A 229,828-nucleotide genomic window follows, 5' to 3' on the forward strand; every position below is an offset into this window, starting at 1 on the left:
TTGGAACGAAATGAAGCTTCATTACCATCGCCAAAATCCCATTTCCACTCGTGGGCGTTTTCGGTGTAATCGGAAAAAGTGATAATTTCTCCGACTTTATAGGCGGAAGTCTGTACTTTGATCTGTTCTACCTTGCAGGGCTCACTTTCATTGACCCGAAAGGCCAGTATAATGCCGGAGAGTAAAAGGATGGTTACAAAAGATAAGATAACCCTGGAGTCAAAATGTGTTCTGATATGTGAGTTCCTGTTCATTCTAAAGCAATTTTTATTGTATTGAGAGCTGTTGGGAAACAAATATTCAGAGGATCATTTCCTGTGTTTGTTTTTGTTTTTCAACGCTTTCCAAAAATACACAATTTGCGATGGTTAAAAAATCCTGGAAAACAAGTATTTCAAAATAAAGCAAAAATATTGTATTTTCGTACGGAAAAATGTGAGTGCAAGCTAATAAAATAGATAAAGCCCTGTAACCTTGATACGCTTAAATTGAAATTTACAGTCATAAAATAACGCATTTTTGATGTAATATTAAAATGGACTTAACTTTTGAGAATATTTCTGCCTTAATTTGCCACATAAAAAAACAAAGGATTATATTTAAGGACAATATGTAGTTTTTTCCTGTATTTATAAGGTTATAATGTCTTTTTTCGTTTCTGATGAAATACAATATGAGATGTGAAAAAAAACGTAAGTCCTGATAGTTTTACGGGTATGATGAAAAACAGATGTCATTAACGTAAAATGAAAGATAACGATTGTCGGTAATTAAAATCTACATGAATGAAAAATAGATGTGTACTTGTCGGTTTTGTGTTGTTTTTTATCTGTAGTTGTGGAGGTAAAAAAAGCACGGCAAATATGATCACTGATCCGTATGTAAATGCAGAGCTGGGTAAAAATCCGAAGGTAGACCAGATTAAGGTGATCCGGGATATGGATATAGTTATTGCAGAAGAAGAAAAAGAAAAGGAGCTGAATTTGATCTCTCCCGGAGACCGGGCATATTTTGCCAAAGTACTTGGTGTGACACCATCCGAAATTACTAATCAGAAATTATACGCTTATATAAAGGAATGGCAGGGGGTGCCTTACCTGTATGGGGGGGAGACCAAAAGAGGTATCGATTGTTCCGCGTTAATGCGCAACCTTTACAAGGAGGTGTACGATGTAGCCTTACCTCGTACGGCTTCGGAAATTATGCTTAATGATGACCATGTAGAGCGTTTCCGCTCTTTAAAATACCTCAAAGAAGGGGACCTGGTATTTTTCAGGTCAAATAATGAAAAAATAATGACGCATGTAGGGATATATCTGAAAAATATGAGATTTCTGTCAGCTACGGAATCTCAGGGAGTTCAGATAACCAGTTTAAAAGATCCTTACTGGCGTAATACTTATAGGCTAAGTGGCAGAATAAAACCTGGAGAATTTTCCATGCGATAAGCAAGGAAGATGATTTTTTATCTGTCGGAATTTTTGTTGTGGTGTGGGTTTTTTTAGGATTCTGTCCGGGTAACAATAGCATGAATCGTGTTCTGATATTTTTCTTTCCCGGTATGCACGGATTTGTTCCCATTGAGAAGTTTATCTGAAAAACCCCTGTTTTTGGCGATGTTGTGCAAGGTATATTTATTGTACTTTGGACCCCTGAAATCTGTCTTTGTCCATACCCGCTTAAGACATCATAATTGAATAACGGTGTGGGGCAGACTCATACAACATGAAGGACCGACAGAAAGCCTTTGTTCTTGAGATTTGTTCCTTATGGAACAGTCTCAAGAAGTATTTTGATTAAAGATTTGTCCGGAACTCCGAAAGCTGGAGTTTATGTTGACAATTACAAATAAAGAGAACATGACAAGTGTTAGAATAGTGGTGTGTTTATGGCTGGTCGCACTGGTGGTTTCCTGTAAATCCCAACAGACAATTATTCCTATAACCGATGAACAGGTGAAGATAGAATTCGGTGAGCTGGGAGATCTTGATGCCGAGGAAGAGGAACCGGAGGAAGAGGAAGATTCCGTAATGGAAATACAGGCTATTACAGATGATGATGTTCAGGCCGAATTTGGCGGACCCCGGCGAAGCCCCCCACCTTCGAGGGAAAGTCCTTCTCCTGTGGTTAATACTTCCGAAACCGAAGACGAGCCGATCAATGCGGCACTCCTTCTGGAGACCGGCCAGGTGGTATTGTCGAATAGTGAATCTTCAATTATACTTGACGAAGTGGAAGTTGTAGGGATATTACGGACCGAACAGTTTGCACTACCACCTGTTTTAACAGCTCCCCTGAATTATCTGAGAAGTTACAATCCGAAGTCGGTGCCGCTGACACGGGAAGTCAAGGTCCGGAATTATTCCCCTATAACCATAGAAGATAAAGTTTTTTTCGCCGAAGAATTAAAAGTTAAAGCTATTGATGTAGCTGATCCGAAGCTGTATTCCTATGTAAAGGAACGACTTGGAGATCCGTACAGGAAAGACCGGGTGGACCATTTGACCCTGATGCAAAACCTCTACAGTAAGGTTTATGAAATAAACTTTCCGCGAACTGCCTCTAAGGCCATTCTTACTAATTATACTGACGGACAGATCCACTATACCAAAGATATGAAAGAGGGAGATTTGTTGTTCTTTCGTTTCAAGGATCATGGAAAACCCTATACCCATGTGGGAATATACCTGAAAAACAAGCGCTTTTTAACAGTAACGCCTTCCCAAGGTGTGGAGATCGCTAATCTCAGGGATCGCATGTGGCGAGCCGGGTATATTGGTAGGGGAAGAGTGAAAAACCTGAAACACTGATGAGCAGAGAAGACATTGTTTTTGAAGAATTACAGGATATACCTTCATTTGACCTGAAGGCAGAGCTCTTATTTGAGGTGCTCATGCGCCGTAAAATACAAGAGAAGGACATTACCGTAATACCACAGGGCAATTTCTTTCGTAAGTTCAGTAAAGATGTTATGCAGGTGGAACTGGATATGAACCATGCGGATATGTGGCACTTTAAGGTTAGCCGTGACGGATTTTATGACATACTGCCCGAAGGAATAACACATAATTACAGAACGCGTAGCCGTAGCGAAGATCCCGTAGAAGAGTATAAGAAACGAAAGCGGGAAGAAAAGGAGGCGCGGTACTTCTTTAATCCGCTGGAAAATGAATTTTTTCGTTTCCGGCATGAGATCGAAAAATACGAATCCGACTTTTTTCGTGATATCAATGCCTATGGTCTGTCCGATGTGATACGTATGATCCTCGGTGTATCCGGTAAAGTACCTGATGAACTTCTCGTCAAAATGTTTTTTTTGTTAATGCGGCAAAAGAATTACGTAAGCCGCAATACGGAAGATGTGCGTAAAGGTCTGGAAGCAATTATAGGGGAAAAGGTAAAAGTTATTTCGAAAAATGTTAAATTGGAGCAGGTTTTTGATCCTTATGAAAAAACAGACGACATGTTGTTGGGTATTAATACCACCCTGGTGAGCAAGGAAGAAATATATTTGAAAAAGTATCATTTTGTCATAGGACCGCTTAAAGATTCGAAAAAACTTCTGGAATATGTCAATAAAGGGCAGATGGAAAGTTTTTTAGAGGCCTTTTTTCATTTATTTTTACCCTGCCAGGTGCAGTTTTCATATCAGTTAATGTTAAATGATGATGATCGGCTATTCCGGCTGAATGAGACTTTGTACCAATCCCGCCTGGGAATATCAACTGTTATTTAAGCTATGAGAAAAATTTTAGATTATATAGTAACCGGAGAGACCCTGACCGTACTTTTGATCACCCTTGCCGTTGCTTTTATACTGAGCATGATCTTTAGCGCCAAGGCTCCCAAATTCCGGAAGAAAAAATGGAAGTACTTTTTATACGTGCTTTGTATAGGAGTTATTGTTATGGGGTTCGGAGCTATTTTGTACAATCTGAAGTCCACAACACTTACGTCCCGTTTTGTTTCTTTTCAGGTGTTGATGATATTGCTCGGAACAGGACACCTGATATTTTTTCACAAAGTATTTCAGCGATTCGAGACTAAAAAAATATACCAGGAAATATTTTTTGCGTTCATAACCGCATTGTATATGGCTATATTTATGATATTGGTGGTCTCCTATTATGCAGAGTTCCAGTTTATCTACTATATGTCCGGAAGCCTGTTGCTTTTTATGGTTCCTACGCTGATCCTTATTCTGTTTGAAACGGCCATTACTATTCCTGCACGACTTTATAAACGCTGGTTTTATCCGCTTAGCAACCGCTATCCCAATCCCCAGATTACCGAAATGCGCAACGTTATTTTGCTCAACCTGGTGTTTCACAAGAAACCTAATGACCGGCATATCATCAATTTTAAGGTAAAAGCGCCGAGAGCAATGGAGTTTGGCCGGTTGTTTTATTATTTTATCAACGATTATAACGATAAGCACCCCAATAGCCAGATCCACTTTACGGATAATAAGAACGAACCCTACGGATGGTATTTTCATTCCAAACCCAAATGGTTCAGTTCTACAAATCATATAGACCCGGACGAATCCGTGGACAGCAACGATATGAAAGACGGTGATACTATAATTTGCCAGCGTATATAGGAAAAGCAAAGGCATTATTTATGAATTTTAAGTGTCACCAGAACGGTGTCAAACCTTAGAAAAGCATATAGAATAACCAGATAATTGTAAACGACAACTAATCATGGCAGAAGATATACGATATTTCCCGGTAAACTGGATCGATGGAATGAAGATCAATAAAAATCATTTTATCGAATTACAGGACAATATGGAAGATTTGGTGCGCGACGCGCGGAACATGGGGGTCGACCAGCTAAAATACGGCTTGCTGTCTACCCGGTTCAAAGCGCCTTTCGAGTATTCGGTAATTATCGATGAGCACAACGAACTCAATGTGTCCATTAAATTTATGAAGGCGGTCACGCCCGGTGGCGGCCGTATAGAGATCACCGACTATACCGGGGAGTTTTCGGAGAAAATTTCTCTGGAAAATTACGATTTTAAGGAGAACAACCGTTTCCTGTTGCTGAATGTCGACCCTTATAACAGGGTGCCGACAGGTACGCAGAATATGGACGAAATACCACCCCGGTTCCCTCATGCCATGCCCAAGTACTACCTGACAACCGTTGCGGAGGCTGAGGTTACCCAAAATAACATTGGTCCGCTTCAGTTTCCCATAGGTAAATTTTCTTCCAGGGGAAGTGTTTTTGAAACAGTGGACACCTATATCCCACCATGTATTACTGTGAATAGCCATCCTTCCCTGGTGAAACTTTTCGAGGCTTATGATGCCTTTTTTAAGCAAATGGAATTCTATGCGGTGCAGATATCACAGAAAATACGGTTCCGGAGACTCAGTGGAGACGAAAACCTAATTGCCGATATTGTCTTTGCCACGCTCGAAAAAATACTGGGGCACGTAGGACAAAGCATAAACCAAAACCGATGGAACGGGTTTTATTCGGCCCCGATGGAAGTCCTGGACAAGGTGGTCAGCCTCGCCCGTATTATGAAAAACAGCTTCGATTCCTTCTCGGGAGACGGGAAAGAAATGGTTTTTAACTATTTCTCCGAATGGACTACCGAGTTGGGTAGCGGAGATTATGAAAAACTGTTTTCAGAAACGATCAACCTTAAATACAAAGGGTATGATATGGAACCCTGTGTAAAGGGGGTCATGGAGTTTATAGAAAAAACCGACCACCTGTTTTCCATACTCAATCAGTTGGATTACATAGGAAGAAAGAAAGATTCCGGTATATTTGTGAATGAGAATATTGTAAAAACCGAAAGGACATCCGGTATTTTCTTTAAACAGGAAGACGAAAAAAATGCGGATAACCAGGACGGTGCCACATCATTTCTGGCAGATTGATTTAATTTATTTTAAACTATGGAAATACTCAATAAGAAAGAGCGGGTATCCGCATTTTTATTATTTCTCCTCATGCTGATCGTTACGGTAGGAATACTGGTTTTTGCCGTATATTTCAACTATAAGCTGCCCTGGAGGGAAAATGAAGCGTTAAAGCAGGAAAACGATAAGATAATGAACGAATTTCGTTATCAGGATACATTTTCCGCCAGGATAGACAAACTGACCTCAAGTATTGACTCTCTGGATCGTTCCGGAGATGGTTTTCAGTTCCTGGAACAGACCATTGGTCTTGAATTGGCCAAACTAAAAGAAAGTGTCCCGGCCGATAAGGAAGCCTATAAACAGACCCTGCTGTATAATAATGTTATCCTTAACCTCAAAGATGTCGTAACCACTAAGAGAAGGTTGCAGTTACTTCGCAAATCGGAAGATCAGATCGATGATCTGCAAAAACAGGTTGGAGAGTACGAAGAGATCATCAATGACCTGAAAAAGGAGCTGGAGCTCTGTAAACAACTCAACAGAAATTAAATAGTCATAAACCATATACCCGATGTTTACAGCAAACGGCACCGAGGCAATCCATATAGCGAAACAACTGGCAAGGGAAAACCATCATCCCGCGTACGCACCTGCTCATTTCCTGAAAGCGATGTTCAACCGCCGGTTTTCGTTTATACGGGAACTGGATGTTGCGGGGATCGATGTTTTTTATATAGATGAATGGGCGGATATTCGCATGGAAGAATATGCCAAAATCACCCGGCCGGGAGAAGACCCGGCTCCCGACACCACTATGGAGGCCGTTTTTACCGAGGCGGAAGAGATCGCTAAAAATGCCGGGAGAGAAGAAGTTGGATTTATTCCTATCCTCATGGCCCTTATAACCCCAGGAGTCGGTTTCTCGCATGATGAGCTCAAGTCCATGCCGATAACTTCCTCTGAGATCGCTGTAAAGATGGGATACGGAAACCAGGTTAAGCGCAAAGCTACGGAAGAACAGGCATCTCCGTTGTCCGCTTCCTACGGGATAGAGAACGGCATGCCGTCCGTACAGGGAGCCCTGGAAAAATATTGTACGGATAAGGTACATGCCTATCGCGAAGGAGAAGACATCCCGGTAGTAGGCCGTGACGAAGAACTTAAGGCCATAACCGAAATCCTGAACCGGAAATTAAAACCGCATGTCATTGTTACCGGCGAAGCCGGAGTCGGGAAAACAGCTTTAATAGAAGGCTTTTGCGGTAAGATAGCCGACAATCATATTATAGCGCCGCTTAGGGGAGCTACTGTTATGGAAGTGAACACCGGTGTGCTTTTTGCCGGGGCCTCATATAAAGGTGAAGTGGAGGACCGGTTACAAAAAATATTCGGGGAAATAAAAAGACATGCGAGACCCATTCTGTTTATAGATGATATCCACGAATTGTTTGATGTCAACCAGGGAAACGGAATAGCGAGCATAATCAAATCCGAACTTGCCAAAGGGGAGATTACTTTCATAGGAGCTACAACCACCGAAAAACACCGTAAATCCCTCGGGAAGGACGATGCCCTTAACAGGCGGTTCGAAACCCTGGAAATACAGGAGCCTACAGAAGACCTGGCATTGCGTATGGTAAAGAATGTGGCTCCGCATTACGAAGAACATCACCAGTTTAAAATAGATGAAGACTGCCTGAAAGAAGCTATAAGATTGTCTAAAAGATACCTCAAAGAAAAATCTCTTCCGGATTCTGCATTGGATCTCATAGACCGCACCATGTCTTCCCTGAGAGTGGCCAAAGAAGTATTATTGGGGGAACTCCCGGAGTTGGGTGATAGACTGGAAGAACTTAAAAAATCGCGTAAAAAGAACAGGGAGGAAGAACTGAACTGGCTGTATACGGATATACTTGACAAGGCCGGAGAGTTGCTCAATGAAGAGGAAGAGCATTCTGTTTTTTACAAGCTGAAAAGTCCGGCTAAAAAAGTAGGGTACCTGGAAAAACTGCTCGGGCAACTGGATAAACTTACCGCTGAAGACAATGTTGTGACCCCCGATCACCTCTCGGCTGTAGTGTCGGGAATAACAGGGATACCCGCCGGAAAGGTAAAAAGTGAAGAGCGGGAGCGTTTGCTGGAAATTGAAGAAACATTGAAAAAACGGGTAGTAGGACAGGACCATGCCATTAAGGTGGTTTCGGATGCTATACTCGAATCCCGTTCGGGGCTTACCAAACCCGGGCAACCCATAGGGTCGTTCTTTTTTCTGGGCCCCACAGGGACCGGAAAAACGGAATTGGCAAAATCGCTGGCAGATTTTCTTTTCGGAGATGAGAATGCCATTATCCGACTCGACATGTCGGAGTTCAAAGAAGAACATTCTGCCGCACTTTTATACGGAGCTCCCCCGGGGTATGTAGGATACGAAGAAGGAGGACTGCTGGTCAATAAGATCCGGCAAAATCCGTATTCGATAGTGCTCTTTGATGAGATTGAAAAAGCGCATCGTTCGGTGTTTGATGTTTTTCTGCAGATACTGGACGAAGGAAAATTACACGACCGTCTGGGGAAAGAAGGAGATTTTTCCAATGCGGTAATCCTGTTTACTTCCAATATCGGTTCGGATTACGTCGTAAAATCCTTTTCGGAAGGCAAAGTACCTCCTTCCAACGACCTGTTGGACATTATGTCCGGATATTTCCGTCCGGAATTCCTGGGACGTTTGACGGAGATTGTGCCTTTTGCGCCGATAAGCAGGGAAAGTGTTGTGAAGATATTTGATATTCACCTGAAAAAAGAACTTACCAGCTTGCTGTCTAAACTCGATATTACATTAAAAATGACAGATAAAACCAAGGGAGAAGTGGCGCTTATGGGCTTTAGTCCGGAATATGGTGCCAGGCCCATTAAGGGAACCATACGAAACAAACTGAAACGTCCGCTGGCCCGAAAGCTTATTTCCGGAGATGTTAAAGATGGTGACGTGCTCACCCTTTCCCTTACCAAAAGCGGAGAGGTGAAATTTACCGTTAAAAAGGCAAAATAAAGTTTAACCCCGAAAATCTGTAGCTGTGAAAGACCTATACTACAAGATACCCATAGATTACAAGAGGATCACCGAAGGGCAGGACCTGCGAAAAGTTACCCTGGAAGAGTCCCTGGCACAGTACATCTCACTGGTTATCACCACGATCTTCGGGGAATACAAATACGATACGGAATTCGGTACGATTATATGGGATACTGATTTCAACTTGCTGTCCAATGTCAATCAGTTAAAAGACAAGATAAAAGAATCGGTTTACGAGAAGGTAAAAAAATACGAAAAACGTATGGTTGTAACCGATGTAAGCCTGGCCATAGGCGAGGACACCATAGAGTATAACCCGAATATACGCATTAAAAAAAGACTGGATATAGTGGTTTACGGCATTATTAAAAAGACCAACGAACCGTATTATTACAAAAGTTCTTATTACCTGGCGCCGTTTTCCTATAAATAAAGAGATATATAGATTGCCGTAAGATATGCCGGTAACCCCGGTATTCCGGTTTAAAAGCAAACGAATGAAGCAATTATCCAAAGATCAGATAAAAGACAGACTCCTGAAACGGGCTGCCAAACACTGGGGGTATTCTGATGTGGAGCTGGAAAATATATTCGATCCTATTGTCAATCTCCTTTTTGATGTGTGTGCTAAGGAACTGGAAAATATTTCCAACGAGATTTTTTCGAGCCGGAGAAGAATTACCGAAAGGCTTGTGGATATACTCACCCCGATTACTTCTTCCAAAGCCACGCCGTCAAGGGCCATTATGCAGGTCTTTCCTGCGGAAGAAGAGGTTACCCTGAACGACCATCACCAGTTCTTTTTCCAGAAAAGACAACATAACCCATATAATCCCGGGGAAAAAATAGTACGTGAATATTTTTTCGGACCTACAAAACCCGTAAAGGTTACCCGGAATTTTTTGCAATACGCCGTATTGCCCAATGGCATACAAGATGCTTCACAAGGGCAGTTTCAGGAACACCTGTCGGGAGAAGATTACCTGAAGCCGATGCCGCATCGTACCATATGGCTGGGATTGTCTCACCGGGGGAATGGTATTGTGAAAAACCTGATGTTCTATTTCTACATGAAGAACATACACGATAGAAATACGTTTTTTCATTTTCTTCCGAGGGCAAAATGGTATTTTAACGATCATAAACTAACGACTGCACAAGGCTATAACAGTAAAGGGACAGTGACCGCCGGGGACCGTTATATGGTACATGAGGATTTTCACCATTTAGAAAGGGTGGAAGAACATGTAAATGAATATTACGAAAAGAATTTTATCACCATCAAGGATGTCCTCAACATAGGGAATGCGGAAAGTACGCTTCCGAAGGAATTTAAGGAATTCGTGCCGGCCAAGACCCTTGAGGCCATGGAAGAAGAGAAATTATTGTGGCTTAAAGTTGAATTTCCCAATGTTATCGGGAAAAATATATTATCCGAAATATTTTGTGCAAACAACTGTTTTCCGGTCATTAATAAAAAGATGAACGAAACCCAGGGGAATATAAAAAAGCTCCTCAACATATACCCGTTGAGTATTGGTGAAGATTTTTTCCTGGAACTGTATTCCGTGCTGGACGACAGGAGCAGGCAATTTGATGTTATTGCCAAGAACCAGGAAGAATTTACCGAAGATTACGCGTATCTCCGTTTTGGTGGCGTGGCACGTTTTGACGAACGCAATGCCACGGAGATGATCGATTATATGGTAGACCTTGTCCGCGACGAGGCAGCGGCTTTCTCCAGACTGGAAACGGATTTTATGGAGACCAACCTGCACGAGATAAATCAGATCATCTCCAGGTTCCGGAACAAAATGGCCCAGACCGGAATGCATAAAAAGAACACACCATATCTTATTCTAAACACAAAAGGAGAAGAGAGTAAAGGAACATTATTCGTGAAATACTGGACTACCAACGGCGAAGATGCCAATAAGGTCAATGCTTTTTCCAGGTTGCAGGCTCACAAAGGGGCCGATTTTGAAAAGGATTCCATTATGCTGCTCTCTACGACACAGGGAGGACGAAATGAACTTACCAACTCGGATAAGATCTATGCGTATCGCGAAAATATAGTGTCTAACCAAAGGGTGGTGACCAGGCAGGATATCATTATATTGTGTAAAAACCACTTTGGAAATGCCATAAAGAATGTAGAAGTAAAAAACGGGATACAAACCAGCCTGGATGACCATATCGGATATACGCCTACCATCGATATATTTATTGAAAAAAATGAGGAAGTTAACTATTCCGAAGAAGAATGGGGGTTTCTCAGTGATGATCTTATGCTGTTATTGAAGAACAGAGCCATCAATGTAGTCCCTTTTCGCGTGATGTACAGGGAAAAAGAAATAAGGTAACTCCTTTTTAAAATAAAGAGAGTCTGAGAACGTATTATAGATATTACGTTTCAGACCCTCTTCGCATTCAAACACAGATATTTTTCGTTTTACCCTGTGGTTTTTAGTCATAAATGAATTACTCTTCTTTAAGTAGCCACATTTCTGCGTTAATGTCATCACCTTCCGGAAACTGACGTTTTATAGCAACATCTACATTAGCCTGGTTCTGAGTTAGCTCTTTAGCCGGGTACATCCATCGTTTTGGGATTCTGCCATTATTGAGGACACCTCCCCCGGAAACATCAAACTCCGGATATCCCGTACGGCGCTGTTCAAAAAACATTTGCCAGCCCGTATTCATGAACATGGCAATATGTTTTTGGGTCAGGATGCTTTCTATAGCATGATCTCCCAACTGTACGGACGGATTTTGCAGATAGGTGTCGATATTTTCTTTCGGGATGTTGTAAAATGTCATGGAAGCCTTTATGCCGTTTTTGTAAAAGGTTTCTGTATCCTGGTCTATCCATCCGCGGTGAGCGGCTTCGGCCAGTATAAATTGCAGTTCCGCATAGCTTATCAGAAAACTGGGTTCGGTCGTAGCTTTCTTATAGTATCTTTCATTGATCATGGAGGCTTCGCCGTTTCCGGCCATATCCACGTTCTCATCGAGTGGGGCACTTCCGTTCAGACCGTTGTAGGCTTCGAAATCTGTGGTGTCCAGTTCCTGCTTTACGGCTTGCGGAGTCCTTTGGGCAAAGTAGAAAAGACGTGGGTCTTCAAATGTTTTAAGTTTGTCCACGAAGGTTTTTTCCATATAGTATGCCGTTTGTAAACCGTTATTTTGGAACAACGGATAACGATTTCCTTCGATATTGAGGAAAGGAAGGATACCATCTTCTTCAGGAGAAGCTAAAACAGGGTAAGCTGTAGGGTTGTCAACAACCTCTCGGAAGCGTTGGACAATGTTGAGATCCGCATCCCCGGTTTTGCCGGAAAGACTGAGTAAAACCCTAAGGTAATAGGAGTTTATCAGCTTTCTCCATAATAACGGGTCACCATTATAAATGACATCACCACGGATGTTTTCTCCGTTTTCGGCCAGTTCTTCCGAGGCGGTTTTCAGTTCGTTAAGTACGCTGAGATAGATATCCTTTTGCTTGTCGTATACGGGTGTAAAGTTTCCTTCGGTAGCTAATATGGCCTCGGTATAAGGGACATCTCCGAAAGTTCTGGTAAGACCCGTAATAAAATAGGCATTGAAAAAGCGTGCCAGGCTTTTGTAGACCGGTATTTCGGTCCGCTCTGCCTCCAGGATCATCTGTTGCACCTGCTTCAGGTCATCATAAGCATCAAAACCGGATCTCTGCCAGTTGTAATACTGGTCTGAATTAACTCCGTCGGTGTAAACCATTTGACGCGTTGCCAGCGCAGCAGAAAGAGATATGGTATTAAAGGCCCGTGTTTCCAGTTGTGTAAGTAACAGTTCCGGCGGTACTTCGAGGGCACGGTTAGGATCGTCCTGTAGGTCGTCTATCCCCGTACAACTACCCAGGGATAGCGAAGAGAACAGGATAATAAATAAGGTTTTATAAATGCTTTTCATGATGTTTGTATTAAAATTTAAAGTTCAGGTTAAATCCTAAGCTACGGGTAGAAGGAGCCTGGAGGTTATCTTTTCCGGGGTCCGGATCTACATTCGGTATTTTGGACGATAGCCAGAGATTTCGCCCTACAAAAGATACACTCATGGCATTGAAAGGAGTTTTTGAAACCAACGCTTCGGGTACATTATAGGTCAGGGACAGCTCGCGGAGTTTGATAAAAGTCTGGCTGTAATAATGATAGTTTTCGTTGTGTGCGTTGCTGGTGGTCTTCATAAAAGAAATATAGTTCACCGGGACGTCGTTAGGAGCATACTGCCTGGTGTCTTGCGTAATGTTTCCGTTGGAATCATATGTAACATTACCGCTTACTACTTTGAGTCCCTCACCCAGATACGTGCTCTCGCCGTTGTTGGCATCATCGCGATACTGGTTTACTGTCCCCGGGGAAATCCCGCCCCACCACATTTTCTGATTGGTGTCCGAATACATAAGGCCTCCTATACGACCGTCAAAAAGTACGGATAATGTAAAGTTTTTGTAGTTGAACGTATTGGAGAAACCGTAGGTCCAATCGGGTTCCGTATAGCCCACATAGCGCCCGTAAGGATCACTTACCGGGAAGCCGTTTTCGTAAATAATGTTGCCTTGCCCGTCGGTCTGGTACACAGAAACATTGTTTAGTTTATCCGTCCGATCTCCTGCTTTCAAACGGTCTTCCGTGTATTCTTTGTCCCCGTATATTTCATCAATATAGCGACGGTATTGGCTGAAGTTTACCTGGGTGTCCCAACGGAAATTATCATGGCGAACAGGAGTAGCATTTACAGTAAATTCTATGCCTTTCCGCCTGTATACATTACCATTGAGCAGATATGCCTCATATCCGGAAGCATCAGACAACGGGATGTCTTCCAGGTTATTATAGTCTTTAGTCTCGTAGTAGGCCACATCAATACCGAGACGATTCTGAAAAAAGCGGACATCGGCACCTATCTCCCAGCTATCGGAAGTCTTTGGCTTGAGTGCGCCGCTGATCAGAAGGTTACTGTACAATGAGGAAGGGAAACGGACACTATTACTGTTACTCCAGGAAACTCCCTTGTCATAGGCCTGTATGTAATTGTAAGGATCGTTTTCGTTCAGGTCTTCTATGTCTTCTATTTTACCGTCGGATACTCTGGACCAGGAACCCCTTATTTTGGCAAAGGAGATCCAGTCCGGCATTTCGGTCAGGCTGGAAAGTACCACCGATCCGGATACGGAAGGGTAGAAAAAGGAGTTGTACCCTTTGGCAAGTGTGGATACCTTATCGTTCCTCGCGGTTATGGAGAGGTAGAAGGCATTGTAGAATTCCAGGTCTACAAAGCCGTAAACGCTGTGTATTGCTTCCTTTTCTTCCCGGTTTTCCCCGATAAGCGTAGTCCCCGCATTATTGTCCAGGTTGTAAAAACCGGGAACGTTAAGGCCGTCTGTGGAGGTCGAGTGAAAGTTTTGTATGCGGTAGTAACCGGAATAGGCCGCTTCCCCGGAAAGCGAAATGTTTTCCGTAAGGTCCTTTTCAAAGCGGACACCGAAATCGGTGGTGATATCAAAATAGTTCGTGTTTTGAATGGTGAAGTTACCCAGCGATTTTTCGTTGTAACCCACATAACTTTTGGGTTCTTTATAAGTTCTTTGTAACCCGTAAATATTAGCTCCGGCCCTTGCTTTCAGGGTTATTTCGGGTAACAAGCGATATTCGGCCGCCAGGTTCCCGAAAAGGTTATCCTTGTCATACCCTTGCAGGTATTCATAGGCCTGGAAGTAAGGGTTGTTATACCAGGAAGTGTTGTAATGTCTTTGTTGGTACCCTTCCTGGTCTTCCGCCCAGTAATTGCGAAGGTCCCTTACATCAACATCCGTTCCGGTCCACAATACCAGATTGTAGAGGTAATTGGTAGGGCCATATCCCACGGCAGGGAAGTTGTTTGTATATTGCTTGTTGTAGGTCAGGGCGGAGGTCACTTTGAATTTGTCCGAGGGAGTGATAGTTCCCCCCACACTGAATGAAGTGTTGTTCAGGTCGGTGTTGGGAACAATCCCTTTCTGGTAGACATTGGAAAGCGATATCCTGTAGTTTGCTTTATCGTTGCCCCAATCGATGCTCAGGTTGTTGGTTTGTACCAGTCCTGTACGGAAGAAATTCTCGATGTTATTTTTTCCACGGGAGATATAGGGGATGGGAATACGCTCACCCGTTTCCGGATCTATAGGGCTGTTGTATTGCGGTGTTTCCATATAACCGCTTGGAGTGGAGGGGTCCGGCTGGTTGAGTTTTGGCCCCCATATCCATCCTCCACCTTCGGAACCGCCACCGCCACCGTTTACGTACGCATAGTTCCCGTTATCTCCGTTACCGTAAGTGGTCTGTACTTTCGGAACACGGATGAAAGAAGGCTGGAACATGGTGGAGTTGTTAAAGTTTACGGTTAATTTACCTTCTTTACCTTTTTTGGTGGTGATCATAATAGCTCCGTTACGTCCTACCGATCCGTATAGGGCAGAAGCAGTGGCGCCTTTGAGTACACTTATGCTTTCTATGTCATCGGCATTGACTTTCCAAAGATCTGTGGTGCGGTCTGGAATACCGTCAATGACCAGCAGCGGGCTTTCGCCCCGCAGGCTGATCTCCGGATTTTGAAAAAGATCGGTAGAGTTTTTAATGTTAAGTCCGGCCACTTTTCCACTCAGAGCACTTACAAAATTCGGTTCCTTCGCTTTTTCAAGAGAACTCCCCTGTACTTCCTGTACGGCATACCCGAGAGCTTTGGTTTCTTTTCTGATACCCAGGGCGGTGACTACTACCTCTTTGAGTTGTTCTGTGTCTTCCGAGAGTGTCACGATTAGCTGGTTTTTTCCGGCGACGGGCACGGTGAGGGTTTTAAAACCGATATAGGAAAACGTGAGGCTGTCCTGCGCAGATCCGGTTGCTATAGTAAAGAGTCCGTCAAAATCGGTTACACTTCCCTGGGAGGTCCCGGAAACCGATATGTTAACTCCTCCCAAAGGGATGCCGTCGGTATCGGTAACTTTTCCGGAAACTTCATGCTGGGCAAAAAGTTTAGGTGTTATCGATAACAGTAGAATAATAAAGTAATATTTCATCACTGTGGTTAGTTTTTGGTTATTTATTTAGTTTGCGGTTTTTACCCAGGTATTCAGCGTATTTTCCGGGGTTTCGAGAACTATTTTATAAAAGCTACCGGGTTTATCAGGGGTGTATCTGAATATTTTGTCCTTTATTTTGACTTTGCCGAGCAGACGATAGGAGTCTTTTCCCCCGGTTTTGTGATTGTTGGTTACGCTGACCAGCACAGATGCGGTACCCTTGCTGTTTTTACCGGTATTTTTCCAACGAATAACGAGTTGTTCTTCCTGCATCTCACCTTCGAGGTGAGTGGCGCTTAGTTCACCCGTCAGGGAAACCCCGTCTATTTCATAGACGAGTTCTTTCGGGAGGTCTATATCGAGAAAGTCTGTCATGGTGGGGAGTATATCAACAATGGCCGGGGTTTCTTCCCGGAAGTAATCGTTGGTATCCGGGCTGTTGGTAACGATCCAGGTACTTCTTTCCCTTTCCGACTGTCCTCCGTGATGATGTCCTGTTTCTTCGGTTCGCCCGTGATCGGTAGTGATGATAAACAACCATTCCTCATCATTATTTTTCTCCCTATCTTTTATTGCCTCCCATATGTTGCCGATTAATCGGTCTTCAAATGCAATGGCTTCGGTAAGTTGCGGACTGTCCCCGTATTTATGTCCCATATCATCCGTATATTCGAGATAGACCCACGAGAGGTCCGGACCCTCCTTCTCGATATACCTGGCGGCTTCAAGGGCGACTTTTTTATCGATGTTACGAATGTATTGCCTTTCGGTGTCATGGGGGAAGCTTAAGGTGTCAAGTTCAAAGCCGTCATAGGCATAATCCACTTTAATATTGCCTGTTTCCGGAAGGCCTTCACCAATCAGTTTTGTACGGTTGTCCAGCCAGGTGGAGAATATGGCGGTCTTTTTGCTAGGATAGCGGTCCTTTAAAAGCCTGTAAATGGTGGGGTAGTGGTAGTTAGGCGCCTTTATGCTGTTGCCCCGGACGTTGTGCTTATTAACCCAGGTACCCGTTAGAAGACTGTTGTACCCTACCGCCGAAATGGTCGGCGTTTCGGAATACCCTCCTTTTTTTCCACCCACATACGCTCTGGTATACCCTCCCCTTTTAGCAATCGCGTCCAGATGAGGGGTAGGATTTTTTTCTATCATATCAGCCGAGAGCCCGTCTACGATGATAAAGACAACTTTTCTCGTTTTTTTACCGGTCGGGAAAGGATCGTTCGGGAAAGGGTTTTCGGCAACTACCGGAAAACATAATGCGCACGCGAGTATAACGGCAAGTAAATGCTTTTTTGGTTTCATGTTGTTTTGGTTGACGGTTTTAACAAAAATAATAAATTTATTGAATGTTCATTCAAATTAAAATAAAATTGTCTCATCGTTAGTTGTGTTTTGTCGTTTTATTTCAGTTCTTTAGGTCTTTGTGAAAGACGATGTGGCAAAGTTAAATCCATGATGTTTTAATTGAATGAATGTTCAGTTAAAAAAACATTATACAAACGTTTTGTTTTTGTTATGTATGCCGTAGACTGCTTTCATGTGGTGCAAAATGTTATTTTTGTTGAAAACTATTTACATGGGAAGAAAGAGTTTAACCGATGTACGTCAGAAAGAAATTATAAAATCCTTTTATAAGGTGGCTAAAAAAATAGGGCTTGAAAATGCATCCATTGCCAAGGTGGCGGACGAAATGGGCATAAGTAACGGCCTGGTCATGCATTATTTTAAAACAAGGGACGAACTGCTCATCGGGTTGAACGAATACATTCTGGAGCGCCATCTCAATATCATCACTTCACGGGAAAACGGAAGTATAGACAACTGGGACCGGTTACGGGAGTTGGTGGAAAATCTCTTTTCAAGAAAATGGAATCGTTATTTCGATGATGGGGTCTTTTACAGTTGTTATGCGCTCATTTACCGGAAAAAGGACTTTAACGAGAGTTTCCGGAGGTACCTGGAAGCCCTGCATGCGGTGTTGTATGAGAAATTACTTGAAGCCAGGGCGAACGGAGTAATCTGTAATGAAGACCTGGAAGAATTAACGGAGATTATTTTTGCACTTGTAGACGGAGCCTATTATTACCTGGGGATGTTTGCAGCACAAAGTGACGCTTATGAAAAGCAGGTGAGGGTCTATGTGAAACATACCATGTCACTTTTCCGGAAAGCATAATTTTTTATGTGGAAATACTCCGGTAAATACGATACACGGCCAGTAGGGCGATGGAAGTCCAGACAACATTAACCACTACATTGGGCAGATCGCTGAGATGAAGGGCATTAACAACCAGGCAGACGCCACCTATGGCATTGAGGTAATGGTAGAGTGGTTTTTCTGCGGATATCAGTTTCACGCTCAGTAAAAAGTAGGCAATAATGAAGACTATGGCGCCTATCCATCCTATTATGGTATATACAAACATATAAATGTTCTTTTTGCGGAAAGATAAAAAAGTTGTGCCAACCCCGCTCCGATTTCCGGATTAAAAATACGAAAACCCGGCTAAAATCCGTTTCTTTACGATGGGATGTTAAAACCGGGCCCGTAAGTTGATAAAATGTGCATAACTTAAGGTCTAACAGCACAGGAGTTGGCTTTTATTATCTCGGTATTTTACTATATTTGTCCGTTCGTCTCCGAATGCATTATAAATGCTGATTTAAAGCATGTGCAAAGCGGGTCCGGCGAATGTTTAAAACAGATTTGATTTATGAGTGAAGAAATTAATAAGAAGCAATATTCTGCAGATAGCATTCAGGCTTTGGAAGGAATGGAACACGTGCGTATGCGTCCTTCCATGTACATCGGGGATGTAGGAACAAGAGGTCTGCATCACCTGGTTTACGAAGTAGTGGATAATTCCATTGACGAAGCTTTGGCGGGACACTGTGATACTATTTACGTAGCTATCAATGAAGATGATTCCGTTACCGTTGAGGATAATGGCCGGGGTATTCCGGTGGATTTACATAAAAAAGAAGGTGTTTCCGCATTGGAGGTCGTAATGACTAAGATTGGTGCCGGAGGTAAATTCGATAAAGATTCCTATAAAGTTTCCGGAGGTCTGCACGGAGTAGGGGTTTCCGTAGTGAACGCTCTTTCCGATCACCTTAAGGCAACCGTATTCCGTGATGGGAAAATATGGGAGCAGGAGTATGAAAAAGGGAAGACCGTTTATCCGGTTAAGGCAGTCGGTGAAACGGATAAGAACGGTACTATAATTACCTTCAAGCCGGATGCTACCATTTTTCAGCAGACTACCGAGTATAGTTATGATACCCTGGCAAGCAGGATGCGTGAACTGGCATTCCTGAACAAAGGGATAACCATTACGCTAGTCGACAAAAGAATAACGGACGAGAATGGAGAGTTCGAAAGTGAAACTTTTCATTCCGAAGAAGGTTTAAAGGAATTCATAAAATTTCTGGACGGTAGCAGAGAGCCGATCATAGCTGAAGTTATTTCCATGGAAGGAGAGAAGAACGATATTCCTGTGGAAGTAGCTATGGTGTATAATACCTCTTTTAATGAGAACCTGCATTCTTACGTAAACAACATCAATACGCACGAAGGAGGAACGCATCTTGCAGGGTTCAGGAGGGGATTGACCACTACCTTGAAAAAATATGCCGATGCTTCTGGAATGCTGGATAAGCTGAAATTCGAGATTGCGGGAGATGATTTTCGTGAAGGACTTACGGCTATCGTATCGGTAAAGGTTGCGGAACCCCAGTTTGAAGGTCAGACCAAAACCAAACTCGGTAACAGGGAAGTGACTGCTGCGGTTTCGCAGGCGGTTTCGGAAATGCTTGAGAATTACCTGGAAGAACACCCGAATGACGCCAGGACCATAGTTCAGAAGGTTATTCTGGCTGCGCAGGCGCGTCATGCCGCCCGGAAGGCAAGGGAAATGGTACAGCGAAAAACCCCGATGGGTGGAAGCGGACTTCCCGGAAAACTTTCGGACTGCTCCGAGCAGGATCCGAAAAAATGCGAGGTATTCCTCGTGGAGGGTGATTCTGCGGGAGGTACGGCCAAGCAGGGAAGGGATCGGAATTTCCAGGCTATCCTGCCGTTGCGGGGTAAGATCCTCAACGTGGAAAAAGCAATGCACCACAAGGTATTCGAAAACGAAGAAATAAGGAACATATTTACGGCCCTGGGGGTTACCATCGGGACCGAAGAAGACAGCAAAGCACTGAATCTTGAGAAACTTCGCTATCACAAGGTAGTGATCATGTGTGATGCCGATGTTGACGGAAGTCACATTGCCACTCTTATCCTTACGTTCTTCTTTCGTTACATGAGAGAATTAATAGAGAACGGGCATGTGTATATAGCTACTCCTCCGCTATACCTGGTGAAGAAGGGGAGTAAGAAAAACTATGCCTGGAACGATAAAGAAAGAGATAACCTGATTCAGGAATACGGAACAGGTGCCGGTGTACAACGCTACAAAGGTCTCGGTGAAATGAACGCTGAGCAATTGTGGGATACCACGATGAACCCGGAATTCCGTACCTTGCGTCAGGTAACCATAGATAACGGAGGTGAAGCAGATCGCATCTTCTCCATGCTTATGGGAGATGAAGTACCGCCGCGAAGGGAATTTATAGAGAAAAATGCGGTCTACGCCAATATAGACGTGTAAATCTTGTATACGTATTAAAAGGCATCCACTTTCAGGATGCCTTTATTTTTTTTACAACAAGATGTTAATGTGTGAAAAAAGATGGTTTTGTCCTTAAGAAGCTCTTTCTTAATGCCCTCATTTCGTGCTAAAATGACTAAATTTGTCAGACTGTAAAAAATCATTCAATAAATAAATTATCATATGAAAGTTACAATAGTTGGCGCCGGAGCTGTTGGTGCCAGTTGCGCAGAGTACATTGCCATTAAGAATTTTACTTCGGAAGTGGTCCTGCTGGATATTAAAGAAGGAGTTGCCGAAGGAAAAGCGATGGATTTAATGCAGACAGCATCACTGAACGGATTCGATACCAAGATCACAGGTTCTACCAGCGACTACTCCAAAACGGCTGATAGTCATATTGCAGTGATTACGAGTGGTATTCCGAGAAAGCCCGGAATGACAAGGGAAGAGCTTATCGGGATCAATGCGGGTATTGTTAAGGATGTGGTGTCTAACCTTATCAAACACTCTCCGGATGTTATTGTTATTGTGGTAAGCAACCCTATGGATACAATGACATACCTCACTCATAAAGCTACCGGATTACCCAAGAACCGTATCATAGGTATGGGTGGAGCGCTGGACAGTGCCCGGTTTAAATACAGGCTTAGTGAAGCCCTTGGATGTCCTGCTTCCGATGTGGATGGTATGGTGATAGGCGGGCACAGTGATACCGGAATGGTGCCATTGACGCGATTGGCTGTTAGGAATAGTGTTCCCGTAACCAAATTTTTAAGTGAAGAAAGGTTGACACAGGTTGCTGAAGATACAAAGGTTGGCGGAGCAACACTTACCAAACTTTTGGGTACCAGTGCATGGTATGCCCCCGGAGCAGCCGTATCCGCACTGGTTCAGGCCATAGCTTGTGACCAGAAGAAAATGTTCCCTTGTTCCGCATTGCTGGACGGAGAATACGGTCTGAGTGATATCTGTATTGGAGTTCCTGTAATCCTGGGTAAGAACGGGATCGAAAAAATCGTGGAAATAGAACTCAGTGATGCTGAAAAGGCAAAATTAAAAGAGAGTGCCGAAGGTGTTAAGAAGGTAAATGCCCTGCTCTAAGCTTACAGGCAATTCTTTAAGATAAAAAGCTGCGCAAAGAACCGGCCGGAAGGACGGAGTGTTTGCGCAGCTTCTTTTTTCTCCGGATTTGTCAGAAAAACGGGAGTCAAAAACTTTGATTTACAGTTTAATATGTGTAAGTTCCTGCCTCGGGAATATTAAAGAAATAAAACGGGAAAATGCCTGTTACTAAAATTTTGGAGATAACCGGTTGTGATCGTTCGGGCATTCCGTTCCGGTAAATCGGGACAGGTACAGACCTGTGAAAAGCAAATAAATATAAACAGATGAAATAAATTGTTTAATCTTATTGTAAATTATATATTTGCTCGTTTCAAAAAAAGGATTAATTAATAAGAATAAGAATGCAAAACAAGGGACTTATCAAGCTTTTTGCTATTTTATTTGGAATTGTAAGTATTTACCAATTGTCCTTCACTTTTATTACAAACAAAGTGGAAGGCAATGCGGAAACATTTGCAATTAACAAAATTTCTGAGAATACAGAAGATTACGTAGCAAAAAGAGAGACGGAAGAAACCAGGTATTTAGATTCTATAGGTAATGAAACGGTTTTCGATGTCGGAATTACGAGTTTTACCTATAATGAAGCGAAGGATAAAGAGCTCAACAAGGGTCTGGATCTCAAAGGGGGGATAAATGTTATCCTGGAAATATCCGTGAAAGATATTTTAAAAGGACTGGCCAACAACTCTAAAAATGCGGTGTTTAATAAAGCCCTGGCTAATGCGGACAAAGCAACAAAGAACAGCGATAAGCCCTATATAGATCTTTTCTTTCAGGAATTTGATGCTATAAAAGGAGATGCTAAACTTGCTTCTCCGGACATCTTTGCCAATAAAATACTGAGCGAAGACATAAACTTCCAGATGTCAGATAACGAGGTGAAACCTGTTATCCGGCGAAAAGTAGATGAGTCGATCGTATCTGCTTTTGAAGTGCTTCGTAAGCGTATAGACCGCTTTGGGGTTACACAACCCAACATTCAACGTTTGGGTACTACAGGAAGAATCCTTGTGGAACTTCCGGGAGCCAAGGATATAAATCGCGTTATGAACTTACTTCAAAGTACGGCGCAACTGGAATTCTGGGAGACGTTTAAGAACGATGAAGTAATGCAATACCTGATGCAGGTTAACCAGAGGTTGAAAGACCTGGTGGATACCGGTGAGAAAAAAGAACAGCCGGATCAGGATGACGCCTCAGAGATAGACTCACTGCTGGCAGATGCTGAGAAGGATTCTTTGGATGCGGTTAGCCAGACTAACCCTTTGTTTGACCTTGCGGTAGCACCGGGAACTCAGGGAGGTCCCGTATTGATGAGCTTTGCTACCAGAGATACGGCCAAGGTGAATTCTTACCTGAACATGCGGGAAGTAAAACAACTACTGCCTGCCGAATTACAGAATGCGCGTTTTGTATGGGGAAAACCCGGAATTGATCAGGAAGTCATAGACCTGTATGCCTTGCGGTCTAACAGGGAAAACCAACCTCCTCTAAGTGGTGGGGTTGTAGCAGATGCACAACAGACTTATGACCAGAGAGGAAATCCTGCCGTTTCCATGCAAATGGATAGTAAAGGAGCAAAAGTATGGGAAGAACTAACCGGTAAGGCCTACCGCCAGGGAAGTTTTATTGCTATAGTTCTTGATGAGATCGTGTATTCGGCACCCGGGGTTACAAGCGGGCCTATTTCCGGAGGAAGTTCCGAAATTACAGGTCAGTTTTCGCTTAATGAAGCCATTGACCTGGCAAATGTACTCCGTGCGGGTAAATTGCCGGCCTCTGCAGATATTATTTCAAGTGAAGTAGTGGGACCCTCTTTAGGCCAGGAAGCCATAGAGAGCGGAATGATGTCCTTTGTCATAGCCATGGTGTTGGTATTGCTCTGGATGCTGTTCTACTATGGCCGTGCAGGTTGGTTTGCAGATGTGGCACTTACATTTAACATCGTATTGATATTCGGCGTGCTTGCCGGTCTGGGAGCGGTACTTACCCTTCCTGGTATTGCAGGTATCGTGCTTACCATAGGTATGTCTGTGGATGCTAACGTACTTATCTTTGAAAGGACCAAGGAAGAACTTGCAAAGGGTAAAGGACAAAAACAGGCTGTGGCCGATGGTTTCGGAAACGCGTTGTCTTCTATTCTCGATGCCAACGTTACCACAGGACTTACGGCGATTATATTATTTGTATTCGGTACGGGCCCGATCCGCGGATTTGCAACTACATTGATGATAGGTATTGCAACATCCTTGTTTACGGCTATCTTTATAACAAGACTTTTGGTTGACTGGTATATCGGAAGGAAAAAATCACTATTGTTCTCTACCCCGATCACCAAAAACCTGTTCCAGAATATCAATGTGGATTTCCTTGCAAAAAGGAAAATGTCCTATATCATTTCGGGTATTATACTGATTGTAGCTTTGGGCTCTCTCTTTACCCAGGGGCTTAACCAGGGCGTGGATTTTGTAGGAGGACGTTCTTACCAAATACGGTTTGAACATCCGGTGAACCCAACAGAACTGGCTTCGGAACTTACCGATGCCCTGGGAAGCGTGGAAGTGAAAACTTTCGGAGCACCTAATCAGGTCAAGGTAACTACAAAGTATAAAGTGGAAGAAGACGGTACCGGAGTGGATGAAGAGATCCAGGAAATCCTCTACACATCATTGCAGAAACATCTTCCGGAAGGTTTATCGGAAGCTGAATTTGCAGGAGGCGGAGATTCCACAGAGTACGGCATCGTTCAGGCTATTAAAGTAGGACCTACCATAGCGGATGATATTAAACGAAATGCTGTTTGGGCCATTATAGGGTCACTTATTGTAGTGTTCCTGTATATCCTGATACGTTTCCGAAAATGGCAGTTCTCTGCCGGTGCGGTAGCGGCACTTTTCCACGACGTATTTATTGTACTTGGAATATTTTCCCTTACCTATAAGTTCATGCCGTTTAACCTGGAGATAAACCAGGCATTCATAGCGGCAATACTTACGGTAATCGGGTACTCTATTAACGATACGGTGGTTGTATTCGACCGTATCCGGGAGATTACTTCCGAACGTGGCTGGAAAGCAGGTGAAAATATCAATCTAGCAGTAAACAGTACATTGAGCCGTACCTTAAATACCTCGCTGACCACGTTGGTGGTACTCCTGGCAATATTTATATTTGGCGGAGAGTCCATCCGAGGGTTTATGTTCGCCCTTATTGTCGGTGTGATCGTGGGTACATACTCCTCCATTTTCATTGCAACACCAATAATGTTTGACACCTTGAAAAACAAAGGGACGAACGTGTTGAAAAAGAAAGAGGAAGAAGTGAATACAGAAGCGTAAGGGAAATCCTGAAACGTTTTAATATAAAAACCCCGCCCGTGGTATTCCGCAGGCGGGGTTTTGATTTTATGAAAATTTCCGGATATCCGTCTCCCGGTGTATTAATAGGTCCGTTTAAACAGCGACATTGTATTCGCGAAGGGCATCGTTGAGCGATGTTTTCAGATCGGTAGAAGCTTTGCGCTTACCTATAATAAGAGCACAGGGAACCTGGTATTCGCCCGCGGCAAATTTTTTGGTGTAACTTCCCGGAATAACTACCGATCTTGCCGGTACAAGTCCTTTGCTTTCCACAGGCTCACTTCCCGTTACATCGATAATCTTGGTCGAGGCTGTAAGAACAACGTTAGCGCCCAATACGGCTTCCTTTTCAACCCGTACACCTTCTACGACTATACATCTCGATCCTATAAAGGCATTATCTTCGATAATAACCGGTGCCGCCTGTAAAGGTTCCAGTACGCCACCTATACCTACACCACCGCTGAGATGTACATTTTTGCCTATTTGAGCACAGCTACCTACAGTGGCCCAGGTATCTACCATAGTACCTTCGTCTACATAAGCCCCGATGTTAATATAGCTGGGCATCATGATCACCCCGCGGGAAATATAAGCTCCGTGACGGGCAATGGCATGTGGGACTACCCGGATGCCCTTAGCGGCGTAATCTTTTTTGAGTGGTATTTTATCGTGGAATTCGAGCGGGCCAGCCTCAATGGTCTCCATTTTCTGAATTGGAAAGTAAAGCACAACCGCTTTCTTTACCCATTCGTTTACCTGCCAGCCGTTATCCGTTGGTTGGGCTACCCGTAGTTCACCCTCATCCAGAAGGCGGACGACTTCGCGTATGGTATTTTGTGTGTTTTCTTCTTTTAGCAAGTCCCTGTTATTCCAGGCGTTTTCTATGATCTCTAGTATCTTTTCCATAGTCAATTATGTTATGTTGTGATTTTAATACAGGAGGACGGGTGGTTCCGAAAACCTGTGTCCGCAGGCAAATATAAAGGCTTAAAATTTAATATGCCGGGCTATTTTATAGTTATAACAATTTAAATCTTAAATTTGCCAAAAAGTCGAATGGGGAGGATATTGGCCATAGATTACGGAACAAAACGAACCGGGATAGCGGTTACGGACGAACTGAAGATCATAGCGTCGGGACTGACAACCGTAGCTACAACCGGACTTATGGATTTTTTGAAAACCTATATGGCAAAGGAGGATGTGGAGCGGATTGTAGTCGGTGAACCTAAAAGGCACAGTAATGAAGCCTCCGACAGTGAGAAGTACATACAGGTATTTCTGGAAACCCTGAAAAAAGAGTTTCCAACCTTGCCGGTAGAAAGGGTAGATGAAAGATTTACCTCCAAAATGGCTTTCCGGACGATGATTGACAGCGGTCTTAAGAAAAAACAACGACAAAATAAGGCCCTTATCGACGAAATAAGTGCGACGATTATTTTACAGTCGTACCTGTATAACGGGTAAAACCGGGATACAATTATTAATTTTGCAAAACAATTGACAATAATATGATATTACCTATCGTTGCCTATGGCGACCCTGTGTTGAGAAAAGAGGCCAGGGATATAGACGAGAACTATCCGGAGTTGGGAGAGTTGATAGACAATATGTTCGAAACCATGTACAATGCATACGGAGTGGGACTTGCCGCGCCTCAGGTAGGATTGCTCGTCCGGCTTTTTGTTATTGATGCGAGCCCTTTTGCCGAAGATGAAGAACTGGAAGATGAAGAACGTGAACGGCTCAGGGATTTTAAAAAAGTGTTTATCAATGCCAGGATACTGGAAGAAACAGGAGAAGAATGGGCGTTTAACGAAGGTTGCCTGAGTATTCCTAATGTCCGGGAAGATGTTGCCAGGGCAGAAAAGATCAAAATCGAATATTTTGATGAGAACTTCGTGAAACACGTTGATGAATATGACGGGCTTGTTGCAAGAGTAATACAACACGAGTATGACCATATTGAAGGTGTGTTGTTTACCGATAAACTTTCGGCCCTGAAAAAACGCCTTCTGAAAGGTAAACTGGCAAATATTTCCAAGGGAAAAGTGAAGGTGGATTATAAGATGCGTTTTCCGGAAGCAAAAAAAAGACGTTAATTTTAAGCAAAAACAGAGCGATTAAATTTTAACTTTTTCTATATGAGTTTAGACAAGATACTGGCTATTTCCGGCAAACCCGGATTGTATGAATTGAAAGCACAGACCAGGAGCGGTTTCGTTGCGGAATCTCTTATTGATGGTAAACGCATAACGGTGGGATTGCGGAGTAACGTAAGCCTGCTCTCTGAAATTGCCATCTATACCCTTAAAGAAGAAGTGCCCCTTCGGGAAGTGTTTGTGAAGATAAAAGAAAAGGAAGATGGCGGACAGACTTCCGTAAGCCATAAAGAAGATAAAGTAAAACTGGAAGAGTATTTCTTTGAAGTACTTCCCGACTATGACGAAGACAAAGTATACCCGGGAGATATCAAAAAAATAATCCAGTGGTATAATCTGCTGCACTCCAAAGGGATTACCGACTTTGAAGCAGAAGCTTCCGAAAATGATGGTGAGGCCGGTGAAGAAGTACAGAAGGATGAGAGTAAAGCCACCGACGAATAAGTCCTTTTTTTTAAAAGCTATATTGTGAAAACTCCTGTAAGGGAGTTTTCCGTTTTTTGATACTAATATTTTTAATATTCGCTATATATCCCTAATATAGCAGATACAAGTATACTTCTTAAAATATAAACACAAAACAAATGAATTCCAGGGAACAGAACCTCAAAGCATTGGACAGGCTCCTTACCATTATGGATGAACTTCGGGAGCAATGTCCTTGGGACAAAAAGCAGACCATGCAGAGTTTACGCCATCTTACGATCGAAGAGGTTTATGAGTTGGGTGATGCTATTCTGGACAATGATCTGGAAGAAGTAAAAAAAGAACTGGGAGATGTACTGCTGCACATTGTATTTTATTCCAGAATTGGAAGTGAAACAAACAATTTCGACATCGGTGATGTTGCCAACGCTATCTGCGAAAAGCTCATAGCCAGGCATCCGCATATCTATGGCGATGTAGAGGTGAATGATGAAGAAGATGTGAAAAGGAACTGGGAGAACCTCAAACTTAAAGAAGGTAAGAAAAGTGTTTTGGAAGGAGTGCCGCAAAGTCTTCCGGCCCTGGTCAAAGCCAACAGGATACAGGACAAGGTCGCGGGAGTAGGTTTTGACTGGGATGAGCCTTCCCAGGTGTGGGGAAAACTACAGGAGGAACTCGGCGAATTTCAGGAAGAAGTGAAAAAAGGGGACGCAGATAAAATGGAAGCGGAGTTCGGAGATGTGCTTTTCAGTATGATAAACTATGCACGTTTTCTAAAAATAAATCCTGAAAATGCCCTGGAAAGAACCAATAAAAAATTTATAAAACGCTTTCAATACCTGGAAGAAAAAGCGGCCACTTCACAAAAAAGCCTGAAGGACATGTCGCTGGACGAAATGGACGTTCACTGGAATAAATCCAAAGAGTTTTTTAAATAAATACAGTCTGATATATGATGATTCCCGGTGGACGGAAGTGGTCCATCCTTGTTTTTACACCCTTTCCGGGCAATCGAAGGCTTTCCTTCCGTGGCCATGAGTATAGACAGGTTTCCGCTGACTTTTCTTTTATTCAAGAGTATTAATTGTTTCCGTAACGAAGATTTACCGGAGGCAAATTTCTATCTTTGCCCATTCAATAAATAGCAGATGTTATCACAATACACTAAAGAATTTTCCTATAACATGAAGTTGTCATTCCCCGTTATGCTAGGAATGCTAGGACATACTTTTGTAGCTTTTGCCGATAATGTTATGGTAGGGCAGTTAGGTACCGCCGAACTTGCCGCAGTGTCTTTGGGTAACAGTTTTGTATTTGTGGCCATGTCCCTCGGAATAGGTTTTTCTACAGCCATTACGCCTCTTGTGGCAGAGGCAGACGGAGAAGGCAATATCGCCCGGGGAAAAGCGTCCCTTAAACACGGACTCATATTGTGTACGAGCCTGGGGCTGGCACTGTTTACTATTCTCCTTTTCGCGAAACCCCTGATGTATATTATGGATCAGCCGGCAGAAGTGGTGGAATACGCCATGCCATACCTGGACCTGGTGGCGTTTTCTCTGGTACCCCTTATTATGTTTCAGGCGTTGAAACAGTTTTCCGACGGGCTTTCCGAGACTAAATACCCCATGTATGCCACGGTATTGGCCAACGTTATTAACATCACCCTCAATTACCTGTTGATCTTCGGTAATTTCGGATTTCCGAAGATGGGGATCATCGGAGCTGCAATAGGTACACTGGTATCCAGGGTGGTTATGGTCATTTTTCTTTGGTATATGTTCCGGCAAAATAAAAAGTTCGATGCGTATATCACCGGTTTTAAATTCGGGGAATACAGTAAAGCGATGTTTTTAAAAATCATTAACCTTGGTTTTCCCTCGGCATTACAAATGCTTTTTGAAGTGGGTATATTTACTTCGGCGATCTGGCTTAGCGGTGTACTGGGTAAAAATCCCCAGGCTGCCAACCAGATAGCGCTGAATCTTTCCAGTATGACCTTTATGGTAGCTACCGGGCTGAGTGTTGCCGCGATGATACGGGTCGGAAATCAGAAAGGACTTCGGAATTTTCACGAATTGCGCAGAATTGCTTTTTCCGTATTTCTGCTGACCATTATTCTCGATGTTATATTTGCTCTCTGTTTCTGGATATTTCGCGACTGGCTGCCAACGATGTACCTGGATCAGCATGACATAGCCGATCGGGTAGATAATTTTGAGGTGATGAATACAGCTGCTAAATTGTTGATGGTTGCTGCCGTTTTTCAGATATCCGATGGTGTCCAGGTAGCCGTACTGGGAGCACTACGAGGATTACAGGATGTGAAAATCCCCACTTTTATTACCTTTGTGGCTTATTGGATAATAGGTTTTCCCATTTCTTACTACCTGGGCCTGCATACGGAATGGCGCAGTACCGGAATATGGGTAGGATTGCTGGTGGGACTTTCGGTTTCGGCAGTATTGCTGTTTGCCAGGTTTAATTATCTTACGAGACGACTCATACAAAATAACACTTAGCATAAAAGACCTGTTTTAAAAGGCGCGAAATACAGAAAAACAAAGATAAAAGATAACTCAGACTGTAATATATCATGGAGCTTCCGAAATTCTTACTGGGGGATAACACCGATTATCCCGATGCGATTTTTATCATCCATACCGATTATCCCCGTTTTATTATTAACCTGGAGAACGATGAGGTGGAGTGGTTAGAAGATTTTGACGCGGCCGACGAAAAAGAACTGGAGACTGAAGCGGGTAATCTTATCCAGCAGGCTAATGACTTCTATGACCGGGAGGTCGGCCGGTACGAATAGTCGTTTCCATATTATTTAAAAAACGAACCTCTTACAGATGCTGGACAAAATCATAGAATACGACAGGGAGTTTTTTCTCTTTCTGAACAATCTGGGGGTAACAGGTTGGGATGGATTCTGGTTATTTATAACGGACAAGTATGCATCAATTCCTTTGTACCTGGTCCTGTTGTTTATGTGTGTGCGTAAATTCGGCTGGAAGCCTACCGTACTGATTCTGCTAACGATAGCCCTGATGATAGCTTTTACCGATCAGCTTGCCAATATGTTCAAATACGGATTTGAGCGCTTGCGTCCATGCCACGATCCTTTATTAGAGGGGAAAATGCGTGTCGTAAAGTGCGGCGGCAAATTCGGGTATTTTTCAGCACATGCCGCCAGTACCTTTGCTGTGGCTACTTTGTTTTCCCTGCTGTTCCGGAAGCGTTATCGTTATATGCCGGCAATATTGTTTGTTTGGGCACTGGTGGTCTCTTATAGCAGGATCTACCTCGGTGTTCATTTTCCCCTGGACGTAGCTACGGGTATTATTTTCGGTTTGCTGGGAGGATATTTGTTTTTCCTTTTGCTTCGGTTCGCGTGGCTAAAGGTTTTTAAGAAAGATTACTTTGGTTAACTCCCGGCTGTTAACACTTCCGGAACCGGTTATTCGTTTTCTTTACGATCTGCCTGAAAAATATGACGGTTAAAAGGATTGAGAAAGATCAGGAAAAATATGATTCCGAAAGCCAGTTCATAAACTTCCCATTTTCGGTCTGCGGGAATAAGGCTTACCAATATGGTACAGACAATAAAGGCTATCGTATGCCGCCATTCCACTATCGGCACAGCAAAGGTATCCACCAGGTTTTTTATCCATTGAACTTTTCTGTATAGTATGGGAACAATGACGAGGTACAGAACCATGACGATCATTAATATTTGACTGAATATCAGTTTGTTTACTTTGGTGTCGCCTACAACCAGGTTATGAAGGTTAGTTTCGCCCTGGGCGTTGTTTTCCATGAAGAATTCTCCGGATTCCATTCCGAAGATCCTTTGTCCCCAGGATATTTCTTCACCGGCAGCAAAGAAGAAAAGGATCACGAAAATTATGGTGCCTGTTTTCCACAAGGGTTTTTTGAATTTCCACAGTTTGAAAAGGTGATAGATACACAGTATGCTTATGGCAAGAAGCATCAGGGCGGTTTCATTTTCTACAAGTCCGTCTTCCTGTGCGTAATGTTCGTTAAAAAGAGCTGCATCGGTAAAACCGAAATAAAGGCTGTTCACAAAGGTGATGATAAGGAACATGTATCCGAAAACTTCTATTCTGCTTAGATTTTTCATTGTAGTTGTCTATTTGCTTTCCGCGATGCCGGATGGGGTCCGGGTATGCTGAAAAATTTCAGTGAATGCCCGGAAAGGGCGGATCACGTCTGTTTTGTTACTTTTTGGTTACGATATAATATTGGCTTACCAGCCTTTGTTTATAGCCCTTTTCTTTTTCCCCCGCGGTGTAGTTGATGTCAAAGACATCTTCCAGGCGAAAATTGAAATCCGTTGCAAAGATACGTTTAAATTCCGTTTCACTTATCGGGGGAACTAAAACACCGAAGCTGGTTTCCGCAGGGATTTTTACCGGAGAACGGGCATCTATCCGGGGAGCTATGGTTCCGTATTCCCATATGGCTTCGGGAGCTATTTCACCAAAGGAATAAACGGAAAGACCTTCTTTTTCCGCTTTTTCTGCCAGGTGATTAATATTATGAAATGCAGTATTGTCATTACTGAAGGTGTTTTCCAGTGGTAATCCGAAAAGAATGATCCCCGCTATAAATGCAATAGTGAGCAAAAACACGTTCCGGATGTTTTTTTGGAACAGGTTCCGGAACATAAGGATGCCCGTGCCGCACAGGAACACCGAAACCAGCAGAAAGGATACCCGGAGGCCCTGTAATTCCTTTCCGAAAAAAATATACCCTGCTATAGGAAAAGCTACCCCTATCAGAGCTATTAAACCGAAGTTGAAGTACACCGGAATAGTTTCTTTTTTATTTTTTATAGTGGCAAATTCGCGGACCAGGTACTCTATGTAGAATGCGGTGCTCATTGCAAGTGGCAACAGTACCGGAAGCAGATAGCGGGATTTTTTCTCGGGAATCAGGGAAAGCAGTATTACGGAGCTCATGGTCCATAAGAAAGCGAATAAATATGCTTTCTTATCACTCGCCTTGTTTTTAAGATAAGGGTACAGTAATCCGGTAAATGCAGGAATGGTCCATACCCCGCTTTGGGTAAAGAAACTCCAGTAATAATAGAAAGGTCTTATGTTATAACTACCCCAGTTGGCCGCTTCTTCCGAAGCTATGGCGACAAAAGCTTCCGGATCGGCCAGTCGTACGTAGACAAACCACCAAAGTCCCGAAAGTACTGTAATTACGATAAAGAACAGGAGTGGCAATATCTTCTTCCGGAAACCGGAGAACTTGTAAACCACACCGTAAGCTATAATGAAAGGAAGGAATAACGTGTAGAGGGAAACGGGGCCTTTGCTCAGAAAGGAAGCGCCGGCAAAAATTCCTGCAAGTAATGCATTTCTCCACAAATGTTCTCCCCGGAACAAGGCGTAAAGGAAATAGATGGAAGCGATCATAAAAGCATGGGTAAATATATCCCACTGCCCGTTACGCCCCGAAAAAATGACGTAGAACGATGTTGCCAGGATAAGCCCGGTATAGAGACTAAGCTGATTGTTCCGATGCATTTTCCTGTTGAACCTGTACATCATATATACCATAAATGTGGCTGCAAGTGCCGCAGGGAGCCGGAGGGCAAACAGGCTTTTCATACCGAAAGCAGTAGCTGAAAATGCGGTAAGCCAGGTGGGTAAAGGTGGCTTTTCGTAGCGTGGTAGCCCGTTGAGAGTGGTCAGTAACCAGTTGTTTTCCGAAAGCATTTCCCTGGCTGTGATAAAATTACGGGCTTCCATAATATTTACGTAAAGCTCGTCCAGGTTACAGAAAAAGATAATGAGGCATACCAGCAAAAGTGTAATTGCCGGGTATCTTTCCAGTATTTTAACCATGTTGTTTTTTTAGTATCATCAGGTTTCTAACATAAATAACACTTCCGAACAGGTGGCCTATCATCAATACAGGGTCTTTTCTCAAAACGGCATAGACCAGAATGAGGATCGCCCCGGTAAGGCTGAGGATCCAGAATCCTGCCGGCAGAACAGATTCTTTTTTTCTTTCCGAATATATCCATTGATAAATGAATCGAAAAGTAAAGATAATCTGCGCTATACTTCCCATCATTAACAACCACAAAGGGATATTTTCATTCTGAAACAGGTTTTGAATATCCAGTTTGTTATTGTTGTAATAATAAAGCACTATTATAAACGGAAAGAGCCATAAAAAAGTACGGAAAGCCTTTGGAAATTTAGCCCAGTCCCCCTGTATCTGCATATTGCGGATGTATATAAAGTACGTAAGCGCTTGCCCAAGCATAATGGCAAAATCGTGGCGGAGATAACCGTAGATGAACAGAAGGAACGACGCCAGCAGGCTAAGTTGCCAGAACAGGCGCGGGGTAAGCACGGTCTTGTTTTTTTCGGAAAGGATCCATTGCAGTAATAACCTGCTGGAAAACAATATCTGCGCAAAAAATCCGATGGCGTAAACGATCCAGTTTTGCATTTATCCTTTCTTGGCTATAGTGTAGTTGATGTACTTCTTCTTCATCCAAAGGTATGCAAAACAGTCCATAAGGGGTCCGAGCAGCCTGTTCCATAATCCGAACTTGGCTTCTCCTGCTGTTCTCGGAAAATGTCTTACGGGAATCTGAATGATCTTTCCGTTTTGCAACAGTATCATGGCCGGAAGAAAACGGTGAAGCCCTTTGAACATGGGAATTCGTTTTGCATATTCCGTTTTAATGACCTTTAAAGGGCATCCGGTATCGTCCATGCCGTCGTGTGTAAAAGTTCTTCTTATTTTATTGGCGATCAACGAGGACATGTTTTTTACAAAAGAATCTTTGCGGTTGGCTCGTACACCTGTTACAAGATCATACTCTCCGATGTGCTCCAGGAGCAGGTCAAAATCTTCCGGAGATGTTTGCAAGTCAGAGTCCATATAGCCAAGAAGCGGGGTATCCACATGATCGAAGCCCGCTTTTATAGCAGCGCTCAACCCCCTGTTCTCTGCGAATTGTAAAAAATGAAAAGCCTCATTTCGTTGACAGATCACTTCAATAAGTTCCTGGCTACGGTCTCTTGAACCGTCGTTTATCAGAAGTACTTTCGTTATTGTTTTTGTATTGGAAATATACCCGGTAAGCTCTTTTTCTAAACGTTCGAGATTGTCTTCTTCGTTATAGATAGGAACAATAATGGTAAATTGGTAGTTCATTCTCCGTATAATAATCGCAGAAACCCGGTCCGGGTTGATTCTGGCCGCTTTTAACACGCAAAGATGTAAAAAAAATATGTGATTTCCTTCGGAAATATGAGGATTGGGTGTGAAAATGGAGTTAATTTACTTTGAAATAGATTTTTACCTGTTCCATAACTCCAGCAGTTTTCGGGCAGCGGCGAATGGCGTGGTCTCGTTTTTCTCCAGGGCCAAGAGCTCTTTGTCCAGTTGTTTTTTTATGTTTTCGTCCTGGTAAAAGAGCATTTTAAGTCTGTCTTCAATGGTTTGCACCAGCCAGTATTTATTCTGTTCTATCCGTTTGTGCCGGAAGTAACCACTTTCTTTAGTTTCTGATATATAGTTTTCTATGAGTTCCTGTATTTCCGTGATTCCCCGGTTTTCCAGGGCGGAGGCGGTGAGGACTTTCGGTGTCCATCCGTTTTCTTTGGGCGGGTAGAGGTGGAGCGCCCTGGCAAATTCGCTTTTGGCTTTATCTGCGGCTTTTTTATTGTCTCCGTCGGCTTTATTGATTACAATGGCATCTGCCATTTCCATGATTCCCCGTTTAATACCCTGTAATTCATCGCCTGCACCCGCGAGTTTCAATAACAGGAAAAAATCCACCATGCTGTGCACGGCAGTTTCTCCCTGGCCCACACCAACGGTTTCCACGATAATGGTATCAAAACCACAGGCTTCACACAGTAGTATGGTTTCCCTGGTTTTTCTCGCCACACCTCCGGGAGTATGACCGGAAGGAGAGGGGCGGATAAAGGCATTTATGTCTTTTACCAGTTCTTCCATACGTGTTTTATCGCCCAGAATACTGCCCCGGCTTATCGTGCTACTGGGATCTACAGCCAGTACGGCAACTTTTTTTCCGACGGATGTCAGGTATTTTCCGAAAGTTTCTATGAATGTGCTTTTCCCGGCACCGGGAACCCCTGTAATACCTATCCGTACAGAACGGTTGGCATGAGGAAGGCATTGTTCGATAACAAACTGTGCGTTTTCGGCATGTTCCGGATTTGTGCTTTCAACCAGGGTTATGGCCTGGCTGAGAGCCACCACATCTCCGGAAATGATCTTTTTGGCCATTCTTTCCGGAGATACCTGTACTTTTTTAAACCTTTGAAGATTGGGTGTAACCGACTTCCCGGGGAAATTTTCCCCGGAGGTGCCTTGTTTTTTTATTGCCGTCTTTCGTTTTTCGCTCAAAAGTAAAGGAGTTTCTTTCAGTAAAAATACAATTTCTTTCAGTGTATTACGGATATACATTTGTGTTTCCCTTACCAAATTTTGAGAATGAGGGAGAAAGACATTATCTTACACCAAACTGCAGCACAGTCTCGTTCCTGTAAGTCTCTCCCGGCTCCAGGACTGCCGAAGGAAAATCGGGCTGGTTCGGGGCATCCGGAAATGTCTGGGCCTCGAAGCAGATGGAAGAAAAGGTCCCGTATTCCGTTCCGTTCAGAAATTTCTTTTTTCCGAGGTCTTTCGGAGTGAAGATCACCGTTGCTCGTTGATTGGTGCTTACATTCATTTCAATTCCTGTTTCTGGGGAATACAGGGTTGCCGCGGGATCTTCTCCTTTAAGCACGAAAACATCGTCTATCCCCGAAAACTCCGGTTTGGTACCGATCACTTCGGGGGTCAGAAAATCGTATGTAGTGCCTTTTACGGATAAAAAATCTCCTGTAGGCAGAAGTTTATCATCCAGCTCGACAAAAACCTCGCTGTTTAATTTCAACTCGTGGTTGAGAATGGAATTTTTTCCTTCGAGATTAAAATAAGCATGGTTCGTAAGGTTGATAATAGTGGTCTTATCTGTAGTAGCCTCATAAGTTATCTTCAGGGAATTACCGGTTAATTGATAAGTGACACTTACCTTTAACGTTCCCGGGTAACCTTCTTCAAGATCCGGACTAGTAACCGCGTATGTTACGAACGGATTTTCCCCTTCGGATTCTGTCTTTTCCAGGTTCCAGTTTTTCTTGTTCAGTCCGTTTCTGCCACCGTGAAGGTGTACGCCGTTTTCCTGGTGCAGTTTGTAATCTGTATCGTTAAGGGAAAAACCTCCTTTGCTTATTCTCCCTGCATAACGGCCTATGGAAGCTCCTATGTAAAAGGGATTGTCTTTATAATCTTCTTCAGTTTCAAAGCCGAGAACCACGTTGACATCGTTTCCGTCTTTGTCCTTGACGATAAGTTGCTGTATCGTTGCACCGTAATTGAAGGTAATCAGCGTAATATGGGAATTTTGTATGGTATGCTTCACCTGAAATGTTTTTTAAGGGTCCGGATTTCCCGGGGGAAATCATTAATGGATTTTTTATGGAAGGCTAAAATACAAAAACCCTGCATTTGCAGGGTTTTTGCTTGGTAAATAAACACAGATTTATGAAATCGGATAAAAAAGAAAACTATATTCGCATTACTTTTTTTTTTGATTCTCCGATGCTTTCATGGCATCAAATTTATTATCTATTTCTTCCTGCGTCACTATTTCCCAGCCACCACCCAAGGCCTTGTATATGCCAATTAATGCGGTTGCCGAGGAGATCTCGCTTATCGCCAGGGCATTTTCGGAGACTAGCAGAGCGTTATCTGCACTCAGGTAATCAATAAAATTGTCCAGTCCCGCACTAAAGCGCTGTTGTGCAAACTTAGCAGCTTGTGCACTGGCACGGGAGGAGGTACGCAATATCTCCCTTCTTTTTAGCTCGTTGGTATAATTGCTCAGAGATGTTTTTATCTCTTCCAGTCCTTCCAGTACAACTTTTTCGTATTGGCTTAATACCGCCAGTGTTTTGGCATCCTCTCTTTTTATTTGTTGCCGCACCCTGCCCAGGTTAAAGGCCGCCCAGCTAATACTTGGAAAAATATTCCAGGTAAAGGATTGCTTACTTCCAAAATTGGAAAAGTCTACTGCAGAGAATCCGATCGATCCTCCAAACTGAATTTTGGGATACAGGTCCGCTACGGCAATATTATATTGGGCAATTCTCATTTGCAGCGCTGCTTCTGCCCGTCGTACATCGGGCCTTCTTCGCAGCATCTCCTGGATATCACCCAGGGCAACGGATTCCGGCAGACTTGGCAGGGGCTGCTTTTTTACGATGTCAGCTTGCAGGTTGCCCGGTACTTCTCCAACCAAAACGCTCAGGCTGTTTTTGAGCGCTTCGATTCTGGCCTGTAGGGGAGGAATGCTGGCCCTTGTGTTTTCCAGTTGAGCGAGAGCCCTGGATTCATCGAGACTGTTACTGGTACCTGCTTCCGACAATTTTACAGTGAGGTCATAGGTTTCCTGCTGACCCTTTAAATTTCTTTTGGCAATATCCAGCAAGTATTGTGAACCTCTTAGTTCCAGATAATTGTTGGCCACTTCGGCAAAAATACTAATATATACACCTTGCATATCAGCCAGGGCCTGTTTTTGATTGGCATAAGCGCCTTTTATCCTGTTGGAAACCCTACCAAAAAGGTCTGCTTCCCAAAAAGCGTCAAAACTGGCACTGTAGGTGCTGTAGGTAGGATTGGACCCCGGGACAAAAACATTTTCCCCCAGTCGGGTTCTGGTATACTCCCCTTTGGAAGTGATGGTAGGTAGCCTGTCCCATTTGGTTTCCTTGAGCATGGCTCTGGCTGCCTTAAAATTGGCAACAGCGGCGTTGATATCCAGATTGTGTTTACGAGCTCTTTCGATAAGGGTGTCCATTACGGGGTCGTTAAACCCAGACCACCATTGTGTGGCAATGGCCGCACTTTTAAAGGCGGAATCCGCCAGTTCGTTCTCCAGAAAATTTTCCTCTACAGAAACAGGGGCTTTTATATTGTAACTCCTTTTATGAACACTACAGGAAGCTACAAACAGCATCACGATTATTATTACTATCCAGTTTTTCATCTGTTTAATTTTTTTGGCATTCAGCATTTTATGCGTTTTCTTCTTTTACTTCGGACGCCGAGACTTCTTTTTTGGAACTCCATTTTCTTCCCAGGTAATAGAATATTGGAGTAAGGAATATCCCGAAAATGGTTACCCCCAGCATTCCGCTAAATACTGCTATCCCCAGAGATACCCTTAGTTCCGCTCCTGCCCCTGTGGCCAAAGCCAAAGGGACTACCCCTAAGATAAAAGCCATTGCAGTCATCAAGATAGGTCTCAGACGTAGTTTGGAGGCCTCTATTACAGCCTTTTTCAATTCCATGCCCTGCTCTTCCAGTTGTTTGGCAAACTCTACGATCAGGATCGCATTTTTACTTGCCAGCCCGACCAGTACTACGAGCCCTATTTGAACCATGATATTATTGTCCAGTCCGGCGAGGTCTATACCTATAATGGCAAACAAGAGCACCATGGGAACAATAAAAATTACGGCAAGGGGTAAGACCAGGCTTTCAAACTGTGCAGCCAGCAAAAGAAAAACAAAAATGACAGCCAAAGTAAATGCTATTCCGGCAGTATTACCGGTTTGTTTTTCCTGGTAGGCAATTTCTGTCCATTGAAAGGAGATGCCCTGTGGTAAAATTTCTTCTGCCAGTTGTTCCATTCTTTCCAATGCCTGTCCGGAACTATAACCCGGTGTGAAATCGCCGTTCAGTGCAGCTGATGGATACAAATTGAATCTTGGAATCCTCGAAGCGCCGGCTATATCTCTTTGTTTGGCAATAGACCCCATGGGTACCATATCGCCAGCATTATTGCGCATTCTTATTTGTGAAATATCTTCCGGGGTGAGACGGTTGGGCGAATCTGCCTGAGCCGTCACCTGGAAGGTTCTGCCCAAGTAATTAAATTCGTTGACAAAGGCAGATCCCATGTATATTTCCAGAGATTGAAAAACATTCTGCACATCAATTCCGAGTTTTTCTGCTTTTACACGATCTATATCCAGAAACAACTGTGGTGTTTGGTTGTTAAAAAAGGTAAATACATTACTCAAAACAGGATCCTGATTTGCAGCCATGGCAAGGGCGTTGGTAGCTTCCAGAAGCTTTTCCGTTCCCAGGTTAGCCCTGTCCTGCACCATCATTTTAAATCCTCCGGCATTACCAATACCACTAACCGAGGGGGGTGGAATAACAAATACCATAGCATTATCTATCTGAGACAGTGCCCCCCTGGTATTAGCAAGTAGTTCATTGTATCCAATACCTCTATCGTTTCTCTCATCAAAATCGTCCAGGACCTGAAAAACCACAGCAGAATGAGATGCATTTGTATTTGATGTCGGGTCAAACCCTGTAAATGAAATCGCATTTTCAATACCGTCAATCTCCAGGGAAATATCCAGCACCTCTTTTACTACATTATCTGTTCTGGATAAAGAGGATCCGGGGGGGAGCTGAATGACACTGATGAAATATTGCTGGTCCATAGCCGGGATAAACCCTTGAGGCACCCGGTTAAACTCAAAGCCGGTAAGCATTATAAGCCCAAAGTAGATCATCATTACCATCGTGGAAGTTCGGACCAATTTCTGAACGGCTTTTCCATACTTGTCGGAAAGATGGTCCATAAACGAGTTGAACTTATTTCCGATAAAGACAAAAGGTTTTAAAAGTATGAAAGGAGCCTTACTATTCTCTTTTTTCTCTTCATGCCGCATCAATAGAGCCGCCATCGCAGGGCTTAGGGTCAGAGAAACAAATACGGAGATAGCAGTGGCCACGGCAATGGTCATTCCGAATTGTTTGTAAAACTGTCCGGATATACCTTCGAGGAAAGCTGTAGGTATAAACACGGCGATGAGTACCAGTCCTATGGCTACCAGCGCCCCTCCGACTTCATCCATTGTTTTCATGGCAGCTTTTCTGGGAGAAAAACCCTGCTGTAAATATCGTTCCATATTTTCTACCACTACAATAGCGTCATCTACCACAATACCGATGGCCAATACCAATCCAAACAGGGTTAAGGTATTTAAAGAAAAGCCTATGGCCTGCATGACGGCAAAAGTGCCTATCAAGGAAACAGGTATAGCCAGAATTGGAATGATGGCTGCCCTCCAGGATTGTAGAAAAAGCAGAATCACAAAAACCACCAGTAACACAGCTTCAAAAATAGTGTGATATACTTCATCTATAGATTTTTGGATAAAGTTAGTCGGGTTATACGCGATGTCATATTCGAGGTCTTCCGGAAAATTTTTGGATAATTCCTTCATTTTATCCTGAATTTCTCTGGAGGTTTCCAGAGCATTACCTCCCGGTTGCTGGAATACGGGAAGAGCGATGGCCGGTTTTTTTCCTAAATATCCCCTGGTGGTGTAATTCTGAGCACCTAATTCGGCTCTTCCGATGTCTTTTAACCTTACGATACGTCCGTTGTCTTCAGCCTTTATAATGACATTTTCAAATTGTTCCGTAGAAATCAGTTTTCCCTGGGTTTGTATGTTAATCTCAAATGCAGTTTGGCTTCCCGAGGGCAGGGTGTTAAGGGTACCACTGGCAATCTGTACATTCTGTTCCCTTAGTGAAGCGACCACTTCGGCAGCGGTAATATCCAGCGTAGCAATTTTGTCCGGATCCAGCCATATACGCATAGCATATTCTGCAGCCCCAAAGAGTTGTATATCTCCAATACCTTTAATACGTGCCAATTCATCTTTTAACTGAAGAACCGCATAATTTCCCATATAAATCTGATCGTAGGTGTCATTGGGCGAATAAAGATTGATTACCATGAGAATATCCGGAGATATTTTTTTGGTAGTAATCCCGAGTCTTCGTACTGATTCCGGTAACCTTGGCTCTGCAATGGCCACCCGGTTTTGTACTTGTACTTGTGCTTTGTCAAGGTCGGTTCCGAGTTCAAAAGCAATTTGCAGTGTTACACGGCCGTCGGATGAGGATTGAGAGGTCATGTATATCATATCTTCCACACCGTTGATTTCCTTTTCTAAAGGAGCGGCAACGGTTTGGGAGAGGGTTGTTGCGTTGGCCCCCGGATAGGTAGCCACTACCTCGACGGTAGGAGGAGCGACATCCGGAAATTGTGAAGTGGGCAGTGACACATATGCCAGCCCTCCTACAATGAGTATGAGTATACTCAAAACGGCTGCAAAGATTGGCCTTTTTATAAATGTATGACTAAATTTCATTTGTTGATCTTTATTTGTTGGTCCATGCTCAGATAGAATACCTGTCATGCCTTTTTATCGTTGTTATTTTAAAAGAGATAATAAAATGCCTGTTTACCTTTTATAAAATAAGGACACATTCACCTCACTAGTTTAAAGTGTTTTCCCTGAATACAGCCTGGGAGCTGTATTTATGCATATTTCAGGGGAAAATGGCAGCTAAACTGGAGACGGCAATTTTTATTATATTCTATTGTTATTGCTATTTGGCAGCGGCTAAATCTGTTTTTTCAGGAAGTATATTTATTTCACTTGCACTAACCATCATTCCGGGCCTTATTTTCTGCAAATTATTGGTTATCAATTTATCTTTAGGAGAAAGACCTTTTTCAATAATTCTTAATCCGTTGGAATGCAGAGCTCCCAGAGAAATATTTTTGCTTACGACCTCGTTGTTTTCCCCCAAAACATATACGTATCTGAGCGATTGGTTTGTGCCTATGATTTCATCGGGGATCATGATGGCATCGTGTTCGTCACTGCCTATGAGTCTTGCTTTACCAAACATTCCGGGTTCGAGCAAATGATCTTCATTGCGCAGAATGGCACGGCTTTCTATAGTGCCGGAATTCTCGTCAATCTCGTTGTCTACGAAATCTAGTTTTCCCTCATGAATAAATTGGTTTTCATCGGATAGCTTTATGTATATAGGGAGACCTTCGGCACGGGCTTCACCTCGTTTTCCATCGTTTGCCAGGCGTACGTATTTTAAATAATCAGATTCGCTTCCGGTGAAATAAAAATGAATAGGATTTGTAGCTACGATGGTAGTAAGTAGTGTGGAATTGGCACTTCCTCCGTCAATCAAGTTTCCTTCATTTACCTTGTGTCTGCTTACCAAACCAGCAATAGGAGCTTTTACTCTGGTAAATTCGAGATTCAGATTAGCTTGGTCTACTTTGGCCTGTGCCAGTTGGGCACTGGCCTCCGCATGAGCCAGTGCCTGCTCTCTTCGGTCGTATTCTTCAGTAGAAACAGCACCTGTTTCTCGTAAGGATTTTACCCTGCTGTAATTTTCCTTTGCTGTTTTCATGGTGGCCAGTGCCTGTGCATAATTGGCCTTCGCCTGATCTAGTTCAATTTTAAAGGGTCTTTGGTCCAAAATAAACAGTACCTGTCCCTTTTTTACGAGTTCACCATCAGTGAAATTAACTTTTTCCAGGAATCCGTTTACCCTTGCACGGACTTCCACACGGTTATTGGCTTCAAACCTACCGGTGTATTCATCCCATTCGGTAATTTTTTTGAATACAGGTAGGGCTGTTTCTACCTGAAGTGCTGTCGCTGCACCCTGGTTATTGTTTTCTTCTCCGGAGCCACATGCTGCTACTAATGCAAGGGCTATTCCTGTTAAGGCAAAAGTGCCTAATTTTTTTATATTGAAATGTGAATTTTTCATCTTATTATCTGATAGTTTTGAATTAAGAAAAATATTCGGAATGAGAATTTCTTTCCCGGACCTATTGGATAGTCTATTCAGGGATTCTCTTTGCAGGTTTAATTTTAAGTTTTCTGTTTTCAGTTTCATCATTAAGGCAGGGATTGAGTATCATTCGTTGCTAAATTCCTTATTTTTGAACGGGTATGGGATATATAGTGGTTTGCATTTGAATTAATTCTATGATATGTCTTTTTTAAGAAGCGATTTGTGTGTTTACCCCATCTGTCCAAAATTGTTGTTCTGAGAGTGAGAAGTTTATTTGCTACTTGCCTGTCGGTATCTCTGTTATCCGGAGGAGACAGAGGGAAAACAGAATTGAATACTATATTCTCTGTTTGTCTAAGATTATCCTTTTTCATAGTGTAATGTTGTGTCTTTAAGTTTAGTGGTTTGTGAAATACCGGAAATGACGTGAATGCAATGTTTTTTTAATATATAAGTTGACCGGTCGTCTATTATAGGTTTAAAAAAAATTATTTTAGTATGAGCGTCTTTAAAAAGAACAGGAAGTTATCCAAAGGTGCGGCACTTTGAGTTTCTTTCATAGATATAAGCATACCTTTATAGGCATCTTCGATGAATGCTACAATATTATCCGGATCTACAGTATGATCTATTTCTTCGTTCATTTGTGCTGCAATCACCACGTTCACTATTTGCCGTCTTATTTTTTCTTCATGGTTAACAATGGTCACACGTATTTTTTCACTGTGTTCAGACATTTCATTACCTATATTGGCTCCCATGCAGCCCCAGGTGCAATGGAACTGGTCTTTCATTATACTGACCCGCTTTTCATAATAATTGTACAGCCGTTGTGAAGGAGGGACAGATTGATCTTCCAGTACTTCCGCAGTAGCTGCTCCTTTCATGGCAAAATACCTGTCCAGTGCCTTAACGGTAAAATCTTCTTTAGAATCAAAATAAAAATAAAAGGAACCTTTGGGTACATCCGCTACCTTTACAATGTCATTAACACTGGTGCCGTTATAGCCTTTACACCAAAGCAATTCCAGTCCCTTATCCAGGAGGAAATCGGTCTTCTCTTGATGTCTGACTGTCTTTGACACGGTTAATTTGATTTTCAGATGCAAAAATATGACCGGTCGTCTATAAAAACCAAATGTTAAATGTTAAAATTTTGATAAGAAAAAACGAGCATATTTTTTTAACGCTCTAAAATGAATTTAAGTTATTGTTTTAGTGTGTTTTAATGTAGCTTTTTACGTGTTTTATTTTCGGGATAAAAGTATAAATTTATTTTAACCCTGCAACATGTTGTATTCCGTATCGTCTATAAAAGTGAAAGCTACGGCAATCTAAAAACGTATTAAAAAATATAAAAAGAACAAACCGGCCGGAATGTTTCAGACAGACCTTATTGAAAAGTGTAGAAATAACGATCGCAAGGCGCAATTAAAACTGTACCGACGGTATTGTGACGCTATGTTCTGTGTGGCCAAACGTTACCTGGCAAACAGAGAAGACACGGAAGACGCCGTACAGGAATCCTTTATTAAGGTTTTTAAAAAACTACACCAATACAGGGAAGAGGTAGCTTTCGGAGCCTGGCTGAAGCGTATTGTCATTAATCACTGCCTGGACAAGATAAAGACAGAAAGAGAAAAATTGTTGTCTTTGGAAGAGGGATATATCGATATTGCGGAGGAGGAAAACGGAGGCTGGCTGGTGGAAGACAGCGTAACGTCTAAAATGGTGGTAAACGCCATTGAGCACCTGCCGGAGAGTTACAGATATGTGGTCATACTCTTTTTGCTGGAAGGATACGACCATGAGGAAATAGCTCAGATACTCGGAATTACGGAAGTGAATTCCAGGACGTTACTTTTTCGCGGGAAAAAGAAACTGCGGGAGATTTTAGGGGCTTATAAACCGGCTTAAAGATAATGGGTAGTTTACGGGATAATTAAAAAATAATCGAATGAAAGATATCAGGGAATTACTGGAAAAAGGATATCGTGAAACGGAAGGGATACCTGAAGGGCATGAAGAACGTTTTCTGAGCAGGCTGGATAGTGAATTGCCGGAAAAGAAAGTAAGGAGGGTATATTTTGGAAAGGGACAGGTGTGGAAAATAGCCGCTTCTTTCTTGATTTTTGGAGGAATCGCAACCGTGCTCTTTTACAGTATGCAACAAAAGAAGACCGGAGTGGAGAATACGCCCGTAATTACTGATACCCGGAATCCGGTAAATGATGTCGATCGCATTTCTTTAGGAGACCTTTCTCCTGACCTGAAAAAAGTGGAAGAATATTATGTGGCAGCCATTAACTGGGAATTATCCCAGGTAGAGATTGATGACGGGAATAAACGGCTTTTTGATGAGTATATGGCCAGGCTTGGCGAACTCAATGAAGAATATCAGGCATTAAACCGGGAACTGAACGATATAGGGCCCAACGAGCAGACGGTCGTTGCCTTGATAGATAACTTGAAAATGCGGTTGCAGTTGTTGTACCGCCTGAAGGAAAAATTACAGGAATTAAAGAACAGAAACAATGAAGAAATATCCTATTTACAGGTTTAGCCTGCTGCTTATGGGACTTTTTGCCCTACAGGCGCAGGCACAGAAAGAGTCCAAAACATTTCGCGAAAGTTTTCCGGTGAACAAGGACGTAACGGTAGAAGTGAATACCAGCCATTCCGATGTGCAGTTTGAAACGTGGAACGAAAACACCGTTGAGGTTGTGGCAACCGTAGAAGTAGAGGGATTGAGCAAAGAGGGGGCCAAAAAATATTTTGAAAGCTGGGATTTCCGGGCTACAGGAGATAAAAATAAAATACAGGTTTCCACACATCCCGGAAATGTGTTTGTGCTGTCCGGATTTCCGGCGATTCCCGAAATCCCTGAGCCAATAGAAGTGCCTATCCCTCCCGTACCTCCTATGCCGCCCAAAATGCCGGACATGTCCGGATTGACCTTCGATTATGAGGCATACAAGGAAGATGGAGATGCTTATATGGAAGAGTGGAAAAAGAAAATGAAAACTATTTTTGACGAGGATTTCAAGGAGAACATGAAAGAATGGAAGAAAGAAATGGAAGAGCGATCCCAGGAAATGAAAGTCAGTGCCGAAAAAATAAAAGCAAAAGTAAAGGAATCCCAAAAGGATATGAAAGTATTTTATTTTTCGAAAGACGGAAGCGAGGAAGAAATTAAGATACAAAACGGGCAATCCGGTAAACAGCATATAAATATCCGGAAAAGTATTCTTATCCGCATACCGAAAGGAGCAAAATTAAAAATGAACGTACGTCACGGAGAGGTTAAACTGGCCGAAAACTCAGTGAATGTTCGGGCAACCCTGTCTCATGCCAGTTTACTTGCCAACCAGGTTAAGGGCAAGGATACTTCTATAGAAACTTCATATGCTCCCGTTCTGGTTCATAACTGGAACGGGGGGAAACTCAAGGTGAATTATGTTAAGAAAGTAGACCTGGAAAATGTTACCAGCCTTGAGCTGATATCCAATACATCCGACGTAACGGTAAATAACCTTTTATATACAGGGCATATACAGGGGACTTTTGGAAATTTGCAGATAAATAATATAGGAAATGATTTCCGGGAACTGGATATTACCCTGGATAATACAAATGCTGTAATTGCATTACCCCGATCGGGTTTCAGTATTTTGTTGAACAGTGAAAATTCAGAGATAAAAATACCTTCGGACCTGAAGGTTTCTACTTCCGGAAATACAGGTAATACTGTTGTAAAAGGCAATACTAAAGAAAATAACTCAGGCGGGCAGATCACTGTGCAGGCCAAATACAGCGATGTTAAGTTCAATTAACAACCTGATTTTTAATCTGTCCGGATATTATTCTGGGGAGAACACTTCCAACATTTTGGTATACTCATATCCTATACGAAACATTTTCTCCGCTTTCGAAGCATCCAGTATAGGGTAGTTATACAGTTCCGGCGGTTCTATATAGATATCACATTCTTCTTTTTTCCGGAAAGACGTAGATTCTACACTCAGGTGAAATGTCCTTGTAGCAATATCGATCAGGTTGTTCAGCTTGTCCGCTTTATGAGGCGGGGTGATGTTTATAGCAATGATCGTATCGCATTTGTCTTTGAGGGGAGCTATAGGAATATTATCAAAAATACCGCCGTCCACATATTTCTTACCGTTTATTTTAACCGGGGAAAACAATACGGGAATAGATGAGGAAGCCTGTACTATTTTTCCCAGGTCACCTTTGTCGAAATATTCTACAACACCATCGTTGAGATTGGATGCCGCTGCATAGAAAGGTATGGGCAGGTCTTCTATATTTTTGGCAGGAATGTAGCGTGCAATGGTTTGCTGGAGTTTATCGAAATTCAACAGGCCGTCCCTGGGAAGTTGTATACTGGTGAAATTGCCGAGCCTGTTTTCTTTCATGATCTCAAAAACTTCTTCGGGCGTAAAACCGCCTGCTATAAAAGCCCCGACTATAGCCCCGGCACTTACACCTGATATAATATCGGGCTTAATACCCAATTCTTCCAAAGCTTTGAGAACACCGAGATGAGCAAATCCCCGGGCACCCCCACCCCCCAGAGCTACGCCGTAGCGGTAAGGAGCGGATTTTTTCCTGGAGAACAATGACTTCAGCATAAACTTTATGTTTTTGCATTAGTATTTAGCCGGTACGTCCTTTCCGGGTAAGGAATTCTGTATGAATTCCCGGATATGATCGTTGGCGGTTTTAAGGTCTTCTTTACGCAGATACATCATATGTCCGCTGTGGTAGGCCTCAAAACGCATGCGGTTGGCAAACTTTCCGGCAGGATCCATTTGCTACATGGTGTATTTAGCATTGAAATAAGTACATGCTCCATCAAAATATCCAGATTGAACCATGATTTTCAGGTACGGGTTTTGAGCCATTGCCTGCCGGAGGTTATCACCGGTATTATCATCCGATCTGTCCCAGGGATGTACCGGGCCGAACATATTATACTTAACATCGGTTTTGAAGTTAAGGTGCTCCCGAACGTAATAATTCATTGCAGGAGTGAAGGAATGCAGCCAGGAGGTGAGTTCGGCATTATAATCAGGGGAGTCTCCCGCATCTTCACGGTCGATACCGAGATAGCGGGAATCCAGCCGGCCAATGGTATGGCCTTTGTCCCGAAGAAGCTCTTTCCAGAAAAACCGATAAGACACATCGAGATTGTGCTGCAACAGTACTTTTTCAGATAACCCGGAATACCTGGCCATTTTTGAGGCGGCGGATTTTTTTTGCGTATCGTCCAGATGTCCTCCCAGAGTCAGTGCGGGAAGGAGTTCTTGGATCGTATAGTTCTCTACTTCCGGCAGTATTTCTTCGAGTTTTTTCTGTTGCAGGTCGGGTGGCAGCATTTTATGATACCATGCAGCGGCAGCAAAATACGGCAGACGATTGGCTATTTCCACGGGGCCGTCCCTTTTGATCCCCAGTTCGGTAGGAGATACCAGTATAACGCCGTTGAGGTACATCCACTGTTGATTTTGCAGGGCAAGGGCAAGCCCGGAAACACGGGTTGTACCATAACTTTCCCCGATCAGGTATTTCGGCGACTGCCAGCGGTTTGACCGGGAAACAAATGTGTTCAGCCATTCCGCAAGATATTTTATATCGGCATTAACTCCGAAGAAGTCCGATTTTTTTGCTTCTTTCTCTTCTGTTTCAATAAGCCGGGAATACCCTGTGTTTACAGGGTTTACATATACAATATCCGCGACATCAAGAATAGAATATGGATTTTCTTTGATACCGTATGGTTGTACCGGGTATCCTTCGTCATCGATGTTCAGCAGGCGAGGTCCGGTATATGCAATGTGCATCCATACGGAGGCCGATCCCGGCCCTCCGTTGAATGAAATGACCAGGGGCCTGGAAGCTCTGTCCTTAATACCCTTTCTTTCATAATAGGTATAATACAAGGTGGCTGTCGGATTGCCGTGTTCATCCCAGACCGGTTGGGTGCCCGTAGTGGCTGTATAAGAAAAACGATTACCGTTTACCGTTACCTCATGAGTGGAAGTAACTGTAGTGTCAGCTGGAATAGTACGTTTCTGAGCAAATAAAAAAGAACAAAAGAAGAAGAGTAAAAGCAAAGGGGTATTTTTCTTTTTCATGAAGAGATTTTTTAACGGGTTACTGAGCCATTTGGGCTGCAACTAAATTACTATAAATTATTAAAACTTTTCAAAGGCACCGAGGCCAAATAGTGCAAAATCATATTTTACCGGGTCGGAGGCATCCAGTTTTCTGAGATTACCATCCAGTTCGGTCAATGCCTTGGCATCATTTTGTTTTCTTTTCAATAATCCGAGTTTTCTGGCCATGTTGCCTGAGTGTACGTCCAGGGGACAGGAAAGCCGGGAAGGGGAGAGTTTTTTCCAGATACCGAAATCCACCCCGGTATTATCATCACGCACCATCCACCTCAGGAACATATTAATACGCTTGGCGGAGGAGCCCTTTAGGGGATCGGAAACATGTTTTTCTGTTCTCTGTAAATGCGGGATTTCAAAAAAGTTTTTTTTAAAATGATGAATAGCATTCTGGAGGGTATCTTCTTCGGCATGTTTGGCAAAAACAGCTTCCGGGCCACCGTGTTTGGTGTATATATGCCGTAACGATTGTACAAAACACTGCAAATCCGTTCCGTTAAAAGTGCGGTGAACAAAAGTGTTCAGCTTTTCCAGGTCTTCTGCTTTGTGCGACATTATAAAATCGTAAGGAGCATCGCCCATGAGAGTCATCATCTTACGGGCATTGTTGATTATACTTTTACGGTTACCCCAGGCAATGGTGGCCGCCAGAAACCCGGCTATTTCTATGTCTTCTTTATGAGTGAAAGCGTGTGGAATCTGTATAGGGTCCGTTTCTATAAAATCGGGTTTGTTGTATTCTGCTGCTTTGGCATCGAGAAATTCTTTTAATTCTGAAGGGGATAGCAGGATTGTGTTTTTTTTCGTCTCCAATGTTTTCTGTTCCTGATTTATGCTCCTGGAAAACAGCTGTTGTTTCCATTAGGTTATCTCATGCAAAATAAATAAATTTAAAGGATAAACATAATACGACAAATATGAGATTTCACACCCGTAAATGGGTAAAACCCGAAGACCTGAACCCGAACGGAACCTTGTTCGGAGGACGTCTTTTGCAATGGATAGACGAAGAAGCCGCGTTATATGCAATTATTCAGCTGGAAAACAAAAAGGTAGTCACCAAATTTATGTCCGATATCAACTTTGTGGATTCGGCGAGGGAAGGTGATATCATTGAAATAGGCATCGATGTGGTTAACTTCGGTAAAAGTTCGTTGAGCCTTCGATGTGAGGTGAGGAATAAAATGACCAGAAACACCATTATTTCGGTAGAAAGGATAGTGATGGTAAACCTGGGGGAAGATGGGAAATCCAGACCACATGGGAAAACACAGATAGAGTTTGTCAAAGATCGCCTGGAAAAGTAACGGTTTGCATATAAATATTATATGTTTAGGGAATTGCAGGATAAAATAGGCACGTGCACACTTTTGCAAATCAGTTAATTAGTAAATATTTAACGATTGCCTGAAATAATCCGTATGAAAAAATCGTTATATTTGATGTAATTATAACCCGGCCCCCGAGTCGGGTACTAACCCTAAAAAACGTTCATAATTATGGCTAGAGCTATGTATGAGTATACCCAAGTCGTACTCCAGAAAGTGAGCTTTGATTCCGTTCTCTTTTGTAAAGAGGTAGAAAAAGCGGTTCACCGATTATTACCATATGAACTGGAAGAACTAAAAATCTGGCTTGACCAGTTTATATCAGGGAAACCTGAATTGTCACAATGTCTAATTTATCTGAAGTCATAAAAATCTAAATCCCGCTCTTGCGGGATTTTTTGTTTTCAGGGTAATTATATACAGTTCTGGCACAAAAAAGTTCCAGGCGGAGCAAGAACCCCGTGAGAGTCCTTAAGTTTGTTAGTTTTGGAGTTGGTTAGCGGGCGGTTATTTATATCTCAAGCCTGGAATATTCTCCACTTTCCCGAGAAAGGATAATACCTATAGAAATACATAAAAACAGATCTTTTCGGGCACAAAATAGGGTCATTGCGTTGAAACAATTCGGAACTACCAACTAAAAAACTCCACAACTACCTCCGATTTTTTTATTATTTTTTCCCGATAGGGCTTATGATCTGTACATTCTGGAAAGCTATGGCGCCTCGTATCACACCGGAAATCACTTCTTTCAGGGCTTCTATAATATGCAATTTGAGTTCGCTCTTGTGATAAATAAGGCTTACTTCCCTTGCCGGGCTGGGATCATTGAAGAAATGGAGATGTTTTCTCTCTTTTTCGTTAAGCCCCAGGGTATGCAGGTAAGGCAGTAAGGTCATTCCCATACCTTCATCCGCCAGTCTTATCATGGTTTCAAAACTTCCGCTCTCCAGTTGAAAACGATCATCTTTAAAGTCTTTTTCGGCATGGCAGAGGTTGATGACCCCGTCACGGAAACAGTGCCCGTCCTCAAGAAGCAGAACGTCTTCTATCTTGAGGTCCGCCGTATCTATTTTCATATTGGAGTGCAGGCGATGGTTTTCGGGAACATAAGCTACGAAAGGCTCGTAGTATAATACCCGTTCCTTGATATTGTCGTTTTCCAACGGTGTAGCGGCAATAGCGGCATCAAGGTGTCCGTCCGTAAGCTTCTGCATGAGGGTTGCCGTGTTTTGCTCTTCTATTTTTATATAGACTTTAGGGTATTTGTTTATAAAGTTCTTCAGGAACATGGGGAGCAGGGTAGGCATTACCGTCGGAATAATACCGAGTTTGAATTCGCCGCCGATATATCCTTTTTCCTGGTGGACGATGTCTTTGATCCGTCCGGATTCACTGACGATATTCCTGGCCTGGGCAACGATCTTCTTACCGACCTCCGTAAGCTGGATGGGCTTCTTGCTTCGGTCAAAGATCAGGATATCCAGTTCGTCTTCTAGCTTTTGTATCTGCATACTCAGGGTGGGCTGGGTGACAAAGCTCTTTTCGGCGGCAAGCGTAAAATTCTGGTACTCGGCCACAGCCAGTACATATTGCAATTGGGTTATGGTCATTGTTGTATGTTATGCTTTATAAATAGAAGGGAGAACTGCTATTTTATGTGTTTTTCTCCCCGGTGTTTTACATAGTTTTATTCGATAAAAATATAAAAACTATTGATAAATGTTATACGCCTTTGCCCTTAAATAATCCTTAAATTTGTTGTAAATTGATAAGGAACTTAAAAATCATACTATTATGGGATTAAACAGTTTAGGATTGGATGTTGAAAAGACCGAAAATTTGGTGAAAGACCTCAATAATTTACTGGCTAATTTTCAATTGTATTATCAGAATCTGAGAGGTATTCACTGGAATATACGGGGAAAACGCTTTTTTGACCTTCACCCGAAATTTGAGGAATTATACAATGACAGCCAGGAAAAAATAGACCTTATAGCAGAAAGGGTGCTTACTTTAGGCGGAACACCTTTACATACTTTTGAAGATTATATCAAGGCAGGAAAAGTGCCGGTTGGTAAAAACGTGCACCAGGATGAAGCTGCAGTAACCCTTGTGATAGATTCTTTGACGGAACTGCTGAAAATAGAGCGTGTTATCCTAGTTGAATCTGACGATGCCGGGGATGAAGGTACGAATGCAATGATGAGTGATTTCATTACCGAACAGGAAAAAACCGTCTGGATGATGAAAGCATGGCTGGACGAAAAAATATAATTTGTTCGAAACAAGAAAAAACACGTATAAGGCGCGGAATTCCGCGCCTTTATTTTTGGAAGATCTCTTCAATTACCGAATGCCCTTCGGATTCGTCTCCGGAAGTCCATCGCCAGGTCTCGTGGAGCCTTATCCTGCCATCGGACAGGATTTCAGGCAAGGATCTGCATGTGCCGGTCATTAACTCTCCAGACGTGTTTATCTGGTGATAATGCATTTCTATAACTCCTTCGGAATCTACTATTCCTACCAGGTGACCGTAGCGTATCTTTCCTCCTTTATATTCGGAAGTCAGGATATTTCCCTCTTGTTTATATAAAAAAACGGTTTCGGAAGAGGTCTCTCCGTTTTCCGTATTGCTTACAGGGCGGAAAACCCGGTTGTCGTAATTAATTTTCATCACAGAATATTGTTTGTACCTTAAAATCGAATACCAAAATTAAGGTCTTTATCTTTAAAGGAAAATCTGGCCCGTTAAATGGTGGGGCATAAATAACTCTTACGGTTTTAACTATAATTGTTATAACAGTCCCCTGGCTTTTATCTCCAGGTATTTATTGATGGTGTCCACGGTAAGATTTTCCGGAGTGGTTAATATGGAGTAGATACCATATTTTCTCAGTTCATTGACAATAAGCCGTTTTTCGAAAGCAAATTTTTCGGCAATGACCTTATCGTAAACCTGCTGGATGGTTTCTGCCCGGTTTTGTATCAGGTTGTTGAGTTCGGTATTTTTAAAGAAAATAACTACGAGCAGGTGGTTTTTGGCAATGCCTTTTAAATACGGTAATTGCCGGTGGAGCCCATCCAGCGTTTCGAAGTTGGTATAGAGGAGGATGAGGCTTCGGTTAGTGATGCTGCGTTTTATATCGGCATACAAACGGCTGAAATCCGACTCGAAGAAATCCGTTTCTATATTGTAGAGTGTTTCAAGGATAAGCCCCATCTGGGAGGACCTTCGTTCTGCCACCACAATGTTTTCCACCTTTTTTGAAAAGGTAAACATGCCCGCTTTGTCCTGTTTCTTCAGTATGACATTACTAATCACCAGGGTGGCATTAACGGCATAATCGAGCAGGCTCAGTCCTTCGAAAGGCATTTTCATTACGCGGCCTTTGTCTATCACGGAATATACAGGTTGTGACTTCTCGTCCTGGAACTGGTTTACCATCAGCTGGTTTTTCTTGGCGGTGGCCTTCCAGTTCAGCGTACGCAGGTCATCCCCCTGTACATACTCTTTTATCTGCTCGAATTCCATAGTATGGCCTATCCGGCGGATCTTTTTAATACCGTACTGGTGCAGGCGGTGCGAAAAAGCCATAAGATCGTATTTCCGGAGTTGCAGAAAAGAGGGATAGGTAGGCACCATAGCATTGTCAGAGAAGATATACCGTTTGGTGATCAGCCCTAATGCGGAGGAAATAAAAACATTCAGTTTCCCGAAATGGTATTCACCTCTTTCGGTAGGCCGGAGATCGTATTCCAGGGTGTGCGTGGCCGAAGCGGCCAGCTTACGGTCGATCCGGAAGTTACGTACCTGGAACTGTTCGGGGATTTCATCAATTATACGGGCGTATACGGGGAATGTATGATAATTGTCTATACTGATTTTTACAGGATTCTCATCCCCATTGGACAACTTTTCGGGAAGTACCCGCTCCGCGTTGATACCTGTTTTAGCGAAAAAGAGAATTAAAACATCCAGAACGGTAAATGCCAGCAAAATGATGAATCCTAATTGAGCGAGAAAAACACCCTTGTTAAACATAAAACTGATAATAAACAGTATGATTACGGCAATGCAGCCATAAAAAAACCGGTTTTGCAGGTATAAGGGTTTAAAAAGTTTCAATTTCCTCTCTTTCTAAGTTGTATGTATTCGGCTATCTGGGTATTTCTACCGCCTGTATGATCTGCTGTATGACCTGTTTACCGGTCACGCCTTCCATCTCACGTTCCGGGGTAATAATAATACGGTGTTGCATTACGGGCACAGCTACTTCTTTAATATCTTCGGGTGTTACAAAATCACGTCCGTTAATTGCTGCGTAGGCCTTGGAAGCTTTCAATATGGCGATAGATGCCCGTGGAGAAGCTCCGAGATACAAAAACGGATTGTTCCTGGTATTGACAATCAGTTCCGCTATATATTTCAGTAAATGGGGCTCTACCAGGACATCATTGACCAGTTTCTGGTAGGTGAATACCTGTTCTCTGGTAAGGAAAGCTGTTACCTTCTCTGTTTTTTTGAGATCCTTGAGCTGATGTTCACGCGATATGATCTCTATTTCTTCTTCCAGGGAAGGGTATTCCACATCGATCTTAAAGAGGAAACGGTCGAGCTGCGCTTCCGGTAATCGATATGTACCTTCCTGTTCTACCGGGTTTTGAGTGGCCAGCACCATAAAAGGTGGCTCCAGGACATAACGATGCCCGTCCATAGTGATTTGTCTTTCTTCCATGACCTCAAAGAGGGCGGCCTGGGTTTTGGCAGGCGCACGGTTTATCTCATCGATCAGGAGCATGTTGGCAAATGCAGGACCTTTCTTAAATTCGAATTCCGATTTTTTCAGATCGAATACCGAGGTACCGAGTATGTCGGAGGGCATGAGGTCCGGTGTGAATTGTATCCGACTGAAATCTACCGTCAGAGCTTTAGAAAGTAGTTTTGCCGTAATGGTTTTGGCAACACCGGGAACCCCCTCGATAAGGACATGCCCGTCCGCGAGCAATGCAGTGATGAGCATGTCTATCATATGTTTCTGCCCTACGATAACTTTGGAAAGTTCGCCTCTTATCTGTTCCACGGCCGACTGAAGCCCGGAAAGATCTATGCGCGACCGGAATTCTAATTCATCGGAATTCGCGGTCCCTTCTGTATTATTTCCTTCTTTTGGCATTTCGGCATTTCCGTCGTCCGAATTTATGTTCTGCCCCGTAATTTCTTCGGGATTGTGTTCCTGTTCGCTCATATTTATATTTCTTTTCTGATATTGTTCTGAGAATAAAATTGTTCGATGGCCCTGTTTAGTTCCAGCAGGTCCTGTTCCGTACAGTCGGGTTTGGATTGAAGCCGTATGATCCGGTCTGTCAGTTTTTTAATGACATCTTTATTTTTCCCGGTTTTTGCGGCCAGGTTACGAACGAATTTATCGTTTAAATCGTTTGTTTCCAAATAATAATCACTGCGTATTCTTTCCAGGAAATACGTGATCTTTTTATCTACCAGGTTGGTATGGTCCTTCGTTTCGTAATACAGGTTGCCTATAGTTTTGGTAAAGGCCACGGTAGTGTTTTCCACGGGAGGAATAATTTTTACAATGCGCTGTTTTCTCTTGGCGTTGAATATCATGAACACCAATAGTGTGGTAATACCTATATACCATGCCCAGCGCAGGGCCGGTTGCGATAAAATATAACGGAGCGGGGAATTTCCGAGTTCCGCACTCAACCGGTCCCTGCAGTCGAAATAAACGCCGCCCTGTGGCAGATAGGACAGGACATCGGCTACATATTGGTGATTGTTGTCTTTCAGGAGGTAATAATTGGTAAATATGTAGGGGTAGGTATGCAGCAGGAAATATCCTTCCCCATATGCGATCTTTACAAAATTGATCTTTTCTTTCCCGAAATCCTGATAGCCCAGAACGGTGGTATTTACAGAATCCAGTTGGGAAAAATAGGTGCTCATCATACCGTCATCCACATGGATGGAGTCTTTTTTCAACAGGGGATTGGCAAGGGTTATGTTACCCTTGCTTTTCATGCTGAAATCATATTCCGAAGCAAAACCGAGGGTATCCTGTAGTTCCGCAGGCATACTTTCGGATGCGATAAACACGGTATGCCCGGCAGCGGCGTATTGCAGGAGCTCCTGGGTAGAAGCCCCGCCGGGTATATAATCCTTGTTAATGTATAAGTAACTGTTGTCCGATATGTAGGCGGAATCCACCGGATCGTACAGATCAGCCATAAATTCATAGGGAGATACTTTAACGTCGTCTACTCCTTCTATGAAGAAAGCGTGCAATTGCGAATACAGTACCTTGAGTCCGTATGGTTTGGAGTGTTTTTCATTGAAAGTGGGGCTCCAGTCCACGGGTTCCGATCGTGATAACTCGAATATGGTTACTACAATGACAAGCAGAACCAGAAGCCCGGTATATAACTTTATCCTGCTGTTCATTGGTTTACGGTGTTTATCAGCGCTGAGAAGGTACGGGCGGCATTGTCATATTGTGTACGGTCTATGTCAAACTCTCCGTACCAGATGTAATTGTAGAGGTAGGAGGCATAACGAAAATCTTTTTGTAACCGGTGGTTTTCCAGTTCCCGGAGATAATCGGAATTTGTTTTTTCCGCATCGTAATCAATCAGTTCCCTTCCGGAAAGCTCTTTGAGCAGCCACAAATAGTAATACCGTACGGCTTCGCGGTATTGTTTTCCGGAAACGGCATCGCTCACAAGTTGATGAAAGTCCGTTACGTGAATATTGTTTTCAATATCTCGGGCAGTAATGATCTTCCGGTCGGACGGTTTGCGGAAAATCCACTGGCCTTCCTTGTTCATAATGGCCCTGACGATAAAATAGACCACGGCGATGAAAATAAGAATGTAGAATACCTTCAGGAAAATATCGGCAATATTTTCTGCCTGGTGCCTGGAACCGAGCCGAAAGAGATCGGTCAGGAATTGAATGATCGCTTCTTTGAATCGGGTAAACCAACCGGTGGCATTGGCCGTTTCGTACTGGTATTCGGGACCGGTATATTGCTCTTTGAATCCTTCAGAAAATGTTCTTTTTTCAGGTGAAGAACTATCGATCTGCAGACTGTCAGCCACTTCCCGGGCAAAAGACAGAACGCCGAAGAAAAAACAGAAAATAAAAGATAAGAGATACTTCTTCAATACAGATTTTTTTAATCCTCCGACTGACCTATCTGGTCTATTACCGAAGTGGTGTTTATATTTTCACTTTCTTCTTTAAGGCTAAAATAAATAATGCCCTGGTTTATTTGTACTATAGTATTCCCCAAAAGGCTCAGAATAAAAGCAAACAGATAGACAAAGAGTATGATCGTAAAAAATAACATGGCATTTTCTTCGCCATTGCCTTCCAGCCCGACAGGGTTTATGATAATTGAAAAAATACCTGCCATGTAGGGAATTAGGGTGATGGCTCCCTGAATGATCTGTATCATAAGATAAAAGAGCGCCACGCACCCGACTGATGTCCAGAAACGCTTGGCCGTAAGCTGAAAACCGTATCCGAAACAGTCAAATACGCCTTTGTCCGAATTGAGGTATTCCATCAGAGCATTGTTGTAGGTAAGCGTTATGGCCCCGAAAAGAACGGGAAGCAAGAATATTCCGATAATTGTAATAAACAGGATGAGCATGGCAATCCCAGCCCCGAGAAAAACGGCTATAGACAACAACATGGAGGCCAGTATGTAAATAAAAAGTTTACCGATATTGTCTTTTATTACCTTAACGATATCCTTACCGGTAAAGTCATTAGAACCTTTTTTGGAATAGAGCAGCATATACACCGGGGTATAGGTATAGGTAAGAAAACCCACGAAAATGGCGACTGCTATAAACAAGAGGAAAAAAACCAAAACAAGTATACCGTTGTTGTTAAAGTAATTTTCTATTGCTGTATCCGGACTGCTACCACCCGGTGTGAAGGACGATGTCATTAAAGAGGTATAGACCTTCATGAAAATGTACATCAGTACCATAAGGATCAGTATAAATCCCCCGTTAATGACAAAATAATGTTGAAAAAAGTGTTTTCCGTTTTGCTTTATAAAAGCGAACGTATCGGAAAATAATTCCCCGAACTCCCTTTTCCTGTAAAGCTGTATCATAAATGCGGATTGATTTTTCGGGTTACCATAAAAGGATAAAAAATATAATAAAAGGTAATGCACGCAAGAGTAGCAAGGATAATGGTTACCGAAAGCGCGTTTGGCATAACTGCGGAATAACGGGTGACAAAACCTTCCAGAAAACCTGCCATAACAAAGAAGGGAAAGGTACTTAGAAGGATCTTGATACCGTCTTTAAAAGCCATTTTAAAGGAAGTTTTCCTGGAATATGTGCCGGGGAAAAGTATCCCTGCACCCAGAATAAAGCCGGCAGCGCCCGTTACTACGATGGCAAATATCTCCATGGCACCGTGTATCCATATACCACGAACACTTTCCCACAAAACGCCTTCGGCCTGGAACATGTACTGAAATGCTCCCAGCATAATGCCGTTTTGCAATAATATCCATCCAGTGCCGAGTCCACCGAAAATTCCATAGACGAACGCCCGCATGCCTACATAAATATTGTTGATGGTAATGCCTATAAAACTGCCCCAGTTACTTCCGCTTTTATATACAGCTACCGGGTCCCCGTTCTTTATATTATCGAGAGTCATGTTTACATAGCCGTCTCCGAGTATCAGGCGCACGAAGGTGTCATCGTATGCTGCCGATACGGCCCCGATAGCCGCAAAGGCAAAAAAGAGAATAAAGGCGTAGGCAAAATATCTCCGGTACTGATACACCGTCATCGGGACCTCTGTCTGGAAAAAATACAAAAATCGATTGGTTTCCTGCCTTTTGGTCCGGTATATCCGTTGAAAGGCCCGGGCAGCCAGTTGGTTCAGATATGCTATGATCTTACTTTTCGGGTAATAGGTCTGGGCATAAGACAGGTCATTTATAAGATGAATATATAAAGTGGCCAGCTCATCCGGGTTTTTAAACCGATGATTGAAAATAGCCTTTTCAAAGTTGAGCCATTTTTCTTTATTTTGTTTTATGAAGGCAACTTCTCTCATAGTCCTGGTTAAATGCTCGCGGTTCTGGTGTTCCGCCGGAGACATATGACGGTACGTCAAATAAGCCGTGTCGAAAGTGTAAAGTTAAAATAAAACTGATACTTTTACGTCGGGCAGGTAGTAAATTTGTTCAAATATACCGGATTTAAGGGATGGACATAATGGTTGGCGGCGCAGTAATTTAGAGGTGAAAATAATGTGATACGGAATTTACCGTTCCGCATTCGATTATATATCAGAAAACAGTAATATGGCAGAATTGCAAATAAATACTACCCAGAACGTTAATATCAGTTTTACCGCTGCTTCCATAGGTGAGCGTATCCTTGCTTATGTTATAGACATGCTCATAAAAGTAGCATATGTTGTAGTGGTTTACCAGATATTGTTCGGGCTTCTGGCGTTTGACCGTTTTCTGAGCGACATGGACCAATGGTCACAAATAGCCATAGTACTGATCTTCTTTCTACCCTTTATATTCTATACCCTGTTGTTCGAATCCATGCTCGAAGGACAAACTCCCGGAAAGAGGCTTCTTAAGATCAAGGTGGTGAAAATAGACGGCTATCAGGCTTCATTCCCGGATTATCTCATCCGATGGTTTCTCAGGATAGTGGATATCAATATGCTTAGTGGTATCATTGCTATCATCAGTATTGTCGTTAGCGAAAAAAGTCAACGGCTGGGTGATATGACGGCCGGAACTTCGGTAATAAGCCTGAAAAACAATGTAACCATAGACCATACGATCCTGGAAAACCTACAGGAAGGCTATCAACCGGTATATCCTTCGGTGATCCGTTTGTCCGACAATGACGCACGGATTATTAAAGAAACCTTTTTGTCCGCGAAGAAATCCAGGGACAGGCTGGTGATGCTGAAACTGAAGACAAAAATAGAGGAGGTCATACAGGTCAGGGCAGTGGAGCCGGATGTCAATTCGTTTATAGACAGGGTGCTGAAGGACTACAATTATTTTACCCAGAAAATGTAACAAAACCGAAGCGGAGCCGTGAAGGTTCCGTAAGGTAGAATTGATAAAACAGATACCTGAAACCCAAAAAACCGAATCGTAATGTTTTACCTTGTAATAGATCTTCTCGGAGTGGTATCCTTTGCCATATCGGGCGTTCTGGCTGCCCTGCAGAAAAAACTGGATATTTTCGGTGTTTTTATTATTGCCTTTGTCACTGCCGTAGGAGGTGGGACCATACGCGATATCCTCATAGGGGTAGAACCCGTTACCTGGCTACTCGATAATGTATACATGTATACGATTATCGTAACGGTGATCTTTGCGTTGCTTTTCAGGAAAAAACTAAAATATCTGCGTACTTCCCTTTTTCTTTTCGATACTATTGGTATTGGCCTTTATACACTTGTCGGGGTCGAAAAAGGTTTGGCGGCAGATCTGAGTGCCGTTATGTGTGTTGCCCTCGGAATGATTACTGCCTGCTTCGGAGGGGTAGTCCGCGATATTTTGTGTAACGAAATTCCGGTGATCTTCCACAGGGAAATTTATGCTACGGCTTGTGTGGTTGGAGCAGGGGCCTATTTTTTAATGAGATTACTTCCGATCTCCGATGATGTGGTTTTTATGATATCTGTACTCATAGTTATTACCATAAGGTTGCTGGCAGTGAAATTTAAGCTTGCCCTTCCGGGTATTTACGGAAAAAATGAGGAATAAGCTGCCTTTTTCGGGCCTTATCCCCATTTGAGTTTTCCCGTTTTTTAGTGTTTTTGTGAATCTCCTTTTTTACCTTTACGCGCAGAAAAAAAATCATATGCGTTTACATTGTATCGGAATCGGTGGGGATAGGTTATATATGCTTGCCCGGGCTTTGCGGCAAAGCGGATATGCGGTAAGTGGCAGTGATGAACATGTCTCTGCCACACAAAGGTCTGAAATGGAAAAAGACGGGTGGCCGGTGGCCGGTGAAAGCTGGTCTGTTGAAAACATCACCACCGGTCTGGATGGAATAATAACCGGGGCGCATGTAAATCCGGATAATCCGGAATTGCTGAAAGCAGCCGACCTGGGAATAAAGGTATATTCCATTCCTGAGTTTTTATACGAGTTTGCCCGCTATAAAACCAGGGTGGTGATAGGGGGAAATTCAGCGAGGGGTGCTATAGCATCTGTGATACTGCATGTACTGGAATATCACAACAAAGAAGTCGATCATGTAATATCCGGTACCCCGGAGCATATGATACACCTTACCAAAGACAATGATTTTATACTTTTTACGGGTAATGATCTCCCTTCGTCTGAAGCCGATATAACACCGGAGTTTTACTGGTACCAACCTAATATTGCCCTGTTGAGCGGTATTGGTCCGGAAGCGGAAACCGAAGAGCGCTTTCGTATATTCGTAGATCGTATAGTAAAAGGAGGAATTGCGGTTTATAATGAGGAAGATGAAAAACTGAAAACCATAGTGGAAACTTCCGAAAATCCCATCCGCAAACATCCGTATGGCCGGCCGGAATACGAAGCGGTGGACGGGGAAATTATACTGGATACACCGGAAGGGCCAATGCCTCTTGAACTGCCGGATGAGCAAGCGTTACATCACCTGGCCGGGGCAAAATGGATCTGTCAGCATATGGGGGTAGATGAAGATGATTTTTACGAAGCTATCGCTACATATGGCACGTAAAGGTTAAGACAGGTTTATCATGCGCAGGTAAATTTGCAAAAATCCTTTCAAAAACTTTATCTTTATGCAAAATACGACGCATGGAAAAAACGGCATCCTTTTCCATAAAGAACTGGAAAGAAGATGACAGACCACGAGAAAAGCTATCTCAAAAAGGCAGGGAAGTACTCACCGATGCCGAACTTATAGCCATACTGTTAGGGAGCGGTAATAAAGATGAAAGTGCCGTGGGGCTTTCCAAACGAATATTGTCTGCAGCAAATAATAACCTCAATGAACTGGGTAAATTTTCCATAAGGCAGCTTACACAGTTCAAAGGGATAGGGGATGCCAAGGCCATTACCATTGCCGCCGCCCTGGAGCTGGGTAGAAGACGAAGGGTGGAAGATGCCCTGGAGCGTATTAAAATAACCAGCAGCAAATCGATATTTGAGCTAATGCAGCCGCTGGTGGGAGAGCTACCCCATGAAGAATTCTGGATCATATATCTCAACAATTCCCATAAGGTCATACAATATGCACAATTGAGCAAAGGAGGGATCACCGGGACACTGGTAGATGTAAGGCTTGTTATGAAACGTACCCTCGAACTGGGAGCTACGGCCATAGTATTGGTTCATAACCATCCTTCCGGTGCCTTGTTGCCGAGTGAAGCAGATAAGCAACTGACACAGAAACTGAAAACCGCATCCGAAAGCCTGGATATCCGTGTATTGGATCATTTGATCATTACGGAAGAAAACTATTTCAGTTTTGCAGATCAGAGAATACTGTAAATCCATGATAATAGATATACTTTTTGATGCCTTCGCAGAGAAAAAGTATGTATACGGGTTTACCGGGTCTTTGATTGTTGTCATTGCAGTGGATTGCCAACGGAAAGAATAGTAATGCTATTAGTCTATACACATAAAATCACCCCGAGGGTAACTTACATCATGAAGCATGTTTTTAAAAATATGCTTCAGACGGAAGTAGGCATAACCGCCAAGGTAGAGGATTTCATCGCGCATACAGGGCCGAAGATCACCTATACCCGGCACCCGCTGCAAAATGAATTTTTCGTGCGCAGCCATGACATCCTTTTTGAGCAGGGGATTACCAACCTGGAAATCAATGTGCAATCGTGGGATGATGTCCCATGCTTTTTTGGTATAGGAGATAAAGGGAGTATCCCTTTTGATATTTTTGCTGCAAGCTTCTATCTTTTGAGCAGGTATGAAGAATACCTGCCCCACGTAAAAGACGAGCACGGAAGATACCCTGCAAAAGAAAGCCTTGCCTGGGAGCACGGTTTCCTGGAAGTACCGGTCATCGATTACTGGGTACGAAAATTAGCTGTTGCACTAGGGAAAAGGTTCCCGGAAGAAAATTTTGGTAAGAGAAAAACCGGTTATATTTCAGTGATGGATATTGCCGTGGCCTACGCCTACCGGAAAAAGGGAATTATCCGTACCCTGGCCGGGACATTGATGGATATAACAGCCTTTAAGGCGAACAAAGTACTGGAAAGATATTTGGTGTTACTGGGGCTGAAAAAAGATCCTTACGACTATTTTGAGGAGTTGATCGAAGCGCATAAAAAATACGGAACGGAAGCGCTCTTTTTCTTCCTGCTTGGCGATTACTCGGCATTTGACAAAAATATACCTTATAATAAAGGCTCATTTCGCACACTGATCAAATCGGTGGCCGATTATCATATTGTTTCACTTATGATATCATACTATGCCGTAAACGATGTGGTACGACTTAAGAAAGAGCGAGGACGCCTGATAAACATTATTAACAGGCCTGTGAAAAGGGCGAGGGCCCGCTATAACCGTCTGCTTGTGCCCGATACGTTTAAAGATGAGGTAGAGGCCGGGTTTAATGAAGATTATACCATGGGATACTCCAATTTCCCCGGATTCCGGGCGGGAACCTGTACTTCCTTTTATTTTTATGATATTAGTTACGAGATACAGCTTCCGTTGAAAGTAAACCCGTTTTGTATACAGGATTCCGCCCTGACAGCTTTTGAAGAAGGAGGAAAAGCAATGGCAAAAATGCAGGAGCTCTACAGCAGAGTACAACAGGTAGGAGGAAATTTTATTACAGTGTTCTCCAATGAAAGATGGACAGAAGAATTACAAGTGAGCTTAAGGGACATATATATGAGGTGGATAGCATATGTCGCAGAGAACGGAACGGATGAACAATAAAATTACAATAGCAGGCCAATTAGATAAAATGTCAATGTATACAAAAAAGTGGAAAGGAAATAACAAGGTTACGGATGTCTTTTTTGACCTGGACCATACCTTGTGGGATTTTGAAAAGAATTCCGCATTGACTTTCGGGCATATCCTGGAAAAACACCGTATGGGGATACCTCTCGGAGAGTTTCTGAAGGTATATGTGCCGGTTAACCGTAAGTGTTGGGAAGAATACCGGGAAGGGAGAATAGACCAAATGGAACTACGCCGACGCAGATTGAAACAAACTTTTTTTACCCTGGGAACACAGGTAGAACATAATTTTATAGATCAGCTAGCTGAAGATTATATCCTTTACCTGACAGAGTATAATCATCTATTCGATCATACTACGGAAATACTGTCTTATCTGCAGCGGGGTTACCGACTGCATATTATTACCAATGGTTTTGATAAGGTACAGGATAAAAAGTTACAGAACTCCGGGATCCACACTTATTTTACACATGTGGTGAATTCCGAAACAGCAGGGGTTAAAAAACCGCATCGCGCTATTTTTGAACATGCCCTGCAAAAGGCGAGGGTAGAGGCAGAAAATGCCATAATGATCGGTGATGACCTGGAGGCCGATATACAGGGGGCTATGAAGGTGGGAATGCATGCGATCCATTATAATACCCGGAAAGAAAGGGAGGAAGAGGGAGTTATTACCATCTATGATCTTCTGGAGATAAAAGAATATTTGTGATGAGATTCCGGACGATATATATTATTTTTCTGTTGCTGTCCGTATGCGGCATTATGGTGTCCTGCCTGAAAGACGTGGACTTTGACCAGGTAAACGAATTTGAGATGAGCCCTGTGGTAGAGAGTAGCCTGGTATATTCTGAAATTCCCGTGCCTGTGGTGGACAGTATTCCTTTTTCCCTGGTATTGTCCGATACCACCCGGATAGAATTATTCTCTGATTCCTTTTCTGTGGATAACCTGGAAAAAGCGGAACTTTATTTCGAGACTTTAAGTACCATTAGCCAGCCCTTGTCGGTAGAAATACAATTGCTGGACGATTATTACGTAGTCCTTGATGAATTGTCGATGTCTCTGCCGTCATCAAGCGGAGAAGAAGAAAGCTCCGGAGCGGAATTGATTTATACGGAGGAGAATATTGATAGGCTTACCAGTGTTACCCAGATCATTTTTTATATAACCATCCCGTATTTCGAAAACAGAAATGAAGAAGCTTATGTGAAATTAAAGTCGAAAGGGACTTTTTATTTACATATAGAGGGATGAGAAAAATATACCGGATAATTTTTTGGAGTATGATTTCCTTTTCTGCTTTTGGCCAGAACCAACCGGTATTGTACGATTTTACGGGTATACCCCAGTCCCTGCTCCTGAATCCGGGGGCTGAGGTGGATAATCGCTGGTATGCGGGAATACCGTTATTGTCGGGAGTGCGCGCAAGTTTTGGTTCGGACGGGTTTTCGGTATATGATCTTTTTGCCGATAATGAAGTGAATTTTAATGATAAGGTAAGATATCTTTTATTTCGCCTGTCTTCCAGGGATGCCGTCATGGTCAACCAGCAACTGGAGATCTTTAACGTAGGTTTTAAGAATAATTGGAAGGGCCGGTATTACTATTCTTTCGGGATGTACCAGGAAACGGATGCTTTTATGTACTGGCCGAAGGATTTGGCCATCCTGGCCTATGAAGGAAACCGGGATTATCTGGGCAAACGTTTTAATTTTGACCAGCTCAATGCTTCGGCGGAAATGCTTACGGTGCTGCATTTCGGAGTGCGCAAGAAGGTAAACGAACGTTTGTATATAGGTGCCCGGGCCAAGCTTTATTCCGGAATGATAAATTTCAATTCCACAAATAACTCGGGCTATTTTGTTACGGAGACCGGAGAAGAGAACTTCTACAGGCACCGGGTGGTTTCCGACGCCGTATTACATACCTCGGGCTATGCTTCTCTGAGAGAAATAGAAGAAGACGGGAACCAGGTGAAGAACGGATGGAAAGAATTGCGCAGCCGTGCACTGTTCAGCGGAAATATGGGATTGGGACTGGATATGGGATTTACGTATCACCCCGATAAACAATGGACGGTTACGGGAAGTGTACAGGATCTGGGGTTTATCCGGTATACGGAGGATGTGGAATCTTATAGCCTTAAGGGGAGTTATGAACTGGAAGGCATAGATCTGGTATTTCCTTCGGTTATAGACGGTTCAGGAGAAGTCCGGGATTACTGGCAGGATCTTCGTGATGATATAGAGGAACAATTGCCTTATGATACGCTTCACAATAAATATACACTTATGCGACCGTGGAAATTGAACGGTTCTGTCCGTTATTCTTTCGGTATAAGGAGAAATAGAGAGCGGTATTACCTGACGGACTATGAAAATTATATCAATATGGTAGGAGCACAGCTTTTTGTAGTAAACCGCCCCAGGGGACCTTTACCTTCCGTTACCGGGTTTTTCAGCAGAAAATTAACGAAATTCCTGGAAGTAAAAGTTACTTATACCGCCGATAAATTTTCACAGACCAATCTGGGGGCAGGGCTTTCCGCTTATATGAAAAATGTTCACTTTTACCTGCTTGCGGATAACATCCCCGGATTATTCAACCTGGCTAAAACACATTACGCGTCTTTGCAGTTCGGATTTAATTATGTTTTTCCACACTCCGGGGGGCCTTATTAAGACAAGCAAAAGTAAAAAATCAGGAACAGCCCTTTGTTATCATTCGATATGTATGCTTAATTTTATGAAATGGACTCGTACTAAACCGGTTAAATTAACTTCTCATTTATACACAGGAAAAAAATAATTAAACGGCTGTGTTTATAAGAGATCTAAAAACAAACGAACAACACAGAAATTCTTTTGACCATGATATTAAAAAATAAAAAAGATTTTTTTCACATTCCCGAAGGAGTTACCTATCTGAACTGTTCATATATGTCTCCGTTGTTGCACAATGTTGAGCAGGCCGGGATGGACGGATTACAGTTGCGAAAAAACCCATGGGAATTAAAAGCGGAAGACTGGTTTGCCACTGCGGAAGAACTCAGGGCCCTGTTTGCCCGTATTGTTAATACGGATAAAGAGCAGGTGGCACTGATACCTTCGGTAAGCTATGGTATTGCAACCGCTGCAAAAAACATATCGCCGAAACCCGGTCAGAACATAGTGGTGCTGGAACAGCAATACCCTTCCAATATCTATGCCTGGCGAGAGCTTGCGGAACAATCAGGTGCAGAGATCGTTACGGTGAAGAAATTACCGGAACAAACCTGGACCCGGGCGGTACTCGAAAAAATAGATGATAATACGTGTCTTGTTGCGGTTCCTAACTGCCATTGGACGGACGGAGCGGTACTGGACCTGGAACAAGTTGGTGTAAGGACCAGGTCTGTAGGTGCTAAACTGGTGGTAGACGGGAGTCAGTCGTTAGGAGCCTATCCGTTTGATATCGATAGGATAAAACCGGATTTTCTGGTCAGTGTAGGCTATAAATGGCTTCTCGGGCCTTATGGACTAGGCTACCTTTATGCCGATAAAAAATATACGGAAAGCGGAAAACCTATCGAATTCTCCTGGCTCAATAAAAAGGAAAGTGAAAATTTTGCGGGGTTGGTGGATTATAAGGATGCTTACAGGCCGGGAGCAAGAAGATTTGATTTCGGGGAGTTTTCTAGTACTATCCAGGTCTCTATGGCTATTTCGGCGCTTACTCAGATACTGGACTGGGGTGTTGAAAACATCCGGGACACCATTTCATTACTGACTGATGAAATAGAGAGGAGAGCGCTGGAATCAGGATATGAAACCGTGAAAAAATCAGATCGTGTCGGACATATGATAGGAATCAGGATTCCCCGGGATAAATCCCGGTCCCTGAAGGATGAGTTGCCCAGACATAAAATTCACGTTAGTTTCAGGGGTGATAATATGCGGGTTGCCCCACATATTTATAACAGTATGGAAGATATAGACAAGTTGTTTGCACTTTTGTAGGCTATCGGGTGAAATTCATATAATCCCCGGTTTGTAACCCCCATTTTTCGGCGAGTCCGGCATTGATTTCCAGGACATATTGTGCAGGTTCCCCGGAAGGAACGGATTCTTCGTTTAAGGGCTCTGCGTTGGCCCGGATACTCACTATTTTCTGGTCAGCATCAAGATAAATAATATCCAGGGAGATATTGGTGTTTTTCATGTAGAAATAACGAGGTTCTTCGTCTTCAAAAATAAACAACATCCCCCGGCTCTCCTTCATCGAAGTGCGATACATGAGGCCCGTTTGGATTTTATATTCATCGTCTGCGATCTCTATTTCAAGCTTTTTTACCAGGGTGCTGTCCGCCTTGTATAATTGCAGGTCACCATCTTTGGTAAAGCTTATTTCCTGTTTTTTTACCGTATTGTGTTGCTTTTCATCTTTACAGGAAGACAGAATAAGGCCTGCGAGAAGCAAAAGGGATACAGGTACTTTGTACATGACTTTGTTGTATTGGGTTTATGAATTAGCCGTTTTTGCCGAGTTTTTGCTCCGGTATATGAGATAGAAACCTATCAGGATAAATGGAATGCTGAGCCATTGCCCCATATTGAGGGAAAGCTGATCTTCAAAAGCAACCTGGTTTTCTTTAAAGAACTCTACAATAAATCGCACGGTCCAGAGAAGAACAAGGAACAGCCCGAAGATATAACCGAGGTTGTTTCTCTTTTCTGTTTTCCAGTAAGTATACCAGAGTATCAGGAATACAATAATATAGCCGCAAGCTTCATATAACTGCGAAGGATGACGGGGAAATGTTTCCCCGAGTTTCTGGAAAACCACACCGTAATCACTGTTTGTGGGTTTACCGATAATTTCGGAGTTCATAAAATTCCCGATACGTACAAAAACCCCACCGAAAGCAACCGGGATAACCACGCGGTCCAGTATCCATAGAATAGGTTTGTGGATGATTTTTTTACTGTAATAATACATGGCAATGATAATACCGATAGCGGCACCGTGACTTGCCAGTCCCCGGAACCCTACGATACGGAATTTTGGGCTGAATTCCACCGGGAGAAATATATGAAGCGGGTCTTTGATAAACATTTCGGGTTCATAAAACAGGAAATGCCCCAACCTGGCTCCGATCAGGGTAGCGAGGACGGTATAGATGAATAAAGAGTCCAGTTCTTTTACGGTAAGACCTTCCCGCAGGTATATTTTTTTCATCAGGAACCAACCGAGAACAAAGGCGACTACAAACATGAGGCTGTAAAATCGCAGCATAAAAAAACCGAGATCTATGCCTTCGCTCGGATTCCAGTTGATACTTAAAAAATGCATGGTTTTTTATTTTGTAGGTGTAAATATAGGGAAACCCCGGCGAAATGAATACAAACGAAAAATTAAATTATAGGTTGTAAGTTACAAGTTTTTAATTTCGACCTGTAATCTGTAACCGTAAGTTAATCGTCATCTTTTTCCGGAACAGGGTCATAGCCGGAACCTCCCCAGGGATGGCAACTGAATATCCTTTTTATTGCGAGTTTCCCACCTTTTATCAGGCCGTGCTTTTGCAGGGCTTCTACCGTGTAATGCGAACAGGTGGGAGTGTACCTGCAAGTGGCAGGAGTTAAAGGAGAGATCAGATACTGGTATATTTTTACTAAAAAGATAAACGGATAAGCGAGTATTTTCAGTAAAAATTTCATGTGTATAAGGATTTCTGAAAATCAAGAGTATCAGGAGACGGAGAAGGTGGTCCCTTCTTTCCCGTCTTTTAACTGTATTCCCATAGCGGCCAGCTCATCTCTTATTTTATCGGATGTGGCAAAGTCTTTATTCGCCCTGGCTTCGGCCCGGAGGTTAATAAGCAGTTCTACTACACCCGAAAGTTTATCCGCTCCGTTTTCCTCGGAAACCGTTACGTCAACCAGTCCGAGGACATCAAAAATAAAAGCGTGGACAGTACTTTTAAGTGACGTCAGGTCGTCTTCCGATATTCCGGCTTTTCCTTCTTTTACCTGGTTGATGAATTTAACGATCTCGAACAGATTGGCAATGAGTACCGGACTGTTAAAGTCATCGTTCATGGCATCGTAGCATTTCTGTTGCCATGTTCCCATATCAATGCCGGAAGTTTCGGGAGAAACGGGAAGTTCTTCCAAAAGGTGAACGGCTTCCATAAGCCTGTTAAATCCTTTTTCCGAGGCGACCAGGGCATCGTTACTGAAATCCAATACACTACGATAGTGGGCCTGTAATATAAAGAAACGTACAACTGCCGGAGAAAAAGGTTTATTCAATATGTTGTTATTCCCGGTGAAAATTTCATTGGGAAGTATGTTGTTACCGGTAGATTTGGCCATTTTTTTACCGTTCAGGGTAAGCATATTGGCATGCATCCAGTAATTGACGGGGGAGTGTCCGTTGCAGGCTTCTGCCTGGGCTATTTCACATTCGTGATGCGGGAACTTCAGGTCCATACCACCACCGTGAATATCGAATTTTTCCCCGAGATATTTGGTGCTCATTGCAGTACACTCCAGGTGCCATCCGGGGAAGCCTTCGCTCCATGGAGAGGGCCAGCGCATAATGTGCTGGGGTTCCGCTTTTTTCCATAAGGCGAAATCCTGTGGATTTTTCTTGTCGCTCTGGCCGTCGAGTTCGCGGGTATTGTGGATGAGGTCTTCGATATTCCGTCCGCTTAGCTTCCCGTATTTGGTACTGTTGTTGAATTTTATAACATCAAAATATACCGATCCGTTGACTTCGTAGGCAAAGCCTTTACCCAGGATTTCCCGGATAATATCTATTTGCTCAATGATATGCCCGGTGGCCGTAGGCTCTATACTGGGCGGGAGGTTGTTAAAACGGTTGAGTGTGTTGTGGAAATCTACGGTATAGCGCTGTACAACTTCCATCGGCTCGATCTGTTCCAGGCGAGCTTTTTTGGCAATACGGTCTTCTCCTTCGTCTGCGTCGTTTTCGAGGTGACCGGCATCGGTAATATTTCTGACATACCGTACTTTGTAACCGAGATGTTTCAGGTAGCGGAAGATCAGGTCAAAGGAGATAAAAGTCCTGCAATTTCCCAGGTGTACATAGTTATACACTGTGGGACCACAGACATACATGCCTACATGGCTTTCGTTGATGGGTTCGAATATCTCTTTGTTTCCTGTAAGTGAGTTGTATATCTTCAGCTTTTGATCTTGGTACAGTTGCATTCTCGGTTACTTGAATTTTGGGATATAATTAAAATTCGGTCTCTAATTTGATATAATCCAGAAATTCTCTCCTGACGGCCGGGTCTTTGAATTTACCCCCGAACTCTGCCGTTACCGTACTACTTTCTATATCGCGTATTCCTCTGGAATTCACACACAAGTGTTTGGCATCTATCACACAGGCCACATCTTTGGTGCCAAGTGCCCTTTGTAGTTCCTGTACGATCTGCATGGTCATTCTTTCCTGTACCTGTGGCCTTTTGGCGTAATAATCCACGATACGGTTCATCTTGGAAAGGCCGATGACGTTTCCTTTGGATATGTAGGCCACATGGGCCCTTCCTACGATGGGTAATAAATGGTGCTCACAGGTAGAATATACGGTGATATTCTTTTCCACGAGCATTTCACCGTATTTGTATTTGTTCTGAAATGTGGAGGCTTTGGGTTTTCTCTCCGGGTGAAGCCCGGCAAAGATCTCCTTTACAAACATTTTGGCTACCCGCCTCGGGGTGCCTCTAAGACTGTCGTCCGTAAGGTCCAGTCCCAGGGTTTCCATAATGTTATATACGTCCTGTTGTATTTTTTCTATTTTTTCGTCATCAGACAGTTCAAAAGCATCTTCCCTCAAAGGCGTGTCTGCGGATGATGAAACATGGTTGTCACCGATCTCTTCAAAGTGTTCTTCCAAGGCTTTGTCTATTTTCATCGTTTTGGAATTTATGTTTTCCTGAAAACAAACGAATAATTCTGTGTTTATATTCTCGTTTGTGTTTTGCTACTATGTCGCAAATATAAGGATTTTTGTAACGAGCATTCTTCACACTACGGCAAGAAAATTGTCTTTCAAAAACCTCTGCGCTTATCTGAAGCAAAAGGAAAGGCAAAGATAGTTATTTATACAGGACAAATTATTTTTTGAAGTATAGATAATGACAATGGTCCTATAACTTTAATTTACTTTTAACTAAAAAACTTTATCCTTCCCGATATGGTTATTCATACAGGGAAGGATAAAATAATATTTTAAAGATTGAATGTAAGAGACAGCGTTACGTTGGTGTTTCTGCTGTCAATATCTGCAGTAGAGGTAAGTCTGGTTTCATATAACTGCGACTTATAGTCTCTCATAAACTGGTTAAAGGCGGCATCAAGCCTGGCTGAACCGAAGTCATAACCTAGTCCCAGGGAATACCCGTTAAGGTCTCCTATCATATCGTTGTCGTAGGGGCTTTGTTCGTAACGGTAACCGGCACGAAGGCTGAATTGCTGAATCCTGTATTCGCCTCCTACCCGAACGGTAGATGTAGCTTGCAGAACATCACTTATATAATCGTTTTCTGCGGCAAAATCCGGATTGGATGTAGGTTTTAACTTAGCATTACTCATATCCTGGTAACTGTAATCCAGGCTTATGAGTCCCTGTTTCCCGAAAACGACAGCCATACTACCGGTGTATTTGGCCGGGATCTGTATTTTGTGATCGGGGAAGACATTAACTTGGTTAAAGTTGATGTAACCTATTCTCTCATCTTCCAGACCGGATCCTATTCTTTGTGAAAGTTCATCCGTAAGTCTGTACCAGGTAGGGGATTGGTATGTTAATCCCACTCTTACCATTTCTCCTACGCGCGCAATACCACCCAAAGAAAAGGAGAAACCGTTTCCGTCAGTACGAAGAAGGTTGTCAAAATTTATGTATTCCAGGTTACTTCCTGGGCCGTAACCATCCTCATCCAGTTGGGTGTATTTTTCGTATTGTACATCGTGGAAGTTGAGGGATGCCCCCAGGTAGAAATCTTCCAGGTATTGTCCTGCAAAGTTAACAGTGAACTTATTATTGTACCCGGATGTACTCTGAAGAAACCGATGATTTACAGTTCCGTTGTTGTAATTTACATTGGACACGTAGTCCGTGTTATTATCCGTTTGAGACAAGGGATCTATAACACCTCCGTAATATCCGAGGAATGCCTGCTGCGGGCCAAATCCATATGAAGCTCCCACATCGAGGTAGGCATCTTCTATATTTTCATCACTGAAAATGGCGAGATCTCCCAGAGGAATACCCTGGGCAAAATTAAGAAAGTATTCATCTATAGAAGTATTGCCATTGCCTGCGGCTAGAAATTCGTTTTCGAAGTTATTTGCTTTCTCGAAATTAAAAGCCAGGGAAAATTTCCGCCATCCCGCATTGTTTTTTGTATTGTGGAATACCAATACGCCTCCAAGCTGGTTGAGGTCAAAGTCGGAAACATCGGTAGAGGTCTGTCCCCCGAAATAATTGGTTTTGTTTTTTGTGTTGTAGCTCGTACCGGAAATAGTAAGGCTTCCGTTGGTAAAGACAGCCGATCCGGCGGGGTTGGTGTTCAAAGCGGAAAGGTCTCCTCCCAGGGCACCGAATGCACCGCTCATGGATTGGTACCTTGCTGTACCCTGCAAATTCTCCGATCCGTATCGTAGTACGTCGTTAATGGTCTGTGCTTTTGTCTGTGCTGCAGCACCAAAGATTACAAGTATTGCCAGTATTTTTTTCATGAGAGTCCTTTTTTAAGAAAAAACAATATGTCTGTTTTGGGTAAAAAATAATCATGATATTGGAGTGTATCACGATTATTTTTTACCTTTTTGCAATGATGAATAAATTTTATGTTCCTAGCCTCTTCCCCGGCCACCACCTCTGGATGAAGAAGAGCGTGTACTTCCTCCGGAAGACCTGGACGGTGAAGAAGAGCGCATAGATGACCCGCTGGATCTTGTAGATCGTGTAGGCGTACTATAAGATCTCCTTGTGGTGGTGGAAGAACGCGTAGCCCTTGTAGGCGTAGAATTCCTACGATTATACGTAGAATTACTGTTTTGATATGTTCTCCTGTTGGTGCTGCTTCTGTTGGCATTTACATTAGAACTGTTCCTGTATGTCCTTCTGCTGGTACCATTTCTGTCCGTACCTACATTGGCACTGTTACGATAAGTCCTTCTGCTGGTACTGCTTCGGTTTGTGCCTACATCGGCACTGTTCCGGTATGATCTTCTGTTTGTCGAAGAGTTTCGGTAAGCAGAGGAATTTCTTCTGTTCGTACTGGCTATATTGTTCCGGTTGTAATATCTCCTGGAATTAGTATAAGCATAGGTTCTTCTCGGATAGTGGTTGTAATACGGGCGATTGTAATAGTATCCGGGATATCCGCCCCAATAACTCCAGCCGAGTCCCCATCCGGCACCATACCAGCCACCGCCCCATCCGGGACCGTACCAACCACCCCATCCCATATTCCAGTAGGGGTCATACAAGCCCATTCCCCATCCGGGGCCGTACCATCCGCCCCATCCGGCACCATACCAACCACCACCCCATCCCATGGAGTTGTTGTAGATATTAACGGAGGTAGATTGTGGATTATCACCCCATCCGGGATATCCGCCCTGGTAATCGTAATTGTAATTGTCGGCAACAATATCTGTGGAATCGTTTACTTCATTACTTGAGTACGAATCGATATCTGTAAAAATATAATCGTTGCTGGTCATCTGTTCGAATTGTTCGGATTGCCTTGCGAAATAAGACTGATAATTCGAAGAAGAAGATGATTGTGTCGCTCTGGTGTTCCGCGGAGTTTCGGCATGACTATAGTCGGTGGCATCACTATAGATGCCATCGGAATCGTAATAGGAAGCCTGCTGATATGATCCGCAGGAGACGAGAAAAATCCCGGATACTGCACCAGTCAGTAAAAAACGGAATTTTTTAATATGGTTTAAAGTATTCATCATTGCAAAATTTTATTGTTGAACATAACAAAAATAGTTAGTTTTGCCAAACTATTTTCTACTTTAACAGAAGCGCAATATTTGTGCCAAACTACTGATAATGGGTAAGAACTTAACAAAACGAAGCGAAGACTATTCGAAATGGTATAACGAACTGGTGGTAAAGGCAGATCTTGCTGAAAACTCGGGCGTAAGGGGATGTATGGTGATTAAACCCTATGGCTTTGCCATATGGGAAAAGATGCAGGCGGAACTGGACCGTATGTTCAAGGAAACGGGGCATCAGAACGCTTATTTTCCTCTTTTCATACCGAAGTCATATCTGAGCAAGGAGGCCGCCCACGTAGAAGGTTTTGCCAAGGAATGTGCGGTGGTAACTCATTATCGCCTCAAGAATGCAGAGGACGGAAGCGGAGTGATCGTAGATCCGGATGCCAAACTGGAAGAAGAACTTATTGTTCGCCCGACTTCCGAAACGATTATCTGGGATACCTATCGGAAATGGATACAGTCTTATCGCGATTTACCCCTGTTGATAAACCAATGGGCCAACGTAGTGCGGTGGGAAATGCGTACACGACTGTTTTTGCGTACGGCAGAATTTTTATGGCAGGAAGGGCATACGGCCCATGCTACCCGGAAAGAAGCTGTGGCGGAAGCAGAACAAATGATGCATATCTATGCGGATTTTGCCGAAAACTTTATGGCAATGCCCGTAATTAAAGGGGTGAAGTCGGAGAGCGAGCGTTTCGCCGGGGCAATAGAGACCTATTGTATCGAAGCATTGATGCAGGATGGCAAGGCGTTACAGGCCGGAACGTCACATTTCCTGGGACAGAATTTTGCCAAAGCGTTTGATGTGAAATTTGCCAATAAAGAAGGAAAACAGGACTACGTTTGGGCTACTTCCTGGGGGGTATCTACACGTCTTATGGGGGCCCTGGTCATGACACATAGCGATGATAACGGTCTTGTGTTACCTCCTAAACTTGCGCCTATACAGGTCGTAATCGTACCTATATATAAGGGAGAAGAACAGTTGGATGCCATTTCGGAAAAGGTAGAACCTCTTGTTCGCGAATTACGTGGTAAAGGAATTTCGGTAAAGTACGATAACCGGGATACCTATAAGCCCGGATGGAAATTTAACGAATACGAACTGAAGGGAGTGCCTGTTCGCCTGGCTATTGGTCAGCGCGATATGGAGAACGGTACTTTTGAAGTGGCGCGTCGGGATACCCTGGAAAAAGAGATAGTTAAGGAAGGGGATGTGGTAGCCAGAATAGAAGAGCTGCTCGAAGATATTCAGCAATGCATATACCGAAAGGCTCTCAATCACCGGGCAACACATATTACCGAAGTCAACTCTTTCGAAGAATTCAAGGAAGTACTGGAAAGCAAGGGAGGGTTTCTCTCTGCGCATTGGGACGGTACTGCGGAAACGGAAGATACGATCAAAGAACTGACCAAGGCAACAATCCGTTGTATTCCGCTGGATGCAAAAGAAGAGGACGGAACGTGTATTTATAGTGGTAAACCTTCCAAAAGAAGAGTGTTGTTTGCTAAAGCATATTAACAGATGGAAGAGGCATACCTGTCCGGGTATGCCTCTTTTCAATTACTTTGCTGCAATGTCTATTTATCCACAGCATTGACGGTCTCGCCTTTGACATGCTTAGAACGGATCTTGAATTTTCGACGTTTGGGGCGTAATTTTCCGTAAGATCCCATGATTATTTTACCTCTTTTCGTCTTTTTGTCTCCTTTTCCCATTTTTTAATCATTTGGTTAAACTTTGCCACAAGTTACTAAATTATGATTAAACGACTAAATATAAGGAGGTTTCCCTTGTTCCGATCTGCTACCGGATAGAATTTATAAATTCCGGAATATGGTCTTTTCCCTTGTCATTCAGGAACTTTATGAATGCGGAACCGATAATTGCCCCTTTTGCCAGTTTGGTGGCAGCCCGGAATGTCTCTTCATTGCTGATACCAAAGCCTACGATCTGCGGATTTTTTAACCGGAGGTCGTGAATGCGTTCGAAATACTGCTTCTGGATATCCCCGAAAGTATTCTTTGCCCCGGTTACACTCGCGGAACTCACCATATAAATAAAGCCATCCGAAACCGAATCGATAAAACGAATGCGTTCATCCGGAGTTTGTGGGGTAATGAGGAATATATTGGCCAGGCCATACTTTTCAAACAAGCCTTTGTATTCTTCTTCATAGATGTCTACCGGAAGATCGGGAATGATCAGTCCGTCTATCCCTATTTCCGCGCATCTTGAACAGAAATTTTCTACCCCGTATTGCATTATAGGATTGAAGTATCCCATGATAATAAGAGGAATGTGAACGGTTTCACGAATGCCTTCCAGTTGTTCGAAAAGCCTGGCTGTGGTCATACCGTTTTTCAAGGCTTTGGCAGAGCTTTCCTGTATTGTGGGGCCGTCGGCAAGCGGATCGCTGAAAGGAAGGCCTATTTCTATCATGTCTACTCCGCTTTCCTGAAGATTTTTTATAATGGGGACGGTATCTTCAACACCGGGATAACCCGCCGTAAAATATATGGACAGGACTTTGTTATCTTCCCGTAGTTTTTGATGTATCCTGTTTGTCATCATGTTTTTTTCTGATTAGTTATCTATACTTTTTTTAACGGGACTTATAACCCGAAATGGTCTATATAAGTATTGAGATCTTTGTCTCCTCTTCCGGACAGGGCTACCACCACCACATCGTCCTTCCCGAATTTGGTGTTTTCGAAAATGGCAAGGGCGTGACTGGATTCTATGGCAGGGATAATACCTTCCAGTTTGCATAATTCCATTCCGGCTTTCATGGCCTCATCGTCGGTAATGGATTTAAAGGTTGCTCTTCCCGAAGTGTAGAGGTGCGAATGCATGGGCCCTACGCCCGGATAGTCCAGTCCGGCGGAAATAGAGTAGGGCTCGGTAATTTGCCCGTCATCGGTCTGCATAAGCAGGGTTTTGCACCCGTGAATAATTCCTTTGTGCCCTAAAACGGAGGTTGCGGCACTTTCGCCGGAATCGATACCTTTACCAGCAGCTTCCACAGCAATAATACCTACTTCTTTTTCATCCAGAAAATGATAAAAAGTACCGGCAGCATTACTGCCACCTCCTATGCAGGCTACGACATAATCCGGATTTTCCCGTCCTTCTTTTTCCTTTAGCTGTGTTCTGATCTCTTCGGAAATAATACTTTGAAAACGGGTTACCATATCCGGGTATGGATGCGGGCCTATGGCCGATCCTATGATATAATGTGTGTCTACCGGGTTGTTTATCCAGTCGCGGATAGCTTCGTTGGTCGCATCTTTCAGGGTACGGCTTCCGGAAAGTGCGGGGCGTACTTCGGCCCCGAGCATTTTCATACGGGCTACATTCGGTGCCTGGCGCGCGATGTCTATTTCGCCCATATACACTATACATTCCATGCCAGTAAGGGCGCATACCGTAGCTGTTGCCACCCCGTGTTGCCCGGCCCCGGTCTCTGCAATGATCCTGGTTTTGCCGAGACGTCTGGCCATTAATATCTGGCCTATGGTATTGTTGATCTTATGAGCTCCCGTGTGATTGAGGTCTTCCCGTTTCAGGTATATCCTGGTGCCATATTTTTCGGACATCCGTTTGGCGAAGTAAAGGGGGGAAGGACGCCCTACGTAATCTTTCAGAAGCTGGTTAAACTCTTCCTTAAATGAAGGATCACTCATTATTTCCAGGTACTTTTGGCGGAGTTGTTCCACATTCGGGTAAAGCATTTCCGGGATAAATGCCCCGCCGAATTCACCATAATAGCCCCTCTCGCTTACATGATAAGAGCCCGAACCTGCAGTTCCCCCGATGGGAGAAGAAGTTTTTACTGGTGTTGACATAGTATTTTCGATTTAAATTCTTTTAATTTTTCCGTGTTTTTGAATCCGGGTTCCGTTTCAAATCTGCTGTTTACGTCAATAGCATAACATAGGGAAGATACCCTACGATATTCCTGATTATTGAGGAAATCCAGGACTTTATCCGCTTCTTCCGGACCTATTCCGCCACTGAGAAAATATGGTTTTCCGGACGGATAATCTTTAAGAAGCCTCCAGTCAAAGGTATATCCGTTACCTCCCGGCTGTTTTCCCTTGGTGTCGAAAAGGAAATAATCTGCCGTGTTCTCAAAAGGAAGGAGTTGTCCGAAATCAAATTCGTCCTTTACGGAAAACACTTTGATGATTTCCATACCGGGTAAAGCATGCCGGAGTTCCTCGCAAAATTCTGCAGGTTCTCCGCCGTGTAATTGCACTGCCTGTAAATGGTGTTGATTAACTTTTTCGATAATTTCCGCAACGGAAGAGTTTACAAACACCCCGGTTTTTCGTATGTCTGCCGGAAGATCCGGTATTTCCCCTTTAAAATACCTGGGAGATTTATCATAAAAGATAAACCCCAGGTAATCGGGATGCAGGGTTGCAACCGCCCGGATATTTTCCGGGTGTTTCATGCCGCAGACCTTTAGTTTCGGAATGCCATAACCGGTATGTTGAAGGTTTTCTGTCATTTAGTTTTTCAGTTTTCCGATAAATGCTTCCGCACTTTGTCCCGGGTTTTCGGTTTTCATAAAGTTTTCCCCTACCAGAAAACCTTTGTACCCATATTTTTGCAGGTCTTTAATCGTTTCCGGGTCGCTGATACCGCTCTCGGATACTTTTACAAAATCGTCCGGGATTATGGTGGAGAGTTGTTTGCTGATATCGATACTTACTTCAAAGGTTTTCAGGTTCCGGTTATTCACACCGAGCATATCCAGGCTGGGCATGAGCGACTTGTGCAACTCTTCTTCATTATGTACTTCGAGGAGAACATCCAGGTTCAGGTTTTTGGCAAATTCGGCCAGGTTTTTTATTTCATTCCGTGATAATACTGCTGCAATGAGGAGTATTACATCCGCCCCGTGTGCTTTGGCTTCGAGAAGCTGATATTCGTCAATGATGAATTCCTTACGGAGCAGGGGGAACTGTGTTACGGCCCTGGCTTGTAATAAATCCTCCAGAGAACCCCCGAAATACTTGCCATCAGTGAGTACCGACATACCACAGGCACCTGCCTTTTCATATCCGCGGGCCACATCGGCAACACTCAGGCTTTGATTAATGACAGACCGGGAAGGGGAACGTCTTTTATGTTCGGCTATAATACCCGTGTTACTGTTTTTCAGACTGTATGCCAGGGAAACTGTATTGCGATCAAAGAGTGCGGAAGATTCCAGTTGGGAAACCGGAACAACACTTTTTTTAAGCGCTACCTCTTTGCGTTTGTCGGCTATTATTTTGTCTAAAATGTTAGACATGTGATTGTGTTTTAGATGTTAATTAATATTTTTTGGACGATGACCGATGACGGAGGACCGATGTTCGGTACTTCGTTATCTTAAGCTGTTTTTATAGGCGATTAATTTGTTCATCAAGGAAAATGACTGTGTATAAAATCTTTCGAATTCATTCACCCGGATGTAATTTCTCCTCCTGGCTTTGTGTAAGCAAGTCACTACTTCAGCCAGGGAACGTATAGCATATCCGATGAATCTTTTCTGTTCCGGATTCGATTGTGCAATACTTCCTTCTGAGATATTCAATGCAATAGAATCTGCTGCCCGGCATGATTGTGATGTGAGGTTGAAGGTTTCCCTGGAAGGAAAACTTTCAGAAAGTAATTGTATATTTTCTCCCAGATCCATAGCTTCTTGCCAGACAATTAATTTTTCGAATTTAAACTTAGCTTCCATTTTTTATGTAGTGTATTGGTTCGTTTAAATTAATTTTGCACCCGTCACCCGTCACCCGTCACCCGTCACCCGTCACCCGTCACCGACTGATCTCCTGTAATTTCTTAAGAGCGTTTAGTGCTTTACCGGAGGACAGGCTTTCTTTGGCTATTTCAAATCCTTCTTTCGGTTGCAGGTTATTTACGGTGGCGATGGCCATTCCCGCATTGGCACATACGACATTGTTCTGGGCTTCCGTGCCTTTTCCGCTTATGACATTCATGAAAATGGCAGCGGAGTCTTCTATGGTTTCCCCCCCCTTGATAGCTTCCGGGGCCAATAGTTCCGTGCCGAAATCGGCCGGGATCAGCATTTGTTCCGATTGGTTGCGAATGGCTTTTGCCGGACCGGTAAGGGACAGTTCGTCATAGCCGTCGAGGGCATAGAGTATGGTATAATTTTTATCTGTATTCTGGTAAAGATATCCGTACATACGGGCCAGTTCCAGGTTAAAAACACCAACCATCTGGTTTTTGGGGAAGGCGGGATTTACCATTGGCCCCAGCATATTGAAAAAAGTCTTTACCGCAAGTTCTTTCCGGATAGGGCCAACATTTTTCATGGCAGGGTGGAACAGGGGAGCATGTAATACACATATGTTTGCTTCCCCGATAGACCGTTTCAGGAAGTCCGGGTCATTGGAAAATTTAATGCCCAGAAACTCCATCACATTGCTGGAGCCACATTTGGAGGAGACCCCGTAGTTACCGTGTTTTGTAACGGGGATCCCGGCACCTGCGGTTATAAATGATGCCAGCGTGGAAATATTGAAAGTGTCTTTACCATCACCTCCGGTACCACAGAGGTCAATAGCTTCGTAACCGTTAAGATCAACCGCAATACAAAGGTTGAGAAGAGCATCGCGGAAACCTTCCAGTTCTTCAACGGTAATACTCCGCATCATATATACGGTTAGGAAAGCAGCGATCTGGCTGGTGTTATACGATCCTTTGGAGATATTGACCAGTACGTTCCTGGCCTCCTCCTTGGAAATGGTTTCGTGGTTTATAAGCCTGTTGAGTATTTCTTTCATCTTGAAAGTTTTTTGGTTGAGGTGTACAGCTGTACACTTTTACCTGTTAGTTAGGGAAGCAAAGCTTCTTTTTATGGGGTTGGTTTCAACCAGTTTTTGAGTATTCTTTTTCCGTCCGGGGTAAGTACCGATTCAGGGTGGTACTGTACGCCTTTTACGTCATATTCCCGGTGGCGAAGAGACATTACCTGTCCGTTTTCATCAAAGGATGTGGCTTCGAGTGATTCGGGAAGTTCGGGGTCTACGACCCAGGAGTGGTAACGACCCACTTCAATTTCCTGTTCCAGGCCTTCGAAGAGCGGCTCGTCCTTAACGGTTATTTTTACCTTAGTAGCCACACCGTGATATACTTTGTTCAGGTTGATGATTTTTCCGCCGAACACTTCGCCTATGGCTTGTTGTCCGAGACATACACCCAGGATGCTTTTGGTAGGGGCGTATTTTTTAATGATAGCCTTTAAAAGTCCGGCTTCATCAGGAATACCGGGGCCTGGAGAGAGCAGTATTTTGTCAAATGGTTCCGCTTCTTCCAGTTCGAGCTGGTCGTTTCGCTTTACGGTTACTTGGCCGCCGAGGTCTTCCAGATAATGCACGAGGTTATACGTAAAGCTGTCGTAATTATCTATAACCAGTATTTTTTGTGTTTTCATCGGTTTTGTATTCTTGTTAATAGGTCCGGGTTAAATACTTTCGGCCAGGTCCATGGCTTTGTTCAGTGCTCCGAGTTTGTTATACACTTCCTGTAACTCATTTTCGGCAATGGATTCGGATACCACCCCGGCACCGGCCTGGTAATGCAACCGATGGTTCTTACTCAAAAAAGTTCGTATCATTATGGCATGGTTGAAATTCCCTTCAAAATCCATAAAACCTATAGCGCCCCCGTAAAAGTTTCGGTTGCAGTTCTCATACTTGTCTATGAGTTGCATGGCCATGTGTTTGGGTGCCCCGCTGAGGGTTCCTGCCGGAAAGGTGTCGGCAACTACCTGCATGGTCGATGCGTGTTCGTGTAATTTCCCGGTGACTTTGGATACCAGGTGAATTACATGAGAAAAGAACTGTACTTCACGGTATGTTTCTACCCGGACTTCATGGCCATGCCTGCTGAGGTCGTTCCTCGCCAGGTCGACGAGCATAACGTGTTCTGCATTTTCTTTGGCATCTTCGGCAAGTTGTTTGGCCAAAACGGTATCCTGTTCGTCATTTCCGGTACGGCGGAAAGTACCGGCTATGGGGTGAATTTCCGCTTTTCTGTTCTTTACCACCAGTTGGGCCTCGGGAGAGGAGCCGAATATTTTAAAGTTTCCGTAGTCAAAGAAAAAGAGGTAGGGAGATGGGTTTATACTTCGGAGTGCACGATATACGTTGAATTCATCGCCTTTAAATTCCTGGGAGAATCTTTTGGACAATACCAGTTGAAATACATCTCCCCTGTAGCAATGCTTTTTGGCATATTCCACACTTTTTTTATATTCCTCATCCGTGAGGTTGGAAACTGCGTCGTTTACTTTGGTAAAATGGTAAGTGGCAAAATTTTTGGATTGCAGTAATTGTTCTATTTCCGGGATATTATTGGTGCCATCGGTACTGTGACAGAAGATATAGGCTTCGTTTTTGAAGTGGTTGATGGCAATAATATTTTGGTATACGGCATAATAAATATCCGGAATGTCCAGCGTTTCCTTCTTTTCTGATATCTCAATATCCTCAAAGTACCGGACACCATCATAGGCAATATAGCCGAATAAGCCTTTGTTGATGAATTTAAAACCGTTGTCTTTGGATTTAAAAGCCCTGGCGAAATTATGTATGGCCAGGGGCACATCGGTGCTCTGCTCTATGGGGGTTTGCGTTGAAGTTCCGTCCGGATATGATTCCGTGATAGTCCCTTTTTTTATCTCGATGCTAGCAATAGGATTGCAGCATATATAGGAAAAGCTGTTGTTGTTCGCATGATAATCGCTGCTTTCCAGCAACAGGCTGCCGGGATACCTGTCGCGTATTTTAAGGTAGACGCTTACCGGGGTTATGGTGTCTGCGAGTATCTGTTTGTAATTTGTGGTCAGATGTATCATTATATTTTGAAATTAAAAGGTCCGGAAAACAAAAAAGGCCTGTCGTGATTGACAAGCCTTTTGTATTTTGATTTTAAAAATACTTTATAGGGGTCTAGCTCACGACGTTTTGACGTAAGTTGCTCCACCACCAAGTATTGTTTAAAATAATATGCATTTCTCTTTTATCTGGATACAAATATAGAAAGGAAAATGAAAATTACAAGTTGTAAAATGCTTTTATAACATTTTTTTTGCGTATCCTTAAAAAAGGCCCCTTTCTGTAAAAGGAGCCCGGATTCTGAATTATAGCTATTTTTTCCCGATCCGATTAGAAATTGAGGTCCACGACGAGATCAAATTCGTCGTAGATGGTTTTATCTCCCAGATTCTCAAAGAAGCTTCCGGAGCCATAACGAACATCATATTTGGTCCGGTCTACTTTCAAAGCCCCGGTGGCCTTGTTACCATATACGGAAAGATCAAAGGTAACAGGATGTGTTTTTTCCTTGATAGTAAGATCACCGGTTACTTTATATGCATTTTTTCCCGTGGCCTTTACTTTAGTGATCACCAGGTTGGAAGTAGGGTATTTTTCTACCCCGAAAAAATCATCTGATTTCAGGTGACCATTTAACTTTCCTTGCGAATCCCCTTCGAGGTCTGTACTGGTAAGAGAGGTCATATCCACTACGAATTGTCCCCCGGTCAGTTTATCCCCTTCGAAAACTAAAGAACCTTCTTTCAGATTTATTATCCCTTCGTGAGACCCGGTTACCTTATAACCTTTCCATGTAACTTTACTGGTTGTTACATCTACCTTTTTCTCTTCTTTATCGATGGTAGTAAATGCGGTAGCACCTAGGGCTACAACCAGGGTCAATGCTGCTTTTGCGAATTTGTTTTTCATGTTTTCAGAAATTTGTTTTTTGAATTTGAACTTTGTATTTATGATTATATAGAGGTAAATAATACTTCCGACGGTTTTCTTACTTTGGCGAGATGCTGCATTTCATCCTCCGAAGAACGATAACCTATAGCGGCAATAACTGCGGCATTCAGTCCTTTTTCGGTAAGTCCGAGTATCTTATTGTATCCTTCAGCATCAAATCCTTCCATAGGGCAGGCATCTATTTTAAGCTGTGCGGCGGCAGCCAGAAGATTTCCAAGCGCTATATATGCCTGTTTGGCAGCCCAGGTACTCTTCAAGTCCTGTGGTAATTGCACAACAGTATTGTTGATTACATCACTGAAACCGGAGAGGTTCTCTACAGGAATACTTCTCGTTTTACTGATGTGGTTCATATAAGCCTCGGTATCCTTGGCGGTAACATCAATTTTGTTGGCAAATACAACGAGGTGAGAAGCGTCTGTAATTTGAGGCTGTCCCCAGGAAACCTCTTTTAGTTGTTTCCGGATTTCCGGGTCTTCTATGACAAAAACTTCATAGGGTTGCATGCCATAGGAAGAAGCAGATAAACGGATTACTTCTTTGAGAGTACTGAGGTCTTCGGCAGACACTTTTCTGGAAGGATCAAATTTTTTGGTGGCGTATCTCCAGTTCAATGATTCGATAATAGTATTCATATTAAATTCAATTATATTTGGTTCTATATATATTTAACTGCGTATGGTGTTGAGTACCCGGTTAAGGGTTTCCAATTGTTCTTCATCCAGTTTGCTTATAATCTCTTTTTCCACATTGGCAACAGCAATATTTACCCTTTCCAATAGTGCCATACCGTCTTTGGTTATGTAAATTTCAACCTTTCTCCGGTTTTGAGGGCATTGTATTCTTTCTACAAAACGCTTGTCTATCAGTTTATCTACAATACGGGTGGTATTGCTCATTTTGGCAATCATACGTTCCTGTATGGTGGACAGGTTTGCGGGCCGGCCTTTTTGGCCTTTCAGTATACGTAAAACATTAAATTGAGGTACGGAAATATCAAAAGGTTTGATCGCGTCGGAGATCTTTTTACTTATTTCGTTTGCCGTATAAACCAGGTTTATCACTGTCCTGGTATGGTTTTGCATGTTTTGCGTTTTTATGACCTCTTCAATTTTCATTGTTCATACAACATTTGTAGGTACAAATATAAGTGAGTTTTTTATTCCCGACGAATTTTTATTTGATAAAATTTTGTTAAAACGCTTGTCTCCGGATTGGTTGTTGCTACCTTTATAAAGCACTGTACTGGGGCTAACATATTAATAATTAGTGATCAGGATTATTTGTAATGTGTTTTTATTGATGAATCCCGGAATAGGAGAAATAACTTTCCCTGGTATGGGTTTTACGATCCTCCCGCCGGTTCCGGATAAAAAATTATAGAGATGAAACTATGTATTACCTGTGCGTTTTTTGTAATTTTGGTTTCCTGTAAGACGGACGGAAGTAAGAAAGCTGAAATAGCTGAAGCAGAAACAAATATCCGGGAACTTCCGCCGAAAGATGTGGTTACGGACGGAGACCGGGAAATCGATGTATACGATTTTGCCGGTTTTGAACGGTTTTTGCATCGGCAGGATGACAAAACTTATGTTATTAATTTTTGGGCGACCTGGTGTAAACCCTGCGTTGCAGAATTACCTTATTTCGAACGCCTCCGAAAGGAATATGCGGACAAAAAAGTTGAAGTGGTGCTGGTAAGTTTGGATATGCACGGGACTTTCGAAAAGAAACTACTTCCTTTTGTCAGGGAGAAAAAACTGGAATCAGAGGTGATTGTGCTGGACGATCCTAAACAAAATGACTGGATTTCCAAAGTAAATGAAGAATGGTCGGGTGCTATACCGGCAACGCTTATATATAATAAAACTAACCGGGCATTTTACGAATCGTCTTTGACGTACGAAGATCTGGAAAACAACCTGAAAGCTTTAATTGATACGAAATGAAAACAATCAGAACCTTCTTATTGCTCGCCGTTGTACTGGCAATGAGTTCTTTTTCGGCAGATATTCCTGCCAATGACGATGGTTACCAGATAGGTGACCTCGCTGAGGATTTCAGCCTGAAGAACATAGATGGTAAAATGGTTTCCCTGTCTGATTACCGGGAGGCAAAGGGTTACCTGGTAATATTTACCTGTAATACCTGTCCGTATGCCCAGGCTTACGAGGACAGGATTATTGCCCTGGATAAAAAGTACAAGAAAATGGGTGTTCCTGTTATAGCTATCAATCCGAATAATCCGAAGAAATCCCCAAAGGACAGTTTTGAGGACATGCAGTCGCGCGCTGCGGAAAAGGGGTTTGGTTTTCCGTATTTGCTGGATGAAGGTCAGGAGATTTATCCAAGGTACGGGGCCACCCGGACGCCTCACGTTTTTCTGCTGGAAAAAAAGGAAGAAGGAAATGAAGTGCGTTATATAGGGGCCATAGATGATAATTACCAGGATGTGACTTCCGTAGAGACGCGTTATGTGGAAGATGCGGTGAATGCCATGCTGGGCGGAAAGGAAATAAGGATAACCACCACTAAGGCAATAGGGTGTAGCATTAAATAATCATCACCCCTGTTTGCCGGTTGACAGACCGGTGAAGAAAGGGAGAAAATATCAGGTAAATAATCCGGGACTAGTTGTCCCGGTTTTTTTGTTTTGTGTAATTTTGAAAAAAAGAAGAATACTATGGCAGATTTAATTCAAGAGGAATGGGTGGAGCAACTGGAAAATGATGACAATGCGGTTATCCTGGACGTCCGTACTGAGGAGGAATTCGAGGAAGGATATATTCCCGATGCGGTAAATATTGACATCCGTCAGGGACAAGGTTTTATTGATGAGTTGGAAAAGCTCGATAAATCCAAAACCTACTATGTGTATTGCCGTTCCGGAGCCAGAAGCGCACAGGCCTGTGCTATCATGGGCCAGTTGGGATTTGAAGAAGCCCATAACCTGCTGGGAGGTATCCTGGAATGGGAAGGTGATATTGCAGAATAATGATGTATCCCGCCTTTGCTCTTCGGGAACGGATGGAAAAGGCGGGATATGTTTGATCTTTAACTGTTACCCCAGTCTATTTTCCTGGACACGAACATTACAATGGCGAGTATAAGGAACAACCCCGTACTTCCGACCACGAGTGCGTAATTTTCCAGTTGTATGATAATATATATAAAGGAATAGAGTGCGGTAAGGGAGAGGAATATAAATAAGGGAAAGCTTTTGGACCTCAATATGGAAACGGAGTAAGCCGTGATGAGTGCAATAACGGAAATTCCCGCAACGAGGTAGGCCTTAAAGAAATTACTGTGCTCGGAAATAGAGATCAGCAGGGTATAGAACATGGTGAGGGCAAGTCCTATCATCAGGTACTGGAAAGGGTGTATATTGATCCTGCTCATGGTCTGGATGAGGAAAAAAGCCAGGAAAGTAAGGCAGATAACCATAAAGCCGTACTTGGCAGACCTCTCGCTTTTTTGGTACTCATCAACCGGGATCATAAAGTTTACCCCGAAAGCATACGAATTTAACAGGGGGAGTTGATTAAAGTACTGTTGTGAAAACGGACGATTGATATCCAGTACTTTCCACCGCGCGTCAAAACCGTTCTCATGTACCTTATCGTCGTTGTACGGAAGAAATTCTCCGAAAAAATTTGCTGTTTTCCAATCGGAAGAGACATTTACCGTAGTTTGCTTGCCGGCGGGAATAAAACTTATTTGTTGACTACCTTTAATGTCGAGTTCCATACTGAAACCGACGGCCTTTTCCGTAGGAATATCCTCGATTTTTAACGACGTACTTTCCAGGGTGTTAAGTGTTGACGAGGAAGTTTCGTAGATGTCGTTAGCCGTATACCTGGATTTGAATCCGTAAGCATTGGCCCCGAGCCGGATTTCCACTTTATTGCTGACCCCTTTTTGATTGGACATCCTGAAAATTATCTTTGCTTTGTCCCACAACACGTTTTTTTCATCGACTTCTTTTTCGCTGAAATCCGGTTTGGTGAAAGCGCCGGATATGTTCATGGCACTTTCGTAAACACTGGTCTTGTAGATTCCGTAATATTTTTCTTCCGGATCTACTTTGGCATCGATATTCAGGGTTTCCGGAAAGAAGTAAGCATACTCAACACTTTCTATGGTTTCGGTAAATACTTTTTTTGTGCTTTCGTCGACTACTGTTTTTTCCTGAAAGGTTTTAAAAGGTATTTCCATAACAGGTCCGTAAAACAAAACTTCACCGCCCCATTTTTTACTGATCTCGTTCATGACGTCCTGTTTCCGTTGCGACCTTTCGCGGATCAGGTCTTTGATGAAGGAAAGGGGGATCAGCAAAACAAGTATTAAAAAACCTATCATAAACATTCGTGCGGTAATGGATGTCCTGATCCAGTTTCCGAATCTGCTGGTGTTTTTTTGAGATTGTTCCATAGTTTTATTTGTTTTAAAGTACTTTGAATTTCAAAGTTTGTAGATAAAAAAATTATTCGTTTCTATTAATGAGTTTTTCCAGGGCGTCCAGATGTTTTTGAAAAGCTGCTTTTCCCGAAGAGGTAGCCATATACCTGGTGTTTGGTTTCCGTCCTATGAATTGTTTTCGAATGGTTACATATCCCGCCTGTTCCAGGGCTTTGGTATGGCTGGCCAGGTTTCCGTCCGTGACGTCCAGGAGTTCTTTTAATCCTTTGAAATCTGCGTATTCATTCACCATAAGTACGGACATTATCCCCAGGCGTACACGGTGATCAAAGGCTTTATTTATATCGTCTATAATGCTCAAAACTTATGCCTTATCGTATTTGTAATACATGAGGAGCCCGTATATAATGTGCATCACGCCAAAACCGGCTACCCAGAGCCAGAACCCGTAACCGGGAAACAGAGCGCAAATGAGTCCCAGCAGGATTTCTATATATCCGAGGTACCGGATATCGCCGATACTGTATTTAGATGCATTTACCAGAGCAAGTCCGTAAAAAATAAGCATCAATGCAGCGGTTTGTCCGTATTTCTGTTGATCGAGTATAATGAGTATGTACAGCCCGCCTGCGACCATAGGTATCAGGAAATTAACAATAAGCCTTCGTGATGAGCTGTCCCAGACTTTTTCCCCGTTTTTCTTAGCTTTTCGTGTAGTCAGGAAAATGGCTGTAATAATACTGAAGAAGGCAACAAAAAACAGGTCGAGGAGTATCATCCGGAAAATGTAACCGTCCAGGATGAGATATTGCCTGGCTGAATTGACGACCAGCAAGTAAGCTACGGCAGCACCGATAAGGGCGTATATCCCCGCCAGAATCCCGGACAGTCCGCTGAGTGAAATAAAGCGGGAGGACTTTTGCATCAGGTCCCTGATATCGCTTATGTCTTTTAAGTATTTGTTTGAGTCCACTTTAAAGTACTTTGAAATGCAAAGTTATTATTAAAAACGAAACACGCAACTTTTTTGGATAAAATATGAGATCAGGAGGGTAGTGCTTCAGGGCAAACGCATCGTATGCAGAAAGCTTGGGTTTGAAGATACGTTTGTCCTGTACAGTGCTTCTTGGTGTTTGGTGCAATTATCTCAATTTTATATATTTATTCGTTTTTTCGACAAAGAACTTTATTAATCAATCATCCTTTTTCACCTATATGAAAGAAGACTTTTTGCATTACCTGTGGAAATTTCAGAAGTTTCGAGGAGAAGAGCTTTACACATCTGCTCGCGAGAAGGTGGAGGTGCTGGCGTCTGGACAGCACAACAATTTATCCGGGCCAGATTTTTTCAATGCGAAGCTTCGTATAGACGGCCAAGTATGGGCCGGGAACGTGGAGGTTCACATTAAATCTTCCGATTGGTACGTGCATCACCATGAAAAGGATATGGCTTACGATAATGTAATACTTCATGTAGTATGGGAAGATGATATGCCTGTTTTCCGCAATGATAATTCTGTGATTCCTGCTGTGGAATTGAAGCATCTCGTACCCGAAAGGGTTTATAAAAATTATGAGACTCTCTTAAAAAAAGGGCATAACTTTATTAATTGTGAAAGGGAAATCGGTGAAGTGGACCGTTTTTTACGGGATAACTACCTGGAGAGGCTGTTCTTTGAACGATTGGAACAAAAGTCCCTTGCCGTTTTCAGGGACCTGGAAGATTCTAAAAATGACTGGGAAGCTGTCTTTTTCCGAAACCTGATGAAAAATTTCGGACTCAAGGTTAACGGGGATTCCTTCCGGAGTATAGCCGATTCGGTGAGTTATAGTGTTGTCCGCAAAGTCCAGGGAAACCTGTTACAGCTGGAAGCTCTCCTTTTTGGTCAGGCAGGTCTGCTGGAAGAGAACGAAGCGCCCGATTCTTACATGAAAGCGTTAAAAAAGGAATACGTTTACCTGAAAAGGAAATTTGATCTTTCACGTACAGGAGTGATCAGTCCCCGTTTTCACAGGCTGCGACCGGCGAACTTCCCGACCCTGCGATTATCCCAACTGGCCAATTTGTATTTTACGAGGAAAACACTGTTCGCTTCCGCGATGGAGGCGGGTACTATATCTGATTTCTTCGATCTGTTTAACGGCAAGGCCTCCGGGTACTGGGAAAATCATTATACCTTCGGGAAAATCTCCGGAAAACGGGCAAAATCCCTCACCGGAAGTTTTACAGACCTGTTGTTGATAAACACCGTAATTCCCGTTAAGTTCTGTTATGCACGCCATGTGGGGAAAGATGTCAATGCGGCGATACTCGATATAGCGGCCAACCTGAAACCGGAAAAGAACAGAATCACGGATAAATATGTCTCACTGGGAGTGAAGCCGGAAAATGCGAGGGATAGCCAGGCTTTGCTACAGTTATACAATACCTATTGTTCGGAAAATCGTTGCGTGGAGTGTACAATAGGTCATCAACTACTGAAACGTTAGGGGATGGAGTTGGAGTATTTCAAGGTGTATTTTTAATAATTGTTTATCTTAGCGTCCGTGAAAACACTGAACAACATCCGGTATTTTTTTGAAAAGCACGGTTTCGCCGTATCCTCCCGTCTTGCCGACAGGCTTGGCATGAAGGCAAAAAACGTGCGATTGTTTTTTATATATGTCTCCTTTGCCACCTTCGGTATATGGTTTGCAGTTTATCTTACCCTGGCTTTTGTGCTTAAACTTAAGGATATGGTATATACCAAACGGACTTCTGTCTTTGATCTTTAGTACAATGCCTTATCATTTTCTTTTAGAAGAAATGTTTTAACTGTTTTTCCGCTTTTTTAATAATTGAAATATGAAATCGAATACAAAACTTGATTTAGACCCTTTTTTTTTGGATATTGCTCCCTTTTAACGAATTACCCTTTATTTCATAAATTTGAAATAATTTTTTATAATACGTACTTAAGGATTTACACTAACTCTAATCTAAAATTTAAATATGCATTTTATGAGAAATAAATTTCTCTCTCTTCTCTTAACATTAACTTCTTTTACAGTATTTTCACAAGAACTAACCTTAAAAGAAACCCTGGAAAATCCTTCGAAGGTCATCAATGATGCCCGGATAAAGATCCAGGTGGAAGGAGGTCAGGAGCCGTACACATATAAGTGGAGCAACCCGTCTACCCCATTAAAGTCCGACACGGCATCAGGACTGACGGAGGGAATTCCGTATACGGTAACGGTCACAGATGCAAACGGACTGTCTGTCTCCAAAAAGTATGAAGTACCCGCACAGTCCATAACAGAAATTTTTAACGGAACCACGCAGCCTATAGTAGATGCAATTGGTTCCGTTTTGTTTTGGGATCCTTTTGCAGCTATAGGGATGTACGACCCGGTAATGTACGATGACAACGGTATGCCGCTTTTATACCCAAATGGTGATCCGCGTACGATCTCCGTACCTTTTATTGTGATATGGCTTATTATAGGAGGACTATTCTTTACACTTCGTATGAAGTTCATCAATATCCGTGGTTTTAAACACGCTATACAACTGGCCCGGGGTCATTATGATGAATCCGAGGCTCCCGGACAGGTGACGCATTTCCAGGCATTGGCAACTGCGGTTTCAGGTACGGTTGGTCTGGGAAATATTGCTGGGGTAGCTATAGCTATCGCAGTGGGAGGTCCTGGGGCTACCTTTTGGATGATACTTGCCGGGTTCTTGGGAATGTCTTCTAAATTCGTGGAATGCTCCCTGGGTGTAAAGTACAGGGAGATCCATACCGACGGTAGGGTTTTCGGTGGTCCGATGAGTTACCTGGTCAAAGGGCTGAAAGCTCGTGGAAAAGAAAAATTCGGAAAAGTACTGGCCGTGGTTTTTGCGGTATTATGTATAGGTGCTTCTTTCGGTTCCGGAAACATGTTCCAATCCAACCAGGCCTTCGATCAGTTACAGGGACAGTTCCCGGTCCTTGAAGGCAATGGCTTCTGGTTTGGCGTTATTATGGCCATACTGGTAGGTGCGGTAATCCTGGGAGGAATAAAAAGTATAGCCAAGGTAACGGAAAAGATTGTGCCTTTCATGGCATCTGTTTATGTCTTTTTTGCCTTGGTTGTTATATTTATGCACATCAGTCATATTGGCAGCGCCTTTATGGAGATATTTGAGGGAGCTTTTGATCCCGGAGCGTTAAAAGGCGGTATTATAGGAGTGCTCATACAAGGGTTCCGCCGCGGAACATTCTCTAATGAGGCCGGTGTAGGCTCTGCCGCCATAGCACACTCCGTTGCCAAAACAAAACACCCGGTCTCCGAAGGTTTTGTCGCCCTGCTCGAACCTTTTATCGATACGATAGTGGTTTGTACGCTTACCGCTCTTGTACTGATATTTACAGGAGTTTATCAAGGTGCGGAAGGTCTTGGTGGAGCACAGTTAACGTCCGCAGCCTTTGGTAGTGTAATAAGCTGGTTCCCCTACGTACTGGCCCTGGCCGTATTTCTTTTTGCCTTTTCTACAGCTATCTCATGGTCTTACTACGGTATGCGTGCCGCAACATTTCTTTTCGGAAAAAGTAAAAGAGTAGAGTTTGTATACAAGATATTATTTCTAATGTTTGTAGTTTTGGGCGCTTCCATTAGTTTGGGTGCTGTTCTTGAATTTTCGGACATGATGCTCCTGGCCATGGCATTGCCAAATATTATTGGATTGTACATTATGTCCGGTGAAGTCCGTGCGGACCTGAAAGAATATGTGCGTAAGCTGAATGCCAATGAACTTTTCAAAAAACCGCAGCCGGTGAAGGCAGCTAAGAAGGAGAGCTAATTATTATTGTTGAAGTATGACAAAAACTACAGAATCCTGGGGATCCAGGGTTGGGCTTATTCTTGCAATGGCAGGGAACGCCGTGGGACTGGGGAATTTTTTACGTTTTCCGGTGCAGGCAGTGCAAAACGGAGGGGGAGCTTTTATCATACCCTACCTGGTATGTTTTCTTTTGATGGGGATTCCTTTGTTGTTTATAGAATGGTCTTCCGGGAGATACGGAGGACGGTTTGGCAATCACAGTACCCCTTACATCCTCGATACGATGACCAAAGGAAGGGTGCTGAAGTATATAGGTGTATTCGGTATATTTACCAATATTGCCGTAGCTGCTTATTACGCCTATATAGAATCGTGGACGATGTCTTATGTATTGCATTCCGTAAAAGGAACTTTTATAGGGATGGACCAGTCCGATGTTGCCAACTTCTTCCTGTCTTATACCGATGTTCTTCACAGTACCACGGGAATTCCTTATGAAGCCGTTATTTTCTATATACTCTGTCTGGCCATTAATGTATATGTGCTTTCCAAAGGGCTTGGAGGAGTGGAGAAAGTGGCCAAAATAGGAATGCCTTTGCTTATTCTTTTCGGAGTAGTACTTGCTGTAAGAGGGCTAACTCTTGGAACGAGCGGTGCTTCGGAAACATTCCCGGATGCCAATGCCTGGGACGGATTGAACTTTCTATGGACACCGCAATACGAATCCATACTGGATCTTAAAGTGTGGATGGCCGCGGCCGGGCAGATATTCTTTACGCTTTCCGTGGGAATGGGTACCGTGCACTGCTATGCCGCTTATGTAAAAAGTAAGGATGACATTGCTCTGAACTCCGTTTCAGCAGGTTTTATGAATGAATTTATAGAAGTGGCTATAGGAAGTTCTATTGTTATTCCCATAGCTGCGGGATATCTGGGGATGGACTGGGTAATGGAAAATGCCGGTTTCGGTATGGCCTTCCAGACCATGCCGTATCTCTTCCAGCAATGGGGAACATTATTCGCGGCCATTGCCGGGGTCATGTGGTTTGGCTTATTGTTCTTCTCCGGCATAACCAGTTCTCTTGCCATGGGAACACCTTGTGTGAGTTTTATGCAGGACGAATTTGGCTGGAACCGGAAAAAAGGAGCCTGGGCTTTTGGTCTGGTAACCCTTATAATGGGCTTGCCAACCGTGTTTTTCTTCCAGGAAGGGGTCTTTGATGAATATGATTATTGGGCCGGAACGGTAAGCCTTGTCGTCTTTGCCATGATGGAAACCATACTCTTTTCGTGGGTATTTGGTCTGAAGAAGGGATGGAGAGAGATCAATATGGGAGCCGATATAAAAATTCCGGGTATCTATAAATACATAATCAAGTTTGTGACCCCGGTGATATTAATTGTGGTTTTCCTGGGAACACTATTTGCCCCGAAAGGGAACGATTGGTCAGGTAATATCCGTAGCCTGTTCTCCGGAAACGGATGGACGCTGGATAATCTTTCCATAATTAACAAGATCACTAATACAGGGCTCAGGCAACAGATTGCGGAAGCGACAGACCCTATGGAGATCCAGAGATTGCAGGATAATCTTTCTGCGGTAAATATGGCCAGAGGATTCCTTTTGGCACTGCTGATATTTATTTTAGTATTAATTTATGTATCTTATAAGAAAAGAGTCAGAGAAGGGAGGGTAACAAGAGTATGAATATAACAGCATTAATAACCATGATACTTGCACAGGGTGTAGTAACAGCCATCGCTGGATATTTCTTTTACAAGGTTATGGTAACGCCGCCTAAACAGGAACCGGATTCTTATTCGGAAAACGATGATGTAACGCCACGGCAGGAATAAATGCCCGGCTAAATAATACAATGTCATGAAGATATGGTCCCACTTCCGTTTCGATAAGAAAGAGAGAAGTGGGATTTTCTTTTTGTTAATACTTATCCTGGTAGTTCAGGGCGTATATATCGCATCCGGTTTTCTGTTTACAACAAAAAAGGAAGAAGTTAAAGAAGACGGATTGAATGTTTTCCGGGCAAGAATAGATTCACTTCGCACCCGGGGAAGGAAGAAGGATACCGTATATCCCTTTAATCCCAATTACCTTTCTGACCACAAGGCGTACATGTTGGGGATGAGTGTGGTCGAAATAGACAGGCTTTATGCCTACAGGGAGACAGGTGGATTTGTGCATTCCGTTTCGGAATTTGCTGAAATTACCGGGGTCTCCGACTCTTTGTTGCACAAAATATCCCCTTATTTCCGGTTTCCCGATTTTGCGAAAAGGAAACGATCAAAACAGCCTGTCTCTTCCGGAAAACCGGTTGTGCAAAGCAAAATCAAGCAGGACCTTAATCAGGCTACTGCCCGGGATTTAAGGGTTGTTTCCGGGATCGGCGAAAAGCTTTCTGCCCGCATTGTTAAGTACAGGGATCTGCTCGGTGGTTTCTTTCTTGATGCACAGCTTTATGAAGTTTACGGATTGGATTCCGTAACGGTAGAGAGCATCATGGAGCAGTTTGAAGTTGTTGAGTTGCCAGCAATTGAGAAACTGGACATCAATTCCGCATCCCGTAAAGACCTGGCCTCCCTGATATACCTGAGTTGGGAAGAAGCGGGGAAAATAATCGCTTACAGGACGATGGTCGATAAGATAAAATCGGTAGATGAACTCCGTAAAATTGAAGATTTCCGCGGGAAGAAAATTGACAGAATTAAACTATATTTGACGGCACAATAATAAATGGTGTGAAAACAGGAATACGGCAAAAAGCGGGGAAACGAAGGAGAGAACTACATTCTGGAGGTTTTTCTTCATAATTCAGATAACCGTAAGGGCACTATCGGTCGATTATTCTCGTTATAGCGTTTAAATAATGTAGGAGGTTGTGGAATTCACCTCCTGTTTTTTTATCTTTAATTTAGTATTTATAGCTTGCTTTATACTTTTGAACATCGTATTTTTGTAGTGTTTTGTAACTTGATTATCATATATTTAATTAAATAATTGGTTAAATGAATGTCGATATAAATACCGCGATGAATTTCGATTACTCGGAAACCCAGCAAATGGTGAAGGCCTCTGCAAGAGAGTTTGCGGAACAGTTTATAAGGCCCCACATCATGGAGTGGGATGAAAAGCAGGTGTTTCCTGTGGAAGTGTTTAAAAAAGCCGGGGAACTTGGTTTTATGGGTGTTCTTGTTCCTGAAGAGTATGGTGGTTCCGGACTGGGATACCATGAATATATAGCGGTTATTGAAGAAATATCTAGAGTAGACCCTTCCATAGGATTGTCCGTGGCCGCGCATAATTCCCTTTGTACAAACCACATCCTGGAATTTGGCAGTGAAGAACAAAAACGGAAGTGGTTGCCAAAGCTGGCAACGGGTGAATGGATTGGGGCCTGGGGGCTTACGGAACACAATACGGGTTCCGATGCCGGAGGAATGAGTACCACTGCAGTTAAAGAAGGGGACGAATGGGTGCTGAACGGGGCAAAGAACTTTATTACCCACGGAAAGAGTGGCGACGTAGCTGTGGTGATCGTCCGTACGGGGGAAAAAGGAGATTCCAGGGGAATGACCGCCTTTGTTGTGGAAAAAGGGACGCCAGGATTCGGTAGCGGAAAGAAAGAAGACAAACTGGGCATGCGGGCCAGTGAAACGGCGGAATTGGTTTTTGACAACTGCAGGGTTTCCGATGCTAACAGGTTGGGGAATGTGGGAGAAGGTTTTATACAGTCTATGAAAGTGTTGGACGGCGGACGGATATCCATAGGTGCATTGTCTCTGGGGGTATCGAGAGGTGCTTATGAAGCTGCACTGAAATATTCGAAAGAAAGAGTGCAATTCGGAAAGCCGATCTGTGAATTCCAGGGGATTTCCTTTAAACTGGTAGACATGGCCACGGAAATAGAAGTTTCGGAACTGTTACTGCACAAAGCGGCCTTTGGTAAGAATGCGGGAAGGGATATAACCAAGATCAGTGCTATGGCAAAAATGTACGCGTCAGAAGCTTGTGTGAAAATTGCTAATGAGGCTGTTCAGATACATGGCGGGTATGGGTATACCAAAGATTTTCCGGTAGAGAAATTTTACAGGGATTCCAAGTTGTGTACAATCGGGGAAGGGACTACGGAGATACAAAAAGTAGTTATTTCAAGGCAAATCCTGAGATAAGGAATAGTTGTTTATTGTAAAAGTATATATGAAAGTCGGCTGAATTGCGGGCTTTTTTATTGGAAGTATGTTTTTGCAAAAGTTTTCAACACGAAAACGTTTTCATTTTTTATTGATGTTTTTAACATGGTTGTTTTTTGTAGATTTATCAATAATCAATATGTAAAACACTTAAAAAATGAAAATTTTACCTTTAAAATCGATAATTACGAAACGGCTGATTGTTTTTCCTGTTTTGGCCGTTGTTCTTTCCGGCTGTACACCGGAACCGGATCCGGAGGATAAAGGAATAGGTCAGCAGCCGGAAGAACATTATGTGATGTCTGCCCGTGAAGGGCTGAAAGTAATAGGGTCCGGTGTAATGATGCAGGCTTTTTACTGGGATGTTCCCGAGGGTGGTACCTGGTGGAATAATGTGAAAGATAAGGTGGCGGACTGGAGTAATGCCGGAATGGATGCCATATGGCTACCGCCTGTTTCCAAGGCGCATAACGGTGCGTATTCCATGGGATATGATCCTTTTGATTACTTCGACTTCGGGCAATACGACCAGATGGGGAGTGTAGAGACCAGGTTCGGGTCAGCTTCCGAATTGATAAGTCTTGTCGGTGAAGCGCATCAGAATGGTTTGAATGTAATAGCCGATATTGTTATCAATCACAACAGTGGGGGAGATGCAGAGGATAATATTTTTACGGGAGGTCAGACATATACGGATTATAACCCTGCTTCGGGAATGTTTTACCGGGATATGTACGACTTTCATCCCAATGATTACCACTCCAGTGACAGCGGGACCTTCGGAGGTTTTGCCGATTTGTGTCATCATAAGGAAAATGTTCAGAACTGGCTGTGGAAAGACGTGAATTCCGTTGCAAAATACTACAGGGATCAAATAGGTTTTGATGGCTGGAGGTTTGATTATGTCAAGGGCTTTGAGCCCTGGGTTGTGAAGGCATGGACAGATGAGATGGGTGGTTTTGCTGTCGGGGAATACTGGGACGGTAATGCAGCTACACTGGACTGGTGGGCTGGAGAGGCCGGGGCCAGCGCTTTTGATTTTGCTTGTTACTACAGGATGCGCGATGCTTTTGAAGGGAATGATCTTACCAGGCTGAACGATGATATGCTGTGGAAGCGAAATGCGATGCGGTCCGTTACTTTTGTGACGAATCACGATACGGATGAGATCTATTACGGTAAAATGCTGGCTTATGCCTACATACTCACGCACGAAGGGTATCCGACTGTTTTTTACAGGGATTATGAGGAATGGCTGGATAAAGATAAGTTAAACAATCTGATTTGGATACATAATAACCTGGCAGGTGGAAGTACGGATATCCTGTATAGTGATAATGACGAATATATTGCCCGGAGAAACGGACACAATAATCAGGGAATTATAGTCTATATAAATAACTCCGGCTCCCGGCAGGAAAAATGGGTAGACACCAACTGGGGTAATTCTGTTATAAAAGATTATACGGGACATTCCGGTTGGGAACCAGTAACGGAAGCTGACAAAAGGGTTAAAATAGAAGCGCCCTCAAAAGGGTATTCCGTCTGGTCTTTGAAATAGACTTTTTGTACAGTAAAAAAGATGAAATAATTTGGAAGTATAAACTTTAATGTCGTAAGTTTGCAATCCTAAATGAGAGGGGGTGGTAAAGATATGTTAATAATACCGATAAAAGAAGGCGAAAATATAGACAGAGCACTGAAACGTTTCAAGAGAAAATTTGATCGTACAGGGACTATGCGTCAGTTGCGTACCAGGCAACAGTTCACTAAACCTTCAGTGAAGAAAAGAACTCAAATTCAGAAAGCGCAATACATTCAGCATTTGAGAGATCAGGAAGATATTTAATCCTGGTTGTTTTTCATGCTATAATATAGATCTCCCGTATTTTAAATGCGGGAGTTTTTTTATGTCTTTTTTTGGGGCATGATCCGGGTTTGTCTCTTATCTGTTAAAACCTTTCTTCTTCGTTCTTTTAAACGGGTTCAGTTTGTTAACTTTGTCTTTCAAAAGGTTTTCAATATGTCTGTTTTGTCTTTTCTTGAATACCTGCGCTTTGAAAAAAAATATTCGGAGCACACGATTGGTGCTTATGAGAGGGATCTGCATTTCTTCTCGGACTTCTGTATTTCGGGATATGACGTTTCCGGTATTGAGACTGCTTCCTATTCCATGGTGCGAAGTTGGATTGTAGAAATGGTGGATGAAGGGATCTCTAACCGGACCATAAACCGTAAAACAGCTTCGCTGAATGCGTATTACAGGTTTCTCATTAAAATAAAAGCTATAGAGGTGAATCCGCTTGCTGGGCACAAGTCGCTCAAAACCCCGAAAAAGGTGGAAGTGCCTTTTTCGGAAGAAGAGATGTGGGCGGTGCTTCGGGAAATATCGTATGAAGACGATTTTGAAGGGTTTCGCGATAAATGTATAATCGAGCTGTTCTATGCCACGGGGATGCGAAGAAGCGAACTGATAAACCTGAAAGTAGGGGATATCGATTTTTCTGCCCGGACGATAAAAATATTAGGGAAGCGGAATAAAGAGAGGGTGGTGCCGTTACTGGTGCATATGGAAGATGTTCTCCGGGTATATCTCGAGAAGAGGGCTGAGGTGGCTACATCGGCTTCCGGGGATATCTTAATTTTAGTTAAAAACGGAAATAAAATCTATGAAACTCTTGTTTATCGGGTAATAAATAGTTATTTTAGTAAGGTGTCTTTGAAGGTGAAAAGGAGTCCGCATATTTTGAGGCATACTTTTGCGACTCATATACTAAACAAAGGCGCGGATTTAAATTCGGTAAAAGAATTGTTAGGGCATTCCAGTCTCGCTTCCACACAGGTGTATACGCACAATAGCATTGCGCAATTGAAAAAAGTATACGGGGAGGCGCATCCCAGGAATAAAAAATAAATCTTTACCGGAATCAATTAATGTTTAACCCAGAAAGCACCTGTATTTTATCCGGTCAACAAACCCGAGCTCTTACTATAATCTTCTTTTTCCGAAGTGAGTTTGTCCGGTGCAGGATCACTTGCCGGGAATAGTGAATTTGGTAAAGGGTTACGACCACAGCAGAAATATAAGTGGTTTCGCAATACCCAATGCAATGAGAGTAAACATGCAATCAGTGAATTTTACGGCAGATGGAAAACTGGTAAATTTCATTCAGAAGAGGATGGATAAATTGGACAACTACTACGACAGGATCGTATCTTCGGATGTCTATCTGAAAGTAGAAAACACCAGTGTAAAGGAGAACAAGGTCGTAGAGGTTAAAGTCCATGTTCCGGGTGATGAGTTTATAGTTAAAAAACAATGTAAAACGTTCGAAGAAGGACTTGATGTCGCTGTAGGGTCACTGGAACGTGTGTTATTGAAACGCAAGGAAAAACTGAGGGCACACATATAAGCAAAAAATTCAGCAAAAATGTTTTGAATAAAAAAATAAATATATACATTTGCAGTCCGTTAGAAATAGCGGACTTTTTTTATGGTTTGAATTCGGCTAAATACAACCTTTGAAGTTGATAGGAAAAAGGCCGGAAGAAGTGAAGTTGATTTATCCTTGAGCCCCTTTTGTTGAAGGTGTCGGCGTAAATTCGGATCAACTTCGGAAACCGAAAGAATAAGGAGCAAGAGGGGAGATACTCAAGCGGCCAACGAGGACAGACTGTAAATCTGTTGGTTTTTACCTTCGCAGGTTCGAATCCTGCTCTCCCCACATGAAATTTTCGAATAAGCCTGTATTTTTTTAAGTTGGTGTTTTTGGAAATTTCGCGTAAGAGGTGCCTTTTACGGGTTACAGAGCGGTAGTGATGTAATCATTTTGTTCTGTGAGAGAGTGGGATTTTGGAATTTATTAAAATTGCGGGAGTAGCTCAGTTGGTAGAGCGTCAGCCTTCCAAGCTGAATGTCGCGAGTTCGAACCTCGTCTCCCGCTCTGTAAAACCGGTGTTTTGTGAAAAGAAAGCTGGTTAGATTGCCGACGTAGCTCAGGGGTAGAGCGTTTCCTTGGTAAGGAAGAGGTCACGGGTTCAATTCCCGTCGTTGGCTCACGGAGAACTTAAATTTGAACACTAATATATATAACTAAGATTAAATTATTAAATCATGGCAAAGGAAACATTTGATCGTTCCAAACCCCACTTGAATATTGGTACTATTGGACACGTGGATCATGGTAAAACAACTTTAACTGCAGCTATAACTAAAGTTTTGGCGGATGCCGGTTTTTCTGAAGCAAGAAGCTTTGATCAGATTGATAATGCTCCGGAAGAAAAAGAAAGAGGTATTACAATTAATACTTCTCACGTAGAATATCAGACGGCTAACCGTCACTATGCACACGTTGACTGTCCTGGTCACGCCGATTACGTAAAGAACATGGTTACCGGTGCTGCTCAGATGGACGGTGCTATCCTGGTGGTTGCTGCTACCGATGGTCCTATGCCGCAAACTCGTGAGCATATCCTTCTTGGACGTCAGGTAGGTGTGCCGAGAATCGTAGTTTTCCTTAATAAAGTTGACCTTGTTGATGATGCTGAATTGCTCGAGCTTGTAGATATGGAAGTGAGAGATCTGTTGAGTTTCTATGAGTACGATGGAGATAATGGTCCTGTAATTCAAGGTTCAGCTCTTGGAGCTCTTAACGGAGAGCAACAATGGGTAGATACAGTTATGGAGTTGATGGAAGCTGTAGATAACTGGATCGAATTGCCTGAGAGAGATATAGATAAGGACTTTCTTATGCCTGTTGAGGATGTGTTTACAATTACAGGTCGTGGTACTGTTGCAACAGGACGTATCGAAACCGGGGTTGCTAAAACAGGAGATGGTGTAGAGATCATCGGTATGGGGGTTGAAAAACTTACTTCTACTATTACCGGGGTTGAGATGTTTCGTAAAATATTGGATAGAGGTGAAGCCGGAGATAACGTAGGTCTTCTTTTGAGAGGTATTGAAAAGACTCAGATCCGAAGAGGTATGGTAATCTGTAAGCCCGGATCAGTAAAACCTCATGCTAAATTCAAAGCAGAGGTGTATATCCTTAAGAAAGAAGAAGGTGGTCGTCACACTCCTTTCCATAATAACTATCGTCCTCAGTTCTATGTACGTACAACTGACGTAACAGGTACTATTTCTCTTCCTGATGGAGTAGAAATGGTGATGCCGGGAGATAACCTTACGATTACAGTAGAGCTTCTTCAGCCTATTGCTCTTAACGTAGGTCTTCGATTCGCTATCCGTGAAGGTGGTAGAACAGTTGGAGCCGGGCAGGTAACAGAAATATTAGACTAATCACGGTCTTAAATTTATAAGTAAAAGCCGGGAGATACCTTTCTTGTTTAGGTTCTTCCGGCTTTACCAACGGGTGTAGTTCAAGGGTAGAATAGCGGTCTCCAAAACCGTTGATGGGAGTTCGAATCTCTCCACCCGTGCAAAGTAAAAAAAGATGACAGTAGTAGGTTATATAAAAGAATCCTTCATAGAGTTAAAAAACAACGTTACCTGGCCAACCTGGGCTGAAGGGCAGAAGTTGATGGTTGTGGTGGCAGTTTTTTCTATATTGTTTTCTTTGGCTATATGGGGAATTGATGTGGCTTTTGGAGAGCTTATCAGTTTGTATTATAGTAAATTAAGTTAACATACGAATAGATTGCAATGGCAGAAGCATTAGTGAAACGGTGGTATGTGGTAAGGGCGGTCAGCGGTCAGGAGAACAAGGTGAAGTCTTACATCGAAAACGAAGTGGCTCGTCTTGGCTATTCCGATTATGTGGATGAAGTACTTGTGCCTACCGAAAAAGTAGTCCAGATACGCAATGGTAAGAAAGTAAATAAGGAAAGGGTTTATTTTCCCGGTTATGTGATGGTGAAAGCTAATCTTGGCGGGGAAGTGACACATATTATAAAGTCTATTACCGGTGTTATCGGCTTTCTCGGAGAGGTTAAAGGAGGAGATCCCGTACCTTTACGCAAATCTGAAGTGAACAGGATGCTTGGTAAGGTGGATGAGTTGTCTGTGAAGACAGATAATATGGTTATTCCGTATGCTGTCGGGGAAACTGTAAAAGTTATAGATGGACCTTTCAACGGTTTTAATGGAACTGTTGAGAAGGTAAATGAAGAAAAGCGAAAGCTGGAGGTAATGGTGAAGATATTCGGAAGAAAGACACCGCTGGAGCTGAGTTATATGCAAGTAGAGAAAATTTAAAATGTTACAAACAGAAGTGTCTTTTGCTTCCTTAAATAAAGACGCTTCCTTATATTAAATTCTGAACAATGGCAAAAGAAGTTAGTAAAGTAGTTAAACTACAAGTTAGGGGAGGTGCTGCGAATCCGTCGCCACCGGTTGGACCCGCTTTAGGTGCTGCCGGCGTTAACATCATGGAGTTCTGTAAGCAGTTTAATGCGCGTACACAGGACAAACAGGGTAAAGTAGTACCCGTTGTTATCACGGTTTATAAAGATAAGTCATTTGACTTTATCATAAAGACACCGCCGGCGGCAGTTCAATTGAAGGAAGCGGCTAAGATTAAAAGTGGTTCCGGAGAGCCTAACCGTAAGAAGGTGGCCAGCATTACCTGGGATCAGGTAAGAGCTATTGCCGAAGACAAAATGCAGGATCTTAATGCGTTTACCGTAGAGTCTGCCATGAGTATGGTAGCGGGTACCGCGAGATCTATGGGGTTAACGGTTAGTGGTGAGAAGCCTTTTTAAATCTTAAAAGACAAGGGAAATGGCAAAATTGACGAAAAAGCAAAAAGAAGCTTTAGCTAAAATAGACAGAAATAAGCTGTATTCGGTAAATGAGGCTTCTGCTTTGGTTAAAGAGATAACCAATGTGAAATTTGATGCTTCTGTAGACATTGCTGTAAGGCTTGGTGTAGATCCGCGTAAAGCGAACCAGATGGTTCGTGGGGTGGTTACATTACCGCACGGAACCGGTAAGGATGTAAAAGTTCTTGCTTTGGTAACGCCGGATAAAGAAGCTGAGGCAAAAGAAGCTGGAGCAGATTATGTAGGTCTTGACGAATATCTGCAAAAGATAAAAGACGGCTGGACAGATGTTGATGTTATTATTACCATGCCTAGTGTTATGGGGAAATTAGGGCCGCTGGGACGTATTCTCGGACCTCGCGGATTGATGCCTAATCCTAAAACCGGTACGGTAACTATGGACGTGGCTAAAGCTGTCGGTGAAGTAAAAGCCGGTAAAATCGATTTTAAGGTGGATAAAACCGGAATCGTTCACGCCGCTATAGGAAAAGCTTCATTTACTCCGGATAAACTTGCCGGAAATGCGAATGAATTGATTCAAACTTTAATTAAACTAAAACCAACTGCAGCTAAAGGTACATACATTAGGAGTATTCACTTGTCCAGTACAATGAGTCCCGGTGTACCTGTAGACCCTAAGGCAGTTTAATTGGTAGTTAATAATTCTTTTAATCATGACGAGAGAAGAAAAAGCAACAGTAATCAGTGATTTAACTGCACAATTGGCAGATAATGCAAATATCTACCTTGCAGATATATCTGGCTTGGATGCGACAGCTACCTCTAATTTGCGTAGGGCGTGTTTCAAAGCTAATGTGAAACTGGCGGTGGTAAAGAATACATTGCTTTCTAAAGCAATGGAAGCGTCTGATAAAGATTTTGGTGAGTTGCCTTCTATTTTGAAAGGTAATACATCTCTGATGTTCTCCGAAACAGGTAATGTTCCTGCAAAATTGATAAAGGATTTCCGTAAGAAATCGGATAAACCCCTGTTGAAAGGTGCCTTTATCGCAGAAGCGATCTATATCGGGGACGAGCAACTGGATGCCCTGGTTAACATTAAATCTAAAGAAGAAGTTATCGGGGATATCATCGGATTGCTGCAATCTCCTGCTAAGAACGTTATTTCCGGTCTTAAGTCCGGAGGTGGAAAACTTGCAGGTATCCTTAAAACTTTATCAGAGAAAGAATAAGTACGCACTTAATAACAATTATATTTTAAAATTCTAAAAACGATAGAAATGGCAGATTTGAAAGATTTTGCAGAACAATTAGTTAACTTAACAGTAAAAGAAGTAAACGAGTTAGCTGACATATTGAAAGAAGAATACGGTATAGAGCCTGCTGCTGCGGCAGTTGCTGTTGCCGGAGGTGCTGCTGCTGCCGGAGGAGGAGAAGCTGCTGAAGAAAAAACTGAATTTGATGTAATCCTTAAAGCTGCCGGTGGATCTAAATTGGCAGTTGTTAAACTGGTAAAAGAACTTACCGGACTTGGACTTAAAGAAGCTAAAGAGATCGTAGACAGCGCTCCTAAAGCTATCAAAGAAGGAATTTCTAAAGACGAAGCAGAAGGAATCAAATCTTCTTTAGAAGAAGCCGGAGCAGAGGTTGAACTTAAATAAGTTCCCTGAGCTTTAAAGCCTTGGTTTAGGTCTTTTCGCTGTGTGCGAACTAGGCCTAAACCCTTTTGCATATATAATTATATGCGTTGTAATACTTATATTTTAATCAAAATTTTGTCCATTGATGTTCACAAATCAGACTGAAAGAATAAGTTTCGCCTCGGCCAAGAACACACCGGATTATCCCGATTTCTTGGACATTCAGATTCAATCGTTCCAGGATTTCTTCCAGCTGGAAACCAAATCTGAAGAGAGAGGACGTGAAGGGTTGTATAACACCTTCATGGAAAACTTCCCGATTACTGATACACGCAATCAGTTTGTATTAGAATTTTTAGATTATTTTGTGGACCCTCCAAGGTATACCATCCAGGAATGTATTGAAAGAGGGTTAACTTATAGTGTGCCTTTGAAAGCGAGGTTGAAACTGTATTGTACCGATCCGGAACACGAGGACTTCGAAACAATAGTACAGGATGTTTATCTGGGTACCATACCATATATGACACCCAGCGGTACTTTTGTTATCAATGGAGCCGAAAGGGTTGTAGTATCCCAGCTGCACCGTTCTCCCGGAGTGTTCTTTGGGCAATCGTTCCATGCAAACGGAACAAAACTGTATTCTGCCAGGGTGATACCTTTTAAAGGTTCCTGGATAGAATTTGCTACCGATATTAACAGTGTCATGTACGCGTATATCGATAGGAAGAAAAAATTACCGGTAACAACCCTGTTCAGGGCCATAGGTTTTGAAAGGGATAAGGATATCCTTGAGATCTTTGACCTTGCCGAGGAAGTTAAAGTTTCCAAAACAGGTCTTAAGAAAGTATTGGGGCGAAAGCTTGCGGCAAGGGTGCTGAACACATGGCATGAGGATTTTGTGGATGAAGATACCGGGGAAGTGGTTTCCATCGAGCGTAACGAGATCGTACTCGACAGGGATACCATACTTGAAAAAGACCATATAGATGAAATTATCGATGCAGATGTAAAGACCATCCTCCTTCACAAGGAAGACAGTCTAACGGCCGACTATGCGATAATTCACAATACATTGCAAAAAGACCCTACCAACTCCGAAAAAGAGGCGGTAGAACACATATACAGACAATTGCGTAATGCGGAACCGCCCGATGAGGAGACCGCACGAGGAATTATCGATAAACTTTTCTTTTCCGATCAACGATACAATCTCGGAGATGTAGGGCGTTACAGGATGAACAAGAAGTTAGGACTCAATATCGATATGGATAAACAAGTCCTGACCAAAGAAGATATCATCACCATTATTAAGTACCTGATAGAACTTATCAGTGCCAAAGCAGAAGTGGATGATATTGACCACTTGTCCAACAGACGTGTAAGAACGGTTGGAGAGCAACTGTCTGCACAATTCGGTGTAGGTCTGGCACGTATGGCCAGGACTATCCGGGAACGTATGAACGTTAGGGATAACGAGGTATTTACCCCGATAGACCTGATCAATGCCAAAACCCTGTCATCCGTTATTAACTCTTTCTTCGGTACCAACCAGTTGTCCCAATTTATGGACCAGACAAACCCGTTGGCCGAGATCACACACAAGAGACGTCTGTCTGCCCTGGGGCCGGGAGGTCTTTCCAGAGAGAGAGCCGGATTTGAAGTACGTGACGTACACTATACGCATTACGGACGTCTTTGCCCGATTGAAACACCGGAAGGACCGAACATCGGTTTGATTTCTTCCCTGAGTGTTTTTGCAAAGGTAAATAGCATGGGATTCATTGAAACTCCGTATCGGAAAGTGGAGAACGGGAAAGTGGATGTGTCCGAATTTGTATATCTGAGTGCAGAAGAGGAAGAAGAGAAACTCATCGCCCAGGCGAATATTCCGCTTGACGATGACGGAACTATTCTGAAAGATAAAGTTATTGCACGTGAGGAAGGTGACTTCCCGGTAGTTGACCCTGCGCAGGTACATTATACCGATGTGGCGCCAAACCAGATCGCTTCCATATCCGCATCACTCATTCCGTTCCTGGAGCACGATGATGCGAACCGCGCCCTGATGGGATCTAACATGATGCGTCAGGCCGTGCCGATACTGAAGCCCGATTCACCTATTGTAGGTACCGGACTGGAAAGAAGGGTAGCCTCCGATTCCAGGGTGCTTATCAATGCCGAGGGTAATGGCGTTGTGGAATATGTGGACGCCCAGAGAATAACTATTAAATACGACAGAACGGAAGAAGAAAAGCTGGTGAGTTTTGACGATGATTCCAAAACATACGAGCTGATCAAATTCCGTAAGACAAACCAGGGAACTTCCATTAACCTGAAGCCTATCGTTCAGAAAGGAGACCGGGTAGCAAAAGGACAGGTACTTTGCGAAGGTTATGCGACCCAGCAGGGAGAGCTTGCGCTGGGAAGGAACATGCAGGTAGCTTTCATGCCCTGGAAAGGGTATAACTTTGAGGATGCGATCGTGATCTCGGAGAAAGTGGTACGTGAAGATATCTTTACATCCATCCATATTGATGAATATTCCCTTGAAGTGAGGGACACCAAACTCGGAGCGGAAGAACTGACGAATGATATCCCGAACGTTTCAGAAGAGGCTACAAAGGACCTTGACGAACAGGGAATGATCAGGATCGGTGCCGAGGTAAAACCCGGAGATATCCTTATCGGTAAAATTACACCGAAAGGAGAGTCCGATCCGACACCGGAAGAAAAACTGCTTCGTGCGATCTTCGGGGACAAAGCGGGAGACGTAAAAGACGCGTCTCTGAAAGCTTCTCCTTCGTTGAATGGGGTGGTGATCGACAAAAAACTGTTCTCCAGAGCTATTAAAGATAAACGAAAGAGAGCAAAAGACAAGGAAGATATCGCCAAACTGGACCTGGAATACAACACCAAGTTCGAAAACCTGAAGAGTGTACTTATAGAAAAGCTGTTTACCCTCGTAAACGGAAAAACTTCACAAGGCGTATTGAATGATCTGGGAGAGGAAGTATTGCCGAAAGGTAAGAAATACACCCTGAAAATGCTCAACGGTGTGGATGACTTCGCTCACCTGGTTGGAGGAACGTGGACTACGGACGATCATACCAATGTATTGATAGCCGATCTGCTTCACAATTACAAGATTAAACTGAACGACCTTCAGGGAGCGTTGCGAAGAGATAAGTTTACTATTTCCGTAGGAGATGAACTTCCTGCGGGGATCATGAAACTTGCCAAGATCTATATCGCTAAGAAACGTAAGCTGAAAGTTGGGGATAAAATGGCCGGACGCCACGGTAACAAAGGTATTGTGGCCCGTATTGTTCGCCAGGAAGATATGCCTTTCCTGGAAGACGGAACACCGGTAGACATAGTGCTCAACCCTCTTGGGGTACCTTCCCGTATGAACATCGGGCAGATATACGAAACCGTGCTCGGATGGGCCGGTAAAAAACTGGGCAGGAAATTCGCCACACCTATCTTTGATGGTGCTTCACTGGACGAGATCAACAAGTATACCGATCAGGCAGGAGTGCCGAGATTCGGACATACCTATCTCTATGACGGTGGTACCGGTGAGCGTTTTGACCAGGCTGCGACCGTAGGGGTGATCTATATGATCAAACTGGGGCACATGATCGATGACAAAATGCACGCCCGTTCTATCGGACCTTACTCACTTATCACGCAGCAACCGCTCGGAGGTAAGGCACAGTTCGGTGGACAGCGTTTCGGAGAGATGGAAGTATGGGCATTGGAAGCCTATGGGGCATCCAGCACGCTAAGGGAAATACTTACCGTGAAGTCCGATGATGTTATCGGTAGGGCGAAAACCTACGAAGCAATCGTGAAAGGAGAGGCCATGCCGGAACCCGGACTGCCCGAATCTTTCAACGTATTGATGCACGAACTCAAAGGTCTGGGACTCGATATCAGACTGGAGGAATAATTTATACAACGAGGTTTACGGCAATCCGTCTACGGACAGGTTGCCGTCGCCCCGTACCAAATTACACTTAATTCATTATCACCATACATCATGGCAAGAGGAAAAGATAAGAATACAGTATCAAGATTTAATAAAATCTCTATAGGCCTGGCATCGCCGGAGTCTATCCTCGCGGAGTCCCGCGGAGAGGTTTTGAAGCCGGAAACCATAAACTACCGGACACACAAACCGGAACGTGACGGATTGTTTTGTGAACGGATTTTTGGCCCGGTGAAGGATTATGAATGTGCTTGTGGGAAATACAAGAGGATAAGATATAAAGGGATTGTATGTGACCGTTGTGGTGTAGAAGTTACGGAAAAGAAAGTACGAAGAGACCGCGTAGGACATATCAACCTGGTGGTTCCTATCGCACATATATGGTATTTCAGGTCCCTACCGAACAAAATAGGGTATCTGCTTGGACTTCCTTCCAAGAAGCTCGATATGATCATCTACTACGAGCGTTATGTGGTTATCCAGCCCGGAAATGCTAAGAACGCCGAAGGAGAAGAACTGAAGAAGATGGATTTCCTCACCGAGGAAGAATACCTGAATATACTGGACAGCCTTCCCCAGGATAACCAATACCTGGAAGATACCGATCCCAATAAGTTTATCGCTAAAATGGGAGCCGAATGTATCATTGAGCTGTTGAACAGAATAGACCTGGACGCTTTGTCTTATGACCTTCGTCATAAAGCCAATAACGAAACTTCCAAGCAGAGAAAAACCGAAGCCCTCAAGAGACTTCAGGTTGTGGAAGCATTCCGTGAGGCGCAGCAAAACAGAGAGAACAAACCGGAGTGGATGATCCTGAAAGTGATCCCCGTAATTCCGCCGGAACTGCGCCCGTTGGTGCCGCTGGACGGAGGACGTTTTGCTACATCCGACCTGAACGACCTGTACCGAAGGGTGATTATAAGAAATAACCGTCTGAAAAGATTGATGGAGATCAAAGCTCCGGAAGTGATCCTTCGAAACGAAAAAAGGATGCTTCAGGAGTCTGTAGATTCCCTGTTCGACAATACCCGTAAGTCTTCCGCAGTGAAGACCGAATCGAACAGGCCGTTGAAATCCCTGTCCGACTCCCTCAAAGGGAAACAGGGACGTTTCCGTCAGAACCTCCTCGGTAAGAGGGTGGATTATTCTGCACGTTCGGTTATCGTCGTAGGTCCTGAACTGAAAATGTACGAATGTGGTCTGCCTAAAGATATGGCAGCGGAAATTTACAAACCTTTTGTTATCCGTAAACTGATAGAAAGAGGTATTGTAAAAACCGTAAAATCTGCGAAAAAGATTATAGACAGGAAAGAACCTGTAGTATGGGATATCCTGGATAACGTGATTAAGGGACACCCGGTTCTGCTGAACCGTGCCCCTACATTGCACAGGCTTGGTATTCAGGCATTTCAGCCAAAGCTTATAGAAGGTAAGGCTATCCAGCTGCACCCACTCGCATGTACGGCCTTCAACGCCGACTTTGATGGTGACCAGATGGCGGTGCACCTGCCACTCGGACCGGAAGCTATACTCGAAGCACAGTTGTTGATGCTCGCTTCTCATAACATCCTGAACCCGGCAAACGGTTCACCGATTACCGTACCTTCCCAGGATATGGTACTCGGATTGTATTATATGACCAAGGAGCGGAAAAGTACTCCCGAAGTGGCTGTAAAAGGAGAAGGACTTACTTTCTACTCTCCGGAAGAAGTAATTATTGCTTACAATGAGAAGAAAGTAGACCTGAACGCTATAATTAAAGTAAGAACCAGAGATTTTAATGACAAAGGCGAGCTGGTTACCAAAATCCTCGAGACTACCGTAGGTAGAGTATTATTTAACGAGGTGGTACCTGAGCAGGCCGGATTCATCAATGCCGTACTGACCAAGAAATCACTGAGGGATATTATCGGTTATGTACTTAAGGTAACCGATGTACCTACAACAGCGGACTTCCTGGACAAAATAAAGAGTACGGGATATGGAATGGCATTCAAAGGCGGACTTTCTTTCAGCCTGGGTGATATTATTATCCCTGAGGAAAAACACCAGATGATTGCCGAAGCCAATGAGCAGGTAGATGGTATTATGATGAACTATAACATGGGTCTTATTACCAATAACGAACGTTATAACCAGGTAATTGACGTATGGACATCTACCAATGCCATGCTTACCGAGTTGGCCATGAAGCGTATCCGTGAGGATAAGCAAGGGTTTAACTCTGTGTATATGATGCTCGACTCCGGTGCGAGGGGATCTAAAGAACAGATCCGTCAGCTTACCGGAATGCGTGGCCTGATGGCGAAACCGAAGAAGTCTACCGCCGGAGGTGGAGAGATCATCGAAAACCCGATCCTCTCAAACTTTAAAGAAGGACTATCGATTCTGGAATACTTTATCTCTACGCACGGTGCGCGTAAAGGTCTTGCGGATACCGCCCTTAAAACTGCGGATGCCGGATATCTTACACGCCGTCTCGTAGACGTTTCCCAGGACGTTATTATCAATACCGAAGATTGTGGTACACTGAGAGGTGTGGAAGTGGAAGCACTGAAAAAGAACGAGGAGATCGTAGAATCTCTCGGAGAGCGAATACTCGGACGTGTATCCCTTCATGATGTTTACGATCCGTTAACCGAAGAACGACTTGCAGTTTCCGGTGAAGAGATCACCGAAGAGATAGTGAAGAAGATAGATGCGTCTCCGCTGGAGCGTGTCGAAGTCCGATCTGCACTTACCTGTGAAGCCAAGCAGGGAATCTGTGCCAAGTGCTACGGGCGGAACCTCGCTACTGGTAAAATGGTGCAAAAAGGTGAAGCTGTAGGGGTTATTGCAGCACAGTCCATCGGTGAACCGGGTACACAGTTAACACTGCGTACGTTCCATGTGGGTGGTATTGCAGGTAACATCTCCGAAGAGAGTAAACTGCATGTCAAGTTCAACGGTATAGCTACTATAGAAGACCTGAAAACCGTAAAAAGCGAAAATGCGGAAGGAAAAGTAGTTGATGTGGTAATATCCCGTACCTCTGAAGTGAAAATCACAGACGAGAAAACCGGAATAGTACTGAGTACAAACAATATTCCTTACGGTTCGCAGATATTTATCAAAGACGGTCAGAAAATAAGCAAGGGCGATGTGATCTGCCAGTGGGACCCTTATAACGGTGTTATTATTTCGGAATTTTCCGGAAGCATCGTTTACGAAAACGTAGAACAGGGAATTACTTACCAGGTAGAGATTGACGAACAAACAGGTTTCCAGGAAAAGGTTATTTCCGAGTCCAGAAACAAGAAGCTTATCCCTACGTTGCTTATCAAAGGCAGTAAAGGAGATACCCTGCGTTCGTACAACCTTCCGGTAGGTGCGCACATTATGGTAGATGACGGAGAGAAGATCAAAGAAGGAAAAGTATTGGTTAAGATACCTCGTAAGTCGGCCAAAGCCGGGGATATTACGGGAGGTCTGCCAAGGGTTACTGAGCTTTTCGAAGCCCGGAATCCTTCCAACCCTGCTGTTGTTTCCGAAATAGACGGAGTAGTTTCTTTCGGTAAAATAAAACGGGGTAACAGGGAGATTATCGTAGAATCAAAGCTAGGTGAGATTAAGAAATATCTCGTAAAACTCTCTAACCAGATCCTCGTTCAGGAAAATGACTTTGTAAGAGCCGGAATGGCATTGTCTGACGGTTCTGTTACTCCGGAAGATATCCTGAACATCAAAGGGCCATCTGCCGTACAGCAGTACCTGGTTAATGAAGTACAGGAAGTATACCGTCTGCAAGGGGTTAAGATCAATGACAAACACTTTGAAGTAGTGGTTCGTCAAATGATGCGTAAAGTACAGATCAACGATCCCGGAGATACGATCTTCCTGGAAGGACAATTGGTTCATAAAGATGACTTCATCGAAGAGAACGATGGGTTGTTCGGTAAGAAAGTTGTTGAGGATGGAGGAGAATCTACGGCTCTCAAGGCCGGACAGATCGTGACGTTACGCCAATTGAGAGATGAAAACTCTCTCCTCAAAAGAGCGGATAAGAAACTGGTTGTAGCAAGAGACGTGATCCCCGCTACTGCTTCGCCGGTGCTCCAGGGTATTACCAGGGCATCGCTGCAAACCAAGTCGTTTATCTCTGCGGCTTCGTTCCAGGAAACTACCAAAGTACTCAATGAGGCAGCCGTTAACGGTAAGATAGATACTCTGGAAGGACTGAAAGAGAATGTTATTGTTGGTCATAAAATCCCTGCCGGTACCGGTATGCGCGATTATGATAATATCATCGTAGGGTCCAAAGAAGAATACGATGAGATCATGAGCAGCAAACAGGAAGCAAGTCTTTATTAGATATAAACAGAAGTGAAAACAGGGCCGGGATATGTATCCCGGCCCTGTTTCTTTAACCCGGAATCTTAAACCGTACGAGATGAGTGATCAGAATACACCGAAAAAAGCCAAAATAGACATAGAGCTGGATGAAAGTGTTGCCGAAGGAACATATTCCAACCTGGCTATAATCAATCATTCCATATCCGAATTTGTAGTGGATTTTATAAGTGTTATGCCCGGAACACCCAAGGCTAAAGTGAAAAGCCGTATAATTCTTACACCGCAGCATGCCAAACGTTTCATGAAAGTACTGGGTGAAAATATCCATCGTTTTGAATCGGCTCACGGAGAGATCAAGGACGATGACCAGCCGCCGATACCCTTAAATTTTGGTCCTACGGGAGAAGCTTAAAATATGGGCCCTGAACTATAAAGTTCGGGGCTTTTTTGTGTTTATGGCATTATATTCCCTTTCTTTTAGGAAAAGTAAGGGATTAAATTTTGCGGTTATAGTGGATATATGGACAGAATTTCAGAAATTAGCAGAAATAAAGGGCTTGTATCCGGAAGACGATAGAAGCATGACTTTTAAAAAGTTATATCCGGAAAGAACTTCCCTCCAAACAAAATATAAAATACAATGAAGAAGATAATAGTATTAGCTTTCGTTATACTCGGGGTATTTTCCGGATTTGCGCAAAGTACTGTTAACGGGTATAAATATGTTATTGTGCCCCAAAAGTTCGATTTTCTTAAGAAAGAGAACCAGTACCAGGTGAATGCCTTGGCCAAGTTTTTATTTGAAAAATATAATTTTACTGCTGTTTATGCCAATAATCTCAACGAAGAAATGGAGCAAAACAGCTGCCTTGCCCTCAAAGCGAATGTAAGAGATGATTCCAATATGTTTACTACGAAGTTGGTGGTGGAGCTCACAAACTGTAGGGGGGAAGTGGTTTATGTTTCTGAAGAAGGTAAGAGTAAGGAGAAAGATTATAAGGCAGCCTATCACGATGCGTTGCGAAAAGCTTTCCTTTCTGTGGAAGAACTGAACTACTCATACGATCCATCTCTATCTATCGTATCCCGGCGCCAGGTCGTTACATCTGCACCCGCAGCGCAGCAGGTACCAGCCGCATCTTCAACACCACCTGTAAATGCAAGTGAAATTACAGAGAATAAACAGGCAGCAGTAGCCGCGCAGAACGTTAGACAAAGAGTGGAGACAAAGGTGACTTCGGTGAACAATACTAATGTATTATATGCCCAACCGATAGAAAACGGCTATCAATTGGTGGATAGTACTCCTAAAGTGATTTTTGTATTGCAAAGTACCAGTGCAGACAATGTTTTTATCATTAAGGATAAGAACGGAATGCTTAGTCAGAAAGACGGAAAATGGATCGCAGAATATTATGAAGGAGGAGAGCGGGTTCAGGAAGTGCTGAATGTTAAATTCTAAACGATATTAAGAATATCCGGGATAGCTATTACACTAACCATGAGGGATAGTGTAATAGCTATTCTTTTTTTCCGGCCTCCGGATTTTCATCATCTGGATCTTCGATAAAATTCCCTTCCTCGTCGAAGTGCCTAAGAAAAGGATCGTTCCTCTCGTCATAATCTTCTCTCTCCCATGCGTATTTCACCGGTTTGGGAAGTTTGCTCCGGATGAATACCGCCAGGATAAATCCCGTAATAAATCCGGATAAATGCCCTTCCCACGAAATCTTTTCATCGATGGGAAAAAGATACCACAATAAGCTTCCGTATAGAAATACGACCAGAAGGGATAAGGCTATCAGCCGATAATAACGGGTGAAAATTCCTTTGAAAAAAATAAAGCTGCTGAGCATATAAATAAGTCCGCTGGCACCGATATGATAGGCTTCCCTCCCGATAATCCATGTTAGAAAACCGGTAAGCAATGTGCCATACAGTATAACATTCAAGCTATGCCTCGCATAAAAATAGAGGAGGATTATCCCCAGAATGAGCAGAGGAAAGGTATTGTTGTACAAATGTTTTATAGAGCCGTGTATGAAAGGGCTGAACAAAATACCCTTAAGCCCGGATATTTTTCTGGGGAGTATACCGTAATCTGAAAAATCATAACCAAACCGCACTTCTATCCAGTATACCGTCCACAGAATTAACATAAAGAAAAACGGATAGAGTATAGTGGAGGGAGTAAAATGAAAAGTTTTCTGGTCTTGCATTGGTTTTTTATTTTCGATACAGCAAATTGGTTACCAAAACGGGCAACATGGTAAATTGTCATCTAAATAAATATAGTAATTTTATAGCATGAATGAACCACTTGCAGAACGAATACGTCCCAGGACCCTGGAAGACTATATCAGCCAGTCGCATTTGGTTGGAAAAACCGGGTCCTTGACCAAACAGATAAAGAGAGGGATTATTCCGTCATTGATTTTCTGGGGACCTCCCGGTACGGGGAAGACCACCCTGGCCAACATTATAGCCAATGAAAGTGAACGGCCTTTTTATACCCTTAGTGCCATCAGCAGTGGGGTAAAGGATGTCCGTGAAGTCATAGATAAGGCAAAGCAGGGCGGGGGACTCTTTACAACAAAGAACCCCATACTTTTTATTGACGAGATACACCGTTTCAGCAAATCGCAACAGGATTCGCTACTCGGAGCAGTAGAAAAGGGCTGGGTAACCCTTATCGGGGCTACGACGGAAAACCCCAGTTTTGAGGTGATTCCTGCTTTGCTCTCCAGGTGCCAGGTGTATGTACTCAATGCCTTTGATAAATCGGATATGGAAGCCCTTTTACACCGTGCCCTGGAAAAAGATACCGTTCTTTCGGGCATGAAAATTGATTTGAAGGAGATGGAGGCCCTGTTACGGCTTTCCGGTGGAGACGGGCGAAAGTTACTGAATATCTTTGAGCTGGTCATTAATTCCGAAGGGACCGAAGAAGTTACCATAACCAATAATCTCGTGTTGGAAAAGGTGCAAAAGAACACGGTGCTTTATGACAAGACCGGTGAACAACACTATGATATTGTTTCCGCTTTTATCAAGTCCATCAGGGGAAGTGATCCCAATGGTGCTGTATACTGGCTCGCCCGTATGATAGAGGGAGGAGAAGACGTAAAGTTTATAGCCAGGCGAATGCTTATACTTGCTTCGGAAGATATAGGTGTAGCTAACCCTACGGCATTAGTTATAGCTAATAACACATTTCAGGCCGTCACTACCATTGGATACCCGGAGTCGCGGATCACACTTAGTCAATGTGCTATATACCTGGCAACATCCCCCAAGAGCAATACGGCCTATATGGCGATAAACAGGGCACAGGAGGCCGTAAGGAGAACTGGAGACCTTTCCGTACCGCTACACCTCCGGAATGCCCCTACCAAATTGATGAAAGAGCTGGGATACGGGGAGGATTATAAATACGCCCATGATTACAATCAGAATTTTGTGAACCAGGAATTTCTGCCGGATGAAATTACAGGAACGCCATTTTATGTTCCGGCAAAGAATGCCAGGGAGAACAGTATAAAAGAATTTATAGAGAAGCGATGGGGAGATAAGTATAAGAAGTGAAATAGCATAAAAACAAAACCCATCCTTAATCGGGGTCAAGGATGGGAAAAAATTGCTATGAAAAAGAAAAAAATTAACACTAAGATTTCTTAGTGGGTTTTCAAATATACATTTTTTTTATGATATTTTTATGAATTGAGTAAAAATTGATTAAAAAAAATCACATAGCGGTATATTTGAGATTCTCAGATATATAAAAAAGCCGGAGCTGTTAACTCCGGCGGAATATTGTCATCAATCCTTTCCTTATGAAAACATATCTTTAACTTTTTCAAAGAAGGATTTATCACTTTTTTCGGGCTTGGGCGTAAAATGTTCGTCCTGTAACATTAGCTCGAAGAATTCTTTTTGTTCCTTATTAAGGGTTTTAGGTGTCCATACATTGACATGAACCAGCAGGTCTCCGCTCCCGTAGCCATTGATACTTGGAATTCCCTTGCCACGTAAACGCAGTATTTTGCCCGATTGCATACCGGCCTCCAGCTTGATCCTTACTTTACCGGTTACGGCATCTATTTCTTTGGAAGTACCCAAAACTGCTTCCGGAATGCTGACGTACAGGTCGTAATGCAGGTTGTCGCCTTCCCGTTTGAGGGTTTCATGTTCTGTTTCCCCTATAACAACGAGAAGATCTCCGGGGATACCGTTACCGGGGGCTTCGTTTCCTTTTCCCGTTACTTTGAGTTGCATACCATCGGCAACACCTGCAGGTATTTTAATGGAAACCGTTTCCTCGCTTATTTTCAGTCCTTGTGCATCCGCATCCGGGGGCCTTTTTTCAATAACCTGGCCGGACCCGCCACAGGCGTTACAGGGTGCGGAAGTTTGCATTCTTCCAAGGATAGTATTGGTTACACGTGTTACTTGCCCGGTACCGTGGCAGGTAGGGCAGGTTTTATAAGAAACTCCGGGAGCCTGTACTTTGCGGCGAACTTTTACCTTTTTCTCCACACCATGGGCAATTTCCTCCAGGGTCAGTTTTACGTGTATCCTGAGGTTACTTCCCTTAACACGTCGTTGACCGCCGAATCCGCCACTGAATCCGCCGAATCCACCGCCAAAGGCACCTCCGAATATATCTCCGAACTGGCTGAATATATCGTCCATATTCATGCCGCCACCGCCAAATCCACCATTGCCGTCAAAAGCAGCATGACCGTATTGATCATACCTGGCCCGTTTATCCGGATCGCTCAATACCTCATAAGCTTCGGCAGATTTCTTAAACATTTCTTCCGCCTGGGTATCCCCCGGATTTTTGTCCGGATGATATTGTATGGCTTTTTTCCGGTATGCTTTTTTTACATCTGCTGCCGAAGCACCTTTATCTATTCCCAGTATTTCGTAATAATCTTCTTTCATCTGTTCCGTTTTTTACCTGAATTTCTACCTGAGAAACTCAGGAGGTGACCGTCAGTTCTGTTACTTTCCTACAACTACTTTAGGGTACCTTATGATCTTGTCTCCAAGACGGTATCCTTTTTCAACCACATCGATGATCGTACCTTTAAGCTCTTCGGTGGGTGCCGGGATCTGGGTTATAGCTTCATGCAGTTCGGCATCAAACATCTCTCCCCGGGTAGTTTCTATTTCCATAAGACCTTTGCTTTTCAGGGCCTCCCGGAATTTGTTGCTGATAAGTTCAACACCTGTAAGCAATTCATTTCTGGTATCTGTTTCCGTTAGATCACCATTGCTTCCCTGCTTCTGGATTTCGATGAGTGCCCTGTCAAAATCATCGAGAACAGGCAACATGGCAGACACGACATCTTGTCCGGCTGTTTTAAACAGTTCTATACGCTCTTTAGCGGTTCTTTTTTTATAATTTTCGAATTCGGCAAAGAGACGGAGAAACTTGTCTTTTTCTTTGGCAAGTTCTTCTTTCAGCCGGTCTTCGGTAGAAAGTTCCTGATTTTCTGTGCTTTCTTCGGTAACCGGAGCGTTTTGCTCATCGGCTATCATATCTTTGTTAACGGTCTCTTCGTTTTTATCCTTTTTTGCCATATTACGTAACAATTTATACAGGCTTGCATACTGCAAAAGTATTGCCAAACACTTCGGCGCGTTATTACAACGGTTTACGGTGTAAAGATTCGCTGCAAAAATGTCATAATGTCATTGATTGTTTCGGGCGGTAACGATTACTAAGGTAGTATGATATAATGTGGTTTTCCGGTTTAAGCCAGCTGCTTTTCGTTGTTTATCATGTTGTGTAACCACAGTGAGCAGATGACTGATGTAAGTCCCAGGCCACCCATAAAAAGCCAGTTGGCATTATATCCCCAGCGGGCTATAATCTCCATGCCTGTTTTGGCGCTCCATATGTGGGCCAGGGAAAAACTCATGGTGTACAGGGCCATATACCTGCCCTCCCTGCCTTTGCTTGCTCTACTCATGGCAAAAGCATTGGTGTATGGAAAACCGATCATTTCCCCCAGGGTAATAATGCCCATGCTTAGCACAAGTATCCCGGTCCAGCCCGGATATAAAAGGATTAGGAAACTGACAGTCATCAGTATTGTACTGATGTAAATAAGTCTCGGTTTCCCCGTTTTTGTTTTTTCTATATAGCTCACCAGGGGCATTTCAAAGGCGAAGATCAAAAGTCCGTTTAGTGACATCAACAGACCTGTCTGAAATTCCGAAAGCCCGTAAACTTCTTTATGATAAACAGGCATGGTGGTGAAGAGTTGAAAAAACAACATGCCGAGTACAAAAGTAATAAAGAGGAACAACCAATAAGGTTTGTCTTTCAGAACGGGGATCCCTTCTTTCGTGATAGCCGATTCTGTAATTTCTTCCAGGCTTTTTTTCTTTTCTTTTACCAGGATGCGGAATAATGTAATGGCTATAATACAAGAGGCTCCGTCTATCCAGAACAGTGCGGAATATCCCATTCTTACGATAATAAGCCCGCCCAGGGCTGGCCCCGCTGCAAATCCGAGGTTTATGGCCAGGCGTACCAGTGTCAGAGCCCTGGTCCTGTTTTCAGGTTTACTATATGCGCCAAGAGAGACAAACATGGCGGGTCGAAACATATCCGCAATGGTCATGATAATGAACATGGCTATGCACAACCCCTGAAACCCGGTTATGAATTGCAGTACAAAAAATGATAATCCACTTGCAAATAAACTGAATACCATTACTTTATAAAAACCTATCTTATCGGAAAATTTTCCACCCAGCCATGAACCTGCCATAGAACCCAGCCCGAAGCTAACCATGATCCATCCGATTTGACTATAGGAAAAATGGAGGTCTTCTTTAAGGTACCGGGATAAAAAGGGGAGTACCATAGTCCCTGCCCGATTTATAAAAGTAATCAGGGTAAGGAACCAAATTTCCCTGGAAAATCCCCGGAAGGAGGATATGTATTTTTGCAGGAGTAAACGAAACATAGAGGGAAAAAATTAAACGTCAAACTTACATAATATTCGAGTAAACGAAAATGTGGAAAGTGGTTATTTTTACGGGATAGAATAAATAAAATTATAGCTTTGTAACTGATGTTATTCACAATACACAAAAACAGATTAAGAGTTATGAAAACGATGTTGGTTACATTGATATTTCTTGTTGTTTTTACCAGTTGTAAGGGGGACAAGCGATACCATGATACACGGGATTCTGTCACAACAGATACTACGAGCATCATATGGGACATAGAGCAGTTTCAGCGTGAACTTAACGAAGAGTTCCGTGATCCTAAAATATCACCTTTGAAAGACAAGGACAGGAAACGTTTCCGGGGTCTTGATTTTTTTCCGGCCGATACGACATGGCAGGTGAAAGCCAGACTGGAAAGAACCCCGGGTGAATCCCCTTTTTTAATGCCTACAACGACAGAGAGGGTCACTAAGGAAGTGAGGTATGGAATATTGTATTTTGATATGGCCGGAAAGGAATATACACTCAATGTATACCAAAATCAGGAACTGATTACCCAGGAAGGATATGAAGACTACCTGTTCCTGCCTTTTTCCGATGCTACAAACGGGGAGGAAACTTATGGAGGGGGACGATATATAGATTTGCGTATACCCCGGGGAAAAGAAATTATAGTAGATTTTAATAAGGCATATAACCCATATTGTGCCTATAATAAAAAATATTCCTGTCCCATTGTGCCGAAAGAGAATATGCTCCCTATAGCCGTGCGGGCCGGAGTGAAGGCATTTGAAGATAAATAAGTATAGCCGGATACATGACAGACAGGGAAGAAAAAAGCAGGCCCGGTTTCTATTTGGAAACCGGGCCTGCTTACAGGCAACAAGTAAACTTAAAAACTTTCAGAAATTTTAAAACTTATAGATTGCGGCCAGGACAAAAGACCCTAGGCTGCCTTCCGAGGGAATAGCGGTATCGTAGCTGTCCTTGTCAAAGAACATATCTTCGGAAACAGTATCTAAACGAAGTTCCGGTTTAATGGTAAGATCTCCTACGGTATAGCTTCCGGTAAGCGTAAAGTCCCATGTATTTATATCCGGACCGTAAACCGGACCTCCGTCTTCCAGTTCTTTAAAATATTCCGCTCTTAAGCCCAAGGCGAAACTCTCGGATGTTTTTACCTGAGGATACAGGGCCACTCCGTAAAACCCTCCCGCATCTTTGGTTTCGTTATAAGTGGCGTTCAACCCCAGGTAGAACATGTCTGTAAGATCATAACCTGTAGTAAGGTCTATCTGGAAGGTCGGATTTTCACTGATTTCGGTTCCGTCGTACTGCTTGCCGTAAATTGCGTTCAGCCATGTACCTCCTTTTTCGGTTTCATATCCGAGTTGTGCCCCGAAAGTATATACTCCAGCCGGATTGTAGTCAGTGTAATCCGTAGGGTTCATTACGGCGAGCATGGCAGACCAGTTCTCTGACAGACTGAAATCGGCTTTCAGACCGGTATGTGAAAATGGTCCGTAAGAAAACATGTATGAGGTGGAATAGTTGAAATTTCCCGTAGGCGATATAACCTCATATCCGAGAAAGGTATTGAAGTTACCGAAAGTCAGGGTCACCGCATCGCTTACGGTCCAGTACATATATAACTGGTTTACGATATTGGAGGAACCAGTGGATAGAAAGACGGCATCTTCTCCCCTGGGGCCGAAGACGAGGTCAGCAACAAAACCTACTTTTTCGCCTTCATAAGAAGCAATTACATTGGCCATTCCGAGAGCGAATCCCGGGTTATTTGCAAACGAGGAGAGAGGAGCCTGTCTTTGTTCATCTGAAAAATTATACCGGTAATAAGCGTCTACACTACCACTGATTTGAAATTTTGTTTCTTCTTGTGCAAAGACGGTTAAATTTACGAGTGCCATGATGGCAAAAAAGACTTTTTTTACGAACTTTGTCATAGTAATCGATTTCATAATAAAAAGATTAATTGTTTTGATGGTTACTGATTTTGTGTGTCGAAACAAACGCCGGAAAAATCTTTTTGAATGAGGATTATTTGCGGAGCGTTCTGCCAAACGCTCCGCATTCCTTTTAAAAAACTTTCAGGACTTTTTATTGAGTAAGTTTTAGTGTTGGTTCATTCGGAAGTCGGGATAAGCTTCCATTCCTCCGTGTTCGTGAAGATCGAGTCCTTCGAGCTCTTCTTCTTTGGAAACACGTAATCCCATGGTCTTTTTAATGGTAAATAGTATAATGAATGCCGATATGATACAAAATGTGCCGATAATGGCCACTCCCGCGAGCTGTACCAGGAACTGATCCATCCCCGCTTTGGAGCCAAAAATACCTACGGCAAGCGTACCCCATATTCCACATATAAGGTGAACTGCTATGGCACCTACCGGATCGTCCAGTTTCAATTTGTCTACAAAGGCTACGCCTAAAACAATAATTACCCCGGCTATAATTCCTATAATAATGGCATCTGTCGGAGTCATCAGATCTGCTCCTGCAGTGATACCGACGAGTCCTCCCAGAATTCCATTCAGAAACATGGTCAGGTCATAATTCTTATACATTATAGTGGAGAATATAAAAGAGGATACCCCTCCTGCGGCTGCTGCCAGACATGTGGTAACCAGGGTAAGGGAAGTAGCTCCCGGATCTGCCGAGAGGACAGAACCACCGTTAAATCCGAACCATCCGAGCCAGAGGATCAGTACTCCTGCTGTGGCCATAGGAATGTTGTGGCCGGGAATGGCATTTACTTTTCCGTCTTTGCCGAATTTTCCAATACGGGACCCAAGCAGATAAACAGCTACAACGGCAGCCCATCCGCCTACGGAGTGTACTAAGGTAGAACCAGCGAAGTCATAAAAACCCCATTCGTCCAGGAATCCGCCTCCCCATTTCCAGGAACCGGCTATGGGATATACAACGCCTACGTAAATTACGGAAAAGAGCATAAAACTTGTCAGTTTAACTCGCTCCGCTACCGCCCCGGAGACTATCGTAGCGGCTGTGGCGGCGAACATTCCCTGGAAAAGAAAATCTGTCCAGTAGGTATATCCTCCGTCTGCATATGCCGTGGTAAGGCCGTTTTCCGGCAAGGAAAGCCCGAACAGATCTATGAAATAATCGGGAAGAACGCCTCCTATAAAACTTCCGGGATACATCAGGTTAAAGCCTACAAAACAGTAGATTAAAAGGCCTATGCATATTATAAATACGTTTTTGAAAAGAATGTTTATTGTGTTTTTCTGCCGTGTCAGCCCTATTTCCAAAAAGGAAAAACCTAAATGCATGAAGAATACCAATCCGGTACATACCATCATCCATATATTATTGGCTGTCAATAAAGTTTCTTCCATAACTTTTTTCTTTTAATTGTTTACTTTGTCGGTTAGTTTATTTATCCGTTTATTAGTTAAGAGAGGTTTTTCCTTTTTCGCGTGTACGTATTCGGTATGTTTCCTCTACAGGAGACACAAATATTTTACCGTCACCTACACTACCGGTTACCGCGGAATCGAGAATGGCCTCTATGGCCTTTTCCGCGAATTCATCGGATACTACTATGGAGAGATACCTTCTTTGTATATCTGCGGTGCTATAAGTAACACCCCTGTATACATGTCCCTGTTTTTCGTTACCAAGCCCGGTAACATCCCAATAGCTGAAAAAATTAACTCCAATTTGATGAAGAGCTTCCTTCACATCATCAAATTTCGATTTTCGGATAATTGCTTCTATTTTTTTCATAAGAGAATAAATTTTATGAATGTTAAATTTATATTAAATTGAATATACCCCTTACTAAAATGTACTAAACATTCCAATTTTTACGAATAATTTACAAACACCCCATTAATTTTTAGGGTGTATTTGTAAAAAGCATGATAAAAATGACTTGTTTGTATTTAAGGACGATTAAAAACGATAGTTTTGGAATGGGAATGCGGAAAACGAAAACGTTTTCGTAGCCTTAAATCATGGTTATTATGCGAGTTTCTGATGCAGTGGATAAAAAAGAGGTTGTTGGTGCGTTAATATGTGTTCTTAGTGGAAGAATAAGGGTTGATGGTAGAATGTTATATTAGTGATGTTCTGTGGTGTCACCTGTTATTTTTTTGATATAAAATGCTTTCAGCAGACGAAGGGAAGAATGATGTATGTGGTTTGAAAATTATGGATATTACGAGGGAAGTATTGAGAGTTCCGGTTTTCAAGTAGATTGGATTACCACGTCTGTAAATATAGATTATTGGGCTCAAAAAATCTTAAAGCTCCCGATTGTCACGGATGCTTTAGTTTTTGAAAAACAATTTTATCACTATTGAAACCTTATGGACTTAAAGTCGGGTCAGGATTTAGTCAACTATAGGAGGAATGTTTAGTTCGGATACAGGAACATATATCTCTGTTATCCATTTTGCCGGGTTAAGGGTGTGAGAAGCATCTACGGGGTAAAACTCCAGGTAAGGTCCGGTAGAATCCTGGGATATCTGTCGTTCCGCAAGATAAGCGAAAGCGCTTTCCCATGCCTCTTCCAGATTTTCCGTATCTCCGTTTAACGTTACCTTTAGGGCCCGGAAAGGAGGCATTTCACCGGTAAGGATATCACTCTCCGGTTCGGTAATGACCTTCGAAGAAGTAAAGACTCCGTTGGAAAATATTGTAGCATTATTTTCTTCATCCCGGGAATAGTAATAGGTAAAGGGAATTCCTATGTTGGAGATGCTGTGTTTTGTGACGTATTCCCGAATAGTATTTACGCGTTCGGGAATCTTTTTCCGGCTGTCGGAAATTTTGCTGGAAGTGGTAGTGTAGAGGTAAAAACCTCCGCTTTGTTCTGTGATACCATCTATAGATATGCTGTATTTTTTTACATCTTCCTGTATAACGCTGTCCAGTTTTTTAAGACCCTGTTCAAGTTCCGGTCCCAGGTTTTCTTCCATACTGCCTTTATACAGTATGTAAGCTTTGGACTTGAAGTCCAGGTTTCCTGTCGTCTCCCAGGTTAACCTAGTAGCATCTCCTTCCGGTTCGAATATCCATGAAACTTCGGCAGGTTCATGGTCATCGTAAGTTAGTTTTTGCTCAAGATGGGTATAGGGAGTCACGGAAATGGTTTCCAGTTTTCCATACATCTTATTATCTGTCCAGCTAAAACCCGCTCCGATACCCCGGGTGGTTTGTCCGTACTTAATGGCCATATCCGGATTTTTTTCCAGCCATGGCATCCAATCCTTCCAGTTTTTAAGGTCCTCTACATAGTTATATACCACAGGTGAATGTCCCTGTATGACCCGGGTTCGGCTTACGTGATAAGAGGAGGGCTGGATAGCAATGTATATGGATATACCTATAACCAATATCAGAAAGAGGAAAAAAAGGTATTTAATGATTTTCATGATTTCTCTTGATTTGCACCGATGCTAATTTACACAATAACGTAAATATTAGCACAAAAGAAACCATAATCATTTTCTGTCGGAACAAAAAAAGACATCTCTGATCAGATTAAGATTAAAGCGATCCGGTAAATTCCGTTATCAACTGGTTATACCGCTTCCCTGTAATTCTTGATGTTAAAATGAGGAGTAAGACTCTTTTCTGTCTTTTCCGGATAAAACCGAAAAGGCTTTTTTATCTTCTTCTCCGTCTTATTAATGCTGAAAGTTAAAAGGAGCACATTAATAATAAGAAGCGAAGATAGTACACTAAAAAATGTAATCATTGCTTTTACTTTTTAAACCACGGCGCTAATTTATAATTTTTTTTAGAATAATGTCCGTTTAAAAAAACAAAAAAATCTATTCAGCGTTAAGAATATGCTATAAAAAGAACCATCTCTTTGAATTTTGAGCAATATTTAGGATTTTACCCATGTTTTTAACAGGAATAGAATTACGAGGAAGATGATAAAACCTATTAAAATCTTAATGCTTCCACTATAGTGCCTGGTATGCAGTCTTTTATCTTTTCTATAGCTAAAGAAAATTATCGTTACAAAGGCAATGAAGAAAAAAATGGCAAATATGAGTTGTCCTGTTGTGAACATATATTTATTTTTAGACAAAAATAACCATTTTATTGACAGTAAAGGTTTTGTTTAAGGGTGTCGTTTCCCGGTAATAAAAGATGTGAAGGAAACCTTTTGGGACAACTTCCTTTGAGTTATATGGAATATTGTTTTTTAGGAGAAGAGATGGGTATTTTAACAAGTGAAAATAAAACTTAATTTATTAATAATGAAAAGAAAACTGGAAGCAGTAGCGGAATTTCACAGGGCCTTCGGGTTAGGGATAGCCAATAAGCCACTTGCCGATATAGGAACAGATAAGATAGGCCTGCGATTTAATCTTATGGCGGAAGAGAATGAAGAATACCTGGAAGCTGCGAAAAACCAAGACCTTGTTGAGGTAGCAGACGCCCTGGGGGACATGTTGTATATTTTGTGCGGTACCATCCTGGAGCACGGTATGCAACATAAGATCGAAGAGGTCTTTGAAGAGATACAGCGAAGCAATATGAGTAAACTGGGAGAAGATGGTAAACCGATATACCGGGAAGACGGTAAAGTGATGAAAGGGCCTAACTATTTCAAGCCCGATATTGTGAAGGTTTTGGAAAAATAAAAAAGCAGGTTGCAATTAGCTCCGTTTCCGGAACAACTGCAACCTGCTTTTTGATGTATATGGGCGTTATTTTACTTCATAACGCCATCCGAAAGGATCTTCGGATTTGTTATACTGGATATCCATGATGGATTTTTTGATCATAGAAGCATAAGAGTCATCTTTTTTCGGGAGTTCGAACTTTTCGTCTTTATATCCGAATCCTGCTACCGGGTTTATCACAGCAGCAGTACCACTGCCGAAAATTTCTTTCAGAGTTCCGGCTTTGGCGGCGGCAACAATTTCTCCTACCTTAACAGGTCTTACCTCTACTTTAATGCCGTTGGCTTCAGCAACAGCTATGACACTTTTTCGGGTAACTCCATCCAATATTCTGTCACTGGTAGGCGCGGTAATAAGAGTATCACCTATGCGAAAAAATACATTCATGGTACCAGCCTCTTCCAGGTATTCGTGTGTATTGGAATCCGTCCAGATAACCTGTTGATATCCTTCTTTATTTGCCAGGGTAGTAGGATAAAACTGGGCGCCGTAGTTCGCAGCAGCTTTGGCATACCCGATACCGCCCGACGCAGAACGGCTGTAGTGATCGGCTATTTTTACACGTACTTCTCCGCCATAATAAGATTGCGCCGGAGAGCATATAATTACAAATTTATACTGCCCGGAAGGAGAAGCCATAACGCTTGGCTCCGTAGCAATTACAAACGGACGTATATAAAGCGAATTGCCTTCTCCCTTGCGGATCCATTTCTCGTCCAGTTTGAGCAGGGTTTTCAGTCCGTCGAAAAAGTAATCCTCCGGAAATTCCGGCATGGCCATACGTACAGAAGATTTATTGATCCTTTTTAAATTTTCGTCAGGACGAAAAAGCCAAACACTGTCATTATCATCCCTGTAAGCTTTCATTCCTTCAAAGACCGCCTGGGCGTAGTGAAATACCCGGGCAGAAGGGTCCAGAACCAAAGGCTGATAAGGAATTATTTCCGGGGTACCCCAGTTGCCATTTGCATAGTCGCATACAAACATATGGTCGGTAAATACACTTCCGAAGGTAAGATGGTTAAAATCTACTTTTTCTATCTTTGAACCGGCCGCTTTTTTAATGTTAATAGGAGTTATTTCTTCTGTCTTCATGGTCAAATAAATTTTATAGCTAAAGTAATTAAATAAATACGTATATGGAATTAAAAAATCACATAAAATTCGTTTATTTTGTTAGTGAATAGTGACGTGTGATGGATCAATTTCTTAAAAAATAAAGATATGAAAGCGTTAATAGTGAATTTTTTAGCAGTATTGTTTTTAGCTGTCTTGAGTAATTGTAAACAAAGTGTCAAAAAGGATGTAGAACAACAATCTGCCTATAGTTCTTACGGAGATTCTGTAACCCTTGCCGACCGATGGGAGGCCGGGGAAATGAATAACCGATTTGACAGACTGGGAAAAACCGACACCATTCCTGTTAAATTTACCACTACGATCCTGGAAGTATGTCCCAAAAAAGGTTGCTGGATGAAAGTGAAACTAGCCGGTGACCGGGAAGCTATGGTACGTTTTAAAGACTACGGATTTTTTGTTCCGAAAGACGCTTCCGGGGAAGTGGTTATCGAAGGGAAAGCCTATGTTGAAGAAATGCCGGTCAAAGACCTGAGACACTATGCCGAAGATGCCGGAAAGACCGAAGAAGAAATAGCGCAGATCACCGAACCGAGGATTACCTATGCCGTTGAAGCTAACGGGGTACTTATTAAAAAGTAAAAGGATATCCGTATTTTTAATGATCCGTAATGCAATAACCAAGTATTCTCATACCATTTGAAAAGAAAAATAATAAAAACGGCAGACGGTTCCACAACCATACACCTGGAAGATTGGGACGAACACTACCATTCCGTTCACGGGGCCATACAGGAAGCCAGGCATGTTTTTATAAAAAACGGACTGGATAGAGTGGCAAAGGAAAAGGTGTCCGTTCTGGAAATAGGTTTCGGAACAGGGCTCAATGCTTTCATAACTCTTCTGGAAGCCGAAGAGAGAAAGTTACACTTGGAATATACCGGGGTAGAGGCCTATCCGGTTTCTTCCGAAGAACTGCAACAACTGAACTATGTCGCAGAACTGGGAGCACAACAGTGGACTTCCCTCTTTGAAAAGATGCATGACGTTTCCTGGGAAGTTCCCCACAACATATCCGAAGGATTTGTGCTGACCAAGAGAAAACAATCTTTTTCGGATATTGCTGACCAGGAGAAATTCGACCTGGTATATTTTGATGCTTTCGGGCCCCGGGTACAGCCGGAATTGTGGACGGAGGCTATTTTTGCCACAATGTATGCTGCCATGAAAGAAAAAGGTGTTTTGGTTACTTATTCTGCCAAAGGTAGTGTCAGGAGAGCTATGCAAACGGTGGGATTTACGGTAGAACGTCTTCCCGGCCCTCCGGGTAAAAGGGAAATGCTCAGGGGGTTAAAAGATACAGGAGAAGGATAGCGATATATCTCTGCCATTTTTCGTAAATTTGAGTAAATCCGTAAAAATACTTCAGTATATCATGGTACCCGCATACAAAAGTAATCCTGTCTTAGAAAAGCTTCCCGCGCATTTGAAGCAGTTTATAAAGCCTCAGAACTATGAGGATTACTCTGCTATTAACCAGGCGGTATGGCGTTATGTAATGCGTAAAAATGTGGACTACCTGAGTAAGGTGGCCCATTCTTCGTACCTGGACGGGTTACGGCAAACGGGGATATCCATAGATAGTATACCCAATATGTACGGTATGAACCGCATCCTGGAAGAGATAGGCTGGGCTGCTGTTGCAGTAGACGGTTTTATACCGCCGGCCGCTTTTATGGAGTTTCAGGCCTATAATGTGCTGGTGATCGCATCCGATATACGTCAGTTGGAGCATATTGAATATACTCCCGCACCGGACATTATTCACGAGGGAGCAGGGCACGCCCCGATCATTGCCAACCCGGAATATGCGGAATATCTCAGAAGGTTCGGGGAAATAGGCTGTAAGGCCATATCAAGCGCAAAGGATTATGAAATGTATGAAGCTATTCGTCATTTATCCATTATAAAGGAAGCGCCGGGAACACCGGGCCATGAAATTGAGGAAGCGGAGAAAGGGGTGGAGGAACTTCAAAAGAATATGGGGAAACCCAGTGAAATGGCGTTGATCCGTAATTTGCATTGGTGGACCGTGGAATACGGGTTGATAGGAACAGTTGAAAACCCGAAAATATACGGAGCGGGTCTCCTGTCTTCCATAGGAGAGAGTGCCTGGTGTATGACGGATAATGTGGATAAACTCCCGTATAACATAGAGACGGCTTATCGTGAGTTTGACATTACCAAGCCACAGCCACAACTATATGTGACACCTGATTTTGCCCATCTTAGCCTGGTACTGGAGGAGTTTGCCAATACCATGGCCCTGCGCACCGGCGGGCTTAGCGGTATGCGTAAGCTTATCGTCTCCGGGGCTTTGGGCACCGCTGAACTCAGTACGGGACTGCAAATTTCCGGGATTTTTACGGATGTCATAGAACACGATGGCAAGCCTGTTTACCTGCAAACTACAGGAAAAACTGCTCTGTCGTACCGGGAAAAAGAACTTGTAGGGCACGGGACGGCTTATCATGCCGAAGGTTTCGGCAGCCCTGTTGGAAAACTAAAGGGGATCAATCTGGCCATAGAAGATATGAGTCCGCGCGATTTGAAAGCATACAATATATACGAAGGCGAAAGGATAACCCTGGAATTTGAGGGAGGTATAGAAGTTACCGGGGAAATTATTACCGGAACGAGAAACCTTCAGGGGAAAATTATTCTGATCAGCTTTAAGAATTGTGTAGTAACCTGCGGAGAGAAAATACTCTTTAAACCGGAGTGGGGAGTTTATGATATGGCCGTAGGTAAAAAGGTGGTTTCCGCATTTTCCGGACCGGCAGATACAAAGAGTTTTGATCTTATCACACATGCACCTTCGGAAAAGACCATTAAGATAAAGAAATCGGCGGAACAGCTTATTCTTGAAGTGTTATACCAGGATGTGAGAGATATACGCGAAGGCAGGGAAATATCCACGGCCATGCACGGTATCTTTGAAAGCCTGAAAGCGAATCATACCGAAGACTGGTTACTTTCCGTAGAGTTGTACGAGCTTGCCGTAGACCAGGGAGATGACGCTTTTGCACGGGAAATACTGGTTTACCTGGACAAGATGAAAGCAGATTTCCCTAAGATAGCACATTTGATCGAAGGCGGGATCAGCCTGGTGGACAATAACCTGGTGGGATAGGTAACTAAGGCAATAGTTTACATCTGCTTTATGGGTTTTCCTGTTTCAGAGGATTACAGGGGGATATTACCATGTTTTCGCTTCGGATTGTCGGTCTGTTTGTTTTTCAGCATGGCAAACGCTTTCAATAGTTTTCTCCTGGTATCCTGTGGTAGTATAACCTCGTCGATAAACCCACGGTTGGCAGCGATATACGGATTGGCAAATAACCTGGAGTACTCGGCTTCCTTTTCCTTCAGTTTTGTGTCCGGATCTTCCGCGGCAAAAATCTCCTTTTTAAAAATGATCTCCGCCGCTCCTTTGGCTCCCATTACGGCAATCTCCGCACTTGGCCAGGCAAAATTAAAGTCCGCCCCGATGTGTTTGGAATTCATAACGTCATAAGCTCCCCCGTATGCTTTCCGGGTAATGATTGTAATTCTGGGTACTGTTGCTTCGCTGAAGGCATAAAGTAATTTGGCGCCGTTAGATATGATGCCATTCCATTCCTGGTCTGTTCCCGGTAAAAAACCGGGAACATCAACAAGTACCAGTAAAGGAATATTAAAACTATCGCAGAAACGCACGAAACGGGAAGCTTTTTTAGAACTGTCCACATCCAGCACTCCTGCCAGGACCATAGGCTGATTGGCCACAATACCAATACTGCGCCCTCCGAGCCTGGCAAAGCCGGTAATAATATTGGTGGCGTAATCCTTGTGTATTTCAAAAAAAGATTCGGCATCAATAATGCCCGATATCACTTCGTGCATATCATAAGGTTTATTGGTATGATCGGGGATGATGGAAAGAAGGTTTTCCCGTATTTCATCTCCGGGTTCAAAGGGCAGAGACAGTGGTTTTTCCCTGTTATTCTGAGGAAGGTAACCCAGCAGTTTTTTTATATCCTCAAGACATTCGGCATCATTTGATGAGGTAATATGAGCTACACCCGATTTGGATGCATGGGTTCCGGCACCACCCAGTTCTTCGGAAGTTACATTTTCGTTAGTTACGGTTTTTACCACATTAGGCCCTGTGACAAACATATAGCTGGTATCCTTTACCATTATGGTGAAGTCTGTGATGGCAGGAGAATAAACGGCACCACCCGCACATGGCCCCATAATGGCTGAAATTTGCGGAACTACCCCGGAAGCTTTTACGTTGCGGTAAAAAATATCCGCATATCCTCCTAAAGAGCGAACACCTTCCTGTATACGTGCTCCACCGGAATCATTCAACCCTATAATGGGAATTCCCGAGGTTACGGCCAGGTCCATCACCTTACATATTTTTTCGGCATGAGTTTCGGAAAGGGCACCCCCGAATACTGTGAAGTCCTGGGCAAAAACATACACCGGGCGGTCATTTATGGTACCGTAACCGGTAACCACACCATCCCCGTAATATTGCTGTTTTTCCATCCCGAAATCTTTGGTGCGATGTATGACCAGGGCGCCGATCTCCTCGAAGGAACCGTTGTCCAGAAGATATTCAACCCGTTCCCTTGCGGTCAGTTTCTTTTTCTGATGTTGCTTTTCTATCCGTTCCTGGCCACCACCAAGATAAGCTTTGGCCAGTTTCTCGTTCAGGTCTTTTATTTCGGAATCCATAGTGTAATTTGATTTTTGGAATGATTATGTCCTGGGAATGCGTAATTTTTTCAGGTCTTCCGTATATCGTTTTACGGCGATCAAAGCGGCCATTCTGGCGTTTTCTTCCTGTTTCGATCGCAAAGCCTCCGGGGTATAGTGTTTCTGGATAAAGTGAGTGTCAAAGTTTCCCGAGCGGAATGCTTCGTGCATGCAGACGAATTTCCCGAAAGGCAGGGTAGTTTCCACCCCTTCCACAATATAGTTTTCAATGGCGAGGATCATGGTTTGTATGGCTTCTTCCCTTGTCCGGCCATAGGTTATCAATTTGGCCAGCATAGGATCGTAAAAAATGGGAACATCCATACCGGCTTCAAATCCGTTGTCTACGCGAATGTTTGCTCCCAAAGGAATTTCATAGCGTTCCAGGTGTCCCACGCTCGGGAGAAAATCGTTGAGAGGGTCTTCGGCATATACGCGGAGTTCCAGGGCGTGGCCCCGGATAGAAAGGTCTTCCTGCCGGAGCGAAAGTTCTTCTCCCCGGGCTACTTGTATTTGAAGTTCTACGAGATCCGTTCCGGTTATCCATTCCGTAACCGGGTGTTCTACCTGCAGGCGGGTATTCATTTCCAGAAAGTAAAAGTCGTGGTTTTCGTCGAGCAGGAATTCCACGGTTCCGGCACCCCTGTAATTACATGCCTTAGCAACGTTGACAGCGGCTTCTCCCATTTTCATGCGGAGCTCCGGACTAAGCACTACGGAAGGAGCTTCTTCAATGACCTTCTGATGCCTTCTTTGTATGCTGCATTCCCTTTCAAACAGGTAAATAACATTGCCGTGATTGTCGGCCATGACCTGTATTTCTATATGCCGGGGAGAAGCTATATATTTTTCAATAAAAACAGAACCATCACCGAATGCGGAGCTGGCCTCGCTAATGGCCCTTTTGATCTGAGATTCCAGTTCTTTTTCTGCCTTAACAACCCGCATACCCTTTCCGCCACCGCCTGCAGAAGCTTTTATAAGTATCGGATAGCCTATATTACCTGCTATCTGTCTTGCTTTTTCCGTGTCCGTAAGGGCGTGATCTGTTCCGGGAACCATGGGAATATCGTAAGCACTTACGGCTTCTTTGGCAGCTAGTTTACTTCCCATGATGCGAATGGCAGATGATGGCGGACCTATAAAAATAATATTGTTTTCTTCGGCTTTTTCGGCGAACCGGGCATTTTCACTCAGGAAACCGTATCCCGGATGTATGGCGTCCGCCCCGGTCTGCAGTGCTGCACGGATAATGTTATCTATGGAGAGGTATGACTTTTCCGGAGAGGCTTCTCCGATATAAACCGCTTCATCTGCATATTTCACATGTGGAGCGTTCCGGTCGGCTTCCGAATATACGGCAACGGTGGATATACCCATTTTTTGGATGGTTCGCATAACACGGAGAGCAATTTCTCCGCGATTGGCTATCAATATTTTTTTCACTCTCTAAGGTTTTGATGGTATATATTGTTGATACTTTAAGTGTCTTCCAAGGTGAATTTTACTGTAAAACAATTATTCGTATTCAAGTAATAGCTGTCCTTTGTCTACCGAGGTTCCTTTTTGTATGACAATGGATTTGATAATGCCATCGCGGGGGGAGAGAATAACGTTTTCCATTTTCATGGCTTCCAGGACGACCAGTATATCGTTTTCCAGGACATTCTGACCTTCCTTAACCTGAATATCCAGCACCAGGCCAGGCATGGGAGCCTTTATCTCGGATATGTGTTCAGCTTCGTTTCGGGTGAAACCCATTTCTTCGATAAGGCGATCAATGTCATCAGATATTTTAACCCGGTGGGTAATTCCGTCTATCCGTACAGTATAGGTTTTCTGTAAAAAATATGCTTCCACGATCTGTACTTTACCGGATTTGTAGTTTTTCAGGATATGAAATGAGTCTTGCCCCGTTCCTGCCATGTCCAGGGATATGGCTTCGTGTGTATCGATTGTAAAGGCGAAAGTATCATTAACGTTTACATTATAGGTTTTGTCCATAGACGACCGGATGTTAGATGTTTTTTATTGCTTATCAGCGAAAGAGAACAAGATATACATATTTCGCAATTTTTGTCATTCCGCACTTGGATTTTTAAAACGTATAGGCATAAAGATAGGAATTCTTTCGCGTTACACCTTGAACTGAGAATTGTCCTGATGTTTTTTTATGACTTTTCTGGATAGAAATAGCCCGATGGCCAGAGAAACAAAAGCACCGGTCCAGGTTCCCGGTATGAAGTTTATAAACAGGAAAAAATCATAAGCCCCATGAAAGAGTACTGCGAGAAATAGTCCACAGAGATTGAGCATTTGACGGTTACGTGAAAATTTGGCCTTCCCCATAAAATATCCCATAAGTATACCAAAGGTAGCGTGTGCCGGAACAGCTGTAAATGCCCTGACCAAAGCCACCTGGTACCCGCCGTCGAATACGTAGATAAGATTTTCGGTCGCTGCAAAACCCATAGATACCATTACCGAATATACAATGCCGTCGAAAGGCTCGTTAAAGGCCTTTTTCGGTTGGGCAAAATATCGTACTATGATATATTTACTGAATTCTTCCGTGAGCCCCACCACCAGAAAAGCCCTTATAAATTCCTGGAAAATATTATTGCTGTAATGGAGCGGAACAACCCGTTGATATACTGTTGAGATAAGCATGGTGATTATTACACTAACTATCGCACCCAAAACAAAGCTGAAAAATAACAGCCGCAAAGGCTCTTTTTCATATCTGTCTTTGATGTAAATATAAAGGAGTATCGCTACAACGGGGGCCAGGGCCGAGACAATTAGATAATTCATAAGGGAAAAATACATAAAATATGCAAATACCTGGAAATTTCAGGAATGTATTTTAACATTTTTTAAGCGCTAAGTAAGCATCGGAAACACTCCGATGCTTTTAAGGCCATCTGATACCTTGTGTCCCGATAACTCGGGGTGTTATGAGGTAATTAACTGAGGTAATTCTCGTTAGGGAGAGATCTTTTTATGTGGTACAAGTGTCCGTAAAGGGCGTTTTTATGCTATTTAACTATTTTAAAAGGACGCGTGACAAAAAAATCCGTTAATTCTATAGTTTATAAAGAATTATCTCTTACATTTGCATTATAAACCTATAAATCTATCGACTAAATAGACTAATAGCAATGCAGAGTTTTAGAACAGAAATAGAGAACCCCGTAGTAGAGAAAGATATTATTGACCTGGAGCGAAAGATCCGTTTGTTCCGTGAAGGCAAGGTAGATGAGGAGCGTTTCCGGAGTCTGCGTCTGGCCAGGGGAATATATGGTCAGCGACAGGCGGGAGTGCAGATGATTCGTATAAAGTTGCCTTACGGAAAGGTAACGGGCGAGCAGTTGCATCGTATAGCCGATGTTTCGGATGAATATTCTACCGGTCGTCTTCATATTACGACCAGACAGGATATCCAGATACATTACGTAAGTCTGGACAGAACACCCGAACTGTGGGCGCAACTGGAAAAGGACGATGTGACGATCCGCGAAGCCTGTGGCAATACGGTACGAAATATTACCGCCAGCGAAACTGCCGGGATTGATGTAAATGAACCTTTTGACGTTACTCCCCACGCACATGCAGCTTTTAAATATATGTTGCGAAACCCTATCGGGCAAGAGATGGGACGTAAGTTTAAAATATCTTTTTCCTCTTCCGATGCGGATACCGCATTGAGTTATATGCACGATCTTGGTTTTATACCGAAAATAAAAGATGGCAAAAGAGGATTTAAGGTATTGCTTGGAGGTGGACTTGGTTCTCAGCCGAGACATGCGGATGTTATTTATGAATTTCTCGATGAAGATCGTATCATACCGCTTATAGAAGGTGTGGTGCGTATTTTTGACCGTTACGGGGAAAGGGCCAAACGAATGAAAGCACGGATGAAGTTTTTACTGAAGGATATGGGAGTGGAGGAATTCACCCGTCTGGTACAGGAAGAACAAAAAGCCCTGCCTTTTCAAACCTACGCCATCGATACCGAAGGTTTTGATGCACATGCTATTGTGTTGAAAAATCTGGAAGATAGAGAAGTGCCAAAAGTAGAAATCGAAGATGAAAAGGCCTATAAGCAATGGAAAAGTACAAATATCATTCCTCAGAAACAGGACGGCTTTGTTTCCATTGGTATCAAAGTGCTCCTGGGAGACTTTTATACGGACAAGGCAAGGCAGCTGGCCGATCTCATAAAGAATTATGCAGGTAACGAGTTGCGTTTGTCACTCCGGCAGAATATCCTGCTTCCTTATGTTCGTGAAGATCTGTTGCCTTTCTTTTATACGGAACTTAAGAAGCTAGGGTTTACCGATGCGGGATATAACAGTACGGCAGATATTACCGCCTGTCCCGGTACCGATACCTGTAACCTGGGTATTGCTAACAGTACCGGAATAGCCGAGGTACTGGAAGGTGTATTACGGGATGAATACCCGGAATACCTGAACAATACCGACATGGCTATCAAGATAAGCGGATGTATGAATGCCTGTGGCCAGCACATGATGGCACACATTGGTTTCCAGGGAATGTCCATACGTTCCGGAAAGCTGGTAGCCCCGGCATTGCAGGTATTACTTGGAGGGGGCGTACTCGGGGATGGTAACGGAAGGTTCTCCGATAAGGTGATAAAAATACCCAGCAAACGTGGTCCCGAAGCTCTCCGGACTATTCTGGATGACTATAAAGTCAATGCAACGACCGGAGAAAGTTTTCTGGGTTATTACGACAGGCAGGGTAAAACCTATTTTTACGATATACTGAAACCGCTTTCGGATACGGATAACCTTACGGAAGATGACTTTAAAGACTGGGGCCATGCCGATACCTACAAACAGGAAGTAGGGGTAGGAGAATGTGCCGGTGTGGTGATAGACCTTGTGGCGACCTTGTTATTCGAAAGTGATGAGAAGATAGACAGTGCAAAGGAATCCCTGAAAGAGGAGCAATGGGCAGATGGTATTTATCATTCCTATGCTGCCCTGATAAATACGGCAAAAGCACTGTTGTTGTCTGAGAATAAAAAGACCAATACCCACGCAGGTATAATCAGCCAGTTCCAGGAAGTATTTGTGGATGAAGGAAAGATAAAAGTTGAGACTTCGGCAGGAAATACATTTGCCGACCTGGTATACCAGATCAACAAAAATGAACCGTCCGAAGATTTCGCTAAGAAATACCTGGAAGATTCCCGTACATTCCTTGACCAGATAAGGATATACAGGGACCAGGAACTGGTGGCAAGTTAAAAGAATTAAGAATGATTTTCCGAAGTTCTGACATTCGGAACTCAACTGTGATTAGTACGTGAAGAAACCGAAATTAATATTAGTAGGGGCCGGCCCCGGCGATGCGGATCTCATTACCCTCAAAGGTATCAAGGCTCTGCAATCGGCAGATGTGGTGTTGTATGATGCCCTTATCAACAGGGATATTCTGGAACATGCCGTCAATGCAAAGAAAATTTTTGTAGGGAAACGCAAAGGGTACCATGTACATTCGCAGGATGAAATAAACAAACTGATCGTACAACATGCTTTCGCATCGGGTACCGTAGTCCGATTAAAAGGGGGAGACCCTTTTATTTTTGGCCGTGGCACCGAAGAGATCGATTATGCCGAAAGTTTCGGTGTGGAAGCTGAGGTAGTCCCTGGAATTACCTCTTCTGTGGCCGTACCGGCATACCAGGGGATTTCCCTCACCAAAAGACATGTTGCCGAAAGTTTCTGGGTAGTCACCGGAACAACATCGGAAGGAAAGCTGTCCGAAGATATTCGCCTTGCAGCCCAATCGTCGGCAACAGTAGTCATTCTGATGGGAATGAGTAAAATCGATGTTATTATGGGACTGTTTCGTGAGAGTGGTAAAGGAGACATCCCCGTAGCGGTTATTCAGAACGGTACGACCCTTAACGAGCATTTCGGATGCGGTACGGTAAATACCATAGGCGATGTTGTACGTGATAAAAAACTCAGTTCCCCGGCTATTATCGTAATAGGCGAAGTAGTAAGGGAAAGCGTGAAATTAAAAGGATTGTACGAAGAAGTAAATACCGTGATCCCGGAGAAGTATGACGCTCTTCAGAAAGCGCAACTGTTTAAAAGATAACACACCCTTCGGGGATCATGATTATGGAAAAGAACGAACTGTACCCTGTATTTCTCAAAGTTAACGAACTCAATGTGCTGCTTGTAGGAGCAGGTAACGTAGGGTATGAAAAACTGTCTTTTTTACTGAAATCCAGTCCCAATGCCAAAGTTATTGTGGTTGCACCGGATTTTAGTGATGAAGTGAGAACACTGGCAGAAAAACACCATATTCCCTTGTTGCACAGACCGTATTCTACCAATGTGTTGCATAAAAAACATATGGTGATTGCGGCGACAAACGATCCGGAAGTAAACAAACAGATATGCGATGATGCCCGTGCGAGGAATATACTCGTAAACGTAGCCGACACCCCCGAACTATGCGATTTTTACCTGGGAGGAATAGTTACCAAGGGCAATGTGAAAATAGCCATATCCACCAATGGCAAATCACCTACCATGGCCAAAAGGCTCCGGCAGCTTTTTGAGGAGATCATACCGGAAGATATTAACGAACTGGTAGAAAACCTCAACCGGTATCGGGGTACGTTAAAGGAGAATTTTGAAGAGAAAGTGGAAAAACTGAACCATATCACAAGATCGTTTATCAGTAAAGCCTGATGAACGGGTACCCGAAAAAGAAAAATTAACACTACGTATATATAAATAACAGAAACAGAAGAAGATGATAAAGACGGATATTTTAATAATCGGTGCCGGGCCTACCGGTCTGTTTACGGTCTTTGAAGCCGGGTTGTTAAAGTTAAAAACGCATTTGATAGATGCCTTGCCACAGCCAGGAGGACAATGTTCCGAACTTTACCCTAAAAAACCAATATACGATATTCCCGGTTTTCCAGAAATAAAAGCGGGTGACCTGGTTGATAATCTTATGGAACAGATAAAACCTTTCAGTCCTGGTTTTACCCTGGGAGAAAGAGCGGAAACCATAGAAAAACTTGAAGACGGGAGTTTTATCGTAACTACCAATAAAGGTACGCAACACCATGCACCGATAATTGCCATCGCAGGAGGATTGGGGTCTTTTGAACCCAAAAAACCGCTGATAGATAATATTGCCGACTATGAAGACAATGGTGTCGCTTATATGATAAAAGATCCGGAAGTATACCGGGACAAAAAAGTGGTTATTGCCGGAGGAGGAGATTCTGCATTGGACTGGTCCATTTTCCTGGCCGATGTAGCATCCGAAGTTACTCTGGTACACCGTAGAAATGAGTTCCGCGGAGCCCTGGATTCCGTAGAAAAAGTCGGAGAACTGGCAAAACTGGGGAAAATCAACCTGGTAACCCGTGCCGAAGTTGTAGGGTTACTCGGAGAAGGCCACCTGAATTCCGTTGTTATCAATCATGCGGACGAAGGAGAGTTTATCCGCGATGCGGATTATTTTATCCCTCTTTTCGGATTGTCACCGAAATTAGGCCCTATAGCCGACTGGGGACTGGAAATAGAGAAGAATGCCATCAAAGTGGATAATTCCTATGACTATTCCACTAATATCCCGGGCATTTACGCCATTGGAGATGTGAATACCTATAAAGGAAAATTAAAACTCATCCTTTCCGGTTTTCACGAAGCCGCAATTATGTGCCAGAGTGCCTATCAAAGGATATTCCCGGATAAACGTTACGTGATGAAATATACCACCGTAGGTGGAATACAAGGTTTTGACGGCACGAAAAAAGAAGCCAAAAAAGAAGTCATCAAGGCCATCGAAGTATAATACCGATTGCCAATTGCAATTGCAGAGATATAAGGCAGTGTATCGCCCATAGGATTTCTATTCTGTGAATACAAGGATATAGTGAAAAACAGCCCTGTCCCGGAACCAATTCGCACAGGGCTGTTATAGCAATAAAAAAACAGCAATTAGTTTGCAAAAGAAAAAGGGATTACATTTCTTTGCATTCTGAATTTATCGAAGTTATCAAGAAAGGCAGAGGGAATAGACCCGGTGAAGCCTTAGCAACCCTCCGTGCCTGAAGCGGAGAAGGTGCTAAATTCTACCCCTGTGGTGACATAGGGACAGATGACGCAAATACTTCCCGTATTTCTCCCTGTTTTCTGATAACATTTTACAAACAAATCAACGGTTTTTGTCCCGGATATGATATAAATAATCCTGTTATCCGGTACATAAGGCAAAACGATCGATCTTATGAGTGCTATAAAAGCAGAACTTCAAAAAAGGATACTGGTACTGGATGGGGCCATGGGTACCATGCTCCAAAGATACCAATTTACGGAAGAAGACTTTCGCGGGGAGCGTTTTAAAGATTACGCCCACCCGTTGAAAGGGAACAACGATCTGCTTTCGCTCACTCAGCCCAAAGCCATTGCAGAGATACATGCCAAGTATTTTGAAGCCGGGGCGGATATTGTGGAGACCAATACCTTTTCGGGCACTACCATTGCCATGGCAGATTACTATATGGAAGATCTCGTTTACGAGTTGAACTACGAATCGGCCAGGATAGCCAGGGAAATAGCAGACAAATTCACTGCTAAAAACCCGGAAAAACCGAGATTTGTAGCCGGGGCTGTTGGCCCGACAAACAGGACCGCAAGCATGTCGCCCGATGTAAATGATCCCGGATACAGGGCCATTACCTTCGATGAACTTCGAATAGCTTATAAACAGCAGGTGGAAGCACTGGTAGATGGTGGGGTAGATATACTGTTGGTTGAAACAATTTTCGATACGTTAAATGCCAAAGCTGCACTGTTCGCTATTGAGGAAATGAAGGAAGAACGAGGGCTGGACACCCCCGTAATGGTCAGCGGAACGATCACGGATGCTTCCGGAAGAACACTGTCCGGTCAAACCGTGGAGGCCTTCCTGATATCCATATCACATATCCCGCTATTAAGTGTGGGGTTTAATTGTGCCTTAGGGGCCGATCAGCTTAAACCTTATCTGAAACGGCTCGGACTAAATACAGATCTTAATATTTCGGCTCATCCCAATGCGGGCTTACCCAATGCCTTCGGGGAATATGACCAGACACCGGAAGAGATGCAGGAACTGATCAGGGAATACCTGGATGATAACCTCGTAAACATTATCGGGGGATGCTGCGGGACTACGCCGGATCATATAAAGCTTATAGCAGAGATCGCAGCCCGGTATAAACCCAGAAAACTGGAAGCTTTGGCTTAAGCCCTGACGGGAATATAATTAGGATGTAGTGATAACTCCGTGGCTAATAACGGTCCCGGTATGGAAAACCAGAGATAGGCTGCCATCAGACAGTCTGACAAAATAACGACGATTAAAACACCAGAGGATTCGTGGGAAAAGGAAATACAGACGAGAAACAATATGACGATCCGCCATCGGAGGGAAGGGAAAAACAGAAAATCCGGCCGCTAAAGCTGTCGGGGCTCGAGCCTTTGATCGTGACCCCCGAGAGCAACTTTATCAATATCGGGGAACGTACCAACGTAACCGGTTCCCGGAAGTTCCTGCGCCTGATAAAAGAAGAAAAATATCAGGAAGCACTGGACGTGGCCAGGGCACAGGTAGAAGGAGGTGCACAGATCATTGACGTGAACATGGATGAGGGTATGATAGATGGTGTTCAGACCATGACCACGTTCCTGAACCTTATTGCATCCGAACCCGATATAGCCCGTGTTCCTGTTGTCATTGACAGTTCCAAGTGGGAGATCATAGAAGCGGGGCTTAAGGTAGTTCAGGGAAAGTGTATCGTTAATTCCATCAGCTTAAAAGAAGGAAAAGAAACCTTTGTAAAACATGCCAGGACCATCAGAAGATACGGTGCGGCAGTTATTGTCATGGCTTTTGACGAAGCAGGGCAGGCAGATACCTACGAAAGAAGGATAGAGATTTGCAAACGATCCTATGACATCCTGGTGAACGAAGTGAAGTTTGCCCCGGAAGACATTATTTTCGATCCGAATATTTTCCCGGTAGGTACGGGGATGGAAGAACACCGTAAAAACGCGGTAGATTTTTTCAGGGCAACCAAATGGATAAGGGAAAATCTGCCTTACGCCAATGTCAGCGGAGGAGTGAGTAACGTATCCTTTTCGTTTCGCGGGAACAATGTCGTACGTGAAGCGATGAATGCCGCATTCCTTTACCACGCGGTACAACACGGCATGAATATGGGGATCGTAAACCCGGAAATGCTCGAGGTTTATGACGAAATTCCCAAAGAACTGCTCATCCGAATAGAAGATGTGCTGCTCGACCGAAGAGACGACGCCACCGAACGTCTGCTCGATTACGCGGAGCAGGTAAAGGACAATGGGAAAACTTCGGAGAAAAAGCTACAGGAATGGCGCTCCGAAGGTTTGCAGGAAAGAATAACCCATGCCCTGGTAAAGGGTATTGACGAGTTTATCGAAACAGATGTGGAAGAAGCCCGTTTGTTGGTAGCCCGGCCCATAGAGGTTATAGAGATCTACCTGATGAACGGAATGAATGTAGTGGGCGACCTCTTCGGAAGCGGAAAAATGTTTCTGCCCCAGGTCGTGAAATCCGCCCGGGTAATGAAAAGGGCCGTGGCGCACCTGCTGCCTTTTATAGAAGAAGAAAAGAAAAACCTTCCCGCAGGGGAAGGAGGCTCACGGGCCGTAGGCAAGATACTCATGGCTACCGTAAAAGGCGATGTCCACGATATCGGGAAAAATATAGTGAGCGTAGTTCTCGGGTGTAACAATTACGAAGTAGTGGACCTGGGTGTTATGGTTCCCCCGGAAAAGATCATTCAGACCGCTATAGATGAAAATGTGGATATCATAGGGCTTAGCGGCCTTATCACTCCGTCTTTGGATGAAATGGTCTATCTGGCCCAGGAATTGGATAAACTGAGTATCAATATTCCCGTACTCATAGGAGGGGCCACCACCTCGAGAGCACATACCGCAGTGAAGATAGCTCCGGCTTACCGGGAAACCGTAGTGCATGTAAACGATGCTTCGAGGGCAGTGACCGTAGCCAGTAACCTGCTCAACGAAAAAACCAAAGGCGAATATTGCAGGTCCATAAGGGCAGAGTATGATAAACTTCGTGAAGGTTTTCTCAATCGTTCCAAGGTAAAAGAATACCTGACTATAGCAGAAGCAAGAAAAAACAAATTACAACTCGACTGGGAAAACTATCAACCGGTAAAACCAAAAAAAACAGGTGTACACAGCATAGAAGTGGCCCTGGAAGAATTATTGAAATATATAGACTGGACCCCGTTTTTCCGTACCTGGGAGCTGCATGGCAAATACCCGGAGATCTTAACCGATCCGGTAGTAGGAGAACAGGCAACCCTGCTTTTTGAGGATGCCAGGAATATGCTGACTGACCTGATGCGTGAAAAATGGTTACAGGCTAAAGGAGTATACGGACTGTTCCCCGCCAACCAGGTAAATGACGATGATATTGCCATTTATGACCAAAATGACAATCAGGTAGAGACCCTTCTTACACTTCGCCAGCAGTCTAAAAAGAATAAAAGAGCGGCCAATATAGCCCTTGCCGATTTCGTAGCCCCCGAGACTTCGGGCATTCGCGATTATGTCGGGGCTTTTTGTGTGTCTACAGGTTTTGGTGTGGACGAAAAAGCTGCCGAGTTTGAAAAAGAACACGACGATTATAATTCCATAATGGTGAAAGCCCTGGCCGACAGGTTTGCTGAAGCCTTTGCAGAATACCTGCACGAAAAAGTACGAAAGGAATTCTGGGGATACGCCTCTGATGAAACCCTGACAAATGAAGAACTCATAAAGGAATCCTATAAAGGTATCCGTCCCGCTCCCGGTTATCCCGCTTGTCCGGATCACCTGGAAAAGAGAACATTGTGGCGGTTGCTTAAGGCAGAGGAAAATACCGGCGTACGGCTTACCGAAAGCCTGGCCATGTGGCCGGCATCTTCAGTATCCGGGTATTATTTCGGACATCCGGAGAGTAAATATTTCGGACTGGGAAAAATAAAAGAAGACCAGGTAGAAGATTATGCAGTAAGACGTGAAATCCCTCTGGAAGAAGCCCGGAAATGGCTGAATCCGAATATAGTTGATTAACAAATATGAACCCGGTAAAAAACCCGTATTTAGAACAACCCGTAACCGGAATAAATAAAATTAACCACATCCCGAAGTAACCGGAAAAGCATAACATGAAAGTAACAGAACACATAGAACAGGCTAAAGGAAAGACCCTGTTTTCGTTTGAAGTCGTTCCCCCTCCGAAAGGAGGGAACATACAGGAATTATACAATAACATCGACCCCCTGATGGAATTCGATCCGCCTTTTATCGATGTGACCACCTCCAGGGAAGAATATATCTATATAGAACGGGAAGGCCTGCTGGACAGGAAGATCGTGAGAATGCGTCCTGGGACTGTCGGTATATGTGCTTCCATAAAACACAAGTACCAGGTAGATACCGTCCCTCACGTGCTTTGTGGCGGATTTACCCGAGAAGAGACCGAATACATGCTGGTGGACTGTCATTATCTGGGTATTGAGAACATTATGGCGCTCCGGGGAGATGCCATGAAACACCAACGTTATTTTGAACCTACAAAAGGAGGACATACCTATGCCAATGAACTGGTAGGGCAGATCAAGAATATTACCAGGGGAAAATATCTGCACGATGTGGTAGAAGCCAGCAACAGACCGGATTTCTGTATCGGGGTGGCAGGATACCCGGAGAAACACCTGGAAGCCCCCTCATTGGATTACGACCTGAAAAGACTACAGGATAAAATAAATGCCGGGGCTGATTATATCGTTACCCAGATGTTTTTTGATAACAGTAAATATTTCGAATTTGTGGAAAAAGCCAGGAATATGGGGATCAATGTACCCATTATCCCTGGTATAAAACCTATTGCCGTAAAAAGACATCTGCAGTTACTTCCGCAGGTATTTAAGATAGACTTGCCGGAGGAACTTATTCATGCCGTTGAAAAATGCAAAGATAACAAGGAAGTAAGGCAAGTAGGTGTAGAATGGTGTATACAGCAGTCCAAAGAATTAAAAGATGCCGGTGTTCCGGTTTTACATTATTATTCTATGGGAAAATCTGACAACATCAAGGCAGTAGCTTCGTCAGTATTTTAAAAATAAAACATACTTTTGTGCCGAATCCGGCAGCATGAAGAAAATCTTTTTTGCCTTAGTTGTATTAGTTCAGGTGTTTGTTTCCGGCCAGGAGAAGAAGGATGGAAACAAACACTTTTCCTATATAGATGCCAGTTACTTTTATGGCAACACAGCACTCCACAACACCGATATTCAACATCTTATAACCGGGCATCCGGAAGGGCTTATCCTGAGTTGGAACAGGAAGACTTACGGGAAGGAAGCCTGGGAGCAGCGTTTTAACTACCCGGATTACGGAGTTTCATTCGGCTATCAGGACTTGAAAAACGAATATCTGGGAGAGAATTACGCACTGTATGCCCACTATAATTTTTATTTTTTGCAGAGAAACCTCATGCTTCGTATAGGGCAGGGGCTTGCCTATACGACCAATCCGTACGATAAAGAAGATAATTATCGCAATATAGCCTTCGGATCGAGGATTATGAGCAGTACCTATGTGATGCTGAATTACAAAAAAGAACGGTTATTGGACAGGTTTGGTATACAGGCAGGTTTTTCTCTTATCCATTATTCCAATGCCAATGTAAAAGCCCCGAATACGAGTATAAATAGTATAACGTTCAATGTTGGCGTTAATTATCAGTTGGAGAAAGAAGAGCCGGAATTTATACATACGTTTACATCCGGCGGGTTTACGGAATCCGTTCGGTATAATGCCGTATTCCGTTCCGGGGTAAACGAAAGTGATGTTGTGGATAGCGGGCAATATGCCTTTTACGTTTTTTCTTTTTATGCAGATAAGAGACTGAGCAGAAAAAGTGCAGTACAACTGGGGACGGATGTATTCTATTCCAATTTTCTGAAAGAATATATCCGCTATAAAAGTATAGCCTATCCGGAAGACGGTATATCCGGTAATGAGGATTTTAAGAGAGCAGGTGTTTTTATAGGGCACGAATTGTTTGTAAACCGGCTTTCGCTGGTAGCACAACTAGGGTATTATGCGTATTACCCGGTGGATTTCGAAGGGCGTTTTTACCAGAGGATAGGATTGAAACGTTACTTCGGGGACAAGATGTTCGCAGCGCTGACCTTGAAAACACATGCTGCAAAGGCTGAAGCAGTCGAATTTGGAGTAGGTATACGCCTTTGATATCATATCTGGTTTTTACGTAATGAAGAAAATAGCATACATAATAGTTTTTCTGTTGCTTTCCTGCGATAGCGAGAATACCGGTGACTGTTTGAAAACTGCAGGAGATACGGTAAACAGGGAAATCGATGTGCCTGCTTTTTCCAGGATACTGGTAAAAGAAGGCGTGCAGATGATACTTAGAGAGTCTGCCGGGTATAGTGTGACCATAGAAACCGGAGAGAACCTTGTAGATGATATCCATGCCGAAGTAACAGAAGGGCAGTTGGTACTTTCCAATAGTGCTACCTGTAATTTTTTCCGGGATTACGATCAGACCATTGTGTATGTAACGGCACCCGATATCACGGAGATCAGAAGTTCCACCCAATGGGATATCCGTTCGGATGGTGTACTCACATACCCGAACCTCAGGATCGTTTCCGAAGATTATCAAAGCGACTATCAGAACACCGGCAATTTTTACCTGCACCTGGAAAATAAGAGTTTCAGCCTGGTGTTCAATAACCTGTCCAATTGTTACCTGGAGGGAAGTACCGGGAAAATGAACATCACGCTGGCCGCCGGAAATTCCCGTGTGGAAGCGACGGGTTTTGTAGCGGATGAGGTCACCCTGTATCATCGCAGCTCCAATGATATTATCGTACATCCTTTACAACGCATTCAAGGCGATATATACAGTACCGGTGATGTTATATCCGTGAACCGTCCACCCCAGGTGGAAATAACGGAACATTACAGGGGCAAGCTACGGTTTGAAGAGGAATGATCGGGAGTTATTGCAGCTATTTAGGTTTCTATAAACTTTTACTTTGCTCAGTTATTAAGTTAATAGGTTATTGGGTTATTGAGTATTGACTTAATAATTATGGCAATTTCCCCGCCGGACGGGCAGGATTGCCACTTCCTAAACCTCCGGACTGCAAATCCGGAGTGGTTTACTTTCCGAAAGCAGTATGGCAAACAGGAATATCCCTAAAATAAATAATAAGGTGAGTACATGTACCATGCGATGGTTTTCTCAGAAAAATAAATTGTTCTATGGTTCTCCCGGTCCAGAAAAGGGCATTGCCAGCCAGAAAGAACTTTCCCAATTGGGTTTCGCCCAGTTCCTTCGGAAAAACAAAACATATTGTCCCGACAAAAATGAAATAGTAAATAATACGCAGGTTCAGTATCTGTATGATCCCCCGGTTTGGGCGACTTAGTTTTTGCAGATCATCTTTCCATCGGAAAAGCTTCCAGAAGAATATATGAAAAACCGCAAATCCGAAGGAATAGATGCCACATGAATAAATCCAGATTTCTTTTGTCATTGAGGGGGATAATTATTCCGGTTTGTTTTCCACAAGATAGCTTATGAGCAAGTAACTTGGGGAAGAACTGAGAAGTTCTTCCGAGTCTTTATCCCCATCCTTTAATTTTGCAACACCGCAGAAGCGTTCTACTTTATATTCTTCATCGTACCAGGAAGAAGCAAAGATCATCAGTGGAATTTTCCTGTTTAACTCCCAGGAGGGGTTTATATATTCCTTCCACATGAAAAACTGTATATTTGAAGTTTTTTTCAGTTCCACATTGGTTTTCAGTCCCATACTGTAGGTACGGATATCCAGGGAACCTTTGTTACCTTCTGTTTTGGTAAATATTTTAAATTGATCCATGTAGTCATGCATTAGAATGTCTCCGGAATAATAATGGTATTTAGTGTTCATCAGGGCTATAGTGTCCTGTTCCGTTAACTTCCCGTTTTCATACTTGTCCTTTAAGATATACAGGCGATAATCCTTGTCAAATTTGCCGGTACGGAATTTATAAATCTGAATTCCGGCAATGTCCAGTGCTTCTACCAGGTCCAGTGTGGTTATATTCTGGCTGTTATACGTGTTTTGGGGATCTTCTTTCAGGTATTGCGGACGATCGTTATCGGTAAGGGGAGATATGTTGACCGGTGTTGAACTTTTATTGTCGTTCAGGCCGTTTTGAGAATGGACGATGAAACTTACCATCAGTAAAGGAAATAACAGTTTTTTCATGGTATGATATTTTTGATTAACGGGCACTTATGTCAAGTAGAAGGCATTAAGTTAAGATTAAAATGTGAATTCCAGGGAAGGAGAGTGTTAAAAAGAATGAAAATTAAACCGTGATCTTTTTATTATTCACCAGGGAAAAATACCGGTTAGAGCCGCAGGGAGAGAATTTTTGGGATAAACACGGCTGCGGTATTCATTTTTAAGATGTGGAATCTATATATTCTTAATTTGGTTTTACGCCTGGGTCAGTTCCCGGAACAAACTTTCCAGGTTCCGGTTTTTTCTGTGCAGTTGCAGGGTTTTTAGCCCGTTGTCGTGAGCAAAATCAAATACGGCAGGTCGCATGTCTACCGAAGTGTGGAAACGCAGTTCATAAACAAAGTCGTAAATGTTATTTACCGAACTGATATTGGGAAGGTTTTCCAGCAAGACCGGTTCTACCCGGTAATCAAATTCCACCTCGATCACCTGCTCCGAAGCTTCCCGGAGACTTTCCATTTTTTTATCGGCTACGATCTCTCCGTGATTAATGATAATAACCCTGTCGCAAATAGCCTCTACTTCCTGCATAATGTGCGTAGAGAGCAACACGGTCTTTTCCTTCCCCATATTGCGGATTAGTCCCCTTATTTCAATCAATTGGTTAGGGTCCAGTCCCGTTGTGGGTTCGTCCAGTATAAGTACTTCCGGGTCGTGCAGCATGGCGGCGGCCAGCCCTGTACGCTGTCGGTATCCTTTGGATAGTTGCCCTATTTTTTTATGCGCTTCCGGGGCTAATCCCGTTAGTCGTATAACTTCTTCAATTCGTTCCTTATCCATCTTTTTTCCGGCCGAGCGGTATATCGAAGCACTGAAATCCAGGTATTCTTTTACGTACATGTCCAGGTACAACGGGTTGTGTTCCGGAAGGTAACCGATGCTTTTTTGTACCTCCTTTTTTCCGGAAACCACATCAAAGCCGTTTACCTTCGCCTCACCGGAATCGGTGGGGATATAAGTGGTAAGTATCTTCATCATGGTAGATTTTCCGGCACCGTTTGGGCCGAGAAACCCTACGATCTCCCCCTTTTGTATGGAAAAAGATACCTTATTTAAGGCCTTTTGACTTCCGTAGTTTTTGGATATATCGGTAACTTTTATGGACATCGAACGGATATTTAGCAGATAGTATCGGTCTTCAAAAATACATAAACGCTTATTAAGGATAAATGTTTTGCAGGACTTCTTTAGCCGAATGTCTTATTCCCGGGTTTGGAAGATAAAGTATCGTATCCGGAGAGGGCGGGGAATATCTATGGTCAGGAGAATTTGCGGAGTGTATGGTTATTGTCGAAGGACATCGGATTTCCGTATCCTTTGGAAAAGCTTAAATAAGGTTGATAATAATAAAGGGATCAGATTTCCGATTTGTGATTTTTTTCCTTTTTTTTGGGAAAAATGAAAAAAATACATCTCCGGTCTTGCCCGTTTCAAATTTATAATTACTTTAGCAGCGTCAAATAGAATAAACAAATGGCTCACACTATTTATAACTGGAACTTTTATTTCTTCTTCTTTTACTTTTTTAAAGGGAGAACGGGACAGTTATAGGTTATTTTGAGCAAAAATATATGACGAGTCCCGGATTTTCCGGGACTTTTTTTTGGTCTTAAAACTCGTAATAACAAAAAATATGCAGGTAATTACAGCAGCATGAATAAGATAGTAGCCATACAGGGAATTAAAGGATCTTTTCACCATCAGGTGGCAAGAGAATATTTCAGCAACGATACGGATATTCTGGAATGCCTTTCTTTCGACAGTTTAGTAGACAGCCTTCTGGACAAGACCGCAAACAGTGCTGTCATGGCCATTGAAAATTCCATCGCAGGCTCTATCATTCCCAACTATGCATTGATAGATAGTAATCAACTGCACATTATCGGGGAGCATTATGTGAACATACACCACAACCTGATGGCATTGCCCGGCCAGGGCCTGGAAGATATCCTGGAGGTTTATTCTCATCCTATGGCCCTGTTACAGTGCAAAAAATTCTTCAAGCAATATCCGCATATCAAGTTGGTGGAAGACGCCGATACGGCAGAAACGGCGCGAAGGATCCGGCAAAACGGATTAAAGGGAATAGGCGCAATAGCCAGCAAAACTGCTGCCGAACTTTTCGGTATGCAGATCCTGGCAGAGAATATCCAGACCATTCAGGACAATTCTACCCGTTTTGTCATCGTACAGACAAAGAATTCCGTATTACCCGAAGAAGAAATAAACAAGGCATCGATAAAATTCAAGACCGATCACAAACGCGGAAGCCTGGCTACCGTACTTAATGTAATGAGCGATTGCCGGTTGAACCTCACTAAAATACAATCCCTTCCGGTTATCGAAACCCCCTGGAAATATTCTTTTTTTGTCGATGTTACTTTTGAGAAGTATGACGATTTTAAAAAGGCAAAATCCCTTTTACAGATCATGACGGAAGATTTTAAAATACTCGGCGAATACAAAAATGTAAAACTATGATTGAGGTAGCCAAAAGGTTAAATACGGTAGAGGAATACTACTTTTCCAGGAAACTACGGGAAGTGAGACAGCTTATGTCCGAAGGCAAACCGGTTATCAATATGGGTATAGGAAGTCCTGATCTGCATCCTGCTCCCGAAGTGATAAAGGCGCTCCGCGATTCCGTAGACGATGCCCTGGCACACCAGTACCAGAGCTACCAGGGATTGCCCGAATTGCGCGAAGGCGTAAAGGATTTTTACAAAGAAAAATTCGGGGTTACGCTGGACAGGGATACGGAGATACTGCCGCTTATGGGGTCCAAGGAAGGTATTATGCACATCTCTATGGCTTTTTTAAACGAAGGTGATGAGGTGCTGATCCCCGATCCCGGTTATCCGACCTATACTTCGGTGACCAAACTGATAGGTGCCGTACCAAGATATTACGACCTGACCGAAAGCAACGGTTGGCTACCTGACCTGGATGCCCTGCAAAAACAAGGGCTTTCCAAGGTGAAAATGATGTGGCTCAACTATCCGCATATGCCTACCGGGACCAACGGTACCCGGGAGTTATATGAAGAATTGGTGGCTTTCGCCAGGAGGAACAATATTCTTCTGGTTAACGATAATCCCTACAGCTTTGTTCTCAATGACAGCCCGGCGAGTATTTTACGGGTAAAAGGCGCCAAAGAAGTGGCCCTGGAACTCAATTCCCTGAGCAAAACCTTTAACATGGCCGGTTGGCGTGTGGGAATGGTGATGGGAAATGACAAGAACATTAATGCCGTACTCAAGGTAAAAAGCAATATGGACAGCGGTATGTTTTACGGGATTCAGAAAGGGGCTGTAGCCGCACTCCGTTGCTCGGATGAATGGTATTCCGGTATCAATAAGGTATACAGCGAAAGAAGGGAACTCATGTACCGTCTTATAGAAAAACTGGGATGTACATATGACACCAATGCGGTAGGTATGTTCGTATGGGCCAAACTGCCTGCGGATGTTGTTTCGGCGGAAGCTTTTATCGATGAGATACTGTACGACAAAAGCATATTTATTACCCCCGGGACTATTTTCGGGAAGAATGGCGAAGGCTATATCCGCTTTTCCCTGTGTACTCCGAAAGAAAAGATACAGGAAGCGATAGACCGTATATAAAAGAGAAGGTGAACGCCTTCGGTAAAGATAAATAAATGTAAAATGACAAATGTATTTGTAATAGGGCTCGGACTGATAGGAGGATCTTTCGCACTCGATATCAAATCGGTATATGAAAAAGCGGAGATCTACGGTGTCGATACCAACGATGCCCACCTGGTACAGGCCCTGGAACTCGGGCTGATCGATAAGAAAGCCCGGCTGGAAGATGTTGAAAAGGCAGATGTCGTTATCGTTGCTGTTCCTGTAAATACCAGTCTGAAGCTGTTACCCGAGGTGCTGGACCTGGTCCGGGATGATGCCGTGGTGTTCGACGCAGGCTCTACCAAATCGCTGATATGTGAAGCCGTAGCCGGTCATCCGAAACGCCGGAATTTCCTTGCGGCACACCCCATAGCAGGGACCGAATTTTCAGGACCTTCCGCCGCTCTTACAGGATTGTACAGGAACAAGGTGAATATTATATGTGAAGTGGAGAAGACGGCATTCAAACTACAGGAAAAAGTATTGAAGCTGTTTACCGATATAGGAATGCGTATCCGTTATATGGACCCGGCATCACATGACAGGCATATAGCCTACGTGTCCCATTTGTCACACATAAGTTCTTTTATGTTGGGAAAGACAGTTATTGAAAAAGAAAAGAATGAACGCGATATTTTTGACATGGCCGGAAGTGGATTTGAAAGTACCGTACGCCTTGCCAAGAGTTCACCGGCCATGTGGGCGCCTATTTTTGAACAGAACAAAGTGAATGTTGTCGAAACCCTTGAAGAGTACATCGCCAATTTGCAACAGTTTCTGGACCTGATGAAAAAGGGAGAATTCAATGCCATTTACAGCGAAATGGAGAATACCAACAGGATAAAAGAAATCCTGAAAGGGATCAACGTCCCCACTTAATAAGAAAATAAGGAATGTTTACAATAAAAAAATAAAGAACCAAAACTGGAATTTACAAATTAAAAAAGATCATGGAAAATTCGAAAGAGATGAGGGGATGGCTGGACAACCTGGGATTGGATCACCCTCTGGTAATTGCCGGGCCCTGTAGTGCCGAAACAGAAGAACAGGTATTGAAAATAGCGCATGAGCTGAAAGATACCGATGTTACCTATTTTCGTGCCGGAATATGGAAACCGCGTACACGTCCCGGTAATTTTGAGGGTGTAGGGGCGCTAGGTCTGAAATGGTTACAAAAAGCCAAGGAAGAAACCGGGATGCTCACGGCAACGGAAGTAGCCAATGCGGCCCACGTAAAACTGGCGCTGGAGCACGACATTGACCTGTTGTGGATAGGAGCCCGGTCTACCGTAAGCCCTTTTATCGTGCAGGAAATAGCCGATGCGCTTAAAGGAACGGATAAGATAGTACTGGTAAAAAACCCGGTAAATCCCGATCTGTCTTTGTGGCTCGGAGGTATAGAACGTCTGTACTCTTCCGATATTAAAAAGCTGGGAGTAATTCACAGAGGGTTCTCCACTTATGAAAAGACCAAGTACAGGAACATTCCCGAATGGCAGCTCGCTATTGAATTACAAAACAGATTTCCGGATCTTCCCCTTATCTGCGATCCGTCGCACATAACCGGTAAACGTGACATGATCTTTGATGTGGCACAGACCGCACTGGACCTGAATTATGACGGGTTGATGATAGAAACACATAACGATCCGGACAACGCATGGAGTGATGCATCACAGCAGGTTACCCCGCAAAGACTTGTTCAGATCATGCAGGATCTTAAAATAAGAAAAGAGAGTAATGCGGAGGCCGATTACAACAACAAACTGGGAATGCTTCGTGCACAGATCGATGTTATAGACAACGGCCTTATCGATACCCTCGGGAAGCGAATGAAAATATCCGATGAGATAGGATCATTGAAAAAACAGAAGAACGTTGCCGTTTTGCAAAGCAAACGATGGAATGAAATTCTGGGAAGAATGATACTCGAAGGCCAGGAAAAAGGATTGAGCGAGGAATTTATCCTGAAAATGTTCAAGGCTATTCACCAGGAATCTATTAATCACCAGGAAAAGATATTAAAAGCGTAAATTTGTAGACTATACAAATTTTCGTAATTAATATTTCGGGAGTGTCCGGAAATGTGAAAATTCAGTTATCTGTAACCAGGACCGGTGGTAAGGGAGACAGAAACCGTTGCATTGTTTTTCCGGACATTTCTTTTTAGCCTATGACAGGAACAGTTTACAAATCTACCGGCAGCTGGTATACGGTAAAGACCGACGACGGACGGGTGTTCGATTGCAGGATCAAAGGGAAATTCCGTATTACAGGAATAAAAAGTACCAATCCCGTTGCCGTTGGTGATGTGGTGGACTTTGATCCGGAAACGGACAGCAATGCCGATACCGGGATCATCACCCATATTCACGACCGGAAGAACTATATTGTCCGTAAGTCCGTAAACCTATCCAAGCAAAAACACATCATAGCTGCAAATATCGACCAGGTATTTTTGCTGGTTACCCTGAAAAACCCGCTGACATTAACCACTTTTATCGACCGTTTTCTCGTTACGGCCGAGGCTTATGATATAGAAGCCATATTGCTTTTCCACAAAGCCGATCAGTATGATGAGGAGGAACTCCTGGAAGTAAAATATCTTGCCGCTATGTATCGCCAGGTAGGTTATGAATGTATAGGCGTATCTGCCGTGACCGGTAAAAATGTAGATAAAGTGAAGGAGCGAATGCAGGGAAAAGTAAGCATGTTTTCCGGGCATTCCGGTGTAGGCAAATCCACCCTGGTCAATGCTATTGAACCGGAGCTGAATTTAAGAACCGCAGAAATTTCCGGACAGCATAAGCAAGGGCAGCATACCACTACATTTGCCGAAATGTTCGATCTCGATTTCGGGGGCTGGATCATTGATACTCCGGGGATCAAAGGATTTGGTATCATAGATATGGAAAAAGAAGAGATAGGTGATTATTTTCCCGAGTTTTTTGCCAGGAAAGGAAAGTGCAGGTTTAACAATTGCCTGCATATCGATGAGCCGCATTGTGCCGTAAAACAAGCCCTGGAAGACGGTGAAATTCCATGGAGCAGGTATAAAAGCTACCTTCAGATACTCGAAGGAGAAGATGAGAATTATCGTACCGATATTTACGGAGAAGAGAATAAAACTTAAACAGTTTCCAATCCGGTAAGGTGAGAAGGAGAGAAGGGGAGAATGCGACCATGAGGTATAGGAGCTTTGGGAATGAGAGGATAGGGATTATAAGGATGATGGGGAGACCGGGTGCCCGGTGGCTTCGATACATTCCGGCGGAGCCGGAACACTCAGCCACCTACGCCCAATGCCCAAACCTGCAACTTGTAACTTGTAACCTGTAATTTAAAACTTGGAACCTTGAACTATTTATAATTTTATGATCCGTTTGCCCCTGATCCGGTACGTAATAAATAACATTTTTTAAGAATACGAATATGCGTGCAGTAATACAGCGTGTCAAAGAGGCAAGTGTCTCCATAGACGGCAAAGTAAAATCTTCCATTCCGAGTGGACTTCTTATTTTATTAGGTATTGAAAATGCAGATACTACTGAAGATATCATCTGGCTATCCGGAAAAATAGCAAATCTTCGCATTTTTAACGATGAAAACGACGTGATGAACAGGTCTGTCCTGGAAACGAACGGAGATATCATTGTAGTGAGCCAGTTTACCCTGCATGCTTCGACAAAGAAAGGAAATCGTCCTTCATATCTAAAGGCCGCACGACCTGAGATTTCCATTCCTTTGTATGAGAATTTTGTAAAGCAAATCAAAAAAGATATCGGTAAAGAGGTAGGGACCGGGGAATTCGGGGCGGATATGAAAATAGGCCTTATCAACGACGGGCCGGTTACCATTATCATAGACACTCAAAACAGGGAATAAACATGTTTGAATTTTTTCTTTTCAATCAAAAGTGATTGAACAGGTCCCATAAAAGCAGGTGATTTTTCCCGATAACGAAAGAGGTTTCTGCTTTTTATCCGGTAGAGCGGGCTTTTACGGAAAAACGTATTAATCTCTCCCCTGATTTTTCTATTTTTAGAAAAAATTAACAAATACGGGATGTCAAAAAATATGAATATCTATACTTTTTTTCTTCTTTGTCTTTTCTCTTGTTCCTTCACCGTAAACGCACAGGTAAGCAAATATCAGGCCCTGTTACTGGACAAAGAACTTACCGAATACGCGGATGCCGTAGTTCGGCTGGAGGAATGCCAGGTGGAGATAAAGTCGCAAAAGGATATGGTAATTACACAGAAACGAATCGTTACCGTACTCAATAAACAAGGGGACAAATACGTCCGTGCTTCCGTAGGTTATGATAACAGTAGAAAAGTAAAAACCCTCGGGGCACTGGTTTTCGATGCTTTTGGTAAGGAGATAAGCGAATTCCGTAAAAAAGACTTTAAAGATGTCAGTGCCGTGATGCAGGGGACCCTGTACTCGGATAACAGAATCTTTTATCTCGATTATGTGCCTGTCACGTATCCCTATACGGTAGAGTTTACCTATGAAATACACACACCTAATACCGGAGTCATTCCTTCCTGGTATTTCCTGGACGGTTATAATGTGAGTACGCGGGAAAGCCGCTATAGTTTATTATACGATAAAAACCAGTTCCGTCCCAGGTTCAAAGGAAAGCATCTGGAGGAATACGATATTCAAAAAGAGGAAACACCACACGGGATCGAATTTCTGGGAAAATCCATAAAAGCGGTAAAAGAGGAAAGCCTGAGCCCTGCTTTTACAGAATTTGCCCCGAAATTGATGGTTGCCGTCGATAAATTTCACATGGACGGTTACGACGGGGAAGCGGAGAACTGGGAACAGTTAGGCCGTTGGATGTACAAAGATCTCCTGGAGGGCAGGGACAAAATACCCGAAACTACCGCCGCTAAAATAAAAGCTTTGGTCGCCGGGGTGGAAGATACCCTGGAACGGGCCGCAATGGTGTATAAATATGTACAGGACAATACCCGTTATATTAGTGTTCAGGTGGGTATAGGCGGTTTGCAGCCCATTACGGCTGTCGAAGTGGACCAGGTAAAGTACGGCGACTGTAAGGGATTGTCCAATTATACTAAGGGCCTTCTGGATGTCATCGGGGTGAAGTCGTACTATACGCATGTAGAAGCCGGAGATGATAAAATTGGTTTCGAGCCGGATTTTGCCTCCCTGGCACAGGGAAATCATGCTATTCTGGCCATTCCGGACAACGATAAATATGTCTGGATCGATTGTACAAGCCAGATACACCCTTTTGGTTTTATAGGAGATTTTACCGACGACAGGGATGTACTGGTAATGAAACCAGAAGGGGGAGAAGTAGTAAAGACCGTAGCGTATATCGATGAACAGAACTACCTGGATACCTTCGCAGAATATACCCTGGATACCGAAGGGACGTTACGTGGAGACATCCGGATGGTTACCGGGGGAATTCAGTACGACCAGAGAGTATACCTGGAGAGACAAACGAGTGAGGATATTATCAAGAGATATAAAAATTACTGGAATACGGTAAACAACCTCAAGGTTAATAAGTACGGGTTTAACAACGATAAGGGAAAAGTGGAATTTACCGAAGAGGTACAGGTAGAAGCTTCCGGTTATGCTTCCGGAAGCGGTGACAGGCTTCTCTTTGGTATTAACGCATTCAACCGTAACGAGTTTGTTCCGGACCGTTACCGGAACAGAAAACTGCCTTTCGAGATCAATAGGGGATTTCTGGATGAAGATGAATTTACGGTGCATTTGCCAGAGGGATATAAAGTAGAAGCCATCCCGGGAAAAGTGTCTCTGCAAAACCGCTTCGGGGAATATAGTATGGAGGTAGAACAAACGGACGACGACATGCTTATATACAAAAGAATGTTAATGATCCGCAGAGGGAAATATCCCAAAGAAGAATACGATGCGTACAGGGATTTCCGGAAAGAAGTGGCCCGTGCAGACCGTTCGAAAGTAGTATTGTTAAAACAGTAACCAACCAGATAAGAACACCAAAACTCACCGTTATGAAAAGAATTTTACTTATTATAATTTTACTGGGGCTGTTCCCCTTCTACCCGGCTTTGGCCCAGAATTACAAATTCGGGAAAGTATCCGAAGCAGAACTGGAAGAAAAAGTTTATCCGCAGGATTCATCCGCTAATGCCGCCATATTGTATAAAAAAACAAGAGTGTATTATCGCTATAACAGCAATAGCGGTTTTGTATTGATTACGGATGTACAGGAACGTATAAAACTCTATAACCAGGAAGGGTTTGACTATGCCACGAAAAAGATCATGCATTACACTCCGAGAAGCGGAAATGAAGAAAAGGTAACATCGCTGAAGGCCGTTACCTATAACCTGAACAACGGAAAGATAGAAGAAACAAAACTGAAAAAGAGCGACATTTTCGAGGAAAAAGAATCCCGCTACTGGAGTAGCACCAAATTTACCATGCCGGATATCCGGCCGGGTTCCGTTATAGAATATGAGTATACCGTAATCTCTCCTTTCCTTTCCAACATCGATGAAATAGCCCTGCAACATGAACTCCCGGTACGGAAAATAGAAGTACAGGTGGAAAATCCGGAGTATTTTGTTTTCAAACCGTTGATGAAAGGGTACTATCCTTTTCAGATAGGCTCGGAAACCAAAAGGGAATCTATCAACTTTACTAATAAAGTACGGTCCGGCGGCGGTGGATTTACCACAAGTCAGACAAGCTATGAGACCAGCAAAGTGGATTATACCACCAATATCTCCAAAATAGACCTGGAAAATGTGCCTGCACTGAAAGAAGAGCCTTATGTAAACAATATCAATAATTACAGGTCGGCTATAAAATACGAATTACAATATGTAAAATTTCCCAACTCTCCCATAGATTATTACTCCACAACCTGGACAGACGTTGCCAAAAGTATTTATGATAATCCGTCCTTCGGAAGTGAAGTGAAAAAGACGGGATATTTTGAAAACGACATCAACTCACTTCTTGAAGGAGTGTCCGATCCGTTGCAGAAAACTACCCTTATTTTTCAGTATGTTAAAAACAGGATGAACTGGAACGGTTATTTCGGTTATTATTGCGATGATGGCGTGCGAAAAGCGTATAAGGATAAAACGGGCAATGTGGCGGAGATCAATCTGATGCTGACCGCTATGCTTCGCTATGCCGGACTGGATGCCAATCCCGTTCTGGTGAGTACCCGATCGCACGGTATACCCCTCTTTCCCACTCGCGAAGGATTTAATTATGTAGTCAGCGCCGTTTCCCTGAAGGATGGCCACGTGTTGCTGGACGGTACCACCAAGTTCAGCACTCCCGGCATGCTGCCCCCAAGGGCACATAACTGGATGGGAAGGCTGATACAAAAAGACGGTTCTTCCGAAGAGATCAGCCTTACCCCGAAAGAGATGTCCAAAGAACTCATATCCGTGAATTATGATATTACGGAAGAAGGGATAGCAGAAGGAATGATCAGGAAGCAATTTACCGATCATCACGCATTGTTGTTTCGCCAAAAATACTATACTACGGACGAAGAACAATATCTGGAAGATATGGAAAACGTATACAACGGCATGGAAATATCCGGGTACAAACTGGAAAATAAAGACGATATTACCAAACCCATAGTAGAAACTTTTAGCTTTTCCAAAGAAAATGCCTGCGACCATATAGCAGATAAAGTGTATCTTTCGCCTATGTTATTTTTTGCTACGGAAGAAAATCCGTTTAAGCTGGATAAACGGGAATACCCCATAGATTTTTCATATCCCTGGGCGGATAAATATATCATCAATATCCGCATTCCGTCAGGGTACAAAACAGAAGTACTTCCGGAGCCATCCAGGTTGATATTACCCGATAATCTCGGTTCCTTTTTGTTTAATATAAACGAGGCGGGAGATATCATACAGGTTATGGTACAGACAGAGATGAACTCTGCCATATTGCCGTCGGTATATTACGGAGCCGTCAAAGAGTTTTTCAAACAACTCGTGGAAAAAGAAACAGAAAAAATAGTTTTAACCAAAATATGATCATGGATATAAAGAACGCCCAATTGGAAGTAGATACATGGATAAAAGAGCATGGAGTACGTTATTTTAATGAATTGACCAATATGGCCCAGCTTACCGAAGAAGTGGGAGAAGTAGCCCGCATTATTGCCAGGAGGTACGGAGAGCAGAGCGAGAAAGAAAGCGATAAGGAGAAAGATCTGGGAGAAGAACTGGCCGATGTGGTCTTTGTGGTCCTTTGCCTGGCCAACCAGACCGGTATAGACCTGCAGGCGGCTTTTGACAAAAAGATGGACAAAAAGACCAAACGCGACCACGACCGCCATCACAATAACGAAAAATTAAAATAAATTACAATACAGGTAAAACGTACGGTCGTGCGTATCCACAAAGGCCGTGTGTATCCAAAGAGATAGTCTAAAATCCGATGAACATAAAAATTTTCAATTCCGAGAGCAGGATAACCGGAGATATACGGATCACCGGGTCCAAGAGCGAATCCAACCGTTTATTGCTGTTGCAGGCCCTGTATCCGCAGATTAAAATTGAGAACCTTTCCAATTCGGACGATTCCGGTGTCATGCAAAAAGCGCTGGCTTCCGGTTCGGAAGTAGCGGATATTCACCATGCAGGTACTGCCATGAGGTTTCTCACCGCATTTTTTGCCACCAGGGAAGGCCGGGAAGTGATCCTTACCGGGTCTAAGAGAATGACCGAGAGGCCCATAAAAATACTCGTAGATGCCCTGAAGCAACTCGGGGCGGAAATAGAGTATGTCGCAGAAGAAGGTTACCCGCCCCTGAAAATAAAAGGAAAACACCTGGAGAAAAACAAGGTGTCTTTACAGGCCAATGTGAGCAGTCAGTATATTTCCGCGCTTTTATTGGTAGCGCCAAAACTGAAAAACGGACTCGAACTTACCCTGGAAGGAAAGATCACTTCCGTACCTTACATAAAAATGACACTGGCATTGCTCGGCGAGATCGGGGTAACACATTCTTTTGAAGGAAATGTGATCCGGATTCTTCCCAAAGAAGAGATTACTCCCGTTACGCTTACGGTGGAATCGGACTGGAGTTCGGCATCCTATTTTTACAGTATTGCCGCCATGTGTGAAGAAGGAACGGAAATATCCCTTTCCGCCTATAAAAAGTCCAGTCTTCAGGGCGATAGCGTACTGGCGGAACTCTATAAGAGCTTTGGTGTGGAAACCACCTTTAATGCAAACACCGTAACGTTGCGGAAAAAAGAAAAAAATGTACCGGAGAACATCCGGTTTGACCTGGCCAATGCTCCGGATATAGCCCAGACCATAGCGGTAACCTGTTTCGGTATGGGGCTTGGATGCCATTTGACGGGGCTCCATACCCTGAAGATTAAAGAGACGGACAGGCTCGAAGCTTTAAAGACCGAATTGTCCAAACTGGGCGCATCTATAAAAGTGACGGATGCCGAGTTGTTCCTGGAACCTTCCGCATCCATTAACAAGAATATAGCCATCCCTACTTATAATGACCATCGTATGGCCATGGCTTTTGCCCCGCTTGGACTGAAAGTGCCGGTTATCATCGAGGAAGCTGAGGTGGTGAGCAAATCCTATCCGGATTTCTGGAAGGATATGGAAAAACTCAATTTTCAGACAGAAATGATATAAAAATCCCGTAAAGACGGGCAGGCAGTCCGTCTTTACACACATCCTAAAAACACCCCGAAAAATGATCACCGATACTGTCAGAAATTCGCTTGACAAAGTTCTTCGGACCGAAATACGAAATGCAACCCCGCTTTCCGGGGGAGATATTAATGAGGTATACCTGTTGAATACCGTCTCCGGAAAATTTGTTTTAAAACTCAACAGCGCTTCCCGTTACCCGGGGATGTTCCCGGCAGAGGTTAAAGGATTAGGTGCTCTGAGCAGGTCCGGCACAATGCATATTCCGGCGGTTATCGCAAATGGTCAGGAAGGAGACGATGCCTACCTGGTGCTGGAACATATGGAATCGGGATCCCCCGGCACGGATTTCTGGCCTGTCTTCGGGCGGCAGCTGGCCGCATTACACGGGAATACCTCAGACAGTTTCGGTTTTGAAAATTCTAATTATATAGGCAGTCTGCCCCAGTATAACGAATGGTGTGAAAATGCGGTAGAATTTTATATTACCCAGAGATTACAGCCCCAGTTTCGTATGGCATACGACCAGGGATACCGTTTCCAGACCGATGCCCTGTACAAAAACCTGGAAACCGTAATCCCGGGTGAGCGCCCGGCACTGGTACACGGAGACCTGTGGAATGGTAATTACCTGGTATGCAGGGATGGTAATCCCTGCCTTATAGACCCTGCCGTGGCATATGCCCATCGGGAAACCGATATTGCCATGATGCATCTCTTCGGAGGGTTTCCGCAAGCTGTTACAGATGCCTATAACGAGGTTTTTCCACTTGGCAAAGGCTGGGAGGAACGCCTGGACATATGGCAATTGTATTATTTACTGGTACATCTCAACCTTTTCGGTTCCGGGTATCAACTGGGAGTACGGCAGATTATAGATAAATATTCCTGAAGCTTTTGGGCGTTTCCGGGGAGGAAGTGCCTGTCTTCCAAATAAATTTGGTCATTTCCTTGACAATGCCTATCCCGGGGGCGTATATTTGCAGCTTCGTAAAAAATACAGAACTAACGAATCCCGGGGCAAGGCGGGAGGAGCGTGCACCGGTTATAGGTGCAAAAAAATCAAACACATGAAGTTATCTCATTTTAATTTTGATCTTCCGAAAGAATTACTGGCAGAATACCCCTCTGAAAACAGGGATGAAGCCAGGCTGATGGTGGTAAACCGAAAAAAAGGAACCATAGAACACAAGATGTTCAAAGATCTCATCGACTACTTTGATGAAGGCGATGTAATGGTACTGAACAATACCAAGGTGTTCCCGGCCCGTTTGTACGGTAACAAAGAAAAGACCGGTGCCAGAATAGAAGTATTCCTGCTCCGTGAACTTAATGAAGAACAGCGTTTGTGGGATGTTCTTGTAGACCCTGCAAGGAAGATCCGTATAGGGAATAAACTCTATTTCGGAGATGACGAAAGCCTGGTGGCAGAGGTTATAGATAATACGACATCCAGGGGACGTACCCTGCGTTTTCTCTACGACGGCTCATACGAAGATTTCAGGGAAAAACTGAAGGAACTCGGGGAAACCCCGCTTCCGAAATATATCAAAAGAGAAGTAGAACCCGAAGACGAAGAGCGTTACCAGACTATTTACGCCAAATACGAAGGGGCGGTAGCGGCGCCTACCGCAGGGCTGCATTTCTCCAAGCACCTGTTAAAGCGTCTGGAGATAAAAGGAACCAAATTTGCCGAAGTTACCCTTCACGTAGGGCTTGGTACTTTTAACCCGGTAGAAGTGGAAGACCTCTCCAAACACAAAATGGACAGTGAAGAGCTGCTTATCCCGGAAGAAGCGACCAGGGTGGTCAACGAGGCCAAGCGCAAGAAGAAAAAAGTTTGTGCCGTAGGGACTACGGTAATGCGGGCACTGGAAAGTTCCGTGTCTTCCGAAAAACTGTTGAATGCTTACGAAGGATGGACGAATAAGTTTATCTTCCCTCCGTATGATTTCAGTATTGCAGATAGTATGGTGACCAATTTCCACACGCCGAAATCCACGTTACTGATGATGGTTTCTGCTTTTGCAGGTCACGATCTGATTAAAAAGGCCTATGAAGAAGCCGTAAAAGAAAAATATAAATTCTATTCCTACGGGGACGCTATGCTTATACTGTAAGCGTCTGTTGTAGATGTTATATCAGAATCCCGGATCCCGGAACATATTTAAAATGTACGGAATCCGGGATTTATGGTTTACAGGTGTGTTCGGAAAACGGGGCTTCGGTACATTCCGGCGGAGCCGGAACACTCAGCCGCCTCGCCTGGTCAAACCAGCAACCTGTAACCAGTAATTAGTAAGTTCACTACCTTTGTACCATATGCAGGTAACAAAAAGAGATATACGGGCCCTTAGCAAAGAACAACTTCGCGATTTTTTTGTCGACCGGGGTGATAAGGCCTTTCGGGGTAACCAGGTCTACGAATGGCTTTGGGGCAAGGGCGTACATTCTTTTGAAGGAATGACAAACCTTGCCAAAGATACCAGGCAGATGCTGGAAGATCATTTTGTGATCAATCATATAGAAGTAGACCGCATGCAGCGCAGCAATGACGGTACTATTAAAAATGCCGTACGTCTGCACGATGGGCTTATCGTAGAATCCGTACTCATACCTACAGATACGCGCACTACCGCCTGTGTGTCCAGCCAGGTGGGATGCAGCCTGGACTGTAAGTTCTGTGCTACAGCACGCCTGAAACGCATGCGCAATCTGAACCCGGATGAGATCTATGACCAGGTAGTGGCCATAGACAACGAAAGCCGCTTGTATTATGGCAAGCCATTGAGCAATATCGTTTTCATGGGCATGGGCGAACCGCTTATGAATTACAACAACGTATTAAAAGCCATTGAGAAGATCACTTCTCCCGAAGGCCTTGGTATGTCTCCCAAGCGGATCATTGTTTCTACTTCCGGTGTTCCGAAAATGATCAGGAAGCTGGCGGACGATGAGGTGAAATTCAAACTTGCCGTTTCCCTGCATTCGGCCATCGAAGAAGTGCGCACATCTATTATGCCTTTTAACGAACATTTCCCCTTAGAGGAACTCCGGGAAGCCCTGGAATACTGGTATCAGAAAACCAAAAGCAGGATTACGTACGAATATGTCGTATGGCGTGGCATTAATGACAAAAGAAAAGATGCCGAAGCACTGGCCCGCTTTTGCCGTTTCGCACCCTCCAAGGTTAATATTATAGAATATAACCCCATTGGTGACGAACATTTTGCCCAGGCCGATCCGGCCGCGCTGGAGCTTTATCGCGAAGTACTGGAAGAGAAGGGAATTACCGTTACCATCCGTCGCTCACGCGGAAAAGATATAGATGCCGCCTGCGGGCAACTGGCCAATAAATCCTGATAGAAGTAAAATTATATCAAACGTCAGGATATTTTCGGGCATCCAGGATGCATTTCCCCAGGTTAGCGATAAATTCCCTGGTATATTCTGCTGTCGGGTCAAGGTCCGGATCAAGGATAGTAATTTCCATGCCTACAGCTTTTTCGTGGACCAGTAGTTTTTCCAGGATGTGATCCAGTTCCGCGTACGTGAGTCCGTCCTTTGCCCGGCTGTCTACCGCCGGCATAATTATATCATCGAGGACATCCGCATCTACATGGATAAAATAACCGTCCAGGTTGTTCTCTTCAACCATTTGAAGGAATTCATTGGTGCACTGTTCTGTTCCCTTTTCCTGCAGGTCCTCAAGGTCGTAGTAATGGATGTCAGATTCCAGTATGGGCGCCACATAATCCACCTCGTATTCCCGGTTTCCCACGGACCATACATTTTCTTCTTTAAAATAAGGTTTTAACCCGTTTATATCTGTAAGTTTCGGATGTCCGTACCCGGTTATCACGGCGAGGTCCATTCCGGCCAGCCCGCCGGTTTGCGACAGTTCCGGAAACATGAAGTCCGTATGCCCGTCCAGGTAAAACAAACCGTAATTCCCCTTTTTTTTCAGGGCCATGGCGCTTCCTATTATAATACTGCAGTCTCCGCCCAGGATAACGGGGAATGGACCTTCGCCAAAAACTTTATCCAGTAATTCTGCCTGTTGTTTAGCGTAGCTGATGATGGTCTCCGTATTCCGTACCCCGGCATCTTTATCCATTTTCATAGCATAGGGAGGAGGGGCCAGGGAGTAGATATTTTGAGGTCTTAATAAGTCGTAAAAACCATTTTCCCGAAGCCAGTCCGGTAAGTTCCGGACCCCGGGTTCGACCCCCGGTTCAGGCTCTTTTAGTCCCAGATTCGATGGAAATTCTATAATATTAATATTGTGATTCATGGTGAGAAAAATATGTTGAATATCGATAAATATACAGAATATATAGGGAACATCCATAAGAAAGACAGACTTATCCCCGCATACTCCTTCCGGGATCTTTCTATCCTGATGTATGTCAGTTTTTTATCATTTTTCGGAAAAACCTGTAATAAAAATAATACACTTTTTGTGGATTTGGACAAAATATAAGTATCTTTACTTTATAAAACACAAAAAACCATTAGTGATGAAAAAGATCATTTTAGTAATTATGGCCGTTATAGGGGTGTCGATTTATGGTAATGCCCAGTCCCTTCATTTCGGGGCTAAAGGTGGGGTTAACTTTGCCAGTTTAAGTGGAGATGATGCCGATGGCTTTGACGGGCGAACCGGCTTCCATATCGGTTTATTGGCAGAATTGGGTTTAACTGATAAATTTTCAATTCAACCGGAAGTATTGTATTCTGCGCAGGGAGCAAAATTATCGGATACCGACCTTAATTTGGATTATGTCAATGTGCCGATCCTGGCCAAATATTATCTTACGGATGGCTTTAGTATACAGGCAGGACCCCAGTTCGGAATCAACGTAAAAGATGATTGGGAAGGCTTTGATACTGATGTAAAGAGCCTTGATATAACAGGTGCCGTAGGTGTTGAATATAAAATAGGCAGTTTTTTTGCCCAGGGAAGGTATAACTTCGGGCTTAGTGATGTAGCAGATGATGGGAACATTAAAAACTCCGTATTTCAATTGTCTGTAGGATACCTTTTCTTTTAAGTAAGAAAGGAGATAAAAATGATATCTGAAAAAGCGAAAGTTGAACAACTTTCGCTTTTTTTATACCTTTTGCTTTCCCTATGGAAAAACAGGTTTTTTGAATTTAAAATGGATTTGGTTCGGCTATAAAAGCATCAGGGATAAAGATAATTGGCTCCCGCTATATCGCCCGAAGACAAACCGTTGCGCTGGTAGCTGTACGTAGAACCATCCCGTCTGGTAATGGTAGGTTGTCCGTTGGCGGAAAAGAAATACGGCCCGTACATCATAATGGACCCGAAATCGAAGTTCCCCACGTCTGCTCCGGTAGAGGTCCGGGTAGTGTATTTGTGGAAATTATGGACCTTACCGCTTTCAATGTTATTTTCGTGAATAATGACATGATTGTCCCTGTCTTTTCTGGTCTGTTCGTGAAAAAAACCGATGGCATGTCCTATTTCATGGATGGTATTACCCGTAGTACATCCGGACCCGACACTAATAGTCTGTCTTCCTCCTCTTTTTCCGATGTAAGAAGAGCATCCCCCGTTATCCGTGAATTCTATATAGTCATTCTGGTTTGTCCGCTGTGTAAATCTCAGTTTTGTCCGGGCTTCCCAATGGGCAATAGCATCTGTTACCCTGTTTTTGCGTGGTAAGTTCGGGTCAATGGTATAAGGTATTCTGGCATTATTCCATCGCTTGCTTTGCGCTGCTTCCAGGGCAACGGCCTGTATGTCCCCCGGTATATTACGGTTTGCATATTGGGCTTTTAAGTTATCGAAAGCTTTGTTGTAATCGTCAATAGTCTTTGGGTCAATTATAATGTCTCCGTCTAAAATAAACTCGTTTCCGTGCTTTACCACCTGAAGTTCCTGGTGGAGGTAGTTAATGGTTACTATTTCCCCTTCATATCCGGGATATGCTTCTTCGGCCTTAACAGAAGTTTGCATATTTTCTTCACCGGGAGTAAGGGGCATTTCGTCTTCTTTTGTACAACCCGATATAAAGAGGATAGAGGTTAAAAACAGCACGGGAAATACACCCGTCTTTTTTTGGAAAGATAGCGAAGGTTTTTTCATTTTGGGTAATGGTTTGAGTTAAAAAAACTTTTATGTCGCAATAAATGTATGGTATTTTTACAAAATAATTCATATTTTAATATGAATATTCTTCTTAATTTCGAAGTCTTAAACCCTCATTTACATGATGTATAATACACACTATTCTTTGTTTTGAATTTGAACGAAGGGGTTAAGGAAGGATGATATAAGAAGGATGTATTTATCGGGTGGAAAATTTCAAAGAGTATCATGTGCACTCACGGCATATCCGTACTCTTATGGAGTTCAGGTTTGTTCAGGAAAACGTTTTTTACAGTTTTGAATAAAAATATCCTTTATATTAGCCCCGCTAATTTTAAAATTCATCAATATGAAAAAATTATTACTTATTGCCGTAATGGCCTTTGGTTTTGTATTTAGTGCTGCTGCACAGGATGTTACCTTTGGGGTGAAAGCGGGTTTGAACTTTTCCAGTTTGAAAGCGGATACTGATTTTGGAAGTGGAACTAGTGATGGAAGGACGGGCTTCTATATAGGAGGTCTGGCGGATTTCGGAATTTCAGAACAATTTCATATCCAGCCGGAAGCTATCTTTTCTTTTGAAGGGGCGGATGATTATGATATGACCTATTTAAATATTCCTGTGCTTGCCAAGTACTACGTGGTAGAAGGTTTCAATATCCAGGCTGGTCCTCAGTTTGGGTTCTTACTGGATTCTGAGGAGGATAGTGATTACCTGAAAACCTTCAATTTCGCTCTGAGCTTCGGAGCAGGATATGAATTGCCAAGTGGACTCTTTTTTGATGCGCGGTACAATTTGGGCTTGTCTGATATATCGGATTCGGCTGAGGCAGCAGATGTTCTTGGGCTGAAAATGAAAACCAGAAACTTCCAGGTAGGCTTGGGATACAGATTCTAGAATAGAAATACGACCATAAATAATAACGGGGACCCGACAGGGTCCCCGTTTTTTTATGTCCGGATATCGGTGATTGGTAGCTAAAAAGCGCATAATGCCATAACCTGACACCTCTTTGTTTTATTAACAAAGTGTTAGATAAAAAAATAAAACCTGCCTTTTTTTCAGGTTTATGCAGATATGTCGGTCTTTTCCTATTTATTTTTGGAGCACAGAAATTTATGGAAAAATGTTAAAAAAATATTCAAACACAAATAAATCATTGTTTTTTAATATATTACGTGTTTTGGTTTTGCGGTTTATGATGTATTTTTGTTTGTTCGGACAAAATTCAGCACGTTCCTTGCGGGTATAAAAACGAATATAAATAATAACTATAAAACTTTATCAAATGAAAGTTCTAGTAATTGGCGCCGGAAACATGGGGCTAACTTATGCCCAGGGAATGGCCCAATCAGACTTATTAAAGAAAAAGGACCTATTAATTTTAGACAGTGCACGGGAGAAAACCGATGAACTGCGGAAAAACGACGAGTTTGACGTTTACGAGAAAATTGAGGATTGTTTGCCCCAGGCGGACATTGTGTTCATCGCGGTAAAACCATATAACAGCGATGCGCTTTTTGAAGCGATCAAAGAACACAAAAAGCCGGGACAGATCTTTATTTCTATTATGGCCGGTGTAACCATCAAAACCATGCAGGAAGCTATGGGAATTAAAAAGGTGGTACGTGCCATGCCTAACCTGGCGGCAAAAGTAGGACACGGATTTACCTCCTTTACCGCATCCAAGCAGGTTTCCAGGCTGGAATTGCTTACTGTAGAAAGTCTTATCGACACTACGGGAAGGTCCATACTCCTGGCTACCGAAATGGAAGTAGATAAATCAACCGGGATCTCCGGATCGGGTCCCGCTTACATATTCTATTTTATGCAGTCCATGATGGAGGCTGCCATAAAAATGGGATTTTCCCAGAAAGACGCCCGCCTTATGGTGGCACAGACTTTCCAGGGAGCAGTGGAGCTGTTCAACAGTTCTGATCTCGACCCCACCGCATGGATGGATAGAGTGGCTTCCAAGGGAGGAACTACCCGCGCAGCCCTGGATTCTATGGAAGAAAACAATGTAAAAGAGCTTATTAAGGACGCGGCACATGCTGCTTTCGAGAGAGCAGTGCAGCTGGGTAAAGAAAACAATAAGGAATATGTATAAAAAAAGAATTGTTGTTAAGGTAGGTACCAATGTGATGATCAACAAAGACAATCGTATTGTACAGCCTATTTTAAAGAAACTGGTAGACCAGATCGCCGAACTGTACGAACAGGATATTATCACCGTGCTGGTAAGTTCCGGTTCGGCTAATGCAGGAAGGGAGATACTGGGAGATAGTGAAATTAAGAACAAATCTATTCGAAGACAGGTGTATTCCGCTATAGGACAACCGAGGATGATGCGCTATTACTATAGCCTCTTCCACGATTACGGAATGCGGTGTGCACAGGTGCTGGCCACGAAAAGGGATTTTAATCCCGGAGAGCACCGTAAGAACATGATCAACTGCTACGAAGGGCTGATGTCCGAAGGAGTAATACCTATTGCTAACGAGGACGATGCCGTTTCGGTAACACATTCCATGTTCTCCGACAACGATGAACTGGCAAGCCTCATCGCCGAACTTATCCATGCGGATATGTTTATCATCCTTACCGATATAGACGGTTTTTATACCGGTCACCCTGATAAGGATGATTCCGAGCTGATCTCCGAAGTTAAAGTAGATCAGAAGGTAGAGCAGTATATCGAGGAAACGGATAAGGGGGAAACCTCCGGTCGTGGTGGTATGGCATCCAAACTGAAGATAGCCAAGGATACCGCCGCCAAAAATATCCCTACCTATATCGCCAACGGTAAAAGAGACCGTATTATACTCGATATAGTGGAAGGAAAAGACGTGGGTACCCGGATCGTGGAATAAAGAACAGTCGGAAGTCAGGAGTACGAAGTCCGAAGTATTGTGTATGAATTAACTCCACTTCTGACTTAGCACTCCGAGCTTCGGACCTCAAAAAACAAAGACAATGAAACTATTAGCAAAAGATATAAAAAATAACGTCCTGAAATCCATGGAACGCATATTGGATGAAGAACGTGAAGCCATTATAGCGGCGAATAAAAAGGACCTCGACTCCTTTGACAGTTCGGACCGTGCCATGTACGACAGGCTGGTGGTCAACCAGGCTAAAGTAGACGGTATGATCCAGGCGGTAAAAGAAGTCAGGGAACAGGACGATCCCGTAGGAAAACTGAAATCGTCCCGGGAACTGGATAACGGGTTGAAAATACTGAACAAGACAGCCCCGTTCGGTACCATAATGATTATTTACGAGTCCCGCCCTGATGTGACTATAGAAGCAGCCGTTCTGGCCTTTAAAGCCAATAATAAAATACTGCTCAAAGGAGGTAAAGAAGCCTGGAACAGTAATAAAAAACTGGAAGAGTTCTGGCACAAGGCCCTGAAAGAAAACGGCCTGGAACCCGAAGCCTGGATCCGGTTGCTGAACATGAACCGCCAGGAAACCCAGGAATTCCTGAAAAATCCGCCCGAAAAACTGGACCTTATCGTACCCCGTGGAGGGGAAAGGCTCATTAAGTTCGTAAAAGACCACGCGCAATGTGCCGTACTGATAAGCGGACGGGGAAATAATTTCCTGTATATAAATAAAGATGCGGACTGGAACAAGGCCCTTCGTGTAATTGTCAATGCCAAAACCCATAAAATATCCGCGTGTAACGCATTGGATAAGATCCTGGTGGATAAGAATATTCCCGGGTATGAGGACAAGGTAAAAGAACTGGCAAAGGAATTACACGAAAACGCCGTGGAACTTCTTGCGGATACCGATATAAAAAAAATACTTCCGGAGGCTTCCCCGGTAAAAGAAGAATCTGTCTGGTATGAAGAGTTCCTGGCGTTGAAAGCAGTAATCGGAGCCGTAGATAATGTAGAAGAAGCCATAGACCGGATCAACAAGTATTCCGGCGGACATTCCGCCTGTGTGCTTACGGAAGATGACGACGTTGCCCTTGCCTTTATGGAACAGGTAGACAGCGCGGCGGTATACCAGAACGCTTCCACCCGTTTTACAGACGGGGGCCAGATGGGTGTAGGAGCTGAACTGGCAATAAGTACGGATAAACTACATCACAGGGGACCATTGGGACTGGAACAACTGGTTACAAATAAATATTACGTATACGGCGATGGCCAGATTCGTCTATAGGTGATGTTTTATAGTTGGTGACAGCCCCGGGAGTTTTACAAAAACCTCCGGGGTTTTTGTTTTAATAGTTCGTATTTTTTTATACCCCCGAAAATAGATACTTTTACGGGGTTCCTATCTAAAGAAACAAAAAATATGAAATGCCTATGACCAAATTTACAGACACCAACCAACATGATTATAAGGCATTCCATCTGACCACTAAAAAACAATAAATATTAACAGATGAAACTCATTATCATCAACGGGCCTAACCTGAACCTTCTCGGGAAGCGTGAGCCCGAAATATACGGTTCAGAAACCTTTGAAGATTTTCTGGAAAAACTTCGTGGTGAATTCCCTGATACTGAACTCAATTATTATCAATCCAATATAGAAGGAGAGATTATAGATAAACTCCATGAAACCGGATTCAGTTACGATGGCATTATTCTCAATGCAGGAGCTTATACCCATACTTCTATCGGTATAGGAGATGCCATAAAGGGAATATCCACCCCTGTCGTTGAAGTACATATATCCAATACTTTCGGGCGGGAATCCTTCCGGCATCAGTCCTATATTTCCCCGCATGCGAAAGGCGTGATACTCGGTTTCGGACTGGAGAGTTATATTCTTGCCATTCGTAGTTTTGTTTTGTAACGAAAGGGATGATCATGAATGATATAAGATAAAAAGCGCCTTTCCTCACCTGAAGAAGGGCGCTTTTTGATCGTTTGTTTTCTATTCGAAAGGTATTATCCAATAACTATAGTCATAAGAAGCATATGGCAAACGATATTTTTCTAACGGCAGGCTGTACCAGCTGTCAATACCGGCCACACCCGATTGCATGCCATCTACATTGATGAAAGTCTTTTTCTGCGGAACGAGTTCACCGGAGTGCATCTGCGCTTTCTCCATACCACCGTCCAGGTCTTCTGTGCTGTAGTGTAAGGCCGAGAAATGCACCGGGGTATCTCCCGTGATGCGTAAAGAAACACCTTTGCCATTACGGAGCGTAGCATAACGGACATCCGTTTTGTTCCCGCTGTCCTGCGGACGGACGTATGGGTGGTATTGTCCGGAAACCGTACTTTCGTAAAGCCCGATCCTCGCAGCCGTTTTCCGGTCGGCATAAGACTCGAAAGGTCCTCTCCCGTACCATGCCATTTCCTCGAAACCTTCCGGAAGTATCATGATATTCCCGAATTTGAACATCGGTAGATGTTCGCCTTTTTCGGCTTTAAAGCTATTGCTTACGTGTACCTTGCCGTCTCCGTATACCGTATAAGTCTGTACAAATTCCGCATCGCCGTTCAGCAACGGTTTGCTAAAGATTATTTCAAAGGCATTTTCCTTTTTCGATCTGGCTGTTTTATACGTGACCTTTTCTCCCGATTTTCCGGCCTCTTTCCATTCCGCATATTTCCGTTGTGTTCCCGCACCGTAATCGTTGTCTACCGGGGCACGCCAGAAGTTTACCTGTCCGGCTTCTTCCAGTACTATGTCACAGTTGTAGGTGTATCCGGAGATAATTCCTCGTGTCGTATCAAAATCTATAGAAAAAGTGTTTCCTTTTACACGCAGTACACCTTTTCTGTCTTCCGGTACAATGTTTCCTTCGGAGGTTTTCTCTACGGTAAGGCTCCCCGGTTGCAGTATAAACTGGTCATAAGCAATTTCGAACCCGGCAGGTATAAAAGGTTCCTTTTCTTTCAGGTTCACCGAAAAATTCAAAAGATATTCTTTTCCGGCGGCAAAATCGTATGTAACCGGAATGGAGACTTCTTTTTCTTCCTGTGGCTGAAGATTAAAATTATCAAGGCTTCCTTTTTCTACAACAAGCCCGTTTTCCAATAATTCCCAGTCTACCCGGTAATTGGAAATATCCCGGAAGAAATACCAGTTTTTAACCGTAAAAGCCTTTTTTAAAGTGTCCTTAACTGCAAATTTTACATTTTGGTGCACCCTTTTTACTTCGTACATATGTGGGTTGGGTGTCCGGTCGGGCATGACCAGCCCGTTGATGAGAAAGTTTCCGTCACTTGGAGTGCCTTCCGGACCGAAATCGCCACCGTAAGCATAGATCTTTTTGCCGTTTTTTTCGGTTAAAATACCCTGGTCTACAAAATCCCAGATAAACCCGCCTTGTAAAATATCATACTTTTCAATGGCATCCCAATATTCCTTGAAATTCCCCAGGCTGTTTCCCATAGCATGGGCGTATTCGCTCATGATCATGGGACGGTTATATCCTTTTTCGGCAAAATCTGCCATAGAGGCCGGAGAAGGGTATTGCGGTACAATAAGATCTGTATTCCACTCTTTCTGGGCGCGTTCGTATTGTACCGGCCGGGAAGGGTCCCGTTCTTTGATCCAGTTATAAGCATTGTAAAAATTCCACCCGTTACCCGCTTCATTGCCTAAAGACCAGGTGATGATACAAGGGTGGTTTTTATCCCGTTCCACCATGCGCTGTATGCGATCCATATGGGCTTTGAGCCACTTCGGATTGTTGCCCAGGGTGCGTTCCAGGTTGTAATACATACCGTGCGATTCTATATTGGCCTCGTCCACTACGTAAATACCGTATATATCACATAATTCATAGAAATACGGATCGTTCGGATAGTGCGCCATACGCACGGCATTGATATTGTACTGTTTTAGTATTTCGATATCCTTTTCCATGGTTTCCCCGGAAATCACATGTCCGGTGACAGGATCGTGCTCATGGCGGTTTACCCCTTTGATAAGGATGGGTTTCCCGTTAAGGAAATACTGGTTTCTCTTAATTTCGGTAGTCCGGAAACCTATGCGTTGCGATATGATTTCCTGTTCCTGTCCTTTTTCGGAAAGGATAATTTCCAGGCGGTACAGGTTGGGGAATTCGGCAGACCACTGTTTTACTCCGGGAATCGTTTTCGAAAAGGAAATAACACTGTCCGTAAGTTGCCGGGAATCTTCGTATATCGTTTTATTGTTATCCAGGAGACGTACAGATATGGTGTGTTTGTTTTTTTTACGAGGCAGGTTGGCCAGAGCAACGCTCAGGTTAAAAATACCGTCGGTGTACTTGTCGTTGAGTGAGGCCAGTATATCCACATCTTTAATGTGGGTAACGGGTGTGGTGTATAGGTAGACGTCTCTTTCAATACCGGAAATTCTCCAGAAATCCTGGCATTCCAGGTAGCTGCCGTCACTCCAGCGATAAACTTCCAAAGCAACCTGGTTTTTACCTGGCTTTATATAAGGGGTGATATCAAATTCGGCAGGAAGTTTGGAGCCCTGGCTATAACCCACTTTCTGTCCGTTTATCCAGATATAGAAGGCGGATTTGACGGCACCCAGGTGAATATATACTTTTTGATCCTTCCAGTCCGCCGGAAGTGTAAATGTCCGTTTGTAAGAGCCAACCGGATTATACCCGTCCGGAATATCGGGAGGGGATGGGTTCTTTACTTTAAACTCATAAGGGTGGTTTACATATATGGGGATACCATATCCTTGTAATTCCCAGTTACCCGGCACCCGGATGTCATCCCAACCCGAAATATCGTAATCTTCCTTGTAGAAATTTTCGGGACGGTCCGCAACATCACGTACCCAGTTAAATTTCCACGTGCCGTTGAGCGATGCGAACCTTTTGGAATTTTCTTTTTTGCCTTGTCCCGCAAGAGTGCTATTTTCGTAGGCAAAGAAGGAAGCCCGCGGAGGAAGTTTGTCTATTTCCGTGACACCGGGATTTTCCCATACCGGATCTAAAGTTTGTGCTATGGCGGTGCCTGCGATTAAAAGAAGAATAAACGTAAAAACAGGTGTTTTCATGGAGATTATAGTTGTGTTCGAGCACAAATATATAAAAATGACCGGATTGTAAAGATATTTTTTGATGACAAATCCTGTGAAAAAAACATATTTTAACTGGAGTAGCGGCAAAGATTCCGCATTGGCCCTGTATAAGATGCGGGAAGAGGGGATATACGACGTGCAAAGCCTGGTGACTACGGTGAACAGGGACTTCGGCAGGGTGTCCATGCACGGGCTTCCGGAGGAGTTACTCGACCTTCAGGCAGCCAGCACAGGGATACCGTTACACAAGATCTATTTTCCTGCAACCGTGGATATGGAAACCTATAACCGGACGATGAAAGAAGAAACCGGGGAGCTCGGCAAACAAGGATATCGCTACGCGGCTTTCGGGGATATTTTTCTGGAAGACCTGAAACAGTACCGGGAAGCAAAACTTGCAGAAACCGGGCTAAAAGCAATTTTCCCCCTGTGGAAAAAAGATACACATACACTTCTTGAAGAATTTATTGATCTGGGTTTTAAGGCGATAACGGTATGTGTGAATGCCAGGCTGTTGGGAAAAGACTTCTGCGGGCGGGAGATCGACCGGGATTTTATCCGTAATTTACCCGACGGGGTAGATGTTTGCGGGGAGAACGGGGAGTTTCATACTTTTGTGTACGATGGCCCGGTATTCCGTAATCCCATAAAATTCCGGATCGGGGAAAAAGTACTGAAAACATACGGAACGGAAAGTAATAGTACACCTGCCTGGGACAACGCGTTCTGGTATTGTGACTTACAAGCAAAATAGGTCATGTTCCTCTATGAGAAACATAGAAATGGTAACCGATAAACTGACAATCGTAAACTTGGAACTTGCAACCTGTAACTTGGAACCTGTAACCTGTAACTTGTAACCTGGAACCTGGAATTTTAAACGTTACAATTATAGCTTTTTTAATGCGTTTGCCCTGCCCGTAAATAGAAGATCACAATACGTTAAACCTTTTCTAAATAGTTATGTCGCTTCTGCAATATGCCGTATCTTTAAGAAGATCAAGAAATGAGAAAATGCGAGTTTTAATTACCGGGGCGACAGGCTTGATAGGCAGTGAGATAGTTCGTTTATGCGAACAGAGAGGGATTGAAGTGCATTATCTTACCACAAGCCGTTCCAAGATAAAGCAGACGGATACGTGCAAGGGGTTCTATTGGGACCCCGATAAGGGAGATATAGACAGGGCATGCCTGGATGGTGTGGATATCATTATCAACCTGGCGGGCGAAACCATAGCACAGCGGTGGACCCCCGGGCGAAGAAAGCGCATCCTGGAAAGCCGGATATTGTCCCTGCAATTATTGCACCGAACATTGGCGTGTGAGAACGGACACCGGGTAAAAATGCTGCTTTCGGCTTCGGCTATCGGTTATTATCCGGATTCTGAAGTTCATTATTATGATGAAGATGAACCGGAAGCAGATGATTCCTTTCCCGGAAAGGTAATAACAGAATGGGAAGCTGCTGCCGATTCCGTGGAACGTTTGGGGATAAAGGTGGCTAAAATACGCATTGGATTGGTCCTTTCCGCAAAAGGCGGGGCATTGCCGCAGATGGCCGGGCCGGTGAAATGTTTTGCCGGCGCCCCTCTTGGCAACGGTAAGCAATGGCAGTCTTGGATACATATCAAAGACCTGGCGGAAATATTCCTGTTTGTGGCGGAAAAAGGTCTGCCGGGTATTTTTAACGGGGTGGCACCTAACCCGGTAACCAATGAAAAACTGACCAAAGAAATAGCACATGTACTTCATAAACCGCTTTTCTTGCCCAATGTCCCCCGTTTTGTTATGCGTTGCCTGCTGGGAGAAATGTCTTACCTGCTCTTTAGTAGTCAGAGAGTCAGTTCACGGAAAATAACGGATATGGGATTTTTGTTTAAGTATTCCAGTATAAAACCCGCATTGGAAGATTTGTTAGGGAAATCCGGGCAGGAATAATCCCGGGAAGGATAATTACACATACGGTCCGAAAGTTTTAGAACAGATAAATCAGATTTCCGGAAAATGAATAACTGATTTTATGAGAAACCTGGTTAAAACAATTTTACCACAAACTAAAAAAACTTTTTCAGCTACTAAATATGATGATAGCGTAGGACCGACTCAGAACTACCAACTAAAAAAAACACAACTTTGCGACCTGCAATAAAAAACGGGAAGCGACATGGTCACTTCCCGGATTTATATATTGAATAGTATTATTATATCGTTACGCTATTTTAAAGCGTTTTCTGTCGTTCTCGGTCAGGTATATTTTTCGTAACCGGAGACTTTTCGGAGTCACCTCCACATATTCGTCTTTCTGAATGTATTCCAGGGCTTCTTCCAGGGAGAATTTTATGGCAGGGACAATCTTTGCCTTGTCATCAGCTCCTGAAGAACGGACATTAGAAAGCTTTTTTGTCTTGGTTACATTAACCGTCATATCATCTCCCCGGGAATTTTCTCCGATAACCTGTCCTTCGTAAATTTCCTCGTTAGGATCTACAAAAAACTTACCTCTTTCCTGTAATTTATCAATAGAATACGGAATGGCTTTACCTTTTTCCATAGAAATAAGGGAACCGTTATTTCTGCCGGGAATCTCACCCTTGTACGGTTGGTATTCTATAAACCGATGCGACATGATGGCCTCACCTGCCGTAGCCGTCAGTAATTGATTCCTGAGACCGATGATACCTCTGGACGGGATTTGGAATACACAAACCATGCGTTCTCCTTTAGGCTCCATGCTCAGCATTTCTCCTTTTCGAAGGCTGACAAATTCCACAGCCTTTCCGGAAAGATTTTCCGGCAGGTCAATGGTAAGTTCTTCCACGGGCTCACATTTTACACCGTCTATTTCCTTGATGATAACCTGTGGTTGCCCGATCTGGAGTTCATAACCTTCACGTCTCATGGTTTCGATCAGTACGGAAAGGTGCAGTACCCCACGGCCAAATACCATGAATTTATCCGCACTTTCGGTTTCGTTTACCCTGAGGGCAAGGTTTTTTTCCAGTTCCTTGTTAAGACGGTCCTTGATGTGACGGGAAGTCACGTATTTGCCCTCTTTACCGAAAAACGGAGAATCGTTAATAGTAAAGAGCATGCTCATGGTAGGTTCGTCTATAGCTATGGAAGCCAGTGCTTCCGGGTTTTCCGCATCGGCAACGGTATCGCCGATATCAAAGCTTTCCAGGCCAACGATGGCGCAGATATCACCCGCATGTACTTCCGATACCTTTTTACGGCCAAGACCTTCGAAGATATGCAGTTCTTTTATTCTGGCTTTCAGGATGCTTCCGTCCCTTTTTACCAGGGCTATCGGCATGTTCTCCGTAAGTATCCCTCTTTGCAGTCTTCCTATAGCGATACGCCCGGTAAAGCTTGAGAAATCGAGAGACGTGATGAGCATTTGCGGTGTTCCTTCCGAAACCTTAGGCTCAGGGACGTGCGCTATGACCATGTCCAGTAGAGGTTCGATATTCTCCGTAACATTCTGCCAGTCTTCGGACATCCAGTTGTTTTTGGCCGAACCGTATACGGTAGGAAAATCGAGTTGCCATTCTTCCGCACCCAGTTCAAACATCAGGTCGAATACTTTTTCGTGTACTTCTTCCGGTGTACAGTTTTCTTTATCTACCTTGTTGATAACCACACAGGGTTTCAGTTTCAGATCGATAGCTTTCTGCAATACGAATCGTGTTTGCGGCATAGGCCCTTCAAAAGCATCTACCAGTAACAAAACCCCGTCTGCCATATTCAGGACACGTTCTACCTCCCCACCGAAGTCGGCGTGACCGGGAGTGTCGATAATGTTGATCTTCGTGCCTTTGTAAGTTACCGAAACATTTTTGGAGGTAATGGTAATTCCCCTTTCCCTTTCCAGGTCGTTATTGTCCAGGATCAGATCGCCCGTATTCTCGTTCTCACGAAATAGCTGACAATGGTACATTATCTTGTCTACCAGCGTGGTTTTACCGTGGTCTACGTGGGCTATGATCGCTATATTTCTGATGTCCGCCATAATTTTGACTTGATTTTTAACACTATGTGATTTTTTCGGAGTTTTTGTGATGTTCATTGCCTCAAATCAACCCCGAAAATGAGGGCGCAAATATATATCATATTCTTGGCATATAAACATTAAATTATTGTTTTTTAAGGAGTCCGGAATATGGCTCAGGGGTTTTGCAGGGACGAAATCACAGTTTTTCTCTGCCGAAACAGGCTCTCCGGTAAATAAATTTTCCGATTTTTCCCTCTTTAAGAGTGATTTCAATATCTTTGGATGCTACTACGTGAAAACTAACATACCAAATATGAGTAATCTGCTGGAGGTGAATAATGTCTCCAAGAAATACGGACAGTACACCGCGCTGAACAATGTTTCGTTAAAAGTGCCCGAAGGTAGCATTTTTGGCTTGCTCGGCCCCAACGGAGCAGGGAAGACTACCTTGATACGAATTATCAACCAGATTACTTACCCGGATACGGGGACCGTATTTTTCGGCGGAAAGCCCTTGCAACCCGAACACATAGCGCTTATCGGATATTTGCCCGAAGAGAGGGGCTTGTACAAAAGTATGAAAGTAGGGGAACAGGCGCTTTACCTGGCCCAGTTAAAAGGATTGTCCAGGAAAGAAGCAAAGGAAAGGTTACAGTACTGGTTTGACCGGCTTGGGATAGGGGATTGGTGGAACAAAAAGATACAGGAACTGTCCAAAGGAATGGCCCAGAAGATACAGTTTGTGGTGACGGTATTGCATAACCCCAGATTGCTTATTTTTGATGAACCCTTCAGTGGTTTTGATCCGATCAATGCCAATATTATTAAAGATGAGATACTGCACCTCAGGGATAAAGGAGCCACCGTTATTTTTTCTACGCATCGTATGGAATCGGTAGAAGAGCTTTGCGATGATATAGCGCTTATCAACAAATCGCAAAAAATACTGGATGGAAAACTGGTAGGCATAAAACGGCAATACCGGAGTAATACTTTTGAAGTAGGGCTGGATGTGGAGAACAAGGAAGCTTTGCGATCGGAACTGGAAGGGCGTTTTACAGTTTCGGATGCTACTTTTAAATCATTATCCGATGAGCTTAAACTCCGGATACAATTCCAAAACGGATATTCTCCAAACGATCTTCTTCAATACCTGGTATCCAGGTCAACGGTAAGCCATTTTGTAGAGGTCATTCCGAGTGTTAACGATATTTTTATACAAACCGTAAAAGACAGTGACAGTAATGGATAAACTGCCTTTGATCATAAAGAGAGAGTACCTGGCCAAAGTTCGTAACAGGTCTTTTATAGTAATGACCATTCTCAGCCCGTTACTGGTCGTGGGAATGGCGGCATTGGTTTTTTTTCTGACTAAAGCCAATAACGAAGACAGGAAAGTTGTAGCTGTGCTTAATGAAGGAGATTTTTTCCGGGAACAATTTAAAGATGACGCTTCCATAGCTTTTGTGGGATTCCGGGACATACCGCTGGAAGCAGCCAAAGACTCCGCACAGCATGCAGCCTATTACGGGCTACTTTACATTCCGTCAGGCGGGGATATCGAAAATGTAGCAGAAAATATAGAATTCTTCTGTAAAGAGTCCCCCGGCCTTGGCACCCTTTCTTCTATGGAAGGAGTGATCCGCAGCCAGGTCCGGGATGTAAAACTCCGGAACTTCGGGGTGCCCGATGAGGTTTTGAGAGATATGGGCAAGAGCTACGAAATCAATGTGGAGAATTTTACGGGGGAGAAAAAACTGAGAGGGATCAACGAGATGAAGGCGGTCATAGGAGGGGCATTCGGATACCTTATTATGATGTTCATTATTATTTACGGTGCCTTTGTAATGCGGAGCGTTATCGAAGAAAAAACCAGCAGGATCATAGAAGTGATCATTTCTTCGGTAAAACCTTTTCAGCTTATGCTGGGTAAGATCATAGGAACTTCCCTCGCAGGGATTACTCAATTTATTATCTGGAGTATTTCCGCGGGGTTGTTGTTGTTCCTGCTTACCGCTTTTCTGGGGATAAGTATGGGAGAACTGGGAGGTTCCCGAATACCCCCGGATGCCGTAGACGCCATGAACAATATGTCAGGAGGTGTGCAGGAAAAGATACAGCTTTATATGATGGAGCTGCTCAATATATCATGGGGCGTTTTGTTGTTTTCTTTTGTAGTGTATTTTATCCTGGGATACCTTATTTACAGTTCTATTTATGCCGCTATAGGAGCAGCGGTAGACAACGAAACCGATACACAGCAGTTTATGTTCCCCGTAATATTACCGCTTATGCTGGCCATATATGTCGGTTTCTTTTCCGTGTTCAATAACCCGCACGGGCCTATAGCCGTGGCATTTTCATTATTTCCGCTAACATCTCCCATTGTCATGCTCATGCGCTTACCAGGGGGAATAGGTGCCGGGGGCGTCCCCGTGTGGCAGTTTGTGACATCTATAGTCCTGCTTATTATTACCTTTCTGGCCATCGTTTGGCTGGCCGCTAAGATATACCGGGTAGGAATACTCATGTACGGTAAAAAACCTAGTTATAAGGAATTATATAAGTGGTTGAAATATAGTTGATATCCCTAAATGAATGAACCATGAATGAAATAATAGATGTTATAAAAGATATTCTTGCCGTTAAAATATATTCTCCGAAGGATAGTCCGGTAGATATTACTATCGGTGTAATTGTGGCGGTTATCATTGCTTTATTGGTTACCAATCTTGTTCTTAAACTGACGCGTAAATTAATAACCAGAAAATTCAATAGTAGCGATAAGAATAAGTTTTTCAGCATATTTCAGTTTGCAAAATATATTGCCTATATATTAGTTATCATATTCACCCTCGATACTTCGGGAGTGAATATCACCGTTCTGCTGACACCCTTTGCCGCTTTAGCCGTAGGTCTGGGATTTGCCCTACAGCAACTGTTCCAGGATATCATGTCCGGAATACTTATTATTACCGATAAATCTCTCCATGTCGGGGACATTATAGAGGTAGATGATAAAATAGGCAGGGTGGTAAGTATTAACCTGCGAACAACAAGAGTGGAAACCCGTGGAGGCCGGATGCTGATTGTGCCCAATCATAAATTTATGTCCGATCCGTTGTTCAACTGGACACAGAACGGAAATACCATAAGAGACGATGTGAAAGTAGGAGTGGCATACGGATCGGATGTAAAGTTGGTGGAAGAGTTGTTGCTGAAATGTGTTTACGAACATCCCGGTATACTGGAATTCCCGGAACCTTTTGTGCTTTTCGAGAACTTCGGAGATTCTTCACTGGATTTTGGGGTATACTTTTATATCCCGGATGGCTTTCCCGCGCCCAGAGTGCGAAGTGAAATACGTTTTGAAATAGATAAGAAGTTTCGTGAAAACAAAGTTGCTATACCGTTCCCGCAGAGAGATGTGCATATTATACCGCAGGGAGAATAAGCCGTTTTCCGGGGTGCTGTGCAGATGAATCTAACACAGAAAATTTAAGTCAGATGAAGGGTTAAAGAGTTTTAAAGTTGATAAGCTCGGCGTTTTGAAAATGCTCTTTCAATATTTTCCATCAACCACAAACTCATCAACTCCGAACTGCAAAACTAAAAAATAATAAAACAGACCCATGCCAAAAATATTAGTAATAGAAGATGAGGTTGCCATACGAAGAGTGCTGGTGAAAATACTTACGGAAGAAAACAAGGAATATGAAGTAGAAGAGGCAGAAGACGGCCTTGCCGGAATAGAAAAGATAAAAAAGGAAGATTACGATCTGGTCCTCTGCGATATAAAAATGCCGAAGATGGACGGGGTGGAAGTCCTGCAGGCCGCGGGGATAGTAAAACCGGATATTCCTTTCGTAATGATATCCGGGCACGGAGATCTGGATACGGCGGTACATACCATGAGGCTTGGGGCTTATGATTATATTTCCAAACCACCGGATCTGAACAGGCTTTTGAATACCGTAAGAAATGCATTGGACAAGAAAGAACTGGTACGGGAAAATAAACAACTCAAGAAAAAAGTAAGTAAGAATTTTGAAATGATCGGGGAAAGCGAAGCCATTTCCCGGATAAAAGAGATTATAGAAAAAGTAGCCCCTACCGACGCCCGGGTGTTGATAACAGGATCTAACGGTACGGGTAAAGAATTGGTGGCGCACTGGCTTCACGAAAAAAGTGAGCGTGTCAAAGCGGCGATGGTAGAAGTGAATTGTGCTGCTATTCCTTCGGAATTGATAGAAAGCGAACTGTTCGGACACGTTAAAGGCGCTTTTACTTCGGCTGTTAAAGACAGGGCCGGAAAGTTTGAGGCGGCTAACAAAGGAACGATATTCCTCGATGAGATCGGAGATATGAGCCTTTCGGCACAGGCCAAAGTGCTTCGTGCCTTACAGGAAAATAAAATAACCCGGGTAGGGAGTGATAAGGATATCAAAGTAGATGTGCGTGTTATAGCGGCTACGAACAAAGACCTGAAAAAGGAAATAGAAAGAGGAAAATTCCGGGAAGACCTGTATCACAGGCTGGCAGTAATTATCGTTCACGTACCTGCCCTTAACGACAGGCGGGAAGATATACCGTTGCTCATTGAACATTTTGCGGAAAAAGTGGCCACCGAGCAGGGAATGCCGTCGAAAAAGTTCTCCGCAGGAGCTATAAAACGCTTGCAGGAATACGACTGGACCGGAAACATCCGTGAACTTCGCAATGTTGTGGAGCGGCTTATCATTCTCGGTGGTGATGAAGTAGGGGAAAGCGATGTGGAGCTTTTTGCCAGCAAATAAAACGTGGAATCCGGTGGCTTCGGTACATCCCGAACAGAGTTCGGGACACTCAGCCACCTTCGCTTGGGGCACTGCCTAACCTGTAACCTGCAACCTGTAACCTGCAACCCGAAATATAAAGAACAACAATACTACTATCAGAAAGAACGTTGGAAATGTCAAAGGTCCCATTTGTTTTTCCTTTAAATTTGAAGAGAAATAAGAGAAAAAGATTATGAAATGCCCATAGCCAAAAATTCGGAGACCTCCCGGAAACTTTTGGGACGACATGATAATCAGGGTATTTCTTCCCATCCCGATAGTTATCGGGACCATCAGGGAGACCTTTGAAAAACAAATAAATATGAACAGATGAAAATCGTTATATCCCCGGCAAAGTCGCTAGACTACGAATCCGGTTTGCCTACCAAAAAGTATTCCGAACCCTTGTTTTTAAAGCAAGCAGAACGACTGAATAAAATACTGAAAAAGAAATCACCGAAAAGTCTTTCCAAACTGATGGATATATCGGCTAACCTGGCAGAACTGAACTGGCAACGAAACCAGGACTGGAGCCTGCCGTTTTCTCCCGATAACGCCCGTCCGGCCATGTATGCCTTTAACGGAGATGTATATGAAGGACTGGATTCTTATACCATTCCGGAGGATAAACTGGATGAGCTACAGGATTCCTTACGTATTTTATCCGGACTCTACGGGGTGTTAAAACCGCTGGATCTCATACAGCCTTATCGCCTGGAAATGGGAACATCTCTTAAGGTAGGGGTCAAGAACAACCTCTATGAATTCTGGAAAGATACGGTAACGAAAACGCTGAATAAAGAACTCGAAAAGGATGAACTTTTTGTAAATCTTGCCAGCAACGAATATTTTAAGGCGGTAGATGTGAAAGCCCTGAAAGTCCCGGTAGTGACACCACAATTTAAAGACTGGAAAAATGACCAGTTGAAGATAATCAGTTTTTTTGCCAAAAAAGCCAGAGGGCTCATGGTGCGATATATTCTGGATACGGGAGCTAAAACCGTTGAAGATCTGAAAGGATTTGATTATGAAGGATATTCTTTTAGTGAAGAACATTCCGTAAAGAAGAATGAACTGGTTTTTGTACGATAGATAAAATGAAATTAAGGATAAAAATCTGACCGGAAGCCGCATAACCGATAATGAATTCCGATACCGTAAACCCGAAAAATAGCAAATCATCCCTGTTTAAACACCGGCATCCTTTTCCGCCATTCATTCCGGAAGGGGCTACCCGTCTTATTGTGGGCACATTACCCCCGCCGAGGTTTTCAACCGGGGTTTTAAAAGAAGGTGATGTGAATTTTTGCTACGGCAGCATAGACGGCCAGCTATGGATTATACTCGACAGAATATTTGACCTGGGCCTGAAATTCGAAACCACTGTCGAAGCCATTGCACAACGCAAAGCATTTCTGAAAGAACAAAAAATAGGTATCTGTGATATTGTAGAATGTTGTGAGCGCGAAAAAATAGATGCTTCCGACCTGGGTATGCAAAACGTAGAATATCGGAACCTCGTCGGGTATCTGCGAAAACATCCTGAGGTACATACCTTGTTGTTTACCGGGGGAAATAGTAAAAACGGTCCCGAATACTTCTTCAGAAGGCATCTTAAAGAATACGGTATGAAACTGGAAGTGGTTTCAGATGAAGTCCCAAGGATACACAGGTTTGCACTTGCGGAAGCCGACGGTAAAAACAGGGAAATAAAGACCGTATCCCTCATCGCGCCTTCCGGATCGGCGAACAGGGCCGTTGGGAGTATACCTTTATATAAGGAGCAAAAGCAACGAGATCCGAAATTTACTACTATCGATTTCAGGATACTGCAGTACGCGAAATTCTTTCTGGAATAATCTGGAGCCGGTATATTTCGTATTTTCGCATAAATTTTATAAAATACCGGAAACAAGTCATTGAAAAAGATCCTCCTCATAGAAGACGATCCCGCTCTTAATAATAATATCAAAGAAGCTTTAGTCTCAGAAGGACTTGAAGTAGATAGTGTTTTTGACGGTTTACTGGCGGAAAGGATATTGAGAAAGAATGCTTTTGACTGCATTGTACTGGATATCAATCTCCCCGGCAAAAACGGCTATGAAGTATGCCGAAGTTTTCGCGAATATAATAGCTTTACACCCGTATTAATGCTCACGGCCTTCGGGGAACTCGAAGATAAGGTCCAAGGGTACGATTGCGGGGCAGATGATTATCTTACGAAACCCTTTTACATGCGTGAATTACTTCTCAGGGTAAACGCATTGATAAAAAGAAGAGAGAACAGCCGGGAGGATAAAAGCCAAAAAGAGATTCTTTTCGCTTCGGACCTGGTTATTCATCCGGCACATAAAAAAGTGACGCGGCAGGGAAAGGAAATTGCCCTTACTCCCCGGGAATACCAGATATTGGTGAAATTGATCGGGGCAGAAGGAGAAGTGATCTCCAAAAAGGAACTGATAAAAGAGATATGGGGAAGTTCTTTTGACGGTAATACCAATACCATAGAAGTGTATATCAATTTTCTCCGGAACAAGGTAGACAAACCTTTTGGTAAGGATTCTATTAAAACCAAAGTGGGGTACGGCTACTATTTTGAGGATTAACCGGTAAAAGATCGACCGATTTTGACCATTCGAAAAAAAATACTGGTATATTTTACAGCTTCGGTAATCCCGCTTTTGGGGCTATCACTTTTTCTAATCTATACACTGTTCTACGAATACCGGGAAGAAGAATTCCAGCAGAGCCAGAAACAAAAAATTACGGCGACGCTGCAATACCTTGCCGAGGTACAAAAGGTAGATAACGAAATTCTCTTGTCCTATGACCGGAAGACCATAGATTCCATGTACGACGAAAAGTTGTTCATCTACAACAATAATAAAAAGAGAATATACGCCAGCCTGGACGATACCACCATCCCCGATGCGGAAACTATAGTGAACGGTCTTTCACCCAATACGAGGTGGATTGAAAAAAAGGACGGGACTTATGATGTGGTGGGTATTTATTTTGAGTCCGGTATGAAATCCTATTATGGTATCAGTAAGGCATACGATGCCGTGGGATATTCAAAACTCGGGTTTCTGAGGAATACGCTGATACTGATCTTTTTTGTTATTTCCCTGGTGCTTGTACTCCTGTCCTATTACCTGTCCCGTAAAATTTCCGGACCTCTTATGGAAATTACCCGGAAGATCACCCTTTATGATCTGGAGAAAGAAGACGACCCTATAGTGGTAAAGGGAAAGGAAAAAGAGATCGTATTGCTTACCAACAGGTTTAATCAGCTTATACGCCGTATCCGTGAGGCTTTTGCATTTCAGAAGTATGCAATACACCACATTTCGCATGAACTGAAAACACCGATTGCCGTATTGGTGTCGAATTTCGAAAAGCTGGAAAAGGAAACAAACCCGGAGGTTATGCAGAAACTTATCCGTCGCCAGAAAGAAGACACCAAAAATCTGGGAGAGATAATTAATGTACTGTTGGGAATAGCAAAGGCCGAATCTGCCGATAGAATCAGCGGGATGGAAATTCGTATTGACGAACTGGTTTTTGATCTGACAGACGAACTTAAGGTTCTCTTTCCGGAACACGGATTTCAGGTAAAGTATACGGAAATTCCGGAAGACGAGAGGCGTCTTATGATCCGGGGAAACGAGAGATTGCTCCGTGCCGCATTTACCAATCTTATACTCAATAGCATTCACTATGGTGTAGATAACCTTACCGGGATACGTATAACAGTACTCCCCGGTATGTTAAAGCTGGATGTTATCAATAAAGGAAAAACCATTAACGATAAGGAAAGGCAATACCTCTTTCAGCATTTTTTCCGGGGAGATAATAGCAGGGGAAAACCGGGCTTCGGACTGGGCCTGGTCTTTATACACAAAATAATGGAACTCCACCAGGGAAGCATATCTTATATTTCCGAAAACAGGGACACAAATATCTTTACCGTCACCCTTCCTTTAAGCTGATTTTTATCCGCTTTAAGCTTTTTTTAAGCCCGTTATCAGGTTCTTTACACCTCAAAAAAAGAACAAATCCACATGAGGTGTTTTATACAGGCATTTATTGTACTCTGCCTGGGCTTTCCTAAAGCCGGGGCCCAGGATGTATTGATGCTGAACCGGGGCCAATGCGAAGCCGTATTTCTGGAAAACAATCTGCAATTGCTTGCCGGAAGATTAAAGATTGACGAGGCCGAAGCCAGGCTTATTCAGGCGAAATTATGGCCTAATCTTACACTTTCCATAGATGAGGTAAACCTTTGGACTACTGGTAAAGGAACTAACAATCTCAATTATTTCGGGGATGGACTGCCACCGCTTTCCGGTAATGACTGGAAAAATCAGCAGATAAGTGTAGAACTGGAACAGTTGGTTCGTACCGCCGGTAAAAGGAAAAAAATGATGGCATTGGAGCAGGTGTCCGTGGACATGGCGGAGCAATACCTGGAAGATCTGTTACGGAACCTCAAACGGGAATTCAGGAATAACCTCACGGAACTGCAATACCTGCAAATGTATAAGGAGATATACGAGAAGGAAGCATCTTCGGTAAAACAATTGGTGACTGCCTATCAGCGCCAGGTGGAACAGGGGAATATCGGTAAAGGAGAATATGTAAGGCTTAAAGCATTGGGCCTGGAGATCTCCGGCGAAATCAACCGCCTGGAACGCGAAACCAATAAAGTTCAAAAAGAGTTAAAAGTACTGATGCGGCTTCCGGTACAAACCACGCTTGTCCTGGAGAAAGAAGGGTTTGTCCCTTCCCTAGAAAAGATAAAAGAAGTGCTGCCGGAATATCTTATCACTAAAGCACTGGACCATCAGCCGGAATTAAAACTCGCGCAACTGGAGAAAACGTATTCCGATAAGTCTTACGCTTATGAAAGAGCGATGAGGGTACCCGATGTTACGTTTAAGGCGGGATATGACCGTGGCGGTAATTTTATGCTGGATTTCGTAGGGTTCGGTTTTTCTCTCGATCTGCCCGTATTCGATCGTAATCAGGGAAATATCAAGGCCGCGAAAATCGGACAGGAGCAGGCCCGGTTACTGCTTGAACAAAAAGAACTCCAAGTAAGATCGGGGGTAATGCTGGCTTATAACGACCTGATGACTTCCGTATCCTTTCTCGAAAGTATAGATGCGTCTTACGGGGATGAACTGGAATCCCTCCTGGACAGCTACACCCGTAATTTCAGGGAAAGAAATATCAGTATGCTCGAATACCTGGATTTCCTGGAAACCTATCTGCAAAACCGGGACATCATCCTGGAATCGGCAAAAAATGCCAATGAAGAACTCGAAGACCTTCAATTCGAAATAGGAAAAGACATAGACCAAATTAAAGTGCCGTAACCATATGAAACAACTAAGTCACAACGAAAATAATACTTCCGGTAAGAGAAAAATATCTACTGTATTTACCACAGCCATGGTACTCATCGCCCTGTCGTTTTTTCTCTCCTGTAATGAAAAAAAACCGGAAACTTCCAAAGCGGAAAGGTATTGCCCGGATGAATCGTTCCGCGAGGATATTGTAATGGAACCGGCCCGTTTGCAACCTGTACAGGAGTGGATAGCCCTTACCGGTATTGTGCAAAGCAACCCGGACAAGGTAGTGCCTTTTACCAGTCTCGTAGGCGGGGTGGTTTCACGGACTTATTTTTCCCTGGGAGACGTAGTTTCCAAAGGGCAGGTACTGGCGGAAATACAAAGCTCGGAACTGAACAACCTGCAGTCCGAAAGGAAAAGCCTGGAAGGGGAAATAGCTGTTGCGGAAAGGGAATTGTATTCTGTTAGATCCATGTATGAAGATGGTATAGCCTCCCAGAAAGATTTTCTTACCGCACAAAGCGAACTGAAAACAAAACAGGCCGCTCTTGAAAATGTGACGGCTACATTGGGGTTGTATGGGAGTAGTAAGGGAAAAGACGGTTTTCAGGTAAAAGCCCCTATGTCTGGTATTATTACAGAGAAGAACATTACATCGGGAATGCAGATATCCGCAGAAGGCAATACACTGTTTACCGTAGCCGATCTGAGTGAAGTATGGGTGATACTGAATATTTACGCCGGGAATGTGGCTAAACTGCACGTAGGACAGAAAGTGGATATCCGTACACTCTCATACCCGGATAAGGTTTTTAAAGGGACGATCACGTCCATATCACAGGTGTTTGACAGCGAAGAAAGAGTGCTGAAAGCCTGGGTTGTCATTCCGAATGAAAGCCAGGAATTAAAACCCGGAATGTCTGCCGATATTGTAGCTCAAACACAACAGGGAGTGGAAGCAGTTACTATTCCTACCTGTTCCCTGATCTTTAATAACAACCGGAACTTCATCGTGGTGTATAAAGGCGATTGTGATCTGCAAGTCCGCCAGGTTGAGGTTATCAGCAAAAACGGGGATATTACTTATATCTCCGGGGGAGTGGAAGCAAACGAGGAAGTAGTGACCAGGAACCAGTTGCTTATTTACGAAAAGATCAAGGATTCCGGAAATAATTAAAAATATCATTTCTTGTTCATAACGTCAAGGCAAACTTGTTTAACTGCGGACACCTCTATTTTTCCAATTAACAACACATATCAGAAATGACCAAATTCGTCCAAAGCATCGTAGCATTTTCCCTGAAGAATTCTGTTGTCGTATTTTTCTTTACCGTACTATTACTGGTTACAGGGATTGTAAGTTATATGCATACCCCTATAGAAGCCTTCCCGGATGTAACCAATACGAGAGCCCGTATAATTACCCAATGGCCCGGCCGAAGTGCCGAAGAAGTAGAGAAGTTTGTCACCCTTCCCGTCATGAAGGAAATGAATACGATCCCGGGAAAGACGGAAGTGCGCTCCATATCGCTTTTCGGCCTGTCTGTGGTTACCGTTTTATTTGATGATAAAGCAGATGATTTCTTTGCACAACAATACGCTTCCAACCGGCTTCAGGGCGTGGAGCTTCCGGACGGGGCCGAAGCGGAGATAGAACCGCCATCCGGGGCTACCGGAGAAATATTCCGCTATGTGATAAAAAGTGACAGGCCTATAAAGGAAATTACGGCCATTCAGGATTGGGTCATTGAACGCGAACTGGTTGCTGTTCCCGGCGTGGCGGACATTGTCAGTTTCGGAGGAGAAGAGAAAATATACGAAATACAGATACATCCTACAGAACTGATAAACTACGGCCTGTCGCCTTTGGATGTGTTTGAGGCGGTATCCAAAAGTAACGTCAATGTTGGAGGTGATATTATCGAGCAGGGAAGCCAGGCGTATGTGGTACGGGGTGTGGGACTGCTGGAAAGTGTGGAAGATATAGAGAATATCCTGATAGAAGTAAAAGGATCTACACCTGTAACGGTAAAACATGTAGCAGAAGTAAAAATAGCTGCAAAACCACGTTTGGGGCAGGTGGGGCTACAGGATGAGGATGACCTTGTGGAGGGTATCGTGATCATGCTCCGCGGAGAAAACCCGGGTGAGGTAATTACCAGTCTGAAAGACAAGATAAAAGATCTCAACGAGAGGATACTGCCCAAAGATGTAAAAATAGAACCTTTTATAGACAGGACGGAGCTGGTTGACGTAACCGTGAATACAGTAACCAAAAATCTTATAGAAGGGATTATACTGGTGTCCCTGATCGTATTTATATTCCTGTACAACTGGCGTATGACCCTTATTGTCGCGTCGGTAATTCCCCTGGCTTTTCTCTTTGCCGTTACCATGCTTAGGATCATGGGGATGCCGGCCAACCTTATTTCTATGGGGGCACTGGATTTTGGATTATTGCTGGAAGGAGCACTGGTTATTGCAGAACGTGTCTTTGTAGGCCTGGAACACAAGGCCAGGGAACTGGGAATGGAACGGTTTAACAGGATTTCCAAATCGGGCATCATTAAAAAGAGTGCCAAAGAGGTGGCATCCTATATATTCTTTGCCTTGTTTATCCTTATCGTAGCGTTACTGCCTATTTTTTCTTTCCAGAAAGTGGAAGGAAAAATGTTCTCGCCCCTGGCTTATACACTTGGTTTTGCCCTGCTTGGGTCGTTGGTCCTAAGCCTGACTTATGTGCCTGCGATGTGTAAGTTGCTCCTGACCAAAAATATAGTGGAGAAAGATAATTTCATTACAAGGTTTTTCAGGGACGGACTGTATAATTGGTATTTATGGGCCACAAGACACAAGAAAATTACCATAGGTGCTTTTTGTGTGCTGCTGTCAGTAACCGTATTCGGTTTTTTGAACCACGGTTCCGAATTTTTGCCGAAGCTGAATGAAGGGGCCGTGTATGTCCGCGCTACCTTACCCAACAGCGTAAACCTGGAAGAAGCCGTAATACTTACCGGGGAAATGAAGGGCAGGATACGGGAATATGAAGAGGTGAAGTTCGTACTGACACAAACGGGGAGGCCAAACGATGGTACCGATCCTACCGGCTTTTTCAATATTGAGTTCCACATACAGTTATATCCCGAAAATGAATGGAAACGAAATGTAGATAAGGCTGAACTTGTGGAAGAACTGAGGCAGACGTTACAGTCCTATCCGGGAATTGTATTTGGTTTTAGCCAGCCTATACAGGACAATGTGGAAGAGTATGTGGCCGGGGTAAAGAGTTCCCTGGTTGTGAAAATATTCGGGGATAACCTTTTTGAACTGGAAGACTATGCCGACCAGGTCGCCGGAGCCCTGAAAGGAATAAGGGGCATAGAGGATCTCAATGTATACCGGAACATCGGTTTACCCGAACTGCGTATACAACTGCACGATCATAAGATGGCCAGGTATGCCGTAGATATGTCCGATGCACAGGCGGTGGTGGAAATGGCTATTGGCGGGCAGGCGGCCACGACGTTTTACGAAAATGAAAGAATGTTTGATGTTCGTCTGCGTTTTGCCAAAGATTACAGGAACACCGATGAGAAAATCGGGGAAATTCTTATCCCTACCAAAGATGGTAAGCGTGTTCCTTTAAAAGAGATCGCCACCATAGATTCTCATACCGGTCCCGCTTTTATTTACCGGGAAGGGAGCAGCAGGTATATAGGCGTGGGATTCAGCATTGAAAACAGGGATCTCGGAAGTACGATTGCCGAGGCCCGGGAGGTAGTAGGTGAAAAAGTGAAATTTCCGGAACATATGAAAACTGAGTGGGCCGGGGAGTTCGAATCCAAAGAAAGAGCGACCAAAAGACTGTACACCATAGTTCCTGTTTGCCTTGTGCTCATAATCTTTTTGTTGTGGATGAATTTTGAAGGTAATCTTAAAGATACACTTATCTCATGTATCGTTATTCCGTTTGCCTTTATCGGGGGGTATCTGTCCCTTTGGATAACCGGTACCACTTTTGGAATTTCCGCAGGGATAGGCTTTATAATTCTTTTTGGGGTGGCAACGATTGACGGTATTGTGCTGATAGGGAATATCCGGCAGCAGATGAAAATGAGAAAGCCTTTGAAAAAAGCAATATCCGATGCCGTATATGGCCGCATCCGGCCGGTATTGATGATTGCTATGATGGGATCTATGGGACTTTTGCCGGCAGCTCTTTCCACCGGTATGGGGTCTGAGATACAGAAACCGCTTGCCATAATGATTGTGGGAGGGCTCATCGTGTGTATGATTCTTTCCATTACTGTATTACCACAGGTATTTTATTTCGCTTATAAAGAACAAAGGGAGGATAAAAATGAAGTGGGGGATCAGATGGATAATTCAGGTGGGGCAAATATCAAAAGATAGTATGTTTTTAACAATGCTTTGCGGTATGATAATTTAAATGGAGCACAGTGAGTGTAACGCAGACAGTTTTATTTGGATGATCCGGTTTTGGGAAATTCGTACTTACCGTCTTTACGCTGCGATCTCCCGGAACAAAGGTTTATTAAAAATGCTCGGATAATGACAGTTTTGGTTTTGTTGGACAGGATCAGGGGAAATATTCATGTTCAGTTGTTTACTTCCTTTCTGAAAATAGGTTTCCTTATGTTCGGGGGAGGTTATGCCATGATTCCTTTGCTGGAACAGGAGCTGATCCGTAAAAAGAAATGGATTACGGATGATGAACTGTTGGAGATCATATCCTTTTCTCAAATGACACCGGGGACGATAGCTATTAATGCGGCAACGCATATAGGGAATGTCAAAGGGAAAACCATGGGAGGGTTAACGGCTTCTTTGGGGATTATTGTTCCTTCTCTTCTCATCATTACTGTTTTGTATCATGTGGCCGGCGGGTATTTTAAAAGCGAGATTGTCCAAAAAGCTTTTACGGGTATAAGAGCCTGCTTGGTGGTAATGATATGCAGGTCTGTTTATACACTGATGAGGTCCGGGATGAAAGGGAGCGTGTCTTTCGTAACCTTTTTACTGGCTTTACTGGGTTTGTTTTGCGGTGTTCATCCTATCCTGATTATCATCGCCGGAGGATTTTCAGGTTTCCTGGTATGGAAATGGTTTCGTTTAAAACATAAAATTTAACTAGTGGTGATCAAGGATATGCTGTTGTTAATATGGGTGTTTTTTAAAATCGGGCTGTTCAGCTTCGGGGGAGGTTTGACAATGGTACCTTTATTTATTGTGGAGTTTGAAAAACATGGCTGGATGACCAGCGATGAGTTTATGGATGTATTGTCTCTTGCCCAGATGACTCCCGGGGCCATAGCAATGAACTCCGCTACCTATGTAGGTAACAGTGTAGCGGGGGTAGCGGGAGGCATTGTAGCCACAACTGCTCTTGCAACCCCTTCTGTAATTATTATGCTCCTGCTTTCCAGGTTTCTGATGAAAGTGAAGCAACATCCTGTTAAAGCCGCCGTTTTTAAAACCCTCAAACCAGTGACCATTGCCCTTATTTTGTTTGCCGGCCTACAGATTTCGGAAAAAACGTTCTTCGGGGAAAATTTTACTTCCATTCAATGGAAAGCTATAGTTATAGGGCTTTTAATAGCCGTTATTCAATATAGGTTTAAAAAAATGAACCCTGTTTTTCTTATTGTATTATCCTGCATAACGGGGATAATTATCTTGTGATGAAGGTTTGAGATATGAGTATCTTTTACCAGGCGTTATTTAAGGTCCTTCCGGATAAACAGAGGGGACTTTTAAACAGTCGTCTGAATATTGTTCCGTTTGTTTTCGGAAGATCAAAGTAAAGGAAATATGTTTGTCGTATATCTTTAGTATGGCAACAATGGATTCTGTAAATTTTTGTTGGTTTTTTATGGTAAATTTACCGTGGTGCAAATCTATATCTGAAGACTGAAAAGGGGAGTGGAGGATTTTTTTTAAAATAAAAACAAAAAAAATGTGTCAGGTATTGCATCGTATAAAAATAGTTGTATTTTTGCATCCGCAATTTGAAATAAAAAAATGGTCCGTTCGTCTAGGGGTTAGGACGCCAGGTTTTCATCCTGGTAACAGGGGTTCGATTCCCCTACGGACTACAAGTTCTTTGAAGGATGAATAATTACAATGGAAAGCATAGGTGCAGATAATAACATTTTATTATCTTTGCAAATGTTTTACTGTTGTGAGAATTCATATTTTAACTCGGTCCGTTCGTCTAGGGGTTAGGACGCCAGGTTTTCATCCTGGTAACAGGGGTTCGATTCCCCTACGGACTACGAAATTGAAGATGTGCGTTTCAGTTCGCAATCGTTAAACGGGGGAGGTAATGTAAAGTTCATCCCGTAACAGAAGATTTTAATTATTTTTAGATTTAACAGCTAAGGAAAGACAAAATGGCAAATCATAAGTCGGCATTAAAGAGAATAAGAAGGAATGAAGCAGTTCGCCTGAGAAACAGGTATCAGCATAAGACTACGCGTAATGCTATCAAGAAATTGCGTGGTACCGAAGATAAAAAAGAAGCTGAAACACTGTTTTCTTCTGTAGCGTCTATGATTGATAAATTGGCCAAAAAGAATATTATTCATGCTAATAAAGCGGCTAATTTGAAATCTAAACTGGCAAAGCACATAGCTACTTTGGCATAAGCTAAACTGGCTCGAAATATATGAAGAAAGAGACTGTCTGAAAAGGCGGTCTTTTTTGTTTATTTGGGGGGTATAAATGGGATCAACCCCAAAAGGTGGACATTTAAAAAAACAGGTGTATAATTTGGTGAGTCTGAACAAAAGGAATTCGGTATCCCTATACCTCCGAACCGAGCTCTCAAGGCCTTTATTGGGTTTAGTATGGTAATTCTGAGTTGTTTTATCGCTAATCAACTCACAAGCTAAAAAAGACCGCCTAAAACTTTTTAGACGGCCTTCCGTGTTTGTAGATTTAGCGGAATCTACGGCCTGGACATAGCAGGTGTTTTGTATCTCTGACTTTTCTTCTTCTTATCCCAAACCATCTTCTTGATTTTTATCCTGTAATACTCATAACAGATAATAATACCGATAACCAGGGAAGCAATATAAAAAACCATAAAGCCTATTTGCTGGTATACAATACCGGCAAAAATCCCCCCGGAAAGATATGAGGCTGCAATAGCGAATAGAACGTTTGCCCTCGCCCGAAGGCTTCTGTTTTGTCTATATTCCTTTTTGGTGAACATAGAGGTCAGTAATCCCAGGTCAGTGGTAAGACCGGTAAGGTGTGTTGTTTTAACGGAAAAGTTTGATATACTTGCGGTAAGCCCGTTCTGTATCCCCATTGCGAAAAGCATTAATGCCACCATAACTTCGGTTTCATTCAGGGTTTCTTTGTAGAAGAACTGTCCGTATGTACCCACGGCCAGCAAACACAGTATTTCTATGAGCAATGGCGCGGAGTGCGCGGCATAAGTGTGCTTCTGATTAAAGTTAACAATGATGAGATTAGAACAGAAATTACCCGCGAAGAACATGAATATCCACGCAAACACCACTGCAGCCTGATACCAGTTGCCTTTGGATATTTCTTCGGCCAGGATGGCGTAATGCCCGGTTACGTTTGAAGTAAACGCAAAAAATATGATAACCGATGTTACGTTTACCATACCGGCCGAGAAGGCAGTCAATGAGCCTAACTGAATATTTTCTTTAATGGTCCTGCTGTTATTGAATTTTCTGAGCATAGTCTTTTTGATCGATTTTTTTGAATTTCATCTTTGCAATTCCCTTGGCTTGCAAATCGGTGTTGAAATACAATATCATTTCGTCCTCGCTTAGTACCTGGAGATTATAGTGTTCAGACGGGGTTTTGTCATGATCCAGTTTAAGGATATTTCCCCTGGACTTCAGTCTCCAGTGCAATGGTGTTAACTTCTCTCCGTTATGAAGAAGGAGTTTGCCGTCCGGGAGAAATTCCCAGGTTTCTGCCTGGTGAATAACGAGATCCCGGGTAATTTCATTTTTAACAGTATTGCTGATAGCTTTACTTAATGAGGCTTCTTTTGCATCGGGAAGTTTTTCATATTCCCAGGATACTTCCTGCCATTTCCCTAAGATAACGGTATCCGGCGCCGGTGATAGTGCGGACATAAGGGTAAACAGGATGAGACACCCTCCAAAGCCGAGGAAGTATACAAGCCTTACTTTCGGATTATATTTTTTCTTTTTCATAGCAATTTTATGGGATTAATAATTTGGCCAGAGTTTCTTCTACCGTTACAGGTGTTTGGTTACTGTAAGAGACTTCTGTTAATTCCATGCCAGACCTTTTTAAAAAAGGCATGATATCAAACCCTTTTTTCAGGGAAGGGTGGAGGGATTTCGGGTCTTCCGGAACATATGCCTTGTTGATGTTATTCCCTTGCAGGAAGTTCTCAAAAGCATTTTGGTTCCTTCCGTAGAAAATGTCCGTACGTAAAGTGTTTATTCTGGAGGAATACCGGTTTTTTATTATTCCCTTAGCTTCTATAAAGCTTTTGCTCTCCAGGGAGGCGAGAAGCTTGCCTTTGGAGAAAAATACCAGTTCGGATATTGAGTTCGGAAGGGTTTTTCCGTAAACAAGTATGAAGTTCAGTTTTTCTTCCTCATTCTCAATAGCCTTTTTTAAAAGGATGAGGGAATCTACGGTGAAGTCGGTAGGTACCAGAATGTTTTTCATAGCAATACTTTTTTTGTTACTGAGCAAAGCTATGTTTACCGTTTTAGAACGGTCTTAGAACTAAATTAAAATCAGATTAGAATTTGTGTACCGGAAGTTTAATCTCCACAGTAGTTCCCTGGTTTTCGGTGGAAAAGACAGAAAGAACGCCTTTGTGCATTTTAACAACATTTCGGGTAAGTGGAAGGCCTATACCATAACCGTGGTAATTTCCGGTATTTGAGGCTCTGAAAAAAGGATCGTAGATGTATTGCATTTCCGGTTCGGGAATACCTATGCCGTGGTCTTTGATAATAATGATAACATAATCATTGGAAACTCCCAGGGCCACTTTAACATCTTTATTGTCCGAGTATTTGCACGCGTTCATCAGTACATTGGAAACAGCCAGGTGCAGTAATTGTTTGTTTCCTTTTATGTTGAGTTTTTCCGAAGTTTCGGGTAGCAGATCAAAATCGATATGGATCTGGCAGTTGGGATATATCTTTTGGATGGTTTGTTCGGCATCCATAATGAGCTGATCAATACGTACAAGCTCGAACTTTTGCACTTTGCCGTTAAAACCGGTTTGAGCGAGGAGTAATAGCGCCCCGGTTTTTTTACTTAATTTTTCGGCATCCTCCAGAATGTTGCCAAGGGCATGACGGTATTCTTCCGCACTCCGCTCTTTTGCCAGGGTAACATCAGCCTCTCCTATAATGGAGGTAAGCGGGGTATTTAATTCGTGTGAAGCATTGCTGATAAAGTTTTTTTGGGTCTCAAAGGAAGTTTCCAGCCGGTTGAGCATATCGTTAAAGGTGAGAGTGAGACTTTTGAGTTCTTCATTGTTTCTGGGGACTTCCAGCCGCAGGTGCATATTTTCCGTGCTTATTTCCCGCATTTTTTCAATAATGCTCTGTACGGGACGGAATATTAATTTGGAAAACAGATAGGCGAAAGATGCAATGATGATAATGGAAATAAGCAGTGCAATGATCAACAGGTTTTTCAGATAGGCGTTGTGGTGTGTGCTGTAGTAGTTTTGTGCAGATACTACCACCAGATAATTCTTGCCACGAGTTTGGTATCGTATGCCGGAAAAATAAGTGTTATTGCGATTGTAAAAGCCTTTGCCATTGCGCAATACCTCTTTTATAAAATGCAGGGGAACACCGAGTTTTTTAGCTTTGGCCCGGGGTTCTACCCCCGAAATATCTGCAATGTTTATTTTTTCATTGGGGAGTTTTTCCAGGAATTCCTGGCGTATCTCGCGTAGCACATCGCTATCCTGTTGGTGCTCCAGCTCAATTTTTGCAGCCGTAATAGCACGTATTTCCAGTCTTTTATAAAAATCGATATACGAGTAGTTCTCTATGGAAAAATAGATGAAGCCACTGAAAATTAAGATATACCCCAGTGTCAGGACCGTAAGAGACAATATGATTTTATTTCGTGTGTTCATCGCTTTCCTTTAGTACGTATCCCATGCCTATGACAGTATGGATAACCCGTGATCTGCTGTCCTTTTCCAGTTTTTTTCTCAGGTAATTTACATATACGTCTACCACATTGGTGCCAATGTCGAAATTCACGCCCCAGACATGTTCCAGGATATCGGTGCGCGAAAGCACGCGAAAAGGGTTTTTCAGAAACATAAGTAATAGCCGGTATTCGGTAGAGGTGAGGCTGATATCTTCATTGTTCCGGGTTGCATTTTTGGCGGTGTCGTTTACCATAATATCGGCAAACCTGTATATGGCCTCTTCTTTTGCAAACCTGTTTTCGTAATTTTCCGAGCGTCTGAGCAGGCTTTTTATCCGGGCTATCAACTCAATGAATTTAAAGGGCTTTACGAGGTAGTCGTCCGCACCGCTGTCGAGTCCGAGAGCTATGTTTTCGGCGCTTCCCAGGGCGGTTAAAAACAGTATGGGAATGTGTTGGTTGTTCTCTCTTACGGCTTTACAGATATCAAGACCGTTGAGATCCGGAAGCATGATATCCAGGATCAACAGGTCGAATGTGGCAGATTGTGCCCATTCGAGTCCCTGTTTACCCGTCATGGATACGGTCATTTCACATCCTTCTTCGGTCAACCCGCGATTGATAAAGGAGCAGACTTTACTGTCGTCTTCTACAAGTAATATTTTTTTTCCACGAGGCATTGTCTTCTTTTTTATATGAGGTGCAGGATTTGATAACCTGTCCGGGAGCATAGACGAAAACGTTTTCCGGCTATAAAAATAAGGGATTCCCGGTTAAATTAAAATTTGTAACGGCAGTCCTTAATTCCGAAACGTTATTTTGTAGCCGTCCAGTCCCAGATAACAATGTCCCATACCGTGTTGTCGGGGGTGGAATAACTGTGGAGAGAATGAAAACCTATTCTTTGATGTGCCTTTATTGATCTTTGGTTAACAGTAAGTATCTCTGTAAGGATATACGGGAAAGCATCTTTGTAGACGTCACGGTATTGCCGGTAGAGATTGTCAAATATTCCCTGCCCTCGGTACGCTTTGTCAACACATACCTGACCGGAAACGATGTAATCTATGTCTTTGAGATATTCTTTGTTGTACGATAGCCTGTCAATAGCATTGAACATAGGGATGAGTACGGGTATATCCTCTTTGAATTTTTTTGTCATAGCCAGGCAGTAACCGATTATCTTGTCTTCGTCCCTGGCGATTATACTGGGAGCTTCCGCATTCATGCGCTCCAATAGGTTCCGGTCATGACGTACCGTAACAAAACCCTGATTTGAAGCTTCTTCGGGAGAAAGGGCTTCTATAAAGTTCTTCTTTTGCAGTTCAAGGATCCCTTCCAGGTCCGCTTCGGATTTGGCAAGGCCATATTGTATCATGTGAAGTGGTTTAAAACGGATATAAAGATATTTGAAAAATAAAATCCCAAAGGATAATATAAGTAAATTTTAACCTTTGGGATTTTATGTATTTCCGGTATAACGGAATTCCTGTTATTGATTCATCGTAAGCAGGAACTCTTCGTTGTTTGCAGTTCGTTTTATACGGCTGTCCATGAATTCCATGGCTTCTACCGGGTTCATGTCTGCCAGGTATTTTCGCATGATCCACATACGCTGTATTGTATTTTCGTCCAGTAGCAGGTCATCTCTCCTTGTGCTGGAAGAAATAAGGTCAATAGCCGGGAATATCCTTCTGTTGGCAATACGCCTGTCGAGCTGGAGTTCCATGTTACCGGTACCTTTAAATTCTTCGAATATAACCTCGTCCATTTTAGAACCTGTTTCCGTAAGCGCAGTGGCGATTATGGAAAGAGAGCCTCCGCCTTCGATGTTTCGTGCAGCTCCGAAAAAACGTTTGGGTTTGTGCAGGGCATTGGCATCCACCCCACCACTCAGTACTTTTCCGCTGGCAGGTTGTACCGTGTTATATGCCCTGGCCAGACGGGTGATGGAATCGAGAAGGATTACGACATCATGGCCGCATTCTACCAGTCTTTTGGCTTTTTCGAGCACAATATTCGCTACTTTTACGTGCCTGTCCGCGGGTTCGTCAAAAGTAGAGGCTACAACTTCACCGTGTACACTTCGCTGCATATCGGTAACTTCTTCCGGGCGTTCGTCGATAAGCAATACCAATAGGTATACTTCCGGATGATTGGCAGCTATGGCATTGGCAATGTCTTTAAGCAGCATGGTCTTACCCGTTTTGGGCTGGGAAACGATCATACCCCGTTGTCCTTTTCCTATAGGAGAAAAGAGGTCCACGATCCGGGTGGAAACCGTGCTTTGCTTTTCCGCGAGTTTGAATTTCTCATCCGGGAAAAGCGGGGTCAGGTGCTCAAAGGACACGCGGTCCCTGACCACTTGAGGCGCCAGACCATTGATCTTGGTTACCCGTATAAGCGGAAAATATTTCTCTCCTTCTTTCGGGGGACGAATGGTACCGAGCACGGTGTCACCGGTCTTTAATCCGAACAATCGTATTTGAGATTGTGAAACATAAATGTCATCGGGAGAAGAAAGGTAGTTGTAATCGGATGAGCGAAGAAACCCGTATCCGTCCTGCATGATGTCCAGGACACCTTCGCTTTCCACGATACCGTCAAATTCGAAATCCGGATCTTTATACCGGTTCTTTTTCTCCTTGTCAAAATTCTCTTTGTTGTAAGGAGAATGACTATTGCTATTTCCCTTTTTCTGGTGCTGTTGCACCTTAGGATTGTATTCCTTTTTCTTGTCTTTTATCTGAATGTTGTCCGGCTCTTCCTGTTTTTCGTCCCGTTGATTTTTTGTCTCGGCCTGAACTATCTTGCCTTTTTGGGGTGTAGGTGCGGGTGTGGGCGCAGGCGCAGGTTCGGGGGAAGTTTTTTCTTTAATATCGGTTTTTTCGTGTATCGCTTTAGCCTTGGGAGCTTCCTGAGAAGTCTTTTTTATTCTTGCTCTGCGTGTTTTTCTCTCTTTAGAGGCGGTTTCTCCGTTATTAGAAGAAGGGGAAGAAGTTTTTTGTTCTGTAACAGTCTTTGGGTTTGCAGCCTGTACATCCAAAATCTGATAGATCAGGTCCATCTTTTTAAGTGTTCTGAATTTAGGAACACTTAAGTTTTTAGCAATTTCCTGTAATTCAGTTAATTTCTTTCCTTTTAAATCTGAAATGTCAAACATTGAAATGTTAAATAAGTTAATTAATTCTTTTGAAGTGCTCTGTTAAGTCCGATTTGTATGTTTTGGGAATGAGCATCAAAGTGAAAAAAAAATCGAAGTCAAACGAACCTTGTTTTGAGTGGGTTACGAATGGATACCGCAATATTACAAATTTATTTTTATAAACCGAATGTATTTTTTAAAAAGAACTCTTATTTTTGCCCATATTTTAGGCAGAAAGATGTTACAGAGAATACAGAGTATATATTTATTAATTGTGTTTTTGGTGAGTGCAGTTCTGCCTTTTGTAGTATATTTGTGGAAAGACGGAGCGGATAATACCGTATATGCTACAGGAGTATTATGGGTGTTGGTGTCTTTTATGGCGATAGCGTTGTTGGCTCTTATATCCGTTTTGACGTTCAGGAACAGAAAAAATCAATTTGTGCTTAACAGATTGAACATGATATTAAACTTAATTTTACTAGGAGTATTTGCGTATCGGTCGCTAAATCTATCCGGAGAAAGTAATATTTCAGAGAAGGGTATTGGGATATTTATTCCTGTGGTTTCTATCGTTTTTTTAGTGTTGGCCAATAAGGCTATTAAAAAGGATGAAGATCTCGTAAAATCAGTAGACCGGTTGCGATAAACCTGAAATCTTAGTAGTATTAGTGCGTTAAAAACCCGTCTGTATTTACAGGCGGGTTTTTTTGTACACGCTTTTACGGGTTAAGATCGGGTCACCTCTATGAACTACCAGTTAAAAAACGCCGAAACTTTTGTACTTGATCTGTCATTTCTTCCCCAACTCTACAATTTCCAGTTCTTTGATCTGGTCTTTGTCTATTTGAAAGCGGAGCATGGTACGTACCTGGTGAAAGCCGTACTTGCCTGCGGCTCCCGGGTTCATGTGCAGAAGCTGCAGTTTTTTGTCATAAATGACTTTGAGGATATGCGAATGTCCGCATATAAAAAGTTTGGGTGGGTTTTTACGGATACCTTCACGGATTCTCTGGTCATACCTTCCGGGGTACCCTCCGATATGGGTAATCCATACATCCACATCTTCGCACATAAAGCGATTGTTTTCGGGAAATTCTTTTCTGGCTTCGGCATCGTCAATATTGCCATGGACAGCACGGAGCGGAGCTATTTTTTGCAACGTATCGGTAACCGTGAGATTACCGATATCCCCGGCATGCCATACCTCGTCTGCTTCTCTGGCGTATTTTAGGATAGTATTGTCTATATGGCTGTGAGTGTCCGATAAAAGTAATATCCTGGTCATCTGGTGCACATTAAGAGTTTAAAAACTTATAACTTTCTGCTTCATACCCATACTTCTGACTTCGTACTTCCAGCTTCGTACCTCATATTGTTTCTTCTTCAGCCATGAACTGTACTTCGTAAAGGTTTTTGTAATAGCCGCCTTCCTTTTTGATGAGTTCCGGGTGGGTGCCGGACTCTACGACCTTGCCGGCATCCATGACAAGTATTTTATCGGCTTTTTTAATTGTGGCCAAACGATGTGCTATTACAATGGATGTCCTTTTTTCGGTGATCTTCTCCGTAGCGTTCTGTATAAGTTTTTCTGAATAGGAATCTACGGACGAAGTAGCTTCATCCAGTACGAGGATATCCGGATTGCTCACATAGGCACGTAAAAAAGCGATAAGCTGACGTTGTCCGCTCGATAACATGGCTCCCCTTTCCTTTACATTGTAGTGGTACCCGCCGGGAAGGCTCATGATAAAGTCGTGAATCCCTATTTCTTTTGCGGCATTATGTACGTGTTCCTCCGTTATTTCCGGGTTTTTCAGGGTGATATTGTGAAGAATAGTATCGGCAAAGAGAAATACGTCTTGCAGCACCACTGCTATACGTCCCCTGAGAGAACCTAAGGTGTAGTCCTTTATATTGACATCATCAATACGGATTTCACCGGAATTTATTTCATAGAACCGGTTCAATAAGTTTATGATGGTAGATTTCCCTGCCCCGGTAGCGCCTACTATGGCAATGGTTTGCCCGGAAGTTACATCGAACGATATGCCGTGAAGGACTTCTTCATCCTGCAGGTAACCAAAATGTACATCCCGGAAACGGATATTTCCTTTGAGGTTTTCGGCCGTAACACTGCCTTTGTCTTCGATAGAGCTATCAGTGTCCAGTATGCCATATACACGGTTGGCGGCAACCATTCCCATTTGCAGGATGTTGAATTTGTCTGCTATTTGCCGTAACGGGCGGAAGAGCATTTGCGACATTTCGATAAACATAAAAATACTCCCTAGCTCCAGATCGTCACCGGCAATAGTGCGCAGACCCCCATACCACACAACAAGTCCTATGGTAACTGATGAAGCAAGTTCTGCGATCGGAAAGAAGATGGAGTTGTACCACACTGTTTTAAGCCAAGCCTTTTTGTGTTTCTGATTGATCTCCGTAAACTTTCCGTATTCCGTATCTTCACGGGTGTACAACTGTACGATCTTCATTCCCGAAATGCGTTCCTGAACGAAAGAGTTGAGGTTTGCTACCTGGGCCCTTACATCTGTGAATGCGACTTTCATGGCTTTCTGGAACAGGCGGGTGGCATAGAGTATAATTGGTAAAACGGAAAATACGATTAGAGAAAGCTTCCAGCTGGTGAGCAGCATTACAGTGGCCACAACGAGCATTTGGAGCAGGTCGCTGACGATCATAAAAAGACCCTGGCTGAAAATTTCCCCGATACGTTGCATGTCACTTACGGCCCGCGTTACGAGTATACCTATAGAGGAGTTATCGTAATACTTCATTTTAAATTGAAGCATGTGCCGGAAAAGCTGTATCCTAATGTCTTTGATGATAGATTGCCCCAGCCAGTTAGCATAATAGATAAAGGCCAGCTGACTTATAACCCCGCATATGAGGACGACCAGCATAAGAATGGTAAATTGCAGGAGGCCGTCATAGTCCTTGTGTGTTATGTAGTCGTCTACCGTTATCTTAAGCAGGTAAGGCCTGGCAACCGCAAATAAAGATACCAGGATAGCGGCAAAAGCCACACCGTAAAAAGTAATCTTGTATTTACGGGCATGTTCCATAAGTCTTTTGAAAAGACTTAAATCGAAAGCTGATCCTTTATTGTTGCTCATTGTTTTTTTTCGTTAAGGCAGGAAAGAAAGTGATGTTTTTCCGTTGCCTGTTTTCTCAAATCCCCGAATATACTACCGCATGCTTCATTTGTCCGTCCGATTTAAGGGTCAGAGAGTTTGAGAGTTTGATGTATTGTATAATTTTTGGTTTTCCCTGTCCGTTATGTAAGGGTATTGAATTTTTGTTAAATATAAACCATGTGCCGGAACTGACACACCGGCTTGACTTCTATTTTTGCTTTCTAAGATTTTTTTAACGTTTTCCTGCTGTAATTTTCCCTGTCCTACTTCGAGCAGGGTGCCTACAATGGCCCTTACCATGTTACGGAGAAACCGGTCTGCCGTTATTGTAAATACAAGTCTATCTCCTGTTCGTTTCCATTCGGCATTTTCAATAATACAGAAATAGGTCTTGACATCGGTTTTTGACTTGGAAAAACACTGAAAATCTTTACGGCCGATTAAAATTTTTGCGGCATCGTTCATTTTTTCCATATCCAGGGGATACCTGCAATAGAAAGACAGTCCTGCACAGAACGGATCCTTAAAAGAATTTATCCGGTATTCATAAGATCGTGAAGTGGCATCAAAACGCGCGTGGGCATTATCTTCTACCGGAAAAATACGATAAACGACAATGTCTCCCGGTAAAAGAGAATTGAGTTTGTGTACCAGTGTATCGGCAGAGATTCCGGACTGTGTATCGAAATGAGCAAACATCTGCCTGGCATGCACGCCAGTATCTGTTCTCCCTGCCCCGGTAATGCTTATCGGTTCCTGCAATAATAAAGAAAGTGCCTTTTCTATTGTTTCCTGTACCGTACCGGCGTTGGGTTGTTTCTGCCAGCCGTGATAGGCCTTTCCGTGATATGATAATTCTATAAAGTATCGCAAAGGAAGTTGTTTTTTGAAGATACAAAGATAAGAAGTTATTCTGTTACCGGATTAAACGCTTGTTTCCGGACTGTGTTAATGTAGTAAGTGACAGGATGTTGTTTAACTAAGATCTTCTTTGATGATACCGATAAGTTCTTCCGTATTACTATAAAGGATAAACTGACCATCTTTGATATATGATATTTGCCCGGTCTCTTCGCTGATAACAAGAACAACCGCATCCGTCTTGTCGGTGATCCCTATAGCAGCCCTGTGGCGTAGCCCGAAACGGAGTGGGATGTTCCTTTCGTTGGAAACCGGGAGTACTACCCGGGTGGCAACAATGTAATTACCTTCTATGATCGCTGCGCCATCGTGAAGAGGACTGTTTTTGTAAAAAATACTTTCTATAATGGGGCCGGTTATTTTTATATACATACTGTCCCCCGTATTTTTGACAAAATCCAGGGGAGTGTTGCGCTCAATAACGAGAAGTCCGCCGGTTTTTGTACTCCCCAGTTTTTCGCAGGCTGCGACAAGTGCCTCTACATTGGTCTTGACCTCGAAATTGTCGTCCCGGAAAAATTTAAAATACTTTTTGATGTTTTTGCGGTTAGCGAGGTTCGTGGAGCCTATGGTAAGAAGGAATTTTCGTATTTCCTGCTGGAAGAGGACAATAAGAGCAAAAAAACCGACACTCATAAAACTGCCGAAAATATTACTCATCATATGCATCTGCAGCTCTTTGGTAATTCGCCATATCAGGTAGATAATACCAAAACCGATGAATATATTCACAGCGACAGTGCCTTTTACCAATTTGTAGATGTAATATAACAAAAAGGCAAAGAGTACAATATCTATGATATCTATGATCTTAAAGTCGAGAAAATCGAATATTTTCAAGGTGTTGCTTTTAGTGTAAATTTAGCAAAAAAATATGCGAAGGAACAAAGGAAAGATAAAAAGTAGTGTCCCGCGATATTGAGCCAGGTCGAAAAGCGGTGGGTTGCAAAGATTTTACGGCATGCAGATAATTATCGGAACGAAAAGTTTAAACGGATTCACTAAAAGATTCACAACTTTCGGGACTGATCCGCAAAGCTTTGATGAATCATAAAATATGAAGATTTTGAACGGGGGTTGCCGGAAAACGAATATAAACGATTTTTGACGTGTCTTTTTGGGGTGACTGGTATTCTGTGTAAGGAGAGAGGGAGAAGTGCCGGCATTTTTAGTATATAGAAGGGGTTAATTCAAAGTGTATAATTAATATTTATTGAATTTCATTTCTCTATAAGAGTTAATTATTTTTTTGTATCCCTGTTTTTGCACTTGTTGCATGTTTAAAATTTTATTATTACTATTCCTGTAGTCAAACGTATTAGAGCTCTTTTGAGTCCGTATTTTTGTTTTTATGTCAATTAGGTTCTTATAATCACAAAGTGCGCTTATTTCTCGTTTGGCGACTTCATTTTTCTTTGCCAGATAGATTTATATTATTGCTAATTGTATATCAATATTTTTTAATTATAATTTGAATTAAGGGTTGAGATTCGATTTTTAGGGTTGTTAGGTTATTTAGGTAAGGACCTGTAAATTTGATAATCCAATTTTTTGTTTAGTTACTTGGTTATTGAGTTACTAAGTTGTTTAGGTAAGGCCTGTAAGTTTAATGACCCAATAACCAGTAACTCAATAACTCCTATTACTGGATAACCGGTTCTTCTATAAAAGAATAGCTCAGTTTGGCTTTTACCTCCCAGATCTCCGCTACTTCATCCATATGGATTTTTATTTCCTGGGGTATCATTTTGTTGTCGTTGATCAGCAATAATTCGTCAGAAGAGTCATAAAGTGTCCGGGCCCTGTTTATAAATATACCCCGTATCTTGCTTACGATCACGTAATTTTTGTTGTCTACGATGGGGTCGGAAGAATTCAACTGCCTGGCAATTACGATGGAGTTGTCCTCGAGTGTGGGGTACATCATATTACCTGTCACCTGGAATGCCCTCATATTTTCCCCGCTTATAAACGGAAAGTTGTACTTAGGAATGCTATCGACGAAAGAATCTTCTCCTAAGTGGTGTACGTACTGATATTGGTACTCCCTGGTTACAACACTTATATTTTTATTGTAATTATTTTTTTCCACTTCTGTGATCGTGCTGTCGTCGTAAAAAACTTCATTGAGATCAATGCCATAAGTTTCACAAACTGAAACTATAAGCTCATAATCCATGCTGTTTCTTTTCTTCCATGTGGATATAGTGTTGGGTTTTACATCCAGAATATTCGCAAGATCAATATTTGTCTTGATCTGTAAGTGTTTTTTTAATTTGTTTAAAATAAAAGTCGCATTAGGAGATTTTTTTTCTTGCGTATTCGCGTAATGATACCTATATTTGAAAGTGTTTAACATTTGTTTATGATTTTTTGTACTCATATTGAGAGACAGTAGCTATGCACTTCTCAATGAGTGGGTTCTACAAAAAAATTAAATACAGGTTGGTTGATATAGTTGTTTGTGACGGTAAGGCTTTATAAGTTGTTTAGGCGTTTGGGGTGTTTTTAATAGTAAAAATTCTCTTTTTGTAATATAAATAACTGCATCTGTAAAAAATTATTGTTCAAAGTGACTACAAATAACACATTAAATGAGGAGCGGGAGAAAAAAAATCGTTGAAAACGGTTAAATAATCGTTCTTCGGTTTCTAAGTGTTTAATAAAAAGGTGTTTAAAAATACTGATGGATTAAGGTGCTTACGGCCCCATCTTTTTATGGTGTCGGAGTGCAGACAGAACTAAATAGTAGCTATGGTGGAAAATTACTTTCGTTATAATTGTCAATCAATAAATAATGAAGAGACGCATGCTCCGGATGTGAGTGGCTCAGGTCTCTTTTATACCTGTTTGGTTCTTTCCCTAAATTATAATCTACCCTCGTTTTTAATTGAAAAATATACGAACCGACACATTCTGTCCGGTATTGGGCCGGAAGGTGTTATTGCGGATGGCGTATGGTGGGATACTGCAGATAAAGAAAGTGGTAGTCCTGTTGCACTATGCGATTTTCGCAAACGTGTCAGAAAATAATATTGTTTAATAGTTATTGTGTTCTCGATAGAGGTATTTATTCTAGTTTAACTTGAAACCCTGTTCTATGTACAAGAAAACTACTCAGAAGAGTAAGGTCAATGTATTGTTTTTTCTTATTACCTTCTCTTTGATTGTGTTAAAATCTACCCTTGGTTTTGCGCAGCAAAGTCCTTTCCATGCTGATAATCAGGAATGGGAGAACGATGGTACTTTGTGCCTTCTGTGTAACGTGACTAATCCCGGAAATGCTATAGACGCTGATCCTGACAGTTATTCGCAATTACAGGCGACTACTATTGGTGGTGCCTTGTGGCAGGACCTTGTATTTCCTTTTGAAGGTGTAGCCGGAGACAGTGTCCGGGTTGTACTCGGTTCAGGTAGCGGCTTATTTGATGTCGATCTTCTTGGCGGAGTTACCCTGGAGAGTTTTAATGGGGGAACGGCCAACGGGGATGGAATTAATCTTTCGAACCTGGTCAACGTCGAGTTGCTTCCCGGGACTTCGGACCGTTATGTGGTAAGTTTTGCCGCCGAAGCTGCTTTTGACAGGGTTAGAGTGAGATATCAGGCACTGGCTTCTATTGGTTCCGATATACGAATCTTCGGAGCTAGAATAAAATATGGAATGCCCGGAGTGACCGGGAATACCGGAGAATACGGTAGTTCCTCGACTATAGGGCTGTCTCCCGTAAGTGCAGGAGATAATATAGAATGGTTCACCGATGCCGAAGGAGGAACTTCTCTGGCTACGGGTAGCAGTTATACTACTCCGGCTTTAACGGCCAATGCTTCCTATTATATAGAAATAACCCGCAACGGGCTTACTCAGCCGGAGCGCTATCCGATAATGGTCGGGGTGCCCAGGCCGCCCATTGCAGACGGGGATCCCCGGGAACGGGTATATGCCTGTACCCAGGAAAATTTTGTTGTAGGAGGGGTTCAAAACCCTGAGCTTGCTGTGGACGGTGATCCCGGGACGTATTCTACATTTTCTATACTGAAAATAGGGGCGTTTTATCAACGGCTTAGTTTTGAGGATTGTGCGGTTAAACCACAGTTAGGGGATAAACTTCACGTGAAGATAGGTACCCCTCCTGGGCTGTTAGAGGCCTTGGGTTTTGTAGGTATTCAGGCTGTTAGTAACGGGAAACTCGTAGGTGAGACTGTGCCTTTGATAAATCTTATATCCGCATTGAACGGAGCCAATGAGTATGAGATCGTTTTTGATCCGGGAGTGCCTTATGACGGGGTGCAGATCACTAAACTTTCCCTGGACAGTTTTGCGACTGACCTTAATATATATGAAGCTTATTTCTATCAGGCTGCTACAGGTGCCGTAGATGTAAACCATCCGGTGGATGTGTTGACCGGTACTGGTACTATTGGCAGTACGGCTAATTTTGTGAATGATGTGGATCTTGCTTTTGATGGTAATGATGCCACTTTTGCCCATTTGCGCGCCAATCTTGGTATTGTAGATGGATATGCCAGTATTACGGCTTTGTATCCTACAGTTTCCAAAGAAGGTGACGGTGTAAGGGTGTTGTTGCAGAAAGAGGAAGGTGGGATAATAGATGCTTCACTCCTGGCGAGTAATTTTACTATAAGAACATATAATGATAATGAAAGTAACGGGACATTGGCTTTGGATCCCGATCTGATCCAACTGTCATTGTTCGGAGGTAGTGAAGATATTTATGAATTGATCTACCCGGTCAATGTACCGTTCAATAGAATAGAAGTATCACTAGGTGAAGGCCTGGCCAGCGCCTTTGAAGGCCTTTATGTATATGAATTGGATCGTGCGGAAAATGTTCCCGGAGGGGAATTTCCGGATCCTGTGAGTTCTTTCCATGCAACCAGTCAGGAATGGGATAAAGATGTCCTGTGTGCTGTTTGTGAAGTGGTGAACCCCGATTTCTCCATAGATGGAGATCCGGATAATTATGCTGAGCTCAATGCAACTTTCGGTGTGGCCGGTGGTATATGGCAGGACCTGATCTTCCCGTTTGCCGGATTAAACGGCGATCAGATCGAGGTAGAGATCGGTGTAGGCGGTGGCCTGGCAGATTTTTCGTTGCTCGGAGGCCTCACGTTAGAGAGTTTTAACGGGGCAACAGCCAATGGTGATGGTGTTTCATTGTCAGAACCGATCAACATTGCATTGGTTCCCGGAACGACAGACCGTTACAGGATTACCTTCGATGCCGGAGCTGATTTTGACCGCGTAAGAGTGAAATTCCAGGCGCTGGCTTCAGCGCTGACCAATATACGTATTTATGGTGCACGGCTTCGTTACGGCATGCCGGCAGTATCCGGCAACCTTGTTGAGCCCGGTGCTTCTGCCAATTTGGAGTTAACGCCCATAGGGAGCGGCGACAGTATCGAATGGTTTGCCGACGCCGAAGGAGGCGCGGCTCTGGGTAGCGGTTTGAATTTTACCACTCCGGCCCTAAATACCAATACAACATATTATATAGAAATAACCCGGGACGGACTTACCGAACCGGTGCGTTACCCGGTAACCGTAGGGATTAATTTTCCCCCGACGGAAGGAGCCAGGGAACGGGTCTATGCCTGCTCCCAGGATAACCTGGCCATAGGCGGGGTGCAAAACCCGGAGCTTGCCGTAGACGGTGACCCAAGTACGCATTCTACCTTTACGATATTAAAAGTCGGGGCATTCTATCAAAGATTAGGCTTTGAGGACTGTGCCGTAAAACCCGCAGCCGGGGATGCTATGCATATTAAATTGGGTACGGAGTCCGGTCTTTTGGAAGTACTTGGATTTGTAGGAATCCAGGCCGTGCGTAATGGCGTGCTGGTTGGTGATGTTGTGCCTTTGGTAAACCTGGTATCCGTATTGAACGGTCCGGAGCAGATCGAAGTAGTGTTTACGCCTTCTGTTAACGGAACACCTATCGATTACGATGGTGTACAGATCACTAAATTGTCCCTGGATAGCTTCCAGACCCCTTTACATATTCATGAGGCGTATTTCTATCAGCCGGCTACCGGTCCTGTAGATGTCAACCAACCGGTTGACGTACTTTGGGGAACAGGTGGTGATGTGGCGAGTACAGCCAATTTTGTGCGTGATGTAGCCAATGCCTTTGATGGTGATGATACTACGTTTGCTCACTTGAGGGCAAATCTTTCCGTACTTAGTGAAGGTGTACATATTACCGCTTTATACCCGACCTTGTCTGTAGAAGGTGATGGCGTTAGGGTATTGTTACAAAGAGAAGAAGGCGGATTGATCGATGCTTCGTTATTATCAGAAAATATTCGCATACGAACCTATAATAATAACGATGCCAACAGCGAGTTGACTTTAGACCCGGAACTGATCCAGTTGTCCTTGTTCCCGGGTACGACAGATGTTTACGAGTTGATCTACCCGGTGAACGTGCCGTTCAACCGTATAGAAGTATCGTTTGATGCCGGACTGGCCAGTGCCTTTGAAGGCTTACATGTCTATGAACTGGACCGGGCCGAGGATGTTCCCGGAGGGGAATTCCCCGATCCTTTAACTCCTTTCCATGCAACGAGCCAGGAACCGGGAGCGAATGGTGTATGTGTGCTATGTGATGTGGTTAACCCGGAATTTTCCGTAGATGCCGATCCGGATAACTACACTGAACTCAATGCTCCGCTAGGTGTTGCCAGTGGTATCTGGCAGGATCTTATCTTCCCGTTCGGAGGTTTGAATGGCGATGGTATAGAGGTTGAGCTCGGAATAGGAGGCGGATTAGTAGACTTCTCCGTACTTGGAGGGCTGACTTTGGAAAGTTTTAACGGTGAAACAGCTAATGGCGATGGGATATCCTTGTCGGAACCTATCAATATAAAACTGGTTCCCGGAACTACAGATCGTTATATTGCAACTTTTGTTGCCGGTGCGGATTTTGATCGTGTCCGGGTAAAATTTGCTGCAGTGTTGGAAGCGCTTACCAATGTTCGCATATATGGTGCCAGGCTTCGCTATGGTATGCCGGAAGTTTCCGGTAACCTGGTAGAACCGGGGACCGCTGCAAACCTGCAGCTGACACCGGTAAGTCCCGGTGATGGCATTGAGTGGTTTGCCGATGCCGAGGGAGGGACACCTATAGCAACAGGGTTGACGTATACAACTCCTGCATTAGAAGTTAATACAACATATTATATAGAAATAACCCGCGACGGACTTACCGAACCGGTACGTTATCCGGTAACGGTAGGGATCAATTTCCCCCCGACGGAAGGAGCGAGGGAACGTGTATATGCCTGTAGTGAGGATAACCTGGCCATAGGTGGGGTAGAAAATCCCGGAGCAGCGGTAGATGGTGATCCGAGTACATACTCCACTTTCTCCATAATAAAAATAGGAGCATTCTATCAAAGATTAAGCTTTGCAGACTGCGCCGTGAAACCTGCGGCCGGAGATGCCTTGCATATCAAGCTGGGTACTGATGCCGGTCTTCTGGAAGTGCTGGGGATCGTAGGTATTCAGGCCGTGCGCAATGGTGTACTTGTGGGTGATGTAGTACCTCTGATAAACCTGGTGTCCGTACTGAACGGTCCGGAGCAGATCGAAGTGGTGTTTACCCCTTCTGTAAACGGAACGCCTATCGATTACGATGGAGTACAGATCACAAAATTATCTTTGGATAGCTTTGCAACCAACCTGAAAGTATATGAAACTTATTTCTACCAGCCGGCTACCGGCCCTGTGGATGTGAACCAGCCGGTAGATGTACTTTGGGGAACAGGTGGTGATGTAGCCAGTACAGCTAATTTCGTACGGGATGTGGACAACGCCTTTGACGGTGATGATACCACGTTTGCTCACTTGAGGGCCAACCTTGCCGTGCTTAGCGAAGGTGTACATATTACTGCTTTATACCCGACTTTATCCGTTGAAGGCGATGGAGTTAGGGTTTTGCTGCAAAAACAGGAAGGTGGGATCATTGATGCTTCGGTGCTGTCCGATAATATACGGATTCGTACCTATAATGATAATGAAGCCAACAGTGAACTGGCTTTGAACCCGGAACTGATCCAGCTATCCCTGTTCCCCGGAACAGAAGATGTTTACGAATTGATTTACCCGGTGAACGTGCCGTTCAACCGTATAGAGGTGTCGTTGGATGCCGGGCTGGCCAGTGCCTTTGAGGGGCTGCATGTCTATGAACTGGACCGGGCCGAGGATGTTTCCGGAGGGGAATTCCCGGAAAGCGGGCTTTGGGCTACGCTACAGGATTTTGATATTAATGGGCTTTGTCTGTTATGTACACTGGAAAATCCTGACTTTGCCGTTGATACGGATTTAACAAATTATGCTCAATTTAATATACCTGCGGGAGTAGGTTCTTCCATAACACAAAACCTGACCGGTTTCCCGTTCCGTGGCACAGCCGACGATTTTATACAGGTGGTATTGAGCCCGGAGAGTGGTGTTATTGATGCCAGTCTGCTCGGAGCTATTACGATCCAGGCTATGGATGGTGATGAACTTGTTGGAGAACCGATAGAAGCATCTTCTTTATTGAATATAAGTCTTCTTCCGGGAGATGGTGACAGGTATGCCCTGAATTTCTCACCGGGAGTAGCCTTTGACGGCGTGCAGGTGAAAATGGGGTCTACGGTAGACCTTCTTAATAATCTCAGGTTATACGGGGCCAGAATCAAATTCCCCGATCCGGATATCGTTTCCGGTAATGTAATTATGCCCGGAAATTCTACAACAGTGGAATTAGCTCCTAATGGAGACACAACCCTGGAATGGTTTGCCGATGCCGAAGGAGGAGATCCGATAGCTACGGGTAATTCCTTTACCACACCGACCTTAGATGAAAATATTACATACTATGTAGAAATAAGCCGCGATGGGTATGTGGACCCGCAACGTTTCCCGGTAACTGTCTTTGCTACCAACGATACCTGGGCTTTGGCACAGAATTGGAACGTTTTCGGCGGATGCCTGATCTGTAATGTAACAGATCCGGACAATGCAGCGGATGGAGACCCTACAACATATGCAATACTGAACCAGACTGCCGGTATTGCCGGAGGAATTCAGATGAATCTCTTCGACTTCCCGCTTCAGGGACTTCTGGGAGATAATATACAATTGGTAGTTGGCCTTGGTGGTGGCGTTATTGATGCCAGCCTTTTTGACGGACTTACCCTGCAAAGCTTTAACGGTGAAAATGCAAACGATGACCTTGCGGATAGTGCGGAGTTGATAAACCTGCAATTGCTGCCCGGTTCTACCGATCAGTATGTACTGACCTTTACCCCGGGTGCCGATTTTGACCGTCTGCAATTAAATTCGTCTGCTCTTGTAGACCTGTTCAGTAACCTCAGGGTATACGGGGCAAGGATACAGTTTGTGAAGCCGAATATAGTTTCCGGACTGGTAACTACACCGGGAACATCTACCACTGTAGTGGCCGAACCTGTTGCGGAGACCAGCCTGGCATGGTATGACCAGCCCGAAGGAGGAACACTCCTGGCCAGCGGTAACGAACTGACTACGCCGGAATTAAGTGAAAATACCACTTACTATGTAGAAGTAAGCCGTGACGGTTTTGTAGAGCCGGAAAGATACCCTGTAACCGTAATGGTTATGGATGCGCCGGTAGCTGGGATCCCGATGGTCAGGGTGTATGCGGATGACCAGACTAATGGTGGAACACCAATATTGGCCAGTGTAAACAATCCGAATAATGCAGCGGATGGAGATAAGGATACCTATTCGACAATGAATATTGCCGTAATTGGTGAGGTTTGGCAAAAATTAGATTTTACGACACAACAACCCGGACCGGATGATCCTGTACATATAAAAATAGGAACAAATACCGGATTGTTGAACTTGCTTAGTGGTCTTACACTGCAAGCTTATAATAATGACGATCCTGTTGGAGAAGCAATTACCCTAGGTAGCCTTATTGGGTTATTAAACGGAGCTGATCAGGCAGATATCGTAATGCCGGCTCCTGGTGTTCCGTACAATAGTGTGAGAATTAGATCGGTAGGTATAGCCCTGGGAGGTGGAGTAAATATATATGGTGCCTACTTCAACGAGCCCGGGGATAATGTAGACTGTGATATGGCGTCGGATATCCTTTGGGGAAGTGAAGCCAGTCTGGCAGGAGGAGTAAATGCAGTGGATGATCCTCAAAACGCTATTGACGGAGATGAAACTACGTATGCAGAGTTACATGCTACGGTCAGTGTATTAGGAAAAACACATATTACAGCTTTATATCAAATGGTATCCACACCGGGAGATTCTGTGCGTATAGCTTTCCAGAATCCCGGAGGCCTTTTAGATCTTGGTTTATTGTCAAGTTCATTACAAATAAAGGCATATGTGGATAACGAAGATGATGAGACGGAACCGTTAGATTTGGATGCAAGTATTCTCAATCTTCGTCTGCTTCCCGGAGATGGTGATATACAGGTGATTACTTACCCGATTGACATTCCTTTTAACCGTATTCAGGTTTCTATCGGAGATGGTCTGGCGACTGCATTAGGGGCATTACGGGTCTACGAAATAGGCCGTGTAGCACCTTCACCTGTAATTGCAGGTGGATCGGATGTTGCCGCTTGTGTAGGTGAAGATGTAACCCTCGAAATAGATTTCCCGACAGAAAATGTTGTATATAACTGGTACGACGCAGAGACCGGGGGTAACTTGGTAGGAACGGGTAATCCGTTCACTATCGAAGCCGGCAATCTCGAACTCGGAATAAATACATTTTATGTATCCCTTTCCAAAAACGGTTGTACGGACGAGGCTTCTGCCCGTACGGAAGTAGCCGTTAACGTACTGGAAAGCCCGGAAGCGCCACAGGTGGTATCCGCCAATGTATGGGCAGCTCCGGGAGGATCTGCTACCTTACAGGTGCTCAATCCGGATGAAAATATAACCTATAACTGGTACGATGCGGCTGCCGACGGTGAATTGCTGCACACCGGCGATACTTTTGAAGTAAGCGGTGTTACTGCGGATACTCCTTATTATGTTGAAGCAGTTGCAGGAGAAAGCTGTATAAGCCCGGCCCGTACCGAAGTAACGGTAATGGTATTGATGCCTCCGGTTATCGATCCGATAGGGGCGACAATCACCCAGGGAGAAACAGTAACCTTCGAAGGATTGTCTCCCGATGGTACCGAAGTAGTCTGGTACGATCCGGATGGTAATGAAGTGGCTGTAGGCCCGGAATTTACTATCCCCGATAATCTGCTACCCGGAGATTACGTATATACCGCTACCACCAGAGACCCGGAAACAGGAGCGGAATCCGACCCTGTGGAAATACCGGTAACGGTAGAGCCTCTTGTATTGGATGCGCCTACGGTAACGCCACCTTCAGCCGTTATAGATGAAGGAGATACCCAGACGTTTACCGCTACACATGATGTCCCCGGAGTTACCTTTACCTGGTACGATCCGGATGGAAACATAGTGGCAACAACACCTGAATATACAACACCTGCCGATCTTCCGGTAGGAGACTATACATACACGGTGACTGCAACCGATCCGGTAACAGGAGTAGTTTCGCCTCCTGCGGAAGTACCTGTTTCTATACAGTCACTGGGTGGCGGATTGCTGCCACCTGCCGTAAATCCTCCTTCTGCGGTAATTGCCGAAGGGGACACGGAAACCTTTACGGCCAGTCATGATAACCCGGATGTAACTTACACCTGGTATGATGGCGATGGCAATGAAGTGGCGACTACACCTGAATTTACCACACCGGATGACCTTCCGATAGGTGCATATATATATACGGTTACAGCAACTGACCCGGATAGCGGAGAAGTATCCGATCCGACCGAAGTTCCGGTAACAGTAGAACCTGCAGATACACTTCTGCCGCCTACGGTGACCCCGCCTTCCGCAACTTATCCCGAGGGAGGTACGGAAACCTTTACGGCCGGTCATGACAATCCGGATGTGACCTTTACCTGGTATGACCCGGATGGTAATGAAGTGGCAACCACACCACAATTTACCACCCCTGCCGATCTTCCCTTAGGAAATCATACCTACACGGTGACGGCGACTGACCCGAATAGCGGAGAAGTATCCGATCCGACAGAGGTGCCGGTAACCGTAGAACCTGCAAGTACTTTGGCGCCACCTACAGTGACGCCGGAATCTGCAGTACTCAACGAAGGCGATACGGAAACCTTTACAGCCGGTCACGACAATCCTGATGTAACCTTTACCTGGTACGATCCGGATGGTAATGAAGTGGCAACTACACCAGAATTCACTACCCCTGCGGACCTTCCCGTAGGAGAACATACATTTACGGTAACAGCGACCGATCCGAATACCGGAGAAGTATCAGATCCGACCGAAGTACCGGTAACCGTAATCGGTCCGGACGATTTGTTGCCACCAACCGTAACACCGCCTTCAGCCACATATCCTGAAGGGGATACGGAGACCTTTACGGCCAGCCATGACAATCCAGACGTAACCTTTACATGGTATGATCCGGATGGTAATGAGGTGGCTACCACACCTGAATTTACAACCCCTGCGGATCTTCCATTGGGAGATCATACATACACAGTAACGGTAACCGATCCGGATACCGGTGAAGAGTCGATCCCGACCGAAGTTCCGGTGACGGTAGAACCGGCGAGTGGATTGGCATCGCCAACAGTAACACCACCTGCTGCAACTATAGAAGAAGGAGAGACCGAAACCTTTACGGCTACTCATCCTGACGATCCTGATGTAACCTATACCTGGTACGATCCGGATGGCAATGAAGTGGCAACTACACCTGAGTTCACTACACCGGATGACCTTCCCGTAGGAGAGCATGTGTATACGGTAACGGTTACTGATCCCGACAGTGGAGAAGTATCTGATCCTACCGAAGTTGTAGTGACCGTAGAACCGTCTACCGGCAGTTTGTTGCCACCAACGGTAACCCCACCTTCCGCCACGGTTATGGTAGGAGATACGGAGACCTTTACGGCCAGTCACGATAATCCCGATGTAACCTATACCTGGTACGATCCGGATGACAATGTAGTGGCTACTACGCCCGAATTTACGATACCCGATGATCTCGCAGTAGGAGATTATACCTATACGGTAACAGTGACTGATCCCGACAGCGGGGAAGAATCTGCCCCGACTGAAGTTCCTGTAAGTGTAGTGCCGACCGGTACATTGTTACCACCAACGGTAACGCCGCCTGCAGCTACTTTAGAGGAAGGAGAAACCGAAACCTTTACGGCCAGTCATGATAACCCGGATGTAACGTACACCTGGTACGATCCGGATGGCAATGAAGTAGCAACTACACCTGAGTTCACTACACCTGATGATCTTCCTATAGGGGAGCATGTTTATACGGTAACGGTTACTGATCCCGACAGCGGAGATGTATCTGATCCTACCGAGGTAGTGGTAACAGTAGAACCATCTACCGGTGCGTTACTGCCTCCGACCGTGGAACCGGAAACAGCAACGATAGAACAAGGAGGAGCAGTAACATATGTTGCCTCTACAGATTATCCCAACGGGGAAATAGTATGGTATGATGATGAAGGAAATGAAGTAGCCGCGGGAGAAGAATTTACAGCAGGTCCCGGCCTGCCTCCCGGAACCTATACCTATAATGCGGTAGTCCGTGATCCTGATACAGGAGAAGAGTCCGGTCCTACCCCGGTAACACTGATTGTGACCGAACCTACCATACCGGAAGAATGTCTTCCGGCTTATGAAAGGGTATATGCCAGTACTCAAACATCCGATGGAGTTAATAATCCTGGCAATGCGGTAGATAGTAACCTGGAAACATTCAGTTCTATTCCTATCCCGTCACTTTTCGGGACAAATACACAAACGCTTCAGTTCGGTGGAACATACAGTCCTGCCGGCGGAGATGCGTTACATGTAAGAGTTAGTACGGACGTTACACTTTCATTACTGGGTAGTGTCACTATTACGGCACAAGCCTACAATGGTAATGTTGCCGTAGGAGCACCTGCAGAACTTTCCGGTGGAGTATTACTCAATTTACTGGCAGGAAAGAACGAAGCGGATATAGTGGTTCCTGTCGGAAGCCCGGATCCTTCTGTCAGCTTTAATGCTGTTAGAGTACAGGTTTCCGGTGCATTACTGGCCGGAGGCGTTATTAATATACATGAAGCCTACGTAAATCAATCAGTGGAAACTCTCGCTGAGTGCAAGATCGTAGAAGATATAATGACAGGGGTTACTTCAGGTGCCCTGGGTACCTTAAATGGAGTTAGCGACAAAGAAAATGCGGTAGACAGCGATATAACCACAGCAGCCCTGTTGCGTCAGAATGTAGGAGTAGCCGGTTATGTTCATTTGACTACGGTTTATCCGGCACCTTCCGTTCCCGGAGATTCCATTCGTGTGGTTCTGGCCGATCAGAATGCCGGTTTGCTGGATCTCGGTGTAGCGACGGGAATTAAAATGGTTGCTTATATGGGGAATACTCCGGTACACGAGGTATCGGTTCAGGAAGGACTTTTAAGCCTGAAACTCCTCGGAGGAAGCAATCAGTATGAGGTGGCTACTGCCGTAGATCAGCCTTTTGACCGTATTTCCATACAACTCGGAGGACTGGCTTCGGCCCTTTCCGGAGTTAATATTTACGAAATAGAGCGCGTTCCCGGTATTCAACTGGAAGGCAATGATCCTGGCGATAATATCGTAGAAGCCTGCCAGGGCGGAACCGTGAACCTTACGGCACCGGCTGATGACTGTACTACTTATGTATGGTACGATGCCCGGAATGGTGGTAATGTAATCGGTGAAGGTAACCTTGAATTTGAGGTTCCGGCTGACTGGGCTCCCGGAGAGCATATCGTATATGTACAACCGGTACGTTACGGTTGTGAAGAATCCGGCCGTATCGCGGTAACTATCCAGGTAAACGAAGCTCCGACAGCAGACGATATTGCTTTGGAGACCGATAATCCGGACTATTGCGAAGAAGAGGATGTGCTGATCACCGCTACGGCAGAAGAGATTGCTGCACCGGTATTTGCATGGTATACAGATCAAAATAAAGAAAACCCGGTAGCTGATGCCGATGGAGTGACTTACGTAGTAAATAACGGAGAGTTGTCCATCAGTGGATTACCGGTAGGTACACATACCTATTATGTAAGTGTAAAAGATGGTGAAGATGGTTGTGAAAACGTTGCGGGAGACCTGGCGGAAGTATCCGTTATCGTGAAACCCGGAGCTACTGCGGCAGACATACAAACAAGCGATCAGGTGATCTGCTTCGGAGAAACTGCCGTATTGGAAGCAGCCAGCACAACTATTACAGATCCGGTATTCAACTGGTATGATAATGAAGATCTGATAGGAGATCCGGTATTTACCGGGCCTGTATTTGAACAAAACGGGTTAACAGCCGGGTTGTATACATATTATATTACAGTTCAAAACGACGATACCTGCGAAAGTTCTGCGGATGAGGCTGTAGCAGCTACCATAGCTGTTCAGCACCAGATAACTGCGGATGATATTGAACTTCCGGGAGATCTCAGCCAATGTCTGGGCTCTACCGTAGCCTTGTCCGCAGCTGTAAATTCTGCCATAACTGTCGAAAATCCTGTGTTTGCCTGGTATCTTGATGCCGCAGGTACACAGCAGATTACCGATGGTATGGAACTGGACGGTGCTACTTATACGGTGAACGGAAGTGATCTTACCGTTGATGGACTTGCAGAAGGAACAGTGATCAATTACTACGTTACCCTGGACGGAGACAATGTATGCGGAAGCCTTGACGGCGACCTGGCAACAGTACAGGTGACCATAGGAAATGAGCTCGAAGCTCCTGAAGTATCCGAATCCGATGTAATGGTATGCGAGGGAGAAGATGCTGTGTTGTCCATACTCAATCCTCAGGATAACCTGGAGTATAACTGGTATGAGACTGCTTCCGGAGGAACTCCCGTATTTACAGGGAATGACTTTGAACTTACCGCTGTAACCGAAAATGCGGTTTATTATGTAGAAGCTGTCGGAGATGGCGATTGCGCTAGTCTTACACGTACGGAAGTTACCGTAACAGTTAAGGATTATGCCTCTGCCGCCGATATAAGTATAGACGGAATAACTGAAATATGTGAATACGATGACCTCGTATTGACTCCGACTACCGGTATTACGGAACCGGTATTCCGATGGTATGCCAACGCCGATAGAACCGATGAGATCGTAGATGGAGTTTCGGCCGATGGAATACTGACACTTTCCGGGCTTGCCGAAGGTACTTATACCTATTATGTAAGTGTGGAGTCTGCGGAATTATGTGAAAACCCTGCCGGCGACCTGGCCGAGGTGGAAGTAACAGTTGGTGCGCCTCAGGCAGCGCCTGTGGTTACGCCGCCCGAACAGTTCGTAGTGGTTGGGGATGATGCAACTCCTTTCGAAGTAACCGGTCTGGGTACAGGTGAGGTCGTATGGTATACGGATGAGGAACTTACCGCTGAAGTATTCAGGGGAACCTCTTATGTTCCGTCAACAGGAACAGTAGGTACATTTACATACTATGTGGTTATAGAAGACGGAGCTTGCGTATCTGAAATAACACAGGTAGTACTTCATGTAACCGATCTGCCAACACCACCGGAAGAATGTTATATAGCGAATTCTCAGATCAACGGAACAACTCTCGGTTGTGTGTTGTGTTCGGTTCAGAATCCGACCAACTCCATTGATGATGATACGGAGAACTTTACGAGGCTGGTTATGCCTGCCGGACTTGGTTCGGGATCGGTTTACCAGACACTTATATTCTCTCATACCGGTAAGGCCGGAGACAGTGTCCTTGTGGATATGGGAACACCCGTCGGACTTGGAGATATAAACGTTCTCGGGGCAATTACGGTTACCCTGTTCAACGGAACAACTCAGGTAGATCAGTACAGCCTGGATAACCCGCTCCTGGAAATCCGGTTACTGACCGGTGGGGAACGGGGCGAGGTACTTATTCCTGCCAGTGGTGCTTATGACCGGGTAGAAATACGTAATACAGCCGGTGTAGCCACCTTATTGCAAAGTGTAGATATATACGGAGCACAAATATTACAGGCCGCTCCGGAATTGGATATACCTGATCCTGTAGAAGTATGTGAGGGCGAAGAGTTCGTGGTTAATGCGACTCCTGCAGCCGGTACCGTGCTCAGATGGTATAACAGTGATGATGAATTACTGTATACTGGAAGTAACTTTGAAGTACCTTCTGATGTTACCGGTGAATTTACGTACTTCATAGAAGTTGTGGATCAGGCTTCCGGATGTCCCAGCCCGGAACGAATAGCATTCGATGTTATTGTTAACGATGGCCCCGGGGCAGGTGATATCGCCGTGACCGGGAATGAAGATCCGGTTTGTGCCGATGACGATGTGGTTCTGACTCCTTCAAGCGCGCAGGGTACTGTATTCCGATGGTATATGGATGCAGATAAAACGCAGCCTGTAACTGACGGAGACAGTGACGGAGATGTTTCTTATGCGATAGACGCTGCTGGCGTACTTACCATAAGTGGTTTGGATAGTGATAATAGCCCATATACTTATTATGTAAGTGTAGAAGGTGCCAATGGCTGCGAAAACCCGGCCGGAGATCTTGCCGAAATTTCCGTGGAAATTACACCTACGGTACCTGAAGATGATATCGTCGGAATAGAAATAGAAACTACAAACGGAGACGGGGAAGTTTGTCTCAATGTTACTCCGGATGTAATTATAACAGCTGCCCTTACCCCCGGAAGTACGGTAACCAATCCTGTATTCTACTGGTATGACGAAGCAGGAGATATGATTGCGGGAGGTGAAAATGGAACACTGACCCTTGCCGGACTTGCTCCTGGAGAACATACTTATAGTGTAGGTGTAAGCGGTGACGGTTTCTGTGAAACCGCCGAAGCTGACCGTAAGAGTATAACCTTTATAGCAAGGGATGATTGTCAGTTAATTACTGCGGTAGACGATGTGGCCAATACGCCGGTTGATATACCTGTAGATATAGATGTACTGGCCAATGATGTTCCGGGAGGAGCTCCTATCGATCCTGCGACTGTAGTGATCGTAGATACTCCTGGCAATGGTACGGCAGAAGTGGATCCTGTTACCGGTATGGTGACTTATACTCCTGCTGCTGCTTTTGAAGGGGATGATACTTTCACCTATACGGTAAAAGATGAGGATGGTTTCGAATCCAACGCAGCTACGGTAACCGTAACTGTCGGCGGTGACAACGGCGGTCTGTTAGCAGTAGATGATACGGCAACAACCCCGATAGAAATGCCTGTAGTAGTAGACGTACTTGCCAATGATGAAGCTGGTAATGCGCCTATCGATCCTACTTCGGTGGAGATAGTAGACATGCCGACCCAGGGAACTGTAGAAGTTGATCCTGCTACAGGAGCAGTGACGTATACCCCTGGCGCTGGTTTCGAAGGTGACGATACGTTCACTTATACGATGAAAGACGACGACGGTTATACGAGCAATGCAGCTACGGTAACTGTAAGCGTAGGCGGTGACAACGGTGGTCTGTTAGCAGTAGATGATACGGCAACAACCCCGAT

At 43.5% G+C, this 229,828-nt stretch carries 194 protein-coding genes, 6 tRNA genes, 1 pseudogene and 1 riboswitch (1 of these 202 running past the window's edge); of the genes and pseudogenes, 120 read left to right on the forward strand and 81 right to left on the reverse strand.

Annotated elements, in window-relative coordinates; translation table 11 throughout:
- A protein-coding gene (locus ACVBDY_RS14235; protein ID WP_447176133.1) for a PKD domain-containing protein crosses the window boundary here: on the reverse strand, positions 1–254 show its beginning. It extends 787 nt beyond the left edge of the window; only the first 254 of its 1,041 coding nucleotides appear in the window; the start codon lies at positions 252–254; the stop codon falls past the left edge of the window.
- A 531-nt stretch (positions 255–785) separates the two neighbouring features.
- On the opposite strand from ACVBDY_RS14235, the gene ACVBDY_RS14240 reads away from it, so the two are divergent.
- The 9 genes from ACVBDY_RS14240 (at position 786) to ACVBDY_RS14280 (ending at position 11,324) form a co-directional block, all read left to right on the forward strand.
- Positions 786–1,448, forward strand: coding sequence for a C40 family peptidase (locus tag ACVBDY_RS14240; protein ID WP_447176134.1), 663 nt, complete (start codon positions 786–788; stop codon positions 1,446–1,448).
- 411 nt (positions 1,449–1,859) lie between these two features.
- Positions 1,860–2,810, forward strand: a complete 951-nt coding sequence (locus tag ACVBDY_RS14245) for a C40 family peptidase (protein ID WP_447176135.1) — start codon at positions 1,860–1,862, stop codon at positions 2,808–2,810.
- Entirely contained in the window at positions 2,810–3,736 is a 927-nt protein-coding gene (locus tag ACVBDY_RS14250) for a hypothetical protein (protein WP_447176136.1), read from the forward strand. The genes ACVBDY_RS14245 and ACVBDY_RS14250 overlap by 1 nt, the downstream gene beginning before the upstream one ends.
- A gap of 3 nt (positions 3,737–3,739) precedes the next feature.
- Positions 3,740–4,603, forward strand: coding sequence for a TssN family type VI secretion system protein (locus ACVBDY_RS14255; RefSeq protein WP_447176137.1), 864 nt, complete (start codon positions 3,740–3,742; stop codon positions 4,601–4,603).
- Positions 4,604–4,706: 103 nt separating this feature from the next.
- Positions 4,707–5,903, forward strand: a complete 1,197-nt coding sequence (locus ACVBDY_RS14260) for an SMP-30/gluconolactonase/LRE family protein (RefSeq protein WP_447176138.1) — start codon at positions 4,707–4,709, stop codon at positions 5,901–5,903.
- 18 nt (positions 5,904–5,921) lie between these two features.
- Positions 5,922–6,437 (forward strand): type VI secretion system TssO, encoded by a 516-nt coding sequence (tssO, locus tag ACVBDY_RS14265; protein WP_447176139.1) that lies wholly within the window; start codon positions 5,922–5,924, stop codon positions 6,435–6,437.
- Positions 6,438–6,459: 22 nt separating this feature from the next.
- Positions 6,460–8,937 carry an AAA family ATPase gene (locus tag ACVBDY_RS14270; RefSeq protein WP_447176140.1) on the forward strand — a complete coding sequence of 826 codons (2,478 nt, stop codon included), beginning with the start codon at positions 6,460–6,462 and terminating at the stop codon, positions 8,935–8,937.
- 25 nt (positions 8,938–8,962) lie between these two features.
- Positions 8,963–9,394 (forward strand): GPW/gp25 family protein, encoded by a 432-nt coding sequence (locus ACVBDY_RS14275; protein ID WP_447176141.1) that lies wholly within the window; start codon positions 8,963–8,965, stop codon positions 9,392–9,394.
- Between the two features lie 64 nt (positions 9,395–9,458).
- Complete coding sequence (locus ACVBDY_RS14280) at positions 9,459–11,324, forward strand: hypothetical protein (protein WP_447176142.1); 1,866 nt, start codon at positions 9,459–9,461, stop codon at positions 11,322–11,324.
- Between the two features lie 118 nt (positions 11,325–11,442).
- On the opposite strand, the gene ACVBDY_RS14285 is transcribed toward ACVBDY_RS14280, so the two are convergent.
- Genes ACVBDY_RS14285 through ACVBDY_RS14295 form a run of 3 tightly spaced genes read right to left on the reverse strand, consistent with a single transcriptional unit; the run spans position 11,443 to position 17,365 of the window.
- Positions 11,443–12,912: a SusD/RagB family nutrient-binding outer membrane lipoprotein gene (locus ACVBDY_RS14285; RefSeq protein ID WP_447176143.1), complete on the reverse strand. Its 1,470-nt coding sequence runs from the start codon at positions 12,910–12,912 to the stop codon at positions 11,443–11,445.
- A 10-nt stretch (positions 12,913–12,922) separates the two neighbouring features.
- Positions 12,923–16,057: a SusC/RagA family TonB-linked outer membrane protein gene (locus ACVBDY_RS14290; RefSeq protein WP_447176144.1), complete on the reverse strand. Its 3,135-nt coding sequence runs from the start codon at positions 16,055–16,057 to the stop codon at positions 12,923–12,925.
- 27 nt (positions 16,058–16,084) lie between these two features.
- Positions 16,085–17,365 carry an alkaline phosphatase family protein gene (locus ACVBDY_RS14295; RefSeq protein ID WP_447176145.1) on the reverse strand — a complete coding sequence of 427 codons (1,281 nt, stop codon included), beginning with the start codon at positions 17,363–17,365 and terminating at the stop codon, positions 16,085–16,087.
- A gap of 274 nt (positions 17,366–17,639) precedes the next feature.
- Between ACVBDY_RS14295 and ACVBDY_RS14300 the strand changes: the two genes are divergently transcribed.
- Positions 17,640–18,239, forward strand: a complete 600-nt coding sequence (locus ACVBDY_RS14300; RefSeq protein WP_447176146.1) for a TetR family transcriptional regulator C-terminal domain-containing protein — start codon at positions 17,640–17,642, stop codon at positions 18,237–18,239.
- 4 nt (positions 18,240–18,243) lie between these two features.
- Here the strand turns inward: ACVBDY_RS14300 and ACVBDY_RS14305 are convergent, their stop codons facing one another.
- On the reverse strand, positions 18,244–18,489 hold the full coding sequence (locus tag ACVBDY_RS14305; protein ID WP_447176147.1) for a CBU_0592 family membrane protein: 246 nt from the start codon (positions 18,487–18,489) through the stop codon (positions 18,244–18,246).
- 288 nt (positions 18,490–18,777) lie between these two features.
- Here ACVBDY_RS14305 and gyrB point away from each other — a divergent pair, with 288 nt between their 5' ends.
- From gyrB to secDF, 3 genes are all read left to right on the forward strand, one after another.
- Complete coding sequence (gene gyrB / locus ACVBDY_RS14310; protein ID WP_447176148.1) at positions 18,778–20,718, forward strand: DNA topoisomerase (ATP-hydrolyzing) subunit B; 1,941 nt, start codon at positions 18,778–18,780, stop codon at positions 20,716–20,718.
- Between the two features lie 183 nt (positions 20,719–20,901).
- Entirely contained in the window at positions 20,902–21,822 is a 921-nt protein-coding gene (gene mdh, locus ACVBDY_RS14315) for a malate dehydrogenase (protein WP_447176149.1), read from the forward strand.
- Between the two features lie 365 nt (positions 21,823–22,187).
- Positions 22,188–25,187 carry a protein translocase subunit SecDF gene (gene secDF / locus ACVBDY_RS14320; protein ID WP_447176150.1) on the forward strand — a complete coding sequence of 1,000 codons (3,000 nt, stop codon included), beginning with the start codon at positions 22,188–22,190 and terminating at the stop codon, positions 25,185–25,187.
- 114 nt (positions 25,188–25,301) lie between these two features.
- Here the strand turns inward: secDF and ACVBDY_RS14325 are convergent, their stop codons facing one another.
- The gene (locus tag ACVBDY_RS14325) at positions 25,302–26,117 is read right to left on the reverse strand and encodes a 2,3,4,5-tetrahydropyridine-2,6-dicarboxylate N-succinyltransferase (RefSeq protein WP_447176151.1); all 816 of its coding nucleotides are present in this window, start codon (positions 26,115–26,117) and stop codon (positions 25,302–25,304) included.
- 150 nt (positions 26,118–26,267) lie between these two features.
- Here ACVBDY_RS14325 and ruvX point away from each other — a divergent pair, with 150 nt between their 5' ends.
- From ruvX to ACVBDY_RS14360, 7 genes are all read left to right on the forward strand, one after another.
- Entirely contained in the window at positions 26,268–26,678 is a 411-nt protein-coding gene (ruvX, locus tag ACVBDY_RS14330) for a Holliday junction resolvase RuvX (protein WP_447176152.1), read from the forward strand.
- Positions 26,679–26,722: 44 nt separating this feature from the next.
- Complete coding sequence (gene def, locus ACVBDY_RS14335) at positions 26,723–27,313, forward strand: peptide deformylase (RefSeq protein WP_447176153.1); 591 nt, start codon at positions 26,723–26,725, stop codon at positions 27,311–27,313.
- A 42-nt stretch (positions 27,314–27,355) separates the two neighbouring features.
- On the forward strand, positions 27,356–27,817 hold the full coding sequence (locus ACVBDY_RS14340; protein ID WP_447176154.1) for a DUF5606 family protein: 462 nt from the start codon (positions 27,356–27,358) through the stop codon (positions 27,815–27,817).
- A 140-nt stretch (positions 27,818–27,957) separates the two neighbouring features.
- The gene (gene mazG / locus ACVBDY_RS14345) at positions 27,958–28,737 is read left to right on the forward strand and encodes a nucleoside triphosphate pyrophosphohydrolase (protein ID WP_447176155.1); all 780 of its coding nucleotides are present in this window, start codon (positions 27,958–27,960) and stop codon (positions 28,735–28,737) included.
- Positions 28,738–28,947: 210 nt separating this feature from the next.
- Positions 28,948–30,321 (forward strand): MATE family efflux transporter, encoded by a 1,374-nt coding sequence (locus ACVBDY_RS14350; RefSeq protein WP_447176156.1) that lies wholly within the window; start codon positions 28,948–28,950, stop codon positions 30,319–30,321.
- A gap of 74 nt (positions 30,322–30,395) precedes the next feature.
- Positions 30,396–30,620 carry a DUF8828 family protein gene (locus ACVBDY_RS14355; protein WP_447176157.1) on the forward strand — a complete coding sequence of 75 codons (225 nt, stop codon included), beginning with the start codon at positions 30,396–30,398 and terminating at the stop codon, positions 30,618–30,620.
- A gap of 37 nt (positions 30,621–30,657) precedes the next feature.
- Positions 30,658–31,236, forward strand: coding sequence for a phosphatase PAP2 family protein (locus ACVBDY_RS14360; RefSeq protein WP_447176158.1), 579 nt, complete (start codon positions 30,658–30,660; stop codon positions 31,234–31,236).
- A gap of 29 nt (positions 31,237–31,265) precedes the next feature.
- Here ACVBDY_RS14360 and ACVBDY_RS14365 read toward each other — a convergent pair whose 3' ends face one another.
- The 10 genes from ACVBDY_RS14365 to ACVBDY_RS14410 form a co-directional block, all read right to left on the reverse strand.
- The gene (locus ACVBDY_RS14365; protein ID WP_447176159.1) at positions 31,266–31,949 is read right to left on the reverse strand and encodes a hypothetical protein; all 684 of its coding nucleotides are present in this window, start codon (positions 31,947–31,949) and stop codon (positions 31,266–31,268) included.
- A 97-nt stretch (positions 31,950–32,046) separates the two neighbouring features.
- Positions 32,047–33,687: an ArnT family glycosyltransferase gene (locus ACVBDY_RS14370; protein ID WP_447176160.1), complete on the reverse strand. Its 1,641-nt coding sequence runs from the start codon at positions 33,685–33,687 to the stop codon at positions 32,047–32,049.
- Positions 33,680–34,303 (reverse strand): lipid-A-disaccharide synthase N-terminal domain-containing protein, encoded by a 624-nt coding sequence (locus ACVBDY_RS14375; protein ID WP_447176161.1) that lies wholly within the window; start codon positions 34,301–34,303, stop codon positions 33,680–33,682. Before ACVBDY_RS14375 ends, ACVBDY_RS14370 begins: the two co-directional genes overlap by 8 nt.
- Entirely contained in the window at positions 34,304–35,017 is a 714-nt protein-coding gene (locus ACVBDY_RS14380; protein WP_447176162.1) for a glycosyltransferase family 2 protein, read from the reverse strand.
- 144 nt (positions 35,018–35,161) lie between these two features.
- Entirely contained in the window at positions 35,162–36,298 is a 1,137-nt protein-coding gene (gene meaB, locus ACVBDY_RS14385) for a methylmalonyl Co-A mutase-associated GTPase MeaB (RefSeq protein WP_447176163.1), read from the reverse strand.
- A gap of 43 nt (positions 36,299–36,341) precedes the next feature.
- Complete coding sequence (locus ACVBDY_RS14390; RefSeq protein ID WP_447176164.1) at positions 36,342–37,298, reverse strand: aldose epimerase family protein; 957 nt, start codon at positions 37,296–37,298, stop codon at positions 36,342–36,344.
- 156 nt (positions 37,299–37,454) lie between these two features.
- The gene (locus ACVBDY_RS14395) at positions 37,455–38,927 is read right to left on the reverse strand and encodes an efflux transporter outer membrane subunit (protein WP_447176165.1); all 1,473 of its coding nucleotides are present in this window, start codon (positions 38,925–38,927) and stop codon (positions 37,455–37,457) included.
- A gap of 28 nt (positions 38,928–38,955) precedes the next feature.
- Positions 38,956–42,126 carry an efflux RND transporter permease subunit gene (locus ACVBDY_RS14400; RefSeq protein WP_447176166.1) on the reverse strand — a complete coding sequence of 1,057 codons (3,171 nt, stop codon included), beginning with the start codon at positions 42,124–42,126 and terminating at the stop codon, positions 38,956–38,958.
- 241 nt (positions 42,127–42,367) lie between these two features.
- Positions 42,368–43,564 (reverse strand): efflux RND transporter periplasmic adaptor subunit, encoded by a 1,197-nt coding sequence (locus ACVBDY_RS14405; RefSeq protein ID WP_447176167.1) that lies wholly within the window; start codon positions 43,562–43,564, stop codon positions 42,368–42,370.
- 515 nt (positions 43,565–44,079) lie between these two features.
- Complete coding sequence (locus tag ACVBDY_RS14410; protein WP_447176168.1) at positions 44,080–44,676, reverse strand: TetR/AcrR family transcriptional regulator; 597 nt, start codon at positions 44,674–44,676, stop codon at positions 44,080–44,082.
- Between the two features lie 292 nt (positions 44,677–44,968).
- Between ACVBDY_RS14410 and ACVBDY_RS14415 the strand changes: the two genes are divergently transcribed.
- The 3 genes from ACVBDY_RS14415 to ACVBDY_RS14425 are packed head-to-tail and all read left to right on the forward strand — an operon-like array spanning position 44,969 to position 47,424.
- Positions 44,969–45,508 carry an RNA polymerase sigma factor gene (locus ACVBDY_RS14415; protein ID WP_447176169.1) on the forward strand — a complete coding sequence of 180 codons (540 nt, stop codon included), beginning with the start codon at positions 44,969–44,971 and terminating at the stop codon, positions 45,506–45,508.
- 40 nt (positions 45,509–45,548) lie between these two features.
- Positions 45,549–46,154: a hypothetical protein gene (locus ACVBDY_RS14420; protein ID WP_447176170.1), complete on the forward strand. Its 606-nt coding sequence runs from the start codon at positions 45,549–45,551 to the stop codon at positions 46,152–46,154.
- A complete protein-coding gene (locus ACVBDY_RS14425; protein WP_447176171.1) occupies positions 46,126–47,424 on the forward strand; it encodes a hypothetical protein in 1,299 nt (432 codons plus the stop codon). Before ACVBDY_RS14420 ends, ACVBDY_RS14425 begins: the two co-directional genes overlap by 29 nt.
- A gap of 27 nt (positions 47,425–47,451) precedes the next feature.
- Here the strand turns inward: ACVBDY_RS14425 and ACVBDY_RS14430 are convergent, their stop codons facing one another.
- The 3 genes and pseudogenes from ACVBDY_RS14430 to ACVBDY_RS14440 all read right to left on the reverse strand — a co-directional run bounded on the left by ACVBDY_RS14430 (position 47,452) and on the right by ACVBDY_RS14440 (position 50,598).
- Positions 47,452–48,240 carry a patatin-like phospholipase family protein gene (locus tag ACVBDY_RS14430; RefSeq protein WP_447176172.1) on the reverse strand — a complete coding sequence of 263 codons (789 nt, stop codon included), beginning with the start codon at positions 48,238–48,240 and terminating at the stop codon, positions 47,452–47,454.
- Positions 48,241–48,258: 18 nt separating this feature from the next.
- Positions 48,259–49,746 (reverse strand): annotated as a pseudogene (locus ACVBDY_RS14435) (S10 family peptidase).
- Between the two features lie 60 nt (positions 49,747–49,806).
- Complete coding sequence (locus ACVBDY_RS14440) at positions 49,807–50,598, reverse strand: TIGR02757 family protein (RefSeq protein ID WP_447176173.1); 792 nt, start codon at positions 50,596–50,598, stop codon at positions 49,807–49,809.
- A 104-nt stretch (positions 50,599–50,702) separates the two neighbouring features.
- Here ACVBDY_RS14440 and ACVBDY_RS14445 point away from each other — a divergent pair, with 104 nt between their 5' ends.
- Together ACVBDY_RS14445 and ACVBDY_RS14450 are read left to right on the forward strand one after the other, a co-directional pair.
- Positions 50,703–51,092, forward strand: coding sequence for an acyl-CoA thioesterase (locus tag ACVBDY_RS14445; protein ID WP_447176174.1), 390 nt, complete (start codon positions 50,703–50,705; stop codon positions 51,090–51,092).
- A gap of 192 nt (positions 51,093–51,284) precedes the next feature.
- Positions 51,285–51,482, forward strand: coding sequence for a hypothetical protein (locus ACVBDY_RS14450; protein ID WP_447176175.1), 198 nt, complete (start codon positions 51,285–51,287; stop codon positions 51,480–51,482).
- 302 nt (positions 51,483–51,784) lie between these two features.
- On the opposite strand, the gene ACVBDY_RS14455 is transcribed toward ACVBDY_RS14450, so the two are convergent.
- Positions 51,785–52,726, reverse strand: coding sequence for a LysR substrate-binding domain-containing protein (locus tag ACVBDY_RS14455; protein WP_447176176.1), 942 nt, complete (start codon positions 52,724–52,726; stop codon positions 51,785–51,787).
- Between the two features lie 184 nt (positions 52,727–52,910).
- On the opposite strand from ACVBDY_RS14455, the gene ACVBDY_RS14460 reads away from it, so the two are divergent.
- Positions 52,911–53,390, forward strand: coding sequence for a Dps family protein (locus ACVBDY_RS14460; RefSeq protein ID WP_447176177.1), 480 nt, complete (start codon positions 52,911–52,913; stop codon positions 53,388–53,390).
- A gap of 49 nt (positions 53,391–53,439) precedes the next feature.
- Here ACVBDY_RS14460 and ACVBDY_RS14465 read toward each other — a convergent pair whose 3' ends face one another.
- The 7 genes from ACVBDY_RS14465 to ACVBDY_RS14495 form a co-directional block, all read right to left on the reverse strand.
- On the reverse strand, positions 53,440–53,790 hold the full coding sequence (locus tag ACVBDY_RS14465; protein WP_447176178.1) for an avidin-fold protein: 351 nt from the start codon (positions 53,788–53,790) through the stop codon (positions 53,440–53,442).
- A gap of 120 nt (positions 53,791–53,910) precedes the next feature.
- Positions 53,911–55,242: a DUF58 domain-containing protein gene (locus ACVBDY_RS14470; protein ID WP_447176179.1), complete on the reverse strand. Its 1,332-nt coding sequence runs from the start codon at positions 55,240–55,242 to the stop codon at positions 53,911–53,913.
- Between the two features lie 31 nt (positions 55,243–55,273).
- Entirely contained in the window at positions 55,274–56,290 is a 1,017-nt protein-coding gene (locus ACVBDY_RS14475) for an AAA family ATPase (protein ID WP_447176318.1), read from the reverse strand.
- Between the two features lie 74 nt (positions 56,291–56,364).
- On the reverse strand, positions 56,365–57,576 hold the full coding sequence (locus ACVBDY_RS14480) for a DUF4350 domain-containing protein (protein WP_447176180.1): 1,212 nt from the start codon (positions 57,574–57,576) through the stop codon (positions 56,365–56,367).
- The gene (locus ACVBDY_RS14485; protein WP_447176181.1) at positions 57,573–58,298 is read right to left on the reverse strand and encodes a DUF4129 domain-containing protein; all 726 of its coding nucleotides are present in this window, start codon (positions 58,296–58,298) and stop codon (positions 57,573–57,575) included. The genes ACVBDY_RS14480 and ACVBDY_RS14485 overlap by 4 nt, the downstream gene beginning before the upstream one ends.
- Before the next feature lie 11 nt (positions 58,299–58,309).
- Positions 58,310–59,263, reverse strand: a complete 954-nt coding sequence (locus ACVBDY_RS14490) for a hypothetical protein (RefSeq protein WP_447176182.1) — start codon at positions 59,261–59,263, stop codon at positions 58,310–58,312.
- On the reverse strand, positions 59,260–60,228 hold the full coding sequence (locus ACVBDY_RS14495) for a stage II sporulation protein M (protein ID WP_447176183.1): 969 nt from the start codon (positions 60,226–60,228) through the stop codon (positions 59,260–59,262). Before ACVBDY_RS14495 ends, ACVBDY_RS14490 begins: the two co-directional genes overlap by 4 nt.
- Positions 60,229–60,478: 250 nt before the next feature.
- On the opposite strand from ACVBDY_RS14495, the gene ACVBDY_RS14500 reads away from it, so the two are divergent.
- The 9 genes from ACVBDY_RS14500 to ACVBDY_RS14540 all read left to right on the forward strand — a co-directional run bounded on the left by ACVBDY_RS14500 (position 60,479) and on the right by ACVBDY_RS14540 (position 69,129).
- Positions 60,479–61,222: an RDD family protein gene (locus ACVBDY_RS14500; protein WP_447176184.1), complete on the forward strand. Its 744-nt coding sequence runs from the start codon at positions 60,479–60,481 to the stop codon at positions 61,220–61,222.
- Between the two features lie 81 nt (positions 61,223–61,303).
- On the forward strand, positions 61,304–61,918 hold the full coding sequence (locus ACVBDY_RS14505; RefSeq protein ID WP_447176185.1) for a trimeric intracellular cation channel family protein: 615 nt from the start codon (positions 61,304–61,306) through the stop codon (positions 61,916–61,918).
- A gap of 97 nt (positions 61,919–62,015) precedes the next feature.
- Complete coding sequence (locus tag ACVBDY_RS14510; protein ID WP_447176186.1) at positions 62,016–62,894, forward strand: Mur ligase domain-containing protein; 879 nt, start codon at positions 62,016–62,018, stop codon at positions 62,892–62,894.
- A gap of 80 nt (positions 62,895–62,974) precedes the next feature.
- A complete protein-coding gene (gene radC / locus ACVBDY_RS14515) occupies positions 62,975–63,670 on the forward strand; it encodes a RadC family protein (RefSeq protein WP_447176187.1) in 696 nt (231 codons plus the stop codon).
- Between the two features lie 114 nt (positions 63,671–63,784).
- Complete coding sequence (locus ACVBDY_RS14520; protein WP_514360666.1) at positions 63,785–65,098, forward strand: polysaccharide deacetylase family protein; 1,314 nt, start codon at positions 63,785–63,787, stop codon at positions 65,096–65,098.
- Positions 65,099–65,132: 34 nt separating this feature from the next.
- A complete protein-coding gene (locus ACVBDY_RS14525; protein WP_447176189.1) occupies positions 65,133–65,840 on the forward strand; it encodes a YjjG family noncanonical pyrimidine nucleotidase in 708 nt (235 codons plus the stop codon).
- Positions 65,837–66,385, forward strand: coding sequence for a hypothetical protein (locus ACVBDY_RS14530; protein ID WP_447176190.1), 549 nt, complete (start codon positions 65,837–65,839; stop codon positions 66,383–66,385). The genes ACVBDY_RS14525 and ACVBDY_RS14530 overlap by 4 nt, the downstream gene beginning before the upstream one ends.
- A gap of 29 nt (positions 66,386–66,414) precedes the next feature.
- Positions 66,415–67,812 (forward strand): DUF5723 family protein, encoded by a 1,398-nt coding sequence (locus tag ACVBDY_RS14535; protein WP_447176191.1) that lies wholly within the window; start codon positions 66,415–66,417, stop codon positions 67,810–67,812.
- A 189-nt stretch (positions 67,813–68,001) separates the two neighbouring features.
- Complete coding sequence (locus tag ACVBDY_RS14540) at positions 68,002–69,129, forward strand: aminotransferase class V-fold PLP-dependent enzyme (protein ID WP_447176192.1); 1,128 nt, start codon at positions 68,002–68,004, stop codon at positions 69,127–69,129.
- A gap of 1 nt (position 69,130) precedes the next feature.
- On the opposite strand, the gene ACVBDY_RS14545 is transcribed toward ACVBDY_RS14540, so the two are convergent.
- The 7 genes from ACVBDY_RS14545 to ACVBDY_RS14575 all read right to left on the reverse strand — a co-directional run bounded on the left by ACVBDY_RS14545 (position 69,131) and on the right by ACVBDY_RS14575 (position 76,122).
- Positions 69,131–69,613: a DUF192 domain-containing protein gene (locus tag ACVBDY_RS14545; protein ID WP_447176193.1), complete on the reverse strand. Its 483-nt coding sequence runs from the start codon at positions 69,611–69,613 to the stop codon at positions 69,131–69,133.
- Positions 69,614–69,631: 18 nt separating this feature from the next.
- Complete coding sequence (gene lgt / locus ACVBDY_RS14550; RefSeq protein WP_447176194.1) at positions 69,632–70,462, reverse strand: prolipoprotein diacylglyceryl transferase; 831 nt, start codon at positions 70,460–70,462, stop codon at positions 69,632–69,634.
- Between the two features lie 122 nt (positions 70,463–70,584).
- Positions 70,585–70,830 carry a membrane protein insertion efficiency factor YidD gene (yidD, locus tag ACVBDY_RS14555; protein ID WP_447176195.1) on the reverse strand — a complete coding sequence of 82 codons (246 nt, stop codon included), beginning with the start codon at positions 70,828–70,830 and terminating at the stop codon, positions 70,585–70,587.
- Between the two features lie 30 nt (positions 70,831–70,860).
- The gene (cysS, locus tag ACVBDY_RS14560) at positions 70,861–72,348 is read right to left on the reverse strand and encodes a cysteine--tRNA ligase (RefSeq protein ID WP_447176196.1); all 1,488 of its coding nucleotides are present in this window, start codon (positions 72,346–72,348) and stop codon (positions 70,861–70,863) included.
- A 28-nt stretch (positions 72,349–72,376) separates the two neighbouring features.
- The gene (gene folE / locus ACVBDY_RS14565; protein ID WP_447176197.1) at positions 72,377–73,057 is read right to left on the reverse strand and encodes a GTP cyclohydrolase I FolE; all 681 of its coding nucleotides are present in this window, start codon (positions 73,055–73,057) and stop codon (positions 72,377–72,379) included.
- 317 nt (positions 73,058–73,374) lie between these two features.
- Positions 73,375–74,886: an OmpP1/FadL family transporter gene (locus tag ACVBDY_RS14570; protein ID WP_447176198.1), complete on the reverse strand. Its 1,512-nt coding sequence runs from the start codon at positions 74,884–74,886 to the stop codon at positions 73,375–73,377.
- Between the two features lie 117 nt (positions 74,887–75,003).
- A complete protein-coding gene (locus ACVBDY_RS14575) occupies positions 75,004–76,122 on the reverse strand; it encodes a hypothetical protein (protein ID WP_447176199.1) in 1,119 nt (372 codons plus the stop codon).
- 97 nt (positions 76,123–76,219) lie between these two features.
- Between ACVBDY_RS14575 and proS the strand changes: the two genes are divergently transcribed.
- Positions 76,220–77,695: a proline--tRNA ligase gene (proS, locus tag ACVBDY_RS14580; RefSeq protein WP_447176200.1), complete on the forward strand. Its 1,476-nt coding sequence runs from the start codon at positions 76,220–76,222 to the stop codon at positions 77,693–77,695.
- 59 nt (positions 77,696–77,754) lie between these two features.
- Here proS and ACVBDY_RS14585 read toward each other — a convergent pair whose 3' ends face one another.
- The 12 genes from ACVBDY_RS14585 to ACVBDY_RS14640 all read right to left on the reverse strand — a co-directional run bounded on the left by ACVBDY_RS14585 (position 77,755) and on the right by ACVBDY_RS14640 (position 87,077).
- Complete coding sequence (locus ACVBDY_RS14585; RefSeq protein ID WP_447176201.1) at positions 77,755–77,892, reverse strand: 30S ribosomal protein THX; 138 nt, start codon at positions 77,890–77,892, stop codon at positions 77,755–77,757.
- An 88-nt stretch (positions 77,893–77,980) separates the two neighbouring features.
- On the reverse strand, positions 77,981–78,748 hold the full coding sequence (gene trpA, locus ACVBDY_RS14590; RefSeq protein WP_447176202.1) for a tryptophan synthase subunit alpha: 768 nt from the start codon (positions 78,746–78,748) through the stop codon (positions 77,981–77,983).
- A gap of 41 nt (positions 78,749–78,789) precedes the next feature.
- Positions 78,790–80,022, reverse strand: coding sequence for a tryptophan synthase subunit beta (gene trpB, locus ACVBDY_RS14595; RefSeq protein ID WP_447176203.1), 1,233 nt, complete (start codon positions 80,020–80,022; stop codon positions 78,790–78,792).
- Positions 80,007–80,690 carry a phosphoribosylanthranilate isomerase gene (locus tag ACVBDY_RS14600; RefSeq protein ID WP_447176204.1) on the reverse strand — a complete coding sequence of 228 codons (684 nt, stop codon included), beginning with the start codon at positions 80,688–80,690 and terminating at the stop codon, positions 80,007–80,009. The genes trpB and ACVBDY_RS14600 overlap by 16 nt, the downstream gene beginning before the upstream one ends.
- Positions 80,691–81,479 carry an indole-3-glycerol phosphate synthase TrpC gene (gene trpC, locus ACVBDY_RS14605; protein ID WP_447176205.1) on the reverse strand — a complete coding sequence of 263 codons (789 nt, stop codon included), beginning with the start codon at positions 81,477–81,479 and terminating at the stop codon, positions 80,691–80,693.
- A gap of 75 nt (positions 81,480–81,554) precedes the next feature.
- On the reverse strand, positions 81,555–81,914 hold the full coding sequence (locus tag ACVBDY_RS14610; protein WP_447176206.1) for a four helix bundle protein: 360 nt from the start codon (positions 81,912–81,914) through the stop codon (positions 81,555–81,557).
- A gap of 79 nt (positions 81,915–81,993) precedes the next feature.
- On the reverse strand, positions 81,994–82,986 hold the full coding sequence (trpD, locus tag ACVBDY_RS14615; RefSeq protein WP_447176207.1) for an anthranilate phosphoribosyltransferase: 993 nt from the start codon (positions 82,984–82,986) through the stop codon (positions 81,994–81,996).
- Positions 82,987–83,057: 71 nt separating this feature from the next.
- The gene (locus tag ACVBDY_RS14620; protein ID WP_447176208.1) at positions 83,058–83,636 is read right to left on the reverse strand and encodes an anthranilate synthase component II; all 579 of its coding nucleotides are present in this window, start codon (positions 83,634–83,636) and stop codon (positions 83,058–83,060) included.
- Positions 83,637–83,666: 30 nt separating this feature from the next.
- Positions 83,667–85,061 (reverse strand): anthranilate synthase component I family protein, encoded by a 1,395-nt coding sequence (locus ACVBDY_RS14625; RefSeq protein WP_447176209.1) that lies wholly within the window; start codon positions 85,059–85,061, stop codon positions 83,667–83,669.
- Positions 85,062–85,371: 310 nt separating this feature from the next.
- A complete protein-coding gene (locus tag ACVBDY_RS14630) occupies positions 85,372–85,950 on the reverse strand; it encodes a YceI family protein (RefSeq protein WP_447176210.1) in 579 nt (192 codons plus the stop codon).
- A 44-nt stretch (positions 85,951–85,994) separates the two neighbouring features.
- Positions 85,995–86,627 carry an NAD(P)H-dependent oxidoreductase gene (locus ACVBDY_RS14635; RefSeq protein WP_447176211.1) on the reverse strand — a complete coding sequence of 211 codons (633 nt, stop codon included), beginning with the start codon at positions 86,625–86,627 and terminating at the stop codon, positions 85,995–85,997.
- A 33-nt stretch (positions 86,628–86,660) separates the two neighbouring features.
- Positions 86,661–87,077 carry a MarR family winged helix-turn-helix transcriptional regulator gene (locus ACVBDY_RS14640; protein WP_447176212.1) on the reverse strand — a complete coding sequence of 139 codons (417 nt, stop codon included), beginning with the start codon at positions 87,075–87,077 and terminating at the stop codon, positions 86,661–86,663.
- Between the two features lie 300 nt (positions 87,078–87,377).
- Here ACVBDY_RS14640 and ACVBDY_RS14645 point away from each other — a divergent pair, with 300 nt between their 5' ends.
- The 3 genes from ACVBDY_RS14645 (at position 87,378) to ACVBDY_RS14655 (ending at position 88,987) form a co-directional block, all read left to right on the forward strand.
- Entirely contained in the window at positions 87,378–87,941 is a 564-nt protein-coding gene (locus ACVBDY_RS14645) for a TlpA family protein disulfide reductase (protein ID WP_447176213.1), read from the forward strand.
- A complete protein-coding gene (locus ACVBDY_RS14650; RefSeq protein WP_447176214.1) occupies positions 87,938–88,552 on the forward strand; it encodes a thioredoxin family protein in 615 nt (204 codons plus the stop codon). Before ACVBDY_RS14645 ends, ACVBDY_RS14650 begins: the two co-directional genes overlap by 4 nt.
- Before the next feature lie 123 nt (positions 88,553–88,675).
- Complete coding sequence (locus ACVBDY_RS14655; protein WP_447176215.1) at positions 88,676–88,987, forward strand: rhodanese-like domain-containing protein; 312 nt, start codon at positions 88,676–88,678, stop codon at positions 88,985–88,987.
- 59 nt (positions 88,988–89,046) lie between these two features.
- On the opposite strand, the gene creD is transcribed toward ACVBDY_RS14655, so the two are convergent.
- The 3 genes from creD to ACVBDY_RS14670 are packed head-to-tail and all read right to left on the reverse strand — an operon-like array spanning position 89,047 to position 91,384.
- The gene (gene creD, locus ACVBDY_RS14660; protein WP_447176216.1) at positions 89,047–90,423 is read right to left on the reverse strand and encodes a cell envelope integrity protein CreD; all 1,377 of its coding nucleotides are present in this window, start codon (positions 90,421–90,423) and stop codon (positions 89,047–89,049) included.
- Between the two features lie 52 nt (positions 90,424–90,475).
- Positions 90,476–90,772: a winged helix-turn-helix domain-containing protein gene (locus ACVBDY_RS14665; RefSeq protein WP_447176217.1), complete on the reverse strand. Its 297-nt coding sequence runs from the start codon at positions 90,770–90,772 to the stop codon at positions 90,476–90,478.
- Positions 90,773–90,775: 3 nt separating this feature from the next.
- Positions 90,776–91,384: a hypothetical protein gene (locus ACVBDY_RS14670; protein WP_447176218.1), complete on the reverse strand. Its 609-nt coding sequence runs from the start codon at positions 91,382–91,384 to the stop codon at positions 90,776–90,778.
- A gap of 242 nt (positions 91,385–91,626) precedes the next feature.
- On the opposite strand from ACVBDY_RS14670, the gene ACVBDY_RS14675 reads away from it, so the two are divergent.
- The 26 genes from ACVBDY_RS14675 (at position 91,627) to ACVBDY_RS14800 (ending at position 117,602) form a co-directional block, all read left to right on the forward strand.
- Positions 91,627–92,901 carry a DUF2851 family protein gene (locus tag ACVBDY_RS14675; RefSeq protein WP_447176219.1) on the forward strand — a complete coding sequence of 425 codons (1,275 nt, stop codon included), beginning with the start codon at positions 91,627–91,629 and terminating at the stop codon, positions 92,899–92,901.
- A gap of 57 nt (positions 92,902–92,958) precedes the next feature.
- Complete coding sequence (locus ACVBDY_RS14680) at positions 92,959–93,186, forward strand: PspC domain-containing protein (protein ID WP_123216352.1); 228 nt, start codon at positions 92,959–92,961, stop codon at positions 93,184–93,186.
- Between the two features lie 226 nt (positions 93,187–93,412).
- Positions 93,413–95,236, forward strand: a complete 1,824-nt coding sequence (locus tag ACVBDY_RS14685) for an amino acid carrier protein (protein WP_447176220.1) — start codon at positions 93,413–93,415, stop codon at positions 95,234–95,236.
- 16 nt (positions 95,237–95,252) lie between these two features.
- Positions 95,253–96,926 (forward strand): sodium-dependent transporter, encoded by a 1,674-nt coding sequence (locus tag ACVBDY_RS14690; protein WP_447176221.1) that lies wholly within the window; start codon positions 95,253–95,255, stop codon positions 96,924–96,926.
- The gene (locus ACVBDY_RS14695; protein WP_447176222.1) at positions 96,923–97,075 is read left to right on the forward strand and encodes a hypothetical protein; all 153 of its coding nucleotides are present in this window, start codon (positions 96,923–96,925) and stop codon (positions 97,073–97,075) included. The genes ACVBDY_RS14690 and ACVBDY_RS14695 overlap by 4 nt, the downstream gene beginning before the upstream one ends.
- 25 nt (positions 97,076–97,100) lie before the next feature.
- Entirely contained in the window at positions 97,101–97,967 is an 867-nt protein-coding gene (locus ACVBDY_RS14700; protein WP_447176223.1) for a ComEA family DNA-binding protein, read from the forward strand.
- A 299-nt stretch (positions 97,968–98,266) separates the two neighbouring features.
- Entirely contained in the window at positions 98,267–99,406 is a 1,140-nt protein-coding gene (locus tag ACVBDY_RS14705) for an acyl-CoA dehydrogenase family protein (RefSeq protein ID WP_447176319.1), read from the forward strand.
- 178 nt (positions 99,407–99,584) lie between these two features.
- Positions 99,585–100,988 carry an alpha-amylase gene (locus ACVBDY_RS14710; RefSeq protein WP_447176224.1) on the forward strand — a complete coding sequence of 468 codons (1,404 nt, stop codon included), beginning with the start codon at positions 99,585–99,587 and terminating at the stop codon, positions 100,986–100,988.
- 93 nt (positions 100,989–101,081) lie between these two features.
- Positions 101,082–101,276 carry a 30S ribosomal protein S21 gene (gene rpsU / locus ACVBDY_RS14715; protein ID WP_123216355.1) on the forward strand — a complete coding sequence of 65 codons (195 nt, stop codon included), beginning with the start codon at positions 101,082–101,084 and terminating at the stop codon, positions 101,274–101,276.
- Positions 101,277–101,450: 174 nt separating this feature from the next.
- Positions 101,451–102,341, forward strand: coding sequence for a tyrosine-type recombinase/integrase (locus ACVBDY_RS14720; protein ID WP_447176225.1), 891 nt, complete (start codon positions 101,451–101,453; stop codon positions 102,339–102,341).
- Between the two features lie 196 nt (positions 102,342–102,537).
- Entirely contained in the window at positions 102,538–102,840 is a 303-nt protein-coding gene (hpf, locus tag ACVBDY_RS14725) for a ribosome hibernation-promoting factor, HPF/YfiA family (protein ID WP_447176226.1), read from the forward strand.
- Positions 102,841–103,069: 229 nt separating this feature from the next.
- Positions 103,070–103,152, forward strand: a tRNA-Tyr gene (locus ACVBDY_RS14730).
- A 146-nt stretch (positions 103,153–103,298) separates the two neighbouring features.
- A tRNA-Gly gene (locus ACVBDY_RS14735) sits at positions 103,299–103,371 on the forward strand.
- 41 nt (positions 103,372–103,412) lie between these two features.
- Positions 103,413–103,484, forward strand: a tRNA-Thr gene (locus ACVBDY_RS14740).
- 57 nt (positions 103,485–103,541) lie between these two features.
- Positions 103,542–104,729, forward strand: a complete 1,188-nt coding sequence (gene tuf / locus ACVBDY_RS14745) for an elongation factor Tu (RefSeq protein ID WP_447176227.1) — start codon at positions 103,542–103,544, stop codon at positions 104,727–104,729.
- 69 nt (positions 104,730–104,798) lie between these two features.
- Positions 104,799–104,869 (forward strand) — tRNA-Trp (locus tag ACVBDY_RS14750).
- 14 nt (positions 104,870–104,883) lie between these two features.
- Positions 104,884–105,075, forward strand: a complete 192-nt coding sequence (gene secE, locus ACVBDY_RS14755) for a preprotein translocase subunit SecE (RefSeq protein WP_447176228.1) — start codon at positions 104,884–104,886, stop codon at positions 105,073–105,075.
- Positions 105,076–105,092: 17 nt separating this feature from the next.
- Entirely contained in the window at positions 105,093–105,644 is a 552-nt protein-coding gene (nusG, locus tag ACVBDY_RS14760) for a transcription termination/antitermination protein NusG (protein ID WP_447176229.1), read from the forward strand.
- 68 nt (positions 105,645–105,712) lie between these two features.
- Entirely contained in the window at positions 105,713–106,150 is a 438-nt protein-coding gene (gene rplK / locus ACVBDY_RS14765) for a 50S ribosomal protein L11 (protein WP_447176230.1), read from the forward strand.
- Between the two features lie 19 nt (positions 106,151–106,169).
- Positions 106,170–106,859, forward strand: coding sequence for a 50S ribosomal protein L1 (gene rplA / locus ACVBDY_RS14770; RefSeq protein WP_447176231.1), 690 nt, complete (start codon positions 106,170–106,172; stop codon positions 106,857–106,859).
- A 25-nt stretch (positions 106,860–106,884) separates the two neighbouring features.
- On the forward strand, positions 106,885–107,403 hold the full coding sequence (rplJ, locus tag ACVBDY_RS14775) for a 50S ribosomal protein L10 (protein WP_123216360.1): 519 nt from the start codon (positions 106,885–106,887) through the stop codon (positions 107,401–107,403).
- 48 nt (positions 107,404–107,451) lie between these two features.
- Positions 107,452–107,832: a 50S ribosomal protein L7/L12 gene (gene rplL / locus ACVBDY_RS14780; protein ID WP_447176232.1), complete on the forward strand. Its 381-nt coding sequence runs from the start codon at positions 107,452–107,454 to the stop codon at positions 107,830–107,832.
- Between the two features lie 124 nt (positions 107,833–107,956).
- Positions 107,957–111,766 (forward strand): DNA-directed RNA polymerase subunit beta, encoded by a 3,810-nt coding sequence (rpoB, locus tag ACVBDY_RS14785; protein WP_447176233.1) that lies wholly within the window; start codon positions 107,957–107,959, stop codon positions 111,764–111,766.
- 90 nt (positions 111,767–111,856) lie between these two features.
- A complete protein-coding gene (rpoC, locus tag ACVBDY_RS14790) occupies positions 111,857–116,158 on the forward strand; it encodes a DNA-directed RNA polymerase subunit beta' (protein ID WP_447176234.1) in 4,302 nt (1,433 codons plus the stop codon).
- A 79-nt stretch (positions 116,159–116,237) separates the two neighbouring features.
- The gene (locus ACVBDY_RS14795; RefSeq protein WP_123216366.1) at positions 116,238–116,552 is read left to right on the forward strand and encodes a DUF3467 domain-containing protein; all 315 of its coding nucleotides are present in this window, start codon (positions 116,238–116,240) and stop codon (positions 116,550–116,552) included.
- Between the two features lie 228 nt (positions 116,553–116,780).
- On the forward strand, positions 116,781–117,602 hold the full coding sequence (locus ACVBDY_RS14800; RefSeq protein WP_447176235.1) for a hypothetical protein: 822 nt from the start codon (positions 116,781–116,783) through the stop codon (positions 117,600–117,602).
- A gap of 58 nt (positions 117,603–117,660) precedes the next feature.
- Here ACVBDY_RS14800 and ACVBDY_RS14805 read toward each other — a convergent pair whose 3' ends face one another.
- On the reverse strand, positions 117,661–118,359 hold the full coding sequence (locus ACVBDY_RS14805; protein ID WP_447176236.1) for a rhomboid family intramembrane serine protease: 699 nt from the start codon (positions 118,357–118,359) through the stop codon (positions 117,661–117,663).
- Positions 118,360–118,447: 88 nt separating this feature from the next.
- Here ACVBDY_RS14805 and ACVBDY_RS14810 point away from each other — a divergent pair, with 88 nt between their 5' ends.
- Positions 118,448–119,725, forward strand: coding sequence for a replication-associated recombination protein A (locus ACVBDY_RS14810; protein ID WP_447176237.1), 1,278 nt, complete (start codon positions 118,448–118,450; stop codon positions 119,723–119,725).
- Positions 119,726–119,971: 246 nt separating this feature from the next.
- Here ACVBDY_RS14810 and dnaJ read toward each other — a convergent pair whose 3' ends face one another.
- The 3 genes from dnaJ to ACVBDY_RS14825 all read right to left on the reverse strand — a co-directional run bounded on the left by dnaJ (position 119,972) and on the right by ACVBDY_RS14825 (position 123,126).
- Positions 119,972–121,087: a molecular chaperone DnaJ gene (gene dnaJ, locus ACVBDY_RS14815; protein WP_447176238.1), complete on the reverse strand. Its 1,116-nt coding sequence runs from the start codon at positions 121,085–121,087 to the stop codon at positions 119,972–119,974.
- A 60-nt stretch (positions 121,088–121,147) separates the two neighbouring features.
- On the reverse strand, positions 121,148–121,729 hold the full coding sequence (locus tag ACVBDY_RS14820) for a nucleotide exchange factor GrpE (RefSeq protein WP_447176239.1): 582 nt from the start codon (positions 121,727–121,729) through the stop codon (positions 121,148–121,150).
- A gap of 173 nt (positions 121,730–121,902) precedes the next feature.
- Positions 121,903–123,126 carry an MDR family MFS transporter gene (locus tag ACVBDY_RS14825; protein WP_447176240.1) on the reverse strand — a complete coding sequence of 408 codons (1,224 nt, stop codon included), beginning with the start codon at positions 123,124–123,126 and terminating at the stop codon, positions 121,903–121,905.
- Positions 123,127–123,270: 144 nt separating this feature from the next.
- Between ACVBDY_RS14825 and ACVBDY_RS14830 the strand changes: the two genes are divergently transcribed.
- Positions 123,271–123,918, forward strand: a complete 648-nt coding sequence (locus tag ACVBDY_RS14830; protein ID WP_447176241.1) for a DUF1684 domain-containing protein — start codon at positions 123,271–123,273, stop codon at positions 123,916–123,918.
- 108 nt (positions 123,919–124,026) lie between these two features.
- Here the strand turns inward: ACVBDY_RS14830 and ACVBDY_RS14835 are convergent, their stop codons facing one another.
- The 4 genes from ACVBDY_RS14835 to ACVBDY_RS14850 form a co-directional block, all read right to left on the reverse strand.
- Positions 124,027–125,094, reverse strand: a complete 1,068-nt coding sequence (locus tag ACVBDY_RS14835; protein WP_447176242.1) for a porin — start codon at positions 125,092–125,094, stop codon at positions 124,027–124,029.
- A gap of 153 nt (positions 125,095–125,247) precedes the next feature.
- On the reverse strand, positions 125,248–126,492 hold the full coding sequence (locus ACVBDY_RS14840; protein WP_447176243.1) for an ammonium transporter: 1,245 nt from the start codon (positions 126,490–126,492) through the stop codon (positions 125,248–125,250).
- A gap of 52 nt (positions 126,493–126,544) precedes the next feature.
- Complete coding sequence (locus ACVBDY_RS14845) at positions 126,545–126,883, reverse strand: P-II family nitrogen regulator (RefSeq protein ID WP_447176244.1); 339 nt, start codon at positions 126,881–126,883, stop codon at positions 126,545–126,547.
- A gap of 608 nt (positions 126,884–127,491) precedes the next feature.
- The gene (locus ACVBDY_RS14850; protein WP_447176245.1) at positions 127,492–128,535 is read right to left on the reverse strand and encodes an SRPBCC family protein; all 1,044 of its coding nucleotides are present in this window, start codon (positions 128,533–128,535) and stop codon (positions 127,492–127,494) included.
- Between the two features lie 840 nt (positions 128,536–129,375).
- On the opposite strand from ACVBDY_RS14850, the gene ACVBDY_RS14855 reads away from it, so the two are divergent.
- A complete protein-coding gene (locus tag ACVBDY_RS14855; RefSeq protein ID WP_447176246.1) occupies positions 129,376–129,762 on the forward strand; it encodes a pyrophosphohydrolase domain-containing protein in 387 nt (128 codons plus the stop codon).
- A gap of 66 nt (positions 129,763–129,828) precedes the next feature.
- On the opposite strand, the gene ACVBDY_RS14860 is transcribed toward ACVBDY_RS14855, so the two are convergent.
- Complete coding sequence (locus tag ACVBDY_RS14860; protein ID WP_447176247.1) at positions 129,829–130,899, reverse strand: branched-chain amino acid aminotransferase; 1,071 nt, start codon at positions 130,897–130,899, stop codon at positions 129,829–129,831.
- Between the two features lie 129 nt (positions 130,900–131,028).
- Between ACVBDY_RS14860 and ACVBDY_RS14865 the strand changes: the two genes are divergently transcribed.
- The 3 genes from ACVBDY_RS14865 to ACVBDY_RS14875 all read left to right on the forward strand — a co-directional run bounded on the left by ACVBDY_RS14865 (position 131,029) and on the right by ACVBDY_RS14875 (position 134,074).
- Entirely contained in the window at positions 131,029–131,523 is a 495-nt protein-coding gene (locus tag ACVBDY_RS14865) for a DUF4920 domain-containing protein (protein WP_447176248.1), read from the forward strand.
- 57 nt (positions 131,524–131,580) lie between these two features.
- Positions 131,581–132,255: a tRNA (5-methylaminomethyl-2-thiouridine)(34)-methyltransferase MnmC2 gene (gene mnmC2 / locus ACVBDY_RS14870; protein WP_447176249.1), complete on the forward strand. Its 675-nt coding sequence runs from the start codon at positions 131,581–131,583 to the stop codon at positions 132,253–132,255.
- A gap of 61 nt (positions 132,256–132,316) precedes the next feature.
- On the forward strand, positions 132,317–134,074 hold the full coding sequence (locus tag ACVBDY_RS14875) for an aromatic amino acid hydroxylase (RefSeq protein ID WP_447176250.1): 1,758 nt from the start codon (positions 132,317–132,319) through the stop codon (positions 134,072–134,074).
- A gap of 53 nt (positions 134,075–134,127) precedes the next feature.
- On the opposite strand, the gene ACVBDY_RS14880 is transcribed toward ACVBDY_RS14875, so the two are convergent.
- The 4 genes from ACVBDY_RS14880 to ACVBDY_RS14895 all read right to left on the reverse strand — a co-directional run bounded on the left by ACVBDY_RS14880 (position 134,128) and on the right by ACVBDY_RS14895 (position 138,504).
- Complete coding sequence (locus tag ACVBDY_RS14880) at positions 134,128–135,669, reverse strand: acyl-CoA carboxylase subunit beta (protein ID WP_447176251.1); 1,542 nt, start codon at positions 135,667–135,669, stop codon at positions 134,128–134,130.
- A 24-nt stretch (positions 135,670–135,693) separates the two neighbouring features.
- Positions 135,694–137,136: an acetyl-CoA carboxylase biotin carboxylase subunit gene (gene accC / locus ACVBDY_RS14885; protein WP_447176252.1), complete on the reverse strand. Its 1,443-nt coding sequence runs from the start codon at positions 137,134–137,136 to the stop codon at positions 135,694–135,696.
- A 72-nt stretch (positions 137,137–137,208) separates the two neighbouring features.
- Positions 137,209–137,694 carry an acyl-CoA carboxylase biotin carboxyl carrier protein subunit gene (locus tag ACVBDY_RS14890; RefSeq protein WP_447176253.1) on the reverse strand — a complete coding sequence of 162 codons (486 nt, stop codon included), beginning with the start codon at positions 137,692–137,694 and terminating at the stop codon, positions 137,209–137,211.
- Positions 137,695–137,826: 132 nt separating this feature from the next.
- Positions 137,827–138,504, reverse strand: a complete 678-nt coding sequence (locus tag ACVBDY_RS14895) for a PrsW family intramembrane metalloprotease (protein ID WP_447176254.1) — start codon at positions 138,502–138,504, stop codon at positions 137,827–137,829.
- Between the two features lie 347 nt (positions 138,505–138,851).
- On the opposite strand from ACVBDY_RS14895, the gene ACVBDY_RS14900 reads away from it, so the two are divergent.
- From ACVBDY_RS14900 to ACVBDY_RS14940, 9 genes are all read left to right on the forward strand, one after another.
- Positions 138,852–140,969, forward strand: coding sequence for a ferredoxin-like domain-containing protein (locus ACVBDY_RS14900; RefSeq protein ID WP_447176255.1), 2,118 nt, complete (start codon positions 138,852–138,854; stop codon positions 140,967–140,969).
- Positions 140,970–141,027: 58 nt separating this feature from the next.
- A complete protein-coding gene (gene cobA / locus ACVBDY_RS14905; protein WP_447176256.1) occupies positions 141,028–141,828 on the forward strand; it encodes a uroporphyrinogen-III C-methyltransferase in 801 nt (266 codons plus the stop codon).
- Positions 141,829–141,851: 23 nt separating this feature from the next.
- The gene (locus ACVBDY_RS14910) at positions 141,852–142,430 is read left to right on the forward strand and encodes a precorrin-2 dehydrogenase/sirohydrochlorin ferrochelatase family protein (protein ID WP_447176320.1); all 579 of its coding nucleotides are present in this window, start codon (positions 141,852–141,854) and stop codon (positions 142,428–142,430) included.
- Between the two features lie 64 nt (positions 142,431–142,494).
- Complete coding sequence (locus ACVBDY_RS14915) at positions 142,495–143,553, forward strand: NAD(P)/FAD-dependent oxidoreductase (RefSeq protein WP_447176257.1); 1,059 nt, start codon at positions 142,495–142,497, stop codon at positions 143,551–143,553.
- A 198-nt stretch (positions 143,554–143,751) separates the two neighbouring features.
- Positions 143,752–143,866: riboswitch (SAM riboswitch) on the forward strand.
- 122 nt (positions 143,867–143,988) lie between these two features.
- A complete protein-coding gene (locus tag ACVBDY_RS14920) occupies positions 143,989–144,990 on the forward strand; it encodes a homocysteine S-methyltransferase family protein (RefSeq protein WP_447176258.1) in 1,002 nt (333 codons plus the stop codon).
- A gap of 200 nt (positions 144,991–145,190) precedes the next feature.
- Entirely contained in the window at positions 145,191–147,872 is a 2,682-nt protein-coding gene (gene metH, locus ACVBDY_RS14925) for a methionine synthase (RefSeq protein WP_447176321.1), read from the forward strand.
- A 95-nt stretch (positions 147,873–147,967) separates the two neighbouring features.
- Positions 147,968–148,921: a methylenetetrahydrofolate reductase [NAD(P)H] gene (gene metF, locus ACVBDY_RS14930; RefSeq protein ID WP_447176259.1), complete on the forward strand. Its 954-nt coding sequence runs from the start codon at positions 147,968–147,970 to the stop codon at positions 148,919–148,921.
- Positions 148,922–148,955: 34 nt separating this feature from the next.
- The gene (locus ACVBDY_RS14935; protein ID WP_447176260.1) at positions 148,956–150,059 is read left to right on the forward strand and encodes an acyloxyacyl hydrolase; all 1,104 of its coding nucleotides are present in this window, start codon (positions 148,956–148,958) and stop codon (positions 150,057–150,059) included.
- A 22-nt stretch (positions 150,060–150,081) separates the two neighbouring features.
- Positions 150,082–150,828 carry a head GIN domain-containing protein gene (locus ACVBDY_RS14940; protein WP_447176261.1) on the forward strand — a complete coding sequence of 249 codons (747 nt, stop codon included), beginning with the start codon at positions 150,082–150,084 and terminating at the stop codon, positions 150,826–150,828.
- A gap of 169 nt (positions 150,829–150,997) precedes the next feature.
- On the opposite strand, the gene ACVBDY_RS14945 is transcribed toward ACVBDY_RS14940, so the two are convergent.
- The 3 genes from ACVBDY_RS14945 to gldA all read right to left on the reverse strand — a co-directional run bounded on the left by ACVBDY_RS14945 (position 150,998) and on the right by gldA (position 153,241).
- Entirely contained in the window at positions 150,998–151,375 is a 378-nt protein-coding gene (locus tag ACVBDY_RS14945) for a hypothetical protein (protein ID WP_447176262.1), read from the reverse strand.
- A gap of 12 nt (positions 151,376–151,387) precedes the next feature.
- On the reverse strand, positions 151,388–152,095 hold the full coding sequence (locus ACVBDY_RS14950; protein WP_447176263.1) for a DUF5041 domain-containing protein: 708 nt from the start codon (positions 152,093–152,095) through the stop codon (positions 151,388–151,390).
- Positions 152,096–152,329: 234 nt separating this feature from the next.
- The gene (gene gldA / locus ACVBDY_RS14955) at positions 152,330–153,241 is read right to left on the reverse strand and encodes a gliding motility-associated ABC transporter ATP-binding subunit GldA (protein WP_447176264.1); all 912 of its coding nucleotides are present in this window, start codon (positions 153,239–153,241) and stop codon (positions 152,330–152,332) included.
- A 546-nt stretch (positions 153,242–153,787) separates the two neighbouring features.
- On the opposite strand from gldA, the gene ACVBDY_RS14960 reads away from it, so the two are divergent.
- The 13 genes from ACVBDY_RS14960 (at position 153,788) to rlmN (ending at position 168,843) form a co-directional block, all read left to right on the forward strand.
- Positions 153,788–154,615 carry a prephenate dehydratase gene (locus tag ACVBDY_RS14960; RefSeq protein ID WP_447176265.1) on the forward strand — a complete coding sequence of 276 codons (828 nt, stop codon included), beginning with the start codon at positions 153,788–153,790 and terminating at the stop codon, positions 154,613–154,615.
- A complete protein-coding gene (locus tag ACVBDY_RS14965) occupies positions 154,612–155,757 on the forward strand; it encodes a pyridoxal phosphate-dependent aminotransferase (protein WP_447176266.1) in 1,146 nt (381 codons plus the stop codon). Before ACVBDY_RS14960 ends, ACVBDY_RS14965 begins: the two co-directional genes overlap by 4 nt.
- A gap of 42 nt (positions 155,758–155,799) precedes the next feature.
- Positions 155,800–156,660, forward strand: coding sequence for a prephenate dehydrogenase (locus tag ACVBDY_RS14970; RefSeq protein ID WP_447176267.1), 861 nt, complete (start codon positions 155,800–155,802; stop codon positions 156,658–156,660).
- A 71-nt stretch (positions 156,661–156,731) separates the two neighbouring features.
- On the forward strand, positions 156,732–157,814 hold the full coding sequence (locus ACVBDY_RS14975; RefSeq protein ID WP_447176268.1) for a chorismate mutase: 1,083 nt from the start codon (positions 156,732–156,734) through the stop codon (positions 157,812–157,814).
- Between the two features lie 140 nt (positions 157,815–157,954).
- Positions 157,955–158,914, forward strand: coding sequence for a ribosome small subunit-dependent GTPase A (rsgA, locus tag ACVBDY_RS14980; RefSeq protein WP_447176269.1), 960 nt, complete (start codon positions 157,955–157,957; stop codon positions 158,912–158,914).
- A 299-nt stretch (positions 158,915–159,213) separates the two neighbouring features.
- Positions 159,214–159,666, forward strand: coding sequence for a D-aminoacyl-tRNA deacylase (dtd, locus tag ACVBDY_RS14985; RefSeq protein ID WP_447176270.1), 453 nt, complete (start codon positions 159,214–159,216; stop codon positions 159,664–159,666).
- A gap of 192 nt (positions 159,667–159,858) precedes the next feature.
- Entirely contained in the window at positions 159,859–161,772 is a 1,914-nt protein-coding gene (locus tag ACVBDY_RS14990) for a DUF3857 domain-containing protein (protein ID WP_447176271.1), read from the forward strand.
- Positions 161,773–161,804: 32 nt separating this feature from the next.
- On the forward strand, positions 161,805–163,829 hold the full coding sequence (locus tag ACVBDY_RS14995) for a transglutaminase family protein (protein ID WP_447176272.1): 2,025 nt from the start codon (positions 161,805–161,807) through the stop codon (positions 163,827–163,829).
- A 2-nt stretch (positions 163,830–163,831) separates the two neighbouring features.
- Positions 163,832–164,158, forward strand: coding sequence for a nucleotide pyrophosphohydrolase (locus ACVBDY_RS15000; RefSeq protein ID WP_447176273.1), 327 nt, complete (start codon positions 163,832–163,834; stop codon positions 164,156–164,158).
- Positions 164,159–164,235: 77 nt separating this feature from the next.
- On the forward strand, positions 164,236–165,462 hold the full coding sequence (locus ACVBDY_RS15005; protein ID WP_447176274.1) for a 3-phosphoshikimate 1-carboxyvinyltransferase: 1,227 nt from the start codon (positions 164,236–164,238) through the stop codon (positions 165,460–165,462).
- Between the two features lie 61 nt (positions 165,463–165,523).
- Complete coding sequence (locus tag ACVBDY_RS15010; protein WP_447176275.1) at positions 165,524–166,372, forward strand: fructosamine kinase family protein; 849 nt, start codon at positions 165,524–165,526, stop codon at positions 166,370–166,372.
- A gap of 178 nt (positions 166,373–166,550) precedes the next feature.
- Positions 166,551–167,600 (forward strand): tRNA preQ1(34) S-adenosylmethionine ribosyltransferase-isomerase QueA, encoded by a 1,050-nt coding sequence (gene queA / locus ACVBDY_RS15015; RefSeq protein ID WP_447176276.1) that lies wholly within the window; start codon positions 166,551–166,553, stop codon positions 167,598–167,600.
- 202 nt (positions 167,601–167,802) lie between these two features.
- Complete coding sequence (gene rlmN, locus ACVBDY_RS15020) at positions 167,803–168,843, forward strand: dual-specificity RNA methyltransferase RlmN (RefSeq protein ID WP_447176277.1); 1,041 nt, start codon at positions 167,803–167,805, stop codon at positions 168,841–168,843.
- A gap of 16 nt (positions 168,844–168,859) precedes the next feature.
- Here the strand turns inward: rlmN and ACVBDY_RS15025 are convergent, their stop codons facing one another.
- Complete coding sequence (locus tag ACVBDY_RS15025) at positions 168,860–169,774, reverse strand: arginase family protein (protein WP_447176278.1); 915 nt, start codon at positions 169,772–169,774, stop codon at positions 168,860–168,862.
- 226 nt (positions 169,775–170,000) lie between these two features.
- Here ACVBDY_RS15025 and ACVBDY_RS15030 point away from each other — a divergent pair, with 226 nt between their 5' ends.
- Positions 170,001–170,534 carry a porin family protein gene (locus ACVBDY_RS15030; protein WP_447176279.1) on the forward strand — a complete coding sequence of 178 codons (534 nt, stop codon included), beginning with the start codon at positions 170,001–170,003 and terminating at the stop codon, positions 170,532–170,534.
- 134 nt (positions 170,535–170,668) lie between these two features.
- Here ACVBDY_RS15030 and ACVBDY_RS15035 read toward each other — a convergent pair whose 3' ends face one another.
- The gene (locus tag ACVBDY_RS15035; RefSeq protein ID WP_447176280.1) at positions 170,669–171,595 is read right to left on the reverse strand and encodes a M12 family metallopeptidase; all 927 of its coding nucleotides are present in this window, start codon (positions 171,593–171,595) and stop codon (positions 170,669–170,671) included.
- A 352-nt stretch (positions 171,596–171,947) separates the two neighbouring features.
- On the opposite strand from ACVBDY_RS15035, the gene ACVBDY_RS15040 reads away from it, so the two are divergent.
- The 5 genes from ACVBDY_RS15040 (at position 171,948) to aroQ (ending at position 176,420) form a co-directional block, all read left to right on the forward strand.
- Positions 171,948–172,496, forward strand: coding sequence for a porin family protein (locus ACVBDY_RS15040; RefSeq protein ID WP_447176281.1), 549 nt, complete (start codon positions 171,948–171,950; stop codon positions 172,494–172,496).
- Positions 172,497–172,887: 391 nt separating this feature from the next.
- Positions 172,888–173,709 (forward strand): pyrroline-5-carboxylate reductase, encoded by an 822-nt coding sequence (gene proC / locus ACVBDY_RS15045; protein WP_447176282.1) that lies wholly within the window; start codon positions 172,888–172,890, stop codon positions 173,707–173,709.
- Positions 173,702–174,472 carry a glutamate 5-kinase gene (gene proB, locus ACVBDY_RS15050; protein WP_447176283.1) on the forward strand — a complete coding sequence of 257 codons (771 nt, stop codon included), beginning with the start codon at positions 173,702–173,704 and terminating at the stop codon, positions 174,470–174,472. Before proC ends, proB begins: the two co-directional genes overlap by 8 nt.
- Before the next feature lie 103 nt (positions 174,473–174,575).
- Entirely contained in the window at positions 174,576–175,778 is a 1,203-nt protein-coding gene (locus ACVBDY_RS15055) for a glutamate-5-semialdehyde dehydrogenase (RefSeq protein WP_447176284.1), read from the forward strand.
- Between the two features lie 225 nt (positions 175,779–176,003).
- Positions 176,004–176,420 carry a type II 3-dehydroquinate dehydratase gene (gene aroQ / locus ACVBDY_RS15060; RefSeq protein ID WP_447176285.1) on the forward strand — a complete coding sequence of 139 codons (417 nt, stop codon included), beginning with the start codon at positions 176,004–176,006 and terminating at the stop codon, positions 176,418–176,420.
- A gap of 81 nt (positions 176,421–176,501) precedes the next feature.
- On the opposite strand, the gene lacZ is transcribed toward aroQ, so the two are convergent.
- Complete coding sequence (gene lacZ, locus ACVBDY_RS15065) at positions 176,502–179,588, reverse strand: beta-galactosidase, LacZ type (protein WP_447176286.1); 3,087 nt, start codon at positions 179,586–179,588, stop codon at positions 176,502–176,504.
- A gap of 76 nt (positions 179,589–179,664) precedes the next feature.
- Here lacZ and ACVBDY_RS15070 point away from each other — a divergent pair, with 76 nt between their 5' ends.
- Both ACVBDY_RS15070 and ACVBDY_RS15075 read left to right on the forward strand, forming a co-directional pair.
- Positions 179,665–180,366, forward strand: coding sequence for a Dph6-related ATP pyrophosphatase (locus tag ACVBDY_RS15070; RefSeq protein WP_447176287.1), 702 nt, complete (start codon positions 179,665–179,667; stop codon positions 180,364–180,366).
- 260 nt (positions 180,367–180,626) lie between these two features.
- Positions 180,627–181,550, forward strand: a complete 924-nt coding sequence (locus ACVBDY_RS15075; RefSeq protein WP_447176288.1) for a TIGR01777 family oxidoreductase — start codon at positions 180,627–180,629, stop codon at positions 181,548–181,550.
- Positions 181,551–181,821: 271 nt separating this feature from the next.
- On the opposite strand, the gene typA is transcribed toward ACVBDY_RS15075, so the two are convergent.
- On the reverse strand, positions 181,822–183,621 hold the full coding sequence (typA, locus tag ACVBDY_RS15080) for a translational GTPase TypA (RefSeq protein ID WP_447176289.1): 1,800 nt from the start codon (positions 183,619–183,621) through the stop codon (positions 181,822–181,824).
- A 295-nt stretch (positions 183,622–183,916) separates the two neighbouring features.
- Between typA and ACVBDY_RS15085 the strand changes: the two genes are divergently transcribed.
- The 16 genes from ACVBDY_RS15085 (at position 183,917) to rpsT (ending at position 200,445) form a co-directional block, all read left to right on the forward strand.
- Positions 183,917–184,855, forward strand: coding sequence for an ABC transporter ATP-binding protein (locus ACVBDY_RS15085; protein WP_447176290.1), 939 nt, complete (start codon positions 183,917–183,919; stop codon positions 184,853–184,855).
- Positions 184,848–186,188, forward strand: a complete 1,341-nt coding sequence (locus ACVBDY_RS15090) for an ABC transporter permease (protein ID WP_447176291.1) — start codon at positions 184,848–184,850, stop codon at positions 186,186–186,188. The genes ACVBDY_RS15085 and ACVBDY_RS15090 overlap by 8 nt, the downstream gene beginning before the upstream one ends.
- Positions 186,189–186,208: 20 nt before the next feature.
- Positions 186,209–187,057, forward strand: a complete 849-nt coding sequence (locus ACVBDY_RS15095) for a mechanosensitive ion channel family protein (RefSeq protein ID WP_447176292.1) — start codon at positions 186,209–186,211, stop codon at positions 187,055–187,057.
- A gap of 178 nt (positions 187,058–187,235) precedes the next feature.
- Complete coding sequence (locus ACVBDY_RS15100; RefSeq protein ID WP_447176293.1) at positions 187,236–188,399, forward strand: sigma-54-dependent transcriptional regulator; 1,164 nt, start codon at positions 187,236–187,238, stop codon at positions 188,397–188,399.
- Between the two features lie 351 nt (positions 188,400–188,750).
- Positions 188,751–189,512 (forward strand): peroxide stress protein YaaA, encoded by a 762-nt coding sequence (yaaA, locus tag ACVBDY_RS15105; protein WP_447176294.1) that lies wholly within the window; start codon positions 188,751–188,753, stop codon positions 189,510–189,512.
- A 50-nt stretch (positions 189,513–189,562) separates the two neighbouring features.
- Complete coding sequence (locus ACVBDY_RS15110) at positions 189,563–190,279, forward strand: uracil-DNA glycosylase family protein (RefSeq protein ID WP_447176295.1); 717 nt, start codon at positions 189,563–189,565, stop codon at positions 190,277–190,279.
- Positions 190,280–190,339: 60 nt separating this feature from the next.
- Positions 190,340–191,026, forward strand: coding sequence for a response regulator transcription factor (locus tag ACVBDY_RS15115; RefSeq protein ID WP_447176296.1), 687 nt, complete (start codon positions 190,340–190,342; stop codon positions 191,024–191,026).
- A 21-nt stretch (positions 191,027–191,047) separates the two neighbouring features.
- Positions 191,048–192,412 carry a sensor histidine kinase gene (locus ACVBDY_RS15120; protein ID WP_447176297.1) on the forward strand — a complete coding sequence of 455 codons (1,365 nt, stop codon included), beginning with the start codon at positions 191,048–191,050 and terminating at the stop codon, positions 192,410–192,412.
- Between the two features lie 72 nt (positions 192,413–192,484).
- Positions 192,485–193,801, forward strand: a complete 1,317-nt coding sequence (locus ACVBDY_RS15125; RefSeq protein ID WP_447176298.1) for a TolC family protein — start codon at positions 192,485–192,487, stop codon at positions 193,799–193,801.
- A 4-nt stretch (positions 193,802–193,805) separates the two neighbouring features.
- Positions 193,806–194,954, forward strand: coding sequence for an efflux RND transporter periplasmic adaptor subunit (locus ACVBDY_RS15130; protein WP_447176299.1), 1,149 nt, complete (start codon positions 193,806–193,808; stop codon positions 194,952–194,954).
- Positions 194,955–195,040: 86 nt separating this feature from the next.
- Entirely contained in the window at positions 195,041–198,190 is a 3,150-nt protein-coding gene (locus tag ACVBDY_RS15135; protein WP_447176300.1) for an efflux RND transporter permease subunit, read from the forward strand.
- Positions 198,191–198,349: 159 nt separating this feature from the next.
- The gene (locus tag ACVBDY_RS15140) at positions 198,350–198,928 is read left to right on the forward strand and encodes a chromate transporter (protein ID WP_447176301.1); all 579 of its coding nucleotides are present in this window, start codon (positions 198,350–198,352) and stop codon (positions 198,926–198,928) included.
- A 3-nt stretch (positions 198,929–198,931) separates the two neighbouring features.
- The gene (locus ACVBDY_RS15145) at positions 198,932–199,480 is read left to right on the forward strand and encodes a chromate transporter (protein ID WP_447176302.1); all 549 of its coding nucleotides are present in this window, start codon (positions 198,932–198,934) and stop codon (positions 199,478–199,480) included.
- 341 nt (positions 199,481–199,821) lie between these two features.
- Positions 199,822–199,893, forward strand: a tRNA-Glu gene (locus ACVBDY_RS15150).
- 108 nt (positions 199,894–200,001) lie between these two features.
- Positions 200,002–200,073: transfer RNA gene (locus ACVBDY_RS15155), tRNA-Glu, on the forward strand.
- Positions 200,074–200,190: 117 nt separating this feature from the next.
- Positions 200,191–200,445, forward strand: a complete 255-nt coding sequence (gene rpsT, locus ACVBDY_RS15160; RefSeq protein WP_447176303.1) for a 30S ribosomal protein S20 — start codon at positions 200,191–200,193, stop codon at positions 200,443–200,445.
- Positions 200,446–200,747: 302 nt separating this feature from the next.
- Here rpsT and ACVBDY_RS15165 read toward each other — a convergent pair whose 3' ends face one another.
- From ACVBDY_RS15165 to rho, 7 genes are all read right to left on the reverse strand, one after another.
- Entirely contained in the window at positions 200,748–201,515 is a 768-nt protein-coding gene (locus ACVBDY_RS15165) for a YoaK family protein (protein WP_447176304.1), read from the reverse strand.
- Positions 201,496–202,002, reverse strand: a complete 507-nt coding sequence (locus tag ACVBDY_RS15170) for a hypothetical protein (protein ID WP_447176305.1) — start codon at positions 202,000–202,002, stop codon at positions 201,496–201,498. The genes ACVBDY_RS15165 and ACVBDY_RS15170 overlap by 20 nt, the downstream gene beginning before the upstream one ends.
- Positions 202,003–202,009: 7 nt before the next feature.
- Positions 202,010–202,489 (reverse strand): hypothetical protein, encoded by a 480-nt coding sequence (locus tag ACVBDY_RS15175; protein WP_447176306.1) that lies wholly within the window; start codon positions 202,487–202,489, stop codon positions 202,010–202,012.
- 76 nt (positions 202,490–202,565) lie between these two features.
- A complete protein-coding gene (locus tag ACVBDY_RS15180) occupies positions 202,566–203,930 on the reverse strand; it encodes a sensor histidine kinase (RefSeq protein WP_447176307.1) in 1,365 nt (454 codons plus the stop codon).
- Positions 203,914–204,630 (reverse strand): response regulator transcription factor, encoded by a 717-nt coding sequence (locus ACVBDY_RS15185; protein ID WP_447176308.1) that lies wholly within the window; start codon positions 204,628–204,630, stop codon positions 203,914–203,916. The genes ACVBDY_RS15180 and ACVBDY_RS15185 overlap by 17 nt, the downstream gene beginning before the upstream one ends.
- Positions 204,631–204,764: 134 nt before the next feature.
- Positions 204,765–205,328, reverse strand: a complete 564-nt coding sequence (locus ACVBDY_RS15190) for a GNAT family N-acetyltransferase (protein WP_447176309.1) — start codon at positions 205,326–205,328, stop codon at positions 204,765–204,767.
- A gap of 114 nt (positions 205,329–205,442) precedes the next feature.
- Positions 205,443–207,113 carry a transcription termination factor Rho gene (rho, locus tag ACVBDY_RS15195; protein WP_447176310.1) on the reverse strand — a complete coding sequence of 557 codons (1,671 nt, stop codon included), beginning with the start codon at positions 207,111–207,113 and terminating at the stop codon, positions 205,443–205,445.
- A gap of 220 nt (positions 207,114–207,333) precedes the next feature.
- Here rho and ACVBDY_RS15200 point away from each other — a divergent pair, with 220 nt between their 5' ends.
- Positions 207,334–207,744, forward strand: a complete 411-nt coding sequence (locus ACVBDY_RS15200; RefSeq protein ID WP_447176322.1) for a DUF4293 domain-containing protein — start codon at positions 207,334–207,336, stop codon at positions 207,742–207,744.
- A 144-nt stretch (positions 207,745–207,888) separates the two neighbouring features.
- On the opposite strand, the gene ACVBDY_RS15205 is transcribed toward ACVBDY_RS15200, so the two are convergent.
- The 5 genes from ACVBDY_RS15205 to ACVBDY_RS15225 all read right to left on the reverse strand — a co-directional run bounded on the left by ACVBDY_RS15205 (position 207,889) and on the right by ACVBDY_RS15225 (position 213,536).
- Entirely contained in the window at positions 207,889–208,383 is a 495-nt protein-coding gene (locus tag ACVBDY_RS15205) for a metallophosphoesterase family protein (protein ID WP_447176311.1), read from the reverse strand.
- 82 nt (positions 208,384–208,465) lie between these two features.
- The gene (locus tag ACVBDY_RS15210; protein WP_447176312.1) at positions 208,466–210,235 is read right to left on the reverse strand and encodes an ABC transporter ATP-binding protein; all 1,770 of its coding nucleotides are present in this window, start codon (positions 210,233–210,235) and stop codon (positions 208,466–208,468) included.
- Between the two features lie 108 nt (positions 210,236–210,343).
- On the reverse strand, positions 210,344–211,129 hold the full coding sequence (gene truA / locus ACVBDY_RS15215) for a tRNA pseudouridine(38-40) synthase TruA (protein WP_447176313.1): 786 nt from the start codon (positions 211,127–211,129) through the stop codon (positions 210,344–210,346).
- A 102-nt stretch (positions 211,130–211,231) separates the two neighbouring features.
- The gene (locus ACVBDY_RS15220; protein ID WP_447176314.1) at positions 211,232–212,017 is read right to left on the reverse strand and encodes a diadenylate cyclase; all 786 of its coding nucleotides are present in this window, start codon (positions 212,015–212,017) and stop codon (positions 211,232–211,234) included.
- An 802-nt stretch (positions 212,018–212,819) separates the two neighbouring features.
- On the reverse strand, positions 212,820–213,536 hold the full coding sequence (locus ACVBDY_RS15225; protein ID WP_447176315.1) for a LexA family transcriptional regulator: 717 nt from the start codon (positions 213,534–213,536) through the stop codon (positions 212,820–212,822).
- A 395-nt stretch (positions 213,537–213,931) separates the two neighbouring features.
- On the opposite strand from ACVBDY_RS15225, the gene ACVBDY_RS15230 reads away from it, so the two are divergent.
- Positions 213,932–214,210, forward strand: coding sequence for a hypothetical protein (locus ACVBDY_RS15230; protein WP_447176316.1), 279 nt, complete (start codon positions 213,932–213,934; stop codon positions 214,208–214,210).
- A 67-nt stretch (positions 214,211–214,277) separates the two neighbouring features.
- A partial coding sequence (locus tag ACVBDY_RS15235; protein WP_447176317.1) for an Ig-like domain-containing protein occupies positions 214,278–229,828 on the forward strand: 15,551 nt, incomplete at its 3' end.

The sequence above is a fragment of the Sinomicrobium halophytocola genome, from assembly GCF_052983395.1.

What these genes read in the sequence shown, in the direction of transcription:
- ACVBDY_RS14240 (WP_447176134.1), top strand. Translation starts at nt 786, where the DNA reads ATGAAAAATAGATGTGTACTTGTCGGTTTTGTGTTGTTTTTTATCTGT.
- ACVBDY_RS14245 (WP_447176135.1), top strand. Translation starts at nt 1,860, where the DNA reads ATGACAAGTGTTAGAATAGTGGTGTGTTTATGGCTGGTCGCACTGGTG.
- ACVBDY_RS14250 (WP_447176136.1), top strand. Translation starts at nt 2,810, where the DNA reads ATGAGCAGAGAAGACATTGTTTTTGAAGAATTACAGGATATACCTTCA.
- ACVBDY_RS14255 (WP_447176137.1), top strand. Translation starts at nt 3,740, where the DNA reads ATGAGAAAAATTTTAGATTATATAGTAACCGGAGAGACCCTGACCGTA.
- ACVBDY_RS14260 (WP_447176138.1), top strand. Translation starts at nt 4,707, where the DNA reads ATGGCAGAAGATATACGATATTTCCCGGTAAACTGGATCGATGGAATG.
- tssO (WP_447176139.1), top strand. Translation starts at nt 5,922, where the DNA reads ATGGAAATACTCAATAAGAAAGAGCGGGTATCCGCATTTTTATTATTT.
- ACVBDY_RS14270 (WP_447176140.1), top strand. Translation starts at nt 6,460, where the DNA reads ATGTTTACAGCAAACGGCACCGAGGCAATCCATATAGCGAAACAACTG.
- ACVBDY_RS14280 (WP_447176142.1), top strand. Translation starts at nt 9,459, where the DNA reads ATGAAGCAATTATCCAAAGATCAGATAAAAGACAGACTCCTGAAACGG.
- ACVBDY_RS14285 (WP_447176143.1), bottom strand. Translation starts at nt 12,912, where the DNA reads ATGAAAAGCATTTATAAAACCTTATTTATTATCCTGTTCTCTTCGCTA.
- ACVBDY_RS14290 (WP_447176144.1), bottom strand. Translation starts at nt 16,057, where the DNA reads ATGAAATATTACTTTATTATTCTACTGTTATCGATAACACCTAAACTT.
- ACVBDY_RS14295 (WP_447176145.1), bottom strand. Translation starts at nt 17,365, where the DNA reads ATGAAACCAAAAAAGCATTTACTTGCCGTTATACTCGCGTGCGCATTA.
- ACVBDY_RS14300 (WP_447176146.1), top strand. Translation starts at nt 17,640, where the DNA reads ATGGGAAGAAAGAGTTTAACCGATGTACGTCAGAAAGAAATTATAAAA.
- ACVBDY_RS14305 (WP_447176147.1), bottom strand. Translation starts at nt 18,489, where the DNA reads ATGTTTGTATATACCATAATAGGATGGATAGGCGCCATAGTCTTCATT.
- gyrB (WP_447176148.1), top strand. Translation starts at nt 18,778, where the DNA reads ATGAGTGAAGAAATTAATAAGAAGCAATATTCTGCAGATAGCATTCAG.
- mdh (WP_447176149.1), top strand. Translation starts at nt 20,902, where the DNA reads ATGAAAGTTACAATAGTTGGCGCCGGAGCTGTTGGTGCCAGTTGCGCA.
- secDF (WP_447176150.1), top strand. Translation starts at nt 22,188, where the DNA reads ATGCAAAACAAGGGACTTATCAAGCTTTTTGCTATTTTATTTGGAATT.
- ACVBDY_RS14325 (WP_447176151.1), bottom strand. Translation starts at nt 26,117, where the DNA reads ATGGAAAAGATACTAGAGATCATAGAAAACGCCTGGAATAACAGGGAC.
- ruvX (WP_447176152.1), top strand. Translation starts at nt 26,268, where the DNA reads ATGGGGAGGATATTGGCCATAGATTACGGAACAAAACGAACCGGGATA.
- def (WP_447176153.1), top strand. Translation starts at nt 26,723, where the DNA reads ATGATATTACCTATCGTTGCCTATGGCGACCCTGTGTTGAGAAAAGAG.
- ACVBDY_RS14340 (WP_447176154.1), top strand. Translation starts at nt 27,356, where the DNA reads ATGAGTTTAGACAAGATACTGGCTATTTCCGGCAAACCCGGATTGTAT.
- mazG (WP_447176155.1), top strand. Translation starts at nt 27,958, where the DNA reads ATGAATTCCAGGGAACAGAACCTCAAAGCATTGGACAGGCTCCTTACC.
- ACVBDY_RS14350 (WP_447176156.1), top strand. Translation starts at nt 28,948, where the DNA reads ATGTTATCACAATACACTAAAGAATTTTCCTATAACATGAAGTTGTCA.
- ACVBDY_RS14355 (WP_447176157.1), top strand. Translation starts at nt 30,396, where the DNA reads ATGGAGCTTCCGAAATTCTTACTGGGGGATAACACCGATTATCCCGAT.
- ACVBDY_RS14360 (WP_447176158.1), top strand. Translation starts at nt 30,658, where the DNA reads ATGCTGGACAAAATCATAGAATACGACAGGGAGTTTTTTCTCTTTCTG.
- ACVBDY_RS14365 (WP_447176159.1), bottom strand. Translation starts at nt 31,949, where the DNA reads ATGAAAAATCTAAGCAGAATAGAAGTTTTCGGATACATGTTCCTTATC.
- ACVBDY_RS14370 (WP_447176160.1), bottom strand. Translation starts at nt 33,687, where the DNA reads ATGGTTAAAATACTGGAAAGATACCCGGCAATTACACTTTTGCTGGTA.
- ACVBDY_RS14375 (WP_447176161.1), bottom strand. Translation starts at nt 34,303, where the DNA reads ATGCAAAACTGGATCGTTTACGCCATCGGATTTTTTGCGCAGATATTG.
- ACVBDY_RS14380 (WP_447176162.1), bottom strand. Translation starts at nt 35,017, where the DNA reads ATGAACTACCAATTTACCATTATTGTTCCTATCTATAACGAAGAAGAC.
- meaB (WP_447176163.1), bottom strand. Translation starts at nt 36,298, where the DNA reads ATGTATATCCGTAATACACTGAAAGAAATTGTATTTTTACTGAAAGAA.
- ACVBDY_RS14395 (WP_447176165.1), bottom strand. Translation starts at nt 38,927, where the DNA reads ATGAAAAACTGGATAGTAATAATAATCGTGATGCTGTTTGTAGCTTCC.
- ACVBDY_RS14400 (WP_447176166.1), bottom strand. Translation starts at nt 42,126, where the DNA reads ATGAAATTTAGTCATACATTTATAAAAAGGCCAATCTTTGCAGCCGTT.
- ACVBDY_RS14405 (WP_447176167.1), bottom strand. Translation starts at nt 43,564, where the DNA reads ATGAAAAATTCACATTTCAATATAAAAAAATTAGGCACTTTTGCCTTA.
- ACVBDY_RS14415 (WP_447176169.1), top strand. Translation starts at nt 44,969, where the DNA reads ATGTTTCAGACAGACCTTATTGAAAAGTGTAGAAATAACGATCGCAAG.
- ACVBDY_RS14420 (WP_447176170.1), top strand. Translation starts at nt 45,549, where the DNA reads ATGAAAGATATCAGGGAATTACTGGAAAAAGGATATCGTGAAACGGAA.
- ACVBDY_RS14425 (WP_447176171.1), top strand. Translation starts at nt 46,126, where the DNA reads ATGAAGAAATATCCTATTTACAGGTTTAGCCTGCTGCTTATGGGACTT.
- ACVBDY_RS14430 (WP_447176172.1), bottom strand. Translation starts at nt 48,240, where the DNA reads ATGCTGAAGTCATTGTTCTCCAGGAAAAAATCCGCTCCTTACCGCTAC.
- ACVBDY_RS14445 (WP_447176174.1), top strand. Translation starts at nt 50,703, where the DNA reads ATGAGATTTCACACCCGTAAATGGGTAAAACCCGAAGACCTGAACCCG.
- ACVBDY_RS14450 (WP_447176175.1), top strand. Translation starts at nt 51,285, where the DNA reads ATGGCTAGAGCTATGTATGAGTATACCCAAGTCGTACTCCAGAAAGTG.
- ACVBDY_RS14455 (WP_447176176.1), bottom strand. Translation starts at nt 52,726, where the DNA reads ATGACCATAACCCAATTGCAATATGTACTGGCTGTGGCCGAGTACCAG.
- ACVBDY_RS14460 (WP_447176177.1), top strand. Translation starts at nt 52,911, where the DNA reads ATGGGATTAAACAGTTTAGGATTGGATGTTGAAAAGACCGAAAATTTG.
- ACVBDY_RS14465 (WP_447176178.1), bottom strand. Translation starts at nt 53,790, where the DNA reads ATGAAAATTAATTACGACAACCGGGTTTTCCGCCCTGTAAGCAATACG.
- ACVBDY_RS14475 (WP_447176318.1), bottom strand. Translation starts at nt 56,290, where the DNA reads ATGCCAAAAGAAGGAAATAATACAGAAGGGACCGCGAATTCCGATGAA.
- ACVBDY_RS14480 (WP_447176180.1), bottom strand. Translation starts at nt 57,576, where the DNA reads ATGAACAGCAGGATAAAGTTATATACCGGGCTTCTGGTTCTGCTTGTC.
- ACVBDY_RS14490 (WP_447176182.1), bottom strand. Translation starts at nt 59,263, where the DNA reads ATGATACAGCTTTACAGGAAAAGGGAGTTCGGGGAATTATTTTCCGAT.
- ACVBDY_RS14495 (WP_447176183.1), bottom strand. Translation starts at nt 60,228, where the DNA reads ATGAGAGAAGTTGCCTTCATAAAACAAAATAAAGAAAAATGGCTCAAC.
- ACVBDY_RS14500 (WP_447176184.1), top strand. Translation starts at nt 60,479, where the DNA reads ATGGCAGAATTGCAAATAAATACTACCCAGAACGTTAATATCAGTTTT.
- ACVBDY_RS14505 (WP_447176185.1), top strand. Translation starts at nt 61,304, where the DNA reads ATGTTTTACCTTGTAATAGATCTTCTCGGAGTGGTATCCTTTGCCATA.
- ACVBDY_RS14510 (WP_447176186.1), top strand. Translation starts at nt 62,016, where the DNA reads ATGCGTTTACATTGTATCGGAATCGGTGGGGATAGGTTATATATGCTT.
- radC (WP_447176187.1), top strand. Translation starts at nt 62,975, where the DNA reads ATGGAAAAAACGGCATCCTTTTCCATAAAGAACTGGAAAGAAGATGAC.
- ACVBDY_RS14520 (WP_514360666.1), top strand. Translation starts at nt 63,785, where the DNA reads ATGCTATTAGTCTATACACATAAAATCACCCCGAGGGTAACTTACATC.
- ACVBDY_RS14525 (WP_447176189.1), top strand. Translation starts at nt 65,133, where the DNA reads ATGTATACAAAAAAGTGGAAAGGAAATAACAAGGTTACGGATGTCTTT.
- ACVBDY_RS14535 (WP_447176191.1), top strand. Translation starts at nt 66,415, where the DNA reads ATGATTTCCTTTTCTGCTTTTGGCCAGAACCAACCGGTATTGTACGAT.
- ACVBDY_RS14540 (WP_447176192.1), top strand. Translation starts at nt 68,002, where the DNA reads ATGATATTAAAAAATAAAAAAGATTTTTTTCACATTCCCGAAGGAGTT.
- ACVBDY_RS14545 (WP_447176193.1), bottom strand. Translation starts at nt 69,613, where the DNA reads ATGTACAAAGTACCTGTATCCCTTTTGCTTCTCGCAGGCCTTATTCTG.
- lgt (WP_447176194.1), bottom strand. Translation starts at nt 70,462, where the DNA reads ATGCATTTTTTAAGTATCAACTGGAATCCGAGCGAAGGCATAGATCTC.
- yidD (WP_447176195.1), bottom strand. Translation starts at nt 70,830, where the DNA reads ATGAAATTTTTACTGAAAATACTCGCTTATCCGTTTATCTTTTTAGTA.
- cysS (WP_447176196.1), bottom strand. Translation starts at nt 72,348, where the DNA reads ATGCAACTGTACCAAGATCAAAAGCTGAAGATATACAACTCACTTACA.
- folE (WP_447176197.1), bottom strand. Translation starts at nt 73,057, where the DNA reads ATGAAAATAGACAAAGCCTTGGAAGAACACTTTGAAGAGATCGGTGAC.
- ACVBDY_RS14570 (WP_447176198.1), bottom strand. Translation starts at nt 74,886, where the DNA reads ATGAAAAAAATACTGGCAATACTTGTAATCTTTGGTGCTGCAGCACAG.
- ACVBDY_RS14575 (WP_447176199.1), bottom strand. Translation starts at nt 76,122, where the DNA reads ATGATGAATACTTTAAACCATATTAAAAAATTCCGTTTTTTACTGACT.
- proS (WP_447176200.1), top strand. Translation starts at nt 76,220, where the DNA reads ATGGGTAAGAACTTAACAAAACGAAGCGAAGACTATTCGAAATGGTAT.
- ACVBDY_RS14585 (WP_447176201.1), bottom strand. Translation starts at nt 77,892, where the DNA reads ATGGGAAAAGGAGACAAAAAGACGAAAAGAGGTAAAATAATCATGGGA.
- trpA (WP_447176202.1), bottom strand. Translation starts at nt 78,748, where the DNA reads ATGATGACAAACAGGATACATCAAAAACTACGGGAAGATAACAAAGTC.
- trpB (WP_447176203.1), bottom strand. Translation starts at nt 80,022, where the DNA reads ATGTCAACACCAGTAAAAACTTCTTCTCCCATCGGGGGAACTGCAGGT.
- ACVBDY_RS14600 (WP_447176204.1), bottom strand. Translation starts at nt 80,690, where the DNA reads ATGACAGAAAACCTTCAACATACCGGTTATGGCATTCCGAAACTAAAG.
- trpC (WP_447176205.1), bottom strand. Translation starts at nt 81,479, where the DNA reads ATGTCTAACATTTTAGACAAAATAATAGCCGACAAACGCAAAGAGGTA.
- ACVBDY_RS14610 (WP_447176206.1), bottom strand. Translation starts at nt 81,914, where the DNA reads ATGGAAGCTAAGTTTAAATTCGAAAAATTAATTGTCTGGCAAGAAGCT.
- trpD (WP_447176207.1), bottom strand. Translation starts at nt 82,986, where the DNA reads ATGAAAGAAATACTCAACAGGCTTATAAACCACGAAACCATTTCCAAG.
- ACVBDY_RS14620 (WP_447176208.1), bottom strand. Translation starts at nt 83,636, where the DNA reads ATGAAAACACAAAAAATACTGGTTATAGATAATTACGACAGCTTTACG.
- ACVBDY_RS14625 (WP_447176209.1), bottom strand. Translation starts at nt 85,061, where the DNA reads ATGATACATCTGACCACAAATTACAAACAGATACTCGCAGACACCATA.
- ACVBDY_RS14630 (WP_447176210.1), bottom strand. Translation starts at nt 85,950, where the DNA reads ATGAAAAACAAATTCGCAAAAGCAGCATTGACCCTGGTTGTAGCCCTA.
- ACVBDY_RS14635 (WP_447176211.1), bottom strand. Translation starts at nt 86,627, where the DNA reads ATGAATACTATTATCGAATCATTGAACTGGAGATACGCCACCAAAAAA.
- ACVBDY_RS14640 (WP_447176212.1), bottom strand. Translation starts at nt 87,077, where the DNA reads ATGCAAAACCATACCAGGACAGTGATAAACCTGGTTTATACGGCAAAC.
- ACVBDY_RS14645 (WP_447176213.1), top strand. Translation starts at nt 87,378, where the DNA reads ATGAAACTATGTATTACCTGTGCGTTTTTTGTAATTTTGGTTTCCTGT.
- ACVBDY_RS14650 (WP_447176214.1), top strand. Translation starts at nt 87,938, where the DNA reads ATGAAAACAATCAGAACCTTCTTATTGCTCGCCGTTGTACTGGCAATG.
- ACVBDY_RS14655 (WP_447176215.1), top strand. Translation starts at nt 88,676, where the DNA reads ATGGCAGATTTAATTCAAGAGGAATGGGTGGAGCAACTGGAAAATGAT.
- creD (WP_447176216.1), bottom strand. Translation starts at nt 90,423, where the DNA reads ATGGAACAATCTCAAAAAAACACCAGCAGATTCGGAAACTGGATCAGG.
- ACVBDY_RS14675 (WP_447176219.1), top strand. Translation starts at nt 91,627, where the DNA reads ATGAAAGAAGACTTTTTGCATTACCTGTGGAAATTTCAGAAGTTTCGA.
- ACVBDY_RS14685 (WP_447176220.1), top strand. Translation starts at nt 93,413, where the DNA reads ATGAGAAATAAATTTCTCTCTCTTCTCTTAACATTAACTTCTTTTACA.
- ACVBDY_RS14690 (WP_447176221.1), top strand. Translation starts at nt 95,253, where the DNA reads ATGACAAAAACTACAGAATCCTGGGGATCCAGGGTTGGGCTTATTCTT.
- ACVBDY_RS14695 (WP_447176222.1), top strand. Translation starts at nt 96,923, where the DNA reads ATGAATATAACAGCATTAATAACCATGATACTTGCACAGGGTGTAGTA.
- ACVBDY_RS14700 (WP_447176223.1), top strand. Translation starts at nt 97,101, where the DNA reads ATGAAGATATGGTCCCACTTCCGTTTCGATAAGAAAGAGAGAAGTGGG.
- ACVBDY_RS14705 (WP_447176319.1), top strand. Translation starts at nt 98,267, where the DNA reads ATGAATTTCGATTACTCGGAAACCCAGCAAATGGTGAAGGCCTCTGCA.
- ACVBDY_RS14710 (WP_447176224.1), top strand. Translation starts at nt 99,585, where the DNA reads ATGAAAATTTTACCTTTAAAATCGATAATTACGAAACGGCTGATTGTT.
- rpsU (WP_123216355.1), top strand. Translation starts at nt 101,082, where the DNA reads ATGTTAATAATACCGATAAAAGAAGGCGAAAATATAGACAGAGCACTG.
- ACVBDY_RS14720 (WP_447176225.1), top strand. Translation starts at nt 101,451, where the DNA reads ATGTCTGTTTTGTCTTTTCTTGAATACCTGCGCTTTGAAAAAAAATAT.
- hpf (WP_447176226.1), top strand. Translation starts at nt 102,538, where the DNA reads ATGAGAGTAAACATGCAATCAGTGAATTTTACGGCAGATGGAAAACTG.
- tuf (WP_447176227.1), top strand. Translation starts at nt 103,542, where the DNA reads ATGGCAAAGGAAACATTTGATCGTTCCAAACCCCACTTGAATATTGGT.
- secE (WP_447176228.1), top strand. Translation starts at nt 104,884, where the DNA reads ATGACAGTAGTAGGTTATATAAAAGAATCCTTCATAGAGTTAAAAAAC.
- nusG (WP_447176229.1), top strand. Translation starts at nt 105,093, where the DNA reads ATGGCAGAAGCATTAGTGAAACGGTGGTATGTGGTAAGGGCGGTCAGC.
- rplK (WP_447176230.1), top strand. Translation starts at nt 105,713, where the DNA reads ATGGCAAAAGAAGTTAGTAAAGTAGTTAAACTACAAGTTAGGGGAGGT.
- rplA (WP_447176231.1), top strand. Translation starts at nt 106,170, where the DNA reads ATGGCAAAATTGACGAAAAAGCAAAAAGAAGCTTTAGCTAAAATAGAC.
- rplJ (WP_123216360.1), top strand. Translation starts at nt 106,885, where the DNA reads ATGACGAGAGAAGAAAAAGCAACAGTAATCAGTGATTTAACTGCACAA.
- rplL (WP_447176232.1), top strand. Translation starts at nt 107,452, where the DNA reads ATGGCAGATTTGAAAGATTTTGCAGAACAATTAGTTAACTTAACAGTA.
- rpoB (WP_447176233.1), top strand. Translation starts at nt 107,957, where the DNA reads ATGTTCACAAATCAGACTGAAAGAATAAGTTTCGCCTCGGCCAAGAAC.
- rpoC (WP_447176234.1), top strand. Translation starts at nt 111,857, where the DNA reads ATGGCAAGAGGAAAAGATAAGAATACAGTATCAAGATTTAATAAAATC.
- ACVBDY_RS14795 (WP_123216366.1), top strand. Translation starts at nt 116,238, where the DNA reads ATGAGTGATCAGAATACACCGAAAAAAGCCAAAATAGACATAGAGCTG.
- ACVBDY_RS14800 (WP_447176235.1), top strand. Translation starts at nt 116,781, where the DNA reads ATGAAGAAGATAATAGTATTAGCTTTCGTTATACTCGGGGTATTTTCC.
- ACVBDY_RS14805 (WP_447176236.1), bottom strand. Translation starts at nt 118,359, where the DNA reads ATGCAAGACCAGAAAACTTTTCATTTTACTCCCTCCACTATACTCTAT.
- ACVBDY_RS14810 (WP_447176237.1), top strand. Translation starts at nt 118,448, where the DNA reads ATGAATGAACCACTTGCAGAACGAATACGTCCCAGGACCCTGGAAGAC.
- dnaJ (WP_447176238.1), bottom strand. Translation starts at nt 121,087, where the DNA reads ATGAAAGAAGATTATTACGAAATACTGGGAATAGATAAAGGTGCTTCG.
- ACVBDY_RS14820 (WP_447176239.1), bottom strand. Translation starts at nt 121,729, where the DNA reads ATGGCAAAAAAGGATAAAAACGAAGAGACCGTTAACAAAGATATGATA.
- ACVBDY_RS14825 (WP_447176240.1), bottom strand. Translation starts at nt 123,126, where the DNA reads ATGTTTCGTTTACTCCTGCAAAAATACATATCCTCCTTCCGGGGATTT.
- ACVBDY_RS14830 (WP_447176241.1), top strand. Translation starts at nt 123,271, where the DNA reads ATGAAAACGATGTTGGTTACATTGATATTTCTTGTTGTTTTTACCAGT.
- ACVBDY_RS14835 (WP_447176242.1), bottom strand. Translation starts at nt 125,094, where the DNA reads ATGAAATCGATTACTATGACAAAGTTCGTAAAAAAAGTCTTTTTTGCC.
- ACVBDY_RS14840 (WP_447176243.1), bottom strand. Translation starts at nt 126,492, where the DNA reads ATGGAAGAAACTTTATTGACAGCCAATAATATATGGATGATGGTATGT.
- ACVBDY_RS14845 (WP_447176244.1), bottom strand. Translation starts at nt 126,883, where the DNA reads ATGAAAAAAATAGAAGCAATTATCCGAAAATCGAAATTTGATGATGTG.
- ACVBDY_RS14850 (WP_447176245.1), bottom strand. Translation starts at nt 128,535, where the DNA reads ATGAAAATCATTAAATACCTTTTTTTCCTCTTTCTGATATTGGTTATA.
- ACVBDY_RS14855 (WP_447176246.1), top strand. Translation starts at nt 129,376, where the DNA reads ATGAAAAGAAAACTGGAAGCAGTAGCGGAATTTCACAGGGCCTTCGGG.
- ACVBDY_RS14860 (WP_447176247.1), bottom strand. Translation starts at nt 130,899, where the DNA reads ATGAAGACAGAAGAAATAACTCCTATTAACATTAAAAAAGCGGCCGGT.
- ACVBDY_RS14865 (WP_447176248.1), top strand. Translation starts at nt 131,029, where the DNA reads ATGAAAGCGTTAATAGTGAATTTTTTAGCAGTATTGTTTTTAGCTGTC.
- ACVBDY_RS14875 (WP_447176250.1), top strand. Translation starts at nt 132,317, where the DNA reads ATGGTACCCGCATACAAAAGTAATCCTGTCTTAGAAAAGCTTCCCGCG.
- ACVBDY_RS14880 (WP_447176251.1), bottom strand. Translation starts at nt 135,669, where the DNA reads ATGGATTCCGAAATAAAAGACCTGAACGAGAAACTGGCCAAAGCTTAT.
- ACVBDY_RS14890 (WP_447176253.1), bottom strand. Translation starts at nt 137,694, where the DNA reads ATGGACAAAACCTATAATGTAAACGTTAATGATACTTTCGCCTTTACA.
- ACVBDY_RS14895 (WP_447176254.1), bottom strand. Translation starts at nt 138,504, where the DNA reads ATGAATTATCTAATTGTCTCGGCCCTGGCCCCCGTTGTAGCGATACTC.
- ACVBDY_RS14900 (WP_447176255.1), top strand. Translation starts at nt 138,852, where the DNA reads ATGCAGAGTTTTAGAACAGAAATAGAGAACCCCGTAGTAGAGAAAGAT.
- ACVBDY_RS14910 (WP_447176320.1), top strand. Translation starts at nt 141,852, where the DNA reads ATGGAAAAGAACGAACTGTACCCTGTATTTCTCAAAGTTAACGAACTC.
- ACVBDY_RS14915 (WP_447176257.1), top strand. Translation starts at nt 142,495, where the DNA reads ATGATAAAGACGGATATTTTAATAATCGGTGCCGGGCCTACCGGTCTG.
- ACVBDY_RS14920 (WP_447176258.1), top strand. Translation starts at nt 143,989, where the DNA reads ATGAGTGCTATAAAAGCAGAACTTCAAAAAAGGATACTGGTACTGGAT.
- metF (WP_447176259.1), top strand. Translation starts at nt 147,968, where the DNA reads ATGAAAGTAACAGAACACATAGAACAGGCTAAAGGAAAGACCCTGTTT.
- ACVBDY_RS14935 (WP_447176260.1), top strand. Translation starts at nt 148,956, where the DNA reads ATGAAGAAAATCTTTTTTGCCTTAGTTGTATTAGTTCAGGTGTTTGTT.
- ACVBDY_RS14940 (WP_447176261.1), top strand. Translation starts at nt 150,082, where the DNA reads ATGAAGAAAATAGCATACATAATAGTTTTTCTGTTGCTTTCCTGCGAT.
- ACVBDY_RS14945 (WP_447176262.1), bottom strand. Translation starts at nt 151,375, where the DNA reads ATGACAAAAGAAATCTGGATTTATTCATGTGGCATCTATTCCTTCGGA.
- ACVBDY_RS14950 (WP_447176263.1), bottom strand. Translation starts at nt 152,095, where the DNA reads ATGAAAAAACTGTTATTTCCTTTACTGATGGTAAGTTTCATCGTCCAT.
- gldA (WP_447176264.1), bottom strand. Translation starts at nt 153,241, where the DNA reads ATGTCCATAAAAGTTACCGATATATCCAAAAACTACGGAAGTCAAAAG.
- ACVBDY_RS14960 (WP_447176265.1), top strand. Translation starts at nt 153,788, where the DNA reads ATGAATAAGATAGTAGCCATACAGGGAATTAAAGGATCTTTTCACCAT.
- ACVBDY_RS14965 (WP_447176266.1), top strand. Translation starts at nt 154,612, where the DNA reads ATGATTGAGGTAGCCAAAAGGTTAAATACGGTAGAGGAATACTACTTT.
- ACVBDY_RS14970 (WP_447176267.1), top strand. Translation starts at nt 155,800, where the DNA reads ATGACAAATGTATTTGTAATAGGGCTCGGACTGATAGGAGGATCTTTC.
- ACVBDY_RS14975 (WP_447176268.1), top strand. Translation starts at nt 156,732, where the DNA reads ATGGAAAATTCGAAAGAGATGAGGGGATGGCTGGACAACCTGGGATTG.
- rsgA (WP_447176269.1), top strand. Translation starts at nt 157,955, where the DNA reads ATGACAGGAACAGTTTACAAATCTACCGGCAGCTGGTATACGGTAAAG.
- dtd (WP_447176270.1), top strand. Translation starts at nt 159,214, where the DNA reads ATGCGTGCAGTAATACAGCGTGTCAAAGAGGCAAGTGTCTCCATAGAC.
- ACVBDY_RS14990 (WP_447176271.1), top strand. Translation starts at nt 159,859, where the DNA reads ATGAATATCTATACTTTTTTTCTTCTTTGTCTTTTCTCTTGTTCCTTC.
- ACVBDY_RS14995 (WP_447176272.1), top strand. Translation starts at nt 161,805, where the DNA reads ATGAAAAGAATTTTACTTATTATAATTTTACTGGGGCTGTTCCCCTTC.
- ACVBDY_RS15000 (WP_447176273.1), top strand. Translation starts at nt 163,832, where the DNA reads ATGGATATAAAGAACGCCCAATTGGAAGTAGATACATGGATAAAAGAG.
- ACVBDY_RS15005 (WP_447176274.1), top strand. Translation starts at nt 164,236, where the DNA reads ATGAACATAAAAATTTTCAATTCCGAGAGCAGGATAACCGGAGATATA.
- ACVBDY_RS15010 (WP_447176275.1), top strand. Translation starts at nt 165,524, where the DNA reads ATGATCACCGATACTGTCAGAAATTCGCTTGACAAAGTTCTTCGGACC.
- queA (WP_447176276.1), top strand. Translation starts at nt 166,551, where the DNA reads ATGAAGTTATCTCATTTTAATTTTGATCTTCCGAAAGAATTACTGGCA.
- rlmN (WP_447176277.1), top strand. Translation starts at nt 167,803, where the DNA reads ATGCAGGTAACAAAAAGAGATATACGGGCCCTTAGCAAAGAACAACTT.
- ACVBDY_RS15025 (WP_447176278.1), bottom strand. Translation starts at nt 169,774, where the DNA reads ATGAATCACAATATTAATATTATAGAATTTCCATCGAATCTGGGACTA.
- ACVBDY_RS15030 (WP_447176279.1), top strand. Translation starts at nt 170,001, where the DNA reads ATGAAAAAGATCATTTTAGTAATTATGGCCGTTATAGGGGTGTCGATT.
- ACVBDY_RS15035 (WP_447176280.1), bottom strand. Translation starts at nt 171,595, where the DNA reads ATGAAAAAACCTTCGCTATCTTTCCAAAAAAAGACGGGTGTATTTCCC.
- ACVBDY_RS15040 (WP_447176281.1), top strand. Translation starts at nt 171,948, where the DNA reads ATGAAAAAATTATTACTTATTGCCGTAATGGCCTTTGGTTTTGTATTT.
- proC (WP_447176282.1), top strand. Translation starts at nt 172,888, where the DNA reads ATGAAAGTTCTAGTAATTGGCGCCGGAAACATGGGGCTAACTTATGCC.
- proB (WP_447176283.1), top strand. Translation starts at nt 173,702, where the DNA reads ATGTATAAAAAAAGAATTGTTGTTAAGGTAGGTACCAATGTGATGATC.
- ACVBDY_RS15055 (WP_447176284.1), top strand. Translation starts at nt 174,576, where the DNA reads ATGAAACTATTAGCAAAAGATATAAAAAATAACGTCCTGAAATCCATG.
- aroQ (WP_447176285.1), top strand. Translation starts at nt 176,004, where the DNA reads ATGAAACTCATTATCATCAACGGGCCTAACCTGAACCTTCTCGGGAAG.
- lacZ (WP_447176286.1), bottom strand. Translation starts at nt 179,588, where the DNA reads ATGAAAACACCTGTTTTTACGTTTATTCTTCTTTTAATCGCAGGCACC.
- ACVBDY_RS15075 (WP_447176288.1), top strand. Translation starts at nt 180,627, where the DNA reads ATGCGAGTTTTAATTACCGGGGCGACAGGCTTGATAGGCAGTGAGATA.
- typA (WP_447176289.1), bottom strand. Translation starts at nt 183,621, where the DNA reads ATGGCGGACATCAGAAATATAGCGATCATAGCCCACGTAGACCACGGT.
- ACVBDY_RS15085 (WP_447176290.1), top strand. Translation starts at nt 183,917, where the DNA reads ATGAGTAATCTGCTGGAGGTGAATAATGTCTCCAAGAAATACGGACAG.
- ACVBDY_RS15090 (WP_447176291.1), top strand. Translation starts at nt 184,848, where the DNA reads ATGGATAAACTGCCTTTGATCATAAAGAGAGAGTACCTGGCCAAAGTT.
- ACVBDY_RS15095 (WP_447176292.1), top strand. Translation starts at nt 186,209, where the DNA reads ATGAATGAAATAATAGATGTTATAAAAGATATTCTTGCCGTTAAAATA.
- ACVBDY_RS15100 (WP_447176293.1), top strand. Translation starts at nt 187,236, where the DNA reads ATGCCAAAAATATTAGTAATAGAAGATGAGGTTGCCATACGAAGAGTG.
- yaaA (WP_447176294.1), top strand. Translation starts at nt 188,751, where the DNA reads ATGAAAATCGTTATATCCCCGGCAAAGTCGCTAGACTACGAATCCGGT.
- ACVBDY_RS15110 (WP_447176295.1), top strand. Translation starts at nt 189,563, where the DNA reads ATGAATTCCGATACCGTAAACCCGAAAAATAGCAAATCATCCCTGTTT.
- ACVBDY_RS15125 (WP_447176298.1), top strand. Translation starts at nt 192,485, where the DNA reads ATGAGGTGTTTTATACAGGCATTTATTGTACTCTGCCTGGGCTTTCCT.
- ACVBDY_RS15130 (WP_447176299.1), top strand. Translation starts at nt 193,806, where the DNA reads ATGAAACAACTAAGTCACAACGAAAATAATACTTCCGGTAAGAGAAAA.
- ACVBDY_RS15135 (WP_447176300.1), top strand. Translation starts at nt 195,041, where the DNA reads ATGACCAAATTCGTCCAAAGCATCGTAGCATTTTCCCTGAAGAATTCT.
- ACVBDY_RS15140 (WP_447176301.1), top strand. Translation starts at nt 198,350, where the DNA reads ATGACAGTTTTGGTTTTGTTGGACAGGATCAGGGGAAATATTCATGTT.
- rpsT (WP_447176303.1), top strand. Translation starts at nt 200,191, where the DNA reads ATGGCAAATCATAAGTCGGCATTAAAGAGAATAAGAAGGAATGAAGCA.
- ACVBDY_RS15165 (WP_447176304.1), bottom strand. Translation starts at nt 201,515, where the DNA reads ATGCTCAGAAAATTCAATAACAGCAGGACCATTAAAGAAAATATTCAG.
- ACVBDY_RS15170 (WP_447176305.1), bottom strand. Translation starts at nt 202,002, where the DNA reads ATGAAAAAGAAAAAATATAATCCGAAAGTAAGGCTTGTATACTTCCTC.
- ACVBDY_RS15175 (WP_447176306.1), bottom strand. Translation starts at nt 202,489, where the DNA reads ATGAAAAACATTCTGGTACCTACCGACTTCACCGTAGATTCCCTCATC.
- ACVBDY_RS15180 (WP_447176307.1), bottom strand. Translation starts at nt 203,930, where the DNA reads ATGAACACACGAAATAAAATCATATTGTCTCTTACGGTCCTGACACTG.
- ACVBDY_RS15185 (WP_447176308.1), bottom strand. Translation starts at nt 204,630, where the DNA reads ATGCCTCGTGGAAAAAAAATATTACTTGTAGAAGACGACAGTAAAGTC.
- ACVBDY_RS15190 (WP_447176309.1), bottom strand. Translation starts at nt 205,328, where the DNA reads ATGATACAATATGGCCTTGCCAAATCCGAAGCGGACCTGGAAGGGATC.
- rho (WP_447176310.1), bottom strand. Translation starts at nt 207,113, where the DNA reads ATGTTTGACATTTCAGATTTAAAAGGAAAGAAATTAACTGAATTACAG.
- ACVBDY_RS15200 (WP_447176322.1), top strand. Translation starts at nt 207,334, where the DNA reads ATGTTACAGAGAATACAGAGTATATATTTATTAATTGTGTTTTTGGTG.
- ACVBDY_RS15205 (WP_447176311.1), bottom strand. Translation starts at nt 208,383, where the DNA reads ATGACCAGGATATTACTTTTATCGGACACTCACAGCCATATAGACAAT.
- ACVBDY_RS15210 (WP_447176312.1), bottom strand. Translation starts at nt 210,235, where the DNA reads ATGAGCAACAATAAAGGATCAGCTTTCGATTTAAGTCTTTTCAAAAGA.
- ACVBDY_RS15225 (WP_447176315.1), bottom strand. Translation starts at nt 213,536, where the DNA reads ATGTTAAACACTTTCAAATATAGGTATCATTACGCGAATACGCAAGAA.
- ACVBDY_RS15230 (WP_447176316.1), top strand. Translation starts at nt 213,932, where the DNA reads ATGGTGGAAAATTACTTTCGTTATAATTGTCAATCAATAAATAATGAA.